This is a genomic window from Pseudomonas sp. FA117 (genome assembly GCF_057370475.1).
The window spans coordinates 1,074,028-1,301,017 of record NZ_CM170675.1 but is presented as its reverse complement, the minus strand read 5'-3'; the positions used below and the strand labels follow the sequence as shown (position 1 = coordinate 1,301,017).

Below are 226,990 nucleotides of genomic sequence, written 5' to 3'. Positions count from 1 at the left end.
CAACATGAAGCTGGCCAGCAACATCCCCGACCCCGACGGCCGCTACCCGATCAACCCGACACGCCTGCCCAACAGTGCCCTGGACCTGGACGGCGGCCTGTTCAAGGGCAACGTGCATTTCAACGAAGAGCACAGCCTGGGCTTTTCCTGGTCGCGCTCGCAGAGCGAACGCTGGGCGCCGTTCTCGTCCACCGCCTACCCTACGCCGCCCACCGCGGCCGACATCAAGAAATACGGCTACGAGGCGGCGCTCAAACGCTTCCTGGCCAACCGCACCACCATCGACACCACCTGGTCGACCACCTACACCTACCAGCCCATCGACAACCGCTGGGTGGACCTGGAGGTGAAGTATTCCGACTCCGACACCAAGCAGACCGACGAACGCCTGGCCACCGCGTTCTTCCAGCCGGCCACCGGCGGTCGCAAGATGGACACCGAGTACCGCGACCGCATGCTCGCCGTCACCAACACCAGCCTGTTCGAGACCGGCGAACTGGAGCATGCCCTGACCGCCGGCGTGCAGATCCGTCGTCACGACCGCGACACGCAGATGTGGATGCCCGGTGGTATCTACGACACGCCGCGCTACAACTACGGCCATTACCAGCCGTACTTCATGCCCAGCGGCAAGGTGCAAAGCCAGGGTTACTACCTGCAGGATGCGGTCACCCTGGGCGATGTGACCATCACCCCGTCGCTGCGCTACGACCAGGTCACCAACGAGGGCAAGCCCAACGACGCCCCGCTGTACGACAACCCGGCCGCTGGCCACGACTACAGCGACAAGACCTACAGCGGCTGGTCGCCACGCCTGTCGGTGTTCTGGAAGGTCACGCCGAACACCGCACTGTTCGCCGACTACAGCAAGACCTGGCGCGCCCCGGTGCTGGACGAACAATATGAAGTCCAGGGCAGCGGCAGCCGCACGGCCACCAGCCGCAACCTCGACCCGGAACGCATCACCGCCCTGCGCGTGGGCAGTGTGTTCGACTTCGACAACCTGGTGCTGGCCAACGACAGCGCCCAGGTGCGCACCACGCTGTTTCGCAACCACATCGAGGACGAGATTTTCAAGGCCACCGGCATCGGCTGCCCGCAGCAGCTGGTCACCGGCGGCACCATCGCCAACACCTGCGGTGGCGGGCTGATGTCCAACTACCGCAACATCGGCGACGTGGTGATCAAGGGCTTCGAGGTCGAAAGCTTCTATGACTCGACCTACCTGTTCGGTTCGGCGTCGTTCTCCTGGATCACCGGCCGTCACCAGGGCGCCTACACCAACCCCTGGGGCCCGGACGTGTGGGCCAAGGACATTCCGGCGCCCAAGTGGATCACCACGCTGGGGGTGAAGATCCCGGCCTGGGATGCGCGGATCGGCTGGACCGCACAGTTCGTGCGCAAGACCGACCGTCTGCCGAGCGACAAGTACTACGAGGGGCCGGCCAGTGTGCTGGGTGATCGCTACTACGACCAGTACGCCAACGGCAGCTACCAGATCCACGGCCTGTTCGCCAACTGGAAGCCCCAGCAGGCGTACCTCAAGGGCACCGAGGTCAACCTGACGGTGGACAACCTGTTCAACGAATCGGCTCGCCCGGAGCTGTCGGGTGAGAATGCGCTGATGCAAGGGCGCAATGCCAAGATCAGCGTGACGCGATTCTTCTGAAGGTGTGCAGCCCGAGGTGATCGCGGTGCTGTTATCGCGGGTGAACCCGCTGCCACAGGGCCTGGCAGCGCTCAGCCTGCGATGAGTCCATCAGCCTGCAACAGGCTCTCCAGGCAATGCTCCTGCACGCCATAGAAAGCCTTGAGCTGGGCGATCTTCTCCAGCAGTGCGGTGTTGTCCGTCGCCTGCCTGCGCTTGACCGCAAGGATCATCTTGTTCTTGTTGGTGTGCTCCAGCGATATGAACTCGAAGACCTTGGTCTCGTAGCCGCACGCTTCCAGATACAGCGCACGCAGGCTGTCGGTGAGCATCTCGGCCTGCTGGCCCAGGTGCAGGCCGTATTGCAGCATCGGCTGCAACAGCCCCGGGCTGTGCAGTTGCGGGCGGATCTGCTTGTGGCAGCACGGCGAGCACATGATGATCGAGGCGCCGCAGCGGATGCCGGTATGGATGGCATAGTCGGTGGCGATATCGCAGGCATGCAGGGCGATCATCACCTCGATCGCCTCGGGCACCACGCTGCGCACATCACCGCACTGGAACTCCAGGCCCGAATGCTCCAGGCGCGCGGCGGCCGCATTGCACAGCTCGACCATGTCGGGGCGCAGTTCCACCCCGGTCACCTGCGCCTCGCGGCCCAGGGTGTTGCGCAGGTAGTCGTGCATGGCGAAGGTCAGGTAGCCCTTGCCCGAGCCGAAATCGGCCACCCGCAGCCACTGGTCGGCAGCCAGCAGCGCACTGCCCAGCGCATGGTCGAAGACCTCGATGAACTTGTTGATCTGCTTCCACTTGCGCGACATCGAGGGGATCAATGCGCCTTGGGCATCGGTGACGCCCAGGTCGCGCAGAAACGGCCGCGACAGTTCGAGGTAGCGCTTTTTCTCCCGGTCATGCCCGCTCGCCGTGACCTCGCGGGCTGCCTGGGCGGCATGGCGCTGCAACAGCGGCTTGCCCTTCTTGCTGAACCCCAGCTGTACCTCGCCCTCGGCGGTGAACAGGTGGGCGTTGCGAAAGCTCTCCGGCAACAGCTCGGCGACCAGCGCCTGGGCCTGGTCCAGCGGCAGGTTGCGGGTGATGTCGCGGGTCTGGTGGCGGTAGACAAGCGACAGGCAGGCCTGGCCCTTGATCTGCACTGGCTTGGCGATGATCCGCTGCAGGCTCTGGTCGGCGCCGACATGACGCGCCAGCACCAGCTTGGTCAGGGTCTCGCCCTGCAGGGCATCGCCCAGCAGGGTCAGGAACTGGGTACGGGCGTCGGTCGCGGGGGTGGAAGAAGACATGGAAAGGGGGTGCCTCAGGATGCGCAATGGCCGGCATTCTACAGCGTTTGAGCTGTGCCGGCCCTACCGCGAGTCACACAGGATTCAATCCAGGATCACCAGTTGGTTGGGCAACTGGTTGCGCCGCCGGGTCGGTGGCAGGTGCCGACTGAGCAGCTCGCCGCAGGCATCGATGCAGTCGACGAAGCCCTGCAGGGTCCGACCTTCGTTCACCTGCTCGGTGAACCTGGCCACCAGCGCCGCACGGGTCTGCTCATCGAGGTGCCGGGCGATGCCCTGGTCGGCGAGGATGGTGACGAAGCGGTCTGCTTCGCTGACGAAGATCAGCACCCCCGTACCGCCGTCGGTGCGCTGCAGGTTCTGCTCGCGAAATTGCTGGCGCGCCAGTTGCGCGGCGCGGCGGTGACGCAATGCACGCGGCACCAGCCAACCGGCCAGGCGTGGACTGCGCAGCAACAGGCACAGGGCGACGAAGGTCAGGACCTGCGCCACCAGCAGGCCGCGCAGGCCAGGCCAGCCCAGCAGCACCTGGACCACGCCCGGTATGAGCAAGGCCAGCAGCACTGCCCACAGCAGCGGCAGGTAGGCGTAGTCGTCGGCGCGACGGGCCAGCACGGTCACCAGTTCCGCATCGGTGCGTCGCTCGGCCCGGGCGATGGCCTCGGCAACCTGGCGCCGCTCGTATTCGTTGAGAAGGGTCATGCCTTCGGTCTCTCGATCGTTCTTATTGTCGTGGTCCCGGCAACGGGAAGGCGAGAGTGTATCTCATCGACGGCCGCTTATAGGGCATAATCCGCCGCAGCCGCAGGATGATGGGGGGAGCGACCCGCAGTATCGCCCGCGGACTTCACAACAACAGTCGCCTGAAGGCATGGGCGGCGAGCGTATCACTGACTACGGAATTGATGATGAAATTGTCTTTGCTGGGCCTGGCCATCGGCCTCGTCAGTCAGGCGGCCATGGCCGCCACCTCCGCCCCGCCCCTGGAAGACAAGCGGGCCTTCATCGACCATCTGATCGGCCAGATGACCGTCGACGAGAAGATCGGTCAGCTGCGCCTGATCAGCATCAGCCCGGAGATGCCCCGCGAGAAGATCCGCGAGGAAATCGCCGCCGGCCGCATCGGCGGTACGTTCAACTCGCGCACCGCACCCGAGAACCGGCCGATGCAGGACGCCGCGATGCGCAGCCGCCTGAAGATTCCGATGTTCTTTGCGTACGACACGATCCATGGCGAACGTACGATCTTTCCGATCAGCCTCGGCCTGGCCGCGACCTGGGACATGGACGCCATCGCCAAGGTCGGCCGTACCTCGGCCATCGAAGCCTCGGCCGATGCGCTGGACATGACCTTCGCGCCGATGGTCGACATCGCCCGCGACCCACGCTGGGGCCGCACCAGCGAGGGCTTCGGCGAAGACACCTACCTCACCTCGAAGATCGGCCAGGTGATGGTCCGCTCGTTCCAGGGCAAGAGCCCGGCCGAGCCCGACAGCATCATGGCCATCGTCAAGCACTTCGCCCTGTACGGTGCAGTGGAAGGCGGGCGCGACTACAACACGGTCGATATGAGCCTGCCGAAAATGTACAACGACTACCTGCCGCCCTATCGCGCCAGCCTCGACGCCGGTGCTGGCGGGGTGATGGTGGCGCTGAACTCGATCAACGGCGTGCCGGCCACCTCCAACACCTGGCTGATGAACGAACTGCTGCGCAAGGAGTGGGGCTTCAAGGGCGTGACCATCAGCGACCACGGCGCCATCCAGGAACTGATCCGCCACGGCGTCGCCCGCGACGGCCGGGAAGCGGCGAAGCTGGCGATCAAGGCCGGCATCGACATGAGCATGAACGATACCCTGTACGGCCAGGAACTGCCCGGGCTGCTGAAATCCGGCGAGGTCAGCCAGGCCGAACTCGACCAGGCGGTGCGCGAGGTGCTGGGCGCCAAGTACGACATGGGCCTGTTCAAGAACCCCTACGTGCGCATCGGCAAGCCCGACACAGACCTGAAGGACTACTACGGCGACGACCGCCTGCACCGCGAGGCGGCCCGTGACGTGGCCCGCCGCAGCCTGGTGCTGCTGGAAAACCGCAAGCAGACCCTGCCGCTCGAAAAAGCCGGCACCATCGCCCTGGTCGGCCCGCTGGCCGACGCGCCGATCGACATGATGGGCAGTTGGGCTGCCGACGGCCGTCCCGAGCATTCGGTCACCGTGCGCGAGGGCCTGCGCCGCGCCACCGAAGGCAAGGCCAAGGTCCTCTACGCCAAGGGCTCGAACGTCACCGGCGACAAGGCGATCTTCGACTACCTGAACTTCCTCAACTTCGCCGCCCCCGAGCTCATCGACGACCCGCGCCCGGCCGCCGTGCTGATCGACGAAGCGGTCAAGGCCGCCAGGCAGTCGGACGTGGTCGTCGCCGTGGTCGGTGAGTCGCGTGGCATGTCCCACGAGTCGTCCAGCCGCACCACCCTGGAAATCCCGGCGGTCCAGCGTGAGCTGATCAAGGCGCTGAAGGCCACCGGCAAGCCGCTGGTGCTGGTGCTGATGAACGGCCGTCCGCTGTCGATCGCCTGGGAGCGCGAGCAGGCCGATGCCATCCTCGAGACCTGGTTCAGCGGCACCGAAGGCGGCAACGCCATCGCCGATGTGCTGTTCGGCGACTACAACCCGTCCGGCAAGCTGGCGATCACCTTCCCGCGCTCGGTCGGGCAGATCCCGATGTACTACAACCACCTGAGCATCGGCCGCCCGTTCACCCCGGGCAAGCCCGGCAACTACACCTCGCAGTACTTCGAGGAGCCCAATGGCCCGCTGTACCCGTTCGGCTACGGCCTGAGCTACAGCAGCTTCGAGCTCTCGGACCTGGCACTGTCCAAGACCGCCCTCAAGCGCGGTGACAGCCTGCAGGCCGAAGTGGTGGTGAAGAACACCGGCAAGGTCGATGGCGAGACCGTGGTGCAGCTGTACGTGCAGGATGTCAGCGCGTCGATGAGCCGCCCGGTGAAAGAGCTGAAGAACTTCCAGAAGGTCATGCTCAAGGCCGGCGAGTCGCGCACCTTGACCTTCCGCATCAGCGAAGACGACCTGAAGTTCTACAATGGCCAGCTGCAGCATGTGGCTGAGCCTGGGCAGTTCAACATCCAGGTCGGGCTGGACTCCCAGGCCGTGCAACAGCAGAGCTTCGAGTTGCTGTAGACCCCTGCGGGCGCTTCGCGGGCAAGCCCGCTCCCACCGGATAGGATGTGCTCCTGTGGGAGCGGGTTACCCGCAAAAGGCCCTGAAACCAGAATGCCGGGACCCGCACCATGCCCTCACCCTTCCGTGCCCTGCGCCTGGCCCTGGTCACTGTACTGATCCTGGTCGGCACGGCCCTCAGCGCCAGCTGGGCCATGCACCACGCCAAGCGCCAGGCGATGCAGGCCGACGCACGCCGGGCCAGCGAGCAGCTGACCCTCTACGCCAACGGCCTGCACACCCTGATCGAACGCTACCGCGCCCTGCCCGCGGTGCTGGCGCTGGATCCGGAGTTGATCGATGCGCTGCGCGGCCCGGTCGGTGAATCGCTGCAAGACGCACTGAACCACAAGCTCGAACGCATCAACGGCGCCGCCAATTCCTCCACCCTCGAACTGCTCGACCGCACCGGCCTGGCCGTGGCGGCCAGCAACTGGCGCCTGCCGACCACCTACGTCGGCTCCAACTACGGCTTTCGCCCCTACTTCAAGCAGACCCGCAGCCAGGGCACCGGCAGCTTCTACGCCGTTGGCGTGACCAGCGGCGTGCCGGGCTACTTCCTGTCCAGCGCAGTGAACGACGAACACGGGCGCTTCCTCGGCGCCATGGTGGTCAAGCTGGAGTTCCCCGAGCTCGAACGGGAATGGCGCCAGGGCAACGACATCCTGCTGGTCAGCGATGCCCGCGGGATCATCTTCATCGCCAACCAGAACGGCTGGCGCTACCGCGAACTGCAGCCGCTGAGCGCCGCCGACCGCGCCGAGCTCGCCGAAACCCGCCAGTACGACAAGCAACCGCTGGTGCCCCTGCGGCATCAGTTGCTGACTCGCTTCGACGAGCGCAGCACGTTCAGCCGGGTACAGGGGCCGGACGGCAGTGCCGACTACCTCTGGGAGAGCCTGCCGCTGAGCACCGAAGGCTGGACCCTGCACCTGTTGCGCAAGCCGCAGGTCGACGAGGACGCCCGCAACGCCGCGCTGTCTGGCGCGGCGGTATGGTTGAGCCTGGTGTTCGCCGTCCTGTTCGTCAGCCAGCGCCTGCGCATCGCCCGCCTGCGCCAGCGCAGCCGCGAAGAACTGACGCGCCTGGTCGAGGAGCGTACCGATGAACTGCGCACCGCCCAGGAAGGCCTGGTGCAATCGGCCAAGCTGGCCGCGCTGGGGCAGATGTCGGCGGCGCTGGCCCACGAGATCAACCAGCCGCTGACCACCCAGCGCATGCAACTGGAAACCCTACGCCTGCTGCTCGACCATGGCCGCCACGACCAGGCGCGCCAGGCCCTCGAACCGCTGGAGCAGATGCTCACGCGCATGGCCGCCCTCACCAGCCACCTCAAGACCTTTGCCCGCAACAGCCCGGTCGGCCTGCGCGAGCGCCTGGACCTGGCCGGCGTGGTCGACCAGGCCCTGCACCTGCTCGACGCGCGCATCCGCGCCGAACAGGCCGAGGTGGCACTGTACCTGGCGCGCCCGGCCTGGGTCCGCGGCGATGCAATCCGCCTCGAGCAGGTACTGATCAACCTGTTGCACAACGCCCTCGACGCCATGGCCGACAAGCGCTACAAACGTCTGGAGATCCGCATCGAAGCCGAAGGCGAGCTGTGGCGCCTGAGCGTGCTCGACTCCGGCGGCGGCATCAGGGATGCCGACCTGGCCCGGGTGTTCGATCCCTTCTTCACCACCAAGCCGGTGGGCGAAGGCCTGGGGCTGGGCCTGGCGATCTCCTACGGCATCGTCCACGAAGCCGGCGGCCAGCTGCAGGTCGAGAACCTGCCCGGCGGTGCCCGCTTCAGCCTCACCCTGCCCCGCGATCTGGAGCCTGCATGTTGAATTCAGTGATCGTCGTCGACGACGAAGCGAGCATCCGCAGCGCGGTCGAGCAATGGCTGAGCCTGTCCGGCTTCAGCGTGCAGCTGTTCGCCCGCGCCGAGGATTGCCTCGCGCAACTGCCACCCCACTTCCCCGGCGTGGTCATCAGCGATGTGCGCATGCCGGGCGCGGACGGCCTGCAATTGCTCGAGCGCCTGCAGGCCCAGGACCCGGACCTGCCGGTGATCCTGCTCACCGGCCACGGCGACGTGCCGATGGCGGTGGACGCCATGCGCAACGGTGCCTACGACTTCCTCGAGAAACCCTTCACCCCCCAGCACCTGCTGACCAGCCTGCGTCGCGCCCTGGACAAGCGTCAGCTGGTGCTGGAAAACCGCGCCCTGCATCAGCAGGCCGATCTCAAGGAGCGCTTGCAGGCCACCTTGCTGGGCATGTCCCAGGGCCTGCAGCAGCTGCGCCGGCAAGTGCTGGAGCTGGCCGGGCTGCCGGTCAACGTGCTGATCCGTGGCGAAACCGGCAGTGGCAAGGAACGCGTGGCGCGCTGCCTGCACGATTTCGGCCCGCGTGCCGACAAGCCCTTCGTCGCCCTCAATTGCGCGGCAATCCCCGAGGCGCTGTTCGAAGCCGAGCTGTTCGGCCACGAGAGCGGCGCCTTCACCGGCGCCCAGGGCAAGCGGATCGGCAAGCTGGAATACGCCAACGGCGGCACGGTGTTCCTCGACGAAATCGAGAGCATGCCGCTGGCCCAGCAGGCCAAGCTGCTGCGGGTGATCCAGGAGCAGAAACTGGAACGCCTGGGCGCCAACCAGAGCATCAGCGTCGACCTGCGCATCATTGCCGCAACCAAGCCCGACCTCCTCGACGAAGCCCGCGCCGGGCGTTTCCGCGAAGACCTGGCATACCGCCTGAACGTCGCCGAACTGCGCCTGGCGCCGCTGCGCGAGCGGCGCGAAGACATCCCGTTGCTGTTCGAGCATTTCGCCCGCACTGCCGCCGAGCGCCTGGGCCGCAATGCCCCGCCGCTGTCGGGCGCAGCCTTGGCGCAACTTCTGGCCCATGACTGGCCTGGCAATGTGCGTGAGCTGGCCAATGCCGCCGAGCGCCACGCGCTGGGGCTGGACTCGCCGAACATCGAGGCGGCGCCTGCCGGACGCTCGCTGAGCGATCAGATGGAAGCCTTCGAGGCCCAGTGCCTGCGTGCCGCGTTGCGCCAGCACAAGGGCGAGATCAAGGGGGTGATGGAAACCTTGCAACTGCCACGGCGTACGCTGAACGAAAAGATGCAGCGCCATGGCCTGGTGCGAGAGGACTTCATCGAGCGCGAATGAGCGGAATCTTGCCGATCAAAATCTGCAAATAGGCAACTTACCGCTCATAGGCGTGATGCCTGGCCGGGACAAGCCGCGCGGCTGTCCCCGGGCAGCCCACTCCCACCGATACTGTGCAGGCCATGATCCATGGCGCTTCCAGGAGACAGGCATGCTCGCGAATGGGGCATCCAGCACCTCATTCGGATCGTTGCGCCCTCATTTGGCACAGCTTCTGCAAAACCCTTCTCAAGCCGCGGTCCCGCGCGCCTCACAAAAACAACGAGAAGGTATCCCTGATGGATAACGCCACCACCCTGCCCGCCGGGGCGGCCACTGCGCCGGCCGCGGAAAAAACCACCGCCAGTCGTCTGAAGTCGATCTTCAGCGGTTCGATCGGCAACATGGTCGAATGGTACGACTGGTACGTCTACGCCGCATTCTCGCTGTACTTCGCCAAAGCCTTCTTCCCCGCCGGCGACACCACCGCACAACTGCTCAACACTGCCGCGATCTTCGCCGTGGGCTTCCTGATGCGCCCGATCGGTGGCTGGCTGATGGGCCTGTACGCCGACCGCAAGGGCCGCAAGGCCGCGCTGATGGCCTCGGTCCTGCTGATGTGCGCCGGCTCGCTGGTCATCGCCCTGACCCCGGGCTACGAAACCATCGGCGTCGCCGCCCCCATCCTGCTGGTGATCGCGCGCCTGATGCAGGGCCTGTCGGTCGGTGGCGAATACGGCACCTCCGCCACCTACCTCAGCGAGATGGCCAGCAAGGAACGTCGCGGCTTCTTCTCCAGCTTCCAGTACGTCACCCTGATTTCCGGCCAGCTCATCGCCCTGGCGGTGCTGATCATCCTGCAGAACGTGCTGACCACCGAGCAGCTGTATGCCTGGGGCTGGCGCGTGCCCTTCGTGATCGGTGCGCTGTGCGCAGTGGTTGCGCTGTACCTGCGACGTGGCATGGAAGAGACCGCCTCCTTCACCAAGAAGGAAAAGTCCAAGGAAAGCCTGATGCGCACGCTGATGCGTCATCCCAAGGAACTGATGACCGTGGTCGGCCTGACCATGGGCGGCACCCTGGCCTTCTACACCTACACCACCTACATGCAGAAGTACCTGGTCAACACCGTGGGCATGAGCATCAGCGACTCGACCACCATCTCGGCCGCCACGCTGTTCCTGTTCATGTGCCTGCAGCCGGTGATCGGCGGGTTGTCCGACAAGATCGGCCGGCGCCCGATCCTGATCGCCTTCGGCGTGCTGGGCACCCTGTTCACCGTGCCGATCCTCAGCACCCTGCACACCATCCAGTCGTGGTGGGGGGCGTTCTTCCTGATCATGGCGGCGCTGATCATCGTCAGCGGCTACACCTCGATCAACGCGGTGGTCAAGGCCGAGCTGTTCCCCACCGAGATCCGCGCCCTCGGCGTCGGCCTGCCGTACGCGCTGACCGTGTCGATCTTCGGCGGCACCGCCGAGTACGTGGCCCTGTGGTTCAAGAGCGCAGGCATGGAGACCGGCTTCTACTGGTACGTCACCGGTTGCATCGCCTGCTCGCTGCTGGTCTACGCGACCATGAAGGACACCAAGCAGCACTCGCGCATCACCACTGACTGATCCGGCATTCGCGTGGATCAGAGGGGCGCTCCGGTCAACGGAGCGCCCTTTTTCGTTGGCGCCTTGCCCCATGCTCAATCGATGAAGAACTCCCGGCTGTCGGTGCGACCGACCACCACCACGGCCAACAGCGCCAGCACCGCAGCGATCGCAAAATTCGCCAGGTAGGCCGCCAGCGCACTGCTGGCCAACAAGGCCGCGAACAACGACCCGCCTATCGCCAGCGAGCTTGCCACCACCATCGCTTCGCACAGTTGCAGGGCGCTGCTGTTCACACCTTCCTGGCCGGGCGCGGACATCGACAGGGTCAGCAACGACAGGCTCGCCGATACCAGCCCCATGCCCATCCCGGTCAAGGCCCAGCCCAGCACGCCCAGGGCCACGGGCAAGGTCGGCCACGCCAGCGACAGGGTCAGTGCCAGCCCCAGCAGGATGATGCTGGTGCCGGTGCGCAGGAAACGGTAGCGGCTCCAGCCATTGCGGCTGTGCCCCTGGTACCAGGAGCCGCAGGACCATCCCACTGCGCCGATGGTCAGCACCAGCCCGGCCAGCGGAGCGCTGAAGCCATGTTCGCGGGCCAGCAGCAACGGCAGAAACGCTTCGGTGCCGAAGAATACGGCGAAGACCAGGCCACGCAGGGCGATGACACTGGGCAGCCCGCGCGCCGCACGCAGGGTGCCACGCGGCAGCAGACGCCAGGCACAGCCCAGCGCCAGGGCGACGGCGACGCTGAGTGCGGCAAAGGCGACAGCGCCCTGCGCCTGCCCGCCGGTGTACAACAGCGCGATACCGGTGGCCACGCCCGTCGACCAGAAACAGCGCTGGCGCCAGGCTTTGCTGTCACCGCCAAGGCCAGGCAGCTCGCGCACCGCAGGACGCAGCATCGCCGCTGCCGGTATGGCGAGAAACGGCACCCCCAGGAATACCCAGCGCCAGCCCAGGTGTTCGACCAGCAAGCCACTGATCAAGGGTCCGACCAGCGCCGGGACAACCCAGGCCGTGGCGAAGGCGGCGAACAGCTTGCGACGCAACGCCTCGGGAAAGCGCCGGCCCACCAGCACATAAAGCGCGACCGAAACACCGCCGGCGCCCAGCCCCTGCACCCACCGCCCGAGCAGGAACCACGGCATGTCATGGGCAAGACCGGCCACCAGCAAGCCGATCAGAAAGCAGCTGAGCCCCGACCACAAGGGCGCGGCCGGCCCGTGGCTGTCGCACCAGCCACCGGCGATGGTCATGCCGACGACACTGGTTGCCAGGGTGATCCCGAACGCCAGCGCGTAGAGCGACAGGCCACCCAGGTCCTGCGCCACCGCCGGCATGGCCGTGGCTACCGCCAGGGCCTCGAAGGCAATGAGTGCGACCAGCAGCACCAGCCCGACGGTGGTCAGCCGGTAGGCAGGTGCAAGCAGGGAAGCGCTGGCGCGCTTCGAGGAGTCTGCAGAAGGGGTGGAAACGAGCGCGTCTTGTTCAGGCATGCAATGGGCTCCGCCAAGGATGGGTCGCGGCTGATGGCTTCAGCACGCGGGCAGCGGATCGCAGGATGCAACCTCGAGTGAACTAGAGGTCAAGCACTGGCATTGGAATAAATCCGTGGTGCAAGCGTTTACCCCTGCAATCGGCCTGCGCCCTGAGCGCTCGACGAACGGTGGCCCCCTTAACCCGGGATTAATGAGCCCCGTGCAGGCTGATCATCGTGGAGAACCGGCATTTCCCCCTGCGCTCGCAACCCGCCGACGCTTGAGGGAATTGAAGGATGACCCATAACTGATACATCGATTAAATCGATTTATAGAGGCTATTTTTTGCGCTTTTTAATCAAATTAATCGGCGTAGGATTAAACCCATAGCAACAACGAACCCCTGAACTCACCGGAGCAACGACCATGAAAAAGCAACTGATCCTGACCCTCGCCCTTTCGGTATTTGCAGCAGGCGCCTATGCCGAGGACGGTTTCGACCGCACCAACGCCCACACTTTCGCTGCCGTGCAGAGCCAGTCGGCGACCTATGCCGAAGACGGCTTCGATCGCACCGGTGGCCAGCGTTTCGCCGAAGACGGCTTCGATCGCACCGGTGGCCAACGCTTCGCCGAAGACGGCTTCGACCGCACCGGTGGCCAGCGCTTCGCCGAAGACGGCTTCAGCCGCACCAACGCCCACCGCATCGCCTGATCAGCGATGCGCGCCACCCAGCCCGGCTTTGGCCGGGCTTGATCATTCCCAGTTCGCTCAAGGCTTGGCACACTAGGCGCTTCGTTCATCCCAAAGGAAGGGGCTGCAGCCCTGTGCAGATGTACTATTACGAACCCGCTCTAGGCCACCGCCTGCCTCACGACCCGTTCAACGCCATCGTCGGCCCCCGGCCCATCGGCTGGATCTCCTCGCACGACCGCGAAGGCCGCCTGAACCTGGCGCCCTACAGCTTCTTCAATGCCTTCAACTACATTCCGCCGATCATCGGTTTCTGCAGCGTCGGGCGCAAAGACAGCCTGAACAATATCGAGCAGACCGGTGAGTTCGTCTGGAACCTGGCCACGCGCCCGCTGGCCGAGCAGATGAACCAGAGCTGCGCGGCAGTGGCTGCGGATATCAACGAATTCGAGCTGAGCGGGCTGACGCCAGCGGCTTCGAAGGTGGTCGGCGTGCCGCGGGTGGGCGAGAGCCCGGTCAACTTCGAGTGCAAGGTGAGCCAGATCATCCAGCTCAAGCGCGCCGACCAGGAACCGGTGCCCAGCTGGCTGATCCTCGGCGAAGTGGTGGCCGTGCATATCGCCGAGCACCTGCTCAGGGACGGCATCTACGACACGGCCGCCGCCGAGCCTATTCTGCGCGGCGGTGGCCCGGCGGACTACTTCGAGCTGGGCAACCTGTTCAAGATGCGTCGCCCACAGGCCTGATCACCAGGCCAGCTCGCCCTCTTCGCCGACGCCCTGCAAACGCTCGAGCTCGGCACAGGCTGCCTCGTCGGCGGCCAGTGCCGATTTGAACACCTGGCCATCCAGGACTTTGTGGAAACGCGGCGCACCGCCGCCGTACAGGGCCTTCACCGCGATTGCGGCGTGGTAGCCACCGCCTTCGACCGGGACCATCGCCGAAACGGCCTCGAAACCCTTGAATTCCCTGCGTGCCATTGCTGTGCTCCAGCTGTTGATCGAAGGGCGCGATTCTACTTCAGCAGCGGCATCGGTGGTGGCCCTCAGTCGAAGGTGTGCAGGTCCATGCTCGCCACCACCTGCTGTTGCACCAGGTCGCCGAACACCTCGAGGGTCGGCGAGGCGAAGTAGCCGTGCATTGCCTGTTGATCCTGCCAGCTGCCGCTGAGCAGCCAGAGGTCGGCATCGGCCTGCGAACGTTGTACGGTGAACGTCAGGCAGCCGGGGCTGCGCAGCGAGGGCTCGAGCAAGTCGCGCAGGCGCATGCCGAGTTCCGCCGAACGACCACTGCTGGCACGGATGAAAGCCAAGTGTGTGACCGGTTGATGCAAGGTCATGAACGATCTCCTTGAAGCAGGCGGGACGGAAAAGCCAGGCTGCCAAGATTAGGTCCTCGCCCGCCCATCGCGTTAGGCCATTTCTGTCTGTCGATTGCCTGATCCTGTTGCAATGCAGGATCAGGCAATCGACAGACAGCATTCGGCTAGCGCTCGGGTTTGCCCAAATCTATGCTGGCCCGGTCCCTGGAGGAACTCTGACCATGACCACCCTCGCTGCCCTCGATCCGACCCTGGAAAACCAACGTCAGGAACTGGCCGACCTGATCCTGCGCCATGCCGGCGACCCCCATGGACCACCCACTGCCATCGAGCAGCTGTACCTGTCGCGCTACGAGGACAACATCCGCTCCAAGCCGGGCCTGGCCCTGCCGGCATTGTGCGTGATGGCCCAGGGCAGCAAGAGCCTGTATGTCGGCGACCAGCAGTACGCCTACGACCCGCTGCACTACATGGTGGTCTCGGTGACCATGCCGATCAGCCGGGTGCGGCTCGATGCCAGCCCCGACAACCCGGTGCTCGGCCTGCGCATCGACCTGGATGCGGCCGAAATCAGCCAACTGATTGCCGAAAGCGGCCCGATGCTGGTGCCCAACGTGCAGTCCGGGCTGGGGCTGTATGTGGAAAGGACCGATGCGCACCTGCTCGACGCCTTGCTGCGCCTGGTGCGCTTGCTCGATTCACCGCGCGACATCCCGATGCTGGCGCCGCTGTTTCGCCGGGAAATCCTCTATCGACTGCTGCGCGGGCCGCAGGGTCATCGCCTGTACGAAATCGCCCTGGCCAACAGCCAGACGCATCGGGTGAGCCAGGCGATCACCTGGCTCAACAAGCACTTTCATCTACCGTTGCGCATCGATGAACTGGCCCGGGAAGTGAACCTGAGCACCTCGACCCTGCATCACAGGTTCAAGGCCGTGACGTCCATGAGCCCGTTGCAGTACCAGAAACAGCTGCGTCTGCAGGAAGCGCGACGACTGATGCTCAACGACGGCCTGGAGGCCGCCGTGGCCGGGTACCGGGTCGGCTATGAAAGCCCGTCGCAGTTCAGCCGCGAATACAGCCGCCTGTATGGCGCCCCGCCGATCCGTGACATGGCTCGCCTGCGCTCGGGCGCGGTATAGACCCCCTACCCTGCACGCCTGCCTGTGCCCAGTGCTTCAGCTGGGCACAGCCGCCTGCCACTGCGCCTGGTCCACCTGGATCAGCGTCGGCCCCTTGCGCTCGACCGCTTGCACCAGCGCGCCCTGCAACTGCGCCACATTCCCGACGTTTTCCGCCGCCGCCCCCAGCCCACGCGCCACGGCGATGAAGTCCGGGGTGTGGATGTCCACGCCCACCGGCTCGATGGCACGGTTGACCATGTATTTCTTGATTTCTTCGTAGCCCTGGTTGTTCCACAGCAACACAATCAACGGCACCTGCGCTTCGACGGCACTGGCCAGCTCCGGCAGGGTGAACTGCAGGCCGCCGTCGCCGATCAGGCACACCGCAGGCGCCCGATCGTCGATCGCTTCGGCGCTGCCGAGCCAGGCGCCCATGGCCGCCGGCAGGGCATAACCCAGGGTGCCGTAGCCGGTGGAGGCGTTGAACCAGCGACGCGGGCGATTCAGGTCGAGGGTGAGATTGCCGGTGTACACCGGCTGGGTCGAGTCACCCACCAGCACCGCATCGGGCAGGGTTTCCAGTACGGCGCTGAGCAAACGTGTCTGGCTCAGGGTCGGCTGGTCCCAACCTGCCGCCAGTTCAGTGCGCAGGCGCGCGGCGCGGGCCGCGCCCCAACTGTCGTCGTGCACCGCAGGCTGCTCGGCCAGCGCGGCGACCAGCGCTTGCGCGGCCAGTTCGGCATCGGCCACCAGCGCCAGCTCAGGCAGGTAATTGCGCACGGTCTGGTCCGGGTCGATGTCGATGCGCAGCAGGCTGCCAGGAATCTCGAAGCCGCCCTTGAAGGTCACGTCGTAGTCGGTTTCGGCCAGCTCGGTGCCGATGGCCAGTACCACGTCAGCTTCGGCAACCAGTGCGCGGGTGGCCGGCAGCGACTGGGTCGAACCGATCTGCAGCGGATGATCTGCAGGCAGCAGGCCTTTGGCATTGATGGTCAGCGCCACCGGTGCCTGAAGCTGCTCGGCCAGGCTGGCCAGGGCAGCACCTGCGGCCAGTGCGCCGCCACCGGCGAGGATCAATGGGCGACGGGCCTTGGCCAGACGCTCGGCCATCTGCGCCACGACCTGCGGCGCAGCACCGGCGCGGCTGGTGCGGATCGGCCGTGCGGGCAGCAGGTGATCGGCCGGCTCGACCAGCACATCCAGCGGAATCTCGATGTGCACCGGCCGTGGACGGGCACCGTCGAACACGGCAAAGGCGCGGGCCAGCACCTGCGGCAGGTCGTCGGCGCTCATCAGGGTGTGGGAAAACGCCGCCACTCCCGCCACCAGCGCCGACTGGTTCAGCAGTTCATGCAGCTTGCCGCGACCACCACCCAACGCATGGCGTGACTGCACGCTGGAAATCACCAGCATCGGGATCGAGTCGGCGTAGGCCTGGCCCATGGCGGTGGTGATATTGGTCATGCCCGGGCCGGTGATGATGAAACACACCCCGGGCTTGCCGCGGGTGCGTGAATAGCCGTCGGCCATGAAGCCGGCGCCCTGCTCGTGACGCGGCGTCACATGCCGGATCGAGGAACCGGCAAGCCCGCGGTAGAGCTCCACGGTATGCACGCCGGGAATCCCGAAGACATGGTCGACGCCATAGCCTTCGAGGAGTTTGACCAATACTTCGCCACAGGTTGCCATCGTCTTTACCCTGGTTCTTGTTGAAATCCATGCCCATGGAACCAAGCCGTGGCTACCGCGACAATGCAAAAAAACACATACTGGCCATGTCCCCAGATCATGGCTTGCCACGATGAAGCGTCTGCCACCCCTACCCGCCCTGCACACCTTCCTGGTGACCGCACAGCACTGCAATTTCACCCGTGCCGCGCAGCAGTTGCACATCACCCAGGGCGCCGTCAGCCGGCAGATCGCCGGGCTCGAGGCGCAGCTCGGCTATGCCCTGTTCCAGCGCCAGGCCAGGGGCCTGAGCCTGACCCGCGAGGGCCAGGACTGGCTACCGCGGGTGCAGCAGGTGTTCGCGCTGATCGAACAAGGTGTACGTGAAGTCGGCGCCCGCACGGCCACCCTGCAGCTCAAGGCACCGACCTGCGTGATGCGCTGGCTGCTGCCACGGCTGATGGAATGGCAGGCGCTGCGCCCGGACGTGCCGGTGGAGCTGACCACCACCGTGCAGCATGGGGTGGATTTCCGGCATGAGGGTTTCGACGCCGCCGTCGTGTATGGCAGTCCGCCCGAGCACAACCTGGTGATACGCAAGCTGTTCGACGAGCAACTGACACCGGTGTGTGCGCCATCGTTGCTGCTGGCCGACCTACCGCTGCAGCGCCTGGAAGACCTCGCCCAGCACATGCTCCTGCACCCCTCGCGCGATGAACACGACTGGCGTCTGTGGCTGCAGGCAGCCGGTGCCGGGTTCGAGCCCCAAGGCCGGCGCCAGCACTTCGAGACGTTGGACATGGCGATGGCCATGGCCTCGCAGGGAACCGGCGTGGCCATCGGCGACTGGGCGCTGATTGGCGACGACCTGCGCAGCCGCCGCCTGTGCATGCCTTTCGCGCTGAAGGTGTTGACGGGCAAGGGCTATTACCTGGTCTGCCCGTCGAAAAGCCAGCCGCCGGGGCTTGGCGAGCTGCTGGACTGGCTGCAGGCCCGCGCCGGCAACTGATGGGCTTACCTCAATAACCGACGGTGAAACGCTGGCGCGTATGCGCAGGCTTTTCCAGCTCGTCGACCAGGGCAATGGCGTAGTCGGCGAAGGTGATCCAGCTCTTGCCGTCGGCGCCGATCAGCAGGTGATCCTTGCCCAGGGTGTAGCGGCCGCTGCGCTCACCTTCGACGAACTCCGCCGAGGGCGAAAGGAAGGTCCAGTCCAGGGTCGGCTCCTGGCGCAAGGTGTCGAGAAAACGCACACCCGCGCTGGCCTCGGCCTTGTAGGCTTCGGGGAAATCCGGGCTGTCGATCACCCGTTGCCCCGACGGCAGCAGCAGGCTGCCCGCCCCACCGACCACCAGCAGGCGCTTGACCCCGGCACGCTTGACCGGCTCGGTGATCGCCTGCGGTTCCAGTGTGGAAAAGTGCGCAGCGCTCAATACTGCGTCCACACCCGTCACCGCCGCCTGCAACGCTGCACTGTCCTTGGCGTCCAGCGCCTTGACCGTGACCCCGTCGCGCCCCTGCAGCGACGAAGGATCGCGGGCGATGGCGACTACGCTGTGGCCGCGGCGCAGCGCTTCTTCCAGCAACTGGCTGCCGGCACGCCCGGTAGCACCGATGATTGCGATCTTGCTCATGGGAAACACTCCATCAGGGTTGTAAGGGGTTACCACTTCATTTCGCCTTTCGCGACCTTGGCGCCAAGCTCGAGAGAACTTTCATCGGCGAGGTCCGGATAACGCTTGGTCATTGCTGCAATCAGCGCGGCCGAGTTGCCGGCCTCGGCCGTTTCGCTGTCGAACGCGCGGATGTAGCCTGCGGTGAAACGCACGGCCTCGAGCGAACGGCTGCTCTGCCCCAGGTAGTGACCCGGGATCACAGTGCGCGGGCCGAGCTGCTCGATATGCGCCAGGGTCGCCAGCCAGTCGGCATGGGACTTGGCCGATTGGGTGTCGGCCATCCACACGTGGATGTTCTCGGAAACCACCACGCCACCGACCACTGCCTTGATCGAGGGAATCCAGACGAAACTGCGGTCGGGCTGCGGGCCATCCAGACCGACGACCTCCAGGGCTTGCCCTTCCAGCTCCAGGCGATTGCCGACCAGCACCTGCGGCACCACCAGTTTTTCGGGCTTGTCGGCCCCCATCTGCGGGCCCCAGTAGGCCAGCTTGGCGTCCATGGTCTGTCGGATGTGTGCCACGGTGGCAGCGGAGGCAACCACCTTGGCGTCGGGAAATGCCTGGGTCAGGGTGGCGAGGCCGAAGTAATAGTCCGGATCGCCATGGCTGATGTAGATGGTCGTCAGATGCTTGCCACTGGCACGCAAGCGCTCGGCCACCTGCTCGGCCTGGGCCTTGCCGAACTGCGCATCGACCAGCACGGCATCGCGCTCGCCGCTGACGATCACCGAACTGACCGGGAACAATGCGTCGTGGCCGGGGTTGTAGACATCCAGGTGCAGCGGCTCGGCCGCCAGCACCTGGCCGCTGAGGGCCACACAAGCCAGCACCAGGCTGCGCAGCGGAGTGAAGATCGACATGGGAGGCTTCCTGAGAACGGGACGATGGAACACAGCTTAGTTGCCCGATCCGTCACAAAAAATGCGATGCTTGGACATAGTTTGTTTCTGAAATCGGGCAAATCATGGACCGTCTCAACGCCATGCGCGTGTTCGTCACCGTCGTCGACCTGGGCAGCCAGTCGGCCGCAGCAGACCACCTGGAACTGTCCAGGCCGGTGGTTTCACGGTATCTGGCCGAACTCGAGGAATGGGTCGGCGCACGGCTCATGCAACGCACCACGCGCAAGCTGAGCCTCACCGCAGCGGGCCTTGAAACCCTGCCGCGCTGCCGGCAGATGCTCGAACTGGCCGGCGACCTGCAGACCGCCGTGCGCCAGCCCGACGACGCGCCCCGTGGCGAACTGCGCATCAGCGTCAGCACCTCGTTCGGCCAGGCGCAACTGGTGGATGCAGTGGCCGAGTATGTGAAGCGCTACCCTGCGGTGAAAGTGGAACTGCAGATGCTCGACCGTACGGTGAACCTGGTCGATGAACGTGTCGACCTGGCGATCCGCACCAGCAACGACCTGGACCCGAACCTGATCGCGCGGCGCCTGAGCGTGTGCCGCTCGGTGGTCTGCGCCAGCCCCGCCTACCTGCGCGAACACGGCACGCCGCAACGGGTCGAGGAACTGAGCCGGCACAACTGCCTGACCCATGCCTACTTCGGCCATAGCCTGTGGCACTTCGAGGTGGCGGGAGAACAGGTGGCGGTTCCGGTGCAGGGCAACATCAGCGCCAACGAAGCCCTGACCCTGCAGAAAGCGGCCCTGGCGGGCGCCGGGATCGCGATGCTGCCGACCTACCAGGCCGCCTGCGCGATACGCAGCGGCGATCTGCTGAGATTACTGCCCGAGGCGCGGCCACGGGAGCTGAACCTGAATGCGGTCTATACCTCGCGCAAGCACATGCCGGCGACCTTGCGCAGCATGCTGGACTTTCTCGCCCAGCGATTCAGTGAAGAGCCTGAGTGGGACCGGGACATGATCCGGAACATTTCCGGCTGAATCCGACAATCCCTGGCTCTTGCTCCAGCCTGGCCTATGCTTGTCGGTATCACCTGTGGTCACTGCAGGAGGTAGGCAAGATGGGCATCAAATCCAGACGCTGCGCAATCGTCCTGGCGCTGATCGCCGTGGCCGGGCTCTATGGCTCGGCCTGCTGGCGCGTCGAGCTGCTGCGCAACCAGCCAAACACGGCGGCCAGTTGCGCGCACGAGCACTGCGTGCCACACACCGCGACACTGAGCGCCCTCAGGTAAACCGACAAAGGCTGTCGGTCACTCCTCGACGCTCATGTACTCCTTGGCCCAGCGGATGTAGTCCTCAGGCTGGGTGTAGGTGTGCGAGAGTTCGGTGGCGCTGAGGTTCTCGGACTTGTTCTGCTGCCCGCGCTGCAGGCGCAGGCAGTCGTAGGTGGCCTTGATCGCGGCGAAGTACGCGGCATGGCCATCGACCACGATGCGCACGCCCAGGCGCGCCAGGCGCTCGTCGTCGCGCAGGTTCGGGTTGCCGTAGCTGACCAGCATCAGCGGCACGTTCAGGTGCTCGGTGATCTGTTCCAGTTGCTCGAAATCCTTCACCCCCACCATGCAGATCCCATCGGCACCGGCCTTCTGGTAGCTCTGGGTGCGGACGATGATTTCCTCGGTGGTCAGCACGCCAGCATTGGTGCGGGCGATGATCGACAGCGAGGAATCGACCCGCGCCTCCAGCGCTGCGCGGATCTTGCCAACGCCCTCTTCGACCGGGATCAGGTCGGTGGACTTGCGCCCGAACTGGGCCGGCAGCAGGGTGTCCTCGATGGTCAGCGCGGCCACGCCGGCGCGCTCCAGTTCGGTCACGGTACGCATGACGTTCAACGCGTTGCCATAGCCGTGGTCGGCATCGGCGAGCACCGGCAACTGGGCGACACGACCGATGCGCGTGGCCTGTTCGACGAATTCGCTGAGGGTGATCAGGGCGAAGTCGGGGGCGGCGAGCACCTGCAGGGAGGCAACCGAGCCGCCGAGAATACCGACCTCGAAGCCCAGGTCGGCGGCGATGCGCGCCGACATCGGGTCGAACACTGAAGCTGTGTGGTAGCACGAACCCGACGCGAGCAGTTCGCGGAAGGCAAAACGCAGATCTTGGTGGGAAGCCTTGGGCATGATCACTCCGCATAAACGTGAAAAATCGAACTGGCTGACTACCGCGCCCTGAACCGGGACTCTCTGCCGTGCCGTGGACACGACATGCAGAGAATGGAAGAGAAGTGCGGGATTACAGCGATGCGGAAACCTGGGTCAATAATGCACCAAATAGGTGCAAACCAGTGTATTTCGGCTGCTATGATCCAGCACGATATCACGCAGCCATGTGCCTTCGGGTGAAAGCTCTTATGCCGATCGTGCATAGGCGATGCAGACAGTACATAGGAAGCTACCTAACTCAGGTTACAATCCTCATCGTGTTCGCACCCTTTTCATTCGCCAGGGCTGCCGAGCCACAGCACAATCTCGCCACCAGACCACAAGGTGTGACCCCGTGACCGCCGCCCTGCCCCCCGCCGTCTTGCGCAGCGTGCTCAGCGCGCTGATGCTGGCGATTCTTCTCGGTGCCCTCGACCAGACCATCGTCGCCGTCTCCATGCCGGCGATTTCCGCCCAGTTCAACGATGTCGGCCTGCTCGCCTGGGTCATCTCCGGCTACATGGTGGCCATGACCGTGGCAGTGCCGATCTACGGCAAGCTGGGCGACCTCTACGGGCGGCGGCGGATGATCCTCACCGGCACCGCCCTGTTCACCCTGGCCTCGATCTTCTGCGCCCTGGCGCAGAACATGGAGCAACTGGTCCTGGCGCGGGTGCTGCAGGGCATCGGTGCAGGCGGCATGGTTTCGGTCAGCCAGGCGATCATCGGCGACTTCGTCCCACCGCGCGAGCGCGGGCGCTACCAGGGCTATTTCAGCAGCATGTACGCGCTGGCAAGCGTCGCCGGGCCGGTGCTCGGCGGCTGGCTGACCGAGTACCTGTCGTGGCGCTGGGTATTCTGGATCAACCTGCCGCTGGGGCTGTGCGCCTGGTGGGTGATCCGCCGGGCGCTGATGGGCATGCCGGTCAAGCGCCGTGAGGCGCAGGTCGACTACATAGGTGCGCTGCTGCTGATCCTCGGCCTGGGCAGCCTGCTGCTGGGCATCACCCTGGTCGGCCAGGGCCACGCCTGGACCGCGACACCGGTAATGGTGCTGTTTGCCTGTGCCCTGCTGGGGCTGGTGCTGTTCATCAGCCACGAGCGCCGTTGCCAGGAGCCGCTGCTGCCGCTGAAGCTGTTCGGCAACCGCGTCGCGGTGCTGTGCTGGTGCGTGATCTTCTTCGCCAGCTTCCAGTCGATCTCGCTGACCATGCTCATGCCCCTGCGCTTCCAGAGCATCACCGGCGCCGGCGCCGACAGCGCCGCGCTGCACCTGCTGCCACTGGCTATGGGCTTGCCATTGGGCGCGTTCAGCGCCGGGCGCCTGACCACCTTCACCGGCCGCTACAAGCCGCAGATTCTCGCCGGCGCGCTGCTGATGCCGCTGGCAATCCTCGGCATGGCCCTGACGCCGCCGCAATCGGTCTGGCTTGGCGGGCTGTTCATGCTGCTGACCGGCATCGCCTGCGGGCTGCAGTTCCCGACTTCGCTGGTGGGCACCCAGAGCGCCGTGGACATGCAGGATATCGGCGTGGCCACCAGCACCACCAACCTGTTCCGTTCGCTGGGCGGAGCGATGGGCGTGGCCTGCATGTCCAGCCTGCTGCTGGCGTTGCTGCACGTCGGCGGTGTGGAGGTGCTGGGCAACCCGTTGCTGGGCAGCCTGAAAGGTGGCGAGGCGGACCCGGCGACCCAGGCGCACCTGCTGCTGACGTTCAAGTACCTGCTGCTGGCCAGTGCCGGCGCTGCGGTGCTCGGACTGCTGGCGGCCTTGGCCCTGCCTGACCGACAGTTGCGCGGGCATTGAGCGGATGGGGCCGCCTGACGGCCCCGTAACGCCCGGTTAATCCTGCGGGGAAAAACTTCCTCACAATCCTTAACAAAGTGTCATTTGCGCAGCGACGGGCTCAAGCGCAGCATATCCAACCCTGTGTCGACCCATTTTTCCGCATCGCGCAGCAGGTCGAAGCTGTCCGGCAGCAGCAACCAGCGCCCGATCAGGCCGTCGACATAGGCGAACATGGCAATGGCCGCCCGCTCGACATCCAGGTCGCCGGGCAACTGGCCGCGCCGTACCGCATTGGCCAGGGCACGGGAAATGCCCTCGTGGCATTCGACGATGGCGCCCTGTCGCTGCTGGCGGATTTCACACATCTCATCGGTGAACTCGCACTTGTGATGCAGGATTTCATTGATACGCCGGGTCCTGGCGTCGAGCACCAGCTCGTTGAGCACTTGCAGCAGCAGCTTGCGCATGCAGCCGAGCGGATCCAGCTCGTCCTCGCTTTCACTGGCGCGCGCGAGGTGGTCATGGGTCTCGTGCAGGCTGTCGAGCAGCGCCTGCACCAGCTCGGCCTTGTTACTAAAATGCCAGTAGATCGCGCCACGGGTGACCCCGGCGATCTCGGCGATATCGGCCAGGGTGGTACGCGCCACCCCGCGCTTGTAGAACGCCTTTTCCGCCGCCTCGATGATCTGGGCGCGGGTTTCCTGGGCTTCCTCTTTGGTTCGACGGACCATGGCAGCTCAACCTCATCTTGGCCCGGCGCAACCAGCGTTCGGGCTTTGTGCCGGGTTCACCTCTGCAGGGTGACTCCCGGATGCATTAATCACGTTGTGCGGTAGTAGCCTGGTACCACCACGCGGTATTTACAAACAACCATGAATGTAAGTATATTCGTTAGTAAGCTACTAATCCACTCGATAGCGATTTTTCTGACAAGACTCTTCCATTACTCTTGAGCTCCCCTGCTCCTGCGACCCGAGGATCCTCATGCAATTCAAGCCAGCCGTTACCGCCCTGGTTTCCGCCGTCGCCCTTGCAACCCTGCTCAGTGGCTGCAAGAAAGAAGAAGCCGCGCCTGCAGCGCAGGCTCCTCAGGTCGGCGTCGTCACCCTGCAGCCGCAGGCCTTCACCCTGACCTCGGAACTGCCGGGGCGCACCAGCGCCTACCGCGTCGCCGAAGTCCGGCCACAGGTCAACGGCATCATTCTCAAGCGCCTGTTCAAGGAAGGCAGCGACGTCAAGGAAGGGCAGCAGCTCTACCAGATCGACCCTGCCGTCTACGAGGCGAACCTGGGCAATGCCCAGGCCAACCTGCAGGCGACCCGTTCGCTGGCCGAGCGCTACAAGCAACTGATCGACGAGCAGGCGGTGTCCAAGCAGGAATACGACGACGCCAACGCCAAACGATTGCAGGCCGAGGCCTCGCTCAAGAGCGCGCAGATCGACCTGCGCTACACCAAGGTACTGGCACCGATCAGCGGTCGCATCGGTCGCTCGGCGGTCACCGAGGGCGCACTGGTGAGCAATGGCCAGACCAACGCCATGGCCACCATCCAGCAGCTCGACCCGATCTACGTCGACGTCACCCAGTCCACCGCCGAGCTGCTCAAGCTGCGCCGCGAACTGGAAAGCGGCCAGTTGCAGAAGGCCGGCGAGAACGCGGCCAAGGTCAAGCTGGTGCTCGAAGATGGCAGCCTGCTGCCACAGGAAGGTCGCCTGGAGTTCTCCGAAGTCGCGGTCGACGAGACCACCGGCTCCGTGACCCTGCGCGCCGTGTTCCCCAACCCTGAGCACACCCTGCTGCCTGGCATGTTCGTCCACGCCCGCCTGCAGGCCGGTATCGCCGAAAACGCCATCCTCGCACCACAGCAAGGCGTGACCCGCGACCTGAAGGGCAACCCGACGGCGCTGGTGGTCAACCAGGAGAACAAGGTCGAGCTGCGCAACCTCAAGGCCACCCGCACCCTGGGCAACGACTGGCTGATCGAGGACGGCCTCAAGCCAGGCGACCGCCTGATCACCGAGGGCCTGCAGTTCGTCCGTCCGGGCGTCGAGGTCAAGGTGAGCGAAGCCACCAACGTCAAGAAACCGGCCGGCCCAGCCCAGGCCAACGCAGGCGGCAAAGGGGAGTAACCAATGTCGAAGTTCTTTATCGATCGCCCGATCTTCGCCTGGGTGATCGCACTGGTGATCATGCTGGTGGGCGCGTTGTCGATCCTGCGCCTGCCGATCAGCCAGTATCCCAACATCGCGCCGCCGGCCATCGCCATCGCCGTGACCTACCCGGGCGCCTCGGCGCAGACCGTGCAGGACACCGTGGTCCAGGTGATCGAGCAGCAGCTCAACGGTATCGACAACCTGCGTTATGTGTCTTCGGAAAGCAACTCCGATGGCAGCATGACCATCACCGCGACCTTCGAGCAAGGCACCAACGCCGACACCGCGCAGGTCCAGGTGCAGAACAAGCTCAACCTGGCCACCCCACTGTTGCCGCAGGAAGTGCAGCAGCAAGGTATCCGTGTCACCAAGGCCGTGAAGAACTTCCTGCTGGTGATCGGCCTGGTGTCCGAAGACGGCAGCATGACCAAGGACGACCTGGCCAACTACATCGTCTCCAACATGCAGGACCCGATCTCGCGGACTGCCGGTGTCGGTGACTTCCAGGTGTTCGGTGCCCAGTACGCCATGCGTATCTGGCTCGATCCGGCCAAGCTCAACAAGTTCCAGCTGACCCCGGTCGATGTGCGCACAGCGGTCACCGCGCAGAACGTGCAGGTATCCTCCGGCCAGCTCGGCGGCCTGCCTGCCATGCCGGGTACCCAGCTCAACGCGACCATCATCGGCAAGACCCGCCTGCAGACTGCCGAGCAGTTCGAGAACATTCTGCTCAAGGTCAACCGCGACGGTTCGCAGGTGCGCATCAAGGACGTCGCGACCGTCGGCCTGGGCGGCGAGAACTACGCCATCAGCGCGCAGTTCAACGGCAAGCCGGCCTCGGGCATGGCGCTCAAGCTGGCCACCGGTGCCAACGCCCTGGAAACCGCGAAAGCCGTCCGCCAGACCATCAAGGACCTGGAGCCCTTCTTCCCGCCCGGGGTGAAGGCCGTGTTCCCGTATGACACCACCCCGGTGGTCACCGAATCCATCAGCGGCGTGATCCACACCCTGATCGAGGCGGTGGTGCTGGTGTTCCTGGTGATGTACCTGTTCCTGCAGAACTTCCGCGCCACCATCATCACCACCATGACCGTTCCCGTGGTGTTGCTGGGTACCTTCGGCATCCTTGCCGCCGCCGGTTTCAACATCAACACCCTGACCATGTTCGCCATGGTCCTGGCCATCGGTTTGCTGGTGGACGACGCCATCGTCGTGGTGGAGAACGTCGAGCGGGTGATGGCCGAGGAAGGGCTACCCCCCAAGGAGGCCACCAAGCGCTCCATGGGGCAGATCCAGGGTGCGCTGGTCGGTATCGCCCTGGTGCTCTCGGCGGTACTGCTGCCGATGGCCTTCTTCGGTGGCTCGACCGGTGTGATCTATCGCCAGTTCTCCATCACCATCGTCTCGGCCATGGGCCTGTCGGTGCTGGTGGCGCTGATCTTCACCCCGGCACTGTGCGCCACCATGCTCAAGCCGCTGAAGAAGGGCGAGCACCATGTGGCCAAGCGCGGATTCTTCGGCTGGTTCAACCGCAACTTCGACCGCAGCGTGCAGGGTTACGAACGCAGCGTCGGTACGATCCTGCGCAACAAGATCCCGTTCCTGCTGGCCTATGCGCTGATCGTGGTCGGCATGATCTGGCTGTTCACCCGCATCCCGACGGCCTTCCTGCCCGAAGAGGACCAGGGCGTACTCTTCGCCCAGGTACAGACCCCGGCCGGTTCCAGTGCCGAGCGCACCCAGGTGGTGGTCGACCAGATGCGCGAATACCTGCTCAAGGACGAGGCCGATACCGTGTCGTCGGTGTTCACCGTGACCGGCTTCAACTTCGCCGGCCGCGGCCAGAGCTCGGGCATGGCGTTCATCATGCTCAAGCCATGGGGCGAGCGTTCGGCAGAGAACAATGTGTTCAACCTGGCCCAGCGCGCGCAGATGCACTTCTTCAGCTTCCGCGATGCGATGGTGTTTGCCTTCGCCCCGCCGGCAGTACTCGAACTGGGTAACGCCACCGGCTTCGACGTGTTCCTCCAGGACCGCGCCGGCGTCGGTCACGAGAAGTTGATGGAAGCGCGCAACCAGTTCCTGGCCAAGGCGTCGCAGAGCAAGATCCTCAGCGCCGTGCGTCCGAACGGCCTGAACGACGAGCCGCAGTACCAGTTGACCATCGACGACGAACGCGCCAGTGCCTTGGGCGTGACCATCGCCGATATCAACAACACCCTGTCGATTGCGCTGGGTGGCAGCTACGTCAACGACTTCATCGATCGTGGCCGGGTCAAGAAGGTCTACATCCAGGGCACCTCCAGCGCCCGGATGAGCCCGGAAGACCTGCAGAAGTGGTACGTGCGCAACGGCAATGGCGAAATGGTGCCGTTCTCCTCCTTCGCCAAGGGCGAGTGGACCTACGGTTCGCCGAAGCTGTCGCGCTACAACGGCGTCGAGGCAGTGGAGATTCTCGGCGCCCCGGCACCGGGCTACAGTACCGGTGAGGCGATGGCCGAAGTCGAGCGTATCGTCGGCGAACTGCCGTCGGGCATCGGCTACTCCTGGACTGGCATGTCCTACGAGGAAAAGCTCTCCGGCTCGCAGATGCCGGCGCTGTTCGCCCTCTCGCTGCTGTTCGTGTTCCTCTGCCTGGCAGCGTTGTACGAAAGCTGGTCGATCCCGATCGCCGTCGTACTGGTGGTGCCGCTGGGTATCATCGGTGCACTGATCGCCACCAGCATGCGCGGGCTGTCGAACGATGTGTACTTCCTCGTCGGCCTGCTGACGACCATCGGCCTGGCGGCGAAGAACGCCATCCTGATCGTCGAGTTCGCCAAGGAGCTGCACGAACAGGGCAAGAGCCTGTTCGATGCCACGATCGAGGCGTGCCGCATGCGTCTGCGTCCGATCATCATGACCTCGCTGGCGTTCATCCTCGGCGTGGTACCGTTGACCATCGCCAGCGGCGCAGGCTCGGGCAGCCAGCACGCGATCGGCACCGGGGTGATCGGCGGCATGATCAGTGCGACCGTGCTGGCGATCTTCTGGGTACCGCTGTTCTTCGTAGCAGTGTCGTCGTTGTTCGGCAGCAAAGAGCCGCACACCGATGCCACCCCTGAAACTCCACGTAATGAGGCTGGGCAATGACCAAGTCTTTGCTGTCCCTGGCAGTAACCGCTTTCATCCTCGGCGGCTGCTCGCTGATTCCCGATTACCAGACCCCGGAAGCGCCGGTGGCTGCGCAGTGGCCGCAAGGCCCTGCGTACTCGCCGACCGAATCGGCCGACGTCGCCGCCGCCGAGCAGGGCTGGCGCCAGTTCTTCCACGACCCGGCGCTGCAGAAGCTGATCCAGACCTCGCTGGTCAACAACCGCGACCTGCGCGTCGCGGCGCTGAACATCGACGCCTACCGCGCGCAGTACCGCATCCAGCGCGCCGACCTGTTCCCGGCGGTCTCGGCCACCGGCAGCGGCAGCCGCCAGCGGGTGCCGGGCAACCTGTCGCAGACCGGCGAGGCGAACATCACCAGCCAGTACTCGGCGACGCTCGGTGTCAGCGCCTACGAGCTGGACTTGTTCGGCCGTGTACGCAGCCTCAGCCAGCAGGCGCTGGAGACCTACCTCTCCAGCGAGCAGGCGCGTCGCTCCACGCAGATCGCCCTGGTGGCCAGCGTGGCCAACGCCTACTACACCTGGCAGGCCGACCAGGCGCTGCTCAAGCTGACCGAAGAAACGCTCAAGACCTACGAAGAAAGCTTCAACCTGACCCGTCGCAGCAACGAAGTCGGTGTGGCTTCGGCGCTCGACCTGAGCCAGGCGCGCACTGCCGTCGAAGGCGCGCGGGTCAAGCTGTCGCAGTACCAGCGCCTGGTGGCGCAGGACCTGAACAGCCTGACCGTACTGTTGGGCACCGGCGTACCGGCCGACCTGCCGGCCTCGCTCAAGCTCGACGCCGACCAGCTGGCCGACGTCCCGGCGGGCCTGCCGTCCGACCTGCTGCAGCGGCGCCCGGACATCCAGGAAGCCGAGCACCTGCTCAAGGCGGCCAACGCCAACATCGGCGCGGCCCGTGCAGCCTTCTTCCCGAGCATCAGCCTGACCGCCAATGCCGGGACCCTGAGCCCCGACATGGGTGGGCTGTTCAAGGGTGGTTCGGGTACCTGGCTGTTCCAGCCGCAGATCAACCTGCCGATCTTCAATGCCGGTAGCCTGCGGGCGAGCCTGGACTACTCGAAGATCCAGAAGGACATCAACGTCGCCAAGTACGAAAAGACCATCCAGACCGCCTTCCAGGAAGTCTCCGATGGCCTGGCGGCGCGCAAGACCTTCGAAGAGCAGTTGCAGGCCCAGCGTGACCTGGTTGCCGCCAACCAGGACTACTACCGCCTGGCCGAGCGTCGCTACCGCATCGGTATCGACAGCAACCTGACCTTCCTCGACGCCCAGCGCAACCTGTTCAGTGCCCAACAGGCGCTGATCAGCGATCGCCTGTCGCAGCTGACCAGCGAGGTCAACCTGTACAAGGCGCTCGGCGGTGGCTGGTACGAACAGACCGGGCAGGCCAACCAGCAGGCTTCGGTGGATTCGCCCAGAGGCTGACTATCCGGCAACAGCATCAAGCCCACCCTCGCGGTGGGCTTTTTGTTTCTGGCGACAACACCGCGCCACCTCACACAATGCGTTCGATTATCGCCCCGTTCCACCTCCGACGAATTGCCCGCCGCAGCCCCGATCGCGCACCATCCTTCACGCAACGTTGCACAAGTTCATCAAAAAAGCGTCGACCTGCAGCCTCCGGCCGCAGCGCCCCGACTCGCCCATAAAAACAAGAGATCCACGACAGATGAGCATTCTGCAACCCGCACGCCCGCTGCTGCCGGGCCTTCTGGCCATGTCCTGCGCCCTCCCCGCCCTCGCCGCCGACGGCGGGTTCGTGGAAGACGCCAAGGCCACCCTCAACCTGCGCAACTTCTACATCAACCGCAACTTCGTCGACCCGGCCAAGGCTCAGGGCAAGGCCGAGGAATGGACGCAAAGTTTCATCCTCGACGCCCGCTCCGGCTTCACCCAGGGCACGGTCGGCTTCGGTGTCGATGTGCTGGGGCTGTACTCGCTCAAGCTCGACGGCGGCAAGGGTACGGCCGGCACGCACCTGCTGCCGGTGCACGACGACGGTCGCCCGGCCGATGACTTCGGTCGCCTGGGCGTTGCGCTCAAGGCAAAGCTCTCGCAGACCGAGCTCAAGGTCGGCGAATGGATGCCGGTGCTGCCGATCCTGCGCTCGGACGACGGTCGTTCGCTGCCGCAGACCTTCCGCGGTGGCCAGATCACCTCCAGGGAGATCACCGGGCTGACCCTGTACGCCGGTCAGTTCCGTGGCAACAGCCCGCGCAACGACGCGAGCATGGAAGACATGGCGCTGTTCAGTCGCCCAGGCTTCACCTCCGACCGCTTCAACTTCGCCGGGGGCGAGTACAGCTTCAACGACAAACGCACCCTGATCGGGGTGTGGGATGCCCAGCTCAAGGATATCTACCGCCAGCAGTACTTCAACCTGGTGCACAGCCAGCCGCTGGGCGACTGGACACTGGGCGCCAACCTGGGCTACTTCATCGGCAAGGAAGATGGCGCCGAACGCGCCGGCAAACTGGACAACCGCACCGCTTCGGCGATGCTTTCGGCGCGCTACCAGGGCCATACCTTCTATGTCGGCCTGCAGAAGGTCGGCGGCGATGACGAGTGGATGCGGGTCAACGGCACCAGCGGTGGCACCCTGGCCAACGACAGCTACAACGCCAGCTTCGAAAATGCCAAGGAGCGCTCCTGGCAACTGCGCCACGATTTCAACTTCGCCACCGTCGGCGTGCCCGGGCTGACCCTGATGAACCGCTACATCAAGGGCGACAACGTGCATGTCGGCAGCATCACCGACGGCAAGGAATGGGCGCGCGAAAGCGAACTGGCCTACGTGATCCAGTCCGGCACGTTCAAGGACCTGTCGGTGAAGTGGCGCAACTCGACCATGCGCCGCGACTTCAGCACCAATGCATTCGACGAGAACAGGCTGATCGTCAGTTATCCGTTCAGCCTGTTGTGATAGCCCGCAGTACCTGTGGGGGCGGACTTGTCCGCCCCTTTAAATAACAAAAACAACTAAACAACTAACAAAACCATCGTTGACGGAATAAGTAACAAGGTCTAAAACGAGTCCTATCTACTCCGCAGAATCTCGACATGGACCTTCGCCAACTGCGCTATTTCATCGCCCTCACCGAATACCGCAGCTTCGTCCGTGCTGCCGAAGCCATGGGTATCACCCAGCCCGCGTTCAGCCGCGCCATTCAGGGCCTGGAGCAGGAATTCGGCTGCGCGCTGGTCGATCGCGGCAACAAGACGCTGCAACCGACCCCCGAAGGCCAGGTGGTGCTGCAACATGCCCGACGCCTGGTCCAGGGCGCGGCACAACTGAGCAACGATGTGCTGCAGATGACCAAGCTCGACGCCGGCGAGCTGCATTTTGGCAGCGGCCCGGCCCTGGCCGCACGACTGGTGCCCGACGCCCTGCAGCAGTTCATCACCCAGCATCCGGGGATCCGCACCGAACTGCGGGTGGACAATGCCGAACGCCTGGGCCAGGCCCTGCGCCGTGAGCAGATCGAGTTCTTCGTTGACGATATCCGCCCGTTCGAGGCCGACCCGAACTTCCACACAGAGCCGCTGAACCCGCGCCCCGGCCTGTTCTTCTGCCGGCCCGGCCATCCGCTGCTGGCCAAGGATAGCCTGTCGACCAACGACCTGTTCGCCTACCCCCTGGCCAGTGCCCTGCTCACCCCCGGCGTACGCAAACGCCTGGCCAACCTCAGCGGGCGCAGCGACTTCACTCCACACCTGCAGACCGAACACCTGGCAGTGCTGCGCAGTGTAGTGCTGGCCAGCGACACCCTCGGCAGCGCCAGCGAAGAGGCGGTCGCCGACGACCTGGCCGCGGGCCGTCTGGTGCGCCTGCACTGGCGCAACCTGCCACCGGGCCTGGAGGTGCTGAGCGTGCGCTGCGGTGTGGTCAGCCGCAGCGGCTATCGCCTGTCGCCAGCGGCACGGGCGATGATCGACACGCTGGTCAGCCTGGATGCCCGGCCATCTCCCGCAACCTCGGCGCATCGAGGATCAACACTTCGCCATAGCCCAGTTGCACTACACCGGCCTGCTCCAGCGCCTTGAGGATCTGGTTGATGGTCTGGCGCGACAGCGACAGCATCAGCGCCAGCTGTTCCTGTGAAAGCTGCAAGCGCCATTGCGCGACATCGCGCTCGCCATAGCCTTCGGCGATCTGCAGCAGGCGGTGGGCTACCCGCGGGCCGGCCGCCAGCAAATGCTGTTGCTCCAGGGCGACGAATACCCAGCGCAGCTTGTGGCTCATCAGCAAGGCCAGGTCGCGCCAGTGTCGCGGATACTGCTCCAGCCACGCCAGCAACGCAGCGTGGGGGATCCACAACAAACGGGTCGCGCCCTCGGCGAAGGCATCGTGGGTGCGTGGCTGGCCGTCGAACAGGCTGATCTCACCGAACCAGTAGGGAGGCTCGACCAGCGTCAGCAGCGCTTCCTTGCCGTCACGGCTGATCGCGCCGACACGCATGGCACCCTCTACGACCGCATACAAACCGCAGGGCGGGTCGCCACGCTGGAACAGGCACTGTCCGGCCACCAGTTCACGCGAACGCGCCAGTGCCAGCAGGCTATCCTGAACCTGAACGGGCAACTGCCGAAACCACTGGCCATGGCTCAACTGCGCACGCCAGGCTTGGGGGTTGTCCATGAAACCTCTTCTGAACGGACTCTGTCGGCCAGGCGACAGACGACGGCGGATGAACGGGGCACGCTGTCGCTACCCCTGATGGAGGAACAACAATGAAAAACCTCGTCGAACACCTGAGTCAATACGCGGCTTATCATCGCGACCCGCGCAACATCGCCACGCACTTCGTCGGCATTCCGCTGATCGTGCTGGCGGTCAGCATCCTGCTGTCACGTCCCGGCTGGGCTGTTGCCGGCGTCTGGCTGTCGCCGGCGCTGCTGCTGGCGGCGGTATCGGTATGGTTCTACCTGCGCCTGGACCTGCGTTTCGGCCTGGTCATGGGCGTGTTGCTGGGGCTGTGCCTGTGGGCCGGCGAATGGCTGGCGCTGCAGAGCACCGGGCTGTGGCTCAGTGCCGGGCTCGGGGCCTTCGTGCTGGGCTGGATCATCCAGTTCGTCGGGCATGCCTACGAAGGCAGGAAGCCGGCCTTCGTCGACGATGTCAGCGGCCTGATCATCGGCCCACTGTTCGTGGTCGCAGAACTGGCCTTCATGCTCGGGCTGTGTGCCGGACTGAGGCGGGCGGTGGAGGCCAATGCGGGACCTGTGGCGGTTCGCGGGAAAAAAGCGGCGGTGTAGAGGCTGGAACAGTGCTGGATTCTTCGCGGGCAAGCCCGCTCCCACAGGTACACCACTGAATTCGAACGCAGTGGTGTACCTGTGGGAGCGGGCTTGCCCGCGAAGAATCCAGTGCCGACCTATGGCCTAGGCACGCGACTCGATACCAAGCTCGTCCCACACCGACTCGGCCAGGTGGAAGGTCGCATTGGCCGCCGGGATCCCGCAGTAGATCGCGCTCTGCATGATCACTTCCTTGATTTCGTCGCGGGTCACGCCATTGTTGGCCGCCGCACGCAGGTGCAGCTTGAGCTCGTCATTACGGTTCATGCCGATCAGCATGGCGATGGTGATCAGGCTGCGGGTGTGGCGTGGCAACCCGGGGCGAGTCCAGATATCGCCCCAGGCATGGCGGGTGATCATTTCCTGGAACTCGCCATTGAAGTCGTTGAGCTTCTCCAGGCTGCGGTCCACATGGGCATCGCCCAGTACCGCGCGACGCACCTGCATGCCGGCGTCGTAGCGTTGTTTCTCGTCCATGGCGTGCTCCTCAGCGGGCCAGCAGGAAGTCGAGGACGCGACGGCTGAACGGCTCGCCGACCTCGACATTGGACAGGTGCGCAGCCTGGAACGCGGTGTACTCGGCTCCCGCCACATGCGCCTGGATGTACTGCCCGCCCGATGGCGGTGTGACCGCGTCGGCCTCCCCGGAAATCACCAGCAGCGGCACTTCGATCGAAGCCAACCCATCACGCAGATCGGCATCGCGCACCGCTGCGCAGTTGGCGGCGTAACCCTGTGGCGAGGTGCTGGCGAGCATGTCGGTGATGCGCTTGACCTGATCCGCGTGCACGCTCGACCACGCCGGGGTAAACCAGCGCTCGACCGAGGCATCGCGCAAGCCACGCATGGCCTCGGCGCCATCGCGCAAGACCAGTTCGATGCGCGGATTCCAGGTTTCAGGCGAGCCGATCTTCGCCGCCGTGTTGCACACCACCAGACGCTGCAGACGCTCGCCAGCATTGATGCCCAGCCACTGGCCGATCAGCCCGCCCATCGACAACCCGCAGAAGTGCGCACGCTCGATCTTCAGGGCATCCAGCAGCGCCAGCACATCGCGCCCCAACTGCTCGATGCTGTACGGCCCTTCGGTCACCAGCGAGTCGCCATGGCCGCGGGTGTCGTAGCGCAGTACTCGAAAGTGCTCGGTCCACAGCGGCATCTGGGTGTCCCACATGTGCAGGTTGGTGCCCAGCGAGTTGGACAGCACCAGCACCGGGGCGTGCTCGGGGCCTTCGAGTCGGTAGTTCAATACGCCATCGGCCAGTTGCAAATGCGCCACAGCGGTCTCCTTCAGGCAGTGAAACGTTGATGTTCGGCCACCGCGCGCGCCACCCAGACGCGGGCCTGACCGAGGTAATGGGCAGGGTCGAGCAGGTGGTCGAGTTCTTCGCCCGACAACTGTTCGCTGATCTGTGGCTCGTCACCGAGCACGGCACGCAGGTGGCGTTGTTCGGCCACCGCACGCTGGCAACATTGCTCGAGCAGGTGATGGGCCTTGTCGCGCCCCAGCCGCTGGGCGAGGACGATACTCACCGCTTCGGCGAGCACCAGGCCCTGGGTCAGCTCGAGGTTGCGACGCATGCGCCCGGCATCCACCTCCATGCCTTCGGCGATCAGCAACGCCTGTTGCAGGGCGCCGGACACCAGGCAGCAGATGTCCGGCAGGGTTTCCCACTCGGCATGCCACAGGCCCAGGCTGCGTTCATGCTCCTGCGGCATGGCGGCGAACAGCGTCGACAGCAGCCCCGGCACGCGGGTGGCGGCGCCGATCAGCACCGCTGCGCCCACCGGGTTGCGCTTGTGCGGCATGGTCGAGGAGCCGCCCTTGCCCGGTGCCGCAGGCTCGAACACCTCGCCGGCCTCGGTCTGCATCAGCAGGCTGAGATCACGGCCGAACTTGCCCAGGCTGCCGGCGATCAGGCCCAGCACCGAGGCGAACTCCACCAGGCGGTCACGCTGGGTGTGCCAGGGCTGTTCGGGCAGCGCCAGGCCAAGCTGCGCGGCCAGCGCCTCGGCCACCGGCAACGCCTTGCTGCCCAGCGCCGCGAGGCTGCCCGAAGCGCCGCCGAACTGCAGGCACAGCAGACGCGGACGCAGCTCCTGCAAGCGCTGGCGGTGACGGGTCAATGCCCCGAGCATACCGGTCAGTTTCATGCCCAGAGTTACAGGCGTGGCGTGCTGCAGCCAGGTGCGGCCCACCAGCGGCGTGTCGGCGTACTGCAGGGCCTGACGCGCCAGGACGTCGGCCAGGCGAGCGAGATCGGCCTCGATCAGCGCCAGCGCATCACGCAATTGCAGGACCAGGCCGCTGTCCATCGCATCCTGGCTGGTAGCGCCCAGATGCACATAGCGCTCGGCCTCGGGCACACCGCTGGCAACCACCTTGCCCAGGGCCTTGACCAACGGGATGGCCGAGTTGCCGGCGATCGCGATGGCCTGCGCCAGGGCGTGGACATCATAGCGTTCGGCCTTGCAGGCCGCCTCGATGGCCGGCACCGCGCTATGCGGCACCAGCCCGACACTCGCCTCGGCCCGCGCCAGGGCAGCTTCGAAATCGAGCATGCCCTGCAGGCGACCACGGTCGCAGAAGATCGCGCGCATGGCCGGGGCGGTGAAGTAGGCGTCGAACAGCTGGTTGTCCGCTGGGGTCATCGCAGGTCCTCAGTGATCGTGGTGCAGGTACGCTGCCTGCTTGGGCAGGCGCAGGCTGAACAGGAAGGCGATCGCCATCATGGCGGTCACGTACCAGTAGAAGGTGTTCTCCATCCCCAGGGTTTTCAAGCCCAGGGCGACGTATTCGGCCGAACCGCCGAACACCGCGTTGGCTACCGCATAGGCAAGGCCGACGCCAAGCGCGCGCACCTGCGGCGGGAACATCTCGGCCTTCACCAGGCCGCTGATCGAGGTGTAGAAGCTGACGATGCACAGCGCCAGGGTCACCAGCACGAAGGCCATGAACGGACTGGTCACGGTCTTGAGCGCCATAAGCAGCGGCACGGTGAACAGCGTTCCGAGGGCACCGAACAGCAGCATCGAGTTACGCCGGCCGATACGGTCGGAGAGCATGCCGAACAGCGGCTGCAGGATCATGAACAGGAACAGCGCGCCGGTCATCACGAAGCTGGCACTCTTGGCGTTCATGCCGGCGGTGTTGACCAGGTATTTCTGCATGTAGGTGGTGAAGGTGTAGAAAATCAGCGAACCACCGGCGGTGTAGCCCAGCACGGTGATGAAGGCAGCGGCGTGGTTGCGGAACAACCCGCCGATGCTGCCGGCGTCCTTGTCCTGGCGCGTCTCGGCGCTGCTGGTTTCTTTCAGCGAGCGGCGCAGCATCAGCGAGATCAGCGCAGCCACCGCGCCCACCACGAACGGGATGCGCCAGCCCCAGGCACGCAGTTCTTCTTCAGTGAGCAATTGCTGCAGGATCACCACCACCAGCACTGCCAGCAACTGGCCGCCAATCAGGGTCACGTACTGGAACGAGGCGAAGAAACCGCGCTGGCCGCGCAGGGCTACCTCACTCATGTAGGTCGCCGTGGTGCCGTACTCACCGCCCACCGACAGGCCCTGGACCAACCGGGCAAACAGCAGCAAGGCCGGCGCCCAGGTGCCGATGCTCGAATAGGTCGGCAGGCAGGCGATCAGCAGCGAGCCTGCGCACATCATCAGCACCGAGATCATCAGCGAATTCTTGCGCCCGTGGCGGTCGGCCAGGCGCCCGAAAATCCAGCCACCGATGGGACGCATCAGAAAGCCTGCGGCGAATACCCCGGCGGTATTGAGCAACTGCACGGTCGGGTCGTCGGAGGGGAAGAAGGCCGGGGCGAAATAGATCGCGCAGAAGGCGTAGACGTAGAAGTCGAACCACTCCACCAGATTGCCCGAAGAGGCACCGACGATGGCGAAGATGCGGCTTCTGCGTTCTTCGCCCGTGTAATGGATTGAGGTCATGGCGTGCTTGCTCCTGGAAGGTTACCGTCAATTCTAGACATACCCGGTAACACTCTCGTTCCGCTTGGGGGGCTGACCATTAGGCTTGAGTCGTAGATGCCGTCCTCTTCGCGGGCAAGCCCGCTCCCACAGGATGGCGTGGATCCTTGTGGGAGCGGGCTTGCCCGCGAAAAGGCCGACACCGTTCAAACCCGTTCGATGGCCAGCGCCAGCCCTTGCCCGACACCCACGCACATGGTCGCCAGGCCCCTGCGCCCGCCGCTCCTCTCCAACTGATGCAGCGCCGTCAGCACCAGCCGCGCGCCGCTCATCCCCAGCGGATGCCCCAGGGCAATGGCCCCGCCGTTCGGATTCACCTGCGGCGCATCGTCCGCCACGCCCAGTTCGCGCAGCACCGCCAGGCCCTGGCTGGCGAAGGCTTCGTTGAGTTCGATGACATCGAAGTCGGCCACGGCGATACCCAGGCGCTCGGTCAGTTTGCGCACCGCAGGCACCGGGCCGATGCCCATCACCCTTGGCGCCACACCTGCGCTGGCCATGCCCAGCACCCGGGCACGCGGGGTCAGGCCGTGTCGCTTGACCGCCTCGGCCGAAGCCAGGATCAGCGCCGCGGCACCATCGTTCACACCCGACGCATTGCCGGCGGTGACGGTCTTGTCCGCGCCATTGACCGGCTTCAGCCGGGCCAACGCTTCCAAGGTAGTGTCGGGGCGCAGGTGTTCATCCTGCTCGACCAGGGTTTCACCCTTCTTGTGGGCAATGCGCACCGGCACGATTTCCTCGGCGAAGAAACCGGCAGCCTGCGCGGCGGCGGCCTTCTGCTGGCTGCGCAGGGCGAAGGCATCCTGGTCGGCACGCGATACCCGGTAATCGTCGGCCACGTTGTCGGCAGTCTCGGGCATGGCATCGACACCGTACTGGGCCTTCATCAGCGGGTTGATGAAACGCCAGCCGATGGTGGTGTCTTCCAGTTTCATGTTGCGCGAATAGCCACTCTCGGCCTTGCCCATCACAAAGGGCGCCCGCGACATCGACTCCACCCCGCCGGCGATGGCCAGTTCCATCTCGCCGCTGGCGATGGCGCGAAAGGCCGTGCCGACCGCATCCATGCCAGAGGCGCAGAGGCGGTTGAGGGTCACGCCCGGAATGCTCTCGGGCAGGCCGGCCAGCAGCAGCGCCATGCGCGCGACGTTGCGATTGTCTTCACCGGCCTGGTTGGCACAGCCGAGGAACACTTCGTCGAGCTCGTCCCAGCGGACCTGCGGGTTACGCGCTTGCAGCGCCTTGAGCGGCACCGCCGCCAGGTCGTCGGCACGCACACTGGCCAGGGCGCCGGCAAAGCGGCCGATCGGGGTGCGGATGGCGTCGCAGATGAATACGTCACGCATCAGGCTTCTCCTGCGCTCTGGCCATGGGCTGCCGCAGTACGGGCTTCAAGATCGCGCAGGGCGGTCAACTCTGTCTCGCTCGGCTCGGCAGTGACTTGCACGCCGTCGGCAAAGCGGATCGCCCAGCCGGTGGCGGCGACGATCTGTTCACGGGTCACGCCCGGGTGGATCGAGGTGACGACGAACTCATGGCTGCCCGCTTCCGGCTCCATGATGCACAGGTCGGTGATGATCCCCACCGGCCCCTCGCCGGGCAGGCCCAGGCGCTTGCGCGAATCGCCGCCCTCGCCATGGCCGACCGAGGTGATGAAGTCGAGCTTGTCGACGAAGGCACGCGGCGACTGCTTGAGGATGATCAGCACCTGTTTGGCGGAGCCGGCGATCTCCGGCGCACCACCGGCACCCGGCAGGCGGGTCCTGGGCGCGTGGTAGTCACCGACCACGGTGGTATTGATGTTGCCGAAGCGGTCGACCTGGGCGGCGCCGAGGAAGCCCACGTCGATACGCCCACCCTGCAGCCAGTAGCGGAAGATTTCGCCGGTCGGTACCACGGTGTCGGCGGTTTCGGCCAGCTCGCCGTCGCCGATCGACAGCGGCAGCACGCTCGGCTTGGCGCCAATCGGGCCGGACTCGTAGATCAGCACCACATCGGGCGACGAGGTCAGGCGCGCCAGGTTGGCGGCCTTGGACGGCAGGCCGATGCCGACGAAGCAGACCGCGCCGTTGCGCAGGCGCCGGGCAGCGGCGACGGTCATCATTTCGGAGGTGGAGTAGCTCATTGTGCGGCCTCCAGCTTGCGCTTGAATTCGGTGAAGTCGGCGGTGCCGCGGATGTAGGTGTCGATCCAGGCGGTGAAGGCTTCGCGGTCGCGTGCGATCGGGTCCCAGGCCTGGTAGAAGCGGTTATCGCGCTCGTAGTAACCATGGGCGTATGACGGGTGGGCACCGCCCGGCACCAGGCAGACCGCGCTGAGCGCCCAGGTCGGCAGCACGCAGGCGTTCATCGGTGCCTGCAGGTCGTCGACGATTTCCTCGACGGTGACGATGCAGCGCTTGGCGGCCAATGCCGCTTCCTTCTGCACTCCGAGAATGCCCCACAGCAGCACGTTGCCCTTGCGGTCGGCCTTCAGCGCATGGATGACCGTGACGTCCGGGCGAACCGAAGGCACGGCCGCCAGCACTTCACCGGTGAACGGGCAGGTGACGGACTTGATCAGCGGGTTGACCTTGGGCAGGTCGGAGCCGGCGTAGGCACGCAGCACCGCGAACGGCAGGCCGGACGCGCCGGCAACGTAGGCGTTGGCCAGGTCGGCATGGCTGTGCTCTTCGATCTCGATTGCCTGTGGCCATTGCTTCTCCACGGCATCGCGCAGACGGTGCAGCGAACCCACACCGGGGTTGCCGCCCCACGAGAAGATCAACTTGCGTGCACAGCCGGCGCCGATCAGTTGGTCGTAGATCAGGTCCGGGGTCATGCGTACCAGCGTGAGGTCGCGTTTGCCCTGGCGGATGATCTCGTGACCGGCGGCGGTCGGAATCAGGTGGGTGAAACCTTCGAGGGCAACGCTGTCACCGTCGTGGACGAACTGCTTCACGGCGTCGTGAAGCGGAATGATTGCTGCCATTGGAGACTCCTGGTCAGGCTGAGTCGGGTTTGAGTGCAGCGTCGCTGCGATGGGCTCAGATTAAGGAGATCGGGGGTGGCCATACAATCCGATAATCGACCTTTTGTGCGGTTATCGAACAGCTTGACTGGGTTACTGCTGGGGAGTGGTGGCGCCCCGACTTGCCCGCAAAAAAGGCCGCCACCCATGCTCGATCAGGTCGCGTCAGCGTGGCTCACCAAGCCTTTGACGATCACCCCTACAGTCGCCAGCGCAGCCGGCACCAGCAACGCGGTCAGCACCTGTTCGAAGGTCCAGCCCAGGCCCAGCAGGGTCGCCCCGCTCCATGCGCCGAGAATCGCGCCGAAGCGGCCGATGCCGAGCATCCACGACACCCCCGTGGCACGCCCCTGGGTCGGGTAGAAACGTGCCGCCAGCGACGGCATGGCCGACTGCGCACCGTTGACGCACATCCCCGCCACCAGCACCAGGATGGCCAGCACCGTGATGTTGCCCAGACTCTGACCCACGGCGTAGGCGAACACCCCGGCCAGCAGGTAGAAGATGCCGATGACCTTGTGCGGATTGAAGCGGTCCATCGCCCAGCCCACGGCTACCGCACTCAGCACCCCGCCGAACTGGAACAACGCGCCGATGAAGGCCGCCGTCTCCAGGCTGGCGCCACTGTCGCGCATCAGTGTTGGCAGCCAGCTGGTCAGCAGATAGACGATCACCAGGCCCATGAAGTAGGTCAGCCACAGCAGCACGGTGCCCAGACCATAGGTGCCGGAGAAGATCACCGCAAAGACGTTGCGCCCGGCCACGCTCTTCTGCTCGGGGACGCTGAAACTCGCCGCCTGGGCCACCACCGCCGGGGCAATCGGGGCCAGGGTCTTGCGCACCTTGTCGGCGCCACGGTTGCGCACCACCAGAAAACGCGCCGACTCCGGCAGCCATACCAGCAGCACCACCGCCAGCAGCAATGGCAGCACGCCACCGAGCACCAGCAGGCTATGCCAACCGTAGGCCGGAATCAGCTTGGCAGAGATGAAACCGCCGCCGGCCATGCCCAGGTTGAAGCCGCAGAACATGCTGGTCACCAGCAGCGACTTCAAACGCTCGGGGGTGTATTCGGACAGCAGCGTGGTGGCGTTGGGCATGCCGGCGCCCAGACCAAGACCGGTCAGAAAGCGCAGCACCAGCAACTGGTCGACGTTACTGGCGTAGGCCGAGGCCAGGCTGAAACCGCCGAACACCAGGACCGCAGCGACCAGCACGCCCTTGCGACCGAAGCGGTCGGCCAGCGGGCCCGAGCCCAGGGCGCCAAATACCATGCCGATCAGCGCGGCACTCATCACCGGGCCGAGGCTGGCACGGTCGATGCCCCACTCCTGGGACAGCGCCGGAGCGATGAAGCCCATGGCGGCCGTGTCCAGGCCATCGAGGAAGACAATCAGGAAGCACAGGATCACCACCCGCCACTGATAGCGGGACAAGGGCTGGGCGTTGATGAACGACTGGACGTCGAGGCAGTTGCCGACGGTGGTTTGCGGTTTGTTCATTGTTGTTATCCAGAAGATGGGCGCAGGTACTTTCACCCCACCAGGCAAGGTGGAGGGTCGGAACAACCAGGTACGGGCGTTTCAATCAGCTGGGCAAGGATGCAACTGCACGGGGCAGCGAAAGGACAGTGGTCATGTGTGTCTCTCGTGTTGTTATTGTCCGGCCGACAACGCCGACCGTTGCGAGAAACATTAATCAGCGCCTCGCAGAGGCGCAATTGACCCTAAACGACATTGTGCGTTTATCGAACAGAACTGTTTTTCAACCGAACAACTGATGGCAAAGATCGCGGCTCGCCGCCAGCAGGATCGGCAGGAAGCGCTGTTCCAGTTCATTGCGTGTGACCCGCCCGACATGGGTACTGACGTTCAGCGCCGCCAGCACCTGCCCCGACGCATCGTAGATCGGCACGGCGATCGAGCGCAGCCCCTGCTCCAGTTCCTGGTCGACCACGCACCAGCCCTGGGCGCGCACCTGCTGGATACAGGCGAACAGCGACTCGGGATCGTTCAGCGTGCGGCTGGTACGGGCCTTGAGGTCGGCGCGCTCGAAGTACTCGCGCAGGCTGGTGTCATCCAGTGCCGCCAGGAGGATCCGGCCCATGGAGGTGCAGTAGGCCGGCAGGCGTCCACCCACCGAAAGGTCGACCGAGATCAGCCGCTCGACCGTTGCCGAACGGGCGATGTAGAGGATGTCGTCGCCTTCGAGGGTGGCCATGTTCGCCGCCTCGTGCAGTTGCTCGCTGATACGGTCCAGATACGGCTGGGCCGACACCGCCAGGGGTGTCGAGGACAGGTACGCATGCCCCAGCGTCAGCACCTTGGGCAGCAGCGAATAGGTGCGCCCGTCGGACGTCGCGTACCCCAGCTTGATCAAGGTATGCAGGCAGCGGCGTACGGCTGCGCGCGGAATCTCGGTCCGGTGGCTGATCTGGGCGATGGTCAGGTGGCGCTTGCGCTCCTGGAAGGCCTGGATCACCGCCAGGCCGCGGGCCAGGGAGGTCATGAAATCGGGATCGCCGGTGAACGCCTGGATGCGCTTGGCCGGCGAGGCCACGATCGGCGGTGCCAGGGACGGCGCTGCGGCACGCAGGGGATCGCTGGGTGAAGAAGCCTTGGTTTCATCGTTCATCGGCAGACCTCAAAAAAAACGGCGCTTCGTGCGATTATCGAACAAACGGCCGATAATCGCAATTGACCGCCGACACGTTTGCTTATACCTTTCTCATGCCCTTGTGGCTTCTTTGGAGAGACTGGTCAGGTACCCACCGTAGAAGACTAAAAGGCAACGGCCTCGCCCACCAGCGAGGCCGTTTTCATTTCTGCAGGGCTGTTCGAACTTTCCCGTTAGTGCGCGTCTCCAACTCTGCAACTGTGCGGTACCCTGTGGTTGCAACTCGAGTTGTCAGCGTCGGGTAAATAGCCATGCCCATCGGTGGGACGGTTGTTATAATCGCTGGGCTCGCAGGTATTGGTTGTTGGAAATGGATCCAATAGCCCCTGAACAACCCTGCACGCCAAGAGCCTCTTCAATTAACCCGTAACCAGGTCGATACTGTGACGAAAGATGAACTGCGCGCCGAACTCGAGCGCCAGGCAGAACGTTACAAGGATGTTTATGGTGGCGAAGTCACCACTTATGCTGCCCAACCGGAACCCGAACGCAAACCCTGGCGCAAGCGTGCCAGCCTTCTCGATCAGGCTTTCTCCCAGGAACTGGAGAAGATGGAAAAGGAACTGCGTACGGACGAGCCCTGACCTTACGCATTGATCACAGCGCAACTGCGCTGAACGCCCTGGGTTGAAGGTTTTTTCCGAAAACGACAGGGATGAAATGGAATTACACAAATTTCATACAACCGTTTGAATCAGCGCTCTCGCTCTCAATTGCAACAATTTCGCAACATTTGAGCGAATTTGGCGTTTTTTTTCTTGCCGACTTCGCCCCTCGACTTGGCAGAACTGCGCCTCGGTGCGCCCGAAAAAGCTGCCATCTGTCTGTCATGGGTGCATCGAATGCCATGGTTTTCTGGCATAATCCGGCCCCCCTACGACCGCCAGAAAACCTTCATGATCGATTTATTCAGCGGACTGGATGCCTGGGTAGCCGTGAGCCTGGTGCTCGCCCTCACCTTCGTGCTCGCATTCGAGTTCATCAATGGCTTTCATGACACCGCCAATGCGGTAGCCACCGTCATCTATACCAAAGCCATGCCGCCGCACCTGGCCGTGTTCTTCTCGGGTGTGTTCAACTTCCTCGGGGTGCTGCTCGGCGGAGTCGGGGTGGCCTATGCCATCGTCCACTTGCTGCCGGTCGAACTGCTGATCAACGTCAACACCGGGCACGGCCTGGCGATGGTGTTCTCGCTGCTGGCCGCCGCCATCACCTGGAACCTGGGTACCTGGTACTTCGGTATCCCTGCCTCCAGCTCCCACACCCTGATCGGCTCCATCCTCGGTGTCGGCCTGGCCAATGCCCTGCTCAGCGACATCCCGCTGGGCGACGGGGTGAACTGGCAGAAAGCGATCGATATCGCCCTGTCGCTGGTGGTCTCGCCGATGGCCGGTTTCGTGATTGCCGCACTGGTGCTGATCGGCCTGAAATGGTGGCGCCCGCTGTCGAAGATGCACAAGACCCCCGACCAGCGCCGCAAGCTCGACGACAAGAAGCACCCGCCCTTCTGGAACCGCCTGGTGCTGGTGATCTCGGCCATGGGCGTGAGCTTCGTGCATGGTTCCAACGACGGCCAGAAAGGCATCGGCCTGATCATGCTGGTGCTGATCGGCATCGTCCCGGCCAAGTTCGTCCTCGACCTGAACAGCACCACCTACCAGATCGAGCGCACCCGCGACGCGACCCTGCACATGAGCCAGTTCTACCAGCGCAACGCCGCCACGCTTGGCGAGTTCCTGGCGCTGGGCAAGGCCAGGTCGACCGATCTGCCGGAGCAATTCAGCTGCAACCCGCAGCAGACCGAACCGACCATTGCCGCACTGCAGACATCGCTGCAAGGCGTGACCGACTACCGCGACCTGAGCGCCGAACGACGTGTGGAAGTGCGCCGGTACCTGCTGTGCCTTGACGACACCGCGAAAAAGGTTGGCAAACTGCCTGGCCTGGATGCCCGCGAGAAGTCCGACCTGGAGAAGCTGCGCAAGGACCTGACCGCCACCACCGAATATGCGCCGTTCTGGGTCATCGTGGCCGTTGCCCTGGCCCTGGGCCTGGGCACCATGGTCGGCTGGAAGCGTGTGGTACTGACTGTTGGCGAGAAGATCGGCAAGCAGGGCATGACCTACGCCCAGGGCATGTCGGCACAGATCACTGCGGCCTGCGCCATCGGCATGGCCAACGTGTTCAGCCTGCCGGTATCGACCACCCACGTATTGTCGTCGGGTGTCGCCGGTACCATGGTCGCCAACAAGAGTGGCCTGCAAGGCGGCACCGTGAAGACCATCCTGCTGGCCTGGGTGCTGACCCTGCCGGCCTCGATGGGCCTGGCCGCCGGCCTGTTCTGGCTGGCCTCCAAAGCGATCGGCTGACCGCTGCAGCACTGAACAAGGCGCCTTCCCCGAAGGCGCCTTTTTCATATCAGGTGCACGTTCAGCGCTTCTTGCCGCCCAGCAACGACCCCATCAGTCCGCGCACCAACTGCCGACCCAGCTGGTTGGCTGCCTGGCGTACCGCCGACTTGATCGCCTGCCCTGCCGCACTCTGCAGGAATTCGCCCGCCTTGTCGGTGAAGCTGTCCTGCTCGGCCTTGGGCTGCGGCGCCGGCTCCACCGGCTCGCCCTTGCGCTGGGTCAGCAGTTCATAGGCCGATTCGCGATCGATCGGTTTGTCATAACGACCGGCCAGCGGCGAGGCCGCAATCAGGACGCTGCGTTCGCCAGCGGTGAGCGGGCCGATCCGCGATTGGGGCGGCGCCACCAGCACGCGCTGCACCACTTCCGGCGTGCCCTTGTCCTGCAAGGTGCCGACCAGGGCTTCACCGATTCCCAGCTCAGTCAGCACCGCCAGGGTGTCGAAGGCAGGATTGGGACGAAAGCCGTCGGCCACCGCCCGCAGCGACTTCTGCTCCTTGGCAGTGAAGGCCCGTAACCCGTGCTGGATACGCAACCCCAACTGGGCCAGCACCGCATCGGGCAGGTCACCCGGCGACTGGGTGACGAAATACACCCCCACCCCTTTGGAACGAATCAGCCGCACTACCTGCTCCAGGCGATCCTGCAAGGCCTTGGGCGTGCCGTTGAACAGCAGGTGCGCTTCGTCGAAGAACAGCGCCAGCACCGGCTTGTCGGCATCGCCACGCTCTGGCAGTTGCTCGAACAGTTCGGCCAGCAGCCACAGCAGGAAGGTCGCATAGACCTTGGGCGCCTCATGCACCAGACGGCTGGCATCGAGCAGATGAATACGACCACGGCCGTCGCCATCGACACGCAGCAGGTCTTCAAGCTGCAGCGCGGGCTCGCCGAACAGCGCTTCGGCGCCTTGCTGCTCCAGCGTTGCCAGACGCCGCAGCAGGGCCTGGGTCGAGGCCGTGGTCATCAAGGCACTGTCCTCGCCCAGCAACTGCGGGTTGTCCTTCAGGTGTGCGAGCAACGCCTTTAGGTCTTTCAGGTCGAGCAGCAGCAATCCCTCGCGGTCAGCGACCTTGAACGCCGCATACAGCGCCGCCTGCTGGCTGTCGGTCAGCTCCAGCAGGTTGCCCAGCAGCAGCGGGCCCATTTCGCTGAGGGTGGTGCGCAACGGATGACCACTCTGGCCGGCGATGTCCCACAAGCTCACCGGATAAGCCCTGGGCTGGTGAGCGAGCCAGGGCATCTCGGCGATACGTTCGGCGACCTTGCCCTGGGGCGAACCTGCGGCACCCAGGCCGCACAGGTCGCCTTTGACATCTGCGGCGAACACCGCCACACCGGCATCACTGAACACTTCGGCAAGACGTTGCAAGGTAACGGTCTTGCCGGTGCCGGTCGCTCCGGCGACCAGGCCATGACGGTTGGCCAGACGCATGGCCTGCCCCACCGGCTGGCCATCCATACCAGCACCTACAACAATTTTTGAAGAATCCGACATCTTCTTTCATCCTCTTCCAATGGCCTTGGCACGACCTGCACAGTGACAGATATGACCTCCAGCGTAATGCCATTCTCGGCAATCCGGGGCATTGCCTGGCAGAAATGAATCGATCCTGCGCGAGCGGCTTCAACCAGCCCGCCCGACAGCCAAACCCGATCGAACAAACTATCCTTCAACAAGGTCAACCTTTAGGCGCGTCATCGCCGGTCTGTTACCGCCGGATGACAGACCCGAAGACGATCCCGGAGGGATGCTGATCGTGCACATCGCTGACATCACCATGTTCTACGCCCCGGCCAGCGGCGGCGTCAGGACTTACCTTGATGCCAAACACCATCGTCTCGACGCCATGCCCGGCGTACGCCACAGCCTGCTGATCCCCGGTGCCAGCGCCCGCCAGACCAACGGTGTCTACCAGGTGCCCGCACCGCCCCTGCCGTTCGGCAAGGGCTACCGCTTCCCGGTACGCCTGGCACCCTGGTGCAATGTGCTGCGCCGTCTCAAGCCCGACCTGATCGAAGTCGGCGACCCCTACCTGACCGCCTGGGCAGCCCTGGAAGCCCGGCGCCAGCTCGATGTGCCAGTGATCGGCTTCTATCACTCCGACCTGCCGCTGTTGGTCAGCAACCGCATGGGCAATTGGTTCACCCCCAACGTCGAGGCCTATGTCAGCAAGCTCTACGGCAATTTCGACCGGGTGCTGGCGCCCAGCCAGGTGATGGCCGACAAGCTGCGTCGCCTGGGTGTGCGTGATGTGCATGTGCAGCGCCTGGGTGTGGACCTGGCCACCTTCCACCCGGACAGGCGCGACACCCGGCTGCGGGCCGAGCTCGGCATCCCCGACACCACCCGCCTGCTGGTCTTCGCCGGGCGCGGCTCGCGCGAGAAGAACCTGCCGGTGCTGCTCGACTGCATGGGCCATCTGGGCCATCACTACCATCTGTTGCTGGTGGGTTCGAGCATGCCGGCCAACGTCCCTGACAACGTCAGCGTGATCGACCACTTCTGCCCGGCCGACGAGGTCGCCCGGCTGCTGGCCAGCGCCGACCTGCTGCTGCACGCAGGCGACCAGGAAACCTTCGGCCTGGTGATTCTCGAAGCCATGGCCAGCGGCACCCCGGTGGTCGCCGTGCGCGCGGGGGCGTTCGGCGAAATCGTCAACGAGCAGTGCGGCCGCCTGTGTCGGGCCAACGATGCCCAGGCCATGGCCAAGGCCGTGCGCGAGGTGTTCGAGGTCGGCGTGCGCACGCTCGGCACCCAGGCGCGTCGCCATGTGGAACAGCATTATTCGTGGGACAGCGTGGTCAATGGCTTGCTGCAGCACTACCAGGCCGTGCTTGGTCATCAGCCGCAGGTCCTCGCCCATGGTTGAGTCGCCAGCCCGCGCACGCAGCCTGATGCTGGTGCTGCACGATGTTGCGCCCGAGACCTGGCCCGACTACCAGCCTTTCGTCGAAGCCGTCGATGCCCTGGGCGATGTGCCCATGACCTGGCTGGTGGTGCCGGACTTCCATCACCGCAACGCCCTGGCCGACTCGCCGCAGTTCTGCCGCGTGCTCGACCGGCGCCTGGCACGTGGCGACGAGCTGGCCCTGCACGGTTTCTACCATGCCGACGATGGTCCTGCACCGCGTGGGCCGGGCGAATACTTCATGCGCCGCATCTATACCCATGAGGGCGAGTTCTACGCGCTGGATCAGCGCCAGGCCCTGCAGCGGCTGGAGGCCGGGCTTGCGTCGTTCGCCAGCCAGGGCTGGCCGGTGGCCGGTTTCGTCGCGCCGGCGTGGCTGATGAGCGAAGGCACCCGCCAGGCTCTGCGCAGCCTGCCGCTGCGCTACACCAGCACGCCGCAGCACCTGTACCGCCTGCCGGATTTCACCGCCATCGAGGCGCCCGGGCTGGTCTGGAGTGCGCGTACTCGCTGGCGCCGGGGGCTTTCGCGAATCGTCTGCGACTGGCAGGCCAGACGCTGGCGCCAGGCCGATACCCTGCGCCTGGGCCTGCACCCGGTGGACATGCGCCACGCAAGTTCACGTGACTACTGGCTGCGCACCCTGCGCACGCTCATCGCAGAGGGACGCGAACCCTTGACCAAATCCGCCTGGCTGGAGCGCAGGGCCTGCCCATGAGCCGCCTGGTCTGGCTGGGGCTGGCGCTGCTTCTGGCGGTGCTGGTACCCGGCCTGCTTGGCGGCAGCGAACTGCTGCCTCGCTTGCGCTCCTTCGATCCTGGCCTGATGGCGACACTGCTGGGCATGATCCTGCTGTGCTGGGTCATCAACGCCGCGCGCCTGCGCCTGCTGCTCGGCCAGCAAGGTGCCGAACTGGGGCGAGTGCGCAGTCTGGGTGTGGTGATGGCCACCGAATTCGCCATCTGCACCACGCCCGGTGGCAGCGGCGGCCCACTGACCCTGATGGCCCTGCTGGCCCGCGAACGCATCGGTCCGGCGCGCAGCGGTGCAGTGTTCGCCATGGATCAGCTGAACGATCTGCTGTTCTTCTTCTGCGCCATGTTGGCGATCGCAGGCTATGCGCTGTTCCACAGCCTGGGCCACAGCCAGGAAAGCATGCTGCTGGGCAGTGCGGCGCTGTCATGTGCGGCACTGGCCGGTGTCGTCGTGCTGCTGCGCTATCGCCGCCGGGTGATGCGCTGCAACGGCCGGGTACTGCGATGCCTGGGCATGTCGGCGCGCAGACGCCGGCGCTGGGCACGCAAGCTGCTGCACTTCCTGCAGGCCCTGGCCGAGACCTGGCGCCTGCCCAAGCGCACGCTGGCACTGGTGTTCGCCCTCACCTGCGCGCACTGGAGCCTGCGCTACAGCGTGCTGTACCTGGTTTTGCAGGGCCTGGGGGTGGAGCTTTCGTGGATTCCGAGCTTCCTGGTGCAGATGCTCTCGCTCAGCGCCGGACAGTTCAGCCTGCTGCCTGGAGGCGCAGGCGCTGCCGAGCTGACCTCGGCAACCTTGCTGTCACCGCTGGTGGGCAGCTCGACAGCGGCGGCGGCGATCCTGATCTGGCGCGCCGTCACCTACTATTTTTATCTGCTCGCCGGGGGGCCGGTGTTCGTCTGCCTGCTGGCGCGTCCGCTGCTGGAGCGCTGGCGTCGCCAGGCGGGTTGAGCCGGGCCCAGAGTTCGGCGGCGCCGTCGAACTCGGTACCGTCCTGATCGCTCAATGCATCGGGGTCATAGCGGGCCAGACAGCCTTCGCCCAGTGTCGGCGGAGGCGTGGCGCCAGCCTTGTCACGTGGATCGGCCATCTGCTTGCCCCTCTGTCAGTCGAAGACCACCGTCTTGTTGCCGTGCACCAGCACGCGGTCTTCCAGGTGGTAGCGCAGGCCGCGGGCCAGCACCATTTTCTCGACGTCGCGGCCGAAGCGGACCATGTCCTCGATGCTGTCGGCATGGCTCACGCGAACCACGTCCTGCTCGATGATAGGGCCGGCGTCGAGCTCTTCGGTGACGTAGTGGCAGGTTGCGCCGATCAGCTTGACGCCACGCAGGGACGCCTGGTGGTAAGGCTTGGCGCCAACGAACGACGGCAGGAAGCTGTGATGGATGTTGATCACGCGCCCGGCGTAGTCCTGGCACAGCTGCGGTGGCAGGATCTGCATGTAGCGCGCCAGCACCACCACATCAGCGCCGTGCTCGGCAACCAGGCGCGAGACCTCGGCGAAGGCCGGGGCCTTGTCCTTCGGGTCGACCGGAACGTGGAAGAACGGAATGCCGTGCCATTCGACCATGCTGCGCAGGTCGTCGTGGTTGGAAATCACGCAAGGGATGTCGCAGTCCAGCTCGTCGGTGTGCCAGCGGTGCAGCAGGTCGGCCAGACAGTGCGACTCGCGGCTGGCCATCAGTACCACACGCTTCTTCTGCGCCGAATCGGTGATGTTCCAGCTCATGGAGAACTCTTCGGCGATCGGCGAGAAGGCCTCGCGGAACGCCTCGATGCCGAACGGCAGCGATTCTGCGCGGATTTCATGACGCATGAAGAACCAGCCGCTCTGCTCGTCGGAGTGGTGGCTGGCTTCGTTGATCCAGCCGTTGTACAGGGCCAGGAAGTTACTGACTTTTGCCACGATGCCGACACGGTCGGGGCAGGCAATCGTCAGACGATAGGTGCGCATGAATGAGACTCCGGAAACTTCGCAAAGGCGCACATTCTAGCCATCTGCGGGGAAAAACGCAGTAGCCATTGGCCCATGAGCCCCAGCCGGCCGTGCCTGCTCGTCATGCCGCCCAGCCGTGCATCCGGCCGGAGATTGAAATGCCCGGGCGTGGAATATGTAAATTTCTCTTTACCCAGCACTGTTAATTGTTCACGGCAACACCTTTCAACAGTACAACAGACATTAATTGTTTACTTCGGGGTATTGCCCTGTCTATTATTGGTCCACTGTCTCTCTGTACATTCACCAAGGAACACTTCATGTCCCTGATCAACGAATACCGTGCCACCGAAGAAGCCATCAAGGAACTTCAAACCCGTCTCGCCAACCTGTCGCAAGATGACAAGCTGAAGAAAGAGCTGGAGTTCGAAGGCAAACTGCGTGCACTGATGGGCGAATACTCCAAGTCGCTGCGTGATGTGATTGCCCTGCTCGATCCGGAATCCAAACTGAGCAAGGCCCCGCGCGGCGCGGTCAAGACCACCGGCACCAAGCGTGCGCGCAAGGTCAAGCAATACAAGAACCCGCACAACGGTGAAGTGATTGAAACCAAGGGCGGCAACCACAAGACCCTGAAAGAATGGAAAGCCAAATGGGGTGGTGACGTGGTCGAGAGCTGGTCCACCCTGCTGGACTGATCCTGCAACGGCCCTGCTGCTTCAAATAAAAACGCCGGCTTATCGCCGGCGTTTTTATTTACGCGTCTACCGCATATTGGTTACGCAGTGCTCGGGCGTGCCCCAGCCAGGCCTCCAGCACCTGACGCCCGGTCTCGTCGGCAGTGGCCAGGCTGGCCTGTGCCGCCTGCTCGAAATCGCCCAGGGTGTTGGGTGCGCCAAGGCGTGCGTCGGTCAAGCGTTGCTGACAGAATGCAGTCCAGCGCTGCTGCTCCTGCACAGTCAATGTCTCGTGGAAGTTGCGTGCCCGATAACGGAACAACAGTTCCGGCATACGCGCGTCATCGAACATCCAGCGCCCCTGGGCCAATTGCCCGGGCTCACTGAGGCGAACTTGCTCGCACAGGCGCCGATCACGGTCACCGAGAAATCCGTCATACAACTGTTGCTCGGGATCTTCACTCGCGGCGAACTCATCACCGCTGTAGACAGTCTCCAGCTTGTCCTGCCACAGCGCCTGCTGCTGAATCAATTGTTCGGCCCGGGTTTGAACAAGCGACATGTCCAGGCCCAGCCGCTGTTGATCAACCGGGCGCAATACGCTCAACGGCGCGACCACCGGACACTTGTTGATATGCACCAACTTCAGCGGGACCGGCAACTCTCCGTCAGCCAGTTCCTCGCGGCGCGTGTATAACCGGGCACGCAGCGTCTCGGGACTTTCCCTCAATAAAGGCAGGGTTTCCATGTGCAGGTCGCACACAATCAGTGCATTGCGATTACGCGGATGCCAGGCCAGCGGCAATACCACCCCCAGATAACTACGCTCGCTGGAAAACCGCCCGGAGATATGCACCAACGGCTGCAGCAGACGAATCTGCTCCATCACCTTGTGCTTGCTGCGCAACTGGAACAGCCAGTCATACAGCTTGGGCTGTCGTTCGCGGATCAGCCTTGCCAGGGCAATGGTGGCCCGCACATCGGAAAGCGCCTCGTGGGCATGGCCATGGTCGATGCCGTTGGCCTTGCTCAACAGTTCCAGGCGCAGGCTGGTACGCCCGTCCTGCTGCGGCCAGACGATCCCTTCGGGGCGCAGTGCATAGGCGGTGCGGACCACATCGATCAAGTCCCAGCGGCTGTTGCCGCCCTGCCATTCACGGGCGTAGGGGTCGAAGAAGTTGCGGTAGAGGCTGTAGCGGGTGACTTCATCGTCGAAGCGCAGGGTGTTGTAGCCCGCGCCACAGGTCCCCGGGCGCGCCAGTTGCTCATGCACGCGCGTCATGAACTCGGCCTCGCCCAGTCCCCTTTCCACCAGTTGCTGCGGGGTGATGCCGGTCACCAGGCAAGCGGCCGGGTGCGGCAGGATGTCATCCGATGGGCGGCAATACAGGTTGACCGGTGCTTCGACCTCGTTGAGCTCGAAGTCGGTGCGCACACCGGCGACCTGCAGCGGTCGGTCGCTGCGCGGATTGATCCCGGTGGTTTCGTAGTCGTGCCAGAAAATGCTGGAGTTCACGGTGTCGTCCTGTACAGAGTTCGCGGACGAGTCTACCGGAGGAACGGCGTCAGGCCGACTCGTTCAGTGGCCTGAAACTGAAGAACTCACGCAGAGAGCGCACGAATTCGTCGTACTCGCGCGGCGCCTGCAGCAGCATGAAGCCAGCATCGTAGTGCCCCGGGGTCTGGTCCTCGCGGCTCCACAGGCAACTGGCGGTGAGGTTGATGAACTGATGACCGCCGCCGGCGAGCGGCACGCGCAGTTGCAGTTCGAAATCCGGTCCGACCATGAGCGGGAGCTGGCTGATGACCATGAGGCCGTCCTCGGAGGCGTTCCCCAGGTAACCAATCTCCTGATCGGTGAACCGGTTGAAGACCTTGAGCACATACGGCAGTTGATGGCGATCGATCTGACGTTCGATGAACATGATTCTCCGTACCTTATGCCAGGAAGACCAGGTACTGGCGGTGAGCGTTACACCTACTTTACAGCCTAGCTTAGCCTGAGCGGCGGGCAGGATGAAATCATTGTCACCTTGGTGTTAACGCAAAGGTCTGGTCGGCGCAGGGCTGGTTATCGTCGGTTCACGCAGATGACCGAGCTGCTCCAGGGTCTGCAGGCGCGCCTGGGCCCGGTAGGCGTACTCATTCTGCGGGTAGCGCTGGATCAGGAACTGGTAGGTCTGCGCCGCATCGACATACAGCTTCTGCCGCTCCAGGCACTGGCCTCGCAACATCGCCACTTCCGGGTGGATGAACGGCCGGGCGCGGCTGGTCCGATCGACCTGCGACAGTTCGAGCATCACCCGCTGGCAATCGCCGCGGTCATAGGCGCGGTAGGCGTTGTTCAGGTGATGGTCCATCGACCAGCGGGTGCAGCCGACGACACTGGCCGCCAGGGCTAAAACGATCAGGGTTCGCATGGAAATTCTCCTTTGATGGGCAGTATATCGGCGCGCGCCAGGTTTTCTTCAGCCGCCTGACGCACGCTTGATCCTGCGTATGCCCCGGTGCAAGCCATCTGCCTGTAACCTGCGGCTTGTAGGGTGCTGCCGGCGGTGCAACCGCCCTCTCGCCAACCTGCAAGGTAGTGCAACGGAACAATGACTACAGCTCAATTGAGGAGTAGCCTTTCGCTGCGCTTCACTATAGGAGTCTGTGCATGACCATCCGCCGTACCAAAATCGTCGCCACCCTGGGCCCCGCCAGCAACTCGCCGGAAGTGATCGAACAACTGATCCTCGCCGGCCTGGACGTGGCACGCCTGAACTTCTCCCACGGCACTCCGGACGAGCACAAGGCCCGCGCCCGCCTGATCCGAGACATCGCTGCCAAGAACGGCCGCCATGTCGCACTGCTCGGCGACCTGCAGGGCCCGAAGATCCGTATCGCCAAGTTCAGCAACAAGCGCATCGAACTGAAGATCGGTGACACCTTCACCTTCTCCACCGCCCACCCGCTCACCGAAGGCAACCAGGACATCGTCGGCATCGACTACCCCGACCTGGTCAAGGACTGCGGTGTAGGTGACGAACTGCTGCTCGACGACGGCCGCGTGGTCATGCGCGTCGAAACCGCCACCGCCGATGCCCTGCACTGCGTGGTGATCGTCGGTGGCCCGCTGTCCGACCACAAGGGCATCAACCGCAAGGGTGGCGGCCTGACAGCCCCGGCCCTGACCGAAAAAGACAAGGCCGACATCAAGCTGGCCGCGGAAATGGACCTGGACTACCTGGCAGTCTCCTTCCCGCGCGACGCCAAGGACATGGAATACGCCCGCAAGCTGCGTGACGAAGCCGGCGGCAGCGCCTGGCTGGTGGCCAAGATCGAGCGTGCCGAAGCCGTTGCCGACGACGAAACCCTCGACGGCCTGATCGCCGCCTCCGACGCGGTGATGGTTGCCCGTGGCGACCTTGGCGTGGAAATCGGCGACGCCGAGCTGATCGGTATCCAGAAGAAGATCATCCAGCACGCCCGCCGCAACAATAAAGCGGTGATCGTGGCGACCCAGATGATGGAGTCGATGATCCAGAACCCGATGCCGACCCGCGCCGAAGTGTCCGACGTGGCCAACGCCGTGCTGGACAACACCGATGCGGTGATGCTGTCGGCCGAAAGCGCCGCTGGCTCGTACCCGATCGAAGCGGTGCAGGCCATGGCGCGCATCTGCCTGGGCGCCGAGAAGCACCCGACCAACCAGAAGTCCAGCCACCGCCTGCACACCACCTTCGAGCGCTGCGACGAAAGCATCGCCCTGGCGGCGATGTACACCGCCAACCACTTCCCTGGCGTGAAGGCGATCATCGCCCTGACCGAAAGCGGCTACACCCCGCTGATCATGTCGCGTCTGCGCTCGCATGTGCCGGTCTTCGCCATGTCGCCACACCGCGCCACCCAGGCCCGCGTCTCGATGTTCCGCGGCGTCTACCCGATCGCCTTCGACCCGGCCTCGCTGCCGGCCGACAAGGTCAGCCAGGCCGCTGTCGACGAGCTGCTCAAGCGCGGCCTGGTCGAGCAGGGTGACTGGGTGATCCTGACCAAGGGCGACAGCTACCACACCATCGGTGGCACCAACGGCATGAAGATCCTGCATGTGGGTGATCCGCTGGTCGGCTGATGCTACACCTCGGCAGCACGCTCGCGCCGCCATCAGGGACCGCTCTTCGGAGCGGTCTTTTTTTTGCGCTGATGGACCCGTTTTGCCAAGCAAGACATATCTAGCACATCACCCCACCCCAATCACTCTCTAATCGATGCCCACCCCATCCCCCGGAGAGTGTCCATGAGCAAGAGAGCAACCCAGTGGCTCAGCCGCTTTCGTATCGACATAACGTCCAACTCCAATCGCGTCTATGCCAATGGCAGGCAACAGCTTGCGGTGACCGTCAGCCTGGCACCACGGGATGGTGAAACCATCACCGACGAACAACTCAACAGCATTTTCCTTTTTGAAATCAATGATGACGGTGAATACTGCCGGCTGGAGAACGAGCTGGTGGCCCGTCCAGTACGCGACCAGCGTTTCAACTATTACGGCGCTACGGGCGGCGCGCCGCAAAACCTGATCGACTCGGACAGACAGACTCGTCGGCGGACCTTCCATATCAGTTCGATCTGTCCCGGCGGCACGTTGAGGACGGTCTATGCAGGCGTGCTCCAGGATCCGGATACCCGGTTCTTCACCGACACGGCACCATTCAAGTCATCCATCGTCATCGAGTCGGTGGCGCCGCCGGTTGCTCATCGTTCGATGTTCAGCTTGTCGATGGAGCCCAAGAAAAACTACAAGCAGGCCAAGGGAAGTTTCTGGGACGACGAGATCGAGGAACAGATCGGTTTCTTCGGCTTCGCCTCACCTGGGCAAAAGATCGTCGCCTGGGTGCCCCACGCCACCCCCAGCGGCACCCCGTTCTACACGCGCGATGGCTGGGATCATGTGGCTATATCGTTCGAGCTGACCAACGACTACAGCGCGCAAACCATGATCACCTGCCATCAGCCTGATCATTACGTGGACAAGAGCGGGTTCATTCCTCGCGCCCACCACATGACCCTGCATTTGCACCACCGTCGTTTCTATCGACGTCACAAGAACGCTACCAAGGTCGAACCCAGCACATGGTCGGTGATTGACCAGTATGGCAATGCCTACCGTGTCGACTTCCTGCCCGGCGAATACGGCAGGTCGGTCGACTTCCGAATCAGCGAAAGCCCGCTCTGAGACGGAACCGGAGGATCACATGCCAACACTGCATACCCAGGCCGGCAACTTTCTGGACTTCGTCAAGACGGGCGTCGATCCACGTACCGGCCAGTTCACGCTCGCCCTTGCCCTGCCCTTGCCTGCCGCCAATCAGCTCGCCGGGCCTGTCGCGGCCATCAGCCTGTCGTTCAGCACACTTGCCAGCACAACCGACCAGGGCTACGGCCTGGGTTGGAACCTCGGGCTATCGGAAGCAGATCTGGACCAGGACAGTGCTCGCCTGAGCCTCGGTTCAGGCGAGCGCTACGCGATCGACCTGTCCCGCTCAGGGATGACGACGGGCGAATCATTGTGCTTGCCCGACCAGAAGCTCGAAACCCTGAGAGTGACCTGGCAAGCCGACGGCAGTTTGCGGATCGACAAGAAAACCGGCGAAAGCGAAGTGCTGAGCCGACCGAACAGTAACAGCAGCCGCTACTTGCTCATGCAGATGCGCTCCCCGGAAGGCCGCAGGCTGTACTTCGACTGGCAGCCCTTCGGCGATGGCGGCTTCACCCTGCACCAGGTTCGCGACGAACACCGCACACTGCTGAGCCTGACCGGCAGCGCGTCCGAAGTGGCGATCACCCTCAATCCGCAGACACCTGAAGCCGCCACGCTAAGGCTGTATCTGAGCAACCAACTGCTTAGCCACATCTATCTGCCAGGTGTGCCACAGCCCTTCGAGGTCGAATACGACGAGGTACATGCGGGCCCGGCCAGGCTGCAGCTCCCCGTTCGGGTAAGCACGCCGTTGGGAGCGCGCGACACCGTAGCCTGGGGCTTGGGCACGGATGCGCATCAATTGCCAACCGGCGCGCCTCTGGACCATCTGCCCAGGGTCAGTTGGTGGACCCACTCCAGCGGCGCTCGCCACAACGAGCTGCACCATGAGTACACCTGGATCGGCGAGCACAATTTCCTTGGCTTCGGCAGCGATCAATCCTTCGACTGGCATTCTGGACGCGACAACCTCTACCAGGTCGAAAGCGACTACCACTATCAAATGCTCGAAACCCTGACCGATGGCGAAGGACGCGACCTGGGCAGCATCGAGCGAATCTGGAATCGCTTCCACCTGCTGGTGAGCGAAGCGCATCGCCTGGGCAGTTGCGAAGTCATCACCACCACCCACTACGGCATGGATCCGGCACTCGCCTGGGAGCAACAAGCGCCCTGGTGCCAGCTGCCCCGGGAGGTGGACACCACTTACATCGATCATTCCCGCGCCAATGCCAGGCGCAGCGAAACCACGACCTATCGCTATGACGTCTTCGGCAACATCCTGCATGTCGTCTATCCCAGCGGTATCGAGGAACTCAATACCTATTACCCTGCAACAGGCGCCAAGGGCTGCCCTGCCGACCCTCTGGGAATGGTGCGGATGCTGAGAAAGAAGATCACCCGCCCGGCTGAACCCCACAGGGGCGCGCCGACCCTGAGTAGCGTCTACACCTACCAGAGCATGGCATCCTTGATCAAAGAGGCTGGCGCACACCTGGTCATCGCCAGCGAACAGCTGATCGACGAGCAGGACGACCGGGTGCTGGAGCACACTGCATACCACCACATGATGACTCCCGGCCCTCACTACGGCCGCTTGCGAGAGACTGCCGTGACGCTCAACGGCAAAACGACGACGACTCGCCTCGACTATCGTCTGACCCAGAACGAGCTCGTGACCACAACCACCACCATCGGCTTCGAGGACGATGAGCTGAACCGCTCGAGCCACGCCTCGGCGCAAGCGCTGTCGAGCGGCCAGACGGTGTGGGAGAGCAGCGAAAGCGGCAGCCTGAAGTACTATGCCTATGATTCGATTGGACGCATTGTGCGTACCACCAGTGCGGCCGGCAGCCCACACCAGACCGAACAGCTGGCCCGTTATCATCTGGGCAACGCGTTCGCCCTCGCCCTGCGAACCGATGACAACCCGCCAACCCTGGTCGAGCACCTTGATGTCACTGACCGTTGCCGACGCCAGTGGCTTGATGGTGACGGCCGTGTACTACGCACCGAACTGCAGGATCTGGATCATGCCCCGGAGCAGTTCCGCGAAATGTTGCGAACAGAGTACGACGCGCTGGGCCGGCAAATCCGCGAAACCACACAAGACTGGATCGGCAACGGGGCTCGCCCCGCGTTGGTACTGACGTCGACGCAAAGCTTCGACGACTGGGGGCAAACGAGCCTGAGCGTCAGCCCCGAGGGCATCCGCACCCACATCCATCACGACCCGGTCACCCTCTGCTCCGAGCAGTGGCAAAGCCACGGCGATCTTGTCGGACCGAAGCTGCAGACCCTGTACAACCTCAACGGCAGCCCGGTCGAACAACGCCACTTCGACGCCGAAGGTACCTTGATACGCACGCTCGTACTGGTGCGCGATGGCCTGGACAGGGTCATCGAAGAGCACGTTCGCATACCCGACTCCCCGCCCATCGTGACCCACATGCGTCATGACCATTACTCGCGCATCGTCGAGAAGCGCCTACCGGACGGCACCATCCTGTCGTGGCGATTTGCAGCTCACAGCGACAGTCACCATCCCGAATCGCTCACGGTTACCGCAGCACCGGAGGCAGGACAATGATCACTTCAACTTCGGTGCTCGGCCAACAGACCTTCGATGGCCTCGGTCGCCAGCGTAGCGTGGAGGTTGCCGGACGCCTCACCGCTTTCCACTATCTGCCGGGGCAATTGCCAGCGCAGGCCAATACCCTGCCCGATGGTCAACGGGTGTCGTTCACCTACGCTGCGCAGCTTGGCAATGCCCTGCTCGGTAGCGATGTCGAAGGGCAGCATCCCGAGCGCCTGGCCTACCATCCGACCCTCGGGATTCCCAGTCGGACCGACGGCGAAATGGGCGTGCGCCACTGGCAGTTTTCACCCGGAGGTCAGTTGCAACAGGAACACTGGGAGGTCGATGGGGCCGAGCACCTGACACGGTGGCAACACTCACTGGGAGGGCTGCCACTGAACTTCACCGACAGCGCCGGAGCGCAGCACGAAACTCTGCACGATGAATTCGGTCGGGTCAGCCTGCTCATGTCCGGCCAAGTCCAGACCCGCTTTGGCTACGACGGGTTCTCGCGCCCTGTCACCATCGACAGCCACGACATGGCAAGCGACACGCGCCTGGGCAGGACCCTGGGCTACGATGCCATGGGCCGTCTCGCCTCCATCAGCTTGCGCTCGACCATTGCCGGAAAGACTCGAACACTCGGCCAGACCCTGGCCTATTCGGGCCTCGACCAACTCGTTTCGAGGATCTGGCACGAAGAGGGCCAACTGCAGGGCGAGGAACACTTCGAATACGACCTGCGTGGGCGCCTGACGCGTCACACCGCGACTGCGCAAGCAGGCATGCAGGATCCGTTCGGCAATGTGCTGGTCGAACAGCGCTTCACCTTCAACGCCCTCGATGGCTACCGCGAAGTACTCAGCCGATATGCCGACGGCAGCCATGACCAGGCGCGGTTCAGTTATGCCAGGCACGATCCGACACAGCTTGTGACCATCAGCCATAGCCACCCAAGCTGGCCGGCCCGCATCGACCTCGAATACGACGCCTGCGGCCGGCTGGTGTCCGACAGCCTTGGCCGCCAGCTTGAATGGGATGCCCAGGGACGGCTGCGCAAGGTGACGGTCGGCGGCAGAACCTGTCAATACCGCTATGACCACAGCGGCAGGATATGCGACAGGATCCTCGATGGCGATCTGCAGCGCAGTTTCTTCAGCGGCCCACAGCTGACCCACGAACAACGAGGCCAACAGCGCCTTGCCTTGAGCTGCGACGGCAACACGTTGTTCGCCCTGACCCGGATCGCCGAGGGCATACGCCACACTCGCTTGATCGGTTGCGATGGCCAGGGCAGTGTCATCCTGCAGCTCGACGAACAGGCCAAGGCGTGCAAGTACAGCGCCCATGGCGCCACCGGCGAGGCGCAGACAGACCTGCCCTTCGGTTTCACAGGAGAACGCCGCGAGCCGCTGACTGGGTGGTACATCGCCAACGGCTACCGCCCTTACGATCCACTGCTGATGACCTTCCTTGCCCCCGACAGCGAGAGCCCGTTCGGTCGGGGCGGCATCAACCCCTACACCTACTGCGGCGGCGATCCGGTCAACCGCAACGACCCCGACGGCCACAGCTGGGTGACCTGGACCTTGACCGGCATTGGTATCGGCCTGGCGGCCGTCACCACGGTCGCCAGCTTCGGCACCGCCTTCCCCGCTATCGCTGCGTTGGTCGGCGGTGCTGCGCTCAGTTTCAGTACCACGTTGGCAATCGGCAGCGCGGTGCTGAACGCGGTGGCGCTGGGCACGGGTGTCGCCGCGGTGGTGCTCGAGGCCAGCGGCAAGAACCAGCAGGCGGCCAGCGTGCTGGGGTGGATATCGCTGGGTAGCGGGATTGCTGGCGCTTTGACCGGCATGGCTCCCCATGCGATCCGGAGCGTCGTACGCCTGCGCAACGCGTCAGGCAAGGCATCCGGCTTCAAGCCCTATCACGTCGGCCCAGGGGGCAATACTCGCGCAGCCAGCGTCCTGTACAAGGCAGGCCAACGGGGCGAGGACGTCGCTTTCGTGCCCAGCCTGTTCAGTGAGGGTGATGCGGCGTTGGTGACCCACGGCAATCTGCTGGGCAATCTGATGAATACCCAGGGTATGGCGGACGATGCGGTCAGGGTTGCCACCAGCATCCTCGCACCCAGGCTGGCGGAAATGGGCTACGCCGAAGGGCGCAAGGTCGTGTTGCTGGCCTGCTGGGGAGGCAGGAGCGGCGCCGCGCAGAAAATCGCCAATGCATTGGGCAGGCCGGTAGAGGCCTATGGGGACAAACTCTTCCTCAAGAGCCTGGCTTCACTGCAGTCGGCAAGGCTGACCGGCCCGACAGTACAAGCGGCCAATGTTCCGTTGTGCAAGACACCGTTGTGGACGCGCTGGTTCGGCAAGGCCGACTTCATCGATACCAACAGGTACCGCATGGCCTCACCGACACTCTACCTGCCTCAGTAGCTCAAGGCGTCGCCAGGAAATCAGGCATGTTCGACGAACACATCGGCCAGTACCTGGTTTCTTGGCACACCGGCGATGAACAACCTGCGTGCGAAGCGCTCGACACTTGCCGGCGCCCCACAGAGCAAAGCAATGGTCTGGCGAGAGGACGGACGCATGCTGGCAAGCGTTTCTTCGAGGCGCTCGAACAGCACGCATTCGGCGTCGACGCCCTGTAGTTGCTGCAAGGCAGGCTTGAGGTAATGGCCGGCATCGTCGTGCGCCACATGCAGTATCTTTATGCCGGCCCTATGTCCCTGACGCAGCGCCTCTCGTGCAACACCCCACAGCGGCGCCAGCCCGGTGCCCGCTGCCAGCAACCACAGAGGCCTGTCCTGCCAGTCCGGGTCGTAGTGCAGCGCACCACCTCGCAGCTCTCCCAGCCCCATCTGGTCACCGACCTTCAAGCCCCGCGCCTGATCGCAGAACGCACCAGGGCGGCGGCAGTCGATGTGAAACTCGAGAAAGTCATCCTCGCCCGGCAGGCTTGCCAGCGAGTAAGGCCGCGCCACCAGGCCCTGCCACAGCACCAGGTGCTGGCCGGCCCGATAGCGCAGCGCCCGTTCCGGCCGCAGCCGCAGGCGCAGTACATCGCCCAGCCAGTCCACCGTGCAGACTTGCGCAGGCAAGCCGTCCACCCGCGGATCGAACACTGCCACGCGCACATCCGTCATCACCCGGCACTGGCAGGCCAGGCGCCAGCCCTGCTCGCGCTTGTCCGCAGCCAGTGCGTCGGGCAAGGCATCCACGGGCTCGCCGTCGAGGCAACGCACCAGGCACGCCTGACAACTGCCCGCCCGGCAGCTGTAGGGGACTTGAAGGCCGGCGCCGTTGAGCGCATCGAGCAGGTTGCTGCCGGCTACCACGCTGATGCAGCGCTCGCCCACGCGAAGATCGGGCATGTATGAAATGTCTCCTGGAGTCTGTTGCCATTGTACAGAACGCCAGCAAGAACGATGCCTGACAGCTGCCGACCAAGGTCCGGACCACTCGCAGGTGTTTCCCTCCGGCAGCCGCGCTATACTGCCGCGCCCTTTTTGCACCGGCCTGACCTGCCGGTGCGCCTTGCAAGGCCTTTCGACACGCTGGTCGGCTGTGTCGATGCCTTTACGAATGTTCCCGTCTTCAAGAGGAGCGCGCTGCATGACCGTGATCAAGCAAGACGACCTGATTCAGAGCGTCGCCGATGCCCTGCAATTCATCTCGTACTACCACCCCGTCGATTTCATCCAGGCCATGCACGAGGCCTATCTGCGTGAAGAGTCGCCCGCTGCCCGCGACTCCATCGCCCAGATCCTGATCAACTCGCGCATGTGCGCCACCGGCCACCGCCCGATCTGCCAGGACACCGGCATCGTCACCGTGTTCGTGCGCGTGGGCATGGACGTGCGCTGGGACGGCGCGACCATGAGCCTGGACGACATGATCAACGAGGGCGTGCGCCGCGCCTACAACCTGCCGGAAAACGTCCTGCGCGCCTCCATCCTGGCCGACCCGGCCGGTGCCCGCAAGAACACCAAGGACAACACCCCGGCAGTGATCCACTACTCCATCGTGCCCGGCGACAAGGTCGAAGTCGACGTCGCCGCCAAGGGCGGCGGTTCGGAGAACAAGTCCAAGATGGCGATGCTCAACCCGTCCGACTCGATCGTCGACTGGGTGCTCAAGACCGTCCCGACCATGGGCGCCGGCTGGTGCCCGCCTGGCATGCTCGGCATCGGCATCGGCGGTACTGCGGAAAAAGCCGCGGTCATGGCCAAGGAAGTGTTGATGGAATCCATCGACATCCATGAGCTCAAGGCCCGTGGCCCGCAGAACCGCATCGAAGAGATCCGCCTGGAGCTGTTCGAGAAGGTCAACCAGCTGGGCATCGGTGCCCAGGGCCTGGGCGGCCTGACCACCGTGCTCGACGTCAAGATCATGGACTACCCGACCCACGCCGCCTCCTTGCCGGTGTGCATGATCCCCAACTGCGCCGCCACCCGTCACGCCCACTTCGTGCTCGACGGCTCCGGCCCGGCAGAGCTGGAGGCGCCATCGCTGGACGCCTACCCGGAAATCGTCTGGGAAGCCGGCCCGAGCGCGCGCCGCGTCAACCTCGACGAGATCACCCCGGAAGAAGTCGCCAGCTGGAAGCCGGGCGAGACCATCCTGCTCAACGGCAAGATGCTCACCGGTCGCGATGCCGCGCACAAGCGCATGGTCGAGATGCTCAACCGTGGCGAGGAACTGCCGGTCGACCTGAAAGGCCGTTTCATCTACTACGTCGGCCCGGTCGACCCGGTCGGTGACGAAGTGGTCGGCCCGGCCGGCCCGACCACCGCCACACGCATGGACAAGTTCACCCGCCAGATCCTCGAACAGACCGGCCTGCTGGGCATGATCGGCAAGTCCGAGCGTGGCCCGACCGCCATCGAGGCGATCAAGGACAACAAGGCCGTGTACCTGATGGCCGTGGGTGGCGCTGCGTACCTGGTGGCCCAGGCCATTCGCAAGTCGAAGGTCCTGGCCTTCGCCGAGCTGGGCATGGAAGCGATCTACGAGTTCGACGTCAAGGACATGCCGGTCACCGTTGCGGTGGACAGCAAGGGTGAGTCGGTACACATCACCGGTCCTGCGCTGTGGCAGAACAAGATTGCCCAGAGCCTGGCTGTCGAAGTGAAGTAAGACTGCTCCAATCTCAGGCTGAAACGGCGACGCCCCGTTCGCGGGTAAACCCGCTCCTACACGCTGTACTTGTAGGAGCGGGTTTACCCGCGAACGGGGCGTCGCCGTTTCAGCCCGGGATCACAGCAACAGATCCTTGAGCCAGAACGACAGCGTCTTGTCCGACTCCTCCGGCTCGTCCAGATCCCGCCAGGCATACGACGCACGCAACGACGGCTGATGCAGGAAGCCGCGATTGCGCCAGAAACCGTGGAGCGGCTTGTAGTCCTCGGGTCGTCGCGGATGGCCGTTGGGCCGCTCGACAGCGCTGAACGCACAGTAGTGAAAGCCACCCAGCTTGTGCGCATAGGACTCACGCTCGATGAAAAAGCGCACGCCCAGTCCTTGCCCGCGATAGTCCGGCAGCAACACCGACTTGCCGAAATAATAGACCGTACGCGGATCGCGCCCCTGTTCCAGAAACGGCTGGCGCAAGGCCTCGCTCTTGTCACTCAGCGGCAGACCGGTCGAGGCGCCTACCACCCTCCCCTTGTCCATCGCCAGGATCGCCAGGCTGCGCTCGGAGTCGACATAGCGCCCAAGCGCGTCGGCCTCGCACGCCGGCGTACCGTCGTAAAGGTAGGGAAACTCGCGGAACACCGTCAGGCGCAGGCGAGCAATGTCATCGATGTAAGGCGCGATGGCAGCACCGTGGAGCAGGCGGATTTCCATGCGGGGCGATCGTTCTGTCGATGTGGGTGAAGCGCCCGGCAAAGCCGGGCCTGGATGGAAACCCTATCATCGCCTGCAACCAGAGGCCTTTCCCCTGCGCGACAGGTATTTCTCCAGAACCGCTGCCCGGCGTATGACCCAATCAGGCGATGCGCGTCCCCAGTACCTTCAGAAACGCCGCCAGCCATGCCGGGTGCGCAGGCCAGGCCGGCGCGGTGACCAGGTTGCCCTCCACATGGGCCTGGTCGATCGAGATATCGACGAAGTGCCCACCTGCCAGACGCACCTCAGGCGCACATGCCGGGTAGGCGCTGCACTCACGCCCTTCCAGCACACCGGCCGCCGCCAGCAACTGCGCACCATGGCACACCGCAGCAATCGGCTTGCCGGCATCGTTGAATGCCCTGACCAGTTCCAGCACCCGCCCATCCAGACGCAGGTACTCCGGCGCACGACCTCCGGGGATCAGCAGCGCGTCATAGCCTTCGGCACGCACCTGGACGAAATCGAAGTTCAGCGCAAAGTTGTGCCCTGGCTTTTCGCTGTAGGTCTGGTCGCCTTCGAAATCATGGATCGCCGTGCGCACCGTCTGCCCGGCGATCTTTTCGGGGCACACCGCATGCACGGTATGGCCGACCATCTGCAGGGCCTGGAACGGCACCATGACCTCGTAGTCCTCGACGTAGTCGCCCACCAGCATGAGAATCTTCTTCGCCGTCATCGCATCCACTCCTTCGTTTGCAGGGAACAATCCCTGCACCATAGTCCGCTTTGCCGATGACCGATATCCAGCGCAGGTCTCAGTTGCGCCGATCCAGCAGATTGACCACCAGCCGGTCCAGCCAGCCCCAGATCCGCTGTTGCACCCGTCGCCACATGGGGCGGGCCTTCCAGTGATCGAGATCGACCTCTTCGCTGAGCGCGAAATCACGCTCGAAACTGGCCGACACCGCAGCCGTCAGCGGTGGGTCGAGAGCCTCTACATTGGCCTCGAGGTTGAAGCGCAGGTTCCAGTGGTCGAAGTTGCACGAACCGATACTGACCCAGTCGTCGACCACAGCCATTTTCAAGTGCAGGAAGCACGGCTGGTATTCGAATATCCGCACCCCGGCACGCAGCAGGCGCGGGTAGTAGCGGTGCCCGGCGTAGCGCACCGAAGGGTGGTCGGTGCGTGGGCCGGTGAGCAGCAGGCGCACGTCGATGCCCTTCTGCGCAGCCCGGCGCAATGAGCGGCGCACGCTCCAGGTCGGCAGGAAATACGGCGTCGCCAGCCAGATTCGGCGCTGGCCACTGTTCAGCGCCCGGACCAGCGAGTGCAGGATGTCACGGTGCTGACGGGCATCGGCGTAGGCCACTCGGCCCAAGCCCTGCCCCTGCGCCGGAATCCTCGGCAGGCGCGACAGGCCGAAGTTCTCGGGTGGGCGCCAGGCGGTGCGGCGATTGTTGGCGTGCCACTGGCGATCGAACAGCACCTGCCAGTCGAGCACCACCGGCCCCTGCATGCGCACCATCACCTCGTGCCAGTCGCTGCTCGGCTGCCCCGGCGTCCAGAATTCATCGGTGACGCCGGTTCCGCCCACTACCGCCCAGCACTCATCCACCAACAGCAACTTGCGGTGATCGCGGTACAGGTTGCGCAGGCCACGACGCCAGCGCAAGCGGTTGTACAGGCGCAGCTCGACTCCAGCGGCCTGCAGGCGCTGACGCAGACTCGACGCGAAGGCCAGGGCACCATAATCGTCGAACAGGCATCGGACCCGTACGCCACGCAAGGCCGCCGACTCCAGGGCCTCGACCACGGCGTCGGCACAGGCGCCAGCCTCCACCAGGTACAATTCCAGGTCGACCTGACGCTCGGCGTGCGCGATCGCCGCGAGCATGGGCGGAAAGAATTCGGGGCCGTCGATCAGCAGTTCGAACTGGTTGCCATCCCGCCAGGGGAAGACCGGCCCGGGCATGTCAGCGCGCGGTGAAGATCAGCACCGCATTCACCGGCACCGAGGGGTTGATGGACTTGAGCCCGGCGAACTGGCGCAGGCTTTCAAGGCCTGGCAGCAAGCCGTAGTCCTCGGCGCGCAACAGCAGCGGTTCAAGGGTCACCACCTGGAAACGCCGCTCATCGAGGCGGGTGGCCAACAACAGCGCATTGTAGGTGTGCGACTGGCCGTGCAGGGTCACGGTCAGCGGCAGGCGCAGTTCCAGTTGGGCGCCGTTGGCCAGGTCGTTGATCGGTCGCAGATCGATTTGCGCCTTCACCGTTGCTTCCGGGAAGCGCTGCACCTCGAACAGCCCATCGCGCATGCGCTCGTCGCGCAGCGGAATGCCACTGCTCACCGAGTCCATCTCGATGCTCAGACCGGCCACCCCCTTGCGGTCGATGGTGCCGTGCAACACCAGAAAGCGATGCACTTCGGCGGTATCACCGTTCTTGCCGGTGATGAACGACAGCCGCGACGACTCGCCGTCGAGGTGCCAATTGGCATGAGCGGGCAGGCACAGGGCCAGTAACAGGGCGGGCAGCAGGCGGAGCAAGGTGGACATGTGAAACCTCGTCAAGCAAGGTCGCCAACCTTACCCCGCAGGCCTTCACGGCAGCAAGCGACAACCCTCGCGCGGCCCCTGCCAGGCCGCCTGGCTGCTTCGCCCCAGACCTTCGGCGAGCACGCTGCGTGCCTGGCTGTCCTCCTCCAGACGCCCCAGCGGCAGGTACTGCTTCACATAGCCGCGGCAGTAGGTTTCGTCGAAGCCCATGACGAAACGGCACGAGCAGTACTCCTTGGCCGAGTACGCCGGAAGAATGCCCGGAAAATCCGACAGGGCCTGGCGTTCGCTCCAGCCCCAGGCCAGCAGGAGTAACAGCAGTACCAGCAGGATCCGCTTCATGCGCCCTCCTTCGCCAGCACGGCAAGCACGCGCTTGAGCAGTTCGTTGTGGCTGTAGCTGCCATCGCGGTCGTCGCCGTAGCGCACGATCACCAGCTTCTGCGCGGGCAGCACGTACAGGGCCTGGCCCCAGTGGCCAAGGGCCGCGAAGGTATCGAGGGGGGCATCCGGCCAGGGCGGTGGATTGCCCGGCAACGGCTGGTTCAGCCACCAGTGCCCACCCGGATTGGCATCGCCCGGCACCGGCTCGGCGTTGGCGAACAGGGTGCGGTTGAAGCTGACCCAGTCGGCGGGCAGCAGTTGTCGCTCATGCCAGCGGCCGTCGCGCTGCATCAGCAGGCCGATGCGGGCAAGATCACGGGCACTGAGGTAGAGGTAGGACGAGCCGACGAAGGTTCCGGCAGCATCGCGCTCCCACACCGCGTGCGTGATGCCCAGCGGTGTGAACAGCGCCTGCCAGGGATAGTCGGCGTACTGCTGCGGGGCGAGCATGCCGCGCAAGGTCGCCGCCAGCAGGTTGCTGTCGCCACTGGAATAGGAAAAATGCTGCCCCGGCACCTGGGCCTGCGCCATACCGGCGGTGTAGGCCGCCATGTCCTGGCGTCCACGGGTGTAGAGCATCGCCACCACCGAGGACTTCAGCGGTGCGTATTCGTAATCTTCCTGCCAGGCCAGGCCGCTGGCCCAGTGCAGCAGATCGACCAGGCGCAGCTGCGGGTGGTCACGCAGCGCCGGGTAGTAGCGGGCGGCCGGATCCTCGAGCTGGAACCGGCCTTCACCACGGGCGACACCCAGCAACGTGGCCAGCACGCTCTTGCTGATCGACCAGGTCAGGTGCGGGGTGTCGGCAGCGGTGGGAGCCGTGTAGCGCTCGTGCAGGATGCGGCCGTCGCGGATGATCAGCAGGGCATCGCTGCGCACGCCACTGCGAGTGGCGTCGTCGCGGGCGGGGAAGGCGTAGTCGTCAACGGACTGCCAATCGTGATGACTCGGATCCTGCGGCCACTGGCTGTCGGGCCAGTCCTCGGCGAATACCGGAAGGGCGATCACTCCCAGAATGCCCAGCACCACCTTCAATCTGCCCATCGATACCTCACGCGCGGTCAATCGGCGGAGCATACCTGGGCTTCATGACAATCCTGCAGCAGCCCAGGCCTTGGCCAGACGCTTTTCCCGCGTTGCCTGCGCCAGCGCCAGCAGCCCCTGGTCGCGTTGCCACAGCTGTGCCCAATGAGCAGGCCCAGCGGCCAGGGCCTGGTCGATCTCGTCACGCAGCACCTGGAACTGGGCGAACAATCCCGCCAGCAACAAATGACAGCCCGCACTGTCGGCGCAGTGCCGGCTGGCCTCGGCACAGGCCGCGAGCAGACCGATCAAGCGCAGGCGCAGCGCCTGCGCCCAGGTGCATTCCTGCGCGACGCCATGCAGCCAGCCGAGCAGCGCGGTGAGCACATAGAGGTCTTCGAGGGAACGGAACGGCTTGACGTAGGCATCCCAACCATCGCCGGCCAGCAGCTCGCAGGCGGCGTGCTTCAGCTCGACGCGCGCGTGGCCGACCTCGGGCATCAACGGCAGGGTCGGCAGCGCCTCGAGGGTCACGCCCGGTTCGCCCGGGTAGACCACCGCCAGGCTCAACCGCGGCGCCTGGCCCTGCGCTTCATTGCGCGCTGCCACCAATAGCCACTCGGCGTCGAGTCCGGCGGTGACGAAGTCCTTGCGCCCACTCAGGCGCAGGCCCTCGACACGGGTGTGCATGTCGGCCGGGCGCACGCTGCGCCGTTCGGTGGCGCACAGGGCACCAAGACCTGCCGGTGCGCTGGGCCACAGCACCCGCAAGGCGGCCTGGTAGCCGAGCAGAAAGGCCAGCCCGGGGGTGGCCATGGCCCGCCCGCCCAGCGCGGCGAGTTCAAACGGCGTGACCGCGCCCAGACGCTCGAGCGTGGCCGCATAGGTCTCGCCCAAAGTGGCTCCCTGCGCCTGGCGCAGCGGGTCGTTGAGTCGTGGCAACCAGGTCATCGAGCGCTCCTCGTGTGGGGTGTCACGCAAGCATCACCAAAGATTCACGGAGGTGACACCGCGTCTACCTAGGCTGACTTTGCACAACAAAGCCGACCGGCCGCAACCCTATTTGGCTGGCTTATGGAGACTCGCAATGACTCGGATCGCTCGCTCTGGCGACAACAGCACTGAACGCCGTCTGCAAGCCGAACGCCTGGTCGGCGCTGCGGCCCTGCAGGAAGCACAGGCCCTGCGCTTCAAGGTATTCAGCGCCGAATTCAAGGCCAAGCTCAAGGGCGCCGAACTGGGCCTGGACATGGATGACTACGATATTCACTGCCGTCACATCGGCGTACGTGACCTGGCCACCGGCCAACTGGTCGCCACCACCCGCCTGCTCGACCACCAGGCCGCCAGCAGCCTGGGCCGTTTCTACAGCGAAGAAGAATTCAGCCTGCACGGCCTGCTGCAACTGCAAGGCCCGATCCTCGAACTGGGCCGCACCTGCGTCGACCCGGACTACCGCAACGGCGGCACCATCGCCGTGCTCTGGGGCGAACTTGCAGAGGTGCTCAACGAAGGCCGCTACAGCTACCTGATGGGTTGCGCCAGCATCCCCATGCAGGACGGCGGCATCCAGGCCCACGCGATCATGCAGCGCCTGCGCGAACGCTACCTGTGCACCGAACACCTGCGCGCCGAACCGAAGAAACCGCTTCCCACCCTGGCCTTGCCGAACAACGTCATCACCGAGATGCCCCCGCTGCTCAAGGCCTACATGCGTCTGGGCGCGAAGATCTGCGGCGAGCCGTGCTGGGACGAAGACTTCCAGGTCGCCGACGTGTTCATCCTGCTCAAGCGCGACGACCTGTGCCCGCGCTACGCCCGCCACTTCAAGGCGGCGGTCTGATGCCGGGCCTGCGGGCCAGTGCCCGCCTGCTGCGCCTGGTACTGGTACTGCTGCTGGGAATGGCCATGGCCGGCGTCATCGTCCTGGGCGAGCGCCTGGGAATGAAGGCCTCCATCGAGCGGCGCCAGCGCTGGACCTGCCTGTTCATGAAACGCCTGGCAGGCGCCCTGCCCTTCGATGTGCGGGTAATCGGCGAACTGCCGCAAAAGCCGATGCTGTGGGTCAGCAACCATGTGTCCTGGACCGATATCCCGCTCCTGGGCATGCTCACCCCGCTGTCGTTCCTGTCCAAGGCCGAGGTGCGCCAATGGCCGCTGGCCGGCTGGCTGGCGGAGAAGGCCGGCACGCTGTTCATCCGTCGCGGCGGCGGCGACAGCCAGCGCCTGCGCGAGCAGATCTGTGGGCAGTTGGGCCAGGCCCGTCCGTTGCTGATCTTCCCCGAGGGCACCACCACCGATGGCCGCGCCCTGCGTACCTTCCATGGTCGTCTGCTGGCGGGCGCCATCGACTGCAGCGCACCGGTGCAACCGGTAGCCATCCAGTACCTGCGCGATGGCGAGCCCGATGCGATCGCACCGTTCATCGGTGATGACGACCTGGTTTCGCACCTGATGCGCCTGTTTGGCCAGGCGCGGGGGGAGGTGGTGATCCACCTGCTGGCGCCGGTGGAGAGTCAGGGTATGGAACGCGCGGCGCTGGCATTCATGGCGCAGCAGGCGATCCAGATGGCCTTGTTCGGGGTCGAGGACGTCGAGGTGGCGGTGCCGCGTCGACAGGCCAGGGCGGCCTGATTGCCGGGATGGGCCGACCGGCCCTATCGCCGGGCAAGCTCGCTCCCACAGGTACCCCATTGTTTTTGCATGCAGCGGAGTACCTGTTGGAGCGGGCTGGTCCCGCGATAAGGCCCTGACAGCCACGCAAACCTCAACGCTCCGCCGCCGCAAACACCTGCAGCTGCGGATAGAATTCGCGAAAATCCGCCATCAGTGGCTCATACAGCACTTCGAGCTCCGTCATCACCCCTTCCATCCCCTGCGGCCGCGACAAACGCCGCCCGATCCCGCGAAACACCTGCTCCAAAGTGGCGAAATCGCCATACGCCCCCAGCCAGTCATCCGCCGCCATGAATGGCGCGATGCGCGCCAAGCGCCCCGGCAACTGTGGCTCGGCCAACAGCACCCGGTAAAACGCAGCGGTGAACTGCGCAAGCGGCTGCTCGGCGTAATCCCCCCAATGCCGTGCGAGGCAATGGTCAAAGAACACATCGAGAACGATGCCGGCAAAGCGCCGCCGCTCACGCGGGAAACGCGCCAGCGCCGCCAATACCAGCGGGTGGCTGTCGGTGTAGCTGTCGATACGCCGGTGCAGGCGGATGGCCGCCTCCAGTTCAGGGGCGAAGCGACCTTCCAGCGAGCCTTTGACGAAATCGCCATACAGGCTGCCGAGCAATTGCTGCGGTGCCGGACCGCCCAGGTGAAGGTGTGCGAGGTAGTTCATCGCGGCAGTCTAACACCGTGGCGTTGTATATCGTTATAACGCGATATAGCGATTCCGCATGAGCTCAGAACGCTTTCATATTTGTATATCGTGAATTGACGATTTATATTTCGCCCCATCGCGATATACCGCTACAACCCACGAGCCCAACCATGCCCCTCGACCTCGACGACATAATAAAAGCCCTGGCCCATCCGGTCCGCCGAGACATCCTCACCTGGCTGAAGGACCCTGCGGCGCAATTCCCCGACCAGCAGCACAGCACCGAATTCGGCGTCTGTGCCGGGCAGATCGATCAACGCTGCGGCCTTTCGCAGTCGACCGTTTCCGTCCACCTGGCGACCTTGCAGCGCGCAGGCCTGATCAGCAGCCAGAAGGTCGGGCAGTGGCATTTCTTCAAGCGCAACGAGGAGACCATCCAGGCCTTCCTCGAGCAGATGAGCCAAGAGCTCTGACAAGGACCTTGCAATGCCCCTCTCTCTGTTGATCCTGGCGCTGAGCGCCTTCGCCATCGGCACCACCGAGTTCGTCATCATGGGGCTGTTGCCCGATGTGGCGCGCGATCTGGGTGTGAGCATCCCCGGCGCCGGCTGGCTGGTGACCGGCTATGCCCTGGGCGTGGCGATCGGCGCGCCGTTCATGGCCCTGGCCACCGCCCGCCTGCCCCGCAAGGCGGCGCTGGTGGCGCTGATGGGCGTGTTCATCGTCGGCAACCTGCTGTGTGCGGTGGCCAGCGACTACAACCTGCTGATGTTCGCCCGAGTGGTGACCGCCCTGTGTCACGGTGCCTTCTTCGGCATCGGCTCGGTGGTGGCGGCCAGCCTGGTACCCGTCAACCGCCGCGCCTCGGCCGTGGCCCTGATGTTCACCGGCCTGACCCTGGCCAACGTGCTCGGCGTGCCATTGGGCACAGCCCTGGGCCAGGCGGCCGGCTGGCGCTCGACCTTCTGGGCGGTGACCGGCATCGGCGTGATCGCGCTGGTCGGCCTGATCCGCTTCCTGCCCCTGCAACGCGATGCCGAACAGCTCGACATGCGCTCGGAGCTGGCAGCGCTCAAGGGGGCCGGAATCTGGCTGTCGCTGGGCATGACCGTATTGTTCTCGGCCTCGATGTTCGCCCTGTTCACCTACGTGGCCCCGCTGCTCGGCGAAGTCACCGGCGTGTCGCCACGCGGCGTGACCTGGACCCTGCTGCTGATCGGCCTGGGCCTGACCCTGGGCAACATCCTCGGCGGCAAGTTCGCCGACCGCCGCCTGGGGGCCACGCTGGTGGGGGTCTTCGTCGCCATGGCGGTGATTTCCACCCTGCTCAGCTGGACCAGCAGCGCGCTGGTCCCGGCCGAGATCACCCTGTTCCTCTGGGCCACCGCCGCCTTTGCCGCCGTCCCGGCGCTGCAGGTCAACGTGGTGACCTACGGCAAGGATGCACCGAACCTGGTGTCGACCCTGAACATCGGCGCCTTCAACCTGGGCAATGCCCTGGGCGCCTGGGTCGGCGGCAGCGTCATCGCCCATGGCCTGGGCCTGACCAGCGTGCCGCTGGCAGCTGCAGCCCTGGCCGTACTGGCGCTGATCGTCACCCTGATCACCTTCAACCAGCGCGGCGCCAACGACGCCGGACTGGCCGCCGCATCCAACTGACCTGTGCGAGGCTTGTGAAATGACCACGCTTTTCGACCCGATCACCCTGGGCGATCTCGAGTTGCCCAACCGCATCATCATGTCGCCGCTGACCCGCTGCCGCGCCGATGAAGGCCGCGTACCCAACGCACTGATGGCCGAGTACTACGTGCAGCGCGCCAGCGCCGGGCTGATCCTGACCGAAGCCACGTCGGTCACGCCGATGGGCGTCGGCTACCCGGACACCCCCGGCATCTGGTCCAACGACCAGGTGCGCGGCTGGCTCAACGTGACCCAGGCGGTGCATGCCGCCGGCGGGCGTATCTTCCTGCAACTGTGGCATGTCGGGCGCATCTCCCACTCCAGCTACCTGAACGGTGAAGCGCCGGTAGCGCCGAGCGCCATCCAGCCGGAAGGCCACGTCAGCCTGGTGCGGCCGATCACGGCGTATGAAACCCCGCGCGCACTGGAAACCGAGGAAATCGCCGATATCGTCGAGGCCTACCGCGTAGGTGCCGAGAACGCCAAGGCTGCCGGCTTCGACGGTGTCGAGGTTCACGGCGCCAACGGTTACCTGCTCGACCAGTTCCTGCAGAGCAGCACCAACCAACGCACCGACCGCTACGGCGGCTCGCTGGAGAACCGTGCGCGCCTGTTGCTGGAAGTGACCGACGCGGTCATTGGTGTCTGGGGCGCCAAGCGCGTAGGCGTGCACCTGGCACCGCGCGCCGATGCCCACGACATGGGTGATGCCAACCTGACCGAGACCTTCAGCTATGTTGCCCGCGAGCTGGGCAAGCGCGGCATCGCCTTCATCTGCGCCCGCGAGAAGGAAGCCGACGACAGCATCGGCCCACTGCTCAAGCAGGCCTTCGGCGGCCCATACATCGCCAACGAGCGTTTCACCAAGGCCTCCGCCAACGCGGCACTGGCCAGCGGCAAGGCCGACGCCGTGGCCTTCGGCATCCCGTTCATCGCCAACCCAGACCTGCCGGCGCGCCTGGCCGCCGATGCGCCGCTGAACGAACCGCACCCTGAAACCTTCCACGGCAAGGGGCCGGTGGGCTACATCGACTACCCACGCATGTGATGCAGTGCAGGGGATGAGCCTGAACAGTTCATCCTCTGCCGATGCCTGGCGCCTTCATGGCTGCACAGCCTGGTCCGCAGACAGGTATTGAAAGAGATCACCCTTGCCATACTGGGCAGGGTCCAACTGCACCACCGGCACCCAGAGCCTTGTGCGGGCCTTGTACTTCGTCTGGTACGCCTTGGCAGCCACAGCCCCCTGAGCCGATCCGGCGTTATAGAAGAAGGCTTCGATAGGCAGCTTATCGCCGATGTTCTGCGCCCAGGTCTGAACGAGAACTTCATTCCAGGCCGAACTCATGTTCGGCAGACGTGTGGCCTTCGCCTGCAACGCGGCGAAGAACTGGGAAGGGACCTGCGTGCTCAATGAACATTGGCGGCCCGGGCCGGCCACGCTACGGGCGTGTTTGACCCACTGCGCTGCCGTGGTAACCCCTTGCGCGGCACAGGAACTCTGATCGACCGCAAGGGTTCGAGATCCGCAGCCATTCTCGTTGAGATTGCCCGAAGTGGCCGCGTTATAGGGGTAGATGCAGCGCAACGTCTGGGCCTTGCCCTGGGCGATGGCGGTTTCCTGGTCGCTGAAGATGAAGCCGCTGAAGTTGTAGAGCCCCGTGACATGGGAGTCCTTGCGCAAATAGGAAAACGAGACGGAGCCCAGACGTACTGCTGACGGACTTGGGTTCCACGGGTCGAACGCTTCATTGTTCGTGCCCCGTATCATCACCCCACTGCAGTAGTAGGCCGGCTTGTTACCCGTACAGGCCGCTGGCGTCGTTTCGTAGCGCCGGTTCAACCGGAGCGCCACCACTTGCCCGGGTGATAGTGCAGACTTGACGACCTTGAGATCCAGCGGCGTAGAAATCACCAGAGGTTTACCGTCGCGCCCCAGGCTCGCGGTGAGTCGCACGGTCTTGTCCAGGTCCTTGACTACAGCATTCTTGTCGACCTGAAAGCGGATATCTCCGGTGCCGTAGAATTTCTGGGTAGGCAGGTCAAGACGCGTGCCCCCTTGCCAGCGCATTCCGACGATATCGCCCTTGCGCAAATGCCGGCCATCCACCTTGATCGTCGCACCGGCAGCGAGCTGATTGATATCGAGCTCTCCCTTTGACGCTTGCTCGGCAATCGGCGCGTCAAAGTCGGACTGCTCCAGTATCCGCACACTGAGCGCCTGGGAAATACGCAGCGAATTGCCATCCCCTCCGACACTGGCCGTGACGATCACCGCACTCCCGGCATCGCTGCTGACCTTAGCCGCAGGCACCTTGAACGACACCGGCCCCACGGTCTGGACTTTTTCCAACGGCAGCTCGAGAGTCTGACGCCCCGCCCACTTCAGTCCGACCCTATCGCCCACTTTCATGGCGGGATAGTTGACCTCGAGCGTTGCATCCCTATTACCAGGACGATAATCGCCGCGCTCATCGATTCCGCTCAGTTTTGGCGCAGGCACCTGAAACTTCAATGACGGTTCCACTTTCACAACCAATGGGTCGGAGATGATCAACTTCGAATCACCTACGCCGACACTGGACGTCAATCGCGCCGTATCGCCAAGATCCCCTTCCACAAAACTTCTGGGCACCTTGAATACCAGCGTTCCGACTTGCTTGACGGTCTGAACTGGCAAGTCTCGGGTCTTCTTGCCCTTCCAACGAAAACCGACGGTATGTCCGACCGCCATCGCCGGATAGCTCACGTGCACACTCAGCCAATCACCAAAGCTGTCGAGGCCGATCACCTCGTCGAGGCCTTCGACCATCGTCGGTGCCGGAACATCGAAACTGGCAGGCCCAGCCTGTTGCTCGGCGCTGGCAGTAAACCCCAGCAGCGCCCCGACCAACGCTACCCATACCAGGTTTTTCATGGCATCACTCCGTGATCTTCTTCAAGGTATGCGAAGCGCGACAAGACCCGTGACCTGGCCCCGACTTGAATTGATCGAAGCAGCGGGAAAGCGCCTATAAGCATTGGCAGGTTTGTTTGAAGTACAAGATTCCAACGGAAAACTAGCAAGAGCCTTGGCATGGCGCACCTGACAAAATTATCAGGTCATGGAAGCGCGACTGTTATTTCTATCAGTTGCCCGGATACAAGCGCTTATCTAAGGTCGTCGATGTAACGCCTGATCACGGTACCCGCATAGGTAAACAGGGTCATCAACCTTGCAATGGAACTGCCATGTTCTACTCGGTCACTTTGAATCTGATCCTGCTTGCAGCAACCCTGGTTCCTGGCCAGACGGCGCTGGCAGCCTCGGGCCCGGAAACAGCACAGGTGCTGCAAGCCCGCTATTTGGCATCAAGCAAAGATTGTGGCAGCACCAACAAACCCCGCTTCCTTTGCACAGGCGTGATACTCAAGGGCACGACCCACCTGAATCAGGAACACAGCTGGACCCCGACGCCCGAGGAACGCGCCAATGGCGGTACGGCCTACAGTTATCTGGCCTGGGATGTCGCCTTCGACCGGCTGGCCCTGAACGATACCAACGGCTACATCATTTACCCCGGTGAAAAGCGACCGCAGGGTATCCGAGCTTTGCAGGTATTGTGCTTCTTCCCGGCCGACCCAGGGGCGCATGAGCGCATCGACAACGGTTGTGGACAGTTGCGAGGGGGCGACGACAGTAGCCAACCCTGTTATCAGCAAGGCATCGACACCGCCCGGAAGTGGCATGACAAATACATCAGCAACCCCGCCGGGCAATGTGGCTTCTCGGTTGCAGACGGGCTTGGACGCGATGCAGTGAAAGGTTTCAATGTCGGGGTTGAGGCCGCATGGATGCTCAAACCCAGGCAGAACAACGAACTGCGGGCCAAGACCTGGGAGGCAACTCCCTCCGAACAACTGCCGATACAGGCGTTCTTCTACCTGCGCGGCAGCCCGGAGGGGATGCGCAGGGCGCAGAACGACCAACGCCAGTTCTATCAGGAAACCGGAACATTCGTGCCGATCATCACGCTGACATTGCCACAGGGAAACACCCAAGCCAGTTTCGAATATTTCGATGCTTACCAGGCGCAATTGGGCGACGTGATCTGTAAACGTTACTTCGTTTCCGGCCGCTGGTTCGAACGCGCGGATGTCAATCCACCCCATACCGAATGGGCCTTGGGGCTGCTGCCGACAGACTGCGCCAGGGCGGTGAAGGCCAATCCCTCTCAGGTTGCGCAGGAAACCGCAGACCGGGAGATGCGCGAGAAATTCGCCCAGGACCCGCAGTGGGTGCAGAACGACAAGGGCGGCATGACGCAGCAGATGGTTTGCCACATGCTTATCGCCCATGACAAACGCAACTGGAACCTCGAGCCGTTCCGACCGAACCTGCCTCTGGAAGACTACTTGCGCGACGGTTGCAATCCACTAGAAAAAGGCGAGGATCTCACGGGCGCGCGTTGATCTGCTGCTGCAGGTTCTGGATCTGGCTCTGCAGGGTGTTGAGGCTGCGCGTGGTCTGGCCACGGAAAGCATCGAACTCCTGCACCGAAGCACCGCTGGCAGTCGCCGGACGGTTGTCGGCCTGGCTCTTGAGCACCAGCACATCCTGCGCCAGCCCCTCGATCGCCGCGCCCTGCTTCTTCACTGCAGCCACCTCGTTGCTCAGGCTCTTGAGCTGGCCATCGAGCTTGCCGCCATCGACCTGACCCGACTTGAGCGCCGCAAGCTCGGTGTTGACTGCCTTGAGCTGCGCCTGTAACTGGGTCTGCAACTCAGTCACCGCCTTCTGCTGCTCGCGGGTGTCGGCCAGCACCTGCTCCAGGCGCTTGCCCAGATCACCCGCCTGCCCGACCACGCCTTCCTGCTGCTTGCCCTGCTCGGCCAGGCTGGCCTGCAACTGGCGGATCTGCAGCTTCAAGGCTTCGCTGCCAGTGCTGTTGCTGGATTCGCTGGCCTCGACCTTGCCGCTGATCGCCTGCAGGCGGCCGGCAGCTTCCTCGCTGATGCGGGCAAAGCTCTCCTGGGTGGCCACCAGTTGCTGCTCCATCAGCGAGATCTGCTGGAAGCTCCACCAGCCCAGCCCGGCGAGGGCGATGAACGAAGCCACCAGCAACGCCCACAAAGGGCCATTGCTGGCGGGCCGCGCAGCTTTCTGCCGACCACGGGCCACGTGGGCCGGGAGCAGCTCGTCATCGTCGGGCGTACCCGCCCTGAGGACCGGCACATCATCGAAATCGTCGTGGGCATCGTTGCGCATGGGTAGGTTCGACCGCACTAATAGCAAAGAGACATATTATAAACCGCCAGGGCGGCGCACTGCTGACCATCGTCCGCCCGACAGGTTCACTGCTGCCCCGGAAGGTGCTTCCACCAAGCGCAGAATTCATCCAGCGCGGTCCACAGGCTGACCTTGGGGCGATAGTCGAGATTATGCCGGGCGCGGCTGATGTCGAGGGTGAAATCCTTGCTCATCACCTGCATCGCGGTGCGGGTCAGGGTGGGTTGCGGCCGCCCAGGCCAGAGCATGCAGGCGGCCTCGTTGACGGCTGCCAGGCTGTAGGCCAGGCGATAGGAGCGGTAACGGCTGACCTGGGGCAACTGCATCTGGCGCATCACATAGTTGACCACGTCCCACAGTGGCAATGGCTGGCCGTTGCTGATGTTGTAGGCCTGGCCCAGCGCCTGCTCTTCGGCGAACAGGGCGCTGAGCAGCGCCTCGTTGAGATTGTGCACACTGGTGAAGTCGACCTTGTTCAGGCCATTTCCGATGATCGCCAGGCGTCCCTTTGCCTGCATGCGCATCAGCCGCGGGAAGATGCTCGCATCACCTGCGCCGGTGACGAAGCGCGGGCGCAGGGCGAGGACTTCGAGGCCGAACTCCTGGGCACCAAAGACCTTCTGCTCGGCCAGGTGCTTGGTCAGCGCGTAGTGATCGTGAAAACGCCGCGGCACCTGCTCTTCACGGATGTCCTGGCGCGCGCGGCCATTGAAGTAGATCGATGGCGACGACAGGTGCACCAGGCGCCGCACATGCTCTTTCAGGCAGCCTTCGACCACGTTCTCGGTGAGCACCACGTTGCCATGGTGAAAATCCTGGTAACGCCCCCAGTTACCCACTGCGCCCGCGCAATGCACCACGGCATCGACGCCCTGGCACAAGCGACGCGCCACCTCGGCATCGCCCAGGTCGCCCGGAATGAACTGCGCCCCGCGCTTGACCAGGTGTTCGACGCCTTCGGCACGGCGACCGTTGACCCGCACCTGCAGGCCCTGCTCCAGGGCAAAACGCGCAAAGCGTCCGCCAATGAAGCCGCTCGCGCCGGTGACCAGAATTCGCATGTAAGACTCCGCCTTGCCTGATTACAGATGCAGTTGACGCTGCCAATGCCTACAAGGGCACCAGCCAGCCCGGCGCCGCCTGGCGCAGGTGCTCGGTCAGTTGTGCGAGCAACTGCCCGCCATTGCGCCAATGATGCCAGTACAAGGGGACATCGATGGGAGTATCGCTGCAGATTTCCACCAGACGACCGTTTTCCATCTGCTCGCGGGCCTGCAGTTCCGGCACCAGCCCCCAGCCCAGACCGGCCTCGGTCAAACGCAGGAAGCCCTCGGAAGAGGGGCACAGATGATGCAAAAAACCATCCTCGATCCCCAGGGATGCCAGGTAACGGTGCTGCAGGAAATCGTCCGGCCCGTAGACCACGGCAGGGGTACGGGCCAGCCGCGCAGCCTCGAAACCCCGTGGGAAATGTCGCGTCATGAACGCCTGGCTGGCCAAGGCACGGTAGCGCATCGCCCCTAGCGGCAGGCTGCGTGCCCCGGCGACCGGGCGTTCGCTGCCGCACAGGCAAGCCGCCACTTCACCGGCGCGCATACGCCGCAGGCCAACCTCCTGGTCCTCCACCACCAGATCCAGCAACAGCCGCTGGCCGGCACAGAAATCACCGACCGCTCCCGCCCACCAGGTCGCGAGGCTGTCGGCATTGAGGGCAATGCGCAAGCGCTCGGGCATGCCCTCTTCGTCCAACGCCGGTACCTGGCGTTGCAAGTCACGCTCGAGCAGGCGCACCTGCTGCACATGGTTGAGCAACTGGCGCCCGACCTCGGTCGGGCTCGGCGGCGTGGCGCGCACCAGCACCGGCTGGCCGACCCGCGCCTCGAGCAGCTTGATGCGCTGGGACACGGCCGATTGCGAAAGCCCCAGTACCTGCGCCGCACGCTCGAACCCGCCTTGCTCGATCACCGCCGCCAGGGCGGCCAGCAACTTGTAGTCGAACATCGATTTTCCTAATGCCAGATCAGGCCTATTTGTTTTTCTTATACCGCTCTGCCCCCCACAATGGCCAGCATCTTCTTGTCTGAACCGCGCTCCCTTCCATGGGAGCGCCCACGGAGTGTTTTCGCCATGTGGCAAAGTTATCTGAACGGCATGTTGGTGGCCTTCGGCCTGATCATGGCCATCGGCACGCAGAACGCCTTCGTCCTGGCCCAGAGCCTGCGGCGCGAACACCATCTGCCGGTGGCGCTGCTGTGCGTGGTGTGCGATGCGATCCTGGTGGCGGCCGGGGTGTTCGGCCTGGCGACGGTGCTGGCGCACAATCCGACCCTGCTGGCTGCTGCGCGCTGGGGTGGCGCGGCGTTCCTGATCTGGTACGGCGCCAAGGCCCTGCAACGCGCCTGCTCCAAGCAGAGCCTGGAGCAGCAGCAGGGCCAGGGCCTGCGTTCGCGGCGCGCCGTGCTGCTCAGCGCGCTGGCGGTAACCTTGCTCAACCCCCATGTGTACCTGGACACCGTGCTGCTGATCGGCTCGCTCGGCGCCCAGCAAACGGTACCCGGTGCCTATGTCGCCGGAGCCGCCAGCGCGTCGCTGGTGTGGTTCTTCACCCTGGCCCTGGGCGCGGCATGGCTCGCCCCCTGGCTGGCGCGCCCAAGCACCTGGCGACTGCTGGACCTGATGGTGGCGGTGATGATGTTCGCGGTGGCAGCACAGCTGATCTTCGGCTGATTGCCCACCGGTCGCCAGCGCCCAACCGCTCTGGAACCTCTATTCCCTATAGTTGTTGCGTGGTTATGCGCGGGGGCTGGTGCTATGATCCAGCCCTTGCGTCGCAAAGAGTAAAAACTCGCCGACGCTCATCGGGCCGCCCGTGATCGGCCTTGCGCAAACCGCAAACAGACCTGAATCAGGAGATCCACCATGGCTTTTGAATTGCCGCCGCTGCCGTACGCCCACGATGCCCTGCAGCCGCACATCTCCAAGGAAACCCTGGAGTTTCACCACGACAAGCACCACAACACCTATGTCGTGAACCTGAACAACCTGGTCCCAGGCACCGAATTCGAAGGCAAGTCGCTGGAAGAAATCGTCAAGACCTCCTCGGGCGGTATCTTCAACAACGCCGCTCAAGTCTGGAACCACACCTTCTACTGGAACTGCCTGGCACCGAACGCCGGCGGCCAGCCAACTGGCGCCCTGGCCGAGGCCATCAACGCGGCCTTCGGTTCCTTCGACAAGTTCAAGGAAGAGTTCACCAAGACGTCGGTCGGCACCTTCGGTTCCGGCTGGGGCTGGCTGGTGAAGAAGGCTGACGGTTCCCTGGCCCTGGCCAGCACCATCGGCGCCGGCAACCCGCTGACCAGCGGCGACACCCCGCTGCTGACCTGCGACGTCTGGGAACACGCCTACTACATCGACTACCGCAACCTGCGTCCGAAGTACGTCGAGGCGTTCTGGAACCTGGTCAACTGGAAGTTCGTTGCCGAGCAGTTCGAAGGCAAGACCTTCAAGGCCTGATCACTCAGCGCCCAGAAAAACCCGGCTTCGGCCGGGTTTTTTCGTTTCCGCTGCCGGTGTTTTCCAGCGCCGCCACTCTTGCTCCCCCCCAATACCACGCTAACATCAACCTTCTGGAAAGTTGACGCAGGACACTCAAGTCGCATGCCCGTGTAACCGATACAATGCTCAGGGTGCATCCAGCGACGGGCCCCTCGCCTGCCGCGGCAATCGGTCGATTAGTGTATTGCCAAGGTTGATGGCAAAATAATGGCATGCGCATGGATTAAGGAAACCCCATTGAAGCTGGAATTTCGGAACAGCTTGTCGGTCAAGTTGCTCAGGGTCGTGCTGCTGTCGGCGCTCGCGGTGGGCGTCGTTCTCAGCTGTGCGCAGATCGTCTATGACACCTACAAGACCCGTCAGGCCGTCAACAACGATGCCCAGCGCATCCTCGACATGTTCCGCGACCCTTCGACACAAGCGGTCTACAGCCTCGACCGGGAAATGGGCATGCAAGTCATGGAGGGCCTGTTCCAGGACGAGTCGGTGCGCATGGCCTCCATCGGCCACCCCAATGAAACCATGCTCGCGCAGAAGTCCCGCCCCCTGCAGGACATGCCCCTGCGCTGGCTCACCGACCTGATCCTCGGCCAGGAACGCACCTACACCACGCAACTGGTCGGTCGCGGGCCGTACAGCGAATACTACGGCGACCTCAGCATCACCCTCGATACCGCCAGCTACGGCGAGGGCTTTCTGGTCAATGCCGTGATCATCTTCATTTCCGGCGTGCTGCGCGCCCTGGCCATGGGCCTGGTGCTCTATCTCGTGTACCACTGGCTGCTGACCAAGCCGCTGTCGAAGATCATCGAACACCTCACCCAGATCAACCCCGATCGCCCCAGCCAGCACCAGATTCCCCAGCTCAAGGGTCACGAACGCAATGAACTCGGGCTCTGGGTCGACACTGCCAACCAGTTGCTGGCCTCCATCGAACGCAACACCCACCTGCGCCACGAAGCGGAAAACAGCCTGCAGCGCATGGCCCAGTACGACTTTCTCACCGGCCTGCCCAATCGCCAGCAACTGCAGCAGCAGTTGGACAAGATCCTCGTCGACGGCGGGCGCCTGCAGCATCGCGTGGCGGTGCTGTGCGTCGGCCTGGACGACTTCAAGGGCATCAACGAGCAGTTCAGCTACCAGGTCGGCGACCAGTTGCTGCTGGCCCTGGCCGATCGCCTGCGCGCCCACAGTGGCCGACTCGGCGCCCTCGCCCGCCTCGGTGGCGACCAGTTCGCCCTGGTCCAGGCCAACATCGAGCAGCCCTATGAAGCGGCGGAGCTGGCCCAGAGCATTCTTGACGACCTGGAAGTCCCCTTCGCCCTCGACCACCAGGAAATCCGCCTGCGCGCCACCATCGGCATCACCCTGTTCCCCGAAGACGGCGACAGCACCGAGAAACTGCTGCAAAAGGCCGAGCAGACCATGACCCTGGCCAAGGCCCGCTCACGCAACCGCTACCAGTTCTACATCGCCAGCGTCGACAGCGAGATGCGCCGGCGCCGGGAGCTGGAAAAGGACCTGCGCGAAGCACTGCCACGCAACCAGCTGTACCTGGTGTACCAGCCGCAGATCAGTTACCGCGACCACCGCGTGGTGGGCGTCGAGGCGCTGCTGCGCTGGCAGCATCCGGAGCTGGGCATGGTACCGCCGGACCAGTTCATCCCGCTGGCCGAACAGAACGGCAACATCATCGCCATCGGTGAATGGGTGCTCGACCAGGCCTGCCGCCAGCTGCGCGAATGGCACGACCTGGGTTTCAGCGAGCTGCGCATGGCAGTCAACCTGTCCACCGTGCAACTGCACCACAACGAGCTGCCGCGGGTGGTCAACAACCTGCTGCAGGCCTATCGCCTGCCGCCACGCAGCCTGGAGCTGGAAGTGACCGAAACCGGCCTGATGGAAGACATCAGCACCGCCGCGCAGCACCTGCTGAGCCTGCGCCGTTCCGGCGCGCTGATCGCCATCGATGACTTCGGCACCGGCTATTCCTCGCTCAGCTACCTGAAATCGTTGCCGCTGGACAAGATCAAGATCGACAAGAGCTTCGTCCAGGACCTGCTCGACGACGATGACGACGCCACCATCGTTCGCGCCATCATCCAGCTGGGCAAGAGCCTGGGCATGCAGGTGATCGCCGAGGGGGTGGAAACCGCCGAGCAGGAAACCTACATCATTGCCCAGGGCTGCCATGAAGGTCAGGGCTACCACTACAGCAAGCCACTGCCGTCGCGCGAGCTGACAGCCTTCCTGAAACACGCGCAGCGCAACCAGGTCTCGGCGCTCTGAAGGCTGTCGTCATCGGCGATGCTCAAAACGACATTTGCAGGAAAAACGCGGCCAACCCTTTACACCAAATGCAAATCTTTCGCATTATGTTGCGGTTTCGCGTGCCACGGCGCAGCGCTTCCACCACATGGTCCAACCACACGACGCAGGGAAACCAACAATGATTCGAATGCCTCTGGCCTCCGCCAGTCTGCTGGCCATCGCCATCGCTCTCGCCGGCTGCGGTGAAGGCAAGGACGACAAGGCTGCCGCCCCGCAAGCCCAGGCACCTGCCACCAGCACCGCCGCCGCGCCGGGGGCAGTCGATGAAGCGGCCGCCAAGGCCGTGGTCAAGCACTATGCCGAAATGGTCCATGCCGTGTACAGCGACTCGCTGAGCACCGCCAAGCAACTGCAGACCGCCATCGACGCCTTCCTGGCCAAGCCCAACGATGAAACCTTGAAAGCCGCCAGGGACGCCTGGGTCGCCTCTCGCGTGCCTTACCTGCAGAGCGAAGCCTTCCGCTTCGGCAACACCATCATCGACGACTGGGAAGGCCAGGTGAACGCCTGGCCCCTGGACGAAGGCCTGATCGACTACGTCGACAAGAGCTACGAGCACGCCCTGGGCAACCCGGCGGCCAACGCCAACATCATCGCCAATCCGGAAATCCAGGTCGGCGAGGACAAGATCGACGTCAAGGAAATCACCCCGGAGAAACTGGCCAGCCTGAACGAGCTGGGCGGCTCCGAAGCCAACGTCGCCACCGGCTACCATGCCATCGAATTCCTGCTCTGGGGCCAGGACCTCAACGGCACCGGCCCTGGCGCGGGCAACCGTCCGGCATCGGACTATCTCGAAGGCCAGGGTGCCACCGGTGGCCACAACGACCGCCGCCGCGCCTACCTCAAGGCCGTCACCGACCTGCTGGTCAGCGATCTCGACGAGATGGTCGGCAACTGGGCGCCGAACGTGGCCGACAACTACCGTGCTTCGCTGGAAGCCGAACCGGTCAAGGACGGCCTGCGCAAGATGCTGTTCGGCATGGGCAGCCTGTCGCTGGGCGAACTGGCGGGCGAGCGCATGAAAGTCTCGTTGGAAGCCAACTCCCCTGAAGACGAGCACGACTGCTTCAGCGACAACACCCACTGGTCGCACTTCTACGACGCCAAGGGCATTCGCAACATCTACCTGGGCGAGTACACCCGTCCGGACGGCTCCAAGGTGAGCGGCCCGAGCCTGTCGTCGCTGGTGGCCAAGGTCGACCCGGCTACCGATGCCACGCTCAAGGCCGACCTGCAGGACACCGAGGCGAAGATCCAGGTGATCGTCGACCACGCCCTCAAGGGCGAGCACTACGACCAGCTGATCGCAGCCGACAACGCCGCCGGCAACCAGGTGGTACGCGACGCCATCGCAGCACTGGTCAAGCAGACCGGTGCCATCGAGCAGGCCGCCGGCAAGCTGGGCATCGACAACCTGAACCCGGACACCGCCGACCACGAGTTCTGATTCGCCCACTGTGCGACACCCCGAACGCCCGGCCTGTGCCGGGCGTTTTCATTTGCGCGCCGCTGCAGTATTTCCCGCTGCCCGGCGCCCGGGACCACGCGCATCCTGCACGCCTTGAACTCACTGCGGCAGGAGGCACCATGCTGGACATTCTCGATGTGTGGGGCGAAGGCCGTATCGTCCAGAGACACGGCAAGCAATACATCGTCACCGGCTTCGTCGGCGCGCAGAACCTCAACAAGGCCGGCCAGCACATCTCCAACGGTCCCTTCGCGGGTGATCCGATCCCCAACAAGGTCGTGGTCTACGAGTACGAAGCTCCCGATTTCCCCATAGACAGCCGTTCGGTACCACACGTGACGCTGATGGGCGCACCCATCACCCAGCACGTGGCCGAGGAAATGTGCCGTGTCGTCGGCCGGGCCGGAAAGATCTATCTGTACGACCCCAACGAACCCGATCGACGCCGGTTCGAGGCGGTCGCTTTCCAGCTCGGCCTGCACCTCGAAGGCCGATTCACACCCAGCGACCTGGATCCCCCTTTCAACGAAATCACGCTGCTCGCGGTGTATGTCTATCGCGCACCGAGCGGCCCCCTGCCACGTCCGGCACCCCATCCGTAAAGGAGGCCCCATGGCCCGCGTCACCTATCTGCGCAGTATCGCCAACAACACGCCCTACACCATGACCCTGGTCGACGGCGAAGACCCGGGCATGAGCCTTGCCATCGGCGCCCAGGCCGCCTGGACCGGATCGCTGGCAGTGCCGTGGATCGGCCGTGGCGACGAAGACCACAAGGCACTGCGGCTGATTCTCGGACCGCGTGCCGAAACCAACCTTTTCGTGTTCCAGGATTACTGGCAACCGGCCGGCGAAAACGCGATCAAGTACCTGGAGGCGCCTGCCATGTCCTACACCTCCGAGCATGTCGAGGAAGTTTCCGGAAACAACCGAGGTGGGGGCTCGAAGAACCTGATCATCAGCCTGGTCGGACGGGACTTCAGGCTGTATATCGCCTGAACCCGCGCCGGTCGGCCGGATTTTCAGCTGCAAACGCAAATTGCTCTTATTCGATGATCCTGGGCCTGATAAGCTTGCACGCCGGTTTTTCGCTCACGCCCAGGATTCTCGATGTCCTTGTCGCTGTCCCGACTCCCACTTCTGCTGCTGGCCACTGCACTGGCCGCCTGTGACGACGCACCGCGTTTCACCCAGGCCGAGCCCGGCGAAGCCCTGTCCGGCGGCAAGGCGACGATCCTGCGCAGCGACCGCAATGCCTTCTCCATGCCTTCGGCCAATCTTTCACCCGAGCGGCGCCTGGACTTCAGCGTCGGCAACAGTTTCTTCCGCAGCCCCTGGGTGATCGCGCCCGCCACCACCACCGCCCGCGACGGCCTGGGGCCGCTGTTCAACACCAACGCCTGCCAGAACTGCCACATCCGCGACGGGCGCGGCCATCCGCCAGAAGCCGGGGCCAGCAATGCGGTGTCGATGCTGGTACGCCTGTCGATTCCCGACCAGCCGCAGTTCGTCAGGGAAATCGAGCGTCTGGGCGTGGTGCCCGAGCCGGTCTACGGCATACAGCTGCAAGACATGGCGATCCCCGGAGTCGCCCCCGAAGGCAAGGTGCGCATCAGCTACGACAGCGAAACGGTCACCTTCGAGGATGGCCACCAGGTCGAACTGCGTCGCCCGACCGTGCAGATCACCCAGCTTGGCTACGGCCCGATGCACCCCGACACGCGAATCTCCGCACGGGTCGCCCCGCCGATGATCGGCCTGGGCCTGCTCGAGGCGATCCCGGAAGCTGCGATCCTGGCCAACGAAGATCCGCACGATCGCAACAACGACGGCATCCGTGGCCGGGCCAACCGGGTCTGGGACGATGCCCAGGGCAAGACTGTGGTCGGTCGCTTCGGCTGGAAAGCCGGGCAGCCCAACGTCAACCAGCAGAATGTGCACGCCTTCGCTGGCGACATGGGCCTGACCAGCACGCTCAAGCCCGAGGACGACTGCACGCCCGCCCAGCTCGAGTGCCTGGCCGCACCCAACGGTGACGGTGCCGACGGCGAGAAGGAAGTCAGCGACAACATCCTGCGCCTGGTCACCTTCTATACCCGCAACCTCGCCGTGCCGGCGCGCCGCGAGGTGAATGCGCCGCAGGTGCTGGCTGGCAAGACCCTGTTCTTCCAGGCTGGCTGCCAGGGCTGCCACACTCCGCAGTTCACCACCGCCAGCAACACGCTGGAGCCTGAGCTGGCCAACCAGGTGATTCGTCCGTACAGCGACCTGCTGCTGCACGACATGGGGCCTGGCCTGGCCGACAACCGCAGCGAATTCGCCGCCGGTGGCCAGGACTGGCGCACCCCGCCGCTGTGGGGCATCGGCCTGACCGAAACCGTCAGCGGCCACACCCAGTTTCTCCATGACGGCCGCGCCCGCAACCTGCTCGAGGCCGTGCTCTGGCACGGCGGCGAAGCCGAGGCTGCACGCCGTCACGTATTGACCTTCAATGCCGAGCAACGCGCCGCGCTGCTGGCTTTCCTGAACTCACTTTAAACGCGCAAGGAGCCGGGCATGTTCCGACCCAAACTGTTGTTCACCAGCCTCGCCGCCATCGCCCTGGGCGCCTGCTCGCCGCAGGACCAGCAGGCAGTGACTTCCGCTGCCATCGCCCAGCAGGTGATCCTGCCGACCTACAGCCGCTGGGTCGAGGCCGACCGTCAACTGGCCGCCAGCGCCCTGGCCTACTGCGAAGGCAAGCAAGGCCTGGACACCGCCCGCGCCGACTTCCTCAACGCGCAGAAGGCCTGGGCCGAACTGCAACCGCTGCTGGTCGGGCCGCTGGCCGAAGGCAACCGCGCCTGGCAGGTGCAGTTCTGGCCCGACAAGAAGAACCTGGTCGGCCGGCAGGTCGAGCAACTGGTCAACGGCGACAAGCCAGTCGACGCCGATGCCCTGGGCAAGGCCAGCGTCGTGGTCCGCGGTCTTTCGGCCTACGAGTACATTCTGTTCGACAGCAAGCCGGACATCGCCACCGCTGAGCAGAAAGCCCGCTACTGCCCATTGCTGGTGGCCATTGCCGAGCACCAGAAGGCCCTGGCCGAAGACATTCTCAAAAGCTGGAACAGCACCGACGGCATGCTGTCGCAGATGACCAAGTTCCCCAACCAGCGCTATGCCGACTCGCACGAGGCCATCGCCGACCTGCTGCGTGCCCAGGTCACCGCGCTGGACACCCTGAAGAAGAAACTTGGCGCACCCATGGGTCGCCAGAGCAAGGGCATCGTGCAGCCGCTGCAGGCCGAAGCCTGGCGCAGCCACTCCTCGCTCAAGAGCCTGGAGGCTTCGCTCAAGGCTGCCGAAACCGTCTGGACCGGGGTCGACAACAAGGGCCTGCGCGGCCTGCTGGGCAAGGATCAGAGCGCGCTGGCGCAAAAGATCGACGATGCCTACGCCACCTCTGCCAAACTGCTGGCCGATAACCAGAAGACCCTGGGCGAGCTGCTCGCCGACGACACAGGCAAGCAGACCCTCAACCAGATCTACGACAGCCTCAACGTCGTCCACCGCCTGCACGAAGGCGAGCTGGCCAAGGCGTTGAACATCCAGCTGGGCTTCAATGCCAACGACGGTGACTGATCATGCTGCGACGCCAGGCCCTCAAAATCGGTAGCGTGCTGCTCAGCGCCCTGACGCTCGGCGGCTGGACCCTGCTGCGCAACAAGGGCAGCGAGCCCCTGCTGCTGTCGGCGCGCGACGATGCCGACGGCGGCCACCACGCCGTGGGCTATCGCCTCGACGGTACCCAGGTGTTCGTCACCCGGGTGGCCCAGCGTTGCCATGCGATCATCCATCACCCCGAGCAGCCGATCGCCCTGTTCGTGGCCCGCCGTCCGGGCACCGAGAGCTACCTGATCGACCTGCGTGACGGACGCCTGTTGCAGACCGTCACTTCCCAGCCGAACCGGCACTTCTACGGGCATGCCGTGATCCACAAGGATGGCGAGTGGCTGTACGCCACCGAGAACGACACCACCGATCCCGGGCGTGGCGTGCTGGGTGTCTACCGCTTCGAGGGCGAGCGCCTGGTGCACAGCGGCGAGATCTCTACCCATGGCATCGGTCCGCACGAAGTGGCCTGGTTGCCCGACGGTGAAACCCTGGTGGTGGCCAACGGTGGCATTCGCACCGAGGCCGAAAGCCGGGTGGAAATGAACCTCGACGCCATGCAGCCAAGCCTGGTGCTGATGCAGCGCGACGGCACGCTGTTGAGCAAGGAGACCCTGGCCCAGCAGATGAACAGCGTGCGCCATCTCGCGGTGGGCAGCGACGGCACCATCCTCGCCTGCCAGCAGTTCATGGGCGGTTCGGATGAAACCGCCGAGCTGCTGGCGATCAAGCGTCCGGGCGAGGCGTTCAAGGCCTTCCCGGTGCCGGAGCGGCAGTTGCAGTCCATGGCCCAGTACACCGCCAGCGTGGCCGTGCACAGCGACCTGCGCCTGGTGGCGCTGACCGCACCGCGGGCCAATCGCCTGTTCATCTGGGACCTGGACAGCGGCGCGGTGAAGCTCGATGCGCCGATGCCCGACTGCGCCGGGGTCGGGCCGGTGAAGGACGGCTTCGTCGTCACTTCCGGGCAAGGGCGCTGCCGCTACTACGATTGCCGCAAGGCCGAGCTGGTCGGGCAGCCGATGAATTTGCCGTCCGGGTTGTGGGACAACCACCTGCATCTGGTCTGATTTCCTGCTGACCATGACGGCCCTGTCGCGCATCTGATCCCGCGACAGGGCCAATAGGGTCAATACATCTCCCACTTCCCGAAAAACAGTCAATACTTGCCTTCATCCGCACGTGGGCAGGATCGCCCGTGGTCGTGCCATAACCACAACAACGACAGCCAAGGAACCGGACCATGCTACGCCGCCGCATGCTGATCATGCTGGCCGTGGTGCTGCTGATCGTGCTTGCCCTGGGGGGCATCAAGGCCTTTTCGATCTATCGCCAGATCCAGGTCTTCACCGCACCCAAACCCGCGATCAGCGTTGCAGCCACCAAGGCCGAACAACGCCAGTGGCAGGAGCGCCTGCCAGCGGTCGGCAGCCTCAAGGCGTTGCAGGGCGTCGAGCTCAGCCTTGAAGTGGCCGGCACGGTCAAGCGCCTGCATTTCGACTCCGGCCAGCAGGTCAGGGTCGGCCAACTGCTGCTGGAGCTCGACAGCGACCAGGAAGCCGCAGTGCTGGGCACGGCCCAGGCCGACCTGGGGCTGGCCAAGGTCGATTTCGGCCGTGGCAGCCAACTGGTAGGCGACTCGGCGATTTCCCGTGGCGAATTCGACCGTCTCTCCGCCCAGTACCGGCGCAACCAGGCGGTGGTCGAGCAGCTCAAGGCCTCCCTGGCCAAGAAGAGTATGAAGGCGCCGTTCAGCGGCACCATCGGCATCCGCCAGGTGGATGTCGGTGACTACCTCGCCAGCGGCACCGTGATCGCCACGCTGCAGGACCTCTCCAGCCTCTATGTCGACTTCAACGTGCCCGAGCAGGCACTGCCACGGTTGTCTCTCGGCCAGCAGGTAGTCGTGCAGGTGGCGGCATTCCCCGACCAGACCTTCACCGCCAGCCTCAGCGCGATCAACCCCAAGGTCGAGGAAAGCACGCGCAACCTGCTGCTGCGTGCCACCCTGGCCAACCCCGATGGCAAGCTGCTGCCCGGCATGTTCGCCAGCCTGCTGGTGCTGCTGCCCGATCCGCAGCCGCAGGTGGTGGTCCCGGAAAGCGCCGTCACCTACACCCTCTACGGCAACTCGATCTATGTGGTCGGCGAAAAGAAGGCCGACGACGGCCAGTCGCAGTTGATCGCCGAGCAGCGCACAGTGCAGACCGGCGAACGGCGCGACGGCGTGGTGGTGATCAGCAAAGGGCTGCAGGCCGGTGAGCAGGTGGTCACTGCCGGGCAGTTGAAACTCAGCCCCGGCGCCGCCATCCGCATCAGCCAGGACCCGCCCCTGCAGCCCGCCGACGCCCAGGGCGCGGCCGCCACCCACTGACGCGGAGGCCGGCATGGCATTCACCGACCCGTTCATCCGCCGCCCGGTGCTGGCCAGCGTGGTCAGCCTGCTGATCCTGCTGCTCGGCTTCCAGGCCTGGAGCAAGCTGCAGATCCGCCAGTACCCGCAGATGGAGAACGCGCTGATCACGGTCACCACCGCCTACCCCGGCGCCAACGCCGAGACCATCCAGGGCTACATCACCCAACCGCTGCAACAGAGCCTGGCCAGCGCCGACGGCATCGACTACATGACCTCGGTGAGCCGCCAGAACTTTTCGGTGATTTCAGTCTATGCGCGTATCGGCGCCGACACCGACCGATTGTTCACCCAACTGCTGGCCAAGGCCAACGAGGTGCGCAACAAGCTGCCACAGGACTCCGAAGACCCGGTGCTGAGCAAGGAAGCGGCCGATGCCTCGGCGCTGATGTACATCAGTTTCTACAGCAGCGAGATGAGCAACCCGCAGATCACCGACTACCTGTCGAGGGTGATCCAGCCCAAGCTTGCCACCCTGCCCGGCATGGCCGAGGCCGAGATCCTCGGCAACCAGGTGTTCGCCATGCGCATCTGGGTCGATCCGGTGAAGCTTGCCGGCTTCGGCCTGTCGGCCAACGACGTGACCAGCGCCGTGCGCCGCTACAACTTCCTCGCTGCCGCTGGCGAGGTGAAAGGCGAGTACGTGGTCACCAGTGTCAACGCCACCACCGAGCTGAAATCCCCCGAGGCGTTTGCCGCCCTGCCGGTCAAGACCGCTGGCGACAGCCGCGTGCTGCTGGGCGATGTGGCACGCATCGAGATGGGGGCGGAGAACTACGACACGGTCAGTTCCTTCGACGGCATCCCTTCGGTGTACATCGGCATCAAGGCCACGCCGTCGGCCAACCCGCTGGAGGTGATCAAGGAGGTCCGGCGGATCATGCCGGAGCTGGAAAGCCAGCTGCCCTCGGCGCTGAAAGTCTCCATCGCCTACGATGCCACGCTGTTCATCCAGGCCTCCATCGACGAAGTGATCAAGACCCTCGGCGAGGCCGTGCTGATCGTCATCGTCGTGGTGTTCCTGTTCCTCGGGGCGCTGCGCTCGGTGCTGATCCCGGTGATCACCATCCCGCTGTCGATGATCGGCGTACTGTTCTTCATGCAGATGATGGGGTATTCGCTGAACCTGCTCACGCTGCTGGCAATGGTGCTGGCCATCGGTCTGGTAGTGGACGATGCCATCGTCGTGGTGGAGAACATCCACCGCCATATCGAGGAGGGCAAGACGCCGTTCGACGCCGCCCTGGAGGGCGCGCGGGAAATCGCCATGCCGGTGGTATCGATGACCATCACCCTGGCAGCGGTGTATGCCCCGATCGGCTTCCTCACCGGGCTGACCGGTGCATTGTTCAAGGAGTTCGCCCTGACCCTGGCCGGCGCCGTGGTGATCTCGGGCGTCGTCGCCCTGACCCTGTCGCCGATGATGTGTGCTCTGCTGCTGCGTCCCGAGCAGAGCGAGAAGGGCCTGGCCCACCGCCTCGACCAGATGTTCGAACGCCTGAAGATTCGCTACCAGCGCCTGCTGCACGGCACACTCGACAGTCGCCCGGTGGTGATCGTGTTCGCCGTGATCATCCTGTGCCTGATCCCGGTACTGCTCAAGTTCACCCAGAACGAGCTGGCGCCCAACGAAGACCAGGGCGTGATCTTCATGATGAGCAGTTCGCCGCAACCGGCCAACCTGGATTACCTCAACGCCTATACCGACCGCTTCACTCCGCTGTTCAAGACCTTCCCAGAGTATTACTCGTCGTTCCAGATCAACGGCTTCAACGGTGTACAGAGTGGAATCGGCGGCTTCCTGCTCAAGCCCTGGAACGAGCGCAGTCGCACGCAGATGGAGCTGCTGCCGCTGGTGCAGGCCAAGCTCGAAGACATCGGCGGCCTGCAGATCTTCGGCTTCAACCTGCCGTCACTTCCAGGCACCGGCGAAGGCCTGCCGTTCCAGTTCGTGCTCAACACCGCCGGCGACTACCCTGCCCTGCTCGAAGTGGCGCAGCGGGTCAAGGAACGTGCCCAGGCCTCGGGCAAGTTCGCCTTCCTCGACATCGACCTGGCCTTCGACAAGCCCGAGGTGGTGGTCGACATCGACCGGGCCAAGGCCGCGCAGATGGGCGTGTCGATGGACACCCTCGGCGGCACGCTGGCCACCTTGCTCGGGGAGGCGGAAATCAACCGGTTCACCCTCGAAGGCCGCAGCTACAAGGTGATCGCCCAGGTCGAACGCACCTACCGCGACAATGCCGGCTGGCTGAACAACTACTACGTGAAGAACGACCAGGGCCGGCTGCTGCCGCTGTCGACGCTGATCACCCTCAGCGAACGCGCCCGCCCACGCCAGCTCAACCAGTTCCAGCAACTGAACTCGGCGATCATCCAGGGCGTACCGATGGTGAGCATGGGCGAGGCGCTGGGCACCATCCGCGCCATCGCCCGTGAAGAGGCACCGGAGGGCTTCGCCTTCGACTATGCCGGCACCGCGCGCCAGTTCGTCCAGGAAGGCAGCGCACTGTGGGTGACCTTCGGCCTGGCGCTGGCGATCATCTTCCTGGTGCTGGCCGCGCAGTTCGAGAGCTTCCGCGATCCGCTGGTGATCCTGGTGACCGTGCCACTGTCGATCTGCGGAGCACTGCTGCCGCTGTTTCTCGGTGTCTCGAGCATGAACATCTACACCCAGGTCGGGCTGGTGACGCTGATCGGGCTGATCAGCAAGCACGGCATCCTGATCGTCGAGTTCGCCAATCAGCTGCGCGAGGAAAAAGGCCCGGGCGTGCGCGAGGCCATCGAGGAAGCCGCGGCGATCCGCCTGCGGCCGGTACTGATGACCACTGCCGCGATGGTGTTCGGCATGGTGCCCCTGATCCTGGCCACGGGGGCCGGGGCGGTGAGCCGGTTCGATATCGGCATCGTGATCGCCACCGGCATGTCGATCGGCACGCTGTTCACCCTGTTCGTACTGCCGTGTGTGTACACCGTGCTGGCGCACCGCACGGCGGTGGATGAGCGCCGAAAGATTGTGCGTGAGGGCTGAGACTCTACCGCCCCGTTTCGTCCTGCAGGGGTGGTGGTTCACCGCTGCGACTTGCCCCACGACATGACCCGCAAGGATGCCACTTCCATCCGCCAGAAATAACAAAGCCCCGCTTGCGCGGGGCCTCTTGCCTGGGGTTCAGCCAAACGGCCGCAGCCCCTGGCGCATTCCGAACAGGAACAGCAGCAGGTCATGATCCGGCTGGGCCTGCCCCTGTCCTTGTTTCACTACCCGCGGCGCGAGTGTTTCTCCCGCCGCGTCGCTCTTGCTGAACACGGTCGGACGTGGCTGATCCCAGGCGGCCACGGCCACGGTGGTCACGCCAAGCGCGCCCACCAGGAACAAAGCTCGAGCTATTTCTAGTTTCATTAACCTAACCCTTTGACAGCGCTGCCAAACGCCCTTTCATAAAAGTAGAGCAGGGTTTGCCACTGCGCATCGTTGAACGACGAATGGCGGCGCAACTGGCGCAGGTCGTTGTAGGCCGCGCGTTGGCAACTGATGCGGCGGCGGCATTTTTCCAGGTCCAGCAAGGCCACTTCGGCATGCGCCTCTTCACCCTCGCCGATCACCTTGATGAACACATGCTTGCCATACAGGCAGCCATGCTGCCAGTGGCCCAGGTGCATGCGCGCCAGGTTGCCGGCCAGCTCCTCGAGCATGCGCTCGTGCAGCACCTGCGGATACTGTTCGCGCGCGCCCTGGGCGTGCCAGGTGTCGAGGTCGACGAAACCGTCAAGTGCCTCGCTGACCAGCAGCGCTCGCCACTGGTGCTCGGCATCGCGCTCGGCCCCGGCGAAGACGATGCGCGGCACGCGGACGCCCAATTGCTCGAAGCTGTTCAGTGCATCCAGTTCCCGCAGCACCGTCGGTCGGCCGAACGGGTGCAGCAGGCTGCGGTAGATATGCCCAACCTGACGCTTGGCATAGAGCAGGTGGCCGTGACCATCGTCCAGGCGCTGCACGCCACTTTCGCCGCCACGTCGCTGGTTGGGTTCCTCGACCCATTCCCCCTGCTGTTGCCAGTAGTAGTCGAATTGCGCTGCCTGCTCCTGAACTGTCGCCATTGCTCCCTCACCCTTTTCTCAATACATAGACTCGCCACATGGCATAGAACGGCAGGAAGTCCAGACGTTCCTGAATCCTGAAGCCGGCTGTCACAAATTCTTCTTCAACCGTGGCAGCAGGTAACACGAAGCGATTCTGGTAACTGTCCTGCTCCACCTTGGCGCTGCGTCGTTGTTCGAGCTTCTTGCGCCGCCATGCCTTGAAATTGCCATCCACCCACAGCGACAGGATCACGCTGTCGCGGCTAACCCTTTGAAACTCAGAAAGAATCGTCTTGCGGTGAGCCGGATCGCCGATGTGATGGAACAGGCGCATGCAGAAGATGCTGTCCACGGCGTTGTCCGGCAGGTCGATGGCAAAGGCTGAGGTTTGCAAGGGACGTACCCGTTCCACCACTTCTGGCGGTTGCGACGCACAGGCTGTCTCGATCATCGCCGCGGAGTTGTCGGCACCGATGATCACGCGGTTGGGCTTTTCCGCGAGCAATGGCCAGAAACGGCCGGCGCCGCACGGCAGGTCGAGCACCAGGCCGGGCTCGCCGGCCAGCGTCAGGGCACGGCGGGCGAGCTGCTCGTCGCGGGCGTGTGAGAGACGACGGGCCAGGCCATCCTGATGCTTGAGAAAGTACTCACGGGCGTGCTGCTGATCGTACTTTTCGGAAAACTCGAGTTTGATAGGGCTACGCATGGAACATCTCCTGACTCAATGCCGCCCACAGTAGGTGGGCAAGCGTTGGCATCAGGTCATCACCATGTGAAAAAACCGTCACACAAAGTGATTAAGTCTTACAACGTGTTGCGATGGGGCTGTTGGGCAGCCCCACTCATCAACGGAGCGTGGCGTCAGCTTCCGGGTCCGGCGCCATCACGCTGCCCTGGCTCAGATCCACCTGGAAGCGGCAACCATGGGGCGAGGTGGCCGTCAGGGTGACACGCCAGCCCTGGTCGTCACAGATCCGCTGCACCAGTGACAGCCCCAGGCCCAGCCCCTCGCCACGGCGCTCATCGCCACGCACGAAGGGTTTGAACATCGCTTCGCGCTGCTCCTCGGGAATACCGACCCCACTGTCCTCGACGCTGAAGCCGTAGGCCTCAAGGTTCAGGCGGATGTAGCCGCCGTCGGTGTAGTGCGCCGCATTGCGCAGCAGGTTGCCCATCACCGATTGCAGGAAGGTGGCGTTGTACAGCGTCGGGCTCGCGCTGACCCGACCGTCGTAGTACAGCGTCAGGCCTTTCTGCTCGATGGTGTCGCGCCACACACCGATCAGGTCGTCGGCCACCTCGCGCAGGCTGGCCCGCGAGGCCACGGCGCCTTCGTCACGCTGGGCCCGGGCGAGCATCAGGAAGGTCTTGACCAGTTCACGCATCTCCTCGGTGGCGCGGGCGATGCGCTCGACCTGGCTGCGTGAACGGCTGTCCAGGCCGGGGTTCTCCATCAGCAGTTCGCAGGAGGTCGCCAGCACCATCAGCGGGGTCCGCAGTTCGTGGCTGACGTCGCTGGTGAACAGGCGCTCACGGGTCAGGGCATCGCGCAGGCGACCCAGCGTGTCGTCGAAGGCCACCGCCAGCTGACCGACCTCGTCGGCCGCGTAGTCCGGCGCCAGTGGCGGTGCCAGGCCAAGCAACTGGTCACGATGACGGACCTGACGCGCCAGGCGGATCACCGGCGCCATCACCCGGCGCGCCAGCAGCCAGCCAAGAAATGCCGCCAGCACCAGGCTCAGCAGGAAGCCGACCACCACCACGGCGAACAGCACGCGTTCACGCTCTTCGAAATCGCTCTGGTCCTGCAGCAACACATAGCGGCGGCCGTCCACCACCTCGACCATGGCGTGGTAGGAGAGCTGGTCGCGGAACACTTCGTGGAAGCCTGCATCCAGGTGGCGCAGGTCCTTGGGCAGCTCGAAATCATCGCGCCCGCCGCTGAAATAGAACAGCTGGTCAGGCCGTGGACGATGGCTCCAGTCGCTGACGCTGTCCATGCGCAGCAGGCGCTGCAGGTCACCGCCAAGCACCGATGAAATCAGCCGTTCTTCCACCAAGTGGACGGTGGCGACGATGCCGAAGGCGAAAGCGCCGGCCACCAGGGCACTCATCAACGCAAAGGCGATGATGATGCGCTGGGCAAGGCTCTGCTTAAACTCCATCGCGGCCCTCGGCGAGGCGATAGCCGACGCCATGGACGGTATGCAGCAGGGGCTTTTCGAACGGTTTGTCGATCACCTGGCGCAGTTGATGGACATGGCTGCGCAGGCTGTCGCTGTCGGGGCAATCGTCGCCCCACAGGGCTTCTTCGAGCACTTCGCGACGCAGTACGTGCGGGCTTTTCTGCATCAGCACCGCAAGCAGCTTGAGGCCGACCGGGTTGAGCTTGAGCAGCTTGCCCTGGCGGGTGACTTCGAGCGTGTCGAGGTCATAGCTCAAGTCCGACACCTGCAGGGTGCGGCGACCGCCGCCCTGGGCACGGCGCAGCACCGCTTCGATGCGCGCGGCCAGCTCCGACAGGGCGAACGGTTTGAGCAGGTAGTCGTCGGCACCGGAACGGAAGCCTTGCAGACGGTCGTCCAGCTGGTCACGAGCGGTCAGCATGATCACCGGGGTGTCGCGACGGGCGTCTTCGCGCAGGCGCTTGCACAGGGTGTAGCCATCGATGCCCGGCAGCATGATGTCGAGGACGATCAGGTCGTAGTGTTCGGTCGCCGCCAGGTGCAGGCCCGACAGGCCGTCCTGGGCGCAGTCGACGGTATAGCCTTTCATGCCCAGGTAGTCAGCCAGGTTGGCGAGAATATCGCGGTTGTCTTCAACCAGTAGAATGCGCATCGGGGTCTCCTGTGCGGCGCTTCGCTGTGCGCGGCAGGCGCAGCTTACGGTCATTGGCCAGGCATCGCCAGCCTTGGTGGAAAAACAGCGCAACTGACGCTTTTTTCACTGATCCTTCACGCACAGAGCATAGCTGCGGACCGAAAATGCCCGATCTTTCGCGCCGTCCCCTGCCTGTGGAGCCTTCATGCACACCGCCCGCCCCCGCCCGATCAACCCCTGGCTGTACCTTGGCATTCCCCTGGTTACTGCGCTGGTCCTGCTGCTGCTCGAAGCCACGTCGCTGGACATGGACGTGGCCAGGCTGATGTTCGATCCCGAGGTGGGCCAGTTCATCGGGCGACACAGCTACTTCCTGGAAACCATCCTGCACGACCGGGTCAAGCAGGCAGTGATCGGCGTCGGGCTGCTGGCGGTTGTGGCCTTCATCAGCAGCTTCTTCTGGGCGAAACTGGGCAGCTGGCGCCGCGAGCTGGGCTGCCTGGTCCTGGCGCTGGGTCTGTCCACGGCCTTCGTCACCCCGCTCAAGGAACTGACTGCCGTGCAGTGCCCCTGGAGCCTGACCGAATTCGGCGGCAAGGAAACCTACAGCAAGCTGCTCGAAGCCCGACCTGCGACCGACAAACCGGGGCTGTGCTGGCCTGGCGGCCATGCGGCCACCGGTTTCAGCCTGTTCGCCCTGTTTTTCGTGCTGCGTGATCGCAAGCCGCGCCTGGCCCGTGGCGCCTTTGCCCTGGCGGCGGGAGTGGGCGTGGTGCTGTCGGTGGGCAGGATGATGCAGGGTGCGCACTTTCTGTCGCATAACGTCTGGACAGCGGTGTTCTGCTGGCTGATCGGCCTGGGCTGCTACTACCTGTTGCTGTACCGGCGCGCCAACGCTCCTCAGGCCGCGCTGCAGGAAAGTCGCGCATAGCAGGAAGCATTTTGATTTGTTTCAATTTCGTGACAGATACCCGCATTTTTTCGATTTTTATTGTGCTATCGCTGGCAAATTCACACGACTTCACTTGCCGCAGGACACCCTGCGGCTTCATGCTTCGGGCCATTTCGGTCGCCTGACCGAGACCGTTGGCCGCCTTGCCTGAGGCGAGCCGTTCCGGGGCGGAACATCCGCCCCCATGAAAATCCGAAGGACAGTCACCGTGAGCGAATCCAAGCCCGACTGCGTGCTACTCAAGCCGGCCCAGTCATTTGAAGGCCTGCAGGGCCTGAACTATCAGGTCGGCATTTCCGCGCAGAGCGCAGGCGCCCGGCATCTGCACATGCAACTGCTGAGCATCCCCCCCGGCGCCAGGGCCAAGACCCACAAGCACCAGGATCACGAAACCGCGATCTACGCCCTGAGCGGCTCCACCGGCTGCTGGTACGGCGAGCAACTGGAGAAGCACGTGGTGGTCGATGCCGGCGACTTCTTCTACATCCCTGCCGGCATGCCGCACGTGCCCTACAACCGCAGCGACGAACACCCGGCCACCGCAGTGATCGCCCGCACCGACCCCAACGAGCAGGAAAGCGTGACCCTCATGCCCGAGCTCGACGCCCTGTTGGCGGCACGCCTGGGCTGATCGAAGACGCCGGATCCAGGCACAAAAAAACCCGATGCCGGCGAACCGGCATCGGGTTTTTTCATGACGGGTGGGGCTGGCTTACATCATGCCGCCCATGCCACCCATGCCGCCCATGTCTGGCATGCCGCCAGCAGCCGGCTTGTCTTCCGGCAGGTCTGCAACCATGGCCTCGGTGGTGATCATCAGACCACCGATCGAAGCAGCAGCTTGCAGGGCCGAACGGGTGACCTTGGCCGGGTCCAGGATGCCCATCTCGATCATGTCGCCGTATTCGCCGCTGGCGGCGTTGTAGCCGTAGTTGCCCGAACCCTGCTTGACCTTGTCGGCCACAACGCTTGGCTCGTCGCCGGCGTTGGCAGTGATCTGGCGCAGCGGCGCTTCTACAGCGCGACGCAGCAGGGCGATACCGACGTTCTGGTCTTCGTTGTCGCCCTTGAGGTCGGTGATGGCAGCCAGGGCGCGAACCAGGGCAACGCCACCGCCAGGCACCACGCCTTCTTCGACGGCTGCACGGGTAGCGTGCAGGGCGTCTTCGACGCGGGCTTTCTTCTCTTTCATTTCGACTTCGGTGCCGGCACCGACCTTGATCACGGCAACACCGCCAGCCAGCTTGGCCAGGCGCTCTTGCAGCTTCTCACGGTCGTAGTCCGAGGAAGTCTCTTCGATCTGGGCACGGATCTGCTTGACGCGTGCTTCGATGTCGGCGTCAACGCCGGCACCGTCGATGATGGTGGTGTTTTCCTTGGACAGGATGACGCGCTTGGCGTTACCCAGGTGCTCCAGGGTGGTGGTTTCCAGGGTCAGGCCGATTTCTTCGGAGATGACCTGGCCGCCGGTCAGGACGGCGATGTCCTGCAGCATGGCCTTGCGACGGTCGCCAAAGCCCGGGGCCTTGACCGCAGCAACCTTGACGATGCCGCGCATGTTGTTGACCACCAGAGTGGCCAGGGCTTCGCCTTCGACGTCTTCGGCAACGATCAGCAGCGGACGGCCCGACTTGGCGACAGCTTCCAGGACTGGCAGCAGTTCGCGGATGTTCGAGATCTTCTTGTCGACCAGCAGCAGCAGCGGGCCTTCGAGCTCGGCAACCATGGTGTCGGGCTTGTTGATGAAGTACGGCGACAGGTAGCCGCGGTCGAACTGCATGCCTTCGACGACCGACAGTTCGTTTTCCAGGCCCGAGCCTTCTTCAACGGTGATCACGCCTTCCTTGCCGACTTTTTCCATGGCTTCGGCGATGATTTCACCGATGGAGCTGTCGGAGTTGGCGGAGATGGTGCCGACCTGGGCGATGGCCTTGGAATCGGCGCATGGCTTGGACAGGTTCTTCAGCTCGGCGACGACAGCGGCGGTGGCCTTGTCGATACCGCGCTTGAGGTCCATCGGGTTCATGCCGGCAGCGACGGCCTTCAGGCCTTCGTTGACGATGGCCTGGGCCAGGACGGTAGCGGTGGTGGTGCCGTCACCGGCAGCATCGTTGGCCTTGGAAGCGACTTCCTTTACCAGCTGGGCGCCCATGTTCTCGAAGGCGTCCTTGAGTTCGATTTCCTTGGCGACCGAAACACCGTCTTTGGTGATGGTCGGCGCGCCGAAGCTCTTGGCCAGGACAACGTTACGGCCTTTCGGGCCGAGGGTCGCTTTTACAGCGTCAGCCAGTACGTTGACACCAACGAGCATTTTCTTGCGGGCGGAATCGCCGAATTTTACGTCTTTAGCAGCCATGATCGTTTAATCCTTGGAATTCTTTAGCAGGGAAATCGGGGAAATCAGCCTTCGATGACGGCGAGGATTTCGTTCTCGGCCATTACCAGCAGGTCTTCGCCGTCGACTTTCACGGTGTTGCTGCCCGAGTAAGGGCCGAAAACCACTTTGTCACCCACTTTCACGGCCAGCGCGCGCACTTCGCCGTTGTCCAGGACGCGACCGGTGCCAACAGCGACGACTTCGCCGCGGTTTGGTTTTTCAGCGGCCGAACCCGGCAGGACGATACCGCCAGCGGTTTTCGATTCTTCTTCGCTGCGACGGATGACGACGCGGTCATGCAGAGGACGAAGCTTCATTGTCGATCTCTCCCAAATTGTGGTTTTCATCGGCCGGTGTCGACACCGGCGGGTTGAGCTATCCGGCGTTGCCGGTCGGGGCCCGCAGGCTGCGAACCCCGCGAGTCATGTCTGGTGTCGCCACCAGGAACCTTGCGGTGACACATACATGAGGCCGCCCGGTACGATTACAAGGCTTGCCGTGGAATTTTTTTAATGAGCCGGCGCAGGCCGGAAAAAAGCAGGGGCCGCATGGCGGCCCCCGGGGGTCATTTGTCGCGGCGCTCGTATTCGCCTTCGATCACGTTCGGACGCTGGCCGCCATCGCGGGGCTGGCCGTGCAACGGGTCATCCCGGAACGCACGCTGGCGCGTGGCCTGGGCTTCGGCGCGCTGGCGCAGCTTGCGCGCCGCCAGGTGACGGGTGAAGGGCAGCAGGCACAGCAGGCCGAGCACATCGCTGATGAAGCCCGGCAACAGCAGCAGGCCACCACCCACAGCGAGCATCAGGCCCTGGAACATGTCCTCGGCGGGCAGTTCGCCGCGCTGCAGGCTTTCACGGGCACGCAGCGCCGTGGCCAGCCCCGCCAGACGCATCACCAGCAGGCCGAGGGCCGAGCCGGCAATGATCAGCAGCAGGGCCGGGAAGAAACCGATGGCGGCGCTGACCTTGACGAAGACGAACAACTCCAGCACCGGAAAAATCAGAAACAGCAGTAGAAAAGCACGCATCAAGGATTCCTCGACGGAAGAGAACCTTCCAGTAAGACCATCAAATGGATGCGCGCGCTCGCCTTTTCAACCCTCGGCAGCCTCGGCAACCGGCCACTTGTCGGCACGGGCCAGCAAAACCAGGGCTTCGCGGACTTGTGTCGGCGTATTGCAGGTGCTCGGGAAGGCCAGCCAGTGGATGCCCTGGCCGATCCGCAGGTGCATGCCTTCGCTGTCGATGCCGACCATCTCGGCCGGCGCATTGCGCGGCAAGCCGGTGAGTTCGACGTAATGGGCGATGGCGTTGGCATGGTCGCTGTTCATGTGCTCGATCATGCTGGTTTCCGCGGCGCCGGCAAACGGGTTGGCCAGGGTGACCTCGTCGAGCCAGTGGATCGCGCCGAAACCGCCGATGTAGCGGTGACGCACCGGCTCCAGCACCCAGAAGTCGAAATCGTGGGCCTTGTGGTAGTTGCCGGCATCGGGGAAGTAGCGGTAGTAGCGCGCAGCTGCGGCGTCGATGGCAGCTTCGTCGGTCAGCTTGCGCGCCTGGGCCATCAGCGTCAGGCGTCCGACCGCCTGCACGTCCTCGGCGTCACGCTCGCCCACCAGCAACGAGCACTTGGGGTCTTTCTGCAGGTTGTGGGTGTGCTGGGCGATGCGGCTGATGAGAATCAGCGGGTGACCCTGGTCATCCAGGCAATAAGGGACGACCGAGCCGAAGGGGTAGCCGGGCATCGACTTGGACAGGGTCGAGAGCACGCCACGGTACTCCTCGAGCAGCAGTTCCCGGGCAGGGCGGATGGCTTTGGTACTCACGGGCAACTCCTGGGGCAGCGGGCGGGATGGGTGACAAGATAATCATTATCACCCTGCCCCGCTACTCGGCAGTTGCAGCCGACGTTACCAGGCGACGCCAAAGCCTGCGGTGTAGCGGGTCTTGTCCAGGTCGCTGTCGCTGGTTCCCTTGATCAGGTCCTTCTCGGCCTTGAGATTGAGCGAGGCCCATTCGGTAACCTTGTAGCGCAGGCCCATCTCGGCATCCAGCGAGTAATCGGCGACCGAACCGAACGGCTTGCCCAGCTCGCCGGTGGTGAAGAACTCGACTTTCTTGCCGATCAGGTAACGGTTGTAGTCCCACTTGACCGCAGCGGAATAGAAGTTGTCCTTGCCGCCGTCGCGGTATTCGTAGTCGGTGCGGTTGATCAGCGAGCCGAGCGAGAACGCCCCCAGCTCGTCATCCCAGAACTGATAGCCCGGGCCGGTACCGACGGTGCGCTGGCGTGCAAGGTTTTCGATCTGGTCGCGCTTGTATTCCAGGCGCCCCTGCCAGAACCACTTCTCGGTGAGGAAGCGGTCCAGCGCGTATTCGGCGCTCCAGTTGTTGGTGGTGGTGACGTCGTCCTTGGTCTCGCGGTTGTACTCGCCTTCGGCGTTGTGCCGCCAGCGGCCATGGCGGGCGGTGGTCTTGAAGCTGACATCGTAGTCGTCGGTGTCGTTCTCGGCGCGCTTGTAGTCCAGCGCCAGGTCGACGTTGCCCTTCCACAGGAAGTCCTCGACCAGCGGGCGCGGCTTCATGATCTGCTCGATGCTGGCCAGTTCGACGGTCTTGGGTGCCTCGCCGTTGGCCAGGGTCACCTTGCCAGGCTCGGCGGCCTTGAGCGACTTGGCCTTCTCACCGGTATAGGCGTCTTGCTTGACCAGCAGTTCCTGGTCGCTCTCGAGGGTTTGAACCTGTTTCCAGTCCAGCGCAATACTGCCCCCATAGGGCGTTTCGAGCAGCAATTTGCCGCCATCGAAGACCTTGATCTTGCCGCTCAGGCGGTCACCGTTCTTCATCCAGACGGTGTCGGCCAGCACGGGCGCAGAGAGGGTGGCAGCGAAAAGGCACAGCAAAGCTCTAGAAGACATAGGCAGAATTTGCGTTCGGTTGGACGAAAAAAGTCGGGCATTATCCAGATACCCACGACCAGAGCAAGGACAGACCGGACCTATGCCTACGAGTTCAATTCTCATTTCCGTCATATTTTCATCTTGTTCCACCGATAGGTCAGGAATTGCCTGATGTCTGATCAATCGATTCCGCACCCCGACGATCCCGAAGCCCGACGAATGGCACTGTATTCAGTGCTCGGCCAGATACCGGCCGGCAAGGTGGTCAGCTACGGCCAGCTTGCCGAACTGGCCGGTCTGGGCCGTGCGGCACGCTGGGTCGGCCGTACCCTCGGGCAACTGCCGAGCGATACACGCCTGCCCTGGCACCGCGTGCTCGGTGCCGGTGGCCGCCTGAGCCTGGCGCTGGGCACGCCATCGGGCGACGAACAGCGCGCCAGGCTGCGCGCAGAGGGGGTGAATGTGGCCAATAATCGAGTGGATATGTCGCGCCATGGCTGGCGCCCAATGGAGCACAGCGGTTAGAGTGCGCGCTTTGTTTTCGAAAACTTGAGGCAGATGTTGGCCCATGCCCCGTAAAACCTGGCGCGCTGCGCTCGCTGCCTATGCCAGCCCGTCGACCCTGGTGCTTTTGCTGCTCGGCTTTGCCGCCGGCCTGCCCTACATGCTGGTGTTCTCCACGCTCTCGGTATGGTTGCGCGAGGCCGGTGTCGCCCGCGAGACCATCGGCTATGCCAGCCTGATCGGCCTTGCCTACGCGTTCAAATGGGTCTGGTCGCCCCTGCTCGACCAATGGCGCCTGCCGCTGCTGGGTGGCATGGGGCGGCGCCGCTCCTGGCTGCTGCTGTCACAGGTGCTGGTGGTGGTGGGTTTGATGGGCATGGGCCTGTGCGACCCGCAGAAACACCTGTCGTGGCTGATCGCCCTGGCGGTGCTGGTGGCCTTCGCCTCGGCGACCCAGGACATCGCCGTCGACGCCTACCGCCTCGAGATCGCCGACGATCAGCGCCAGGCCGCCCTGGCCGCCAGCTACATGGCCGGTTACCGGGTCGCCGCCCTGCTCGCCACCGCCGGAGCACTGTTCTTCGCCGAATGGTTCGGCTCCACCGGCTTCAGCTACCTGCACAAGGCCTGGACCGGCACCTACGTGCTGTTCGGCATCCTCATGCTGCCAGCGCTGTTCACCACCCTGGTGATGCGCGAGCCGCCGGTGCCGCTGCGCACGCAACTGTCGGCGGCGCGTTACGGCTTGATGCACCAGCTGGTGTCGGTGTTCGTGCTGATCATCCTGCTGGTTTCGGTCCCCGCCAGCTTCACCCAGATGTTCAACACCGACTGGGCGAGCGTGGTGTTCGGTGATTCGACCATGCTCGACCTGCTGCTCGAAGACCGCGCTTTCCTGCGCCTGATCCTCTACGCACTGCTGACCTGGGCCTGCCTGTCGTCGCTGGGTCGACGCGGTCTGGCGCCTGTACTCACGCCGGTCAACGACTTCATCGTCCGCTACCGCTGGCAGGCCTTGCTGTTGCTGGGGCTGATCGCCACCTACCGGATGTCGGACACCGTGATGGGCGTGATGGCCAACGTGTTCTACATCGACATGGGGTTCACCAAGGACCAGATCGCCAGCGTCAGCAAGATCTTCGGCCTGATCATGACCCTGGTCGGCGCCGGCGTCGGCGGCCTGCTGATCGTGCGTTTCGGTATCCTGCCGATCCTGTTCATCGGCGGCGTGGCCTCGGCGGCCACCAACATCCTGTTCGTGATGCTGGCCGACATGGGGCCGAACCTGGAAATGCTGGTGGTGACCATCTCGCTGGACAACTTCAGTTCCGGCATGGCCACCTCGGCGTTCGTCGCCTACCTGTCGAGCCTCACCAACCTGAAGTTCTCGGCCACCCAGTACGCACTGCTCAGCTCGATCATGCTGTTGCTGCCGCGGCTGATCGGCGGTTATTCGGGGGTGATGGTCGAGAAGTTCGGCTACCACAACTTCTTCATGATCACTGCCCTGCTGGGTGTGCCCACGCTGATCCTGATCGCTCTGCACTGGCGCCAGGAAGTAGGGCGCGGCAAGCAGGCGCAGGCGGACAGCTCGGTGACCGAGCAACCCTGACAACTGCGTCGCCCTTTTCGCGGGCAAGCCCGCTCCCACAGGTACACCACTGCTCTTGAAACCCGTGGTGTACCTGTGGGAGCGGGCTTGCCCGCGAAAAGGGCGACGCCGATTTCAAGCCTTACTGAGCGACAGCCCCTTCTCCAGGCCGACCACCCACCACGAACCACAACGGCCATAGCGCCAGCGCCCCGGCAACCCCTGCGCCCAGGGCGAAGTGCAGCAGACTCGCGCCCGCCCCCAGCATCGCCAGCACAGCGCCCCCGAGCCCCAGCAGGGCGATGGTGATCATCCCCAGCATCGCCGATACCAGACCCTTGCTCTGCTCGCTGGCGAACAGCGTCATGCGGTACAGCACGGCGTTGGCCACGCCCAGGCCGAGGGCATAGAGCGACATGCCGGCGACCACGCTGGTGACCGTCGGGTGCAGCCAGGTTGCCAGGACCATCAGGCACAGGCCGGCCAGGTAGGGCCACAGCGCCCCGCGCACCAGCGCGGGCAGCGGGTAACGGTCGGCAATGCGGTTGATGATCAGGTTGCCGAGGATCAGCCCGCCAAATACCGGCAACTGCCACAGCGCATATTCCAGGGTACTCAGCCCCTCGTCATGGATCAGCAGCACCGGCGACAGGCCGATCCAGCCGATCAAGGGCAAGCCGACCAGCCCCAGTGCCGCACTGCCTGCGACGAAGCGGCGGTTGCCGAGCAACTGTGCATAGCCCGCCAGCAACGGCAACAGGTGGATCGGCGTGAACGCCAGGCGTGAACCGTCGCGTCGCTCCACACCCAATGTTTCGGGCATCAGGCGATACAGCAGCCCCCAGCACAGCACCGCGCCGACTGCAAAGGCAACGAACAGCCAGCGCCAGTCCAGCCACTGCAGCATCAGGGTGCCCACCAGCGGCCCGAGCAGCGGCGAGAGCAAGGCGATATTCGCCAGCAACGCCATCATCCGCACCGCATCAGCTTCGCTGAACGCCTCGTTGAGGGCGGGATAGCTCACCGTCACCACGAAGCCCAGGCCGATGCCCTGCAGCAGGCGCAGCAGGTTGAACAGGCCGATGTCATGCACCCAGAAGGTCGCCAGGCAGGCGATGCCGAACACTACGCAGCCCGCCAACAGCAGGGGGCGTCGGCCATAGCGGTCGGCCAGCGGGCCGATCAGCCACTGCAGCACCACGCCACCGAGCAGGTAGAGGTTCAGCGCATGGGGGATGAATTCGGGGCTGGCCTTGAGGTCGTCGACCACCGTCGGCATGGCGGGCATGACGGCATCGCTGGCCAGGTAGGTCAGCAGTTCGAACAGGGCGAGGGTCAGGCCGAACAGCAAGGCCCGAAGCGGGGTGATGTACAACAATGGTTTCATGGTGGTGTTTCGGGCACAGGCAGGAGGGGTCAGGCTATATGCCAGAAACGGGCGAAAGGTGCTGTGAACAAGTGTAAAAAACAGGCCGCTGCACGACCCTTTCGCGACACCAGGCGCGAAAGGGGCGCAAAGCGGCCCCGGGATCAGGCGCGTTCGTTACTGCGCTGCAGTTTCCTGCACCACGCGAATCACCCGTTGCGGGAAGGGAATGTCGATTCCTTCGGCCTTCAGGCGATCGCGGGCCTGCTCGTTGAGCATGAACATCACGTCCCAGTAGTCGGCAGTCTTGGTCCACAGGCGCAGCGACACGGTGATCGAGCTGTCGCCCAGGGTGGCGACCACCGCCTGCGGCGCAGGGTCGGCCAGTACCCGGGGATCCTGCGCCAGTTCCAGCAGTACATTGCGCGCTTTCTGCAGGTCGGCCTCGTAGTCCACGCCCACATCGAACACCACCTTGCGCGTCGGCTGGCGGTTGGTGTTGACGATGATGCCGTTGGACAGGCTGCCGTTGGGCATGATCACCGTACGGTTGTCACCGGTGCGCAGCACGGTATGAAAGATCTGGATGCTGTCGACGGTGCCGCTCACGCCCTGGGCTTCGATCCAGTCACCGATGCGAAACGGACGGAACAGCAGGATCAGCACGCCACCGGCGAAGTTCGCCAGGCTGCCCTGCAGGGCCAGGCCGATGGCCAGGCCGGCGGCACCGATGGCGGCGACGAACGAGGTGGTCTCGATACCGATCATCGAGGCCACGCTGACGAACAGCAGCACCTTGAGGACGATATTGGCCAGGGTGGCGATGAAGCCCTGCAGGGCCACGTCGGCGTTGCGCATGCCGACCAGCTTGCCCAGGCGGGCGCTGAGCTTGTTGATGATCCACCAGCCGATGGCCAGGGTCAGCAGCGCCAGCAACAGGCGGCTGCCGTATTCCATGATCAAGGGAATCCAGGTCTGCGATTGGCGGACCAGCTGATCGACTTCAGCGTTCAAATCCATGTTCATCTCCTGATGTCGAACGACACGTGCACAGTAAAGCAGACCGCCGCACATTCAGCGGTCGCAGGAACCGATGGACACTCAGGAGCCATCGAGGTTCCTGCCCGGGGGATCAGTCGCGGAAGTTGTTGAACTGCAGCGGCATGTCGAATTCCTTCGCCCGCAGCGCAGCGATGGCTTCCTGCAGGTCGTCGCGCTTCTTGCCGGTGACACGCACCTGCTCACCCTGGATGGCGGCCTGGACCTTGAGCTTGGCGTCCTTGATGTGGGCGACGATCTTCTTCGCCAGCTCCTTGTCGATGCCTTCGCGGAACTTGGCCTCCTGCTTCATTTCCTTGCCGGAGGCATAGGCATCCTTGGTTTCCAGGCACTTGACGTCGATCTTGCGCTTGACCAGCGCCAGGCGCAGGATTTCGATCATCGCCTCGAGCTGGAACTCGGCTTCGGCAGTGAGCATCACGGTCTGCTCCTTGTCCTTGAACTCGAAGCTGCCCTTGCCCTTGAGGTCGTAACGGCGATCAAGCTCCTTGATCGCGTTTTCGACGGCGTTCTGCACTTCGTGCTTGTCCAGTTCCGATACCACGTCGAACGAAGGCATGGTTGTTCTCCATAAAATAAAAGCGCGCTCGGCCTGAAGATGGAGCGCGTCGGGTTTGACGGTTAAAATGCGCACTCATTATAACGGGTTGCGAAACGCAGATGAGCAGCACCTGGCATATTCTCGGCGCCGGTAGCCTCGGCAGCCTCTGGGCCTGTCGCCTGGCGCGGGCAGGCAAGGCAGTGCGCCTGGTGCTGCGCGACGAGCAGCGCCTGGCCGCTTATGAAGCCGAAGGCGGCCTGACCCTGATCGAACCTCACCAGGCCACGCAGTTCGCCATCCCGGCGCAGACCTGCGAGGGCGCAGGCCCCATTCACCGCCTGCTGGTGGCGTGCAAGGCCTACGATGCCGCGCAGGCGGTGGCGCGCATCGCACCGCGACTGGTCGAAGGCGCCGAGCTGATCCTGCTGCAGAACGGCCTCGGCAGCCAGGACGAGGTCGCCGAGCAGGTGCCTCACACCCGCTGCATCTTCGCCTCCAGCACCGAAGGCGCGTTCCGCGAGCGCGATTGGCACGTGCGGTTCGCTGGCCGGGGCTTCAACTGGCTGGGCGATCCAGGCAACCCCACCGCGCCCGAATGGTTCGGCGAGCTGCACGAAGCCGGCATCCCTGCCGAGTGGTCGCTGGACATCCTCACCCGCCTGTGGCGCAAGCTTGCGCTCAATTGCGCGATCAACCCGCTGACGGTGTTGCACGACTGCCAGAATGGCGGGCTGCTCGGCCACCTCCCCGAAGTAGAAGCGCTGTGCCTGGAACTGGGCGCCCTGCTGTGCCGTGTCGGGCAACCGCAGGCCGCCGAAAACCTGGGCGAAGACGTCCAACGGGTGATCGTGGCGACTGCAGCCAACTACTCTTCGATGTACCAGGACGTGCGTGCAGGCCGACGGACCGAGGTTCACTACCTGCTGGGCCACGCGTGCCGGGGCGCAGCCCGCCATGGCCTGGCCGTCCCAGGCCTGGAACACCTGCGCCAGCGCCTGGTCGATAAACTGCGGGCGCTCGGGCTGCCCGATCACTGAACCACGCCCTCAACCGATACGGATACTGCCTCGCCCATGACCTTGCGCCAACGCCTGGAAAACCTCCCGGTCGGGCAGAAACTGCTGGCGGCCCTGCTGGTACTGCTGGTCACCATCCTGCTGGTGGCCAACCTGGCCTTCATCAGCGCCGCCTACTGGATCACCCAGGAAAGCATGGCGCCGCAGGCGCTGCAGACCATAGGCCGGCTGGTCGCCAACCCGCAGCTGTCGGCGCAGGCCAGCAACTCCCCGGAAACGGCCAGCGCCCTGCTCAAGGAACTCGACAGCTACTCGCCGCTGCGCGCGGCGGCGGTCTATGGCAGCGACGGACGCCTGCTGGCCCAGTTACAGCACGGCCAGCCGTTGAACATGCCCAAGCGTTATCGCAACATCGACAACTGGCGCCTGACCGAATTTCGCAGCACCCAGCTGATCGCCCTGCCCCGCCCCGGCAGCCCGCCCGCGCACCTGCTGCTGGTGGCCAGCAGCGAGCTGCCGGTGGCCTTCTACACCGGCACCCTGTCGGCCAGCCTGGCGATCCTGGTGTTCAGCATCCTGCTGTGGATGATCATCGCCCGCCAGATCAAGCGCCTGATCACCCAACCGATCAACCGCCTCGAAGAACTTTCGCGCCAGGTCACTCGCGAGGAGAGCTACGCCTTGCGGGCCAAGCGCGGCAACGACGACGAAATCGGCAGCCTGGCCGAGGCGTTCAACACCATGCTCTCGCGCATCGAGGCCCGGGAAGACCAGCTCAAGCGCGCCCGCGACGAATTCCAGTCGGCCTTCGACCAGGCCCAAGGGCTGGCCGAGGAGACGCGCCACACCAACCGCAAGCTGGAGCTGGAAGTGCAGGTGCGCAGCAAGATCGAAAAGAAGCTCACCGGTTTTCAGAACTACCTGAACAGCATCATCGACTCCATGCCCTCGGCGCTGATCGCCCTCGACGAACAGCTCTACGTCACGCAATGGAACCAGGAAGCCACCCTGCTCTCCGGCACGCCGCTGGACGAGGCGCTGAACCAGCCGATCTTCATCGCCTTCGAGCCGCTCAAGCCATTCCTGCCGCAGCTCAAGGAAACGGTCGAGAAACACCGGGTGGCGAAGGTCGAACGGGTCACCTGGCCCAAGGACGACGAGCCGCGCCACTACGCCCTGACCTTCTACCCGCTGACCGGTGGCGGTGGACGCGGGGTGGTGATCCGCATCGACGACATCACCCAGCGCCTGTCACTGGAGGAGATGATGGTGCAGTCGGAAAAGATGCTCTCGGTCGGTGGCCTGGCGGCGGGCATGGCCCACGAGATCAACAATCCGCTGGGCGCGATCCTGCACAACGTACAGAACATTCGCAGGCGCCTGTCGCCGGAACTGCCGCGCAACCTCGAGCAGGCCGCCGAGCTCGGCGTCGACCTGGCCACCATCAACCGCTACCTCGACAGCCGCGAAGTGCCCCGGTTGCTCGACGGCATCCAGCAGGCTGGGGCGCGGGCAGCGAAGATCGTCACGCACATGCTCAGTTTCAGCCGCCGCAGCAACCGTCAGTTGGCACCCTGCGACCTGCCGGCGCTGATCGACCAGGCCGTGGACATCGCCGGCAACGACTTCGATCTCACCGTCGGCTTCGACTTCAAGGGCCAGGCCATCATCCGCCAGTTCGACCCCGAACTCGGGCCGGTGCCCTGCACCGCCAACGAGCTCGAACAGGTGCTGCTCAACCTGCTGAAGAACGCCGCCCAGGCCATTCACCAGCGCCCGGCGCCCAGCGAACCAGGGCGGATCACCCTGCGCACCCGGCTGAATCCACCCTGGGCCGAGATCCAGGTGGAGGACAACGGCGTCGGCATGCCCGAATCGGTGCGCAAGCGCACCTTCGAGCCGTTCTTCACCACCAAGGAGATCGGCCAGGGCACCGGGCTGGGGCTGTCAGTTTCGTATTTCATCATCACCAACAACCACAAAGGGCAGATGGAGGTGCACTCCACCCCCGGCCAGGGCACCTGCTTCACCCTGCGCCTGCCCTTGACCCAGCCGGGGACCACGTCCGCGGCAAAGACGGAGGCATGACATGGGCTATCGCCTGTCGAAGATCTACACCCGCACCGGCGACAAGGGTGAAACCGGCCTTGGCGACGGGCGCCGCGTTCCCAAGGATCACCCGCGCATCGAGGCCATCGGTGAGGTGGACATGCTCAATAGCCAGCTGGGCTTGCTTCTTGCGGGGCTGGCCGAGCAGGGCCTGGATGAGCTGAGCGAGGTGCTCGCGCCATGCCAGCATCGCCTGTTCGACCTTGGCGGCGAGCTGGCGATGCCCAGTTACCGGGCACTGGACGAGGCCGAAGTGCAGCGCCTGGAAGCCGCCATCGACCTCTGGAACGAAGAACTCGGGCCATTGAAGAACTTCATCCTGCCCAGCGGCTCGGCGCTGGTGGCCCAGGCCCATGTCTGCCGCGCCCAGGCACGGGGAGCGGAGCGGCGTTGCCAGCAGTTGAATGCTGTCGAAGCGCTCGAGGGCGTGGGCCTGGCCTATATCAACCGGCTGTCGGACCTGCTGTTCGTGGCCGCGCGCATCATCGGACGGCGCCAGGGAGTGGCCGAAGTGTTGTGGCAGGCGGCCGAGAAACCGCAGGGCTGAAAGGGCCCTGTCGCAGGGGGCGCGGCCGCCCGCAGCAGCGGACTTCTGTCGCCAAGGGGCCGCAAAGCGGCCCCAGGACACTCACACCTCAGGCCAGAACGCGCGAATCCCGGCGACCCCTTGTGCCCCGCATTGCCAGGCGCGCTCACGCTCAGCCGGCCCGACACCGCCGAGCAGGAACACTGGATGATTGAAGCCGGCGATCAACCGCTGCGCCTCATCCCAGCCAATCGGCGTAGCCTCGGGATGGGTCTGGGTCGGCTGCACCGGCGACAGGGTGATGAAATCCACCCCCATCTGCCGCGCCAGTTCGAGCTCTTCGCCATTGTGGCAGGAGGCTGCCAGCCAGCGCTGCTGCGGGAACGGCCGCCCCTTGGCGGCATACTTGCGCAGTTGCGCCGCAGTCAGGTGCCAGCCAGCGGCAGGGAAATCGCCCAGCCACTCAAGCGGTCCCTTGAGCATCAGTTGCGCCTTGCCGGCGCATAGCCCGACCGCATCCACCGCCACATCACGGTACTTGGGGTCGTACATCTCCGGGGCACGCAGCTGGATCAGCCTGATCCCGGAGGCTACTGCCTTCTGGATACCGCGCAGCAACTGCGGCGTATCGAGGCCGTCCGGGGTGATCAGGTACTGGTCGGGCAGGCATGCGGCGGCGACGATGGGCTTGTTGGCTTCGGGAAACGCATATTGGGCCAGATCGCGCGGTGCCACCCAGGCCAGCGGCTGGCCCTCGGCGCCATGCGGCTCGCCGCTGAACGCCGACACTTCGTGCACGTCCAGCAGCACCTGCTTGTCCGGGTAATCATGGCTGACCTTGATCAGCGGCCGCGAGGCGCTGACCTCGATCCCGAGTTCTTCGCGCAACTCCCGGGCCAGCGCGGCTTCGACGCCTTCGCCCTCCTCCACCTTGCCGCCGGGAAACTCCCACAACCCGCCCTGGTGCTGGGTATCGGCACGCCGGGCGATGAGGATGCGCCCGTCGGCGCCGCGAATGACGGCTGCAACTACATGAATCCGCTTCACCCTTCACGCTCCGCCAGGCCAGCTTTCTGCCAGGCCTGGAAGGCCGGCCAGTTGTATACGGTTTCGATGTAGGCGGCGGCCTCGGCCGGCACCTCCACACGGTAGGTACGCAGGCGCACCGCCACCGGGGCGAAGAACGCATCGGCGAGGGTCGCCCGACCGAACAGGAACGGGCCGCTTTCCTTGGCCGCCAGGCGGCACTCGGCCCACAGCGCGACGATACGGTCGATGTCGATCTGCACGTCCAGCGGTACGCTGTCCAGCGCCTGGTCACGCGACAGGTCGAACGGCATGGCGCCACGCAGGGCGAAGAAACCGCTGTGCATCTGCGCGCAGGCAGAACGGGCCTGGGCGCGTGCGGTAACGTCCGCCGGCCAGAGCTGCGCTTGAGGGTGTTGTTCGTTGAGGTATTCGGCGATGGCCAGCGAATCGGCGATCACGCCGTGTCCGGTCTTGAGCAGCGGCACCTTGCCGCTGGCCGAGTATTCGAGGACGCGCTTGCGGGTATCGGCCTGGTTGAGTCTGATCAGCGTCTCCTCGTAGGGAACGCCTGCCAGCTCAAGGGCCAGGGCGCCGCGCAGCGACCAGGAGGAATAAAGCTTGTCGCCGATGATCAGGTGATAGCTCATGGTTCGGCTCCATGTTGGGGGACTTGAGGCTGCCTTGCAGCCGTTCGCGGGTGAACCCTCTCCCACAGGCATTGTGCATACCCTGTGGGAGCGGGTTCACCCGCGAAGAAGCTGGAACGGTTCGGATCAGGTACGGTATTCGGCGTTGATCTTCACGTACTCGTGGGACAGGTCGGTGGTCCAGATGGTTTCGCTGCACTGGCCACGGCCCAGCTCGATACGGATGGTGATCTCTTCCTGGGCCATTACCGCCGAGCCCTGCTCTTCGGTGTAGCTCGGGCTGCGACCGCCCTTGCTGGCAATGCACACGCTGCCCAGGTACACATCGATCAGGCTGACGTCCAGCTCCGGCACGCCTGCACGGCCGACGGCTGCGAGGATACGGCCCCAGTTGGGATCGGAGGCGAACAGCGCCGTCTTGATCAGCGGCGAATGAGCGACGGCATAGCCGACGTCCAGGCACTCCTGGTGATTGCCACCACCGTTGACCTGCACGGTCACGAACTTGGTCGCGCCTTCGCCGTCACGCACGATGGCCTGGGCCACCTCCATGCACACCTCGAACACGGCCTTCTTCAGTGCCTCGAACAGCGCTCCGCTCGCTTCGGTCACTTCCGGCAGGTCGGCCTTGCCGGTGGCGATCAGCATGCAGCAGTCGTTGGTCGAAGTGTCGCCATCGATGGTGATGCGGTTGAACGACTTGTTGGCGCCGTCGAGCATCAGGTCCTTGAGCACGGCCGGGGCGACCTTGGCGTCGGTGGCGATGTAGCCGAGCATGGTGGCCATGTTCGGACGGATCATGCCCGCGCCCTTGCTGATCCCGGTGACGGTCACGGTGACACCGTCGTGCTGGAACTGGCGGCTGGCGCCCTTGGGCAGGGTGTCGGTGGTCATGATGCCGGTGGCGGCTTCGGCCCAGTGGTTTTCCGAGAGGTTGTCCAGCGCAGCCTGCAGCGCGCCTTCGATCTTCTCGACCGGCAGCGGCTCGCCGATCACACCGGTGGAGAACGGCAGCACCGACTCGGCAGGCACACCGGCCAGCTCGGCCAGCTTGGCGCAGGTACGCTCGGCAGCGGCCAGGCCCGGGGCACCGGTACCGGCGTTGGCGTTCCCGGTGTTGGTCAGCAGGTAACGCACCGTGCCCTGCACGCGCTGCTTGGACAGGATCACCGGCGCAGCACAGAAGGCGTTGAGGGTGAACACGCCAGCAACGCTGGAACCTTCGGCGCAGCGCATCACCACCACATCCTTGCGCCCTGGGCGCTTGATGCCCGCCGAAGCGATGCCGAGTTCGAAACCGGGAACCGGGTGCAGGGTAGGCAGGGGACCGAGACCGACAGCCATTGGAGCGCTCCTAGAAAAATGAATGGGTTGCGAAAAGCGGGGCCGCTTTTGCGTCCCATCGCGGCACAAGGCCGCTCCTGCAGGTTCTGTGCGATGCCTGCGGGAGCGGCCTTGTGCCACGATGGGCCGCCAAGCGGCCCTGTAGGTATCAGGTGACGGATCGAATCACTCGATCTGACCATGGCAATGCTTGAACTTCTTGCCCGAACCGCACCAGCACGGCTCGTTGCGGCCCAGCTTCTGTTCGTTGCGCACCGGCGCGGAGGCAACCGCCACTTCGGCGCCCTCCTCGACCGCTTGCTCGCCTTCCAGCCCTGGAGCTGCGGCATGCTGGAACTGCATGCGGCTGGCCAGTGCCTCGGCCTCGCGGCGCAGGCGGGCCTCTTCTTCGGCGGGGTCTTCGCGACGCACCTGGACGTGCGACAGCACACGGATGGTGTCGCGCTTGATCGACTCCAGCAGTTCCTGGAACAGGGTGAACGACTCGCGCTTGTATTCCTGCTTCGGGTTCTTCTGGGCGTAGCCGCGCAGGTGGATACCGTGGCGCAGGTGATCCATGGTCGACAGGTGGTCTTTCCACAGGTCGTCGAGGACGCGCAGCAGGATCTGCTTCTCGAAGGTGCGCAGGGCGTCAATGCCGGCCTGGTCTTCCTTCTCGGTGTAGGCAGTGGTGATCTCGTTCAGCAGCTTCTCGCGCAGGGTCTCCTCATAGAGGTGGTCGTCCTCGTCGAGCCACTGCTGGATCGGCAGTTTCATGCCGAAATCGCTGGACAGCGAAGCCTCCAGGCCCGGCACGTCCCACTGCTCGGGCAACGACTGCGGCGGAATGTGCTGGCTGATGGTGGCATCGAGCACTTCCTTGCGGAACTCGGCGATGGTGTCACCGATGTTCTCGGCAGCCAGCAGGCTGTTGCGCATGTGGTAGATCACCTTGCGCTGCTCGTTGGCCACGTCGTCATATTCGAGCAGTTGCTTGCGGATGTCGAAGTTGCGGCCTTCGACCTTGCGCTGCGCTTTTTCGATGGCGTTGGTGACCATGCGGTGCTCGATGGCCTCGCCGGACTGCATGCCCAGCGCCTTCATGAAGTTCTTCACCCGGTCGGAGGCGAAGATACGCATCAGGCTGTCTTCCAGCGACAGGTAGAAGCGGCTGGAACCGGCATCGCCCTGACGACCGGCACGGCCGCGCAGCTGGTTGTCGATACGACGCGATTCGTGGCGCTCGGAGGCGATCACGTGCAGGCCACCGGCTTCCAGTACCTGCTGGTGACGTTTCTGCCAGTCGGCCTTGATCTGCGCGATCTGCTCGCTGGTCGGGTTCTCCAGGGCAGCGACTTCCGCCTCCCAGTTACCGCCCAGCAGGATGTCGGTACCGCGACCGGCCATGTTGGTGGCGATGGTCAGCGCGCCCGGCGCACCGGCCTGGGCGATGATCTCGGCTTCCTTCTCGTGGTACTTGGCGTTGAGGACCTTGTGCTCGATGCCTTCCTTGTGCAGCAGGTTGGACATGTGCTCGGAGGTCTCGATGGTCGCGGTACCCACCAGGACAGGACGGCCCTGGGCCATGCTCTCCTTGATGTCGGCGATGATCGCCGCGTACTTCTCGTCGGCCGTGAGGTAGACCAGGTCGTTGAAGTCCTTGCGCGCCAGCGGCTTGTTCGGCGGAATGACCATCACGTTGAGGCTGTAGATCTGGGCGAACTCGAACGCTTCGGTGTCGGCGGTGCCGGTCATGCCGGACAGCTTGGAGTAGAGGCGGAAGTAGTTCTGGAAGGTGGTCGAGGCCAGGGTCTGGCTTTCGGCCTGGATGTTCAGGTTTTCCTTGGCCTCGATGGCCTGGTGCAGGCCTTCGGACAGGCGACGCCCCGGCATGGTACGGCCAGTGTGTTCATCGATCAGGAGGATCTGGCCGTCCTGGACGATGTACTCGACGTTGCGGTGGAACAGCTTGTGCGCACGCAGGCCGGCATAGACATGGGTGAGCAGGCCCAGGTTGTGCGCCGAGTAGAGGCTCTCGCCCTCGGCCAGCAGGCCGGACTGGGTGAGCATCTCTTCGATGAACTGGTGACCGGCCTCGTTGAGCTCGACCTGGCGGCTCTTCTCGTCGATGCTGAAGTGACCTTCCTGGGTCACCTGGCCTTCGACTTCCTCGATGTGCTGCTTCAGGCGCGGGATCAGGCGGTTGATCTCGATGTACAGCTTGGAGCTGTCTTCGGCCTGGCCGGAAATGATCAGCGGGGTACGGGCTTCGTCGATCAGGATGGAGTCGACTTCGTCGATCACGGCGAAATTCAGCTCACGCTGGAACTTCTCGTCCTGGCTGAAGGCCATGTTGTCGCGCAGGTAGTCGAAACCGAATTCGTTGTTGGTGCCGTAGGTGATGTCGGCGGCATAGGCTGCGCGCTTTTCTTCCGGCGGCTGGAAGGCCGAGACGATACCGACGTTCAGGCCGAGGAATTCGTACAGCGGGCGCATCCAGTTGGCGTCGCGGCGGGCCAGGTAGTCGTTGACCGTGACCACGTGCACGCCCTTGCCGGACAGCGCGTTGAGGTACACCGCCAGGGTACCGACCAGGGTCTTGCCCTCACCGGTACGCATTTCGGCGATCATGCCCTCGTGCAGGGTCATGCCGCCGATCAGCTGGACGTCGAAGTGGCGCATGCCCATGACGCGCTTGCCGGCCTCACGGGCCACGGCGAAGGCTTCAGGCAACAGCTGGTCGAGGGTTTCGCCTTTGGCCAGGCGCTCTTTGAACTCTGCGGTCTTGCCACGCAGTTGTTCGTCGGAGAGGGCCACCATCTTCTCTTCGAAGGCATTGACGGTGCTGACCGTCTTGAGCATGCGCTTGATTTCACGCTCGTTCTTGCTTCCAAAAAGTTTTTTTAACAAAGGCGCAAACATATCGGCAGGATCTTCCACACTTAGGGATGGAGGGCGGCCCCGTGAGTCGCCCGTGCAGCCCACAGGCCGCATGCGAACGAGCATTCTACCCGGAAACGTTGGTGAGGAAAGTGGTGGATTTCCACGATGCTGGCACAGCGCTTTAGAACGGGGCTTTTCTAACATAGGGACATTTTCCCCAAGTTCAAGGCGGCCAGACATGAAACGTGTCTGGCGGCCTCGCGGGCAGGCTGCTTCCACAAGCGCTGCACCGTGCCCAGGAGCGAGCATGCCGGCAGAACGTCCGGCACAGGCAACGGCCCTGGCGGCATCTGTTAGACTGCCAATCTTGTAACCTCATGCGTACTCCGATGGCCTACAAACCGCCTTCTGCCCAACCACCCGCCGCCCTGCTGCGCCAGGCCAGGCCGCTGCGCCTGCTGCTCAACCAGGCCGAGCGCCTGGAGCACCTGCAACGCCTGCTGGAAAGCCAGCTGCAACCGGCAGCCCGCGAGCACTGCCACGTGGCGTCATGGAAGGAAGGCACATTGCTGCTGGTGGTCACCGACGGCCACTGGGCCACTCGCCTGCGCTACCAGCAGAAGCGTCTGCTGCGCCAGCTGCAGATGCTCGAGGCGTTCGCCAACCTGACCCGCATCCAGTTCAAGGTACAGCCACCGCTGGTGCCGGCCGAACGCACGGGGCACGGCCCTGAGCTTTCTGAAAACGCCGCCGAAAGCATCCGCGGTTCGGCCGAAGGCATCAATGACCCGAAACTGCGCGCGGCGCTGGAGCGACTGGCCAGCCATGCGCAGGCCAAGCGCTGAACCAGGCGCTACCGCAACTTCCCATACCAACGAAACACGCTTCGAGATGGGGTCGTCAGGAGTGAAGCCATCAGAGCGTGCTTCTGATCGTCAACAAATGGGTTGCGTTCTTGCGACGCTCAAAGGCAGTTACCCTGGCAAATTTGCCAGTTGTGCAGAGTGCTGATCAAGCTTCAAATGAGGTGGCACATCCCCACTCACAGAAAGGACTCTGATCATGCCGCCCTCACACAACTATCGTGACATTGCCTTTCGCACACGAGGCCCGCGTCCTCCAGAAGAAGCGCCCGTGGACAAAGGATATGGCAGGGAGGGCTATGCATACTTTCCCGAGGCCAGAAGAGGATTGAGAGGCAGGGCTACTCAAATTATCGCCAGCCATACAATCAAGGACCGATTCTACACAGCGGGCCTGCAAATCGACCGCGAGAGCACCGCCCCCGTGGAAATTTTTGTGGCGTGTCTTGATGTGTACGGCAAGCTGGACACCACATTCGGTGATGATGGCAAGGCACAGCTCAATAAGTCCGGCAATCTCTTGAGCATAGACCCACTCGTGGCAGAAGACGCAGCCGGTAACCTGTTGGTGCTCACCACTGTGCAAGAAGGCGTTATGCGTCTCTGGAAACTAACTTCGAAGGGTAAGCTCGATGATACCTTCGGCTCTGAAAAAAAAGGCTACGTCGACATCGACGGGAGCTACGCGAGCCACGTGCTAGCGATTGGAGAGCGCTGGTTCGTACTGACCGACACCACGCTCCAGGCCCTTGAACCAAATGGCAGACATTGGGTGTCTTTTGGCAAGAACGGCATCGTTCACGTAGATGACCTGCCACTGACGGGCTTCGACCAACGGGCGTACTCAGCCATGGTCGCCCTATCCGAGAAAGAAGCGGCGCCGCGCATTGCAGTGACCATCTATGCCCTGGAGGGAGCAATCCCCTATGCCCTCACTTGTGCGCTGGACAGTAGTGGGGATGTCGACACTTCGTTCAAACTTCATAAATCGGACCCTTGGATCATCAATTACTACTATGGCATGAGTGTTGACATGAGCACACAGTTGATAACCGTGGCCGGAACACTTTATGACCTCGACTCCGATGGTTTCGCTTCCAAACCGGCGGTTTACCGACTCAGATTCTCGGGCGCCCCTGACCTGACGTTCAACAATGGCGAAGTCAAGCTGTTCGATATCCCGGGCGGCTGGCACAACTTTGCACCCATTGGAAAAAAATTGGTGGGGTACGGCACCTTCTTCACGCAACACATCGTAGTACGTTACAACCTCGACGGGACGTTGGATGAGAGCTTCATGCCCCCCAATGGCTATGGGCGGTTCGGTGCAAGACTGGGCGAGCCGGGGTTTTACTCCTATGGCATTAGCTTGGTAGCCGAAGCCGGCAAGGGACGGCTACTGATCCCAGGTAGTTACTTAACGTCCGAGTACGAAGCGGCATGTGTCACGGCCATACAACTCAAACCCTTCAGGGAATAAAGCATACCCAGTATGGCGCCGTGATCAACCCTGGAAGATCCGAGCGCCTTCTGGCAAGACGCGGTTGCACGATGAGATGGCCGGCTGGGGATGCGTCGTTGGCACTCAAGAAAGACAATAATCGATCCCCTGCACTCATGTTTCACCTCGGCACATCTGACTCTGGAATTTTGAGATGGAAAGTGCAGAGCTGATCGGCTACCGGGAAGGAATAAAAAAGGCCACCCGAAGGTGGCCTCAATGAACTAGAGAGAGTTCGAACTTACACGGCCGCAACAGGGCGCATGTAGGAGATCGGTGCCGTGCTGGCATCTTCGAAGGTGACCACTTCCCAGGCATCGGTTTCCGCGATCAGCTTGCGCAGCAGCTGGTTGTTCAGCGCGTGCCCGGACTTGTAGCCCTTGAACTCGCCGATCAGGCTGTTGCCCAGCAGGTAGAGGTCGCCAATGGCGTCGAGGATCTTGTGCTTGACGAATTCGTCATCGGAACGAAGGCCGTCTTCGTTGAGCACACCGGTCTCGTCGACCACGATGGCGTTCTCGACACTGCCGCCCAACGCAAGGTTGTGCTTGCGCAGGTACTCGATGTCACGCATGAAGCCGAAAGTGCGGGCGCGGCTGACTTCCTTCACGAACGAGGTGCTGGAGAAGTCGACCACTGCACTCTGGGTCTGGCCCTTGAGGACCGGATGATCGAAGTCGATCTCGAAGCTCACCTTGAACCCGTCGAATGGCAGGAAGGTGGCGCGCTTGTCGCCCTCCTCCACGGTCACTTCGCGCAGGATGCGGATGAACTTCTTGGCTGCGTCCTGTTCTTCCAGGCCGGCGGATTGAATCAGGAATACGAAGGGTCCGGCGCTACCGTCCATGATCGGCACTTCCGAGGCGGAGAGCTCGACGTAGGCGTTATCGATGCCCAGGCCCGCCATGGCGGAGAGCAGATGCTCGACCGTATCGACCTTGACGTCACCGTTGACCAGCGTCGTCGACATGGTTGTCTCGCCGACGTTGGCCGCGCGCGCCGGAATCTCGACCACAGGGTCGAGGTCGGCACGGCGGAAAACGATGCCGGTATCCACGGGTGCCGGCTTGAGAGTGAGGTAGACCTTCTCTCCGGAATGCAGGCCGACACCAGTGGCACGAATGGTATTCTTCAGGGTGCGTTGTCTAATCATGGCATTGGCCGCTTTAGCGCTAATTGCGAATTGGTATCAACAAAGGCTGAGAATGATAGCAGACCCGGCCTTTGCTGAACACCAATCACCCTTATACCCCTGATAAATTCCATCAATCGGCCTGGCGACGCAGGAAGGCCGGGATGTCGAGGTAGTCCAGATCGTCCTGAGGGTTGAGTTTAGCCGCCGCAGCCGCACCTGCGTGAGCCTGGTTGCGCATCACGGTAGGACGCTCCAGGTCACGGTAGTTCACCGCAGACTGCTCCTGGCGCACCGGGGCCGGGTTGGAAGCCTCGTACACCTGCTGAGCGGTCTGCAGGGTGTTGTCGACGACCTTGACCGGCTTCTCGATGCGCGCACCCAGGCCAGTGGCGACCACGGTGACGTGCAGTTCGTCGCGCATGTCCGGATCGATCACGGTACCGACCTTGACCATTGCGTGATCGGAGGCGAAGGCCTCGATGATGCTGCCCACGTCGGAGTATTCACCCAGCGACAGGTCAGGACCTGCGGTGATATTCACCAGGATACCGCGGGCACCCTGCAGGTTGACGTCCTCGAGCAGCGGGTTGCGAATCGCCGCCTCGGTGGCTTCGCGGGCACGGTTCGGACCGCTGGCGCAGCCGGTACCCATCATCGCCATGCCCATCTCGCCCATCACGGTGCGCACGTCGGCGAAGTCGACGTTGATCATGCCCGGACGCTTGATGATGTCGGAGATGCCGCGCACGGCGCCGGCCAGCACGTCGTCAGCCTTGGCGAAGGCCGACAGCAGGCTTGCATCCTTGCCCAGGATGGTCAGCAGCTTCTCGTTGGGGATGGTGATCAGCGAGTCGACGCTTTCAGCCAGCATGCGGATGCCTTCGTCGGCGATCTGCATGCGCTTGCGACCCTCGAACGGGAACGGACGGGTCACCACCGCAACGGTGAGGATGCCCATTTCCTTCGCCACTTCGGCGATGATCGGCGCTGCACCGGTACCGGTACCGCCACCCATGCCAGTGGTGATGAACACCATGTTGGTGCCTTGCAGCACTTCGGCGATGCGCTCACGGTCTTCCAGCGCGGCCTGACGACCGACTTCCGGATTGGCACCGGCACCCAGGCCCTTGGTCACACCGGTCCCCAGCTGCAGGATGGTGCGTGCGCCGATGTTCTTCAGCGCCTGGGCATCGGTGTTGGCGCAGATGAATTCCACGCCTTCGATGCTGCTTTTGACCATGTGGTTGACGGCGTTGCCACCACCACCACCGACACCGATCACTTTGATGACCGGGCTTTGCGGGACGTTGTCTACGAGCTCGAACATTTTCCCTCTCCTTACAGTTCTCTAGTTTTTGCGCCTACCACTACTGCTTTGAAACTTAGAAGTTGCCTTGGACCCAGCGCTTGAAGCGCTCAAGCACCGGGGCCTTAGGTTCATCGCCATAGCTGTTGCTGCTGCTGTTGCCGGTCAGGGGCAGGTCCTCGGTCTGCTTTTGCAGGCCGTAGGTGAGCAGTCCCACGCCGGTTGAATAGATCGGGTTGCGCACCACGTCGCTCAGCCCCCGAACGCTGTGCGGCACGCCGAGGCGTACCGGCATGTGGAAGATTTCCTCGGCCAGTTCCACGGCGCCTTCCATCTTCGAGGTACCGCCGGTGAGGACGATGCCGGCCGGCACCAGGTCCTCGTAGCCACTGCGGCGCAGCTCGGCCTGAATCAGGGTGAAGAGCTCGTCGTAACGAGGCTCGACCACTTCTGCCAGGGCCTGGCGCGACAGTTCGCGCGGCGGACGATCGCCGACGCTCGGTACCTTGATGGTCTCGCCTGCACCGGCCAGCTTGGCCAGGGCGCAGGCGTAGCGGATCTTGATTTCCTCGGCATACTGCGTGGGTGTACGCAGGGCCATGGCGATGTCGTTGGTGACCTGGTCGCCGGCGATCGGGATCACCGCGGTGTGGCGGATCGCGCCTTCGGTGAAGATAGCGATGTCGGTGGTGCCGCCACCGATGTCCACCAGGCACACGCCCAGCTCTTTCTCGTCATCGGTCAGCACCGAGTAGGCCGAGGCCAACTGCTCGAGGATGATGTCGTCGATTTCCAGGCCGCAGCGGCGCACGCACTTCTCGATGTTCTGCGCGGCGTTGACCGCGCAGGTCACCACGTGGACCTTGGCCTCCAGACGCACGCCAGACATGCCCAGCGGCTCGCGTACGCCTTCCTGGTTGTCGATCACGTAGTCCTGCGGCAGGGTATGCAGGACGCGCTGGTCGGCCGGGATGGCCACGGCCTGGGCGGCGTCGAGCACGCGCTCGAGGTCGGCGACGCTGACCTCGCGGTCGCGGATGGCGACGATACCGTGGGAGTTCAGGCTGCGGATGTGGTTGCCGGCAACGCCGACGAACGCCGAGTGGATGCGGCAGCCGGCCATCAGTTGCGCTTCTTCCACCGCGCGCTGGATCGACTGCACGGTCGACTCGATGTTCACCACCACGCCCTTCTTCAGGCCGCGGGACGGATGGGTGCCGATCCCGACGATCTCCAGGGTGCCGTCCGCCGCCACTTCACCCACCAGCGCCACTACCTTGGAGGTGCCGATGTCCAGCCCGACGATCATTTTGCCGCTATGCGCGTTTGCCATGGTCCTGCCTCTCTCTAATTCTTCGCAACGGCGGGTTGGGCCGTCGTCGGTGCATTCGGTTCCCGCCAGCCAACCGCTAATCCGTTGGCGTATCGCAGATCGATGCGGGCGATGTTGGTGATCTGCTCTTTGAGTGTCTTGTCGTAAATGGCAATGAACCGGCGCATCTTCTCCACCAGATGATCGCGCCCCAACAGCAGCTCGATGCCTGGACCGGCGCTACCGGCACCGGTGGTCAGGAACCAGCTGCCTCGCTCGCGCAGCTCCAGGCGAGCGATGGAGAAGCCCATGGGGCGCAGCATCTGGCTCAATACCTGATACTGCTGCATGACTTGTTGCTGAGCGCGCTGCGGCCCGAACAGCTGCGGCAGGTGCTCGTAGTTGGCCAGCTCGCGCGGGGTGAAGGCCTGGCCCTGGTTGTTGAGCAGGGCCTCGTCGCCCCAGCGCGCGACCGGCAGTTGTTCCTCGAGGCGAATCACTACCTCGTCCGGCCATACCCGGCGCACTTCGGCGTGGGCGATCCACGGCATCTGCTCCAGTTCGGTGCGCATCGCCGGCAGGTCGACGCTGAAGAAGCTGGCGGCGACGTACGGCGCGATACGCTGCTGCACCGCCTGCTGGCTGATGTAGCTCAGGTCGCCCTGCACGGCGATCTTGGTGATCGGCCGGTCGGCGTAGGGCATCAACCGGATCGCGCCTTCGTAGGCGCCGAAACCTGCGGCAACCAGCAGCACCGGCCACAGCAGGCGCTTGAGACCTCCGAAGTTGGGCCGCGGCAGGCGCGCCGATACGGGCTCGTCGGCCGCCAGTCGGCTGGCACCACGCGGCACCGGCTTGCTACGGCCGGTCACGGGTTGCTGCTGACGTATCATCGCGCCTTGCATGGTGGTTAACCTCGCGTCGCCAGGCTGTCGGCCAGGATCGCCAGCACCAGTTGCTGGAAGTCCAGACCGGCCGCGCGGGCCGCCATGGGCACCAGGCTATGATCGGTCATGCCGGGTGCGGTGTTGACTTCGAGCAGCCAGAACCGGCCCTGCTCGTCCTGCATCACGTCCAGACGGCCCCAGCCCTCGATGCCGATGGCATCGCAGGCGCGCGCGGTCAGGTCGATCAGTTCCTGTTCCTTGGCGGCATCCAGGCCGCACGGAATGCGGTACTGGGTGTCGTTGGCAATGTATTTGGCGTCGTAGTCGTAGAACACGTGCGGGGTGCCGAGGGCGATCGGCGGCAGCACCTGGCCACGCAGCACGGCGATGGTGAACTCGGGACCGTGGATCCACTGCTCGACCAGTACCTGGGAGTCGTAATGGGCGGCGTCCTTCCAGGCAGCGACCAGTTCCTCGACGCTGTTCACCTTGGCCATGCCGATGCTGGAGCCTTCATGGGCAGGTTTGACGATCAGCGGGAAGCCCAGTTCCTTGCCGGCCACGACACAGTCGTTTTCGCTGGCCAGCACGGCGTGGCGCGGGGTCGGGATGCCCAGGCTCTGCCACACCTGCTTGGTGCGCAGCTTGTCCATGGCCAGCGCCGAGGCCAGGATGCCGCTGCCGGTGTAGGGGATGCCCAGGCACTCGAGCAGGCCCTGCATGCTGCCGTCTTCACCGCCACGGCCGTGGAGGATGATGAAGGCGCGATCGATCTTCTCGCTCTGCAGACGCGCGAGCAGGTCGTCGCCGACATCGATGGCCACCACGTCCACACCGGCCGAGGTCAGCGCCTCGATCACCGCCGCGCCGGATTTCAGCGAAACCTCGCGCTCGGCGCTCTTGCCGCCATAAAGCACGGCGACGCGGCCGAAGGCCTTGACGTCGAGCGTGGAGTGCAGTTTGTCGTAGGCGGTACTCACAGCGGTTTCTCCTGCTTGGCGACAGCGCCAGCGAACAACGGGCTTTTCATCAGTTGCGGGGCCAGGCCACCCACGTCACCGGCACCCTGGCAGATCAGGATGTCACCGGCGCGCAGCAGCGGCTTGACCAGCGGCGCGAGCTCGGCGCCACGTTCGATGTAGATCGGGTCCAGCTTGCCGCGCTGGCGGATGCTGTGGCACAGCTGGCGGCTGTCGGCGCCCGGGATCGGCTCTTCGCCGGCCGGGTAGACCTCCATCAGCAGCAGCACGTTGGCATCGCCCAGCACCTGCACGAAGTCGTCGTAAAGGTCGCGGGTGCGGCTGTAGCGGTGCGGCTGGTAGACGATCACCAGGCGCCGGCTCGGCCAGCCGCCGCGCACGGCCTTGATCACCGCAGCCACTTCGGTGGGGTGGTGGCCGTAGTCGTCGACCAGCATCACGCTGCCGCCATCGACCGGCAGCTCGCCGTACACCTGGAAACGCCGTCCGACGCCCTGGAAGCCGGACAGCCCCTGGACGATGGCCTCGTCGCTGATGCCCTCGTCGGAGGCGATGGCGATGGTGGCCAGGGCGTTGAGCACGTTGTGGTTGCCGGGCATGTTCACCGACACCTCCAGCGGCTCGCAGTCACGGCGCAGCACGGTGAAATGGGTCTGCATGCCCTGCTGGCGCACGTTGATGGCGCGGATGTCCGCTTCTTCGCTGAAACCGTAGGTGACGGTCGGTCGCTTGACCAGCGGCAGGATCTCGCGCACGACCGGGTCGTCCAGGCACATTACGGCCAGGCCGTAGAACGGCAGGTTGTGCAGGAACTCGACGAAGGTCTTCTTCAGCTTGTTGAAGTCGCCTTCGTAGGTCGCCATGTGGTCGGCGTCGATATTGGTGACCACAGCGACCATCGGTTGCAGGTGCAGGAAGCTGGCATCGCTCTCGTCGGCTTCGGCGATCAGGTAGCGGCTGGTGCCGAGCTGGGCATTGGTGCCCGCAGCGGTCAGGCGGCCACCGATGACGAAGGTCGGATCCAGGCCGCCGGCGGCGAACACCGAGGCCAGCAGGCTGGTGGTGGTGGTCTTGCCGTGGGTGCCGGCAACCGCGATGCCGTGGCGATAGCGCATCAGCTCGGCGAGCATTTCGGCACGTGGCACCACCGGGATGCGCCGCTCCAGAGCAGTGGCGACTTCCGGGTTGGCCGGATTGATCGCGCTGGACACCACCAGCACATCGGCAGTGGCAGCGTTCTCGGCGCGGTGGCCGACGAAGATCTCGGCACCGAACGACTCCAGGCGCTGGGTGACCGGCGAGGCCTTGAGGTCGGACCCGGAGACTTCGTAGCCCAGGTTCAGCAGGACTTCGGCGATACCGCACATGCCCACGCCGCCGATACCGACGAAGTGGATGCGACGGATGCGGCCCATCTTGGGATGCGGCATGGCTTTCTGGCTCTCAACCATGGGCCACCTCCAGGCAGATATCGACCACGGTGCTGGTTGCAGCAGGCTTGGCCAGGCGACGTGCAGTGCCGGCCATGGTGTTGAGTTTCTCGGGTTGCATCAGCACCTCGTTCAGGCGTTCAGCGAGTTGCGCTGCGCCAGTTGTCGCTTGTGGCATCAGGAAGGCAGCACCTTCGCGAGCCAGATATTGGGCGTTGTGGGTCTGGTGGTCGTCGATCGCATGGGGCAAGGGCACCAGCACCGAGGGCAGGCCCGCCGCGGCGAGTTCGCTGACGGTCAGGGCGCCGGCCCGGCACACCACCATGTCGGCCCAGCCATAGGCGTGGGCCATGTCCTTGATGAAAGGCTCGACCTGAGCCTCGATCCCGGCTTCGCGATAGCGCTCGGCGGTGATCGACGCGTGCTGCTTGCCGGCCTGGTGGAACACCTCCGGGCGCAGCTCGACGGACACTTCGGACAGGGCCTTAGGCAGCAATTTGTTCAATGGTTCCGCACCGAGGCTGCCACCGAGCACCAGAAGGCGCGCACGGCGCTCGCTCAGGGCGCTGCGCGGCGCTTCCAGGAACAGTTCAGGGCGCACCGGATTGCCGGTGGTACGCCGTTTTGCGCTGGCACCGAAGGTGTCGGGGAAAGCTTCGCAGACTCGCGCCGCCAGGGGCACCAGCAACCGATTGGCGGTACCGGCACGGGCATTCTGCTCGTGGATCACCAGCGGCACACCGCACAGTCGCGCGGCGACACCGCCCGGGCCTGTGACATAGCCACCGAAGCCCAGCACGCACACCGGCTTGAGCTCACGGATGATGCGCCGGGCCTGCAGCACGGCCTTGACCAGGGTGAAGGGCGCCTTGAGCAACGACAGCTTGCCCTTGCCACGCAGCCCGCTGACCTGGATCAGGTGCAGCGCCAGCCCGGCCTGGGGCACCAGTTCGTTCTCGATACCCCGTGGCGTGCCCAGCCAGTGCACGCTGTAGCCGCGCGCCTGGAACTCGCGGGCACAGGCCAGCGCCGGGAACACGTGGCCGCCGGTGCCGCCGGCCATGATCAGAACGTTCTTGCCGTCAGCGGCCATGACTGGTCTCCTCGGCAAAATCGCTTTCCTTGAATTCGTGCTCCTCGCTGCCCAGGTGCGTGCGGCTCTCCCATTCGATGCGCAGCAACAACCCCACGCAGGCGCAGCAGATCACCAGCGAGCTGCCCCCGTAGCTGAGGAACGGCAAGGTCAGGCCCTTGGTCGGCAGCAGGCCGACGTTCACGCCGATGTTGATCAGGAACTGGCCGATCCACAGGAAGGCCAGGCCAAAGGCCATGTAGGCGGCGAAGAACTGCTTGGCCTTCTCGGCCCACAGGCCGATGTACAAGGCGCGGATGGTGACGAACACGAACAGCCCGACGGTGCACAGCGAACCGACCACGCCAAGCTCTTCGGCCAGCACCGAGAACACGAAGTCGGTGTGCGCCTCGGGCAGGTAGAACTGCTTCTGCACGCTGTTGCCCAGGCCCACGCCCAACCACTCGCCGCGACCGAAGGCGATCAACGCCTGGGTCAGCTGGTAGCCCGAGCCGAACTGGTCGGACCAAGGGTCGGTGAAGGTAATCAGGCGCGCCATCCGGTAGGGCTGGGCCTGCACCAGGATGAACACCGCGACCACCGCAAGCACCACCATCAGCGAGAAGCGGAACAGGCCCACCCCGCCAAGGAACAGCATGGCTGCGGCAGCGCCCATCATCACCACGGTGGCGCCGAAGTCCGGCTCCATCAGCAGCAGGCCGGCCATCGGCAGCAGGACGATGAACGGCTTGAAGAAGCCCATCCAGCTCTCGCGCACTTCGGTCTGGCGGCGCACCAGGTAGCCGGCCAGGTAGATGACCACGAAGACCTTGGCGATCTCCGAAGGCTGCACGTTGAAGAAGCTGAAACCGATCCAGCGCATCGACCCGTTCACTTCGCGGCCGATGCCTGGCACCAGCACCAGCACCAGCAGGCCGAAGGCACCGATCAGCATCATGAAGCCCATGCGCTGCCAGGTGGCGATCGGCACCATCATGGTCACGCCGCAAGCGACAAGCCCGATCGCCACGTACACCAGGTGGCGGATCATGTGGTAGAGCGGATTGCCCGACTGCACCGCGGCGACTTCCGAAGACGCCGAGGTGATCATCACCAGACCCAGGCCCAGCAAGGCCAGACAGCCCGCGAGGAAGGCAAAGTCGATGTCGATGCCGCGACCGCTGATCAGCGGCGACGGATACGGCTTGATGACGCCGAAGATCATGCCAGCCCCTCCGCTGCCTGGGCGAACAGGCGCCCGCGTTCTTCGAAATTCCTGAACATGTCCAGGCTGGCGCAGGCCGGCGACAGCAGCACGGCGTCTCCCGGCTGGGCGAGCTCGGCGCAGCGCTGCACGGCTTCGTCCAGGCTGTTCACGCGTACCAGCGGCACGCCATCCTTGAGCGTCTCGGCCAGGCGCCCGGCATCGCGACCAAGCAGCACCACGGCGCGGCAATGCCTGCCGACCGGTTCGCGCAGGGCGGCAAAGTCTGCCCCTTTGCCGTCACCGCCGGCGATCAGCAGCAGCTTGCCGTCGATATCGGCACCCAGGCCCTCGATGGCCGCCAGCGCCGCACCGACGTTGGTGGCCTTGGAGTCGTCGTACCAGTTCACGCCATTGCGCTCGCGGATCCACTGGCAGCGATGGACAAGGCCCTTGAACTCGCGCAGGGCCTCGAGCATCGGCTCGAACGGCAGGCCGGCGGCGTGGCCCAGGGCCAGGGCGGCCAGGGCATTGCTCTGGTTGTGCGCACCGCGAATCTTCAGCTCGCGCACCGGCATCAGCGTCTGGAATTCGAAGGCCAGATATTTCTCGCCCTGTACTTCACGCAGGCCAAAGGCCTTGAAGTCGGGGGTGTTGAGACCGAAGGTCCAGCACGGGATGCCCTCGACCGGCAGCGGCCGGCTCAGGGCGTCCTGGCGGTTGACCACGACCTGGCGCGCACCGCGGAAGATCCGGTGCTTGGCCAGGTGATAGGCCGGCAGGCCGCTGTAGCGGTCCATGTGGTCTTCGCTGATGTTCAGCACGGTGGCCACTTCAGCGTTGAGCTGGTCGGTGGTTTCCAGCTGGAAGCTCGACAGCTCCATGACGTACAGCTCGACCGCTTCATCGAGCAGGTCGAGCGCCGGGGTACCGAGATTGCCGCCCACGGCCACGCGCTTGCCGGCCTTGGCGGCCATCTCGCCGACCAGGGTGGTCACGGTGCTCTTGGCGTTGGAGCCGCTGATCGCGACGATCGGCGCCTTGGCATGGCGGGCGAACAGTTCGATGTCACCGGAAAGCTTCACGCCACGCGCAGCGGCCTGCTGCAACGCCGGGGTGGCCAGGGCCAGGCCGGGGCTGACATAGAGCTCGCTGGCGCGGCACAGGAAGTCCACGTCCAGTTCGCCACAACGCACTTCCACCTGCGGGTAATCACGGCGCAGGGTGTCCAGTTCCGGCGGTTGCTCGCGGGTGTCGGCGACCGCAAAGGCGATGCCCCGGCTCGCCAGGAAGCGAACCAGGGACATGCCGCTCTTGCCGAGGCCGACAACGATGCGGAATTGGTCGGAAGCGATCAGTGACACGCTCGTTTACCTCAGTTTCAGGGTGGCAAGGCCGATCAGCACCAGAATCACGGTGATGATCCAGAATCGGACGATCACCCGCGGCTCGGGCCAACCCTTGAGTTCAAAGTGGTGGTGAATCGGCGCCATGCGGAACACGCGCTTGCCGGTCAACTTGAACGACGCCACCTGGATCACCACCGACAGCGTCTCGACGACGAAGATGCCGCCCATGATGAACAACACGATTTCCTGACGGACGATCACGGCGATGGTGCCCAGCGCCGCGCCCAGTGCCAGGGCACCGACGTCGCCCATGAACACTTGCGCCGGGTAGGTGTTGAACCAGAGGAAACCAAGGCCGGCGCCGATCAGCGCGCCGCAGAACACGATCAGCTCGCCCGAGCCCGGCACGTAGGGGATGAGCAGGTATTCGGCGAACTTCACGTTACCCGACAGGTAGCAGAAGATGCCCAGCGCACCGCCCACCATTACCGTTGGCATGATCGCCAGGCCATCGAGGCCGTCGGTCAGGTTGACCGCATTGCTCGAGCCGACGATGACGAAATAGGTCAGGACCACGAAGCCCACGCCCAGCGGAATGGTGAAGTCCTTGAGGAACGGCACGATCAGCGTGGTTTCGACGCTGGTCGGTGCAGTCATGTAGAGGAAGATCGCGGCACCGAGGCCGAAGACCGACTGCCAGAAGTACTTCCAGCGGCTCGGCAGGCCGCGGGAGTTCTTCTCGATCACCTTGCGGTAGTCGTCGACCCAGCCGATGGCGCCGAACAGCAGGGTGACGATCAGCACCACCCAGACATAGCGGTTGCTCAGGTCCGCCCACAGCAGGGTGCTGATGGCAATGGCCGACAGGATCAGCGCACCACCCATGGTCGGGGTGCCGGACTTGGACAGGTGCGATTGCGGGCCGTCGTTACGCACGGCCTGACCGATCTGCCGGATCTGCAGGGTGCGAATCATCCAGGGCCCCAGCCACAGCGCCAGGGACAACGCGGTCAAGACCCCCAGGATCCCGCGCAGGGACAGGTACTGGAAGACCGCGAAGCCCTTGTAGAACTGTTGCAGATACTCGGCCAACAGCAGCAGCATTAATGTTTCTCCCCGCTGGCACCGCACAATGCAGCCACGACGTTTTCCATCGCAGCGCTGCGCGAGCCCTTGATCAAGATAGTGGTGTCACCGGCCGATTCGGCTTGAACAGCGTCGATCAGCTCGGCTTGAGTAGCGAAATGGCGGCCTTCGTTGCCGAACGCCTGGACTGCATGGGTCATGTTGGTGCCGGTCGCGTACAGTGCATCGACCTTGCCACGGGCGTACTCGCCCACCTGGCGGTGACCTTCTTCGGCCCACTGCCCCAGTTCGCCGATATCTCCGAGCACCAGGACGGTGCGTCCGGAAAAGCCGGCGAGTATATCAATGGCGGCGCACATCGAGGTGGGATTCGCGTTGTAGGTGTCGTCGATCACCCGCACGCCACTTGGGGCGATCTGCGCCACCGAGCGACCCTTGACCGGCTGCACCGCACCCAGGCCGGCAACGATGCCCGGCAGGCTCACACCCACGGCATGGGCGACGGCGGCGGCGGCCAGGGCATTGCTGACGTTATGGGCGCCGAGCAGGTTCAACTGCACCGGTGCACTGCCGCTGGGGCCATGCAGGGTGAACGACGGGCAACCGCGCGCATCGCGACCGATGTCGCTGGCATGGAAGTCGGCCTGGTCGTTGCTCAGGGCAAAGCTCAGCACCGCGTGCTCGCCTGCGCGCTTGCGCCAGATCCCGAAGGCCTTGTCGTCCAGGTTGAGCACGGCGATACCGCCCTCGCCCAGCCCCTCGAGAATCTCGCCCTTGGCCTCGACGATCTTCTCCGGGCCACCGAACTCACCCACATGGGCGGTACCGGCGTTGTTGAGAATGACCACCTGCGGCCGGGTGAGCCCCACGGTGTAGCGGATTTCACCCAGGCGCGAGGCGCCCAGCTCGATCACCGCAGCACTGTGCTCCGGGGCGATTTCCAGCAAGGTCAGCGGTGCCCCGAGGTCGTTGTTCAGGTTGCCACGGGTGGCGTGTACCGGCCCGCGGGTGCGCAGGATGCAGGCAAGCATCTCCTTGACGGTGGTCTTGCCGCTCGAACCGGTGATGGCCACCACCGGGTTGTGGAAGGCGGCGCGATTGAGCGCACCCAGTTGGCCGAGCGCCACGCGGCAATCGGCAACCAGCAGTTGCGGCAGGTCGACGTCGGCGATTTCGCGCTCGACCAGGGCAGCCACGGCGCCCTTGGCCTTGACGTCGGCCAGGTAGTCATGACCGTCGAAACGCGGACCGGTCAGGGCGACGAACAGTTGCCCTGCCGTCACGCTGCGGCTGTCGATGCTGACACCGCTGAACGTGGCGTCGGCACCGACCTGACGGCCGTCCAGGGCTGTAGTCAGCCCGCTGAGTGTCATCGGTTCAAGCATGTGGAGCCTCCCAGGCTGACAGCGCCTTCTCGGCTTCGACCAGATCGGAGAAATCAAGGCGCTCGCCGTTGATCTCCTGGTAATCCTCGTGCCCCTTGCCGGCCAGCACGATGACATCGTCGGCAGCGGCAGTGGCGATCAGGTGTGCGATGGCTTCACCACGACCGGCAACGAACTCGACCTCTCCAGCGCGGGTGAAACCAGGGCGGATATCATCGAAGATCCGCAGCGGATCCTCGGTACGCGGGTTGTCGTCGGTGACCACCACGCGATCGGCCAGGCGTTCGGCCACGTCCGCCATCAGCGGGCGCTTGCCGCGGTCACGGTCGCCGCCGCAACCGAACAGGCACAGCAATTTGCCGTGGGCATGCGGGCGCAGGGCCTCGAGCACTTTTTCCAGCGCATCCGGGGTGTGGGCATAATCGACCACCACCAGCGGCCTGGCTCCACCGCCCAGGCGCTGCATGCGACCGACCGGACCTTGCAGTTGCGGGGTGACTTTCAGTATCTCGTCGAGCGGGTACTCCAGCGCCAGCAGCGCGGCCACGGCAGCGAGCATGTTGCTCAGGTTGAAGCGCCCGAGCAGTTGGCTGCGCAGGGTGCGTTCGCCTTGCGCGGTGACCAGGATGGCGCGCACGCCATCGTCGTCGAAGTGGGCTTCGCGGCAGAACAGCGAGGCGTCCGGGTTTTCCAGGCTATAGCTGAGCAACCGGGTCTCGATATGATCGGCACTCGGGCGGCGGGCAAAATCTTGCGCCAGGCGACGACCGAAGGCATCGTCCAGGTTGACCACCTGGCAACGCAGACTCGGCCAGGCGAACAGCTTGGCCTTGGCGGCCTCGTAGGCCTCCATGCTGCCGTGATAGTCCAGGTGATCGCGCGACAGGTTGGTCATCACCGCGATATCGAAGGCCAGCGCCGCCACGCGCCCCTGCTCCAGGGCGTGGGAAGACACTTCCATGGCCACGGCCTTGGCACCGCCCTTCCTGAGGTCGTTGAGCGTGGCTTGCACGGCGATCGGGTCCGGCGTGGTCAGACGGCCGCTCTGCAGTTCGCCATGGAAACCGGTGCCCAGGGTGCCGATCAGGCCGCAGCGCTGTCCCAGCTGGTCGAGGGCCTGGGCAAGCAGTTGCGTCACGCTGGTCTTGCCGTTGGTGCCGGTCACGCCGACCAGGTTGAGCTGGCGGCTCGGCTCGCCATAGAAGCGCCCGGCGATGGCCGACAGTTGCGCGATCAGGCCCTTGACCGGGATCAACGGCACGTCGGTGAGCGGCAGCACCGTGGCGCCCTGTTCTTCATAGGCGATGGCAGCCGCACCACGGGCGAGCGCATCGGCGATGTGCGCGCGGCCATCGACCTTGGCACCGGGCACTGCCAGGAACAGATCGCCCGGACGCACCTGACGGCTGTCCAGGGTCAGTTCGCGGATCAGCGGATCGCGGCTGGCGTGGGCGAAAAGCTTGCTCAATGGCATCGTCATCAACCACGCCCTCCCTTGGCGGGTACTGCACTGGCCTGCTGCGCGGGCGGCAGGTTATCCGGCGGCACGTTCATCAGCCGCAGGGTGCCGGACATGACCTTGCTGAACACCGGCGCAGAGACCAGGCCACCGAAGTAGCCACCCTTGCCCGGTTCGTCGATGACCACGACGATGGCGTAGCGCGGGTCGCTCATCGGGCCGAAACCTGCGAACAGCGAGCGGTAGGCGTTCTCGGTGTAGCCCTTGGAGCCGACCGTGGCCTTGCGCGCGGTACCGGACTTGCCGGCGACGTGATAGAACGGCACCTGCGCACGGAACACGCCGCGCGGCGCCTCGATCACCTGCTGCAGCATGCCTTGCACGGTCTTGGCGGTTTCCTGCGGAATGGCCTGCACGGCGTCGGGCGCCTTGTCGACCTTGAGGATCGACAGCGGCACCATCTTGCCGTCGTTGGCCAGCGCGGCGTAGGCATGCACCAGTTGCAGCGCCGTGACCGAAACGCCGTAGCCATACGACAGCGTGGCCGTCTCGGCCTTGCGCCACTCGCGGTGGTTGGGCAGGTTGCCGACGCGCTCGCCCGGGAAGCCCAGGCCGGTGTACTGACCCAGGCCGACCTGCGACATCACCCGGTAGATGGCCTCACCACCGATGTCGAAGGCGATCTTGCTCATGCCGACGTTACTGGAGTTGATCAGGATGCCGGTCAGGTCGAGGATCGGGCCTTCGCTGCGGGATACGTCCTTGATGGTGTAGCGGCCGATCTGCAGGCTGCCCGGATACACCTCGACCTTGTCGGTCGGCTTCCAGCGCCCGCTCTGCAGCGCCGCGCTCATGGAGATCGGCTTGACCGTGGAGCCTGGCTCGAACACGTCGATGATCGCCCGGTTACGCATGGCGGCCGGGAACATGCTGCGACGGTTGTTGGGGTTGTAGGTCGGCTGGTTGACCATCGCCAGGACCTCGCCGGTCTTGACGTCCATGATCACCAGGCTGCCGGCCTTGGCGTCCTGTTCGGCGATGGCGTTGCGCAGCTCGCGGGTCGCCAGGTACTGCAGGCGCAGGTCTATCGACAACGCCAAGGTCTTCCCGGCCTTGGCGTTCTTGGTGACTTGAATATCCTTGATCAGGCGGCCGCGCCGGTCCTTGATCACCTGCCGCTTGCCGGGCACGCCGGCGAGCCATTCGTCGTAGGCCAGCTCGACACCTTCGCGACCATGATCGTCCAGGTCGGTGAAACCGACCATGTGCGCAGTGACATCGCCGGCCGGATAGAAGCGGCGGAACTCTTCAAGGCCATAGACGCCCGGCACCTTCAGGTCGAGCACCTGCTGGCCCTGCTCCGGCGTGAGGCCGCGGACCAGGTAGATGAATTCCTTGTTGGCCTGCTGGGTGAGACGCTCGGTCAACTGCTGCGGATTCTGCCCCAATACGGCAGCCAGTTGCGGCCAGCGGTCCCTGGATGCCTGCATTTCCTTGGGGTTGGCCCAAAGCGTGGTGACAGGCGTACTGACCGCCAACGGCTCGCCGTTGCGGTCGGTGATCAGGCCGCGGTGCGCAGGAATCGGAATGTGGCGCAGGCTGCGGGCATCGCCCTGGCCCTTGAGGAAGTCACGGTCGACCACCTGCAGGTCGATGATCCGCCAGCTGATGGCACCGACCATCAGCGCGAGCAGGCCGACCACGACCCGGAAGCGCCAGGGATAGAGTGCCCCCTCGAGCTTCATCATGGCGTGACCATCCGTACTTCGTCAGCATTGGGCACGCGCATCTTCAACTGGCCGGCGGCCAGGTTCTCGATGCGGCTGTGGGCGGTCCAGGTGCTCTGCTCGAGGATCAGGCGGCCCCACTCGGCCTGCGCCTTGTCACGCTCGCTGAGTTCGTTGTACAGGGTGTTGAGCAACTGGCGGTTCCAGTGCGCGCTGTAGGAGACGGCGATGGCCGACACCAGCACGCCGACGAACAGCAGCAGCATCAGGAAGCTGCCGCCTGGCAGGGGCTTGGCGAACAGGCGACTCACCGCAGCTTCTCCGCCACGCGCATGACGGCGCTGCGCGCCCGCGGGTTGGCCTTGAGTTCCGCCTCGGAGGCGAACTGCGCCTTGCCGATCAGCTTGATCTTCGGCTCGAAGGCCTTGTGCTGCACCGGCAGGTTGCGCGGCAGGTTGTCGGCTTCGCCCTTGACCAGCTTGCGCATGAACAGCTTGACGATGCGGTCTTCGAGGGAGTGGAAGCTGATCACGGCCAGGCGCCCGCCAACTTCCAGCGCGTCGAGCGCCGCGTCCAGGCCGGCTTCGAGATCGCCCAGTTCGTTGTTGACGTGGATACGCAGGCCCTGGAACGCGCGGGTCGCTGGATTCTTGCCCTTTTCCCAGGCAGGGTTGGCGACCTTGAGCACTTCGGCCAGGTCGGCGGTACGGGTGAACGGCTGTTTCTCGCGGCGCTCGACCACCGCGCGCGCCATGCGACCGGCAAAGCGCTCCTCGCCATATTCCTTGAACACGCGGGCGATTTCCTCGACCGGCGCGGTGGCGACGAACTCGGCGGCGCTGATGCCCTGGCCCGGGTTCATGCGCATGTCCAGCGGGCCGTCGTTGAGGAAGCTGAAGCCACGTTCGGGGTCGTCCAGCTGCGGGGAGGACACACCGAGGTCGAGCAGGATGCCGCTGACCTTGCCGTCCAGCCCGCGCGCGCGTACTTCATCGCCCATCTCGGCGAAGCTGCGCTGCACAATGACAAAGCGGCCGTCTTCGGCCGCCAGCGCTTGCCCCGTGGCAATCGCCTGTGGATCCTTGTCGAAGCCCAGCAGCCGCCCCTGCGGCCCGAGCTTGCCGAGGATCAGGCGACTGTGACCTCCGCGCCCGAAGGTGCCGTCCAGATAGCAACCGTCGGCGCGCAGGGCCAGTGCCTCGACGGCCTCGTCGAGCAGGACGGTGATGTGGTTGAAGCCGCTATCTATGGTCACAGGATCAGGTCACGCAGTTCATCGGGCATGGCGCCCGGTTGTTGAATAGCTGCAAGATCGGCTGCCGAAACCGCGTTCCAGGCATCTTCATCCCACAGCTGGAATTTGTTCAGCTGCCCCACCAGCATCGCCTTCTTGTCGAGCCTGGCGTATTCACGCAGACGGGGCGGCACCAGGAAACGACCGCTGCCATCGAGCTCCAGGTCAACCGCATTGCCGATCAGCAGGCGCTGCAGGCGACGGTTTTCCTCACGCAACGATGGCAAGGCACGCAACTTGGCTTCTATCTGTTCCCACTCGTCGAGGGGATAAACACACAAGCAGGGGTCCACAGCGTCGATGGTCACGATGAGCTGACCATTGCAACGCGAATCGAGCTCGTCACGGTACCGGCTCGGCATGGCGAGACGGCCCTTGGCATCGAGGCTGACGGCGTTGGCTCCGCGGAACACGGCTGCGATTCCCCACAATGTTAACGTTTTTGTGCCAGAAAACCCACTTCATCCCACTTTCTGCCACTTGCGCACACTATAGGAATCCGTTCGCCACACCGTCAAGGCACGTTCATAAGGAAAACCCTTACAGGACCGAGATTTAGCGCAACAAAGGAAGGAGGAAGGATTACCGGGAGACAAAATTGGCGGGAAAAATCAAGCGCACTCAAACGGATAGGGCGCAGAGTTAAAGTAGTTTATTAAGAGTAAGAACTTTTCGGCATTACCAGGAGGGTTCTGCTATCGATTGAAGCAGAAGGAGAAGAGGTGGAGAGTCGATCTGTAAGCCGGGTTTTGTCGAGGACAGTCATTCCTCTACGACGGCCATCACTGGACGCCTCTAGCAACCTACCCGGTTCCGACGCGGGCCACGCCTTATGGAACCCTATTTGGTCTTGCTCCGAGTGGGGTTTACCTAGCCACGAACTGTTGCCAGTCGTGCGGTGCGCTCTTACCGCACCTTTTCACCCTTACCGGCACCGAAGTGCTTAGGCGGTTGTTTTCTGTGGCACTTTCCGTAGGCTCGCGCCTCCCAGGCGTTACCTGGCACTCTGCCCTGCGGAGCCCGGACTTTCCTCCCCCTGCAATTGCGGAACAAAAGCAGGCAGCGACTGTCCGATCGACTCTCCGCCGACAAGGGTAACGGCAGGCGCGGGCAAGAACAAGCGATACTGCAAATAATATCATTACGCCATTAATGGCTTTTCTGTTTATCCAGTGCCGCTTGATACAGAAGATTCTTACGTACGCCGGTAATTTCTGCCGCCAATGCCGCCGCCCGCTTGAGCGGCAACTCCGCCAGCAACAAGTCCAGCACGCGCAGGGCATCGCTGCTGATCGCCTGGTCGTCCTGGGGGGCGCTCCAACCTGTCACCAGCACCACGCATTCGCCGCGCTGCTGGTTGCTGTCATCGGCGACGAACGCGCGCAGCTCGGACAGCGGCAAGCCCTTGAGCGTCTCGAAGGTCTTGGTCAGTTCACGCGCCAGCACGGCCGGGCGCTCGCCACCGAACACGGTTTCCATGTCTTCCAGGCACTCGAGGATGCGATGTGGCGCCTCATAGAAGATCAAGGTGCGCGGCTCTTCCCTGACCTGCTCCAGGCGGGCGCGGCGCCCGACCGCCTTGGCTGGCAGGAAGCCTTCGAAGATGAAGCGGTCCGATGGCAACCCTGCCGCCGACAGCGCCGCGATCAGCGCGCAGGCGCCCGGCACCGGCACCACCTTCACGCCCGCTGCACGCGCCTGGCGCACCAGGTGATACCCCGGATCGGAAATCAGCGGAGTGCCGGCATCGGATACCAACGCCACGTCGTCGCCTGCCAGCAGGCGCGTGATGAAGCGGCTGCCCTCGTCGCGCTCGTTGTGTTCATGGCATGCGGCCAGCGGCGTATCGATGCCGAAATGCTGCAGCAGGCGCACCGAGTGACGGGTGTCCTCGGCGGCGATCAGCGACACCGAGCCCAGCACCTTGAGTGCGCGGGCGCTCATGTCGTCGAGATTGCCGATGGGCGTTGCCACGACATAAAGCGTACCCACTGTGGATTTCGAAGCCCCTGCAACATCAGTCACTGCACACACCTGCCTTGCCGATCAAAGGCGCCATTGTAGCCCGAGCGCCCGCAACAAGGCGCAAAGAACTTCAGTGTCCACCCCCGGCAAGCGACCTATAGTGAAGGATCAGCGTCAGCGACATCGCGCCCCGGCCAGTGCTTGGGTACAATTGCCGGCCAACTTGATCGAGTAACAGGACCCTTACATGATCGCTTGCCTGCGGCTGCTCACAGCCCTCTGTCTCGCTGCCCTGCTGGCAGCCTGCGCCAGCTCGCCCTCATCGAGCCTGGGCGAACTGCCACGCACCCCGGATGCCAGCATCGAGCAACTGCTCGAGAAGGCAGCCTCCAGCAAGTCGCCAGAAGACGCCGCGCTGCTGCGTCTGAGCGCCGCCGACATGGCCTACCGGCAGAAGGACTTCCCACGCGCGGCACGCATCCTCGAGCAGGTTCCGCTCGACTCGATCAAGCCCGCCCAGCAGGTGTTCGCCAGCACCCTGGCCGCGGAACTGGCGATGAGCCGCAACCAGCCCAAGGCAGCCCTCGATGCCCTGTCGCACCCGAGCCTGCAGCGTGTCGGCGAGTTGCCCGAAGAACAGCAGGTACGCACCTACAGCGTGCACGCTGCCGCCCTGGAAGCCGATGGCCAGGCCCTGCCTGCCGCCCAGCAGCGCGTGCTGCTGGCACCACTGCTCAGCGGTGCGGCCGCGGCGAAGAACAACGACGCCATCTGGTCGCTGGTCGCCTCGCTGCCGGCCGAGCAACTGCAGCAACCAGCCAGCAATCCGACCCTGGCCGGCTGGACCAGCCTGGCCCTGGCAGTCAAGAGCGCCGGCACCCTGGAACAGCAGCAGGCCGCCATCGACAGCTGGCGCCAGCAGCACGCCGAGCACCCGGCCGCCCAGCAACTGCCCGACGCCCTGGTCAAGCTCAAGCAACTGGCCAGCCAGCCGCTGACCAAGATCGCCCTGCTGCTGCCCCAGGAAGGCCCGCTGGCCGGCGTTGCCCGCGCCCTGCGCGACGGCTTCATGGCCGCCCACTTCCAGGCCCAGCAGTCCGGCCAGCCGGCGCCCGCCGTGCAGGTCTTCGACAGCTCGCGCCTCACCTCGCTGGACGACTTCTATCGCCAGGCCCAGGCAGCCGGTGTGCAACTGGTGATCGGCCCGCTGGAAAAGCCGCTGGTGAAAAAGCTCGCCGACTATCCGCAACTGCCCATCACCACCCTGGCACTGAACTACGCCGAGGCCGGGCAGAAGTCGCCACCACAACTGTTCCAGTTCGGCCTTGCCGCCGAGGATGAAGCCCGCGAAGTTTCCCGCCGCGCCCGCGCAGACGGCCTGGTCCGCGCCGTGGCCCTGGTGCCGAGCGGTGAGTGGGGCGACCGCGTGCTGGCCGCCTTCCGCCAGGACTGGGAAGGCAACGGCGGCACCCTGCTCGCTGCCGAGCGTATCGCCCAGCCGGTAGCCCTGGCCCAGCAGATCGCCGATCTGTTCCAGCTGCGCCAGAGCGAAGGCCGCGCCAAGAGCCTGCAAAGCGCCGTGGGCGGCAATGTCGCCGCACAGCCGTCGCGTCGCCAGGACATCGACTTCATCTTCCTGGCCGCCACCCCGCAGCAGGCCCAGCAGATCAAGCCGACCCTCAACTTCCAGTACGCCGGTGACGTTCCGGTCTACGCCACCTCCAACCTGTACAGCGCCAGCGGTGACGTGAACCAGTACAACGACATGAACGGCATCCGCTTCTGCGAAACCCCCTGGCTACTCGATTCCACCAACAGCCTGCGTCAGCAGGTGGTGCAGCAGTGGCCGCAAGCCGCAGGCAGCCTCGGTCGCCTGTACGCCATGGGCGTCGACGCCTACAGCCTGGCGCCGCGCCTGGGCCAGCTCAAGGCCCTGCCCGACAACCGTGTCGAAGGCCTGTCCGGCAGCCTGAGCATCAACGCCAACCAGCGTGTCGAGCGGCAACTGCCCTGGGCTGAGTTCGCCGGTGGCCAGGTCAGGCGCCTGCCGGATACCGCCCACTGATGCCCGACGCATCGCCCGCCAGCGCCGGCCTGGCTGCAGAAAACCAGGCCCTCGAGCACCTTCGAGGGCAAGGCCTGCAACTGCTGGCACGCAACTGGCGATGCAAGGGAGGCGAGCTTGATCTGGTCATGCTCGACGCCGATACAGTAGTATTCGTCGAAGTCCGCTACCGCTTGCACGCGGATTTCGGCGGCGCGCTCGAAAGTATCGACGGGCGCAAGCAGAAACGCCTGGCGCTGGCCGCCAGCCTGTTCCTGCTGAAGGAACCCCGCTGGGCCGATCACCCCTGCCGCTTCGACGTAGTCGCCCTGCAGGGCAGCCACCATGCAGGTCGGCCGCTTCAATGGCTGAAAAACGCCTTCGAATGCTGAACCCATTCCGATTTCTTTGCTCTATGTTTCGCGGGCTGGCCCCTGTCGCGCGTCGCGCAGGCCTCCGCCGCACTTAAGGTCACACCAGATGGACATGCAATCCCGAATTCGCCGGCTTTTCGAGGCCAGCATCGCTACCAAGCAACAGGCAATGGACATCCTGGCACCGCATATCGAGCAGGCCAGCCTGGTCATGGTCAATGCACTGCTCAACGAGGGCAAGATGCTCGCCTGCGGCAACGGTGGCTCGGCAGGTGATGCCCAGCATTTTTCCTCGGAACTGCTCAACCGCTTCGAGCGCGAGCGCCCGAGCCTGCCGGCCATCGCCCTGACCACCGACAGCTCGACCCTCACCTCGATCGCCAACGACTACAGCTACAACGAGGTGTTCTCCAAGCAGATTCGCGCACTGGGCCAGCCTGGCGACGTACTGCTGGCGATCTCCACCAGCGGCAACTCGGCCAACGTGATCCAGGCCATCCAGGCCGCACATGATCGTGAAATGATTGTCGTAGCATTGACTGGACGCGACGGCGGCGGTATGGCTTCGCTGCTGCTGCCCGAGGATGTGGAAATCCGCGTTCCCGCCACGGTCACTGCGCGTATTCAGGAAGTCCACCTGCTGGCGATCCATTGCCTGTGCGATCTGATCGACAGCCAACTGTTCGGGAGTGAAGAATGATCCCCAAGCGCCTCGGCCTGATGGCCCTGACCCTGTGCCTCGGTATTTCCGGGTGCAGCTCGGTCCTGACCTCGACTCGCAACTCGCCGATCGAGGATGATCGCGGCACCCGCACCATCGGCAGCAAGATCGACGACTCGCTGATCGAGACCAAGGTCTCGGTCAACGTGGCCAAGGCCAGTCCGGATCTGGACAATGGCTCGCATATCGTCGTGAGCAGCTACAACGGCATCGTCCTGCTCGCCGGCCAGACTCCACGCGCCGACCTCAAGAGCCTCGCCGAGCAGACCGCCGGCCAGGTGCAACGGGTCAAGAAGGTGCACAACGAGCTGCAGGTCATGCAGCCATCGTCGATCCTGGCCCGCAACAACGACACCTGGCTGACCACCAAGATCAAGACCCAGATGATCGGTGACGCCAACGTCCCCAGCTCGCGCATCAAGGTGATCACCGAAAACGGTATCGTCTATCTGCTCGGCCTGGTGACCCAACAGGAAGCCAACGCCGCCACCAGCGTGGTTCAGGGTGTGTCCGGCGTGCAGAAGATCGTCAAGCTGTTCGAATACATCGACTGATACCCTGGCCCGTGGCGCAATGACCGCGCCATGACGCCCATCGCATCAACACCTGCCCCACATCACCAGGAAACGCCATGAAGAAGTCCCTGCTGTCCCTGCTCGCCATCACCGCCTTCGCCACCCTGGCCGGCTGCTCCACCCCGAGCGCGATCACCCTCAACGACGGCCGCGAGCTGCAGACCCTCGACACGCCGAAGTTCGACCGTGACTCCGGCTTCTACGAGTTCAAGCAGCTGGATGGCAAGCCGACCCGCATCAACAAGGATCAGGTCCGCTCCATCAAGGACCTCTGATTCAAGGCGTGAAAAAAAGGCGATCCATACGGATCGCCTTTTTTGTTACTTGTGTCCCGTCCTAAATAAGGTTTACACCTCCCATCCCGAATTTCCGGAGAGTCAGATGGATCAAGGTGTAAAGCGCACACAGCGTGATTACTCGCTGTCTTTTAAATTGGCAGTGGTCGATCAGGTCGAAAAAGGCGAGCTGACCTGCACCCAGGCCCGGGAGCGGTACGGCATCCAAGGAAAATCTACGGTTCTGGTATGGTTGCGTAAGCACGGTCGGCAGGATTGGAGCCAGGGGGCCTCGATCCGCGACGAGAGGAGCTACGCGATGTCTGACCCCAAAACGCTCACTCCAGAGCAGCGAATCAAAGAGCTTGAGCAGCAGCTTGAGCTGATGAGTCAGAAGGCTCAGTTCTTTGAGACGGTCGTTGATGTTCTGAAAAATGACTACGGTGTATCGGTCGTAAAAAAGCGATCCGGCAAGTCCTCACGCAAGGTCAAGTCGCAGGACTGAGCATTGCCAGGGCTTGTCAGTTTCTAGGCATCAGTCGACAGGCATACTACAAGCGCAACCAAGCCGCTGATGACAAAGAGCGCCAGACGGATCGAGTGGTTGAGTTCGTACAGCAAATCCGGATGCGTCAGCCTCGTCTGGGTACACGCAAGCTGCACTATCTGCTGCATTGCCAACCTGACAGACGAGTCCAGGTCGGCCGAGACAGACTTTTCCAGGTCTTGGGTGAGCGCCGCTTGCTAGTGCTCCCTAAGCGGGCGTATCACAAGACAACGCAGAGCTTTCATCGCTTCTATCGTCACCCCAACTTACTCAAGCCCGGGCCAAGCCAGATTGTTCCGACAAGGCCGGAACACGTCTGGGTTGCCGACATTACTTATCTGCCCGCCCGTAACGGCCCGCTGTATCTGAGCCTGGTAACGGATGCGTACTCCAGGAAAATTGTTGGCCACCACGTCCATGAAAGCCTGCATGCCGAGTCAGTGGCGCAAGCCTTCAAGCAGGCCTTACGAAAGCGACGTCGTCGCCAGCCATTGGTCCACCATTCGGATCGAGGCATCCAATACTGCTCGACGCTGTACCAGTCACTGCACCAGCGGCACGACGTTCAGTGCTCCATGACTGATGGGTATGACTGCTATCAGAACGCGCTGGCGGAGCGCATCAACGGAATCCTCAAGACGGAGCTGCTGTTGAGGAGCCCTGAAGATCTTGAGCAGGCGAGGAAGATGGTTGATGAGGCAGTGCAGATCTACAACACAGAACGGCCCCATATGGCCCTAAAAAACAAAACGCCCGATGCGGTGCATCGGGCGTTTTGAGGCCTGTCGGCCTACCTGAACAGGTGTAAACCTATTTCAGGACTAGACATTGACCACCTTGAGGCTTGGCCGACCCGTCGGGCGCGGCGGCTGGCCACCACCCTCCGGCGGGCCGTCGTCATCGGGCTCCATACCTTCATCATCGAGCTCTTCGCCATCCATCAACGGCGGCTCCAGCTCGAAGACCATGCCCTGCCCGTTTTCCCGGGCGTAGATGCCGAGGATGGCTGCGGCCGGCACGAAGAGGGAGTGGGCCACGCCACTGAAGCGACCCTCGAAGCTCACCGCATCGTTGTCCATATGCAGGTTGCGCACGGCACTGGGCGAGATGTTGAGGACGATCTGGCCATCACTGGCGAAGCCCTGGGGCACCTGGACCGCCGGATATTCGGCATTGACCAGCATATGGGGGGTGCAATCGTTGTCGACGATCCACTCGTACAGTGCTCTAACCAGATAGGGGCGACTGGAGTTCATCAACGGCTCCTTAAAGCTTGCGCATTTCACGTTCAGCAGCAGACAGGCTCGCCTGGAAAGGCTCGCGGGCGAACTGTCGCTCCATGTAATCCAGCAGCGGCTTGGCTTGCCGCGGCAGTTCGATACCCATTACCGGCAATCGCCAGAGTATGGGCAGTAGACAACAATCGACCAGGCTTTGCTCCTCGCTCATGAAGCAGGGGAACTCCCCGAACAGCGCCGAAACGCCGGTCAGGCTCTCGCGCAGTGCCTTGCGCGCCTCACCACGCACCGCCTCGCTGGCACGCGGATCGAGAATGCTGTCGGCCAACGCACACCAGTCGCGCTGGATACGGTGCATCAGCAGGCGGCTGTTGCCACGCGCCACCGGATACACCGGCATCAGTGGCGGATGAGGATAGCGTTCCTCGAGGTACTCCATCACCACGGTCGATTCGTACAACGCCAGGTCACGATCGACCAGGGTCGGCACGCTGCCATAGGGATTCACTTCGATCAGCTTGGGCGGCAGACGATCGGCAATGACGTCGATGATCTGCACACTGACGCCCTTCTCGGCGAGAACGAGGCGTACCCGATGAGAATAATGGTCAGCGGGGTCGGAATAGCAGGCTAACCTGTTGGTCGCGCCCATGTAGCTCCTCCTCGCATGGGGATGCTTGAAAACTGCAAATGCAAACGCGCCCCGGGGGCTCCCTGCACTTGCACAGGAGCCCCCAGGGCGCGTTCAACTACCAGAAACTACTGCGTGATCAGTGCACGTCCTTCCAGTATTCGCGCTTGAGCAAGTAGGCGAACACGAAGAAGAAAGCCAGGAACAGCAGGACATAGGTGCCGATGCGCTGGCTTTCCAGTTTGACCGGGTTGGCCGAATAGGCCAGGAAGGTCACCAGGTTCTTGACCTTCTCGTCGAACTGCTCGGGCGTCAGGGTACCGGATTTCGGCTCGATGGTCAGCTGGTCGCAGGCTTCATGGGTCAGCGGGCTGCCCGTCAGCGGGTCGAACTGCTTCTTGCCGTCGACCACGGTCTGGATCTGCTTGCAGCCGATCACCTGGTTGCCCTGCAACCCGACCAGCACGTTGGGCATGCCGACGTTGGGGAAGACCTTGTTGTTGACCCCGTAAGGGCGCGACTTGTCTTCATAGAAACTGTGCAGGTAGCTGTACAGCCAGTCGTTGCCGCGCACCCGGGCGACCAGGGTCAGGTCGGGCGGCGCAGCGCCGAACCAGGTCTTGGCATCGCTCGGCTGCATGCCGATCTTCATGTGGTCGCCGATCTTGGCGCCGGTGAACACCAGCTTGTCGAGCATCACCTCGTGAGGGATGCCCAGGTCATCGGCCACCCGCTCGTAACGCTGGAACTTGGCACTGTGACAGCCCATGCAATAGTTGGCGAAGGTCCGTGCGCCATCCTGCAGTGCGGGCTTGTCGGTCAGGTCGATGTCGACCTTCTGCAGCTCCACGCCCTGCTCGGCGGCGAAGGATAGGGCAGGCATCAGTGCCAGGAACATTACTGCAATCAACTTTTTCATCAGCCAGTCACCCTTTCCGGAACCGGTTTTGTCTTCTCGAGCCTTGTGTAGAACGGCATCAGCAGAAAGTAGGCGAAATACAGCACGGTGCAGACCTGCGACAGCAAGGTCCGCCCAGGCGTAGGTGCCAGCACGCCGAGCACGCCGAGAATGATGAAGGCCACGCAGAACACCAGCAGGAAGATCTTGCTCAACCAGCCCTTGTAGCGCATCGAGCGCACCGGGCTGCGGTCGAGCCAGGGCAGCACGAACAACACTGCGATTGCCGCGCCCATGGCGATGACACCGAACAGCTTGTCAGGTACCGCGCGCAGGATCGCGTAGAACGGCGTGAAGTACCATACCGGCGCGATGTGCTCGGGCGTCTTGAACGCGTTGGCCTGCTCGAAGTTCGGTTTTTCCAGGAAGTAACCGCCCATTTCGGGGAAGAAGAACACCACGGCGCAGAACACGAAGAGGAACACCACGACCCCGACGATATCCTTGACGGTGTAGTACGGGTGGAAGGGAATGCCGTCCAGCGGCACGCCGTTCTCGTCCTTGTGCTTCTTGATGTCGATGCCGTCCGGGTTGTTCGACCCCACTTCGTGCAGCGCCAGGATGTGCAGCACCACGAGCCCGAGGATGACGATCGGCAAGGCGACCACATGCAGGGCGAAGAAGCGGTTCAGGGTGATACCGGAGATCAGGTAGTCGCCGCGGATCCATTGAGTGAGGTCATCGCCGATCAGCGGGATGGCACCGAACAGCGAGATGATCACCTGGGCACCCCAGTAGGACATCTGCCCCCAGGGCAGCAGGTAGCCCATGAAGGCCTCGGCCATCAGCGCCAGGTAGATCAGCATGCCGAACAGCCAGACCAGTTCGCGTGGCTTCTGGTACGAGCCGTACAGCAGCCCACGGAACATGTGCAGGTAGACGACGATGAAGAACGCCGAGGCGCCGGTGGAATGCAGGTAGCGCAGGATCCAGCCGTACTCGACATCGCGCATGATGTACTCGACCGAGGCGAAGGCCTCTTCTGCCGAGGGTGTGAAACTCATGGTCAGCCACACGCCGGTAACGATCTGGTTGACCAGCACCAGCAGTGCCAGGGAGCCGAAGAAGTACAGGAAGTTGAAGTTCTTGGGCGCGTAATACTTGCTCAGGTGGTCTTCCCACATCTTTGTGGCGGGGAAGCGAGCATCAATCCAGTCCATGAACTTGCTCATCATGCGTTCTCCTGATCGACGCCGATGACGATGATGTCGTCCGATTCATACGAGTGCGGTGGCACTGGCAGGTTGAGCGGCGCCGGCTGCGACTTGTAGACGCGCCCGGCGAGGTCGTAGTGCGAACCGTGGCAGGGGCAGAAGTAGCCACCGACCCACTTCGGACCGAGATCGGCAGGGGCCACCTCAGGGCGGAAGGTAGGCGAGCAACCCAGGTGGGTGCACAGGCCGACGAGAATGAGGATTTCCGGCTTGATCGAGCGCACCTCGGGGTCGACGTAGGTCGGCTGCACCGAGGCCTTGGACTCAGGGTCGGAAAGCTCCGGCGTGAGCTTCTTCAGGTTGCCGAGGATTTCCTGCGTCCGCCGCACGATGAAAACCGGCTGGCCACGCCATTCGGCAACCATCTGCTGACCGGGCTCGACCTTGGCGATGTTGACCTTCACCGGTGCCCCTGCGGCTTTCGCCTTGGCACTGGGGAACCATGACCCCACGAACGGTACCGCAGCCCCCACTGCCCCCGCAGCCCCCACCACGGATGTGGCAGCTACGAGGAAGCGGCGCCGGCCTGCGTTGACGCCGTCATTGCTCATTCAGTCCTCTCCCATCAGCTTTTTCTCGCCCGCTGGATCAGGCGTCTATTAGTAATGTCTGTGGCGCTAAAAATTGGTCGCCATGGTAAGAAACAAATCCACACACTGACAAGGTGATTACCCCTGGTTCGGGCTACAACCCTCGCTTTGCTTGATCTGCGTCTATGTGGCAACTCGGCCCGGACATGCTGACAGGTTAGTTCAAGACATAAAAAAAGCCCGGTTCCAGGGAACCGGGCTTTTTCGACTGCCGAAGCGGTATTAACGCTTGGAGTACTGAGGACGCTTACGCGCTTTACGCAGACCCACTTTCTTACGCTCGACTTCACGAGCGTCGCGGGTGACGTAGCCAGCACGACGCAGGGCGCCACGCAGGGTTTCATCGTATTCCATCAGGGCGCGGGTGATACCGTGGCGGATAGCACCGGCCTGACCGCTGACACCACCACCGGAAACGGTGACGTAGATGTCGAACTTCTCGACGGTTTCGGTCAGCTCCAGCGGCTGGCGAACAACCATGCGAGCGGTTTCACGACCGAAGAACACGTCCAGAGAACGGTTGTTGATGGAGATGTTACCAGTACCCGGACGCAGGAAAACGCGAGCGGTTGCGGTCTTGCGACGGCCAGTGCCGTAATTTTGAGTCGCCGACATAATGAACTATCCCGTTAGATCTTCAGTTCTTGAGGCTGCTGAGCAGTGTGAGGGTGGGTAGCACCCGCGTACACTTTCAGCTTGCGGTACATGTCGCGACCCAGCGGGTTCTTCGGCAGCATGCCTTTGACCGCGGTCTCGATGACGCGCTCAGGGGCCTTGTCGATCAGCTTCTCGAAGCTGATTTCCTTGATGCCACCTGGGAAGCCGGAGTGGGAGTAGTACATCTTGTCCGAAGACTTGGCACCAGTTACACGAACCTGCTCGGCGTTGATGACGACGATGTAGTCGCCGGTGTCAACGTGAGGAGTGTACTCAGGCTTGTGTTTGCCGCGCAGACGGGTAGCGATTTCGGTAGCCAGACGACCCAGGGTCTGACCAGCGGCATCGATTACGAACCACTCGCGCTTTACTGTTTCCGGTTTAGCAGTAAAAGTTTTCATTCTCTAAAGCCTCAGAGGCCGCCCAGCGAAAAATAGACGGCGAATCTTACTGGATAGTGCACAGCTTGCCAAGGGCAAGCGCGCAGCCGAGCACGGACGCTTTTGGGGGCTCGGGTCGGGCACGCCCATGATCGACGGGGTTCTTCCTGCGTGGTGGTGCATCACTTCCGCCACACGGAGAGGCCCAGCATTATCCAGATTGCGCAAAGATTTTCAACCTGCTTTGATGGTTTCTTTGTCCAGCAGAGAGCCTTCCGATGGAATACCGCAAGCTCGGCCGTACCGATCTCGACGTCAGCGCCCTGTGCCTGGGTACCATGACCTGGGGCGAACAGAACGTTCAGGATGAGGCCTTCGAGCAGATCGCCCTGGCCAAGTCCGCCGGCATCAACTTCATCGACACCGCCGAAATGTACCCGGTGCCGCCACGCCCGGAGACCTACGCGGCCACCGAACGCATCATCGGCAACTGGTTCCGCGCCAACGGCGACCGGGACGACTGGATCCTCGCCAGCAAGGTCGCCGGCCCGGGCAACGGCATCAGCCACATTCGCGACGGCCAGCTCAAGCACAACCGCCAGCACATCGTCGCGGCCCTGGACGAGAGCCTCAAGCGCCTGCAGACCGACCGTATCGACCTGTACCAGTTGCACTGGCCGGAACGCTCCACCAACTTCTTCGGCAAGCTGGGCTACCAGCACCTGCCCCACGACCTGTTCACGCCGCTGGAAGAAACGCTGGAGGTGCTCGACGAACAGGTGCGTGCCGGCAAGATCCGCCACATCGGCCTGTCCAACGAAACCCCGTGGGGCACCATGAAGTTCCTGCACCTGGCCGAGAGCCGTGGCTGGCCGCGGGCAGTGTCGATCCAGAACCCCTACAACCTGCTCAACCGCAGCTTCGAGGTGGGCCTGGCGGAAGTGGCGATCCGCGAGCAATGTGGCTTGCTGGCCTATTCGCCGCTGGCCTTCGGCATGCTCTCGGGCAAGTACGAGAACGGCGCTCGCCCGGAAAAGGGCCGCCTGACCCTGTTCAGCCGCTTCGCCCGCTACTCCAACCCACAGACCGTGGCCGCCTGCAGCCGCTACGTGCAACTGGCCCGCGAGCACGGTCTGGACCCGGCGCAGATGGCCCTGGCGTTCGTCACCCGCCAGCCGTTCGTGACCAGCAACATCATCGGCGCCACCGACCTCACCCAACTGCAGAGCAACCTGGACAGCGCCCGCCTGGTGCTGAGCGACGAACTGCTGGCGGCGATCGAGGCACTGCACCAGCAGCAGCCGAATCCGGCGCCTTGAGCCTGGATCTGTATCGCGCCCTTCGCGGGCAAGCCCGCTCCTACAGGATTTCACTGCCCTCAGGGCCTGTGCAGAACCTGTGGGAGCGGGCTTGCCCGCGAATCAGGCGGCTCGATTCATCGGGGTAGACACAATCGCCAAAAAATAAGACGATCCAGCCGGTGATTGACCACTCTACCCTATAAGAACAATGACAATGATGTTTACCCAACCCTCCGCGTCGCTGCGGCGCGTCAGCATCCTGGCCATTGATAAAGTGTTCGCTTCGACACTGATGCAGGCCAAGGACTTCTTCCACCTCGCCAGCCTGCGCTACAGCAAGCAACTGGGGCTTGGCCTGCAGTCGATGTTCGAGATTCACCTGGTGAGCCCCGACGGCCAGCCGGTGGACAGCTTCAGCGAGGTGCAGCTCCCGGTCGACGGCGCGCTGGGCGACGCCGATGTGATCATCCTCCCGGCTTTCTGGGACGACTTCGACAACCTGCTGGCCCGCTACCCGCAGGTGCTGCCGTGGCTGCGCGAGCAACACGCCCGTGGCGCCGTGCTGTGCGGCGAGGCCAGCGGCGTGTTCTGGCTGGCCGAATCCGGCCTGCTCGACGGCAAGGAGGCGACCACCTACTGGCGCTTCTTCAACAGCTTCGCCGAGCGTTTCCCCAGCATCCGCCTGAACCAGGACAAGCACCTGACCGACGCCGACAACCTGTACTGCGCCGGCGGCACGACATCAGCCTGCGACCTGTACATCTACCTGATCGAGCGTTTCTGCGGGGCCAACGTCGCGCGGGCCGTGGCCCGCGACATCCTCTACGAAGTGCAGCGCAACTACACCCCGGGGCGCATGGGCTTCGGTGGGCAGAAACTGCATCAGGACCTGATCATCCTGCAGATCCAGCACTGGCTGGAGGAACACTTCGCCGACAAGTTCCGCTTCGAGGACGTGGCGCGCAACCACGGCATGAGCATCCGCAACTTCATGCGTCGCTTCCAGACCGCCACCGGCGACAAGCCCCTGCACTACCTGCAGCGCCTGCGCATCGAGACGGCCAAGGGCCTGCTCTCCAGCACGCGCAAGAGCATCAAGACCATCAGTTACGAGGTAGGGTACGACGACGCGAGCTTCTTCGCCCGCCTGTTCCGCCAGCATACGGAGCTGTCGCCGAACCAGTATCGGCAGCAGTTCATGCAGGAAGCCTGAGGCCGATGGGGCTGCTTTGCAGCCCTTTCGCGACACAAGGCCGCTTCTACAGGGATACGGGAATGCCTGCAGGAGCGGCCCTGGTTCTCAGGGCTTGTGGGCTCGCGAGAGGAATTCGTGGGACTGCATTTCCAGCAGGCGGCTGAGGGTACGCTGGAACTCGAAGCTCAGGCGCCCACCGGTGTACAGGTCCTTGAGCTCCACCTCTGCCGAGATGATCAGCTTGACGTTGCGGTCGTAGAACTCGTCGACCATGTTGATGAAACGGCGGGCGATGTCGTCGGTGGTGACGCCCATCTGCTCGACGTTGCTCAACAGCACGGCATGGAAGATCTTGCCCAGCTCGATGTAGTCGTTCTGGCTACGCGGGCCGTCGCACAGGGCGCGGAAGTCGAACCAGGCGACGTCGTCGCAGGTACGCAGGGCATGGATCTCGCGGTTCTCGATCACCAGCACGTCGTTCTCGACCGCCTGGGTGCACTCGGGCGTGAGCGCCTTGAAGCTGGCCCGCATGCTTTCGTGGGCCGCCTCGTTGAGCGGGAAGTGGAACAGCTCGGCCTGCTCCAGGTGCCGCAGGCGATAGTCGACGCCGCTGTCGACGTTCACCACGTCGGTGTACTGCTTGATCATGGCGATGGCCGGCAGGAAGCGCGCGCGCTGCAGGCCGTCCTTGTACAGGCCGTCGGGCACGATGTTGGAGGTCGCCACCAGCGACACGCCGTTCTTGAACAGTTCTTCCATCAGCGTGCCGAGGATCATGGCATCGGTGATGTCGGAGACGAAGAACTCGTCGAAGCAGATCACCCGGGCTTCCTGGGAGAAACGCTTGGCGATGATGGTCAGCGGGTTCTTCTCACCCTTGAGGGTTTTCATTTCCTCGTGCACGCGCTTCATGAAGCGGTGGAAGTGGGTGCGCATCTTCTCCTTGAACGGCAGCGCCTCGAAGAAGGTGTCGACCAGGTAGGTCTTGCCCCGCCCTACCCCGCCCCAGAAGTACAGGCCCTTGACCGGCGTCTGCTCCTTCTTGCCGAACAGCTTGCCGAACATGCCCGGCTTGTTGTTCTGCGCCGCGATCAGGTCGTCGTACAGGCGCTGCAAGTGACGCACCGCCGTTTCCTGCGCCGCGTCATGGAAGAAGTCGGGGCGTTTCAGATCTGCTTGATATCGTTCTAGGGGCGTCATGATTCGTTAGCGAGACAACAAAAAACGGGCCGTCACTGTAGCGACCGGCCCGCCTAATGGCAATCAGACTTGTGTCAATATGCCTCAGTCCTGCTGGGGCGCCAACGCCTCACGCAGGCTCAGCACCGCCGCATCACGGGCGCTTGCATCGGCGAATTGCGGCCCGTCGGCCACCTGCTCGCCATCGAGCCACAGGCTGAAGCCCAGGCCATCTAAACGCACATCGGCCTCCCCGCCCTGCTGCAACTGCTTGCTCACCGCGCCTGCGCTCTTGCCGTCGGCGAAGCTGCGCGACAGCAGCAGTTGCTCGCCGTCGGCCGCCAGCAGGCGGAAGCGGAAGCTGCCGTCTTCGTCGCGGAAACTGACGAAGCGCGCACTCTTGGCGGCCTTCTTCTTGACTTCGGTACCGGCCTGGACACTGCTGCGGAACGAACGCAGGCCAACAGACTCGCGCAGTTGCTCGAGGAACGGCGTGGCGATCTTGCGGGCCTTGGCGGCGCCGGCCAGGAGGATGTCTTCCAGATCCGACGGACGCGAGATCAGTTGATGGTAGTGCTCGCGCTTCTCGGCCAGCTGGCCGTCGAGCAGCTGGAACAGGCGGCTCTTCGCCTCGCCCCAGCCCAGGCCTTGCAGCAGCTCGTCGCGGAACTCGGCGGCCTGAACGGCGGTGGCGAAGGCCTGGTACAGGGTGAACAGGTGCGAGTTGTCCGGATCCTTCGCTTCGCCCGGGGCGCGCGAGTCGGTGACGATACGCGAGATGGCGTCCTTCATGTCCTTGGCGCTGGTGAACAGCGGGATGGTGTTGTCATAGCTCTTGGACATCTTGCGACCGTCCAGGCCTGGAAGCGTGGCCACGCTTTCCTCGATCACCGCCTCCGGGAGGACGAAGAACTCCTTGCCCTGTCCGAACAGGTGGTTGAAGCGCTGGCCGATGTCACGGGCCATCTCTACGTGCTGGATCTGGTCACGGCCGACCGGCACCTTGTGCGCGTTGAACATGAGGATGTCGGCGGCCATCAGCACCGGGTAGCTGTACAGGCCCATGGACACGCCGGCGTCCGGGTCTTCACCGTTCTCCAGGTTCTTGTCGACCGAGGCCTTGTAGGCGTGGGCGCGATTGAGCAGGCCCTTGGCGGCAACGCAGGTCAGCAGCCAGGTCAGCTCGGGGATTTCCGGAATGTCGGACTGGCGATAGAAGGTGACCTTGTCCGGATCCAGGCCGCCGGCCAGCCAGGTGGCGGCGATTTCCAGGCGCGAGCGCTGGATGCGCAGCGGGTCGTCGCACTTGATCAGGGCGTGGTAGTCGGCCAGGAAGTAGAACGAGTCGGCACCGGGCTGCTGGCTGGCGAGAATCGCCGGGCGGATGGCGCCGGCGTAGTTGCCCAGGTGCGGGGTGCCGGTGGTGGTGATACCGGTGAGAATGCGCGTGGTCATGGGTGATCGCTTATTCAGGCTTGGCTCAGTTCGAAAGACGCGGCAGCACCAGATCCTTCAGATCGGTCAGCTTGCCATGGAAGAAGTGTCCGCATTCTGCCACTTTCAGCAGCTCATGGGGGCGCGTCAGTGCGTCGGACCATGCGTAGACCAGCTCAGGATCGACCACCTCGTCGGTGTCAGGCTGTACCACGGTGACCGGGCAGCGCTGCGGCATCGGGAATTGTTCGGTCAGGCGCATCACCGCCGGGGCAATCATGAACAGATGTTGCAGCTCGCTCCCGGCGCCTTCCAGACGCCCGGCCAGGCTGGCAGCGACGAAGCCACCGAACGAAAAGCCCATCAGCACTAGCGGCAATTGCGGGTGCTGCGCTTGCAACCAGGCCGCCGCGGCCTCGGCATCGGCCACTTCGCCGGCGCCCATGTCATGGCTGCCGGCACTCTGGCCGACGCCGCGGTAGTTGAAGCGCAGGGTGATGTAGCCGGCATCGCGAGCCGTGCGTTGCAGGGTCGAGACCACCTTGTTGAGCATGGTGCCGCCCTGGACCGGGTTAGGGTGGCAGATCAGCACCACGCCACGGGCATCGGCCACGTCCAGGTACAGCGCTTCGAGCTGGCCACTGGGGCCATCGATGAACAAGGGGGTTTCGCGGACAAGCAAGGCACTACTCCGTGACCTCGAGAGGGGTCGATTCGTCTAGATGGGGAATTCTGTTCTGATTTGCGATCGCTCGCGGTATACAGCGCAGGTCTGAGCCGTTAACGTAAAGCAAAGCCGTTTATAGAGGAAGGACTCGTGGAACACTCGCTCCTTGTTTGGTTGCTGCCGACCCTGGCACTGGTCGTTGGTGTCGTCGTCGGTTTCGCCCTGGCCCGCCTTCTCCCCAACGCGGCTCCCAGCAGCACGCAACGCCAGCTGGATGACATCCAGCAGCGTTTCGACAATTACCAGAATGAAGTGGTGACCCACTTCAACAGCACCGCTTCGCTGGTCAAGAAACTGACCCAAAGCTACCAGGACGTGCAGGATCACCTGGCCGATGGCGCCAACCGCCTGGCCCTGGACGAACTGACCCGTCAGCGCCTGCTGGCTTCGCTGCATTCGGAAGCCGCGCAAGGCCCGCGTGATCGCCTGACGCCACCGAAAGACACCGCCGAAGTGCCACGCGACTACGCGCCCAAGGCACCCAACTCGCCGGGCATGCTCGACGAGAGCTACGGGCTCAAGCGCTGAAAAACAACAGGAATGCAGAAGGCCGCGTACAGCGGCCTTTTTTGTGCCTGCCTGGAGTGGCCCTGGCGGACATCCCATGGCTCACATCAGGCGCACCGCTGCAGCGCCTGCCCGAGATCGGCCAGCAGGTCCTCGATATCTTCGAGCCCCACCGACAGGCGCACCAGCCCTTCTGAAATCCCGTGGTGGGCGCGCTCCTCGGGCGTATAGCTGGAGTGGGTCATGCTTGCCGGGTGCTGCGCCAGCGACTCGGCATCGCCCAGGCTCACCGCACGGCTGAACAGCTGCAGCGCGTTCATGAAGCGTCGCCCGGCCTGGATCCCGCCCTTGAGCTCGAAGGCGATCATCCCGCCCGGCAGGCGCATCTGCCGCTGCGCCAGGCCGAACTGGGCGAAGCTCGGCAGGCCCGGATAACGGATCACTTCGACCTGGGGCTGACGCTCGAGGAACTGCGCCACGCCCAAGGCATTGCTGCAATGGCGCTCCATGCGCAGGGCCAGGGTCTTCATGCCGCGCATCAGCAGCGAGGCGTCGTGCGGCGACAGGGCCGCGCCGGTCATGTCCTTCAGGCCTTCCAGGCGAATGCGGTCGACCAGCGCCTTGCGCCCCACCACCAGGCCGGCGGTGATATCGCCATGGCCACTGAGGTACTTGGTCGCCGAATGCACCACGAGATCCGCGCCCAGCTCCAGCGGGCGCTGCAGGTAAGGGGTGCAGTAGGTGTTGTCGACCACCACCGGCAGGTCATGCCTGCGTGCCACACCGACCACCGCCGCGATGTCCACCAGTTCCATGTTCGGGTTGGCCGGGCTTTCGAAATAGATCATCCGCGTACTGGGCGTGATCGCCGCCTCCAGCGCGACAGGATCGTTCAGGTCGACATGCGTCACCCTGACCCCGAACTCGCCGATGCCATGGTGCAGGAAGGCGAAGGTGCAGCCGTACAGGGTGTTGCCGACGATCAGCTCGTCACCGGGGCGCAGCAGGGTCCAGAGGGTGGAGGTAATGGCGCCCATTCCCGAGGCCAGCGCCAGCCCGGCTTCGCCACCCTCGAGCGAGGCCATGCGCTGCTCCAGCAGGGCCAGGGTCGGGTTGGAGATGCGGCTGTAGAAATGCCCGCCCTGCTCCCCGGCGAAACAGGCCGCGCCGTACTCGACGCTTTCGAAGGCGTAGGTCGCGGTCTGGTAGACCGGTGGCACCAGCGCTCCACCGTGGGACAACGGATCGTAGCCATGGTGGATGGCCCGCGTGGAAAAACCGGTCTTGCCAACGGCAGTGCGCATGACAACAGCCTCCTTGTTGTTTGTTCTAAGCTTATGCCCTGGCACCGCCGATTTTTTTCCAAATTTTCCCGAGAGCATCGGCAGTTCTGGAACAAAAACAACAATCCGACTTGAATAAAGGCACAGCATGCCAGCCCCTCTCGACCGCACCGACCGCGCCCTGCTCGGCGCCCTGCAGGACAACGCCCGGCTCACCGTCGCCGAACTCGCCGACCAGGTCGCCCTGACCACCTCGCCGTGCTGGCGACGGGTCAAGCTGCTGGAGGAAGCCGGCTACATCACCGGCTACCAGGCCATCCTCTCGCCGAAGTCGCTGGGCTTTGGCGTCACCGCGTTCGTCAGCATCATGATGGAATCGCACAACAAGGACGCTGCCCGCGCCTTCGAACAGCGGCTGATGGAAATCCCGGAAATCGTCGCCTGCCACAACATTTCGGGGCGCTACGACTTTCTCCTGGAAATCCTCGCCCGCGACCTGGAGTCGTTCGGCGAGTTTGCCCGCGAAGTGCTGCAGACACTGCCCGGGGTGAAGGAGATCTATTCGAGCTTTTCGTACAAGGCGGTGAAGGAACGGCGGGTGATACCCGTGGGGGAGAAGCATATATAGGGGCTTGCACAGGGCGCCAGCCCTGGCCGACACCAGTAGCGGAGCTTTCCTACTCGCCACAAAAAAACGACCCGCGCAGAACTCGGCAATCGGAATCTATTCCCTGGCTGGCCAAGCGTTGATCATGGGGCACCTCACCCTGTCGTGCACAAGGAGCCCGAACGACATGGCCACACCCATCCCCACTCACATCGCCCAAAAGCTCGCTGGACAACATTTCACCAGCTTCGACCAGTTCTCCAGCACTTTCTGGATGACCATCGCCGAAGACCCGGTACTCTCGAAGCAATTCGTCGAATCGCAATTGAACCGGATCAAGAAAGGCTGGGCGCCTCGCGCGCCTTTCGGTGAAACGGCCAGAGGCTTGCGTTCCTACCAGATCTGCCACCTGCTGCCGCCGGCGCTCAGCGCAGTGGTGTACGACATGGACAACCTGCGGATCATGAGCGCCCTGCAATATGCGCTGTCCTCGGAGGTCGAGGAATGATCACCTTCAGGCAGCAGTTGAGCGACTACGCAACTGAGGAGTTCGAATCACTGGTCGAAATGCTGATCACCGCACAAGGTTCGTCAAGCTTCCAGGATGGGTTGCTGGAGCACTTCATCGACATCACCACTCACCCGCAGGGATCAGACCTCATCTACCACCCTGAATCAGGTACAAGCCAGTCGGCGAACAGCATTGTTCAAGAGGTGATGACGTGGCGGCAGGATAATGGGCTGGCCTGAACGGACCCACCCCAAAAAAGAAAACCCCGCCGAAGCGGGGTCTCTGGCACAGCAGCGATCGTCAGATCGCGCCGCGCTGGCGCAGCACATCCAGCACTTGCTTGACGCCGTCTTCGACGCTGGTGCTCTGGGTGTCGATCACCAGGTCCGCATCCAGCGGCACGTCGAACGGGAAGCTTTCGCCCGGAATGTTGTCGCCACCGGCGGCATACAGGCCCTGCGGGTCACGCTCGCGGCAGGCCAGCGGCGAAGCCTGGACGTAGACGGTCACCAGGCGATCCTTGCCGATCAGCGCCTTGGCCTGTTCGCGGCCTTCGGCATCCGGGGCGACGAAGGCGGCGAGGGTCAGCAGCCCGGCCTCGTTGAACTGGCGCGCCACGTGAGCGGCGCGGCGCCAGTTTTCGGTACGACCGGCGCGGTCCTGTGGCAGGCCCTTGTTCAGGTCGTGGCGCAGGTTCTGGCCATCAAGCACATAGACCGCCCGGCCCATGTCGAACAGCTTGCGCTCCACGGCGTAGGCCAGGGTGCTCTTGCCTGCGCCCGAAAGACCGGCGAACAGCACGGTGGCCGGCTGCTGGCCGAAGCGCAGGGCACGCTCTTCGGTCGACACGTGGGCGAGCTTGCCGTGCTGGCCGGTACTACCGTGCGGCAGGACCGGCGGGGCGATGATCATGCCGGCGCCGACAGTGCCGTTGGTCAGGCGGTCGATGACGATGAAGGCGCCGGTGGTGCGGTTGCTGTCGTAGCCGTCGAGGGCGATGGCAGCGTCCAGCGACACCTTGACCCGGCCAATCTCGTTCAGCTGCAGCGAACTGGCGGCGCCCTGCTCCAGGGTGTTCACATCGACCTTGTGGGTGATGCTGGCAACCGAGCCCGGCACATAGCTGGTGGCGCGCTTGATGTCGTACTTCTTGCCCGGAAGCATTGGCTCCTCGGCCATCCACACCAGCATGGCGTCGAACTGGTCGGCCACCTGCGGCACGTTGTCGGCATGCACCAGCAGGTCGCCACGGGAGATGTCGATCTCGTCTTCCATGGTCAGGGTCACGGCCTGGCCTGGCCCGGCATTCTCCAGTTCACCTTCGTAGGTGACGATGGACTTGACCCGGCTGCTCTTGCCCGACGGCAGCACCACGATGTCGTCGCCCTTGTGCACCACGCCGCTGGCGATGGTACCGGCGAAGCCACGGAAGTTCAGGTTCGGGCGGTTGACGTACTGCACCGGGAAGCGCAGGTCGGTGACGTTGCGGTCAGCCGAAACCTCGACGGTCTCGAGGATCTCCATCAGCGCAGGGCCGGTGTACCACGGCGAACGCTCGCTGCGGTTGACCACGTTGTCGCCCTTGAGCGCCGACATCGGCACGAAGTGCAGGCTCGAAGGCTTGAGGTCGATGGCGTCGGCGAACTTCAGGTAATCGGCCTTGATCGACTCGAAGACCTGCTCGTCGAAGCCCTTGAGGTCCATCTTGTTGACCGCGACCACGATGTGCTTGATGCCCAGCAGCGAGGCGATGTAGCTGTGGCGGCGGGTCTGGGTCTGCACGCCGTAGCGGGCGTCGACCAGGATGATCGCCAGGTCGCAGGTCGAGGCGCCGGTCGCCATGTTGCGGGTGTACTGCTCGTGGCCCGGGGTGTCGGCGATGATGAACTTGCGCTTGGCGGTAGAGAAGTAGCGGTAGGCGACATCGATGGTGATGCCCTGCTCGCGCTCGGCCTGCAGGCCATCGACCAGCAGCGCCAGGTCGACTTCCTCGCCGGTGGTGCCGGACTTCTTCGAGTCACGGGTGATGGCCTCGAGGTGGTCCTCGTAGATCATCTTGGAGTCGTGCAGCAGGCGCCCGATCAGGGTGCTCTTGCCGTCATCCACGTTGCCGCAGGTGAGGAAACGCAGCAGTTCTTTGCGCTCGTGCTGAGCCAGATAAGCGAGGATGTCTTCGCTGATCAAATCGGATTGGTGCGACATGGAGTAACCCTGAAGTTAGAAGTAGCCCTGACGTTTCTTGTCTTCCATGGAGCCGGCGCCATCGTGGTCGATGACGCGGCCCTGACGCTCGGAAGTACGCGTCAGAAGCATTTCCTGAATGATGTCGGTCAGCGTTTCGGCCTCGGACTCGACAGCGCCCGTCAACGGGTAGCAGCCCAGGGTACGGAAACGCCCCTTCTTCTTGACGATACGCGCCTTCTCCTCGTCGCTCAGGTGCTCGAGGATGCGCTCGTCGTCGATCATGATCAGGGTGCCGTTCTTCTCGATGACTTCACGCTCGGCGGCGAAGTACAGCGGCACGATCGGGATGCCTTCGAGGTAGATGTACTGCCAGATGTCCAGCTCGGTCCAGTTCGACAGCGGGAAGACGCGGATCGACTCGCCCTTGTTGACCTTGCCGTTGTAGACGTTCCACAGCTCCGGGCGCTGGTTCTTCGGGTCCCAGCGGTGCTTGCTGTCGCGGAACGAGTAGACGCGCTCCTTGGCCCGCGACTTCTCTTCGTCGCGGCGCGCACCGCCGAAGGCGGCGTCGAAACCATGCTTGTCCAGCGCCTGCTTCAGGCCCTGGGTCTTCATGATGTCGGTGTGCTTGGAGCTACCGTGGGTGAAGGGGTTGATGCCCTGCGCCACACCCTCGGGGTTGACGTGGGTGATCAGCTCCAGGCCCATTTCCTCGACCATCTTGTCGCGGAAGCGGTACATCTCCTGGAATTTCCACTGGGTGTCGACGTGCATCACCGGAAACGGCAGCTTGCCCGGGAAAAAGGCCTTGCGCGCCAGGTGCAGCATCACGGCGGAGTCCTTGCCGATCGAGTACAGCATCACCGGGTTGTCGAACTCGGCGGCCACCTCGCGGATGATATGGATACTCTCCGCCTCCAGCTGTTTCAAGTGCGTCAGTTTGTCGACCATGGCTACTCACGAAAAACGATCTTATGGACGGCCAGCGGGCCGTGTTCGAGCGAGCCACTTTATCACAGCACCTGATTCTATTTAGGAGGGCTGCTAGATCGAAACGGTCTAATGATATGACTGGGGGTTTGAGCGCCGCACCTGCCTAGATCGGATTCGGGCAGTCGATGAACAGGTGCTCCAGGGCAAAGCGCTTGGCCAGGTAGTCGCCCAGTGCCTGCACCCCGTAGCGCTCGGTGGCATGGTGCCCGGCAGCGATGAAGCTGATGCCGTTCTCGCGCGCGCTGTGGTAGGTCTGCTCGGAAGCCTCGCCACTGATGAACAGGTCGACACCCGCGGCGATGGCGTTGTCGATGTAGCCCTGGCCGCCACCGGTGCACCAGCCGACGCGGCGAATCATCTCCTGGCCCTCCACCACCAGCGGTTCACGCCCCATGACCTCGCGCACGCGGCGCGCGAAATCGCTGGCCGACATGGGCTCGGCGAGCGAGCCGATGAGTCCGACCACTCGAGGGTTTTCAGGGTCCAGAGGCCCTTCGACGGTGATGTCGAGCTGGCGCGCCAGCTGCACGTTGTTGCCGACTTCAGGGTGCACGTCCAGCGGCAGGTGGAAGGCCAGCAGGCTGACGTCGTGCTTGAGCAGGGTCTTGATGCGCCGCTGCTTGATCCCGGTGATGCACGGGTTCTCGCCTTTCCAGAAGTAGCCATGGTGCACCAGCACCAGGTCGGCCTCGGCCTCGATCGCAGCATCGAGCAGCGCCTGGCTGGCGGTAACGCCACTGACGATGCGACTGACCTGCGGACGACCCTCGACCTGCAGGCCATTGGGGCAGTAATCCTGGATCTTGGCACTGGACAGGTAGCGCTCGGCTTCCTCGACCAGCGTGCTGAGGGCGACGGCCATGGAAAAATCTCCTTGTAATTCGGTGCTTCAACGGGCGCCAGGGCTCGTATACTGAGCGCCATTATGGGCTGTCGCCGGGTTCGGGGAAACCGGCGCCTGCGGGAGCGGCGGTTCGACCCCCGACTTGCCCGCGAAGGCTGCAGCGCAATCCATACCATCGCCGATCATCGAGGTGTATCATCGCGCGCGTTCGCGATTCGGCCCTCGCCCCATTTCCAGGATTCATTCGATGCTCAAGGCTTTGCGTTACTTTGGCTGGCCCCTGCTCACCGGCGTGCTGATCGCCGCACTGATCATCCAGCGCTTCCCGGAGTGGGTCGGTCTGCCCAGCCAGGACGTCAACCTGCAGCAGGCGCCGCAAACCTCGCGGATCATGCAGGGCCCGGTCAGCTATGCCGATGGCGTGACCCTCGCCGCACCGGCAGTGGCCAACCTGTACACCACCAAGGTGGTCAACAAGAACGCCCACCCGCTGTTCGAAGACCCGCAGTTCCGCCGCTTCTTCGGCGACAACCTGCCCAAGCAGCGACGCTGGGAGTCGAGCCTGGGCTCGGCGGTGATCATGAGCCGGGAAGGTTATCTGCTGACCAACAACCACGTCACCAGCGGCGCGGACCAGATCGTGGTGGCACTCAAGGACGGCCGCGAAACCCTGGCCCGGGTGATCGGCAGCGACCCGGAAACCGATCTCGCCGTGCTGAAGATCGACCTCAACAACCTGCCGGCCATCACCATCGGTCGCTCCGACAACATCCACATCGGCGACGTCTGCCTGGCCATCGGCAACCCCTTCGGCGTCGGCCAGACCGTGACCATGGGCATCATCAGCGCCACTGGCCGCAACCAGCTGGGGCTGAACAACTACGAAGACTTCATCCAGACCGACGCGGCGATCAACCCGGGCAACTCCGGGGGGGCGCTGGTCGATGCCAACGGCAACCTGATCGGCATCAACACCGCGATCTTCTCCAAGTCCGGCGGCTCGCAGGGCATCGGCTTCGCCATTCCGGCCAAGCTGGCGCTGGAGGTGATGAAGTCGATCGTCGAGCATGGCCAGGTGATCCGTGGCTGGCTGGGCATCGAGGTACAGCCGCTGAGCGAGGAACTGGCAGAGTCGTTCGGCATGCAGGGGCGCCCGGGCATCGTGGTCGCCGGCATTTTCCGCGACGGCCCGGCCCAGCGTGCGGGCCTGCAACTGGGCGATGTGATCATGAGCATCAATGGCGAGCCGGCCGGCGACGGCCGCAAGTCGATGAACCAGGTGGCGCGGATCAAACCAAGCGAGAAGATCAGCATCGAGGTGATGCGCAATGGCAAGCAGCTCAAGCTGATCGCCGAAGTCGGGCTACGGCCGCCACCGGCGCCGGTGGCGACCCAGGAAGAGAAGTAACAACGACATGGGGCCGCTTTGCGGCCCCAGTCACATCAATGCAGGATCTGGCTCAGGAACAATTTGGTCCGGTCGCTGCGCGGCCTGTCGAAGAAGTCGTCCGGCGAGGCCTGCTCGACGATCTCGCCCTTGTCCATGAAGATCACCCGGTTCGCCACGGTGCGGGCAAAGCCCATTTCGTGGGTCACGCAGAGCATGGTCATGCCGTCTTCGGCCAGGCCGACCATGGTGTCGAGCACTTCCTTGACCATCTCCGGATCGAGCGCCGAGGTCGGCTCGTCGAACAGCATGATCTTGGGCTTCATGCACAGCGCGCGGGCAATCGCCACCCGTTGCTGCTGGCCACCGGACAACTGCCCAGGGAACTTGTGCGCCTGCTCCGGGATGCGCACGCGCTCCAGATAATGCATGGCGATTTCCTCGGCCTTGCGCTTGGGCATCTTGCGCACCCACATCGGCGCCAGGGTGCAGTTCTCGAGGATGGTCAGGTGCGGAAACAGGTTGAAGTGCTGGAACACCATGCCGACTTCACGACGGATCGCCTCGATCTGCTTGAGGTCGTTGGTCAGCTCCACGCCATCGACGACGATGCGCCCCTGCTGGTGCTCTTCCAGCCGGTTCAGGCAGCGGATGGTCGTCGACTTGCCCGAGCCGGACGGCCCGCACAGGACGATGCGCTCGCCCTGGCGCACGTTCAGGTTGATATCCTTGAGCACATGGAACTGGCCATACCACTTGTTCACGCCCTGCATCTGGATGATGCCTTCGGGGCCGACGGGCTGTTTGATCGCTTCACTCATTTCGAAACTCCTAACGCTTGTGGCCAGTGTCCAGCTTGCGCTCCAGGTGCATGGAGTAGCGGGACATACCGAAACAGAAAATCCAGTAGACCAGGGCCGCAAACATGTAGCCCTCGGTCGCCATGCCCAGCCAGGCAGGGTCTGCCGTGGCCTGGCGGGTGCTGTTGAGCAGGTCGAACAGGCCGATGATGATCACCAGGCTGGTATCCTTGAACAGCGCGATGAAGGTGTTGACGATGCCCGGAATCACCAGCTTCAGGGCCTGCGGCAAGATCACCAGGCCCATGGCGCGCCAGTAGCCCAGCCCCATGGCCGCAGCCGCCTCGTACTGGCCCTTGGGGATCGCCTGCAGGCCGCCGCGCACCACCTCGGCGATGTAGGCCGACTCGAACAGGATCACGAAGATCATTGCCCGCAGCAGCTTGTCGAAGCTGGTGCCCTCGGGCATGAACAGCGGCAGCATCACCGAGGACATGAACAGCACGGTGATCAGCGGTATGCCGCGCCAGAACTCGATGAAGGTCACCGACACGGCCTTGACCACCGGCATCTTCGAACGCCGCCCCAGCGCCAGCAGGATGCCCAGCGGCAAGGCTGCAGCGATGCCGACGGTGGCGATGACCAGGGTCAGCATCAACCCACCCCATTGCGAGGTCGGCACCTGGGTCAGGCCGAAGCTGCCACCGTGCAGCAGCAGGTAGGCCAGGATCGGATACAGCACCAGGTAACCGATGCCATAAGGCACCTTGCGCGGGAAGCGGCGGATGAACAGCGGCGCTGCAGCAATCACGCCCAGCCACACGGTCAGGTCGACACGCCAGCGCAACTCGGTCGGGTAGTAGCCGTACATGAACTGGCCGAAGCGCTGCTGGATGAACACCCAGCAGGCGCCCTCCCTGGTGCAGTCGGCACGGGTGGTGCCGGTCCAGTTGGCGTCCAGGAAGGCCCACTGCACCAGTGCCGGTACGATCAGCCAGACCAGGTAGATCGCGAACAGCGTCAGCAGCGTGTTGATCCAGCTGGAGAACAGGTTGGCGCGCATCCACGCCAGTACGCCGACGGTCTTCACCGGTGGCGGCATATCAGGTTTGAAAACATGGGAAGTCATGCGCCTGTCCTCACCGCTCGATCAGCGCAATGCGCTTGTTGTACCAGTTCATCAGCAAGGAGATGCTGATGCTGATGGTCAGATACACCCCCATGGTGATCGCCATGACCTCGACCGACTGGCCGGTCTGGTTCAGCACCGTGCCGGCAAACAGCGACACCAGCTCCGGATAGCCGATGACCGCTGCCAGCGACGAGTTCTTCGTCAGGTTCAGGTACTGGCTGGTCAGCGGCGGGATGATCACCCGCATGGCCTGGGGAATGATGACCTTGCGCAGGGTCGGGCCTTCGCGCAGGCCCAGCGAGCGCGCCGCTTCGGTCTGGCCATGGCTGACCGAACGGATGCCGGCACGCACGATTTCGGCGATGAAGGCGGCGGTGTAGATCGACAGCGCCAGAGTCAGCGCGAGGAACTCGGGAATCAGCACCCAGCCGCCGACGAAGTTGAAGCCCTTGAGCTGCGGCACCTGCCACTGCAACGGGTTGCCGAACAGCAGCACGCAGATGCCCGGAATACCGATGAACAGCAGCAGCCCCACCCAGAACTTGTGGAACGGCTGGCCGGTTTCATCGAAGCGCTTGTTGGCGTAGCGCACCATCACCAGGATCGCCACCAACGCCAGCAGCACGGCCACGACGAACGGCCAGAAGCCTTCGGCGATGGACGCGCCAGGCATGTTCACGCCGCGGCTGCTGATGAAGAACAGGTCATCGATATTGATGCTGCCACGCGGCCCTGGCAGTGCGGTGAACACCGCAAAGTACCAGAACAGGATCTGCAGCAGCGGCGGAATGTTGCGGAAGGTCTCGACGTAGATGGCCGCCAGGCGGCTGATCACCCAGTTCGAGGACAGCCGGGCGACACCGACGACGAAGCCGAGCACGGTGGCGAGGACGATACCGATGACGCTCGCCAGCAGCGTGTTGAGCAAGCCGACCAGCAGTACCCGTGCATAGGTATCGGCCTCGGTGTAGCCGATCAGGTGCTGGGCAATGCCGAAGCCGGCGCTGCGCTCGAGAAAATCGAAGCCCGAGGTGATGCCCCGGTGCTGCATGTTGGTCTGGGTGTTGTGGATCAGGTACCAGCCCAGGCCGATCACGGCCGCGACCGTGATGATCTGGAACAGCCACGCGCGCACACGTGGATCGCTCAGGGATAACCCTTTCCGTGCGCCGATATGATTTTGCATGAAGTGCCCCGAAAAGAAGGGAGTCGAACGACCCGCGACGGCCGGATGCCGTCGCGGGGGGCAACCATCAGCGCACAGGCGGTGCGTACTGGATGCCGCCGTTGTTCCACAGGGCATTCAGGCCACGGTCGATTTCCAGCGGAGTGCTCTTGCCCAGGTTCTTCTCGAACACTTCACCGTAGTTGCCGACCTGCTTGACGACCTTCACCACCCAGTCCTTGGGCAGCTTCAGGTCCTTGCCGTACTCGCCGTCAGCGCCCAGCAGGCGGGCGACATCCGGGTTCTTGGTGGACTTGGCTTCGGCCTCGACGTTCTTCGAGGTCACGCCGGCTTCTTCGGCGTTGAGCATGGCGAAGAGCGTCCACTTGACGATGCTGAACCACTCTTCGTCGCCTTTGCGCACGACCGGGCCCAGAGGCTCCTTGGAGATGGTTTCCGGCAACACCACGTAGTCGGTCGGCGCAGCCAGCTTGGAGCGCTGTGCGTAGAGCTGCGACTTGTCGGAGGTCAGCACGTCGCAACGGCCGGACTCCAGCGACTTGGCGCTCTCGTCGGAGGTGTCGAAGGTGATCGGGGTGTACTTCAGGCCATTGGCACGGAAGTAGTCGGAGACGTTCAGTTCGGTGGTGGTACCGGCCTGGATGCAGATGGTCGCGCCATCGAGCTCCTTGGCGCTGGAGACGCCCAGCTTCTTGTTCACCAGGAAGCCTACACCGTCGTAGTAGGTGACACCGGCGAACACCAGGCCCATGCCGGCGTCACGCGAGCTGGTCCAGGTGGTGTTGCGCGACAGCACGTCGACTTCGCCGGACTGCAGCGCGGTGAAGCGCTCCTTGGCGTTGAGCTGGCTGAACTTGACCTTGGTGGCATCACCGAACACGGCGGCGGCCACGGCGCGGCAGACGTCGGCGTCGATGCCGACGATCTTGCCCTGGGCGTCAGGGACGGAGAAGCCCGGGAGGCCGTCGCTCACGCCACACTGGACGAAGCCTTTCTTCTGTACCGCATCGAGCGTGGCACCAGCCTGGGCAAGGTTCACGCTACCCAGGGCGGCGGCAGCGGTCAGGACTGCCAGCGTGGTTTTCAACATCTTCATCAACAACCTCCAAATGCTCTTGTTGTACGAGCCGGAATTGCACCGCACCCTTATGAGGCGCATCCGACCCTTGTTGGCTTGTTTTTGGGTCAATTGGCGCAATGGGCTGTTCTGTGACAGCCTTCCATCCACGTGGGCGGGTGTTACCGTGAAGGCCACCGCCCATCGCATCGGTACGGACGTAGCAAAGCGCGTACCACAGTTGCTGACTGAAGCGTTCAAGCACACGTCAAGAGGGTAAAGTTGTAGAGTTGCGACATCTTTTTATGGCACCAACCCTCGGCGCCTTCTTTTTACGCACTTAACAAGTTCATACGCACTTTTTCGGAGCAGTCATGACCAACCCGCTGATTCTCGAACCCCAGAAGACCGCCGATGCCTGTGTGATCTGGTTGCACGGCCTGGGTGCCGACCGTTACGACTTCCTACCGGTGGCCGAATTTCTCCAGGAACGCCTGCTCGGCACGCGTTTCATCATGCCCCAGGCACCGACCCGCCCGGTGACCATCAACGGCGGCTACGCCATGCCCAGCTGGTATGACATCAAGGCCATGAGCCCGGCCCGTGCCATCGACGAGGCGCAACTGGACGAATCGGCCGGGCAGGTCATCGAACTGATCAAGGCCGAACAGGCCAAGGGCATCGATCTTTCGCGGATCATTCTCGCCGGCTTCTCCCAGGGAGGCGCCGTGGTGCTGCACACCGCCTATATAAAGTGGCAGGAAGCGCTGGGCGGGGTGATCGCCCTGTCCACCTATGCCCCGACCTTCAGCGACAGCCACCAGCTCAGCGCCTGCCAGCAGCGCACCCCGGCCCTGTGCCTGCATGGCGTGCACGACCCGGTGGTGATCCCGTCGATGGGGCGCACGGCGTTCGAGTACCTCAACACCTGGGGCGTGGCCGCGCGCTGGCAGGAGTACCCGATGGAGCATGAAGTGGCAGTCGAGGAACTGAGCGATATTCACGACTGGCTGGCCAAGCGCCTGCAGTAAATCGACCTGCGCCTGTAGCCGCCGGCGCATTGGACTACACCCGGTACTACGCCGAGCCTGGATCTTGCATTACACTGCCCGGCGTACATTCCTTAACCAGTTGACGAGACGACCGTGCTCAAGGCACTCAAGAAAATATTCGGCAAGGGAGACGCCGCCCCGCAGGCCGTCGAGCCCGCTGCCCCCGTGATTGCACCCACGCCTGCCCCCGCTCCGGCCAGGCCCCCGAAACCGCCAAGAGCCAAGTCTGCCCCGCGCAGCCAGGCTACACCTGTCGCCAAGGCCGAACCCGTGCCCCAGGCCACCACGCCGGTTGAACAGCCGCCGCGGGAAAAACCCCGCCGTGAGCGCAAGCCCAAGCCCCAGGCCAGCCTGTGGAAACCCGAGGATTTCGTGGTCGAGCCGCAGGAAGGCAAGACCCGCTTCCACGACTTCAAGCTCTCCAACGAGCTGATGCACGCCATCCACGACCTGGGCTTCCCCTACTGCACGCCGATCCAGGCCCAGGTGCTGGGCTACACCCTGCGCGGCCAGGACGCCATCGGCCGCGCCCAGACCGGTACCGGCAAGACCGCTGCATTCCTGATCTCGATCATCTCGCAGCTGCAGCAGACCCCGCCGCCCAAGGAACGCTACATGGGCGAACCGCGTGCGCTGATCATCGCCCCGACCCGTGAACTGGTGGTACAGATCGCCAAGGATGCCGAGGCACTGACCAAGTACAGCGGCCTGAACGTGATGAGCTTCGTCGGTGGCATGGAGTACGACAAGCAGCTCAAGGCCCTGGAAAAACGCTACTGCGACATCCTGGTCGCCACCCCGGGCCGCCTGCTGGACTTCCAGCAACGCGGCGAGGTGCACCTGGACATGGTCGAAGTGATGGTGCTGGACGAAGCCGACCGCATGCTCGACATGGGCTTCATCCCGCAGGTGCGCCAGATCATCCGCCAGACCCCGCCCAAGAGCGAACGCCAGACCCTGCTGTTCTCCGCCACCTTCACCGACGATGTGATGAACCTGGCCAAGCAGTGGACCACCGACCCGGCCATCGTCGAGATCGAGCCGGAGAACGTCGCCAGCGAAACGGTCGAGCAGCACGTCTATGCGGTGGCCGGCAGCGACAAGTACAAGCTGCTGTACAACCTGGTCACGCAGAACAAGTGGGAACGGGTGATGGTCTTTGCCAACCGCAAGGATGAGGTCCGACGCATCGAGGAACGACTGGTGCGCGACGGCATCAACGCCGCCCAGCTGTCGGGCGACGTGCCCCAGCACAAGCGCATCCGCACCCTGGAAAGCTTCCGCGAAGGGCGCATCACCGTGCTGGTGGCCACCGACGTGGCCGGGCGCGGGATCCATATCGACGGCATCAGCCACGTGATCAACTTCACCCTGCCGGAAGACCCGGACGACTACGTGCACCGCATCGGCCGCACCGGCCGCGCAGGCACCAGCGGGGTATCGATCAGCTTCGCCGGCGAGGACGACTCCTACCAGTTGCCGGCGATCGAGGAACTGCTGGGGCGCAAGATCAAGTGCGAGATGCCGCCGGACGAATTGCTCACGGCAGTACCGCGCAAGCATCACTGATCGGTGCTGGATTCTTCACGGGCAAGTCGGGTCGCGAACCGGGGCAACGCCCCGGCCATCAAACAGAGGTTCTACCAGCGCCCGGCAGCATCCTCGTCGCTCTGCCTGCCTTCCACCCAGCGCGGCCCCTCCCGGGTGTTCTCCTTCTTCCAGAACGGCGCCCGGGTCTTCAAGTAATCCATGATGAAGTTGCAGGCATCGAACGCCGCCTGCCGGTGCGCGCTGGCAACGCCGACGAACACGATCGGCTCGCCCGGCTGCAACGCGCCGATGCGGTGCAGCACCTCGACCTTGAGCAACGGCCAGCGCTGTCCGGCCTCGACCACGATCTTGAGCAGGGCCTTCTCGGTCATCCCCGGGTAGTGCTCGAGAAACATTCCCGCCACCTCGCGACCGTCGTTGAAGTCGCGCACGTGACCGACGAACGCCACCACAGCCCCCACGCCGACATTCGCCGCGTGCATGGCATTGACCTCGGCGCCGGGATCGAACGCCGCCTGCTGTACCCGTACGCCCATGCTCAGCCCCCGGTCACCGGCGGGAAGAAGGCGACCTCGTCGCCCTCCTCGACCGGCTCGTCGAGCCGGCACAGTTCTTCGTTGCGCGCACACATCAGGTTCTGCTCGGCCAGTACGGCATAGGCGCCGCCCTTGACCAGCAGCGTCTGGCGCACGTCATCGAGCGTCGTGAAGTCCCCTTCCACGTGCTCGCCGTCGACACCGAGCGCCTCGCGGTAGCGGGCAAAGTACAGGGCCTTGATCTTCATCAGCCCTCCACCTTGTAGTGACCGCTCTTGCCGCCGAGCTTCTCCAGCAGGCGCACCTGCTCGATGACCATGCCCTTGTCCACGGCCTTGCACATGTCGTAGATCGTCAGCGCCGCGACACTGGCAGCAGTCAGTGCTTCCATCTCCACACCGGTCTGCCCGGCCAGCTTGCAGCGGGCGACGACAAGCACCGCATCCTCGCCGTCGGCGGTCAGTTCCACCTTGACGCTGGTAAGCATCAGCGGGTGGCACAGCGGGATCAGGTCGCTGGTCTTCTTCGCCGCCTGGATGCCGGCGATGCGCGCTACCGCGAACACGTCACCCTTGGGGTGCTCGCCATCGACGATCATGCGCAGCGTGGCGGGCAACATGCGCACCCGCGCCTCGGCGATCGCCTCGCGTGCGGTCACGGCTTTTTCAGTGACGTCGACCATGTTGGCGCGCCCCTGGGAATCGAGATGAGTCAGCACTGCTCTGCTCCTGTGAAGGGAATGCAGAGTGTAAACCTGTGGGTCAGGTTTGAGCAGAGGGATGTGTCGGCAGAACTGGCGCCTTCGCACCTAGAACCGAGAAGAGGCCGGGCGGCGTACCGCCCGGCTGATCGTTCTACAGATGCGACTCGGCGTACTCGGCGAGCACCGAGCGCGGCACACCCTGCAGGGTGATGTGCACGCCGTGGGGGAAGTCCTTGAAGCGCTCGGTGAGGTAGGTCAGGCCCGAGCTGGTCGCGGACAGGTAGGGGGTGTCGATCTGCGCCAGGTTGCCCAGGCAGACCACCTTGGAACCTGAGCCTGCACGGGTGATGATGGTTTTCATCTGGTGCGGGGTGAGGTTCTGGCACTCGTCGATCAGGATCAGGCTCTGCTGGAAGCTGCGCCCGCGGATGTAGTTGAGCGACTTGAACTGCAGCGGCACCCGCTCGAGGATGTACTCGACACTGCCGTGGGTGCTTTCGTCATCCATGTGCAAGGCTTCGAGGTTGTCGGTGATGGCGCCCAGCCAAGGCTCCATCTTCTCCGCCTCGGTGCCCGGCAGGAAGCCGATCTCCTGGTCCAGCCCCTGCACGCTGCGGGTGGCGATGATGCGCCGGTAGCGCTTGCTGACCATGGTCTGCTCGATGGCAGCGGCCAGGGCCAGGATGGTCTTGCCCGAGCCGGCTGCGCCCGTGAGGTTGACCAGGTGGATATCCGGGTCGAGCAGGGCGAACAGCGCCAGGCTCTGGTGGATGTCGCGCGGCTTCAGGCCCCAGGCTTCCTGGTGCAGCAGCGGCTCCTGGTGCAGGTCGAGCAATAGCAGCTCGTTCTCGCGAATGCCCTTGATCCAGCCGACGAAGCCCTGCTCGTCGATGATGAACTCGTTGACGTGCACCGCCGGCAAGTTGTCGATCAGTTGCACCCGGTGCCAGGTCCGGCCCCGTTCCTGGCGGGTGTCGACCTTGCTGACCCGGTCCCAGAAGGAGCCGGTGACCGAGTGGTAGCCCTTGGACAACAGCGACACGTCATCGACCAGCTGGTCGGTGCTGTAGTCCTCGGCGGCAATGCCACAGGCACGCGCCTTCAGGCGCATGTTGATGTCTTTGGTGACCAGCACCACGTCCAGGTCAGCCCGCCTGGCGCGCAGTTCCAGCAGCTGGTTGATGATGATGTTGTCGTTGAGGTTTTCCGGCAGCAGCCGGTTGGGTTCGTTGCGCGGGCTCATCAGGATCGACAGGAAGCCCTTCGGCCCGCCCTTGCCTCGCTGGATGGGTACCCCTTGTTCGACATCGGTGGGAGAAGCATCGCCCAGGGTCTGGTCGATCAGGCGAATGGCCTGGCGGCACTCGGCGGCGATGGTCTGTTTACCGGTCTTGAGCTTGTCGAGTTCCTCCAGCACCGTCATCGGTATGGCGACGTGGTGCTCCTCGAAGTTGAGCAAAGCGTTGGGGTCGTGAATCAGGACGTTGGTATCGAGCACATACAGGATTGGCTGGTTGGAGGAAGGGTTGCGTCCTTGGTCATCCATACTCGGTCACCTTATGTGAAAGCAGGACGGCACAGCTCGGCTGCGCCGCAGAGTGACCGCCGTTCTCCCCGTATCCGCGTCGTTACGGGCGGGGAGCGAACCTGACACAGGAGGGCCTGGATGACGCCACCTGTGCTGCAGGAATCGGCTGTCTGATTCCTTCATACCGCAAAAAGCGTGACGGAAAAAAGACTTTTTACGCTCAGGTGAAGTTTATTTTGCCGAATGACGAACCGACCTTGGCGGGACCGTGACAGGGGACTACAGTCAGTGGTGGACCCTCATTTTTCTGTCTGGCGCAGATGCGCATACGCCTGGCAATCCTCCCACCCGATCCCGCTCTGCGCCGTATGCTGCAACAGCCACTGCAGCGCGGGCTGTGCCCTGGGCAGGGTGTCATGGAACTGGATCACGCCCTTGCGCCACAGCAGCATGAGGGTCATCACCCGCTGGGCGGACTGCTCGGCACCCAGCGCTGCGTCGTCCTGGGCATCGATATCCCATAACGAAACCTGCAGCCCCTGCGCCGCCATGAACGTCTCGCCGTCGGCACGTCGCTGGCCATAGGGCGGACGGAACAACGGCACGTACTGCTCGGGCATCAGCCCCTGGACCTGCGCCTGGCTGCGCCGCAGGGAGTCCTGCCAGCCCTGCCACTGGGCATGGGAGCGGTATTCCCAGCCCTGGATCCCCACGCACTGCCCGCTGTAAAGCGCTGCGACATCAGCCCCGCGGGCCATGTCGCGACGTTGCTGCACACGGTTGCCGAGCACGAAGAAGGTACCGCCCAGCTTCTGTCGGCGCAGGTAGTCGGTGAGCACATCCGTGCTACTGCCGAGCGGGCCCGGCCCACCGACGAAGCTCAGCAGGAACATCCGGTCGTTGAGTTCATCACCATTGCGCTCACGGCTCGACAGGCGCTCGATCTCGCTGCTGGTCTGCGGAAACAGCGCTGCCTTGCGCAGTTGTTCGTCCAGGTAACGGAGATTGAACTGATGACTCGGCTCGACCCATTCCTGGTAGAACTCGCCGACATCGGCAGCGAACGTTGCCGAACGCGTGCGCAAGTCAGCCATTGACTCGACGGGATAGCAGAATGATGCATCCTGCTCGCAGCTCAGTTGCGCCTGCTGGTAGTTTTCCCACAAGCGCTGCCACATGCGCGCCCGCACCGAGCGCACCACCCCCAAGTTGATCTGGCGCAGGCCCAGGCGTGCGGCCAGGCTTGATTCGTCGAGCATCTCGCTCTCATGCAGGACCTGGGCGAAGGAGAGAATCTGCGCACGCGATGCCACGTCGAACAGCACCGGGCTGTCGAGCTGCTCCGGCCAATGGCTGCGGTCGAAGCTGACGGAATTGGACGGGGCGGCCTGCACAGCGACGCTGAACAGCCCGACCAGCACGGCGAAGGCGATGCGCACGATCGGTTCTCCCTAAACAGATGATGCGCACTATAGCGCCTGCCCAGGCGATGGTCTGTGACTATCGTCAGCATAGTTTGGCGTTGCCCTGCTGGCCCCGTAGAATCGTCGCCGACGATTACAGGAGCCGACCTCATGCTGACGGTGATTTCCCCCGCCAAGACCCTCGACTACGACACCCCGCCGGTTACCCAGCGCCACACCCTGCCGCAGTACCTGGACGATTCGCAGACACTGATCAGCCAGTTGCGCGAGCTGTCGCCGGCGCAGATCGCCGAGTTGATGCACCTCTCCGACAAGCTCGCCGGCCTCAACGCCGCGCGCTTCGGCAGCTGGACCCCGGACTTCACCCCCGCCAACGCCAAGCAGGCACTGCTGGCATTCAAGGGTGACGTCTATACCGGGCTGGATGCCCAGACCCTTGGCGAAGACGACTTCACCTACGCCCAGCAGCACCTGCGCATGCTGTCGGGTCTTTATGGCCTGCTGCGCCCACTGGACCTGATGCAACCCTACCGCCTGGAGATGGGCACCAAGCTGGCCAACGCCCGCGGCAAGGACCTCTACGCGTTCTGGGGCACGCGCATCAGCGAATGGCTGAACCAGGCCCTGGCCGAGCAGGGCGACGAACTGTTGCTCAACCTGGCCAGCAACGAGTATTTCAGCGCAGTGAAGAAGAGCACGCTGAACGCCCGGGTGATCGATGTCGACTTCAAGGACCTGAAGAACGGCCAGTACAAGATCATCAGCTTCTACGCCAAGAAGGCTCGCGGGCTGATGAGCCGTTTCGTGATCCAGGAGCGCATCAACGACCCTGAGCAGCTCAAGCGCTTCGACGTGCAGGGCTACTACTACAGTGCCGAGCAGTCCAAGGCCGATCACCTGGTGTTCCTGCGCGATCACCCGGCTGACTAACCCTGGAACTTTTAGGGGCAACTGTCTTGCTCAAAATCTAAAGGCCAGCCCAATACCTGTGGGAGCGGGCTTGCCCGTGAACACGGGCGTAGCCCGTGCCAGGCACCGCGGTGTGCTTTTCGCGGGCCAGCCCGCTCCCACAACAAGCCCGCTCCTACAGGTACCGCACCGGTACAGAAAGCCCCGCCATAAAGCCAAATTATCGGCGCCAAAAAACAGACGAAACTGAGCTTATCGCCAAACGCCATAAGACCGTTCGTAGTTTTTTGACGAATTTTGAAAAAAATTTTCGGATGCTGGCATATAACTATCTCGCCTCGTTTCGGCCCTTTATATATAGGGATAAAACCGACCCGTGCCATCAGAATGAAAGTATTTCTCACTGAAAAAATATTTAGAAATCTTTCATCTGCGCCAAACCCACCCCGGAACTTCTCTCATCGGCAATCGCTCATAGCACCCGTAACGCATCACGAGCGGATAACGTGAGAGATGACTTACAGATGACAGGTGGCCGGTATCCACTACCACCACTGACAACTTCGACGACCGCCAAGGTACGCCCAGGCGGCCAGTCACAGCAGGAGAGCCGCGCCCCTACTAATCGTCCTAGTGGTTGATTTCAAAGGATTTATCCACTTGAAAGAACAAGCACAGCAACGCACTGAATAACGCGTTGCAATAAAGACGGCTGCAGTTCAGGGCACGCCTTTTTTAATTACTGGCCTTTTACTGCCAATGTTGAGCGCATAACTTTTGCGTTCCGGATTCATTCATGCCTGCGTTCGGTGAAGTGTCAATTCGCCATGGATCCGTGCGCCCGTAAAGCAGGTTAATCAACCCGGTCCGGCTCTTCGAAAGAGCCGGCGTGATAAACACACGAGGTGAATACGATGCGTATCAGCATCTTTGGTTTGGGTTACGTGGGTGCCGTCTGTGCAGGTTGCCTGTCGGCACGGGGCCATGAAGTGATTGGCGTGGACGTCTCCACCACCAAGATCGACCTGATCAACCAGGGCAAGTCGCCCATCGTCGAGCCGGGTCTGGAGCAACTCCTGCAGCAAGGCATCGCCAATGGCCGCCTGCGTGGCACCACCGACTTCGCCGAGGCGATCCGCGCCAGCGACGTGTCGATGATCTGCGTCGGCACCCCGAGCAAGAAGAACGGCGACCTGGGCCTGGAATACATCGAGTCGGTGTGCCGCGAGATCGGCTTCGTGCTGCGCGACACCACCCGCCGCCACACCATCGTGGTGCGCAGCACCGTGCTGCCGGGCACCGTGAAGAACGTGGTGATCCCGATCCTCGAAGACTGCTCCGGCAAGAAGGCCGGCGTCGATTTCGGCGTGGCGGTCAACCCCGAGTTCCTGCGCGAAAGCACCGCGATCAAGGACTACGACCAGCCACCGATGACTGTCATCGGCGAACTGGACAGCGCCAGCGGCGACGTGCTGCAGGCGATCTACGAAGAGCTCGACGCCCCGGTCATCCGCAAACCGATCGAAGTGGCCGAGATGATCAAGTACACCTGCAACGTCTGGCACGCCACCAAGGTGACCTTCGCCAACGAGATCGGCAACATCGCCAAGGCGGTCGGCGTCGATGGCCGCGAAGTGATGGACGTGGTCTGCCAGGACAAGGCCCTGAACCTGTCGCAGTACTACATGCGCCCAGGCTTCGCCTTTGGCGGGTCGTGCCTGCCCAAGGACGTGCGCGCCCTCACCTACCGCGCCGCCAGCCTCGACGTGAATGCGCCGCTGCTCGATTCGCTGATGCGCAGCAACGAGTCGCAGGTGCAGAACGCCTTCGACATCATCGAGAGCCACGACAAGCGCAAGATCGCCCTGCTCGGCCTGAGCTTCAAGGCCGGCACCGACGACCTGCGCGAAAGCCCGCTGGTGGAACTGGCCGAGCGCCTGATCGGCAAGGGCTACGAGCTGAACATCTACGACCAGAACGTCGAGTACGCCCGTGTCCATGGCGCCAACAAGGACTACATCGAGTCGAAGATCCCCCACGTGTCCTCGCTGCTCAATGCCGATTTCCAGCAGGTGGTCGATGGCGCCGACATCATCATCCTCGGCAACCGCGACGAGCAGTTCCGCGCCCTTGCCCAGCAAGCCCCGGAAGGCAAGCAGGTGATCGACCTGGTCGGCTTCATGAGCAAGCCCACCAGCCCCCTGACCCGCACCGAAGGCATCTGCTGGTAAGCCAGCCCGACGCGGGGCCATGTGGCCCCGCATTCTCCTGATTCTCGCGACGGATGCTGAACATGCAAAGGCTCCAGACAGTGCTGTTGCAGTGCGCCGGATGGCTGCTCTACATGAGCCTGCTCATGCTGATCGCCCTGGCCCTGCCCAGCGATATCTTCGACTCGCAATCGAAGCACTTCATCTTCCTGGTCGGCGCAGTCGGCATCTGGCGCTACTCGATGGGCGCCACCCATTTCATCCGCGGCATGATCTTCCTCTACCTGGTCTACCCCTACCTGCGCCGCAAGGTGCAGAAGCTGGGCAAGGCCGCCGCCCCGTCGCACGTGTACCTGATGGTCACCAGCTTTCGCATCGATGCGCTGACCACCGCCCAGGTGTACAGCTCGGTGATCCGCGAGGCGATCGAGTGCGGCTACCCGACCACCGTGGTCTGCTCGCTGGTGGAGAAGTCCGACGAGCTGCTGGTCAAGAGCCTGTGGGCCAAGTACAACCCGCCCGAACACGTCGCCCTGGACTTCGTGCGCATCGCCGGCACCGGCAAGCGCGACGGCCTGGCCTATGGTTTTCGCGCCATCTCGCGGATGCTGCCGGACGAAAACGCCGTGGTCGCGGTGATCGACGGCGACACCGTGCTCGCCGACGGCGTGGTGCGCAAGACCGTGCCCTGGTTCAAGCTCTACCCCAATGTCGGTGGCCTGACCACCAACGAATTCTGCGAAGTGCGCGGCGGCTACGTCATGAGCGAATGGCACAAGCTGCGCTTCGCCCAGCGTCACATCAACATGTGCTCGATGGCCCTGTCCAAGCGCGTGCTGACCATGACCGGGCGCATGTCGATGTTCCGCGCCAGCGTGGTCACCAACCCCGAATTCATCGCCGACGTCGAGAGCGACTCGCTGATGCACTGGCGCCTGGGCCGCTTCAAGTTCCTCACCGGTGACGACAAGTCGAGCTGGTTCAGCCTGATGCGCCTGGGCTACGACACCTTCTACGTGCCGGACGCGGCGATCAACACGGTCGAACACCCGCCGGAGAAGAGCTTCGTCAAGGCCAGCCGCAAGCTGATGTACCGCTGGTACGGCAACAACCTGCGGCAGAACTCCCGCGCCCTGGGGCTGGGCCTCAAGCGCCTGGGCCTGTTCACCAGCATCGTCCTGCTCGACCAGCGCGTGTCGATGTGGACCAGCCTGCTGGGCCTGACCGTCGCAGTGATCGCCAGCTTCAAGTTCGGCCTGCAGTTCCTGCTGGTCTACCTGCTGTGGATCGGCATCACCCGCCTGATCCTCACCATCATGCTGCTGTGCTCGGGCCACAGCGTCGGCCCGGCTTACCCGCTGATCCTCTATTACAACCAGATCGTCGGTGCGGTGATGAAGATCTACGTGTTCTTCCGCCTCGACAAGCAGTCCTGGACCCGCCAGCCGACTGCCCTGAAACGCGACCTCGCCAGTTTTCAACAATGGTTCAACACCTGGTCCTCTCGGACCATGACCTTCTCGGCCGCCAGCATCTTCGTCGCCGTGCTGTTCATGGTCGTGTGAAGCCCAACCCGGATCGGATCTAACAGGAACAAATCACCATGAATACCGCCGTGAACGTCAACGTCGTGCATGAATCCGAAGCCCAGCGCCAGCACGCCCGGGTGCGCATTCCAGCCAAGCTGCGCTACCTGGACGGCGATCGCCAGCCGCAGGATGTGAAGGTCGACGACCTCTCCGCAGGCGGCCTGTCCTTCCATGCCAGGAACGCCCTGCCGGTCGGCGAGGTGGTTCGCGGTCGCCTGCAGTTCGTGGTCGACAACCTCGGCCTGTCGATGGACATCGAGTTCCTGGTGCGCGCAAGCGACCCGAAAACCGGCCGCACCGGTGCCGAGTTCCAGAACCTCGAACCGCGCGACATCGCCACCCTGCGCCACATCATCACCAGCCACCTGTCCGGCGAACTGATCAGCGTGGGTGACGTGCTCAGTACCCTGCAGCGCGACAACTTCACCAAGGCGCGCAAGCAGAAGGATGCAGGCTCGGGCCTGTCGGCCTTCGGTCGCCTGCGGGCCGTCACCGTCACCCTCGGCGTGTTCGTGGTCGGCATTGCCGCCTTCGGCTTCGTCGCCAAGTCGCTGTACGGCCTGTACTTCGTCAGCCACGCCGAAGCCGGCGTGGTCGCGGTGCCGACCACCAACGTCACCATGCCCCGTGACGGCAGCATGCAGAGCCTGGTGGAAAGTGGTGCACAGGTGGTCAAGGGCGCGCCACTGGCGACCTTCAACACCAGCATGCTCGACCTGCTCAAGGGCCACCTGGACGACTCGCAACTGGAGCCGGCCAAGGTCGAGGAACTGTTCGGCAAGCAACTCTCCGGCACCCTCACCAGCCCCTGCGATTGCGTGGTCGCCCGCCAACTGGTGGATGACGGCCAGTACGCCAGCAAGGGCCAGCCGGTGTACCAGTTGATCCCGCGCACCACCAACCCGATGGTCGAGGCGCGCTTCAGCTATCGCCAGTTCGACGAGGTCAAGCCAGGGACCCGCGTCAACTTCCAGATCGCCGGCGAGGATGAAGTGCGTACCGGTGTGATCGTCGGCAGCGCCAGCCTGGACAACGACAACCTGGCTTCGGACATCCGCGTGCAGATCAAGCCGGACGGCGCACTGCCCGCAGAGTTGGCCGGTCGCCCGGCCTCGGTGAACAGCGACCGTGGTCCATCGCTGGACTGGCTGATCGACAAGGCCGTGGCCCGCGGGCTGTGAGGGGGACAGAACGATGACCCTGAACAACTACACCTTTGCCTCTGTGGGAGCGGGCTTGCCCGCGAAGGGGCCAGCAGGCACACCTTCATCGCAGGTCCCGGCCATTCGCGGGCAAGCCCGCTCCCACAGGGCTCTCGGGCTCTGCGTCCTGGCCATCACCCTGGCCGGCTGTGCTGGCCTGCCTGACCAGCGCCTGGCCAACGAAGCGCTCAAGCGCGGCGACACCGCCACCGCCGAGGCCAACTACCGCGCCCTCGCCGACCTGGGCTACAGCGACGCACAAGTGGGCCTGGCCGATATCCAGGTCGGCACCCGCGACCCGGCCCAGCTCAAGCAGGCCGAGGCCACCTACCGCGCCGCAGCCGCTACCTCGCCGCGTGCCCAGGCGCGCCTGGGTCGCCTGCTGGTGGCCAAGCCCGACAGCACCCAGGCCGAACGCGAAGAAGCCGAAACCCTGCTCAAGCTCGCGGCCAGGCAAGGCGAAGGCAACACCCTGATCCCGCTGGCGATGCTCTACCTGCAATACCCGCAGAGCTTCCCGAACATCAACGCCCAGCAGCAGATCGACCAGTGGCGCGCCGCCGGCAACCCCGAGGCGGGCCTGGCGCAGGTGCTGCTGTACCGCACCCAGGGCACCTACGACCAGCACCTGGGCGAGGTGGAGACGATCTGCAAGGCCGCGCTCAACAGCACCGACATCTGCTACGTGGAGCTGGCCACCGTCTACCAGAAGCGGGCCCAGCCCGACCAGCAGGCCGCCCTGCTCGACCAGCTCAAGGCCGCCTACACCCGCGGTGCCGTGCCCGCGACACGGGTCGACAGCGTCGCTCGCGTGCTTGCCGACCGCAGCCTCGGCCAGACCGACGAAAAGACCGCCAAGGACCTGCTCGAACAGGTCGCCCCGGCCAACCCGGCATCCTGGGTCAGCCTTGCGCAACTGCTCTACGACTTCCCCGAACTGGGCGACACCGACCAGTTGATGACCTACATCGACAAGGGCCGCGCCGCCGAACAGCCACGCGCCGAACTGCTGCTGGGCCGCCTCTACTACGAAGGCAAGACCGTCCCGGCCGATGCCGTGAAGGCCGAGCAGCACCTGCAGGCCGCCGCCGACGCCGGCGAAATCAGCGCCCACTACTACCTCGGCCAGCTCTACCGCCGTGGCTACCTGGGCCAGGTCGAGCCGCAGAAAGCCGTCGACCACCTGCTCAGCGCCGCCCGTGGCGGCCAGCTCAGCGCCGACTACGCCCTGGCCCAGCTCTACAGCGAAGGCCACGGCATCCGCCAGAACCCCGGCAACGCCTGGGTGTTCGCCCAACTCGCGCAGGTCAACCCGACGCCGCAGTCCAGCGAACTGCTGCAACAACTCGACCAGCAACTCTCGCCCGACCAGCGCAGCCAGGCCCAGCGCCTGCTGGAGCAGGAGAAGAAGGCGCGCGCCGGGATGCTCCAGGCCAGCAACAGCCCACTGGCCCTGGACGCCCTGCAAGACGAGAAAGACGTAGACGCCGAGGACTCGCCATGACGCTCAATCCCTTCGTGAAAGCCGGCATCGGCCTGAGCTTCGCCCTGCTGTGGTCGCTGCCGACCCTGGCGGCGGAAACCGCAGTGAAGAACTTCGGCCTGGACGTGAAGATCACCGGCCAGTCCGAGGACGACCGCGACCTGGGCACCCGCTCCGGCGGCGACGTCAACGGCCTGGGCCTGGACCTGCGTCCCTGGGCGTACGGCGAACGCGGCAACTGGAGCGCCTTCGCCATGGGCCAGGCGGTGACAGCCACCGACACCATCGAGACCGACACCCTGCGCCAGAACGACGACGGCACCGCCGTCGACACCGGCGACGACAGCCGCAAGCCAGACAAGAGCTACCTGGCGCTGCGCGAGTTCTGGATCGGCTACAGCGGCTTCACGCCCTACCCCGGCGAGCAGCTGCGCTTCGGCCGCCAGCGCCTGCGCAGCGACGACGGCATGTGGCGCGACACCAACATCGAGGCGCTGAACTGGAGCTTCGACACCACCCTGCTCAAGGCCGACCTCGGCGTGGCCCAGCGCTTCAGCGAATACCGCACCGACCTCACCGAGCTGGCCCCCGAGGACAAGGACCGCACCCATGTGTACGGCAACATCGCCACGCAGTGGACACCTGGCCACTGGGTCGGCCTGCGCGCCCATCACACCCATGACAGCGGCAGCCTGAAGAACCCCGGCGAGACCGTCGACGCACTCGACAAGACCCGTACTGGCGACCTCACCTGGCTGGGCCTGGAGGCCAACAGCGATGCCTACAACTGGCGCAACGACCACACCGTCAACTACTGGGGCAGCGTCACCTGGCTGACCGGCGACCGTGACCGCCTCAGCAGCCAGCTGGTCGGCGACGACCAGGTCGCCACCGGCAAGCAGAGCGGCGACGTCAACGCCTGGGCCACCGACCTCGGCATCCGCCTGCGCCTCGACCCGCAGTGGCAGGTCGGTGCGGCCTACGCCCGTGGCAGTGGCGGCGGCGGCAGCGACGGTTCGAACAACTTCGAGCAGACCGGCCTCGAGAGCAACCGCTCCAACTTCACCGGCACCCGCTCGCGCGTGCACCGCTTCGGCGAAGCCTTCCGTGGCGAGCTGGGCAACCTGCAGGCAGCCACCCTGTTCGCCTCCTGGCAACTGCGCGACGACTACGACGCCAGCTTCATCTACCACAAGTTCTGGCGCGTCGATGGCAACCAGAACATCGGCTCCAGCGGCATCAACGCAGTGGTCAACGACGACGGCATCAACCGTCCGTTGATCAACGGCGAAAAAGACCTGGGCCAGGAGATGGACGTGGTGGTCACCAAGTACTTCAAGCAGGGCCTGCTGCCTGCCTCGCTGAGCCAGTCGATCGACGAGCCGTCGGCCCTGGTGCGCCTGCGCGCCGGTGTGTTCAAGCCCGGCGATGCCTATGGCAAGGAAGCGGACTCCTACATGCACCGCGCCTTCGTCGACGTGATCTGGCGCTTCTGAGGCCGGGAGAGGACCGCTATGAACCTGCACCCGAACCTTCGCCACAGCCTGCTCGCCAGCGCCCTGCTGCTGGCCAGCGGCATGGCCGCTGCCGCGCAACCGGCGGTGATCGCCAAGGAACTGCAACAGGCCAAGACCTACACCGTCGCCAGCGCCCCCATCGAGCCGCTGCAGATGGACCCGCCCAAGCTGCCCGACCTGTCTGGCTATACCGCACAGGCCGTGCAACAGAAGATCGACCGCCGCCACAAGGGCAAGGTCAGCGTGCGCCGCATGCTCCAGGAAGAGTCGCTCAAGGAATTCATCGGCGGCGACAACAAGGCCGCCGAGTGGGTCCAGCGCCAGCACGGCATCCCCCATGCGATCTTCGTCGATGACGGGCATGTCGACCTGGTCGAACTGAGCCGGAAAGTGCCCGCCCAGTACCTGCGTGAAACCTCGCCGGGCGTGTACCTGGCGCGCCTGCCGATCGTGGTCGGCCGCAAGGGCGTGCTGGAGATCGACGGCAAGGTCAAGGAACTGCGCCTGTCCCAGGAAGGCGGCTCGTTCATCGTCAACGACGGCAAGCTGTTCGTCAGCGACACCCGGGTCACCGGCTGGCGCGAGCAGGCCAACGGCCCGGCGACCTTCCGCTCGCCCAAGGAATTCCGCCCGTTCCTGCTCAGCTGGGGCGGCACCGAGACCTACATCGTCAACAGCAAGATGGCCAGCTTCGGCTATGCCAAGTCCAAGTCCTATGGCGTGAGCATCTCGCAATACACGCCGAACATGGCCAAGCAGATGGGCCGCCCCGAGCCGACCGGCTGGATCATCGGCTCGGAGTTCAGCGACATGTGGTACGGCTTCTACTGCTACGAGACCAGCGACTTCGTGGTCAAGGACTCGACCTACCGCGACAACATCGTCTACGGCATCGACCCGCACGACCGCTCGCACCGCCTGATCATCGCCGGCAACACCGTGTACGGCACCAGGAAGAAGCACGGCATCATCGTCTCGCGCGAGGTCAACGACAGCTGGATAATCAACAACAAGAGCTACGACAACAAGCTCTCGGGCGTGGTGATCGACCGCAACAGCGTCAACAACCTGATCGCCTACAACGAGATCTACCGCAACCACACCGACGGCATCACCCTCTACGAGAGCGGCGACAACCTGATCTGGGGCAACAAGCTGATCAACAACCGTCGCCACGGCATCCGTGTGCGCAACAGCGTGAACATCCGCCTGTACGAAAACATCGCCATGGCCAACGGCCTGGTCGGGGTGTATGGGCACATCAAGGACCTCTCCGACACCGACCGCGACATCGCCCTCGACCCGTTCGACACCAAGGTGTCGCTGATCGTGGTCGGCGGCGAGCTGGCGGCCAACGGTTCCGGGCCCTTGTCGATCGACTCGCCGCTGTCGGTGGAACTGTACAAGGTCTCCATGCTCGCCCCGCGCAAGTCCAGCGGCATCAGCCTCAACGGCGTGCTGGGCGAGCGCCAGGACGAAATCCTCGACCTGCTGGTGCGCCAGCAGAAGGCCGTGCTGATCGACCCGGTCGAACGCCAGACCGAAATGATCGACTAAGGAAGCCCAGACCATGACCCCACACCTGATGAAACTGCTCGGCCTGTCCGCTGCCCTCCTGGCCATCAGCCAGGGCGTGCGCGCCGAGGACGCGCAGCCACCGAGCTTCAGCGCCGAGCCGTGCTGCCAGCTATGCCCCGAGGCCCACGACGCCAGCCGCTACACCACCCGCTACCAGCAGAACTTCACCACCCTGGTGCAGGCCCAGGGCGACTGGCTGTTCCGTACCCGCGAAGACCTGCGCACCGAGTTCGACACCACCCCGGGCGGCTACAAGCGCCTGCAGCAGGTGCACGATGCGTTCAAGAAACGCGGCGTGGAACTGGTGGTGGTGTACCAGCCGACCCGCGGCCTGGTGAACCGCAACATGCTCAAGCCCGAGGAAAAAGCCGCCTTCGACTACCAAAAGGCCTTGGGCAACTACCAGGCCATGCTCAAGCGCTTCCAGAAGATGGGCTACAACGTGCCCGACCTCTCGCCCCTGACCAACGAACAGCTCGCCGCCGCCGACCAGGGCAAGGACTTCTACTTCCGCGGCGACCAGCACTGGACGCCCTACGGCGCCGAGCGCGCGGCGAAGATCGTGGCCGACACGGTGCACCGGATGCCGGCTTTCGAGGGTATTCCACGCAAGGAATTCGAGACCCAGAAATCCGGGCGCATGGGCAAGACCGGCACTCTGCACAACGTCGCCGGGCAACTGTGCGGCACCAGCTACGCGGTGCAGTACATGGACCAGTTCGCCACCGAGCCCAAGGGGGGCGCCAGCGGTGGCGACGACCTGTTCGGCGACTCGGGCAACGCCCAGATCACCCTGGTCGGCACCAGCCACAGCGGCAAGAACTACAACTTCTCCGGCTTCCTGGAACAGTACATCGGCGCCGACGTGCTCAACGTCGCCTTCCCCGGCGGCGGCCTGGAAGGCTCGATGATCCAGTACCTGGGCAGCGAGGAGTTCCACAAGAACCCGCCGAAGATCCTGGTCTGGGAATTCTCGCCGCTGTACCGCCTCGACCAGGAAACCATCTGGCGGCAGATCCTCGGCCTGCTCGACGACGGTTGCGACGACCGCCCGGCGCAGATGAGCGCCAGCACCACGCTCAAGCCGGGCAAGAACGAACTGATGGTCAACGGCAAGGGCGGTGTGATCAAGGACCTGGTCAACCGCAACCACCAGCTCGACATCCGTTTCGAGGACACCTCGGTCAAGGTCCTGCAGGCCACCTTGTGGTACCTGAACGGGCGCCACGAAGACATCAAGATCGAGAAGCCGGAAACCTCCGACACCGACGGGCGCTTCGTCTTCCAGATGCGCGAGGACGAAGACTGGGCCAGCCAGAACCTGCTGGCCCTGGAAGTCCAGGGCCCGGAGAGCGGCACCCAGAAAGTCGAGGCCAAGCTCTGCAAACGCAACAACTTCGCCGGCGCCGCGCACAACACCGCGCAAGCCGGCCAGTGAGGCGAACATGACTGCATTGAAACGAACCTTCAGCCCCGCCCTGCTCACGCTGGCCCTGTTCGGCGGAGCCGCGCAGGCTGCGCTGGTGCCGCCGCAGGGGTACTACGAGGGCATCGAGAAACTCAAGACCAGCGACGGCAATTTCAGCTGTGAAGCCGTGCCCAAGCCCTACACCGGCTCGCTGCAGTTTCGCAGCAAGTACGAAGGCTCGGACAAGGCCCGGGCGACGCTCAACGTCGCCTCGGAAAAGGCCTTCCGCGAGTCCACCGCCGACATCACCACCCTGGAAAAGGGTGTCAGCAAGATGGTCGGCCAGTACATGCGCGATGGCCGCCCGGCCCAGCTCGATTGCGTGCTGGCCTGGCTGGGCACCTGGGCGCGCGCCGATGCGCTGGAGTCCACCGACTTCAACCACACCGGCAAGTCCATGCGCAAATGGGCGCTGGGCAGCATGAGCGGTTCGTGGCTGCGCCTGAAGTTTTCCAACTCCCAGCCGCTGGCCGCACACCAGGCCGAGGCCGAGCAGATCGAGAAGTGGTTCGCCAAGCTGGCCGAGCAGACCGTGCGCGACTGGAGCGACCTGCCGCTGGAGAAGATCAACAACCACAGCTACTGGGCGGCCTGGTCGGTGATGGCCACCGCCGTGGCGACCGACCGCCGCGACCTGTTCGACTGGGCGGTGAAGGAATACAAGGTCGGCGCCAACCAGATCGACGACCAGGGCTTCTTGCCCAACGAGATCAAGCGCCGCCAGCGCGCCCTGGCCTACCACAACTACGCCCTGCCGCCGCTGGCACTGATCGCCAGCTTCGCCCAGGCCAACGGCGTGGACCTGCGCAAGGAGAACAACTTCGCCCTGCAGCGCCTGGGCGAAGGCGTGCTGGCCGGTGCCCGCGACCCGGTGCACTTCGCCGAGCGCGCGGGGGTCAAGCAAGACCTCAAGGACCTCAAGGTCGACAGCAAGTACGCCTGGCTCGAGCCGTGGTGCGCGCTGTACCAGTGCGTGGGCGACACCCTGCAGCGCAAGCACGGCATGCAGCCGTTCAACAGCTTCCGCATGGGTGGCGACATGACCCGGGTCTATGACCCGGGCGCGGAGTCCAGAAAGTAACGCAATTTCCTGTGGGAGCGGGCTTGCCCGCGAATGCAATTGATCTGACGACGCTGTTGTTGCGACTGACGCATTCGCGGGCAAGCCCGCTCCTACAAGGATCTAGGTTGCCTGCCAGCTTTTGCTGGGGGGTTTGGGGGGCGCTGTTGCCCCGGATGCTGTGAACAAAAAGGAGAACCGGGATGGTCTTCTCGTCCAACGTGTTCCTGTTCCTGTTCCTGCCGGTTTTCCTCGGCTTGTACTACCTGAGCGGGAACCGCTATCGCAACCTGCTGTTGCTGGTGGCCAGCTACATCTTCTACGCCTGGTGGCGGGTGGACTTCCTCGCGCTGTTCGCCGGGGTCACCCTGTGGAACTACTGGATCGGCCTGAAAGTCGGCGCCGCCGGCGTACGCACCAAGCCGGCCCAGCGCTGGCTGCTGCTGGGCGTGGGCGTCGACCTGGCGATCCTCGGCTACTTCAAGTACGCCAACTTCGGCGTCGACAGCCTCAACGCGATCATCAGCTCGTTCGGCCTCGAGCCGTTCATCCTCACCCATGTGCTGCTGCCGATCGGTATCTCGTTCTACATCTTCGAGTCGATCAGCTACATCATCGACGTCTACCGCGGCGACACCCCGGCCACGCGCAACCTCATCGACTTCGCGGCGTTCGTGGCGATCTTCCCGCACCTGATCGCCGGCCCCGTGCTGCGCTTCAAGGACCTGGTCGACCAGTTCAACAACCGCACCCACACCCTGGACAAGTTCTCCGAAGGCTGCACCCGCTTCATGCAGGGCTTCATCAAGAAAGTGTTCATCGCCGACACCCTGGCGGTGGTCGCCGACCACTGCTTCGCCCTGCAGAACCCCACCACCGGCGACGCCTGGCTCGGTGCGCTGGCCTACACCGCGCAGCTGTACTTCGACTTCTCCGGCTACAGCGACATGGCCATCGGTTTAGGTCTGATGATGGGCTTTCGCTTCATGGAGAACTTCAAGCAGCCCTACATCAGCCAGTCGATCACCGAGTTCTGGCGGCGCTGGCACATCAGCCTGTCGACCTGGCTGCGCGACTACCTGTACATCACCCTGGGCGGCAACCGCGGCGGTACCTTCGCCACCTACCGCAACCTGTTCCTGACCATGCTGCTGGGCGGCCTGTGGCACGGTGCCAACTTCACCTACATCATCTGGGGCGCCTGGCACGGCATGTGGCTGGCGATCGAACGCGCGCTGGGCATCGACACCAACCCGCAGCGCTTCAACCCGATCAAGTGGGCCTTCACCTTCCTGCTGGTGGTGGTCGGCTGGGTGATCTTCCGCGCCGAGAACCTCGAGGTGGCCGGGCGCATGTACGGCGCCATGTTCAGCTTCGGCCAGTGGCAGCTGTCGGAACTCAACCGCGCCCAGCTCACCGGCCTGCAGGTGGCCACGCTGGTCGTCGCCTACCTGACCCTGGCGTTCTTCGGCCTGCGCGACTTCTACCGCAATGCAACGCCACCCGCTGCACCGCGCATCCCGGCGCAAGTACATGCCGACGGCACGCTGAGCCTGGACTGGACCCGGGTGATGACCCGCGCCCTGGTACTGCTGCTGTTCGTGGCCTCGATCCTCAAGCTTTCGGCGCAGAGCTACTCGCCGTTCCTGTACTTCCAGTTCTGAGGGGATGACATGAACCGGACACTTCGCATCACCTATTCGCTGTCGTTCCTCGGCCTGCTGGTGGGCCTGGGCGCCTGGTCGGTGGGTGGCCTGGACAGCTTCAACCGCACCGGGCAGATGACCCTGCTCGACGGCAAGCTGGCCAAAGCCGCCGAGACTCACTACGACGAGCAGTTCCCAATCAAGCGCCTGGGCACCAACCTCTGGGCGGCGCTGGACTTCAAGCTGTTCAACGAAGGCCGTCCCGGCGTGGTGCTGGGCCGCGACCAATGGCTGTTCAGCGATGAAGAGTTCAACCCGACCGCCAACGCCGGCGAACTGATGCAAGACAACCTGGCGCTGATCCGCGGCGTGCGCGACACCCTGCAGCGCCAGAACATCCAGTTGGTGCTGGCGATCGTGCCGGCCAAGGCGCGGGTCTACGACGAGTACCTCGGCAAGCAGGCGCCTGCCAGCCTGCACACCGACCTGTTCAACCAGTTCCATGCCCAGGCCCGCCAGGCCAACGTGTTCGCCCCCGACCTGCTGGCCCCGCTGGAGCAGGCCAAGGCCCGCGGCCAGGTGTTCCTGCGCACCGACACCCACTGGACGCCCATGGGCGCCGAAGTGGTCGCCCAGGCGATCGCCGAGGGCGTGAAGCGCCAGCAACTGCTGAACGGCGAACCCCAGGCCTACATCACCGAAGCCGGCAAGACCGCCCCCTACAAGGGCGACCTGACCAACTTCCTGCCGCTCGACCCGCTGTTCAGCAGCCTGCTGCCGACCCCCGACAACCTGCAGCAACGCACCACCCGCCCGGCCCAGGCCGAGGGCGACGGCGGCGACGCGTTGTTCGCCGACAGCGCCATCCCGGTGGCGCTGGTGGGCACCAGCTACAGCGCCAACCCGCACTGGAATTTCCTCGGCGCCCTGCAGCAGGCGCTGCACAGCGACGTCGCCAACTACGCCGAGGACGGCCACGGCCCGCTGCTGCCGATGCTCAAGTACCTGCAAAGCGATGCCTTCAAGAACGCCCCGCCACAGGTGGTCGTGTGGGAGTTCCCCGAGCGCTATCTGCCCATGAAGAACGACCTCAGCAGCTTCGATCCGCAGTGGATCGCCCAGCTGAAAAACACCCGTAAATCCGAAGAAAACCTGGCCTTGTCGTCCAACCGGACGGACCACTGAAAGAGAGGAACACGCACATGACTCACAAGCCATCCATCGCCAAAGCCCTCACCCTCGCGGCCGGCCTTTCCCTGGCATCGCTGCAGGCCTTCGCCGGCGCCGACGCCGCGCTCTACGGCCCCAGCGCACCGAAGGGCTCGACCTTCGTGCGCCTGTACAACGCAAGCTCCGCGCCTGCCGCAGCGTCGGTCGGCAACACCCAGATCAAGCAGGTCGGCGCCCAGGCCAGCAGCGACTTCAGCTTCCTGCCCGGCGGCGACTACACCGCGCAAGTCGGTGGCAAGAGCGTGCCGGTCAAGCTGGCCTCGGACACCTACTACACCCTGGTCAACAACAACGGCGGCAACCCGCAACTGATCGAGGAACCTCCGTTCAAGAACAAACAGAAAGCGCTGGTGCGCGTGCAGAACCTCAGCGACCAGTCGCTGACCCTCAAGACCGCCGACGGCAAGACCGAAGTGGTCAAGCCGGTGGCCGCCAAGGGTCGCGGCGAGCGCGAAATCAATCCGGTCAAGGTCAACCTGGCCCTGTTCGACGGCAACAAGAAAGTCAGCGACGTCAAACCCGTCGCCCTGGAGCGCGGCGAAGCCGCCGTGCTGTATGTCACCGGTTCCGGCAACAGCTTGTCGCCGGTGTGGGTAACTCGCCCCGTGGCTAGCAACTGATCCCCCTGCCTCTAAACGACTATTGGAGAAACATGATGATCCCGGTAATTCTTTCTGGTGGTAGCGGTTCGCGTCTGTGGCCTCTGTCGCGCAAGCAGTTCCCCAAGCAGTTCCTGGCGTTGACCGGCGAACACACTCTGTTCCAGCAGACCCTCGAGCGCCTGGTGTTCGAGGGCATGGACAGCCCCATCGTGGTCTGCAACAAGGACCACAAGTTCATCGTCCAGGAGCAGTTGGCGGGCCTGAAGCTCGAAACCCAGGCCATCCTGATGGAGCCCTTCGGCCGCAACACCGCACCAGCGGTGGCGATGACCGCCATGAAGCTGGTCAATGAAGGCCGCGACGAGCTGATGCTGGTGCTGCCGGCCGACCACGTGATCGAGGACCAGAAGGCGCTGCAACGTGCCCTGGCCCTGGCGACCGTGGCTGCAGAGCGCGGCGAGATGGTGCTGTTCGGTGTGCCGGCGACCAGACCCGAGACCGGCTACGGCTACATCCGCTCCAGCCAGGACGCCCTGCTGCCCGAGGGCGTGGCGCGGGTCGCGCAGTTCGTCGAAAAACCCGATGAAAAGCGCGCCAACGAGTTCGTTCGTGCCGGTGGCTACTTCTGGAACAGCGGCATGTTCCTGTTCCGTGCCAGCCGCCTCCTCGAAGAGCTGAAAAAGCACGATCCGGACATCTACGACACCTGCCTGCTGGCCCTTGAGCGCAGCGACGAAGAAGCCGATGTACTGAGCATCGATGAGGCCACCTTCGCCTGCTGCCCCGACAATTCCATCGACTACGCGGTGATGGAAAAGACCCAGCGCGCCTGCGTGGTGCCGTTGTCGGCGGGCTGGAGCGACGTGGGCTGCTGGTCGTCGCTGTGGGAAGTGCACGAGAAGGACGACAACGGCAACGTCACCAAGGGCGATGTGGTGGTGCAGGACAGCCACAACTGCATGATCCACGGCAACGGCAAGCTGGTGTCGGTGATCGGCCTGGAGAATATCGTCGTGGTCGAGACCAAGGACGCGATGATGATCGCCCACAAGGACAAGGTCCAGGGCGTCAAGCAACTGGTCAACACCCTCGACGAACAGGGCCGCAGCGAGACCCAGAACCACCTCGAGGTGTACCGCCCGTGGGGCTCTTACGATTCGGTGGACATGGGCGGACGCTTCCAGGTCAAGCACATCACCGTCAAGCCCGGCGCCAGCCTGTCGCTGCAGATGCACCACCACCGCGCCGAGCACTGGATCGTGGTCAGCGGCACCGCCGAAGTGACCTGCGACGAAAACGTGTTCCTGCTGACCGAGAACCAGTCGACCTACATCCCCATCGCCTCGGTGCACCGCCTGCGCAACCCGGGCAAGATTCCGCTGGAGATCATCGAGGTGCAGTCCGGCAGCTACCTGGGCGAGGATGACATCGAGCGCTTCGAGGATGTGTATGGGCGCACCTCGACGCCGGTCGAGCGGGGGGTTTCGGTGAAGACCATCGCGCAGTAAAGGCTGCAGAGCCTTCATCGGGGACACGTTGCAGTGGAGAACCGCCGCTGCGACGTGTCCCCCGATGGGGTTTTGAGCCATGCGCCATTTCCCGCTACGATGATCGAAACGCCCAACCAAGGCCAGTTCCATGATCATCGGCGCCCTGCTCATCCTTACCTGGCTGGTCCTGCTGCTGCGCTACCCGGCCAAGGCCCTGCCGATCTCCCTGGCCGCCGTGTGCGGCCTGGGCCTGGTTGCGCTGTTGGTGATCTGGCAGGACAGCCGCGAGGCGTCGCAACTGGCGCGCCTGGATCTGCGCCTGAGCTACGCGCCCGATCAGTGCCCCGCCGACCGTGCCTTGCAGGTACGGATGAAGAACAGCAACAAAGCCCCCCTCAGCGAGCTGCGCTGGCGCGTGGCCGCCTATGCCCCGGGCGACACGGTCAACCTGGCCGAAAACACCTATGCCGCGCCACGCTATCGCGGGCCTGGCGAATTGCAGCCGGGCGCCGAATGGAAAGACTGCCTGCCCCTGCCACCGCTGCGCACCGGGTATCGCCCGCAGACCCTGGAGTTTCGTGCCGAGCATCTGCAGGGGACATTTGCCAATTAGCGACGCAACTTCAAGGAAAACGCCCGAACTGCCAATCAACTGCCGCAGCTCGGGCTGACTGATATTTTTATCAGTATACGTGCCTGAACAGCGGGTCTACAGTGGATACATAATTCACAACGCGAGAGAACCGCCCCTCGCTGCTTCATGTATCCAAGTTCGATCATTGTCCTATGTCCCTCACCAGGGAATGCTCAGCATAACCATGCCGCTAGAAGGAGCTTTTTATATGGCTTACCGAACTGAGGACTTCAAGAGTCTTCCACATGGATCGGTCGAAAAGGTAGTCACCGATGTACTCAGCGTGCAAGGCGACGCGGCCCTTGAAGTGAAAGACACCGGTCTGTATATCGATATAGAAGACGTTTATCAAATCGTGGAAGTCACCCCCAAAAATCCCAGCGTGGGCGTAAAGATAAAGATGACTGGTAGCCACTCTTCGCCGGAGATGATCATTACTGATACAACCGGAAAGGAACTACTTGCAAAGTACTTGAACGGAGACTTCGACTGGGCACCGCCCCCCGGCCGAAAGATTGGAATGATTGAGCTGTCCAGCGACCACATGGGAGCCACATTTACCCTCCACAGCGTGGCCTTCGACTGGTAACGCCGGGAAACAGGCAGCTCCCGTGTGCGCCAGGCCCTCGATCGTTGGAAACGATGATCGCTGGAAGATCTGCGGGGGATATTCGCCAATTGATGGCGCAAGCTCAAGGAAAACACCCGAACCGCCAATCAACTGCCGCAGCTCGGCCTGACTGATATTTTTATCAGTATACACGCCTGAGGAGCGGGCTTACAGTGAATGCGTAATTCACGACAGCGGAGAGTAACATCCTTCTCTGCTTCGTTGAATCACACCCACCATTGACAAACCCAGCAATATCTACCACCACCTAAAAGGGAGCTTTAGTATGGTTGCTACATTCAGAATATCTCAAAACCGCATGACGACAAGATATAAGAATGGAACGGGTCTGGCTATTTCCATGGATGACTACAAAGAGGGCGCGACGTTGGCCCCAGATGGGCAGTGTTCCAGAGTAGAGTTACAGCATACCGGCGATGGGTGCGATATCAACATTATGGATGCACAGAACCAAACACTCTACAGTGGAATTTTGTCGGGAAACTTCACATTTACAGCTCCCGGAGGCAAGAACATTTCGATTGTGGACCTGTTCACCGGGCACTTCAGGGTTGAGATGTACATCAAAAGAATATACTTCGCGAACTGACGCCGAAGCCAGCGGTGAACCGGCCCGGCATGTTCGGGCCGGAGCGGGATCTGAACTTCAAAGGCATCGAACCGCGCAGAGGCGACAGTTGCCAACGCAGGGCGCAGGCGAGAGCAGTCTCGTACGGCCAGTGCCAAACTCCTGGGGTACGAAGCGACCGTCTTCGAAGCCCGCGGCAATACCGCAAAGGAGGCGGCTTCTTCAAGCTGAAAAAACAAGCCAGGGATAATCCACCCTCGCCTGCAATTTCCCATATGGCACAATGCGCCCTCTCCCTGAACAGAGGCCGCGACCATGCCCACCGTTCTTGTCACCGGTTGTTCCAGCGGTATCGGCCGCGCCCTGGCCGACGCATTCCGCGATGCCGGCCATGAAGTCTGGGCCACCGCGCGCAAGCCCGAAGATGTCGAACGTCTCGCTGGCGCAGGCTTCGTCGCCCGGCAGTTGGACGTCAACGATCCACAGGCGCTGGGCGTGCTGGCCACGGAACTTCCAGCGCTCGATATCCTGATCAACAACGCCGGGTACGGCGCCATGGGGCCCTTGCTCGACGGTGGCGTCGAAGCCCTGCAGCGCCAGTTCGAAACCAACGTGTTCTCGCTGGTCGGCGTGACCCGCGCACTGTTCCCGCTGCTGCGCCGCTCAAAGGGCCTGGTGGTGAATATCGGCAGCGTGTCCGGGGTGTTGGTCACGCCCTTCGCCGGGGCCTACTGCGCCTCGAAGGCCGCCGTGCATGCACTGAGCGATGCCCTGCGCCTGGAGCTGGCACCGTTCGGGATCCGCGTCATGGAGGTGCAGCCCGGGGCGATCGCTTCGCAGTTCGCCAGCAATGCCCAGCACGAAGCCGAGCAGGTACTGGCGGCGGACTCGCCGTGGTGGCCGCTGCGCGAGCAGGTGCAGGCCAGGGCTCGCGCCTCGCAGGACCGACCGACTCCGGCCGCGCAGTTCGCCCAGGGCTTGCTGGCAGCCACACGCAAGTCACCGACGCCGGTACTGGTGAGGCTGGGCAACGGCAGTACGGCCTTGCCGTTGATGGCGCGGCTGCTGCCGCAGCGGTTGCTGGACAAGGTATTGCGCAAGCGCTTCGGGCTGTTGCGCCCGCTTTGAGCCGGTAGTGGACTCTTCGCGGGCAAGTCGGCCGAAAATCAGAAAATATGCCTTTCCTGTAGTCCATTTCCCAAAGATACTCCTACCGCCTTTTTTCCGTTGCGGCCCCTGGGGCAGCGCTCTAGTCTCGGCGCGTCGTTGCACATCAACGACACAGCTTTGACAGGCTGTGATGGAAAATCGTATGCGGCTAGTCCTTTATGGCAGCTGTACGTGCGGGCACGCTTGCGTGCGCCGGAACTTTACGATTTTCACCGGTCTGTCAACCCACGTACGGCTGCCACCCTTCTGTTTGACAGCAGACAGGTGGACGCTCCGCAAAGGAAAATCGTAATGTTAAAGATCGTCCCTGACCCACCCCATAACAACCACTCCCTCGAAGACACCATCGTCCAAGCCACCGAGTACGCACTCTGCGCGCAAACCGTGGCCCATCAAGCGGTCCTTCTCCAACCCAAGTCCCCCGTCTCGCTCCTGATAATGGCTGCCATTCATGAGATGGAAGCGCTGAGGATTTTGCTGGAGTCCGCTTTGATACAGATTCAGATGCCGGCAGGGCCGCAGACGGCTCACTGAGTTGAATGGGATGTGGTGGGGCTGGCCTCTTCGCGGGCAAGCCCGCTCCTACTAAGCCCAGCGCGGGCTGCAGGGGTGGTGATGTGGCCTGTTGTAGGAGCGGGCTTGCCCGCGAACACCGGCGAAGCCGGTGCCACCCACCGTGGTGTGTTTTTCGCGGGCAAGCCCACAACAAGTTCTTCAGCGAGCATCAGGTTTTCAGGGAGCTAAAGCGATGGATACAAACGACACCACACCGAACACCACCGTCGGCAAGACACGGTTCTACCAAGGCAAGGGCCTGACCCAGCCGCTGTTCTGCATCGAGGCCGGCATCCCGTGCGAGCGTGCGCGTGAGCAGGCTTCGGAGTTGATGGGGTACGTGCGCGACATGACCTTGAGCGGGGTGATGGATGAGAACCCGCAACTGGTCTGGGCTTCGTATTACCTGAGTGCACTGGCCAAGGCATTGATGGACGATGCGGAGCTGGGGATGCGCCGGTAAACGCGGGTTTACCGGACCTGGAGTTCGAGCGGGTTGTGGGAGTGGCGGTTCGGCGTCCCAACTTGCCCGCGAAAAGGCCACCACCCACCTCAAACCTTGTCGAACGCCTGCCAGCCGCCCCCAAGCGCCTTGTACAACCCCACCAGCGCCTGCGATACCGCGGCTGAACTGTCGATCCACTGCTCCTCGCTGGCCAGCAGTGCCGACTGCACCGTCAGCACATTGAGAAAGTCCACCGCCCCTTCCACGTACTGGCGCTGCGCTGTTTCCAGGGCAATACGGTTCTGCCGCACCGCCTCGGCCAGGCGGTCGCGCCGCAACTGGCTGGCGTTGTACAGGCGCAGCACGTCGTCGATCTCATGCCAGGCGCCCAGCACCACCTTGCGGTAGTTCAGCGCCGCCTCCTGCTGCTGCGCCTCGCGCAACTCGAGCGTGCCCTTCAGGCGACCGCCCTCGAAAATCGGCAACGACAACTGCGGGCCGAAAGCGAAGCGCCGTGAGTCCCAGGCACCGAAGTCCGACAACTGCATGGACTGGAATCCGGCGCTGCCGGACAAACGGATGCTCGGATAGAAATCCGCCTTGGCCACGCCGATGCTGGCAGTCGCCGCATGCAGGCGCGCCTCGGCCTGACGGATGTCCGGGCGGCGCTCGGCCAGCTCCGACGGCACGCCGATGGCGAACTTCTGCTCAGGCGCCGGCAGCTCGCCGGTTTCCAGCAAGGTGCCCTGCAAACTGCGCGGGGGCTCGGCGGCCAGCAGGCTCAGGGCATTGATCAGGTCGTCACGGCGTGCCTGCAGGGTGGGCAGACGCGCTTCGATCGAAGCCACCTGGGCATTGGCCTGGGCCACGTCCAGGCGTGTGGCGACACCTTCGGCCTGGCGGTCTTCGGACAGCTTCAGGCTGTGTCGGGCAACCTTGAGGTTGTCCTCGGTAACCTGCAGGGTGTGCTGCACCGCGCGCAACTGAATGTAGTCACCCGCCGTTTCGGCGAGCAGCGCCAGCAGCACGCTGTTGCGGTCGTTCTCGGCCACCTGCACGCTGGCATCGGCGGCCTCGACCTGACGCCGCACCCGGCCCCAGACGTCCAGCTCCCACCCGGCCACCAGGTCGCCCTGCCACAGGTTGAAGGCCGACTTGCCCGCCTTGCCGGACGGATCGCTCAGCCCCTGGGCACTGTTGCGAGCGCGGCTGTAGCCGGCATCGACGTCCACCGACGGCAGCTCGTCGGCCGCCACAGTGCTGCGCAGCGCCCGACTTTGCAGCAGGCGAGCAGTGGCGATCTGCAGGTCGAGGTTGCGCGTGGCGACCTGTTCGATCAGCGCGCTCAGGCGCGGGTCGTGAAAGCTGTCCCACCAGCGCAGTTGCAAGGGCTCGGCGACGGGCTGGCTGGCGGCCTGCTCGCCTTGCAGGGCATTCCACTGCTGCGGCGCCTGGCTGTCGGGGCGCTGGAAATCCGGGCCGAGGGTGCAGCCGGCCAGCAGCGTGGCGAGCAGCACCATGGGAGCGGCAGCCGCAATGGCTGGGTGGCTTCTCATCGCGCAGTCACCTCTTTGCCCGCCAGCGTATCGCCCTGAGTATCGATGGTCGCCTCCACCGACATGCCCACGCGAAGACGCTCGAGCAGCGGCTGGCCGTCATCGAAGACAATCCGTACCGGAATCCGCTGCACCACTTTGGTGAAGTTGCCGGTGGCGGTGTCAGGCTTCACCGCCGCGAAGGTGACACCCGTGGCGGGCGCAATGCTCTCGACATGCCCGTGCAGGGTCTCGCCGGAGAAGGTATCGACGCTGATGCGCACCGGCTGGCCCGGCTGCACGTGGGTCAACTGGGTCTCCTGGAAATTGCCGACCACGTAGGCCTGCTGCAGCGGCACCACCGACAGCAGCCGCGCCCCCGGATTGACATAGGCGCCGACGCGCAGCGCGCGCTCGCCGACCATGCCGTCCACCGGCGCGCTGATGCGCGTGTAGGACAGGTCCAGCTCGGCCTTCTCGACACCGGCTTCGGCGCGTTTGAGCTGGCCGTCGGCGCTGGCCACCTGGGCCTGGAGAATGTCCACCTGCTTGCGCGTGGCCAGCAGCGCCGCCTGGGTGTTGGCCAGCCGCGCACGCGCCTGGTCGACGCGGCTGCGTGCCTGCTGGGCGTTCTGCACGGTGCCGGCGCCCTGCTCGGCCAGGCGGCTGTAGCGGGTCACCTCGTGGTCGGCGAATCCGGCCTCGGCCTGCGCGGCCTTGACCGCAGCCTCGGCCTGGGCGATCAGCGCCGCCTGGCGCTCGAGGGTGGCGCGGGCATCGAGGCTTTGCGCCCTGGCCACCAGCAACTGGGCCTGGGCCGCATCGAGCGCGGCCTGGTAGTCGCGGGCGTCGATGGTCGCCAGCAACTGGCCGGCCTTGACCTGCTGGTTGTCCTCGACCAGCACCTGCTTGATGAAACCGGCGACTTTCGGCGCGACCACGGTGTAGTCGGCCGTGACGTAGGCGTCGTTGGTACTCTGGCGATGGTCGCTGCCGAACATCCAGGGGCCGACGATGGCGGCGAGCACGGCCACGGCGAGCACCGAGCCGATCAGAACTGTCTTGCGTGTATGGGTCATTTCAACGCTCTCGAACTACAGGGTCAGGCCACCGCGCGGGGTGGATAGACCCGGGTAGGCACAAAGGGAATCAGGCAGATCAGGGCCACGGCGATGCAGGCCATCACCAGGTAGAGGTCGGCCGAGGTCAGCACCAGCGCTTGCTGGTGGATGCGCCCGGCCAGGTTCGCCGCGCCATCGTCCAGCAAAGGCGCATTGCCCAGGCTGTCGACCAGGTGGTTGGAATGGAAATGCCGGCGCAGGGTGCCCAGGCCATCGAGCAGGCCGGCAGCGATCACCGCCGCCAGGCCCTTCACGGTGTTGAACCAGGCGGAGGCGAACGGGCCTTCCTGCGGGGTCATGCCGTTGGTCGACAGCATCAGCAGCGGCAGCACCGCCATGGGCTGGCCGAACACCTGCAGCAGGTAGTAGGGGTAGAAGTCGCCACGGATCCATTCGGAGGTGAGCAGGCTGCTGCCCAGGCACGAAGCCGCCAGCATCGCCAGCCCGATGGCCAGCACCCAGCGACAGTCCACCGCGCGGATGTTGCACAGCGCTGCGGTGAGCGGTAGCGCGATCAATTGCGGCATGGCCACCAGCATCATCAGCGGGCTGGTCTGCGCCGGGCGATAGCCCTGGATCTGCGCCAGGTACGCCGACGGAATGCTGCCCACACCCGAGAGCACGATCAGCACCCCGGCCAGGGTCACCAGGGCGAAACTGAGGTTGCGCCGCGACAGCATGCGCAACTGGAAGAACGGCAGCGGCTCGGACCATTCGTTGTACATGAACAGCACCAGCAGCAGCAGGCCACCGCCCAGCAACCAGCAGATCAGCGGCGAATCGAACCAACCCCAGCGGTCACCCATCGACAGCCCCAGGACGATGCTGCTGATGGCCGGCAGGCCGAGCAGCACGCCGCGCCAGTCGAACTGCCTGAAGCGCTCCAGGCGCAGCGGATCCTGGGGTAGGCCCCAGCCAACGCAGAAGATCGCCAGGGCCGAGGGCAGGATGATCTGCCAGAACGCCCATTGCCAGCCGACGTACTCGGTCCACAGGCCCGCCAGCGGTGTACCCAGGTTCGGTCCGAAGGTGGCCGTCAGGGCGTAGCAGGCCAGGCCGTAGACCTTGATGTTCGGCGGCAGGAAACGCAGCGCCACGCTCATCAGCATCGGCGGCAAGGCCCCCGAGGCGAAGCCCTGGAGCACACGCAGCAGCATCAGGCTGTGCAGGTTGGGGGCAAAGGGCTGGACCAGGCCCAGCACGGCGAACACGCCGATGGCGGTCATGGTGAAGCGACGCAGCGAGAAGGTGGTGGCCAGCCAGGGCGCGAAGGCCATGGCCGATACGGAGGCGGCGGCATACACCGCCACCAGCCAGGCACCCTCGTCGGCGCCGATGCCCATGGCACCCCGGATATCGGCCAGGGAAATCTTCGTCACCGCCTCGTTGAGCCCGGCGCAGAGCACCGCCAGCAGCACGCCGAACAACCCCACCACCACGCGCAGGCCGAACGGCGTCTGCGCAGGCGCAGCGGCCACAGGGGCGGCGGCGATCGCAGCGGCGGGTGCGGTCAGGGAACTCATTTCTTGACATCTCCAGCAACATTTTTCAGCTGTGGGAAGTCTAGAGCCGGGGAATGCTTACGAAAACTGACTTGTTGGCAGCTTTAAATTGCGCCAGACGCAATCCACTTAGTTTCGTGGCGGCCTCAAGGCTCGGCGCTGCAGCAGGCCTTCAAGGTGCGCCGCAGCCACCGATGTGCGGGGTCGTTGTCGAAACGCGGATGCCAGGCCTGCATCACCCGCACCCGTTCCAGCACCAATGGAATCTGGAACGAGCGCAGCGGCAGGCCGAACTTCAGCACGCTGCCAAGAATGTTGGCCGGCATCGGCAGGATCAGGTCCGACTCGTGCAGCGAGAACATCGCCGAATGGAAACTCGGGGTGATCAGCGCGACCCGCCGCTGCACGCCCTGGTTGTTCAGTTCGACATCGATCGGCCCATTGGCCCGCCCGCGTCGGGACACGCTGATCTGCGGGTAGGCGGCAAAGCGCGCCGGCGTGATCTCGTCGTCGAAGATCGGGTGATCGGCCCGGGCGAGGCCGACGAAGTGGGTATCGAACAGGCTCTGCACCTTGATTTCCGGCCCCAGTTCGATACTCGAACTGACCACCAGGTCGATCTGCCCATGGCGCAGCACCATGTCGTCGCCATGCGCCTCGGGCACGAAGCGCAGCACCGTATGCGGCGCCTGGGCCTGCATCATGTGCAGCAGGCGCGCACCGTAAAGGGCGATGAACAGGTCGTTGGTGCGGATGTTGAAGGCGCGCTCCAGGTTGCCCAGGTTGACGTCTTCGCCGCTGTTGAACACCTGCCCGGCCTGCTCCACCAGCGCCCGCACCTGGTCGCGCAGGGCCAGTGCACGCGGCGTCGGCACCAGGCCACGACCGGCCCGCACCAGGATCGGATCGTCCAGCGCATCGCGGATCCGCCCCAGGGTCCGGCTCATGGCCGCCGGGCTGAGATTCATGCGCTGCGCTGCACCGACCACGCTGCCTTCGTCGAGCAGGGCGTCGAGGGCGACGAGCAGGTTCATGTCCGGGAGTTGCATGGCCGTTTTCCGTGGCAAGTGTGGGAAACGCGATGGTAACAGGTCGCACGATTGCGTCTGGTGCAATGACGCCGTGCATGCAGGGCCATTTATCCGGGTTGGGGAAAGGGTCAAGAATGGTGGGGTTCTTTTCGCGGGCAAGCCGGCTCCCACAAGGATCTAGCTGGCTGTCAGATTTTGAACAAGACAGTGGCTCCCACATGGCAACCAGTGGGAGCGGGCTTGCCCGCGAAAAGATCGACACCGCTCCCCAGCCCGACACAAGGCCCCTGCCAATGCCCATCCTCATCGCCATCGACGCCTCTCCAGCCAGCGCCGCCCTGCTCGACCTCGTGCGCCGCTACTGCCGCCCCGGCGAACACGCGTTGCACGTGCTGCTGGCCATCGACCCGACCTTCGCCGTGCACGATCACCCAGCGTCCTACACCGAACAGGAACTGAGCGAATACCCGGCCGCCTGCGACGAGCAGCAACTGGCCGAGCGTGCCGTGCAGCACGCCGTGGCCACGCTGCGCGAAGCGGGCTTCGACTGCCAGGGCGCCACGCTCGCTGCACAGCCGGTCGAGGCCATCGTCGAGCAGGCACGGGCGCTGGACTGCGAGCTGATCGTCATGGGCCACCGCCACCTGTCACGCCTCGGGCGGCTGCTGGACCCGTCGATCAGCGCCAAGGTCATCGACCGGGTGCAGGTGCCGGTGCTGGTGTGCGCGGCAGGTGAATGACCCTCAGCCCTGGCGCGGCGTCACCACCACCGTGCAGGTGGTACCCGCCGCCAGCAGATAGCCTTCGGGCACTTCATCGATGTGGATGCGCACCGGCACTCGCTGCGCCAGGCGCACCCAGTTGAAGGTCGGGTTCACATCGGCGACCAGCTCGCGGCTCTGCGGGTTGTCACGGTCGTAGATACCGCGGGCGATGCTCTCGACATGCCCTTTGAGCCGCTCGCCGCTCATCATCTGCAACTCGGCCTGATCGCCCACTTGCACGTGCGGCAGCTTGGTTTCCTCGAAGAACCCGTACACCCAGAACGAATGCTCGTCCACCACCGCCATCACCGCCTCGCCGGTGCGCGCATAGTCGCCCCTGTGGATGTTCAGGTTGGTGACGTAGCCATCGACGGTGGCGACGATCTCGGTGCGCTTGAGGTTCAGCTCGGCCGCCGCCAGTTGCGCCTGGGCCTGCTGGTAGTCGGCCAGGGCGGCGCTGGCGATGTTGCTGGCGTCGTCGCGGTTCTCCCTGGAGATGACCAGGTTGTCCAGATCGGCACGGCGCCGGGCGTTGACCTTGCGCATCTCCCAGGTGGACTTGCGCGAAGCCACCAGCGCCCTGGCCTGCTCCACGGCGAGCTGGTAGTGCTCGGGATCGATGCGGATCAGCACATCGCCCTTTTTCACCCGCTGGTTGTCGCGCACCGGCACGTCCACCACATAGCCCGGCACATCGGCGGCGACGTTGATGATGTCGGCACGCACGCGGCCGTCGCGGGTCCAGGGCGTGGTCATGTAGTGCAGCCACAGCTGGCGGCCGATCAACACGGCAGCAGTCAGTACCAGCAAGGTGGCCAGGAGGCTGAAGAACTTTTTCATCGCAGGTTTCTCACCAGTAGACCGACAGCGCCAGCGCGCCGAACAGGCAGACGAACAGGGACAGGCGCAGCAGCGCCGGGTGCCAGAAGAAGCGGTAGCCGTCGTGGCTGGCGATGAAGCGGTCCAGGCCCCAGGCAAGGCCGGCGGCAAACAGGAACATCAAGGTCATGGTGGGCATGTACACGCCATGGAAGGCGATCTCACGGGGCATGGTGCAATCCTTTGGCCGGGGCCAGGGGTGACTGGGGGTCGAGCAGGGAGGTGCGGATGAAGTGCAGGTAGCTCTGCGCGCGGCGCAGCACCGAGGTGTCGAAATGTCGGGCGAAGGGTTCGTCGGTGGCCTGCACGCGGCTGATCGCGTGGTCGACCGCCACCAGCGCGCGTTCGTGGTTGCTGGCGCTGGGCTGCAGGAACAGCCGCGCCAGGGCGCGGCCCATGACCCGGATCGCCTGGCGCCAGGGTTGGGATTCGGCATAGGCCGGGTGCACCGGCGCGTTGGCCTGCTCCTTGCGCAGTTCGATGATGGCGTGGCCGATCTCCGCCACGGCGAACATCCAGCCCATCAGCTCGGCCTGCACCTGGGGCTTGCCCGCGGCCAGGCCATAGGCCTGGTGCAGCAGGTCGCGGGTGCGGCTCTCGAACGCAGAGCCCAGGCCGCGCAGGCGCCCGCCGATGGCGAACAGCACCTGCTCGCGCAGCGCCTGCTCGAGGCGGCTCCACAGCCAGCGGCTGTTCGGCGGCAGGATGATCGCCCCGGCGGCGGCGCAGACCAGCATGCCGATGACCATGCCGATGTAGTCGTTGATGAAGGTATAAGGGTCGTAGACCGTGAGGTTGCTGGGCACCGAACCGATGGCGAAGAACACCAGCAGGCCGACGCCATAACCGGCGTAGGCCGGGCGCGAAGACAGGAAGGCGCCAAGCACGAATACGGGCGCCAGCACCATGCACAACAGGGCGAAGCCATCGATCCAGGGAAACACGAAGAAGGTTTCGAAGAAGCCGATGAAGGCCCCGAGCAACGTGCCGCACGCCATCTGGAACGCCATGCGCCGGGGGTTGGGCGAAGCTGCCGACAGACCGGCAGTGACCGTGGCGATCAGGGTCATCATCGCACCGCTGGGCCAGTCGCTGAGCAGCCAGTAGCTGCCCAGCAGCAACAGCACCGCCGCGCCACGCACTCCGGCAGCCAGCGACACCAGCCAGCTGGTCTGCGCCACGTAGGGCTCGTCCCACTTTTCCCGCTCATGATTGTGTGCAGCCAGCGAGGCGTGGGTCTGGGCGTAACTGTAGAGGTCATCGACCAGGCGGTAGAGCAGCTCGTAGGTGGTGTGGAAATCCAGCAGGTCGGCTTCGCTCGGTGCGGTTTCCAGGTACGCGGCGCGCAGGCTGCGCACCTGAGCCTGCAGGCCGTCCTTGAACGCAGCCAGCTCCAGCGTCAGGCGCAACGCATCGGCATCGGTCAGGGCCCGGCCGGCATAGGGTTCGAGCAACTGCACAAGGTTCTGCAGGCCTGGTTCGATGGCGCCGACGATTTGCGCCGGGCCCCGGGCGCGCAGGCGTTCGAGCAGCCGGTGCAAGGCGTTGAAACGGGTGGTGATGGCCATGAATTCGCTGTTCATGCGCACCAGGCGGCCTGAGCGTCTGCGCATGTGCGGGTCTTCGAAGGCGGTGACGTTGCGCAGGCTTTCAAGGCCCACGGCTTCGGCAATGAAGCGCACGTTGCTGGTTTCGAACAACACCCGCTGACTGTTGCCGCGCAGGGCTTGGACCACCATCGCGGCGAACACGCCGAAGCGCTGGTACAGGGCGTTGCGCATGGCGGCGCTGGCCGATTGCGGCAGGATCGCGGCGCTGACCAGGGTCGAAACCAGAATCCCCAGGGCGATCTCCAGCACCCGCCACACCGCAGCCAGGAAGGCCTGGTCGGGATGTTCGAGCACCGGCAGGCCGATCATCGCCGCCGTGTAGCCCGCCAGCACGAAGCCGTAGGCGCGGAAGGTGCGGTAGCGCATCGCGCCCGCCGAACACAGGCCGACCCACAACGCCAGGCTGGGCAGGAACAGCTCGGTGTTCTGCGGGAAGATCGCGATCAGCGCAACCATCATCGCCGAACCGGCGAGGGTGCCGAGTATCCGGTAGAAGCTCTTGGCGAACACATGCCCGCTCTGCGGCTGCATGACGATGAACACCGTGATCATCGCCGTGCGCGGTTGTGGCAACTCCAGGCGCATGGCCAGCCAGAGGGTGAGGAACGCCGCCGCGAGCACCTTGAAGATGTAGACCCAGGTCACCCCGTCGGTGCGCGCCCAGGCAAAGAACCCCCGACGCCATTGCAGACTGCCGAACCAGCGCATCATGACCGCGGGCCCGACGCGATCAGCGCCGGTGTCCTCGGCGCCGCCTCGCGCCCCTGCCCAGGCACATCCCCTCCCGCCCCGAGCCCTCCGCCCAATGCCGTGACCAGCTCGGCATGCACGCTCAGACGCGCCGCCTGCACCTGCTGCTGCACCTGCTGCTGGCGGAACAGCAATGTCTGCGCGTTGAGCACGTCGAGGTAGTCGGTCAACCCGCGCTGGAAGGCCACGGTGGCGATGTCGTAGGTCTTCTGCGCTGCCGCCACGGACGCTTCGGCAAAGTGCGCCTGCTGCTCCATCGACTCGCGACGGATCAACTGGTCGGAAATACTCTTCAGCGCCGCAACCACCGTCTCGTTGTAATGGGCAACCGCCATGTCGTAGTCAGCCGACGCCACGCCCAGCTGCGAGCGCAGCCGCCCGCCATCGAAGATCGGCAGGCTGATGGCAGGCCCGACGTTGTAGTTGAACTTGCGCCCGGTGAGAAACGCCAGCGGCCCACCGCCGGTGGCCATGAACCCCAGCCCGCCGACCAGGTCGACGTTGGGGAAGAACCCGGCATGGGCCACATCGATTCCCCGCGCCTGGGCCGCCACCTGCCAGCGGCTGGCGACCACGTCCGGGCGCTGGCCGACCAGCTCGGCCGGCAGCCGCGAGGGCAGCGTCAAGGGCGCCGCAAGCGCCAGCGTCGGACGTTGCAGGCTGGCACCCTCGCCCGGCCCCTTGCCGGCCAATGCCGCCAACTGGTTGCGCGCAAGGGCGATGTCTTCGTCGAGGCTGTCGATCTGCCGATGGGTTTCCGGCAGCGGCGCCTCGGCCTGGCTGACTTCCAGGTGGGTGCCGATACCGGCCTCCAGGCGTCGCCTGGCCAGCGCCAGGATCTGCTCCTGCTGGGCCAGCTCGGCCTTGACGATATCGCGCCGGGCGAAGTGCAGGCTGAGCTGGATATAGCTGCGCACCACGTTATCCTGCAGCTCGAGCCGGGCCTGGCGGGCTTCGGCAACGCGCATGTGCGCCTGGTCCACGGCCTGCTCGCTGGCGTTGCGCTCGCGCCCCCAGAGGTCGAGGGCGTAGCTCAGGCCAAGGGCGGCATTGTTGTCCCAGGTATTGGCGCCAGACAGCGCACCGGGGCCGTAGAACTGATCCTCCGGCCAGTTGTGGCGCTTGAGCGTCGCCTGGCCATTGCCCTGCAGGTGTTCCGCCGATTCGACCACCCCGGCCATGGCCCTGGCCTGGCGCACCCGCGCCGCAGCCATGGCCAGGCTCGGGCTCCCGGCAACGGCAAGTTCGATCCAGCGATCCAGTTGTGGGTCGCGGTAGGCACGCCACCACTGTTGCGCAGGCCAGTGGGCCTCGACGGCGGCTTCCTCGATGGCGAGGTCGGTGGCGAGTGGGCTGGTTTGCAGTGTCCTGCTTTGCGGGGCGATACCCCAGGTTCCGATACAGCCGCTCAAGGACAGGCTAAGGGCACAGGCACTGAGCGCTCGAAGCGCTCCGATGTGGCGACGCGGCACAGCGGCGATTTCCCGAGGAAGAGGTGAAGGGGCCGGGCAATTCTAGGGGCGGGTTTCATTGGCGATAAGCGCATATTCCTGCGAATCTTTGTTACCGAAACAGCGATAATCCGGCTTTGGTCGGACGTGCTTTTTCAGCGCTTCATGTCACAATTTTGTCCTCTAGATCGAGAGTGACCCATGGACACCCTGCAAAACATGCGTGCTTTCAGTTGCGTAGCCCAGCTCGGCAGCTTCACGGCTGCCGCCGTGCAACTGGATACGACCACCGCCAACGTGTCGCGGGCGGTCTCCAACCTGGAAGCCCATCTGCAAACCCGCCTGCTCAACCGCACCACCCGGCGCATCGCCCTCACCGAAGCGGGCAAGCGCTACCTGATGCGCTGCGAGCAGATCCTGACCTTCGTCGAGGAAGCCGAGGCCGAGGCCAGCGACGCCCACGCCCGCCCGGCCGGGCAATTGAAAGTGCATTCGATGACCGGCGTCGGCCAGCACTTCGTGGTCGATGCCATCGCCCGCTACCGCGAAACCCACCCCGACGTGACCTTCGACCTGACCATGGCCAACCGCGTGCCGGACCTGCTCGACGAGGGCTACGACGTGTCCATCGTGCTGGCCAGCGAGCTGCCCGACTCCGGCTTCGTTTCGCAGCGCCTGGGCATCACCTACAGCATCGTCTGCGCCTCGCCCGAGTACATTGCCCGCCACGGCATCGCGCACACGCCCGCCGACCTGATCAAGCACCAGTGCCTGCGCATGGTCAGCCCGGTGATCCCGCTGGAGAAGTGGCTGTTCGACGGTCCTGAAGGCCAGGAGATGGCCAACATCACCAGCTCGCCTTTCCAGGTCAACTCCGCCGACGCGATGAAGACCGCGATCCGTACCGGCATGGGCGTGGGCGTGCTGCCGATCTACTCGGCCATCGATGGCTTGCGCGACGGCAGCCTGGTGCGGGTGATGCCCGACTACCGCCTGCAGGAGCTGAACCTGTATGCCATCTACCCGTCGCGCCAGTACCTCGATGCCAAGATCAAGACCTGGGTCGAGTACCTGCGCAACTCGCTGCCGGAGATCCTCGCGGCGCACGAGGCAGACCTCAAGACCCATGAATTGCTGATCGCGACCTGAAGATGGTAGGTTGCTGACCATTGACGCCCTCATCGCGGGGCAAGCCCCCCGTCAGCCGCACAGAGAAGCAGCCCGATGAAAAAGACCGTCCTGGCCTTCAGCCGCATCACCCCGGCCATGGCCGAGCGCCTGCAGCAAGACTTCAACGTGATCCTGCCCAACCCCAAGCTGGGCGACATCAATGCCCAGTTCAACGAAGCCCTGCCCCAGGCCCACGGCCTGATCGGCGTCGGCCGCAAGCTCGGCCGCGCGCAACTCGAAGGTGCGGGCAAGCTGGAGGTGGTGTCGAGCGTGTCGGTCGGTTACGACAACTACGACCTGGACTACTTCAACGAACGCGGCATCGCCCTGACCAACACCCCTGACGTGCTCACCGAAAGCACCGCAGACCTGGGCTTTTCGCTGATCATGGGCTGTGCTCGCCGTACCGCCGAACTGGACGCCTGGACCAAGGCTGGCAACTGGCAGGCCACCGTGGGGCCGGCGCACTTCGGCAGCGACGTGCACGGCAAGACACTGGGCATCGTCGGCATGGGCAACATCGGCGCCGCCGTCGCACGCCGTGGCCGCCTGGGCTTCAACATGTCGATCCTGTATGCCGGCAACAGCCGCAAGCATGCGCTGGAGCAGGAGCTGGGCGCGCAGTTTCGCAGCCTGGAGCAGTTGCTGGCCGAATCCGATTTCGTCTGCATCGTGGTGCCGCTGTCCGACGCCACCCGCAAGCTGATCGGCGCCCGCGAGCTGAAACTGATGAAACCCAGCGCCTTCCTGATCAACATCGCCCGCGGGCCGGTGGTGGACGAGGCGGCGCTGGTCGAGGCGCTGCAGCAAGGTACCATTCGCGGTGCCGGGCTGGATGTCTACGAGAAAGAACCGCTGGCCGACTCGCCGCTGTTCAGTCTGCCCAACGCCCTGACCCTGCCGCACATCGGCTCGGCGACCGCCGAGACCCGCGAAGCCATGGCCAACCGGGCGATGGACAACCTGCGTGCGGCACTGCTCGGCGAGCGTCCGCAGGACCTGGTCAATCCCCAGGTGTGGAAGGGCTGAATCGCAATCGCGCTGCGGCCTTGGCAGAAGCGGTGTCAGCGCGGCTGCCGCCGCCGCCCCAGCACCTTGCGCACCACGTACCGCGGCCGGTGCTTGGTCTCCTGGTAGATGCGCCCCACATACTCCCCGAGTATGCCGATCCCGATCAGTTGCACGCCCCCGAGAAACAGGATCGCCGACAGCAGCGACGGATACCCCAGCAGGTCGATGCCCCAGAGCACCTTCTGCACGATCAGGTACACCGCGAACACCAGCGCGAACAGTGACACCCCCGCGCCGATGTAGGTCCACAACCGCAAAGGCACGGTGCTGAACGAGGTGATGCCGTCCAGCGCCAGGTTCCACAGCCGCCACAGCCCGAACTTGCTCTCCCCCGCCACCCGCGGCGGACGGTCGTACTCGATGATCTCGGTGCGAAATCCCACCCACGACAACACGCCCTTCATGAACAACTGCTGCTCCGGCAACTGGCGGATCGCAGCGACCACCTTGCGGTCGAGAAGGCGAAAATCGCCGACGTTCTCCTCGATATGGGTAGAGGCGATGCGGTTGTGCAGGCGGTAGTAGAGCCGCGCGCTCCAGCGCTTGAGCGGGGTGTCGGCATCGCGGCTGCGACGCTTGGCCAGGACCACGTCGGCACCCTGCTGCCAGCGCTCGACCATCTGCGCGATCAGCTCGATCGGGTCCTGCAGGTCGACGTCGATCGGCACCATGGCGTCGCCATCGGCGTATTCGAGCCCGGCGAACAGCGCCGACTCCTTGCCGAAGTTGCGCGAGAAGTTGATCACCGTGACCCATTCATCACGCAGTGCAAGCTCGGCGCAGATCGCCTCGGTCTCGTCGCTGCTGCCATCGTTGACGAACAGGATCTCCACCGTCATGCCCTGCAGCGAAGGTTCCGCGCGCACGGTGCGGTAGAAGTGCTCGAGGGTGTCCTGCTCGTTGTACACCGGCACGATCAGGGTGATGTTCATGGCGTCCTCCGTCTGAAGACCACGCTGCGCGAATAGCCATAGCCCAGGACCAGGCTGACGGCGGAAAAGCTCACCAGGGTGAGCCAGGGCGACAGGTTCGCCCAGTCGGAAACCGCGCCCAGTGCCAGGCTCACTATCCCCATGCCGGCCAGGAACAGCAAGTAACGACGCTTGCTGGGCCGGGCGGCGAAGGTGTAGCGCGCATTGACGTAGTACGACAGGCTCGCGGCCACCACGAACGCCAGCAGGTTGCTCGGTGCCTGACGCAGCCCCAGCAGCAGGTGCAGGATGAAGAACACCGACCAGTGCGCCAGGGTGTTGCCCAGCCCGACCAGCACATAGCGGCGCATCTGCGCATACAGCCCGGGCGTGCGCGGGTTCATGGCAGTGTCCAGGGCCTGGTCTGCGGCTTGGTCAGCACGTAGCCCTGGTCGCCGATCAGGTAGATGCTGTACAGACGGTTGTCCACCACCGGCGTTTCGCCGCGGGCCAGCAGGTCGTCGGCGCGCAACGGCGAAGCCGGGCTACGGTTGGCGCTGCTGTTGATGTAGAACTGGCCCATGCCTACGCGAGCCATCATTTCCGGCAGCAACACGAAGTCCGAACTGCGGATGAACCTGAGCAGCGGTACTCGGGCCTGTGCCCCCACGGCGGCCGGCAGCCAGCCGTCGGCCTGGTTGCGTTCGAGCAGGTAGAACGCGCGGGCCTTGTCCAATTCGCGGTGGCTGAGGATGTCCTGGCCGATGTATTGGCCGATGGCGGCGAACTGCGCCTTCTGCGCTTCCAGCAGGCGGCCGTGGGCGTAGGCCAGTGCCAGCATCGACAGCAGCGGCAGGCACAGCAGCAGCGCGCGCGCCTGCGACCCGCCGCCCAGCCCACGCCTGGCCAGGTACAGCAGCAGTACCAGCACGCAGGCAAAGCCCATCAGCGTGCGTGCACCATGGATGAAGTATTCGAAGGCCAGCATCACCCCGCTGGTCATCACCAGCAGTACCAGTACCGCCAGCAGCACGCCGGCGCTGCGCACGAGCAGCCCTGACAGGCCATGCTGGCGCTGCAGGGCCCGGGCATCGCGCAACAGGCCGAGACCGGCGAGCAGCGCCAGCCCCACTGCCAAGACCCGATTGCCCGGGGTCAGCAACAGGGCGACATGCTCGAACGCCGTGCCCAGGCGCTGCAGCACTGCCGCCGGCAGCTCAGTATCCAGCGCCAGCATCGCCAGGCGCTGCTCGGACATCCACGGCATCGCCACCAGCAGGTACACCAACCCGCCGAGCAGTGCCTGCAAACCCCGCAGGGCAGCAGCCTTGCCCAGACCTCGCAGCGGATCGCCCCCCAGCAGGCCACGCACCGCATCGATGCAGCACAGACCGATGAACACGTTCAGCGTGACCTGATAGAAACCCAGCCCGCAGGCGATCAGCACGGTGCCGGCGAACAGTCGCCGCGGGCCGAGGCTCACGGCCAGGATCACCGCCGCCAGCCCCAGCGCCATCGCCGGGCCGTCGTACTGGTACGAGAGGTTCTGCAGAAAGAACGGGCTGTACCACAGCGGCAGGACCACCAGCAGATCGCTCGGACGCGGCTGCCCGAAGTAGTGGATGGCCAGCCGCGCCAGGGCATAGGCGGCCACCGGCAGCGACAGCAGCAGCGGCAAGGGGAACAGGTTGACCGCCCCGCCGGCGAAGCTCAGGCCTGCGTGCAGCCACTGGGTGAGCAGGCGCCCTTCGGCCGTCCAGTTGCCGGTGGCGGTCTGCGCGCGCCAGACATCGTCCAGGTACATCGAGTCGGCAAGGATCAGCGGCAGCACGTGCAGGCCGAGCGCGAGCAGGCAAAGCAGGTGCGCCTGGCGCGCTGTCAGGGGGCGATTCCACGGCTGGGCTGTCGACATGGCCTACCTTGCAGGTTCAAGGGGTTTGGCCAAGTGTAGACAGCACGGCGCGCAGGTCTTCTGCATCCGGGTCGGGCGCTGGCGCTACTTCGTCGCCAGGGTTGCCGCCCCGGCCCTGGCCGCCCGTGGTTTGCGGAACACCAGCAGGTTGCCCGCCATCACCGCCACCAGCCCGAGCAGCGCCGGCAGCGTCCACTGGTAGCCTTCGGCGACCGCCGAGACGTTCAGCGCCACCACCGGGAACAGCACCGTGCAGTAGGCTGCCCGCTCCGGCCCCATGCGCCCGACCAGCGTGAGGTAGGCGGTGAAGCCGATCACCGAGCCTGGAATCACCAGGTACAGCAGCGAACCTATGTAGCGGGCGTTCCACTCCATGGCGAAAGGCACGCCGCTGAGCAGGCAATACAGCCCCAGCAGGGTGGCGCCATAGACCATGCCCCAGGCGTTGGTGGTCATCGGCTTGAGGCCGGCCTTCTGCTGCAGGCTGGACAGCATGTTGCCGGCCGAGAAGCACAGGGTGCCGAGCAATGCCAGGCCCAGGCCGACGAGGGTTTCGTGGCTGGCGGCATGACCGGACAGCTCCGGCCAGAACAGCAGGCCCAGACCGAGCAGGCCCAGGGCACCGCCGCCCAGCACGTTGGCGGCGATCCGCTGGCCGAAGAAGATCCGCGCATTGAGCGCATTCCACAGGGTCGCGGTGGAGAACACCACTGCGATCAGACCACTGGCGACCCACTGGCTGGCGGTGAGAAAGCACATGAAGTTGACGCAGAACAGGCACAAGCCCTGGGCCAGGCAGACCAGGTGGCCACGCCGGTCCATCGGCTGCAGGCGTCGGGTCAGCAGCAGGATGACGAACAGGATCAGCCCGGCCAGGGCGAAGCGGTAGACGATCGATACCGGGATCTCGACCACCCCCAACTGCAGCTTCAGGGCGATCCAGGTGGTGCCCCAGATCAGGACGGTAAGCAGGTAGAGCGACAGGTTCATGGGCGCGGTCCTTGGGGCATTGGCGCTGGTCTGCAGGAGCAGTGGTGGATGCTTCGTGGGCAGGACTCCACCGCCGCTCTCGAAGTCTGTCCCCTCGCCCCGCGCCCCGCTTGCACAAACTTGCGCTTTTCCGTCGGCAACCGTCCCCATCACGCCTGCGCCGCAGTACGATAGCCCTCCAGAGGAAATCGCCGATGCCGCCACTTCATCAGCTGCAAGTCTTCAACGCCATGCACAGCTCGCCCAACGCCCGCCTGGAAGCAAGCGCGCAACTGGGCGAGGGCCTGGCAGCAGCCCTGTGGAGCAACCGCGACGACGCCCGCGACTACCAGTCCCCAAGCCACCACACCCTGTCGTGCTACATCGCCGACGGCACCGGCACCTTTCGCCGCCAGCGCCCGGGCGACAAAGGGGCGCCGGACAAGCTGTGCATCATGCCCGCCGGCCACGAGTCCAACTGGGTGGTCAACGGCGCTATTCGCCTGGCACACCTGTACATCAGCGACGAGCAGTTCGCCCTCGGCTGCATCCGCCTGCTGGACCGTGAACCGCGGCACATGCAGTTGCACGAGGCCACCTTCCTCGACGACCCGCAGCAGGCCCTGCGCTTTCGCCAACTGATCCGACTGGACTGGAACGAGCCCGCCGAGCGCCTGCTGGCCAGCAGCCTGGCGCACGCCATCATCGACCATGCCGTGCTGGGCCAGGCCGGGCTGCGCCAGGGCCTGAGGCTCAAGGGCGGGCTGGCGCCGCACCAGCGCCGGCAACTGCTGGACTACATCGAGGCCAACCTCGACCAGCCACTGCCCTTGAGTGAACTGGCGCTGCGCTGCCACCTCTCCGAATACCACTTCGCGCGGATGTTCCGCGCAAGCTTCGGCCTGCCACCGCACCAGTACCTGCTGGCGCGCCGGCTGCACCAGGCCTGTCGCTTGCTGCGCCAGGGCGAGCTGCCGCTGGGGCAGGTGGCATTGCTGTGCGGGTTTGCCAGTGCCAGCCATTTCAGCAACCGTTTCAGGCAGGCGATGGGCGCGACGCCCGGGGAATATCGGGCGGCGTTGCGTTAAGGCAGCGAGTGTCGGTGCTACTGGCTGGTTCACCCTCTGAAAGGCCGCTCAGCTCCTGGGGGGGGGTGGCGGTTCGCCGCTGCGACTTGCCCGCGAAAAGGATACCGCGCTGTCTGGCACGGGCTACGTCCGTGTTCGCGGGACAAGCCCGCTCCCACAGGGAATGAGCTGGCCTCTAGATTTTGAACAAGACAGTTGCTCCCACAGGAATTGGGCGGACTCCAGGATTGTGGGCAAGCCCGTCGTTCCTGCACGGGTTGCGCCAGGCGCGGGGGCATCAGAACTCCAGCGTACTCGACAGGCTAACCTGCCGCGCATCACCGATCGCCACGAAGTAGCGGTTCACCGCCGAGCTGTAGTACACCTTGTCGAACAGGTTCTTCACGTTCAGTTGCAGACGCACCTTGTGCTCGTCCAGCTTGGTCTCGTAGCTGGCGAAGGCATCGGCCACGGTGTAGGCCGGCAGGTCGAAGTCGTTGGTCGGGTTGCCCGCCCGCTCACCGACATAGCGCGCACCCGCTCCCAGGCGCAGACGGTCGCCGCCGAACAGGCTGCCGTAGTCGTACACCGCCGACAGCGAACCGGTATGGCGCGCCACGTTCTGCAGGCGATTGCCCTTGAGGTCGGGGTCCTTGGTCACCTCGGCGTCGGTGAAGGCATAGCTGCCGATCAGGCTCCAGCGCTCGCTGAGCTGGCCGGTCAGGTCCAGTTCGACGCCGCGCGAGCTGACTTCGCCGGCATTGCTGTACAGGGTTTCGCCGGTGCGGGTGTCGAAGTTGGCCACCAGCACGTTGCGCTTGGTGATGTCGAACAGCGCCAGGGTGCCGGTGAGCTGGCCGGGGATGTCGAGCTTGGCGCCCAGCTCCCAGGCCTTGCCCTCCTCCGGGGCGATGGAGGAGTCGAGCACCAGCCCGCCGCTCAGCGGGGCGATGCTGGAGTTGGGCTTGAACGATTCGCTGTAGCTGCCATAGAACGACAACTGTTCATCGACCTTGTAGACCAACCCGGCATGCGGGGTCCAGGCGCGATCGTTGGTGTCGGTGTTGGTGGTGAAGGGCCGGCCACGTCCGGCGAGCTGGTCGTACTGTTGCAGGCGCACGCCAGCCACGGCAATCCAGTGCTCGTCCAGGTGCACGGCATCCTGGAAGAACAGCGAGTCGGTGCGCAGCTTGTCGGTCTGGTCGCTGTCGCTGGCGCGCACGGTGCTGCCTTCAGGCTCCTGGCCATAGACCGGGTTGAGATAGCTGAACGTAGAGCGGCTGGCCTGGCGGATCAGATCAGCGCGGTAGACCTTGCGGTCCTCGTGGTCGAAGCCCAGCAGCAGGTCATGCTGCATCCCGCCCAATTGCACATTGCCGTTCAGGCTCAGGGTGGCGAACTGGTCGCGGCTCATGGCGCCGTGGGTGCCGTCGATGCTGCGGGTCAGGGTGCCGCGGGCATCGTTGACCCCGGTCACCCGCACCTGGCTGGCGTCGTAGGTCTCGCGGTTGAAGCTGTAGCCGAAGTGCAGTTTCCAGTCGTCCGCCAACTGGTGATCGACCTCGAGCCGATAGAGGTCGGAGCGGCCTTCCATGTCGTTGAACGGCTCGTCCAGACGGCGCGTGGCGGGGATGTCCAGCGGATGGTTGGTGCGGTTGCTGATGGCCGTGCCGCGGTCGAACGGATAGAGGAACTCACGGTGCTCGTAAGCCAGCAGCACCTGGGTGTTCTCGCCGAACCAGGCCAGCGAGGGCGCCACCAGCGATTCGCGATGCACGCCGTAGTTGCGCCAGTAGTCTTCGTCTTCATGATCGACGATCAGCCGATAGGCCAGGTTGCTGTCGCCCAGTGCGCCGGTGCTGTCGAAGCTGCCACCGCTGCCATTCTTGCCGCTGCCGTAGGTCGAGCCGCGCAGGGTCAGGGCATTGTACTGCTGCAGTTGCGGGCGCTTGCTGACCACGTTGATCACCCCACCCGGGTCCTGGATGCCGTACAGCAGCGATGCCGGCCCCTTGAGCACTTCGACCCGCTCGGTGGTGGCATTGAGGCTGCGGCCCTGCACGATGGGCATGCCGTCGCGCATGATCGAGCCGTCGCGGTTGTCGCCGAAACCGCGCTTCATCACGGTGTCGGAGGTGCCACCGAAATTGTTGCCCTGGGTGATGCCGCTGACGTTGGCCAGGGCATCGTCGAGATTGCGTGGCGCCTGGTCGCGCAGCACCTGGGCCGGGACCACGTTGATGGCATGCGGGGTTTCCAGGTTGGCGCCTTGGCCGCGCATGATCGAAGGGCTGGTTGGCGGCTGATAGCTGAAGCTGTCCATCTGCGAGGTGACGGTGGTGGCCTGCAGGTTGAGCGCACCGGCGCTGTCCACCGCCTCCAGGGTGAAGGTGCGCGCATCGAGGCGGCGCCAGGCAAGGCCGGACTGCCCGAGCAGTTGCTGCAGGGCCTGTTCGGCGCTGAACGCACCATTGAGCGCCGGCGCCTGCCGGCCCGGCAGTTCGAGGGTGTAGACCACGCTCTGCCCAGTGGTGCGGCTGAAGGCGTTGAGCGCCTGGGCCAGCGGCTGGCCAGGCTGGGCGAAGGTGTAGACCTGGACCTGCTCGGCAGCACTGGCCAAGGGGGTCACCGCCACGGCGGACAGGGCGCAAAGACCGAACCAGAGAGGGACGCAACGCGGGGTGAACTTCATGGACGCAGACCTGTGAGAGAACGGGTTGATTGCGAATGAATCGCACTTTCACTCACTACACGGATGAGGGCCAGAAGTACCTCACCTGTTCTTGAAAATATTTTCTCGGGATTGGCGGCAGCCTTTTCGCGGGCAAGCCGTCGGTGAGATACCTGTGGGAGCAACTGTCTTGCTCAAAATCCAGAGGCCAGCGCCGCTCTAGCGAATCACCGTCACCCTGCCCAGCACCGTCCGCGGTTCGAACCCCATCACTTTCCCCAGCGACGCCAGCGCCACCAACGGCTCCTGCACCGGGAAACTGCCGCTGACCTTGCGTTGCGCGAGCGCGTCATCGAGTAACAGGATCCGCCCCGGGTAGTAGCGGCCCAGGTCTTCGACCACCTGCGCCAGCGGCACCTGGTAATAGTTCAGCCACCCCTGGCGCCAGGCCAGGCGGCTGTCGCTGTCCACCACACCCACCTCGGCGGCCCGCCCCTGGGCATAGGCCAGCTGCTGGTTGGCGGTCAATTCGCGCGGTACGGCACCTGCAGACGGCGTCACCGCCACCCGCCCGCTGCGCACGGTCACCTGGGCACCGTCGCCGCGCTCGCGCACCTCGAACTGCGTGCCCAGCACCCGCACCTCACCGCCTGCGGCATCGACCAGAAATGGCGCGCCGGTATGGGTCACTTCGAAGAACACCGCGCCACGCAGCAGGCGCACGCGCCGCTCGCCATGATCGAAATCCACGGCCACGGCACTGCCGGCATCGAGGGTCAGGCGCGACTGGTCGGCGAGGATCACCTGGCGCACCTGCTCGGCGCTGCGGTAGTCGGCACGCAGGTCCTGCAACCAGTACTGCGGCTGCCAGCCGGCCAGGCTGCCGAGGGCCAGCACCAGGCAGGCCGCGGCCGCCAGCGCGCTGCCGCGCAGGCCCCAGCGTCGACGCGGACGGCGCATGGCCTGGAGATACCGCTCAAGGCTCTCGCGCTGTTCTTCGGCCAGGCGCGCAGCCGGGGCCTGGCTCTGTCGCCACAAGGCCTGCGCCTCGGCGTAGGCGATGCGGTGCGCAGGGTCAGCCAGCAACCAGCGCTTGAACTCGGCACCTTCGCCAGCCTGCGGATGCTCGTTGATGCGGCTCAGCCAGCCCAGGGCCATGCGCGACTGTTCGGCAGTGATCGGATAGGGCTGGCTCATCGACGGTCGCTCCCTGGCCTGCGCAATGGGGTCGCGGGCTCGGCGACACTCGCCTTGCACGCTTCGAGGGCGCGCATCATATGCTTTTCCACCGCACTCCGGGACAACTGCATGGCCTTGGCGATCTCGCCGTACTTGCAGCCGTGGATGCGGTTGAGCAGGAAGATCTGCCGGGTGCGCTCGGGCAGGGCACGCAGTGCCAGCTCGATACGGCGCAGGTCATGATCGACTTCGAGCGCCTGCTCCGGGGCCTGGACCGAGGTTTGCTCGTCGCCGCTCGACAGCCCGTCGGTGGCGCGACCACGGCTGCCCTCGCTGCGCAAATGGTCGATCGCCAGGTTACCGGCGCAGCGCAGCAGGTAGGTGTCGAGCGCCTCGACCTTGACCGCCGGGCGCCGCCAGAAGCGCAGGAACAGTTCCTGGACCAGGTCCGATGCGGTGGCGCGACAACCGACCCGGCGGCTGACCAGCGCTTCCATGCGCGCGCGCTGGGCCAGAAACACCTGCAGGAAGCGCGCCCGGCCACCGGCCTCGTCGAGATCGGGCTCGCTCACCCGCTGAACACCGCCACGAGCGGCGCCAGCACCAGGCTCGCTGCCGCCAGGCTCAGCAGCAGGCGCGGCTGGTACGGCAGGCCGAACACCCACAGGGTCAGCCCGGCCATCAGCACGGCCGTCCACTCCACCAACCCCAGCGCCCAGCCGCGCAGTTGCACCGCCAGCACCAGCGCCAGGACCAGCAGCAACCAGCCCCCGATGCGCAAGGCGCGCAGCTGGGCAGGGTTTGGCTTGCGCCGGAGCAGCTCATTGAAGTGCTTGTCCATGGCCAGGCACAGCGCCGCCAGGCCGGCAAAAGTGAACAGGGCAATGCTCAACATCAACGGGCCTCCACGGTTTCGCTGCTCGCCTTGACCCTGGCTGCGCGCTGCACGGCAGGCTTGGGCGCGCGCAGCATCTTGCCGGCAGCCCAGGCCAGGAACAGGCCGGTGACCAGCGCCGTCAGATCGAAGCCGGCCATGGCCCAGTCGCCAGCCGGAATCGAACGATCCAGGCCTTGCCCGGTGGTCACGGCATTGAGCAGCGGCAACGCAGCGAAGGCCAGCGCGCCCAGCGCCAGCTGCTCGCCCCAGGCGCGACGGCCAGGGCGCAACACGGCGTGGGGCAATGACAGCGCCCAGACCAGGAAGAACGCATTGACCTCCCAGTCGGCGCGGCCCTCCAGCCCGACCGGCAACAGCCGGTTGGCCCAGAAGAACGCTGCCACGCCGAGCAACAGGCCACTCATGCTGCTGATATTGAGCACCTCGACCAGACGCAACTCCACCGGCAGGCGTTCGCTCTTGGCGTGCTTGAGCTGTCGCTTGCCCAGCCACATCACCAGGCCCGTGCCGATCACCGCCGTGCCGGCCACGCCGAACACGAAGTACAGCCAGCGCAGCCAGGGCCCGGCGAAATTGCCCATGTGCAGGCCAACGAAGGTGAATGACGTCATCATCGCCGCGCTTTCCGGCGCACCCTGGGTCAGCAGCGCGCCGTTGGCGCCGTCGAAGGTCCAGTTGGCACTGCGCTTGTAGGCGACGCTGTCGGCCGAGGCGCGGCTCAAGGTCACGCGGGCGTTCAGGTCGCCAGGGTTCTGCACCTGGATGAAGCCCATGCGCGCGCCCGGAACCTGCTCCTGGACCTTGGCATAGAGCCCCGACAGCGGCACCAGCGGCGTCGCCACGCCAGCCACTCGGGGTACGTCGTCGCGGCCGAACAGGTCGTTGAAGTAGCCGTTGGCGTTGCCATAGCTGGCCATGATCCCGGCGGGCATGACCATGTACATGAAGATCACCAGGCTGCTGTAGCTGATCATCAGGTGGAACGGCAGCACCAGCACGCCGATGGCGTTATGGCCGTCGAGCCAGGAGCGCTGGCCTTTGCCGGGACGGAAGGTGAAGAACTCCTTGAAGATCTTCTTGTGGGTGATGATCCCGGTCACCAGCCCCAGCAGCATGATGAAGGCGCAGAAGGTCGACAGCCAGCGCCCCCACGGGTGCGGCATCTCGAGCTGGAAATGGAAGCGGTAGAAGAATTCGCCACCACGGCTTTCGCGGCCCTCCACTGCCTGGCCGCTGCGGGCATCCAGCTCCTTGCTGGTGAAGCCGCGCCGCCCACCAGCATCGGGGTCGCGCCAGCCGACGCTGAGCGCAGCCTCGCGCTCGTTGGGCAGGCGGATGAACCAGCTGCTGGCGTTGCCGGCGTTGGCCTCGAGGTATTTCTGTGCAAGGTCCAGGCTGGCGACCGGGTCCAGCGGATGGCTGTGCAGCTCCGGCTTGGTCCAGTGGTTGATCTCTTCCTTGAAGTAGGCAAGCGTGCCGGTGAGGAAGATGGCGAACAGCAGCCAGCCGAAGATCAGGCCGGTCCAGGTGTGCAGCCAGGCCATGGCCTGGCGGAAGCCCTCTTTCATGGGTTCTTCATCCAATAGGCCAGCCCGCCGATGGTGCCCAGCACCAGGCTTGGCAGCAGCACGCCGAGCCAGGCGCGCAAGGCGCTGCGGCAGGCGAAGCACCAGATGAAGGCGAGCAGGTAGAACACGAACGACAGCATCATCCCGGTCAACGCCGCATCGACCTGGGCGCCCGGCATCAGCAGGCTGACACAGACACTGGCCGCCGAGGCCAGCAGATAGCCGCCCAGCAAGGCAGCCAGGCTGCGCGAAGTCACGGCCAGACGGTAGCTCAGGGGCAGGCCGGCGGCTTTGCTTTTCATGGGGCGACGGTCCGAGGGTGGGTTCAGAGGGCTGCAATAGTAATGATTTCAATTCTCATAAGCAAAGTTTGAGGACGAACTGACAAGGTCTTTTGCGGCAGTGGACTGACCGGGAAAGCACCCCGCCGATCCAGCAGGATTGCGGCAACAATGCACCCCGAATACAATGCGAACAATTCTTACTTCCAGTCGCGTCTCCTGACGCCGGAGTCACCTCGGTGTCCAGTGCCCTCTCCTCCACCGTCGAAGGCCTCTACCACGCCCACCACAGTTGGCTGACCGGGTGGCTGCGCCGTCGCCTGGGTTGCCCGCAGAGTGCCGCCGACCTGGCCCAGGACACCTACGTGCGCCTGCTGCAGGCCCGCGAAGCACCGCAGTTGGTCGAGCCGCGTGCGTTTCTCGCCACGGTTGCCAGGCGCGTGCTGTGCAACCACTTCCGCCGCCAGGAACTGGAACATGCCTATCTCGAGGCCCTGGCCCAGGTCCCCGAGCGGCTGGCGCCCAGCGAGGAAGACAAGGCGCTGATCTTCGAAACCCTGCTCGAACTCGACCGCCTGCTCGATGACCTGCCGGCGCTGGTCAAGCGCACCTTCCTGCTGGCCCAGGTCGATGGCCTGGGCCAGGCCGAAATCGCCCGTGAGCTGGGGATTTCGCTGGCGACCGTCAAGCGCTACCTGAACAAGGCAGCCCTGCGCTGCTACTTCGCCCTGTGACCGCCAGCTTCTCGCCACAGGTTGCCGAACAGGCGGTGCACTGGCTGATCGAGTCCCAGGGCGAGGACTTCGACCCGGCCCAGCAACAGGCACTTGACCACTGGCTGCGGGCCGACCGCGAACACCAGCGCGCCTGGGCGCATATCCAGCAGGTCAACCAGCGCCTGCGTGGCGCGACCTCGCCGGTGGTTCACGCGACCCTGCAGGCGCCGCCCTCCCCGGCCCGGCGTCGTGCGCTCAAGGCCCTGCTGCTGGCGGGCGTGGCCAGCGCCGCGGGGCTGGGTCTGCAGCCGCACAATCCGTTGCCCGGCTTGATGGCCGACTACCGCAGCCCCGTAGGGCAGCGCCGGCGCCTGCCGCTGGGCGACGGCAGCGTGCTGCAGCTCAACACCGGCAGCGCCGCCGACGTGCATTTCGACGCACAGCAGCGGCATGTGCGCCTGCTCGAAGGCGAGTTGGCGCTGGACGTGGCCCAGGATGCCCGGCCACTGCTGCTGCGTACCGACACTGGCAGCCTGCAACTCGACAGCGGGCGTTTCAACGTGCGCCAGTTCGAGGGGTTCAGCCAGGTGTCGGTGTTCGCAGGCGCGGCGCAGTTGCACGGGCAGGCGCTGCTGGCCGGGCAGCAAGCGCGGCTGATGGCGGGGAGCTGGCAAGCGGTCGCTGCTCTGGATCGCAATGTCGCAGCCTGGGTCGACGGCATGCTGGTGGTCTCGCAGATGCGCCTGGGCGAGTTTCTCGCCGAGCTGTCACGTTACCGCCACGGGCAACTGGGGTGCAGCCAGCAGGTCGCGGGGCTGCGCATTTCCGGGTCGTACCCGCTGGATGACAGTGAGCGGATCCTGGAGATGCTGGAAGTGGCACTGCCGGTGCGGGTGCGGCGCTTTACCCGGTACTGGGTCAAG

General features: G+C 64.3%; 208 protein-coding genes and 1 other RNA gene (2 of these 209 running past the window's edge). 95 read left to right on the top strand and 114 right to left on the bottom strand.

Annotated elements, in window-relative coordinates:
- A protein-coding gene (locus tag AC1TXO_RS06075) for a TonB-dependent receptor (protein ID WP_486405482.1) crosses the window boundary here: on the top strand, window positions 1-1,669 show its 3' portion. The gene continues 884 nt to the left of window position 1, outside the view; the window shows 1,669 of its 2,553 coding nt (coding positions 885-2,553); the start codon falls outside the window, past its left edge; its stop codon occupies window positions 1,667-1,669.
- Window positions 1,670-1,740: 71 nt separating this feature from the next.
- Here AC1TXO_RS06075 and AC1TXO_RS06070 read toward each other — a convergent pair whose 3' ends face one another.
- Both AC1TXO_RS06070 and AC1TXO_RS06065 read right to left on the bottom strand, forming a co-directional pair.
- Window positions 1,741-2,949, bottom strand: a complete 1,209-nt coding sequence (locus AC1TXO_RS06070) for a class I SAM-dependent methyltransferase (protein WP_486405481.1) — start codon at window positions 2,947-2,949, stop codon at window positions 1,741-1,743.
- 84 nt (window positions 2,950-3,033) lie between these two features.
- Window positions 3,034-3,651: a TPM domain-containing protein gene (locus AC1TXO_RS06065; protein WP_486405480.1), complete on the bottom strand. Its 618-nt coding sequence runs from the start codon at window positions 3,649-3,651 to the stop codon at window positions 3,034-3,036.
- Between the two features lie 203 nt (window positions 3,652-3,854).
- Here AC1TXO_RS06065 and bglX point away from each other — a divergent pair, with 203 nt between their 5' ends.
- From bglX to AC1TXO_RS06045, 4 genes are all read left to right on the top strand, one after another.
- Complete coding sequence (bglX, locus tag AC1TXO_RS06060) at window positions 3,855-6,146, top strand: beta-glucosidase BglX (protein ID WP_486405479.1); 2,292 nt, start codon at window positions 3,855-3,857, stop codon at window positions 6,144-6,146.
- A 110-nt stretch (window positions 6,147-6,256) separates the two neighbouring features.
- Window positions 6,257-8,014 carry a sensor histidine kinase gene (locus AC1TXO_RS06055; RefSeq protein WP_486405478.1) on the top strand — a complete coding sequence of 586 codons (1,758 nt, stop codon included), beginning with the start codon at window positions 6,257-6,259 and terminating at the stop codon, window positions 8,012-8,014.
- On the top strand, window positions 8,008-9,342 hold the full coding sequence (locus AC1TXO_RS06050) for a sigma-54-dependent transcriptional regulator (RefSeq protein WP_486405477.1): 1,335 nt from the start codon (window positions 8,008-8,010) through the stop codon (window positions 9,340-9,342). Before AC1TXO_RS06055 ends, AC1TXO_RS06050 begins: the two co-directional genes overlap by 7 nt.
- 278 nt (window positions 9,343-9,620) lie before the next feature.
- A complete protein-coding gene (locus AC1TXO_RS06045; RefSeq protein ID WP_054894483.1) occupies window positions 9,621-10,940 on the top strand; it encodes an MFS transporter in 1,320 nt (439 codons plus the stop codon).
- A gap of 74 nt (window positions 10,941-11,014) precedes the next feature.
- Here AC1TXO_RS06045 and AC1TXO_RS06040 read toward each other — a convergent pair whose 3' ends face one another.
- Window positions 11,015-12,418, bottom strand: coding sequence for an MFS transporter (locus AC1TXO_RS06040; protein WP_486405476.1), 1,404 nt, complete (start codon window positions 12,416-12,418; stop codon window positions 11,015-11,017).
- A gap of 408 nt (window positions 12,419-12,826) precedes the next feature.
- Between AC1TXO_RS06040 and AC1TXO_RS06035 the strand changes: the two genes are divergently transcribed.
- Window positions 12,827-13,114 carry a hypothetical protein gene (locus AC1TXO_RS06035; protein ID WP_486405475.1) on the top strand — a complete coding sequence of 96 codons (288 nt, stop codon included), beginning with the start codon at window positions 12,827-12,829 and terminating at the stop codon, window positions 13,112-13,114.
- Between the two features lie 119 nt (window positions 13,115-13,233).
- Complete coding sequence (locus tag AC1TXO_RS06030) at window positions 13,234-13,839, top strand: flavin reductase family protein (protein WP_486405474.1); 606 nt, start codon at window positions 13,234-13,236, stop codon at window positions 13,837-13,839.
- Here AC1TXO_RS06030 and AC1TXO_RS06025 read toward each other — a convergent pair whose 3' ends face one another.
- Window positions 13,840-14,073, bottom strand: coding sequence for a hypothetical protein (locus tag AC1TXO_RS06025; protein ID WP_486405473.1), 234 nt, complete (start codon window positions 14,071-14,073; stop codon window positions 13,840-13,842).
- 65 nt (window positions 14,074-14,138) lie between these two features.
- Window positions 14,139-14,432 (bottom strand): putative quinol monooxygenase, encoded by a 294-nt coding sequence (locus tag AC1TXO_RS06020; protein ID WP_486405472.1) that lies wholly within the window; start codon window positions 14,430-14,432, stop codon window positions 14,139-14,141.
- Between the two features lie 203 nt (window positions 14,433-14,635).
- On the opposite strand from AC1TXO_RS06020, the gene AC1TXO_RS06015 reads away from it, so the two are divergent.
- Window positions 14,636-15,556, top strand: a complete 921-nt coding sequence (locus tag AC1TXO_RS06015) for an AraC family transcriptional regulator (protein WP_486405471.1) — start codon at window positions 14,636-14,638, stop codon at window positions 15,554-15,556.
- Between the two features lie 36 nt (window positions 15,557-15,592).
- Here the strand turns inward: AC1TXO_RS06015 and AC1TXO_RS06010 are convergent, their stop codons facing one another.
- Window positions 15,593-17,227 (bottom strand): 5-guanidino-2-oxopentanoate decarboxylase, encoded by a 1,635-nt coding sequence (locus tag AC1TXO_RS06010; RefSeq protein WP_486405470.1) that lies wholly within the window; start codon window positions 17,225-17,227, stop codon window positions 15,593-15,595.
- A gap of 112 nt (window positions 17,228-17,339) precedes the next feature.
- On the opposite strand from AC1TXO_RS06010, the gene AC1TXO_RS06005 reads away from it, so the two are divergent.
- Window positions 17,340-18,215 carry a LysR substrate-binding domain-containing protein gene (locus AC1TXO_RS06005; RefSeq protein WP_486405469.1) on the top strand — a complete coding sequence of 292 codons (876 nt, stop codon included), beginning with the start codon at window positions 17,340-17,342 and terminating at the stop codon, window positions 18,213-18,215.
- A 10-nt stretch (window positions 18,216-18,225) separates the two neighbouring features.
- Here AC1TXO_RS06005 and AC1TXO_RS06000 read toward each other — a convergent pair whose 3' ends face one another.
- Together AC1TXO_RS06000 and AC1TXO_RS05995 are read right to left on the bottom strand one after the other, a co-directional pair.
- Window positions 18,226-18,840, bottom strand: coding sequence for an NAD(P)-dependent oxidoreductase (locus tag AC1TXO_RS06000; protein WP_486405468.1), 615 nt, complete (start codon window positions 18,838-18,840; stop codon window positions 18,226-18,228).
- A gap of 29 nt (window positions 18,841-18,869) precedes the next feature.
- Window positions 18,870-19,745, bottom strand: coding sequence for an MBL fold metallo-hydrolase (locus AC1TXO_RS05995; RefSeq protein WP_486405467.1), 876 nt, complete (start codon window positions 19,743-19,745; stop codon window positions 18,870-18,872).
- A 104-nt stretch (window positions 19,746-19,849) separates the two neighbouring features.
- Here AC1TXO_RS05995 and AC1TXO_RS05990 point away from each other — a divergent pair, with 104 nt between their 5' ends.
- Both AC1TXO_RS05990 and AC1TXO_RS05985 read left to right on the top strand, forming a co-directional pair.
- Entirely contained in the window at window positions 19,850-20,773 is a 924-nt protein-coding gene (locus tag AC1TXO_RS05990; RefSeq protein ID WP_486405466.1) for a LysR family transcriptional regulator, read from the top strand.
- An 80-nt stretch (window positions 20,774-20,853) separates the two neighbouring features.
- On the top strand, window positions 20,854-21,027 hold the full coding sequence (locus tag AC1TXO_RS05985) for a hypothetical protein (RefSeq protein ID WP_486405465.1): 174 nt from the start codon (window positions 20,854-20,856) through the stop codon (window positions 21,025-21,027).
- 18 nt (window positions 21,028-21,045) lie between these two features.
- Here the strand turns inward: AC1TXO_RS05985 and AC1TXO_RS05980 are convergent, their stop codons facing one another.
- Complete coding sequence (locus AC1TXO_RS05980) at window positions 21,046-21,915, bottom strand: isocitrate lyase/PEP mutase family protein (RefSeq protein ID WP_486405464.1); 870 nt, start codon at window positions 21,913-21,915, stop codon at window positions 21,046-21,048.
- Window positions 21,916-22,291: 376 nt separating this feature from the next.
- Between AC1TXO_RS05980 and AC1TXO_RS05975 the strand changes: the two genes are divergently transcribed.
- Complete coding sequence (locus tag AC1TXO_RS05975) at window positions 22,292-23,743, top strand: MDR family MFS transporter (RefSeq protein ID WP_486405463.1); 1,452 nt, start codon at window positions 22,292-22,294, stop codon at window positions 23,741-23,743.
- 80 nt (window positions 23,744-23,823) lie between these two features.
- Here AC1TXO_RS05975 and AC1TXO_RS05970 read toward each other — a convergent pair whose 3' ends face one another.
- Window positions 23,824-24,456: a TetR family transcriptional regulator gene (locus AC1TXO_RS05970; RefSeq protein WP_486405462.1), complete on the bottom strand. Its 633-nt coding sequence runs from the start codon at window positions 24,454-24,456 to the stop codon at window positions 23,824-23,826.
- 253 nt (window positions 24,457-24,709) lie between these two features.
- Here AC1TXO_RS05970 and AC1TXO_RS05965 point away from each other — a divergent pair, with 253 nt between their 5' ends.
- The 5 genes from AC1TXO_RS05965 to AC1TXO_RS05945 all read left to right on the top strand — a co-directional run bounded on the left by AC1TXO_RS05965 (window position 24,710) and on the right by AC1TXO_RS05945 (window position 33,081).
- A complete protein-coding gene (locus AC1TXO_RS05965) occupies window positions 24,710-25,855 on the top strand; it encodes an efflux RND transporter periplasmic adaptor subunit (RefSeq protein ID WP_486405461.1) in 1,146 nt (381 codons plus the stop codon).
- A gap of 3 nt (window positions 25,856-25,858) precedes the next feature.
- On the top strand, window positions 25,859-29,011 hold the full coding sequence (ttgB, locus tag AC1TXO_RS05960) for a multidrug efflux RND transporter permease subunit TtgB (RefSeq protein WP_486405460.1): 3,153 nt from the start codon (window positions 25,859-25,861) through the stop codon (window positions 29,009-29,011).
- Entirely contained in the window at window positions 29,008-30,462 is a 1,455-nt protein-coding gene (locus AC1TXO_RS05955; protein ID WP_486405459.1) for an AdeC/AdeK/OprM family multidrug efflux complex outer membrane factor, read from the top strand. The genes ttgB and AC1TXO_RS05955 overlap by 4 nt, the downstream gene beginning before the upstream one ends.
- A gap of 244 nt (window positions 30,463-30,706) precedes the next feature.
- Window positions 30,707-31,960, top strand: a complete 1,254-nt coding sequence (locus AC1TXO_RS05950) for an OprD family porin (RefSeq protein ID WP_486405458.1) — start codon at window positions 30,707-30,709, stop codon at window positions 31,958-31,960.
- A 137-nt stretch (window positions 31,961-32,097) separates the two neighbouring features.
- The gene (locus AC1TXO_RS05945; RefSeq protein WP_486405457.1) at window positions 32,098-33,081 is read left to right on the top strand and encodes a LysR family transcriptional regulator; all 984 of its coding nucleotides are present in this window, start codon (window positions 32,098-32,100) and stop codon (window positions 33,079-33,081) included.
- Here the strand turns inward: AC1TXO_RS05945 and AC1TXO_RS05940 are convergent.
- The gene (locus tag AC1TXO_RS05940; protein ID WP_486405456.1) at window positions 32,981-33,676 is read right to left on the bottom strand and encodes a Crp/Fnr family transcriptional regulator; all 696 of its coding nucleotides are present in this window, start codon (window positions 33,674-33,676) and stop codon (window positions 32,981-32,983) included. The genes AC1TXO_RS05945 and AC1TXO_RS05940 overlap by 101 nt on opposite strands.
- A 92-nt stretch (window positions 33,677-33,768) precedes the next feature.
- Here AC1TXO_RS05940 and AC1TXO_RS05935 point away from each other — a divergent pair, with 92 nt between their 5' ends.
- Window positions 33,769-34,293 (top strand): Mpo1 family 2-hydroxy fatty acid dioxygenase, encoded by a 525-nt coding sequence (locus AC1TXO_RS05935; RefSeq protein ID WP_486405455.1) that lies wholly within the window; start codon window positions 33,769-33,771, stop codon window positions 34,291-34,293.
- Window positions 34,294-34,419: 126 nt separating this feature from the next.
- On the opposite strand, the gene pcaC is transcribed toward AC1TXO_RS05935, so the two are convergent.
- From pcaC to pcaR, 9 genes are all read right to left on the bottom strand, one after another.
- Window positions 34,420-34,812 carry a 4-carboxymuconolactone decarboxylase gene (gene pcaC / locus AC1TXO_RS05930; protein ID WP_486405454.1) on the bottom strand — a complete coding sequence of 131 codons (393 nt, stop codon included), beginning with the start codon at window positions 34,810-34,812 and terminating at the stop codon, window positions 34,420-34,422.
- A 10-nt stretch (window positions 34,813-34,822) separates the two neighbouring features.
- Window positions 34,823-35,614: a 3-oxoadipate enol-lactonase gene (pcaD, locus tag AC1TXO_RS05925; protein WP_486405453.1), complete on the bottom strand. Its 792-nt coding sequence runs from the start codon at window positions 35,612-35,614 to the stop codon at window positions 34,823-34,825.
- Between the two features lie 11 nt (window positions 35,615-35,625).
- Window positions 35,626-36,987, bottom strand: coding sequence for a 3-carboxy-cis,cis-muconate cycloisomerase (locus AC1TXO_RS05920; RefSeq protein ID WP_486405452.1), 1,362 nt, complete (start codon window positions 36,985-36,987; stop codon window positions 35,626-35,628).
- Window positions 36,988-36,996: 9 nt separating this feature from the next.
- On the bottom strand, window positions 36,997-38,286 hold the full coding sequence (locus tag AC1TXO_RS05915) for an MFS family transporter (protein WP_486405451.1): 1,290 nt from the start codon (window positions 38,284-38,286) through the stop codon (window positions 36,997-36,999).
- Window positions 38,287-38,471: 185 nt separating this feature from the next.
- Window positions 38,472-39,677, bottom strand: a complete 1,206-nt coding sequence (gene pcaF / locus AC1TXO_RS05910) for a 3-oxoadipyl-CoA thiolase (RefSeq protein ID WP_486406798.1) — start codon at window positions 39,675-39,677, stop codon at window positions 38,472-38,474.
- Window positions 39,674-40,453 carry a CoA-transferase subunit beta gene (locus AC1TXO_RS05905; protein ID WP_486405450.1) on the bottom strand — a complete coding sequence of 260 codons (780 nt, stop codon included), beginning with the start codon at window positions 40,451-40,453 and terminating at the stop codon, window positions 39,674-39,676. The genes pcaF and AC1TXO_RS05905 overlap by 4 nt, the downstream gene beginning before the upstream one ends.
- On the bottom strand, window positions 40,450-41,298 hold the full coding sequence (locus tag AC1TXO_RS05900; RefSeq protein ID WP_486405449.1) for a CoA transferase subunit A: 849 nt from the start codon (window positions 41,296-41,298) through the stop codon (window positions 40,450-40,452). Before AC1TXO_RS05900 ends, AC1TXO_RS05905 begins: the two co-directional genes overlap by 4 nt.
- 194 nt (window positions 41,299-41,492) lie before the next feature.
- Complete coding sequence (gene pcaK, locus AC1TXO_RS05895; RefSeq protein WP_486405448.1) at window positions 41,493-42,839, bottom strand: 4-hydroxybenzoate transporter PcaK; 1,347 nt, start codon at window positions 42,837-42,839, stop codon at window positions 41,493-41,495.
- Between the two features lie 262 nt (window positions 42,840-43,101).
- Window positions 43,102-43,971 carry a pca regulon transcriptional regulator PcaR gene (gene pcaR, locus AC1TXO_RS05890; protein ID WP_486405447.1) on the bottom strand — a complete coding sequence of 290 codons (870 nt, stop codon included), beginning with the start codon at window positions 43,969-43,971 and terminating at the stop codon, window positions 43,102-43,104.
- Between the two features lie 425 nt (window positions 43,972-44,396).
- Here pcaR and AC1TXO_RS05885 point away from each other — a divergent pair, with 425 nt between their 5' ends.
- Both AC1TXO_RS05885 and AC1TXO_RS05880 read left to right on the top strand, forming a co-directional pair.
- Window positions 44,397-44,597: a hypothetical protein gene (locus tag AC1TXO_RS05885; RefSeq protein WP_486405446.1), complete on the top strand. Its 201-nt coding sequence runs from the start codon at window positions 44,397-44,399 to the stop codon at window positions 44,595-44,597.
- A gap of 312 nt (window positions 44,598-44,909) precedes the next feature.
- Complete coding sequence (locus AC1TXO_RS05880; protein ID WP_486405445.1) at window positions 44,910-46,382, top strand: inorganic phosphate transporter; 1,473 nt, start codon at window positions 44,910-44,912, stop codon at window positions 46,380-46,382.
- A gap of 61 nt (window positions 46,383-46,443) precedes the next feature.
- Here AC1TXO_RS05880 and AC1TXO_RS05875 read toward each other — a convergent pair whose 3' ends face one another.
- On the bottom strand, window positions 46,444-47,919 hold the full coding sequence (locus AC1TXO_RS05875; protein WP_486405444.1) for a helicase HerA-like domain-containing protein: 1,476 nt from the start codon (window positions 47,917-47,919) through the stop codon (window positions 46,444-46,446).
- A 253-nt stretch (window positions 47,920-48,172) separates the two neighbouring features.
- Here AC1TXO_RS05875 and gpgS point away from each other — a divergent pair, with 253 nt between their 5' ends.
- Genes gpgS through gpgF form a run of 3 tightly spaced genes read left to right on the top strand, consistent with a single transcriptional unit; the run spans window position 48,173 to window position 51,040 of the window.
- Window positions 48,173-49,294, top strand: coding sequence for an N-acetylglucosaminyl phosphatidylglycerol synthase (gene gpgS / locus AC1TXO_RS05870; RefSeq protein ID WP_486405443.1), 1,122 nt, complete (start codon window positions 48,173-48,175; stop codon window positions 49,292-49,294).
- Window positions 49,287-50,051, top strand: coding sequence for an N-acetylglucosaminyl phosphatidylglycerol deacetylase (gene gpgD / locus AC1TXO_RS05865; RefSeq protein WP_486405442.1), 765 nt, complete (start codon window positions 49,287-49,289; stop codon window positions 50,049-50,051). Before gpgS ends, gpgD begins: the two co-directional genes overlap by 8 nt.
- Window positions 50,048-51,040, top strand: coding sequence for a glucosaminyl phosphatidylglycerol flippase (gpgF, locus tag AC1TXO_RS05860; protein ID WP_486405441.1), 993 nt, complete (start codon window positions 50,048-50,050; stop codon window positions 51,038-51,040). The genes gpgD and gpgF overlap by 4 nt, the downstream gene beginning before the upstream one ends.
- Before the next feature lie 154 nt (window positions 51,041-51,194).
- On the opposite strand, the gene purU is transcribed toward gpgF, so the two are convergent.
- Window positions 51,195-52,046 carry a formyltetrahydrofolate deformylase gene (gene purU, locus AC1TXO_RS05855; protein WP_486405440.1) on the bottom strand — a complete coding sequence of 284 codons (852 nt, stop codon included), beginning with the start codon at window positions 52,044-52,046 and terminating at the stop codon, window positions 51,195-51,197.
- 302 nt (window positions 52,047-52,348) lie between these two features.
- Here purU and mvaT point away from each other — a divergent pair, with 302 nt between their 5' ends.
- Complete coding sequence (gene mvaT / locus AC1TXO_RS05850; RefSeq protein ID WP_486405439.1) at window positions 52,349-52,726, top strand: histone-like nucleoid-structuring protein MvaT; 378 nt, start codon at window positions 52,349-52,351, stop codon at window positions 52,724-52,726.
- 58 nt (window positions 52,727-52,784) lie between these two features.
- On the opposite strand, the gene sbcB is transcribed toward mvaT, so the two are convergent.
- From sbcB to AC1TXO_RS05835, 3 genes are all read right to left on the bottom strand, one after another.
- A complete protein-coding gene (sbcB, locus tag AC1TXO_RS05845) occupies window positions 52,785-54,221 on the bottom strand; it encodes an exodeoxyribonuclease I (protein ID WP_486405438.1) in 1,437 nt (478 codons plus the stop codon).
- Between the two features lie 49 nt (window positions 54,222-54,270).
- Window positions 54,271-54,630, bottom strand: coding sequence for a PilZ domain-containing protein (locus AC1TXO_RS05840; RefSeq protein WP_486405437.1), 360 nt, complete (start codon window positions 54,628-54,630; stop codon window positions 54,271-54,273).
- Window positions 54,631-54,744: 114 nt separating this feature from the next.
- On the bottom strand, window positions 54,745-55,125 hold the full coding sequence (locus AC1TXO_RS05835; RefSeq protein WP_486405436.1) for a tetratricopeptide repeat protein: 381 nt from the start codon (window positions 55,123-55,125) through the stop codon (window positions 54,745-54,747).
- 239 nt (window positions 55,126-55,364) lie between these two features.
- Here AC1TXO_RS05835 and pyk point away from each other — a divergent pair, with 239 nt between their 5' ends.
- The 4 genes from pyk (at window position 55,365) to AC1TXO_RS05815 (ending at window position 62,963) form a co-directional block, all read left to right on the top strand.
- A complete protein-coding gene (pyk, locus tag AC1TXO_RS05830) occupies window positions 55,365-56,819 on the top strand; it encodes a pyruvate kinase (protein WP_486405435.1) in 1,455 nt (484 codons plus the stop codon).
- Window positions 56,820-56,984: 165 nt separating this feature from the next.
- Window positions 56,985-57,923, top strand: coding sequence for a hypothetical protein (locus AC1TXO_RS05825; RefSeq protein ID WP_486405434.1), 939 nt, complete (start codon window positions 56,985-56,987; stop codon window positions 57,921-57,923).
- A gap of 19 nt (window positions 57,924-57,942) precedes the next feature.
- The gene (locus AC1TXO_RS05820; RefSeq protein WP_486405433.1) at window positions 57,943-60,537 is read left to right on the top strand and encodes an RHS repeat domain-containing protein; all 2,595 of its coding nucleotides are present in this window, start codon (window positions 57,943-57,945) and stop codon (window positions 60,535-60,537) included.
- A complete protein-coding gene (locus AC1TXO_RS05815; RefSeq protein ID WP_486405432.1) occupies window positions 60,534-62,963 on the top strand; it encodes an RHS repeat-associated core domain-containing protein in 2,430 nt (809 codons plus the stop codon). The genes AC1TXO_RS05820 and AC1TXO_RS05815 overlap by 4 nt, the downstream gene beginning before the upstream one ends.
- Before the next feature lie 20 nt (window positions 62,964-62,983).
- Here AC1TXO_RS05815 and AC1TXO_RS05810 read toward each other — a convergent pair whose 3' ends face one another.
- Window positions 62,984-63,904 (bottom strand): iron-sulfur-binding ferredoxin reductase, encoded by a 921-nt coding sequence (locus AC1TXO_RS05810; RefSeq protein WP_486405431.1) that lies wholly within the window; start codon window positions 63,902-63,904, stop codon window positions 62,984-62,986.
- Between the two features lie 241 nt (window positions 63,905-64,145).
- On the opposite strand from AC1TXO_RS05810, the gene AC1TXO_RS05805 reads away from it, so the two are divergent.
- Complete coding sequence (locus tag AC1TXO_RS05805) at window positions 64,146-65,669, top strand: fumarate hydratase (protein WP_065864229.1); 1,524 nt, start codon at window positions 64,146-64,148, stop codon at window positions 65,667-65,669.
- A 120-nt stretch (window positions 65,670-65,789) separates the two neighbouring features.
- Here the strand turns inward: AC1TXO_RS05805 and AC1TXO_RS05800 are convergent, their stop codons facing one another.
- The 7 genes from AC1TXO_RS05800 to AC1TXO_RS05770 form a co-directional block, all read right to left on the bottom strand.
- Window positions 65,790-66,380, bottom strand: a complete 591-nt coding sequence (locus AC1TXO_RS05800; RefSeq protein WP_486405430.1) for a GNAT family acetyltransferase — start codon at window positions 66,378-66,380, stop codon at window positions 65,790-65,792.
- A gap of 142 nt (window positions 66,381-66,522) precedes the next feature.
- The gene (locus AC1TXO_RS05795; RefSeq protein ID WP_486405429.1) at window positions 66,523-67,101 is read right to left on the bottom strand and encodes a DJ-1/PfpI family protein; all 579 of its coding nucleotides are present in this window, start codon (window positions 67,099-67,101) and stop codon (window positions 66,523-66,525) included.
- Window positions 67,102-67,180: 79 nt separating this feature from the next.
- Window positions 67,181-68,338, bottom strand: a complete 1,158-nt coding sequence (locus AC1TXO_RS05790; RefSeq protein ID WP_486405428.1) for a phospholipase D-like domain-containing protein — start codon at window positions 68,336-68,338, stop codon at window positions 67,181-67,183.
- 1 nt (window position 68,339) lies between these two features.
- Window positions 68,340-68,921, bottom strand: a complete 582-nt coding sequence (locus AC1TXO_RS05785; protein ID WP_486405427.1) for a YceI family protein — start codon at window positions 68,919-68,921, stop codon at window positions 68,340-68,342.
- A gap of 45 nt (window positions 68,922-68,966) precedes the next feature.
- Window positions 68,967-69,263, bottom strand: coding sequence for an amidase (locus AC1TXO_RS05780; RefSeq protein WP_486405426.1), 297 nt, complete (start codon window positions 69,261-69,263; stop codon window positions 68,967-68,969).
- Window positions 69,260-70,348, bottom strand: a complete 1,089-nt coding sequence (locus tag AC1TXO_RS05775) for a serine hydrolase domain-containing protein (RefSeq protein ID WP_486405425.1) — start codon at window positions 70,346-70,348, stop codon at window positions 69,260-69,262. The genes AC1TXO_RS05780 and AC1TXO_RS05775 overlap by 4 nt, the downstream gene beginning before the upstream one ends.
- Before the next feature lie 42 nt (window positions 70,349-70,390).
- Window positions 70,391-71,278: an acyl-CoA dehydrogenase middle domain-containing protein gene (locus tag AC1TXO_RS05770; protein WP_486405424.1), complete on the bottom strand. Its 888-nt coding sequence runs from the start codon at window positions 71,276-71,278 to the stop codon at window positions 70,391-70,393.
- Window positions 71,279-71,414: 136 nt separating this feature from the next.
- Here AC1TXO_RS05770 and olsB point away from each other — a divergent pair, with 136 nt between their 5' ends.
- Together olsB and AC1TXO_RS05760 are read left to right on the top strand one after the other, a co-directional pair.
- Window positions 71,415-72,170, top strand: coding sequence for an L-ornithine N(alpha)-acyltransferase (olsB, locus tag AC1TXO_RS05765; protein WP_402757341.1), 756 nt, complete (start codon window positions 71,415-71,417; stop codon window positions 72,168-72,170).
- The gene (locus AC1TXO_RS05760; protein ID WP_486405423.1) at window positions 72,170-72,961 is read left to right on the top strand and encodes a lysophospholipid acyltransferase family protein; all 792 of its coding nucleotides are present in this window, start codon (window positions 72,170-72,172) and stop codon (window positions 72,959-72,961) included. Before olsB ends, AC1TXO_RS05760 begins: the two co-directional genes overlap by 1 nt.
- Window positions 72,962-73,094: 133 nt before the next feature.
- Here the strand turns inward: AC1TXO_RS05760 and AC1TXO_RS05755 are convergent, their stop codons facing one another.
- Complete coding sequence (locus tag AC1TXO_RS05755; protein WP_486405422.1) at window positions 73,095-73,667, bottom strand: acyl carrier protein phosphodiesterase; 573 nt, start codon at window positions 73,665-73,667, stop codon at window positions 73,095-73,097.
- A gap of 152 nt (window positions 73,668-73,819) precedes the next feature.
- Between AC1TXO_RS05755 and AC1TXO_RS05750 the strand changes: the two genes are divergently transcribed.
- From AC1TXO_RS05750 to AC1TXO_RS05740, 3 genes are read left to right on the top strand one after another with little or no spacing between them, the layout of a single operon-like run.
- On the top strand, window positions 73,820-74,122 hold the full coding sequence (locus AC1TXO_RS05750) for an ArsR/SmtB family transcription factor (protein ID WP_486405421.1): 303 nt from the start codon (window positions 73,820-73,822) through the stop codon (window positions 74,120-74,122).
- A 13-nt stretch (window positions 74,123-74,135) separates the two neighbouring features.
- A complete protein-coding gene (locus AC1TXO_RS05745) occupies window positions 74,136-75,308 on the top strand; it encodes an MFS transporter (RefSeq protein ID WP_486405420.1) in 1,173 nt (390 codons plus the stop codon).
- A gap of 19 nt (window positions 75,309-75,327) precedes the next feature.
- The gene (locus tag AC1TXO_RS05740; RefSeq protein ID WP_486405419.1) at window positions 75,328-76,377 is read left to right on the top strand and encodes an alkene reductase; all 1,050 of its coding nucleotides are present in this window, start codon (window positions 75,328-75,330) and stop codon (window positions 76,375-76,377) included.
- A gap of 54 nt (window positions 76,378-76,431) precedes the next feature.
- Here AC1TXO_RS05740 and AC1TXO_RS05735 read toward each other — a convergent pair whose 3' ends face one another.
- Window positions 76,432-78,246: a hypothetical protein gene (locus AC1TXO_RS05735; protein WP_486405418.1), complete on the bottom strand. Its 1,815-nt coding sequence runs from the start codon at window positions 78,244-78,246 to the stop codon at window positions 76,432-76,434.
- A gap of 314 nt (window positions 78,247-78,560) precedes the next feature.
- On the opposite strand from AC1TXO_RS05735, the gene AC1TXO_RS05730 reads away from it, so the two are divergent.
- Window positions 78,561-79,781 (top strand): DUF2599 domain-containing protein, encoded by a 1,221-nt coding sequence (locus AC1TXO_RS05730; protein ID WP_486405417.1) that lies wholly within the window; start codon window positions 78,561-78,563, stop codon window positions 79,779-79,781.
- Here the strand turns inward: AC1TXO_RS05730 and AC1TXO_RS05725 are convergent.
- From AC1TXO_RS05725 to AC1TXO_RS05715, 3 genes are all read right to left on the bottom strand, one after another.
- Window positions 79,765-80,577: an ATPase gene (locus AC1TXO_RS05725; protein WP_486405416.1), complete on the bottom strand. Its 813-nt coding sequence runs from the start codon at window positions 80,575-80,577 to the stop codon at window positions 79,765-79,767. The two genes, AC1TXO_RS05730 and AC1TXO_RS05725, sit on opposite strands and share 17 nt — an antisense overlap.
- Window positions 80,578-80,663: 86 nt before the next feature.
- On the bottom strand, window positions 80,664-81,659 hold the full coding sequence (locus AC1TXO_RS05720) for an NAD-dependent epimerase/dehydratase family protein (protein WP_486405415.1): 996 nt from the start codon (window positions 81,657-81,659) through the stop codon (window positions 80,664-80,666).
- A 49-nt stretch (window positions 81,660-81,708) separates the two neighbouring features.
- Window positions 81,709-82,599, bottom strand: a complete 891-nt coding sequence (locus AC1TXO_RS05715) for a LysR family transcriptional regulator ArgP (protein WP_486405414.1) — start codon at window positions 82,597-82,599, stop codon at window positions 81,709-81,711.
- Between the two features lie 126 nt (window positions 82,600-82,725).
- On the opposite strand from AC1TXO_RS05715, the gene AC1TXO_RS05710 reads away from it, so the two are divergent.
- The 11 genes from AC1TXO_RS05710 to AC1TXO_RS05660 all read left to right on the top strand — a co-directional run bounded on the left by AC1TXO_RS05710 (window position 82,726) and on the right by AC1TXO_RS05660 (window position 97,053).
- Window positions 82,726-83,325, top strand: coding sequence for a LysE/ArgO family amino acid transporter (locus AC1TXO_RS05710; RefSeq protein WP_486405413.1), 600 nt, complete (start codon window positions 82,726-82,728; stop codon window positions 83,323-83,325).
- 192 nt (window positions 83,326-83,517) lie between these two features.
- Complete coding sequence (locus tag AC1TXO_RS05705) at window positions 83,518-84,114, top strand: superoxide dismutase (RefSeq protein ID WP_054893818.1); 597 nt, start codon at window positions 83,518-83,520, stop codon at window positions 84,112-84,114.
- A gap of 279 nt (window positions 84,115-84,393) precedes the next feature.
- Entirely contained in the window at window positions 84,394-86,445 is a 2,052-nt protein-coding gene (locus tag AC1TXO_RS05700; protein ID WP_411383172.1) for a putative bifunctional diguanylate cyclase/phosphodiesterase, read from the top strand.
- Between the two features lie 160 nt (window positions 86,446-86,605).
- The gene (locus AC1TXO_RS05695) at window positions 86,606-87,937 is read left to right on the top strand and encodes an imelysin family protein (protein ID WP_486405412.1); all 1,332 of its coding nucleotides are present in this window, start codon (window positions 86,606-86,608) and stop codon (window positions 87,935-87,937) included.
- Between the two features lie 140 nt (window positions 87,938-88,077).
- Window positions 88,078-88,560: a hypothetical protein gene (locus AC1TXO_RS05690; RefSeq protein WP_486405411.1), complete on the top strand. Its 483-nt coding sequence runs from the start codon at window positions 88,078-88,080 to the stop codon at window positions 88,558-88,560.
- Window positions 88,561-88,570: 10 nt separating this feature from the next.
- Complete coding sequence (locus tag AC1TXO_RS05685; protein WP_486405410.1) at window positions 88,571-88,957, top strand: hypothetical protein; 387 nt, start codon at window positions 88,571-88,573, stop codon at window positions 88,955-88,957.
- Window positions 88,958-89,068: 111 nt separating this feature from the next.
- The gene (locus AC1TXO_RS05680; RefSeq protein ID WP_486405409.1) at window positions 89,069-90,496 is read left to right on the top strand and encodes a di-heme oxidoreductase family protein; all 1,428 of its coding nucleotides are present in this window, start codon (window positions 89,069-89,071) and stop codon (window positions 90,494-90,496) included.
- Between the two features lie 18 nt (window positions 90,497-90,514).
- Window positions 90,515-91,579: an imelysin family protein gene (locus AC1TXO_RS05675; RefSeq protein WP_486405408.1), complete on the top strand. Its 1,065-nt coding sequence runs from the start codon at window positions 90,515-90,517 to the stop codon at window positions 91,577-91,579.
- Between the two features lie 2 nt (window positions 91,580-91,581).
- Window positions 91,582-92,679: a DUF1513 domain-containing protein gene (locus AC1TXO_RS05670; protein WP_486405407.1), complete on the top strand. Its 1,098-nt coding sequence runs from the start codon at window positions 91,582-91,584 to the stop codon at window positions 92,677-92,679.
- 173 nt (window positions 92,680-92,852) lie between these two features.
- Window positions 92,853-93,983 (top strand): efflux RND transporter periplasmic adaptor subunit, encoded by a 1,131-nt coding sequence (locus AC1TXO_RS05665; RefSeq protein WP_486405406.1) that lies wholly within the window; start codon window positions 92,853-92,855, stop codon window positions 93,981-93,983.
- A 13-nt stretch (window positions 93,984-93,996) separates the two neighbouring features.
- Window positions 93,997-97,053, top strand: coding sequence for a multidrug efflux RND transporter permease subunit (locus tag AC1TXO_RS05660; RefSeq protein ID WP_486405405.1), 3,057 nt, complete (start codon window positions 93,997-93,999; stop codon window positions 97,051-97,053).
- 138 nt (window positions 97,054-97,191) lie between these two features.
- Here AC1TXO_RS05660 and AC1TXO_RS05655 read toward each other — a convergent pair whose 3' ends face one another.
- The 5 genes from AC1TXO_RS05655 to colR form a co-directional block, all read right to left on the bottom strand.
- Complete coding sequence (locus AC1TXO_RS05655; protein WP_486405404.1) at window positions 97,192-97,422, bottom strand: hypothetical protein; 231 nt, start codon at window positions 97,420-97,422, stop codon at window positions 97,192-97,194.
- Window positions 97,422-98,120 (bottom strand): lipopolysaccharide kinase InaA family protein, encoded by a 699-nt coding sequence (locus AC1TXO_RS05650; RefSeq protein WP_486405403.1) that lies wholly within the window; start codon window positions 98,118-98,120, stop codon window positions 97,422-97,424. Before AC1TXO_RS05650 ends, AC1TXO_RS05655 begins: the two co-directional genes overlap by 1 nt.
- A gap of 7 nt (window positions 98,121-98,127) precedes the next feature.
- Window positions 98,128-98,808 (bottom strand): class I SAM-dependent methyltransferase, encoded by a 681-nt coding sequence (locus tag AC1TXO_RS05645; protein ID WP_486405402.1) that lies wholly within the window; start codon window positions 98,806-98,808, stop codon window positions 98,128-98,130.
- A gap of 139 nt (window positions 98,809-98,947) precedes the next feature.
- Window positions 98,948-100,267 (bottom strand): sensor histidine kinase, encoded by a 1,320-nt coding sequence (locus AC1TXO_RS05640; protein ID WP_486405401.1) that lies wholly within the window; start codon window positions 100,265-100,267, stop codon window positions 98,948-98,950.
- Entirely contained in the window at window positions 100,257-100,940 is a 684-nt protein-coding gene (colR, locus tag AC1TXO_RS05635) for a two-component system response regulator ColR (protein WP_486405400.1), read from the bottom strand. Before colR ends, AC1TXO_RS05640 begins: the two co-directional genes overlap by 11 nt.
- A gap of 187 nt (window positions 100,941-101,127) precedes the next feature.
- Here colR and AC1TXO_RS05630 point away from each other — a divergent pair, with 187 nt between their 5' ends.
- Window positions 101,128-101,853, top strand: coding sequence for a phosphatase PAP2 family protein (locus tag AC1TXO_RS05630; protein ID WP_486405399.1), 726 nt, complete (start codon window positions 101,128-101,130; stop codon window positions 101,851-101,853).
- Between the two features lie 295 nt (window positions 101,854-102,148).
- Window positions 102,149-102,505, top strand: a complete 357-nt coding sequence (locus tag AC1TXO_RS05625) for a cupin domain-containing protein (protein ID WP_486406797.1) — start codon at window positions 102,149-102,151, stop codon at window positions 102,503-102,505.
- Window positions 102,506-102,586: 81 nt separating this feature from the next.
- Here the strand turns inward: AC1TXO_RS05625 and groL are convergent, their stop codons facing one another.
- From groL to AC1TXO_RS05600, 5 genes are all read right to left on the bottom strand, one after another.
- Window positions 102,587-104,230, bottom strand: coding sequence for a chaperonin GroEL (gene groL / locus AC1TXO_RS05620; protein ID WP_486405398.1), 1,644 nt, complete (start codon window positions 104,228-104,230; stop codon window positions 102,587-102,589).
- 44 nt (window positions 104,231-104,274) lie between these two features.
- Window positions 104,275-104,568, bottom strand: a complete 294-nt coding sequence (locus tag AC1TXO_RS05615; RefSeq protein ID WP_029614823.1) for a co-chaperone GroES — start codon at window positions 104,566-104,568, stop codon at window positions 104,275-104,277.
- Window positions 104,569-104,816: 248 nt separating this feature from the next.
- On the bottom strand, window positions 104,817-105,278 hold the full coding sequence (locus tag AC1TXO_RS05610) for an FxsA family protein (RefSeq protein ID WP_486405397.1): 462 nt from the start codon (window positions 105,276-105,278) through the stop codon (window positions 104,817-104,819).
- Between the two features lie 66 nt (window positions 105,279-105,344).
- Entirely contained in the window at window positions 105,345-106,076 is a 732-nt protein-coding gene (locus AC1TXO_RS05605; protein WP_486405396.1) for a HugZ family pyridoxamine 5'-phosphate oxidase, read from the bottom strand.
- An 84-nt stretch (window positions 106,077-106,160) separates the two neighbouring features.
- Complete coding sequence (locus AC1TXO_RS05600) at window positions 106,161-107,168, bottom strand: DUF481 domain-containing protein (protein WP_486405395.1); 1,008 nt, start codon at window positions 107,166-107,168, stop codon at window positions 106,161-106,163.
- Window positions 107,169-107,321: 153 nt separating this feature from the next.
- Here AC1TXO_RS05600 and AC1TXO_RS05595 point away from each other — a divergent pair, with 153 nt between their 5' ends.
- On the top strand, window positions 107,322-107,675 hold the full coding sequence (locus AC1TXO_RS05595; protein WP_486405394.1) for an MGMT family protein: 354 nt from the start codon (window positions 107,322-107,324) through the stop codon (window positions 107,673-107,675).
- Window positions 107,676-107,718: 43 nt separating this feature from the next.
- Window positions 107,719-109,266 (top strand): AmpG family muropeptide MFS transporter, encoded by a 1,548-nt coding sequence (locus AC1TXO_RS05590; RefSeq protein ID WP_486405393.1) that lies wholly within the window; start codon window positions 107,719-107,721, stop codon window positions 109,264-109,266.
- A gap of 121 nt (window positions 109,267-109,387) precedes the next feature.
- On the opposite strand, the gene AC1TXO_RS05585 is transcribed toward AC1TXO_RS05590, so the two are convergent.
- The 3 genes from AC1TXO_RS05585 to AC1TXO_RS05575 form a co-directional block, all read right to left on the bottom strand.
- The gene (locus AC1TXO_RS05585; protein ID WP_486405392.1) at window positions 109,388-110,632 is read right to left on the bottom strand and encodes an MFS transporter; all 1,245 of its coding nucleotides are present in this window, start codon (window positions 110,630-110,632) and stop codon (window positions 109,388-109,390) included.
- Window positions 110,633-110,788: 156 nt separating this feature from the next.
- Window positions 110,789-111,631, bottom strand: a complete 843-nt coding sequence (locus AC1TXO_RS05580; protein ID WP_486405391.1) for a mechanosensitive ion channel family protein — start codon at window positions 111,629-111,631, stop codon at window positions 110,789-110,791.
- A gap of 112 nt (window positions 111,632-111,743) precedes the next feature.
- A complete protein-coding gene (locus AC1TXO_RS05575; protein WP_414535928.1) occupies window positions 111,744-112,229 on the bottom strand; it encodes a YajQ family cyclic di-GMP-binding protein in 486 nt (161 codons plus the stop codon).
- Window positions 112,230-112,330: 101 nt separating this feature from the next.
- On the opposite strand from AC1TXO_RS05575, the gene AC1TXO_RS05570 reads away from it, so the two are divergent.
- The 3 genes from AC1TXO_RS05570 to AC1TXO_RS05560 are packed head-to-tail and all read left to right on the top strand — an operon-like array spanning window position 112,331 to window position 115,883.
- Window positions 112,331-113,248 (top strand): putative 2-dehydropantoate 2-reductase, encoded by a 918-nt coding sequence (locus AC1TXO_RS05570; protein WP_486405390.1) that lies wholly within the window; start codon window positions 112,331-112,333, stop codon window positions 113,246-113,248.
- Window positions 113,249-113,284: 36 nt separating this feature from the next.
- Window positions 113,285-115,315, top strand: a complete 2,031-nt coding sequence (locus tag AC1TXO_RS05565; RefSeq protein WP_486405389.1) for an ATP-binding protein — start codon at window positions 113,285-113,287, stop codon at window positions 115,313-115,315.
- Window position 115,316: 1 nt separating this feature from the next.
- Complete coding sequence (locus AC1TXO_RS05560) at window positions 115,317-115,883, top strand: cob(I)yrinic acid a,c-diamide adenosyltransferase (protein WP_486405388.1); 567 nt, start codon at window positions 115,317-115,319, stop codon at window positions 115,881-115,883.
- An 81-nt stretch (window positions 115,884-115,964) separates the two neighbouring features.
- On the opposite strand, the gene AC1TXO_RS05555 is transcribed toward AC1TXO_RS05560, so the two are convergent.
- The 4 genes from AC1TXO_RS05555 to secA form a co-directional block, all read right to left on the bottom strand.
- On the bottom strand, window positions 115,965-116,909 hold the full coding sequence (locus AC1TXO_RS05555; protein ID WP_486405387.1) for a Nudix family hydrolase: 945 nt from the start codon (window positions 116,907-116,909) through the stop codon (window positions 115,965-115,967).
- Window positions 116,906-117,538, bottom strand: a complete 633-nt coding sequence (locus tag AC1TXO_RS05550; RefSeq protein WP_486405386.1) for a glutathione S-transferase family protein — start codon at window positions 117,536-117,538, stop codon at window positions 116,906-116,908. Before AC1TXO_RS05550 ends, AC1TXO_RS05555 begins: the two co-directional genes overlap by 4 nt.
- A gap of 126 nt (window positions 117,539-117,664) precedes the next feature.
- Entirely contained in the window at window positions 117,665-118,882 is a 1,218-nt protein-coding gene (gene argJ, locus AC1TXO_RS05545) for a bifunctional glutamate N-acetyltransferase/amino-acid acetyltransferase ArgJ (RefSeq protein WP_486405385.1), read from the bottom strand.
- 165 nt (window positions 118,883-119,047) lie between these two features.
- Entirely contained in the window at window positions 119,048-121,783 is a 2,736-nt protein-coding gene (gene secA, locus AC1TXO_RS05540; protein ID WP_486405384.1) for a preprotein translocase subunit SecA, read from the bottom strand.
- Between the two features lie 350 nt (window positions 121,784-122,133).
- Between secA and AC1TXO_RS05535 the strand changes: the two genes are divergently transcribed.
- Together AC1TXO_RS05535 and AC1TXO_RS05530 are read left to right on the top strand one after the other, a co-directional pair.
- Window positions 122,134-122,589 carry a DUF721 domain-containing protein gene (locus AC1TXO_RS05535; RefSeq protein WP_486405383.1) on the top strand — a complete coding sequence of 152 codons (456 nt, stop codon included), beginning with the start codon at window positions 122,134-122,136 and terminating at the stop codon, window positions 122,587-122,589.
- A gap of 289 nt (window positions 122,590-122,878) precedes the next feature.
- A complete protein-coding gene (locus tag AC1TXO_RS05530) occupies window positions 122,879-124,087 on the top strand; it encodes a hypothetical protein (RefSeq protein WP_486405382.1) in 1,209 nt (402 codons plus the stop codon).
- 262 nt (window positions 124,088-124,349) lie between these two features.
- On the opposite strand, the gene lpxC is transcribed toward AC1TXO_RS05530, so the two are convergent.
- From lpxC to rsmI, 18 genes are all read right to left on the bottom strand, one after another.
- Window positions 124,350-125,261: a UDP-3-O-acyl-N-acetylglucosamine deacetylase gene (gene lpxC, locus AC1TXO_RS05525; protein ID WP_028689733.1), complete on the bottom strand. Its 912-nt coding sequence runs from the start codon at window positions 125,259-125,261 to the stop codon at window positions 124,350-124,352.
- A gap of 112 nt (window positions 125,262-125,373) precedes the next feature.
- Window positions 125,374-126,570: a cell division protein FtsZ gene (ftsZ, locus tag AC1TXO_RS05520; protein ID WP_277459728.1), complete on the bottom strand. Its 1,197-nt coding sequence runs from the start codon at window positions 126,568-126,570 to the stop codon at window positions 125,374-125,376.
- A 55-nt stretch (window positions 126,571-126,625) separates the two neighbouring features.
- Window positions 126,626-127,882 carry a cell division protein FtsA gene (gene ftsA, locus AC1TXO_RS05515; protein WP_054894012.1) on the bottom strand — a complete coding sequence of 419 codons (1,257 nt, stop codon included), beginning with the start codon at window positions 127,880-127,882 and terminating at the stop codon, window positions 126,626-126,628.
- A 14-nt stretch (window positions 127,883-127,896) separates the two neighbouring features.
- On the bottom strand, window positions 127,897-128,766 hold the full coding sequence (locus tag AC1TXO_RS05510) for a cell division protein FtsQ/DivIB (RefSeq protein ID WP_486405381.1): 870 nt from the start codon (window positions 128,764-128,766) through the stop codon (window positions 127,897-127,899).
- A gap of 5 nt (window positions 128,767-128,771) precedes the next feature.
- On the bottom strand, window positions 128,772-129,728 hold the full coding sequence (locus AC1TXO_RS05505; RefSeq protein WP_486405380.1) for a D-alanine--D-alanine ligase: 957 nt from the start codon (window positions 129,726-129,728) through the stop codon (window positions 128,772-128,774).
- Complete coding sequence (murC, locus tag AC1TXO_RS05500; protein WP_486405379.1) at window positions 129,725-131,179, bottom strand: UDP-N-acetylmuramate--L-alanine ligase; 1,455 nt, start codon at window positions 131,177-131,179, stop codon at window positions 129,725-129,727. Before murC ends, AC1TXO_RS05505 begins: the two co-directional genes overlap by 4 nt.
- Window positions 131,172-132,251: an undecaprenyldiphospho-muramoylpentapeptide beta-N-acetylglucosaminyltransferase gene (murG, locus tag AC1TXO_RS05495; protein WP_486405378.1), complete on the bottom strand. Its 1,080-nt coding sequence runs from the start codon at window positions 132,249-132,251 to the stop codon at window positions 131,172-131,174. The genes murC and murG overlap by 8 nt, the downstream gene beginning before the upstream one ends.
- A complete protein-coding gene (ftsW, locus tag AC1TXO_RS05490) occupies window positions 132,241-133,455 on the bottom strand; it encodes a putative lipid II flippase FtsW (protein ID WP_486405377.1) in 1,215 nt (404 codons plus the stop codon). Before ftsW ends, murG begins: the two co-directional genes overlap by 11 nt.
- On the bottom strand, window positions 133,452-134,798 hold the full coding sequence (gene murD / locus AC1TXO_RS05485; protein WP_486405376.1) for a UDP-N-acetylmuramoyl-L-alanine--D-glutamate ligase: 1,347 nt from the start codon (window positions 134,796-134,798) through the stop codon (window positions 133,452-133,454). The genes ftsW and murD overlap by 4 nt, the downstream gene beginning before the upstream one ends.
- A 6-nt stretch (window positions 134,799-134,804) precedes the next feature.
- The gene (gene mraY, locus AC1TXO_RS05480) at window positions 134,805-135,887 is read right to left on the bottom strand and encodes a phospho-N-acetylmuramoyl-pentapeptide-transferase (protein ID WP_486405375.1); all 1,083 of its coding nucleotides are present in this window, start codon (window positions 135,885-135,887) and stop codon (window positions 134,805-134,807) included.
- Window positions 135,887-137,254, bottom strand: a complete 1,368-nt coding sequence (locus AC1TXO_RS05475; RefSeq protein WP_486405374.1) for a UDP-N-acetylmuramoyl-tripeptide--D-alanyl-D-alanine ligase — start codon at window positions 137,252-137,254, stop codon at window positions 135,887-135,889. The genes mraY and AC1TXO_RS05475 overlap by 1 nt, the downstream gene beginning before the upstream one ends.
- Window positions 137,247-138,734 carry a UDP-N-acetylmuramoyl-L-alanyl-D-glutamate--2,6-diaminopimelate ligase gene (locus tag AC1TXO_RS05470; protein WP_486405373.1) on the bottom strand — a complete coding sequence of 496 codons (1,488 nt, stop codon included), beginning with the start codon at window positions 138,732-138,734 and terminating at the stop codon, window positions 137,247-137,249. Before AC1TXO_RS05470 ends, AC1TXO_RS05475 begins: the two co-directional genes overlap by 8 nt.
- On the bottom strand, window positions 138,734-140,458 hold the full coding sequence (locus tag AC1TXO_RS05465; RefSeq protein ID WP_486406796.1) for a peptidoglycan D,D-transpeptidase FtsI family protein: 1,725 nt from the start codon (window positions 140,456-140,458) through the stop codon (window positions 138,734-138,736). Before AC1TXO_RS05465 ends, AC1TXO_RS05470 begins: the two co-directional genes overlap by 1 nt.
- Window positions 140,458-140,751: a cell division protein FtsL gene (ftsL, locus tag AC1TXO_RS05460; RefSeq protein ID WP_054894001.1), complete on the bottom strand. Its 294-nt coding sequence runs from the start codon at window positions 140,749-140,751 to the stop codon at window positions 140,458-140,460. The genes AC1TXO_RS05465 and ftsL overlap by 1 nt, the downstream gene beginning before the upstream one ends.
- Entirely contained in the window at window positions 140,748-141,695 is a 948-nt protein-coding gene (rsmH, locus tag AC1TXO_RS05455) for a 16S rRNA (cytosine(1402)-N(4))-methyltransferase RsmH (RefSeq protein WP_486405372.1), read from the bottom strand. The genes ftsL and rsmH overlap by 4 nt, the downstream gene beginning before the upstream one ends.
- Window positions 141,692-142,147 carry a division/cell wall cluster transcriptional repressor MraZ gene (gene mraZ, locus AC1TXO_RS05450; protein ID WP_029612140.1) on the bottom strand — a complete coding sequence of 152 codons (456 nt, stop codon included), beginning with the start codon at window positions 142,145-142,147 and terminating at the stop codon, window positions 141,692-141,694. Before mraZ ends, rsmH begins: the two co-directional genes overlap by 4 nt.
- Before the next feature lie 309 nt (window positions 142,148-142,456).
- An RNA gene (gene rnpB / locus AC1TXO_RS05445) (RNase P RNA component class A) lies at window positions 142,457-142,816 on the bottom strand.
- Window positions 142,817-142,883: 67 nt separating this feature from the next.
- Window positions 142,884-143,678 (bottom strand): 16S rRNA (cytidine(1402)-2'-O)-methyltransferase, encoded by a 795-nt coding sequence (rsmI, locus tag AC1TXO_RS05440; RefSeq protein ID WP_486406795.1) that lies wholly within the window; start codon window positions 143,676-143,678, stop codon window positions 142,884-142,886.
- Window positions 143,679-143,946: 268 nt separating this feature from the next.
- Between rsmI and AC1TXO_RS05435 the strand changes: the two genes are divergently transcribed.
- The 6 genes from AC1TXO_RS05435 (at window position 143,947) to AC1TXO_RS05410 (ending at window position 149,014) form a co-directional block, all read left to right on the top strand.
- The gene (locus tag AC1TXO_RS05435; RefSeq protein ID WP_486405371.1) at window positions 143,947-145,764 is read left to right on the top strand and encodes a penicillin-binding protein activator; all 1,818 of its coding nucleotides are present in this window, start codon (window positions 143,947-143,949) and stop codon (window positions 145,762-145,764) included.
- Window positions 145,764-146,135, top strand: a complete 372-nt coding sequence (locus tag AC1TXO_RS05430) for a YraN family protein (protein WP_486405370.1) — start codon at window positions 145,764-145,766, stop codon at window positions 146,133-146,135. Before AC1TXO_RS05435 ends, AC1TXO_RS05430 begins: the two co-directional genes overlap by 1 nt.
- 88 nt (window positions 146,136-146,223) lie before the next feature.
- Entirely contained in the window at window positions 146,224-146,817 is a 594-nt protein-coding gene (locus AC1TXO_RS05425) for a phosphoheptose isomerase (RefSeq protein WP_486405369.1), read from the top strand.
- A complete protein-coding gene (locus AC1TXO_RS05420) occupies window positions 146,814-147,392 on the top strand; it encodes a BON domain-containing protein (RefSeq protein ID WP_486405368.1) in 579 nt (192 codons plus the stop codon). Before AC1TXO_RS05425 ends, AC1TXO_RS05420 begins: the two co-directional genes overlap by 4 nt.
- 77 nt (window positions 147,393-147,469) lie before the next feature.
- On the top strand, window positions 147,470-147,688 hold the full coding sequence (locus tag AC1TXO_RS05415) for a YgdI/YgdR family lipoprotein (protein WP_486405367.1): 219 nt from the start codon (window positions 147,470-147,472) through the stop codon (window positions 147,686-147,688).
- A gap of 106 nt (window positions 147,689-147,794) precedes the next feature.
- A protein-coding gene (locus AC1TXO_RS05410) for an IS3 family transposase (protein ID WP_486404325.1) occupies window positions 147,795-149,014 on the top strand; the annotation gives its coding sequence in 2 pieces (ribosomal slippage) (window positions 147,795-148,143 and window positions 148,143-149,014; 1,221 coding nt in all).
- A gap of 42 nt (window positions 149,015-149,056) precedes the next feature.
- On the opposite strand, the gene AC1TXO_RS05405 is transcribed toward AC1TXO_RS05410, so the two are convergent.
- The 7 genes from AC1TXO_RS05405 to rplM all read right to left on the bottom strand — a co-directional run bounded on the left by AC1TXO_RS05405 (window position 149,057) and on the right by rplM (window position 153,924).
- Entirely contained in the window at window positions 149,057-149,491 is a 435-nt protein-coding gene (locus AC1TXO_RS05405) for a ClpXP protease specificity-enhancing factor (protein WP_486405366.1), read from the bottom strand.
- A gap of 10 nt (window positions 149,492-149,501) precedes the next feature.
- Entirely contained in the window at window positions 149,502-150,125 is a 624-nt protein-coding gene (locus AC1TXO_RS05400) for a glutathione S-transferase N-terminal domain-containing protein (RefSeq protein WP_486405365.1), read from the bottom strand.
- 118 nt (window positions 150,126-150,243) lie between these two features.
- Entirely contained in the window at window positions 150,244-151,023 is a 780-nt protein-coding gene (locus AC1TXO_RS05395; protein WP_486405364.1) for a cytochrome c1, read from the bottom strand.
- Entirely contained in the window at window positions 151,023-152,234 is a 1,212-nt protein-coding gene (locus AC1TXO_RS05390; RefSeq protein WP_486406794.1) for a cytochrome b, read from the bottom strand. The genes AC1TXO_RS05395 and AC1TXO_RS05390 overlap by 1 nt, the downstream gene beginning before the upstream one ends.
- Window positions 152,234-152,827: a ubiquinol-cytochrome c reductase iron-sulfur subunit gene (gene petA / locus AC1TXO_RS05385; RefSeq protein WP_486405363.1), complete on the bottom strand. Its 594-nt coding sequence runs from the start codon at window positions 152,825-152,827 to the stop codon at window positions 152,234-152,236. Before petA ends, AC1TXO_RS05390 begins: the two co-directional genes overlap by 1 nt.
- A 261-nt stretch (window positions 152,828-153,088) precedes the next feature.
- Window positions 153,089-153,481 (bottom strand): 30S ribosomal protein S9, encoded by a 393-nt coding sequence (gene rpsI / locus AC1TXO_RS05380; RefSeq protein WP_003260797.1) that lies wholly within the window; start codon window positions 153,479-153,481, stop codon window positions 153,089-153,091.
- Between the two features lie 14 nt (window positions 153,482-153,495).
- Entirely contained in the window at window positions 153,496-153,924 is a 429-nt protein-coding gene (gene rplM, locus AC1TXO_RS05375) for a 50S ribosomal protein L13 (RefSeq protein ID WP_054893988.1), read from the bottom strand.
- A 257-nt stretch (window positions 153,925-154,181) separates the two neighbouring features.
- Between rplM and AC1TXO_RS05370 the strand changes: the two genes are divergently transcribed.
- Together AC1TXO_RS05370 and AC1TXO_RS05365 are read left to right on the top strand one after the other, a co-directional pair.
- Entirely contained in the window at window positions 154,182-155,222 is a 1,041-nt protein-coding gene (locus AC1TXO_RS05370) for an NADP(H)-dependent aldo-keto reductase (RefSeq protein WP_486405362.1), read from the top strand.
- Window positions 155,223-155,496: 274 nt separating this feature from the next.
- Window positions 155,497-156,417: a GlxA family transcriptional regulator gene (locus AC1TXO_RS05365; protein WP_486406793.1), complete on the top strand. Its 921-nt coding sequence runs from the start codon at window positions 155,497-155,499 to the stop codon at window positions 156,415-156,417.
- 87 nt (window positions 156,418-156,504) lie between these two features.
- Here AC1TXO_RS05365 and zapE read toward each other — a convergent pair whose 3' ends face one another.
- The 3 genes from zapE to AC1TXO_RS05350 form a co-directional block, all read right to left on the bottom strand.
- Entirely contained in the window at window positions 156,505-157,599 is a 1,095-nt protein-coding gene (gene zapE, locus AC1TXO_RS05360) for a cell division protein ZapE (protein WP_486405361.1), read from the bottom strand.
- Between the two features lie 84 nt (window positions 157,600-157,683).
- On the bottom strand, window positions 157,684-159,033 hold the full coding sequence (locus AC1TXO_RS05355) for a tryptophan--tRNA ligase (protein WP_486405360.1): 1,350 nt from the start codon (window positions 159,031-159,033) through the stop codon (window positions 157,684-157,686).
- Between the two features lie 25 nt (window positions 159,034-159,058).
- Entirely contained in the window at window positions 159,059-159,694 is a 636-nt protein-coding gene (locus AC1TXO_RS05350; protein ID WP_486405359.1) for an alpha/beta hydrolase, read from the bottom strand.
- 135 nt (window positions 159,695-159,829) lie between these two features.
- Here AC1TXO_RS05350 and AC1TXO_RS05345 point away from each other — a divergent pair, with 135 nt between their 5' ends.
- Window positions 159,830-160,267 (top strand): Z-ring associated ZapG family protein, encoded by a 438-nt coding sequence (locus tag AC1TXO_RS05345; protein WP_054893983.1) that lies wholly within the window; start codon window positions 159,830-159,832, stop codon window positions 160,265-160,267.
- Window positions 160,268-160,353: 86 nt separating this feature from the next.
- Here AC1TXO_RS05345 and AC1TXO_RS05340 read toward each other — a convergent pair whose 3' ends face one another.
- Window positions 160,354-161,550, bottom strand: coding sequence for a methionine gamma-lyase (locus AC1TXO_RS05340; protein WP_486405358.1), 1,197 nt, complete (start codon window positions 161,548-161,550; stop codon window positions 160,354-160,356).
- 127 nt (window positions 161,551-161,677) lie between these two features.
- Here AC1TXO_RS05340 and AC1TXO_RS05335 point away from each other — a divergent pair, with 127 nt between their 5' ends.
- The 3 genes from AC1TXO_RS05335 to AC1TXO_RS05325 all read left to right on the top strand — a co-directional run bounded on the left by AC1TXO_RS05335 (window position 161,678) and on the right by AC1TXO_RS05325 (window position 162,886).
- Window positions 161,678-162,157, top strand: coding sequence for an Lrp/AsnC family transcriptional regulator (locus AC1TXO_RS05335; RefSeq protein WP_486405357.1), 480 nt, complete (start codon window positions 161,678-161,680; stop codon window positions 162,155-162,157).
- A 166-nt stretch (window positions 162,158-162,323) separates the two neighbouring features.
- Window positions 162,324-162,644, top strand: coding sequence for an S-type pyocin (locus AC1TXO_RS05330; RefSeq protein WP_486405356.1), 321 nt, complete (start codon window positions 162,324-162,326; stop codon window positions 162,642-162,644).
- Window positions 162,641-162,886 carry a bacteriocin immunity protein gene (locus tag AC1TXO_RS05325; RefSeq protein WP_486405355.1) on the top strand — a complete coding sequence of 82 codons (246 nt, stop codon included), beginning with the start codon at window positions 162,641-162,643 and terminating at the stop codon, window positions 162,884-162,886. The genes AC1TXO_RS05330 and AC1TXO_RS05325 overlap by 4 nt, the downstream gene beginning before the upstream one ends.
- A gap of 61 nt (window positions 162,887-162,947) precedes the next feature.
- Here AC1TXO_RS05325 and cysN read toward each other — a convergent pair whose 3' ends face one another.
- The 3 genes from cysN to AC1TXO_RS05310 form a co-directional block, all read right to left on the bottom strand.
- Window positions 162,948-164,849, bottom strand: coding sequence for a sulfate adenylyltransferase subunit CysN (cysN, locus tag AC1TXO_RS05320; RefSeq protein WP_486405354.1), 1,902 nt, complete (start codon window positions 164,847-164,849; stop codon window positions 162,948-162,950).
- A 15-nt stretch (window positions 164,850-164,864) separates the two neighbouring features.
- Window positions 164,865-165,782, bottom strand: a complete 918-nt coding sequence (cysD, locus tag AC1TXO_RS05315) for a sulfate adenylyltransferase subunit CysD (RefSeq protein ID WP_486405353.1) — start codon at window positions 165,780-165,782, stop codon at window positions 164,865-164,867.
- A gap of 145 nt (window positions 165,783-165,927) precedes the next feature.
- The gene (locus AC1TXO_RS05310) at window positions 165,928-166,686 is read right to left on the bottom strand and encodes a Nif3-like dinuclear metal center hexameric protein (RefSeq protein WP_486405352.1); all 759 of its coding nucleotides are present in this window, start codon (window positions 166,684-166,686) and stop codon (window positions 165,928-165,930) included.
- A 229-nt stretch (window positions 166,687-166,915) separates the two neighbouring features.
- Here AC1TXO_RS05310 and algW point away from each other — a divergent pair, with 229 nt between their 5' ends.
- Window positions 166,916-168,076: a Do family serine endopeptidase AlgW gene (gene algW, locus AC1TXO_RS05305; protein WP_486405351.1), complete on the top strand. Its 1,161-nt coding sequence runs from the start codon at window positions 166,916-166,918 to the stop codon at window positions 168,074-168,076.
- A 35-nt stretch (window positions 168,077-168,111) separates the two neighbouring features.
- On the opposite strand, the gene AC1TXO_RS05300 is transcribed toward algW, so the two are convergent.
- From AC1TXO_RS05300 to AC1TXO_RS05285, 4 genes are all read right to left on the bottom strand, one after another.
- On the bottom strand, window positions 168,112-168,876 hold the full coding sequence (locus tag AC1TXO_RS05300; RefSeq protein WP_486405350.1) for an amino acid ABC transporter ATP-binding protein: 765 nt from the start codon (window positions 168,874-168,876) through the stop codon (window positions 168,112-168,114).
- A 10-nt stretch (window positions 168,877-168,886) separates the two neighbouring features.
- Window positions 168,887-169,984 (bottom strand): amino acid ABC transporter permease, encoded by a 1,098-nt coding sequence (locus AC1TXO_RS05295; protein WP_486405349.1) that lies wholly within the window; start codon window positions 169,982-169,984, stop codon window positions 168,887-168,889.
- A 10-nt stretch (window positions 169,985-169,994) separates the two neighbouring features.
- Complete coding sequence (locus tag AC1TXO_RS05290) at window positions 169,995-171,173, bottom strand: amino acid ABC transporter permease (protein ID WP_486405348.1); 1,179 nt, start codon at window positions 171,171-171,173, stop codon at window positions 169,995-169,997.
- Between the two features lie 67 nt (window positions 171,174-171,240).
- On the bottom strand, window positions 171,241-172,269 hold the full coding sequence (locus AC1TXO_RS05285) for an amino acid ABC transporter substrate-binding protein (protein WP_486405347.1): 1,029 nt from the start codon (window positions 172,267-172,269) through the stop codon (window positions 171,241-171,243).
- A 335-nt stretch (window positions 172,270-172,604) separates the two neighbouring features.
- On the opposite strand from AC1TXO_RS05285, the gene AC1TXO_RS05280 reads away from it, so the two are divergent.
- Both AC1TXO_RS05280 and rhlB read left to right on the top strand, forming a co-directional pair.
- Window positions 172,605-173,261, top strand: coding sequence for an alpha/beta hydrolase (locus tag AC1TXO_RS05280; protein WP_486405346.1), 657 nt, complete (start codon window positions 172,605-172,607; stop codon window positions 173,259-173,261).
- Window positions 173,262-173,375: 114 nt separating this feature from the next.
- Window positions 173,376-174,851 (top strand): ATP-dependent RNA helicase RhlB, encoded by a 1,476-nt coding sequence (gene rhlB / locus AC1TXO_RS05275; RefSeq protein WP_486405345.1) that lies wholly within the window; start codon window positions 173,376-173,378, stop codon window positions 174,849-174,851.
- A gap of 71 nt (window positions 174,852-174,922) precedes the next feature.
- Here rhlB and moaE read toward each other — a convergent pair whose 3' ends face one another.
- The 5 genes from moaE to AC1TXO_RS05250 form a co-directional block, all read right to left on the bottom strand.
- On the bottom strand, window positions 174,923-175,369 hold the full coding sequence (moaE, locus tag AC1TXO_RS05270) for a molybdopterin synthase catalytic subunit MoaE (protein WP_486405344.1): 447 nt from the start codon (window positions 175,367-175,369) through the stop codon (window positions 174,923-174,925).
- 2 nt (window positions 175,370-175,371) lie between these two features.
- Window positions 175,372-175,617, bottom strand: a complete 246-nt coding sequence (gene moaD, locus AC1TXO_RS05265; protein ID WP_486405343.1) for a molybdopterin converting factor subunit 1 — start codon at window positions 175,615-175,617, stop codon at window positions 175,372-175,374.
- The gene (gene moaC / locus AC1TXO_RS05260) at window positions 175,617-176,087 is read right to left on the bottom strand and encodes a cyclic pyranopterin monophosphate synthase MoaC (RefSeq protein ID WP_486405342.1); all 471 of its coding nucleotides are present in this window, start codon (window positions 176,085-176,087) and stop codon (window positions 175,617-175,619) included. The genes moaD and moaC overlap by 1 nt, the downstream gene beginning before the upstream one ends.
- 136 nt (window positions 176,088-176,223) lie before the next feature.
- Entirely contained in the window at window positions 176,224-177,618 is a 1,395-nt protein-coding gene (locus AC1TXO_RS05255; RefSeq protein WP_402766248.1) for a PhoH family protein, read from the bottom strand.
- Window positions 177,619-177,899: 281 nt separating this feature from the next.
- Window positions 177,900-179,039: a polysaccharide deacetylase family protein gene (locus AC1TXO_RS05250; RefSeq protein WP_486405341.1), complete on the bottom strand. Its 1,140-nt coding sequence runs from the start codon at window positions 179,037-179,039 to the stop codon at window positions 177,900-177,902.
- Between the two features lie 135 nt (window positions 179,040-179,174).
- Between AC1TXO_RS05250 and yaaA the strand changes: the two genes are divergently transcribed.
- From yaaA to AC1TXO_RS05155, 19 genes are all read left to right on the top strand, one after another.
- On the top strand, window positions 179,175-179,954 hold the full coding sequence (gene yaaA / locus AC1TXO_RS05245) for a peroxide stress protein YaaA (RefSeq protein ID WP_486405340.1): 780 nt from the start codon (window positions 179,175-179,177) through the stop codon (window positions 179,952-179,954).
- A gap of 893 nt (window positions 179,955-180,847) precedes the next feature.
- A complete protein-coding gene (locus tag AC1TXO_RS05240) occupies window positions 180,848-182,164 on the top strand; it encodes a nucleotide sugar dehydrogenase (protein WP_486405339.1) in 1,317 nt (438 codons plus the stop codon).
- A 62-nt stretch (window positions 182,165-182,226) separates the two neighbouring features.
- A complete protein-coding gene (locus tag AC1TXO_RS05235) occupies window positions 182,227-183,708 on the top strand; it encodes a glycosyltransferase family 2 protein (protein WP_486405338.1) in 1,482 nt (493 codons plus the stop codon).
- Window positions 183,709-183,746: 38 nt separating this feature from the next.
- Window positions 183,747-184,913: a PilZ domain-containing protein gene (locus AC1TXO_RS05230; protein ID WP_486405337.1), complete on the top strand. Its 1,167-nt coding sequence runs from the start codon at window positions 183,747-183,749 to the stop codon at window positions 184,911-184,913.
- A 13-nt stretch (window positions 184,914-184,926) separates the two neighbouring features.
- A complete protein-coding gene (gene algK, locus AC1TXO_RS05225; protein WP_486405336.1) occupies window positions 184,927-186,438 on the top strand; it encodes an alginate biosynthesis TPR repeat lipoprotein AlgK in 1,512 nt (503 codons plus the stop codon).
- The gene (locus tag AC1TXO_RS05220; protein WP_486405335.1) at window positions 186,435-187,913 is read left to right on the top strand and encodes an alginate export family protein; all 1,479 of its coding nucleotides are present in this window, start codon (window positions 186,435-186,437) and stop codon (window positions 187,911-187,913) included. Before algK ends, AC1TXO_RS05220 begins: the two co-directional genes overlap by 4 nt.
- A gap of 18 nt (window positions 187,914-187,931) precedes the next feature.
- On the top strand, window positions 187,932-189,491 hold the full coding sequence (gene algG, locus AC1TXO_RS05215) for a mannuronan 5-epimerase AlgG (protein ID WP_486405334.1): 1,560 nt from the start codon (window positions 187,932-187,934) through the stop codon (window positions 189,489-189,491).
- A 13-nt stretch (window positions 189,492-189,504) separates the two neighbouring features.
- Complete coding sequence (locus AC1TXO_RS05210; RefSeq protein WP_486405333.1) at window positions 189,505-190,950, top strand: alginate O-acetyltransferase; 1,446 nt, start codon at window positions 189,505-189,507, stop codon at window positions 190,948-190,950.
- Window positions 190,951-190,957: 7 nt separating this feature from the next.
- Complete coding sequence (locus tag AC1TXO_RS05205) at window positions 190,958-192,061, top strand: mannuronate-specific alginate lyase (RefSeq protein WP_486405332.1); 1,104 nt, start codon at window positions 190,958-190,960, stop codon at window positions 192,059-192,061.
- Between the two features lie 182 nt (window positions 192,062-192,243).
- A complete protein-coding gene (locus tag AC1TXO_RS05200) occupies window positions 192,244-193,704 on the top strand; it encodes an MBOAT family O-acyltransferase (protein ID WP_486405331.1) in 1,461 nt (486 codons plus the stop codon).
- A gap of 9 nt (window positions 193,705-193,713) precedes the next feature.
- Window positions 193,714-194,871 carry an alginate O-acetyltransferase gene (locus AC1TXO_RS05195; RefSeq protein WP_486405330.1) on the top strand — a complete coding sequence of 386 codons (1,158 nt, stop codon included), beginning with the start codon at window positions 193,714-193,716 and terminating at the stop codon, window positions 194,869-194,871.
- 17 nt (window positions 194,872-194,888) lie between these two features.
- Window positions 194,889-195,536 (top strand): alginate O-acetyltransferase AlgF, encoded by a 648-nt coding sequence (locus tag AC1TXO_RS05190; RefSeq protein WP_486405329.1) that lies wholly within the window; start codon window positions 194,889-194,891, stop codon window positions 195,534-195,536.
- A gap of 35 nt (window positions 195,537-195,571) precedes the next feature.
- Window positions 195,572-197,026: a mannose-1-phosphate guanylyltransferase/mannose-6-phosphate isomerase gene (locus AC1TXO_RS05185; RefSeq protein ID WP_486406792.1), complete on the top strand. Its 1,455-nt coding sequence runs from the start codon at window positions 195,572-195,574 to the stop codon at window positions 197,024-197,026.
- A 130-nt stretch (window positions 197,027-197,156) separates the two neighbouring features.
- Window positions 197,157-197,621, top strand: coding sequence for a multidrug transporter (locus AC1TXO_RS05180; protein ID WP_486405328.1), 465 nt, complete (start codon window positions 197,157-197,159; stop codon window positions 197,619-197,621).
- A gap of 229 nt (window positions 197,622-197,850) precedes the next feature.
- Complete coding sequence (locus AC1TXO_RS05175) at window positions 197,851-198,231, top strand: hypothetical protein (RefSeq protein WP_486405327.1); 381 nt, start codon at window positions 197,851-197,853, stop codon at window positions 198,229-198,231.
- A 307-nt stretch (window positions 198,232-198,538) separates the two neighbouring features.
- Window positions 198,539-198,862, top strand: coding sequence for a hypothetical protein (locus tag AC1TXO_RS05170; protein ID WP_486405326.1), 324 nt, complete (start codon window positions 198,539-198,541; stop codon window positions 198,860-198,862).
- A gap of 294 nt (window positions 198,863-199,156) precedes the next feature.
- Window positions 199,157-199,969, top strand: a complete 813-nt coding sequence (locus AC1TXO_RS05165; RefSeq protein WP_486405325.1) for an SDR family oxidoreductase — start codon at window positions 199,157-199,159, stop codon at window positions 199,967-199,969.
- A gap of 333 nt (window positions 199,970-200,302) precedes the next feature.
- Complete coding sequence (locus AC1TXO_RS05160; RefSeq protein ID WP_486405324.1) at window positions 200,303-200,545, top strand: hypothetical protein; 243 nt, start codon at window positions 200,303-200,305, stop codon at window positions 200,543-200,545.
- Between the two features lie 214 nt (window positions 200,546-200,759).
- Window positions 200,760-201,029, top strand: a complete 270-nt coding sequence (locus AC1TXO_RS05155; RefSeq protein WP_486405323.1) for a DUF3077 domain-containing protein — start codon at window positions 200,760-200,762, stop codon at window positions 201,027-201,029.
- 89 nt (window positions 201,030-201,118) lie between these two features.
- On the opposite strand, the gene AC1TXO_RS05150 is transcribed toward AC1TXO_RS05155, so the two are convergent.
- From AC1TXO_RS05150 to AC1TXO_RS05135, 4 genes are all read right to left on the bottom strand, one after another.
- Window positions 201,119-202,567, bottom strand: a complete 1,449-nt coding sequence (locus AC1TXO_RS05150) for an efflux transporter outer membrane subunit (protein WP_486405322.1) — start codon at window positions 202,565-202,567, stop codon at window positions 201,119-201,121.
- The gene (locus AC1TXO_RS05145; RefSeq protein ID WP_486405321.1) at window positions 202,564-203,625 is read right to left on the bottom strand and encodes an HlyD family secretion protein; all 1,062 of its coding nucleotides are present in this window, start codon (window positions 203,623-203,625) and stop codon (window positions 202,564-202,566) included. Before AC1TXO_RS05145 ends, AC1TXO_RS05150 begins: the two co-directional genes overlap by 4 nt.
- Before the next feature lie 23 nt (window positions 203,626-203,648).
- Complete coding sequence (locus AC1TXO_RS05140; protein ID WP_486405320.1) at window positions 203,649-205,190, bottom strand: MFS transporter; 1,542 nt, start codon at window positions 205,188-205,190, stop codon at window positions 203,649-203,651.
- 125 nt (window positions 205,191-205,315) lie between these two features.
- Entirely contained in the window at window positions 205,316-206,218 is a 903-nt protein-coding gene (locus tag AC1TXO_RS05135; RefSeq protein WP_486405319.1) for a LysR family transcriptional regulator, read from the bottom strand.
- Window positions 206,219-206,487: 269 nt separating this feature from the next.
- On the opposite strand from AC1TXO_RS05135, the gene AC1TXO_RS05130 reads away from it, so the two are divergent.
- Window positions 206,488-206,940, top strand: a complete 453-nt coding sequence (locus tag AC1TXO_RS05130) for a universal stress protein (RefSeq protein WP_486406791.1) — start codon at window positions 206,488-206,490, stop codon at window positions 206,938-206,940.
- Window positions 206,941-206,943: 3 nt separating this feature from the next.
- On the opposite strand, the gene AC1TXO_RS05125 is transcribed toward AC1TXO_RS05130, so the two are convergent.
- From AC1TXO_RS05125 to AC1TXO_RS05110, 4 genes are read right to left on the bottom strand one after another with little or no spacing between them, the layout of a single operon-like run.
- Entirely contained in the window at window positions 206,944-207,804 is an 861-nt protein-coding gene (locus tag AC1TXO_RS05125; RefSeq protein ID WP_486405318.1) for an efflux RND transporter periplasmic adaptor subunit, read from the bottom strand.
- Window positions 207,805-207,814: 10 nt separating this feature from the next.
- Window positions 207,815-208,015 carry a DUF1656 domain-containing protein gene (locus AC1TXO_RS05120; RefSeq protein ID WP_054894899.1) on the bottom strand — a complete coding sequence of 67 codons (201 nt, stop codon included), beginning with the start codon at window positions 208,013-208,015 and terminating at the stop codon, window positions 207,815-207,817.
- Window positions 208,005-210,161, bottom strand: a complete 2,157-nt coding sequence (locus tag AC1TXO_RS05115) for an FUSC family protein (protein WP_486406790.1) — start codon at window positions 210,159-210,161, stop codon at window positions 208,005-208,007. The genes AC1TXO_RS05120 and AC1TXO_RS05115 overlap by 11 nt, the downstream gene beginning before the upstream one ends.
- On the bottom strand, window positions 210,161-211,675 hold the full coding sequence (locus AC1TXO_RS05110; protein ID WP_486405317.1) for an efflux transporter outer membrane subunit: 1,515 nt from the start codon (window positions 211,673-211,675) through the stop codon (window positions 210,161-210,163). Before AC1TXO_RS05110 ends, AC1TXO_RS05115 begins: the two co-directional genes overlap by 1 nt.
- Before the next feature lie 180 nt (window positions 211,676-211,855).
- Between AC1TXO_RS05110 and AC1TXO_RS05105 the strand changes: the two genes are divergently transcribed.
- Together AC1TXO_RS05105 and AC1TXO_RS05100 are read left to right on the top strand one after the other, a co-directional pair.
- Entirely contained in the window at window positions 211,856-212,803 is a 948-nt protein-coding gene (locus AC1TXO_RS05105; RefSeq protein WP_486405316.1) for a LysR family transcriptional regulator, read from the top strand.
- Window positions 212,804-212,878: 75 nt separating this feature from the next.
- Window positions 212,879-213,853: a 2-hydroxyacid dehydrogenase gene (locus AC1TXO_RS05100; RefSeq protein WP_486405315.1), complete on the top strand. Its 975-nt coding sequence runs from the start codon at window positions 212,879-212,881 to the stop codon at window positions 213,851-213,853.
- Between the two features lie 35 nt (window positions 213,854-213,888).
- Here AC1TXO_RS05100 and AC1TXO_RS05095 read toward each other — a convergent pair whose 3' ends face one another.
- From AC1TXO_RS05095 to AC1TXO_RS05080, 4 genes are all read right to left on the bottom strand, one after another.
- Window positions 213,889-214,827 (bottom strand): glycosyltransferase family 2 protein, encoded by a 939-nt coding sequence (locus AC1TXO_RS05095; RefSeq protein WP_486405314.1) that lies wholly within the window; start codon window positions 214,825-214,827, stop codon window positions 213,889-213,891.
- A complete protein-coding gene (locus tag AC1TXO_RS05090; RefSeq protein WP_486405313.1) occupies window positions 214,824-215,210 on the bottom strand; it encodes a GtrA family protein in 387 nt (128 codons plus the stop codon). Before AC1TXO_RS05090 ends, AC1TXO_RS05095 begins: the two co-directional genes overlap by 4 nt.
- Window positions 215,207-216,718: a glucosyltransferase domain-containing protein gene (locus AC1TXO_RS05085; protein ID WP_486405312.1), complete on the bottom strand. Its 1,512-nt coding sequence runs from the start codon at window positions 216,716-216,718 to the stop codon at window positions 215,207-215,209. The genes AC1TXO_RS05090 and AC1TXO_RS05085 overlap by 4 nt, the downstream gene beginning before the upstream one ends.
- An 84-nt stretch (window positions 216,719-216,802) precedes the next feature.
- Window positions 216,803-217,708 (bottom strand): DMT family transporter, encoded by a 906-nt coding sequence (locus tag AC1TXO_RS05080; RefSeq protein ID WP_486405311.1) that lies wholly within the window; start codon window positions 217,706-217,708, stop codon window positions 216,803-216,805.
- Window positions 217,709-217,902: 194 nt separating this feature from the next.
- Between AC1TXO_RS05080 and AC1TXO_RS05075 the strand changes: the two genes are divergently transcribed.
- Window positions 217,903-218,775, top strand: coding sequence for a helix-turn-helix domain-containing protein (locus AC1TXO_RS05075; RefSeq protein WP_486405310.1), 873 nt, complete (start codon window positions 217,903-217,905; stop codon window positions 218,773-218,775).
- A 277-nt stretch (window positions 218,776-219,052) separates the two neighbouring features.
- Here the strand turns inward: AC1TXO_RS05075 and AC1TXO_RS05070 are convergent, their stop codons facing one another.
- The 6 genes from AC1TXO_RS05070 to AC1TXO_RS05045 form a co-directional block, all read right to left on the bottom strand.
- On the bottom strand, window positions 219,053-221,446 hold the full coding sequence (locus AC1TXO_RS05070) for a TonB-dependent siderophore receptor (RefSeq protein ID WP_486405309.1): 2,394 nt from the start codon (window positions 221,444-221,446) through the stop codon (window positions 219,053-219,055).
- A 198-nt stretch (window positions 221,447-221,644) separates the two neighbouring features.
- Window positions 221,645-222,622 (bottom strand): FecR family protein, encoded by a 978-nt coding sequence (locus tag AC1TXO_RS05065; protein ID WP_486405308.1) that lies wholly within the window; start codon window positions 222,620-222,622, stop codon window positions 221,645-221,647.
- The gene (locus tag AC1TXO_RS05060; protein ID WP_486405307.1) at window positions 222,619-223,176 is read right to left on the bottom strand and encodes an RNA polymerase sigma factor; all 558 of its coding nucleotides are present in this window, start codon (window positions 223,174-223,176) and stop codon (window positions 222,619-222,621) included. Before AC1TXO_RS05060 ends, AC1TXO_RS05065 begins: the two co-directional genes overlap by 4 nt.
- On the bottom strand, window positions 223,173-223,499 hold the full coding sequence (locus tag AC1TXO_RS05055; RefSeq protein ID WP_486405306.1) for a DUF3325 domain-containing protein: 327 nt from the start codon (window positions 223,497-223,499) through the stop codon (window positions 223,173-223,175). Before AC1TXO_RS05055 ends, AC1TXO_RS05060 begins: the two co-directional genes overlap by 4 nt.
- Window positions 223,499-225,070 carry a PepSY-associated TM helix domain-containing protein gene (locus AC1TXO_RS05050; RefSeq protein ID WP_486405305.1) on the bottom strand — a complete coding sequence of 524 codons (1,572 nt, stop codon included), beginning with the start codon at window positions 225,068-225,070 and terminating at the stop codon, window positions 223,499-223,501. Before AC1TXO_RS05050 ends, AC1TXO_RS05055 begins: the two co-directional genes overlap by 1 nt.
- On the bottom strand, window positions 225,067-225,372 hold the full coding sequence (locus tag AC1TXO_RS05045; RefSeq protein WP_486405304.1) for a DUF3649 domain-containing protein: 306 nt from the start codon (window positions 225,370-225,372) through the stop codon (window positions 225,067-225,069). Before AC1TXO_RS05045 ends, AC1TXO_RS05050 begins: the two co-directional genes overlap by 4 nt.
- 218 nt (window positions 225,373-225,590) lie before the next feature.
- On the opposite strand from AC1TXO_RS05045, the gene AC1TXO_RS05040 reads away from it, so the two are divergent.
- Both AC1TXO_RS05040 and AC1TXO_RS05035 read left to right on the top strand, forming a co-directional pair.
- Window positions 225,591-226,085, top strand: coding sequence for a sigma-70 family RNA polymerase sigma factor (locus AC1TXO_RS05040; protein ID WP_486405303.1), 495 nt, complete (start codon window positions 225,591-225,593; stop codon window positions 226,083-226,085).
- Window positions 226,082-226,990, top strand: partial view of a FecR domain-containing protein gene (locus tag AC1TXO_RS05035; protein WP_486405302.1) — the 5' portion only. It continues 15 nt past the right edge of the window; the window shows 909 of its 924 coding nt (coding positions 1-909); it begins with the start codon at window positions 226,082-226,084; the stop codon falls past the right edge of the window. The genes AC1TXO_RS05040 and AC1TXO_RS05035 overlap by 4 nt, the downstream gene beginning before the upstream one ends.

Bases quoted from the DNA above. Each gene is read 5' to 3' on its own strand.
- AC1TXO_RS06070 (WP_486405481.1), bottom strand. From the start codon at position 2,949: ATGTCTTCTTCCACCCCCGCGACCGACGCCCGTACCCAGTTCCTGACC.
- AC1TXO_RS06065 (WP_486405480.1), bottom strand. From the start codon at position 3,651: ATGACCCTTCTCAACGAATACGAGCGGCGCCAGGTTGCCGAGGCCATC.
- bglX (WP_486405479.1), top strand. From the start codon at position 3,855: ATGATGAAATTGTCTTTGCTGGGCCTGGCCATCGGCCTCGTCAGTCAG.
- AC1TXO_RS06055 (WP_486405478.1), top strand. From the start codon at position 6,257: ATGCCCTCACCCTTCCGTGCCCTGCGCCTGGCCCTGGTCACTGTACTG.
- AC1TXO_RS06050 (WP_486405477.1), top strand. From the start codon at position 8,008: ATGTTGAATTCAGTGATCGTCGTCGACGACGAAGCGAGCATCCGCAGC.
- AC1TXO_RS06045 (WP_054894483.1), top strand. From the start codon at position 9,621: ATGGATAACGCCACCACCCTGCCCGCCGGGGCGGCCACTGCGCCGGCC.
- AC1TXO_RS06040 (WP_486405476.1), bottom strand. From the start codon at position 12,418: ATGCCTGAACAAGACGCGCTCGTTTCCACCCCTTCTGCAGACTCCTCG.
- AC1TXO_RS06035 (WP_486405475.1), top strand. From the start codon at position 12,827: ATGAAAAAGCAACTGATCCTGACCCTCGCCCTTTCGGTATTTGCAGCA.
- AC1TXO_RS06030 (WP_486405474.1), top strand. From the start codon at position 13,234: ATGTACTATTACGAACCCGCTCTAGGCCACCGCCTGCCTCACGACCCG.
- AC1TXO_RS06025 (WP_486405473.1), bottom strand. From the start codon at position 14,073: ATGGCACGCAGGGAATTCAAGGGTTTCGAGGCCGTTTCGGCGATGGTC.
- AC1TXO_RS06020 (WP_486405472.1), bottom strand. From the start codon at position 14,432: ATGACCTTGCATCAACCGGTCACACACTTGGCTTTCATCCGTGCCAGC.
- AC1TXO_RS06015 (WP_486405471.1), top strand. From the start codon at position 14,636: ATGACCACCCTCGCTGCCCTCGATCCGACCCTGGAAAACCAACGTCAG.
- AC1TXO_RS06010 (WP_486405470.1), bottom strand. From the start codon at position 17,227: ATGGCAACCTGTGGCGAAGTATTGGTCAAACTCCTCGAAGGCTATGGC.
- AC1TXO_RS06005 (WP_486405469.1), top strand. From the start codon at position 17,340: ATGAAGCGTCTGCCACCCCTACCCGCCCTGCACACCTTCCTGGTGACC.
- AC1TXO_RS06000 (WP_486405468.1), bottom strand. From the start codon at position 18,840: ATGAGCAAGATCGCAATCATCGGTGCTACCGGGCGTGCCGGCAGCCAG.
- AC1TXO_RS05995 (WP_486405467.1), bottom strand. From the start codon at position 19,745: ATGTCGATCTTCACTCCGCTGCGCAGCCTGGTGCTGGCTTGTGTGGCC.
- AC1TXO_RS05990 (WP_486405466.1), top strand. From the start codon at position 19,850: ATGGACCGTCTCAACGCCATGCGCGTGTTCGTCACCGTCGTCGACCTG.
- AC1TXO_RS05985 (WP_486405465.1), top strand. From the start codon at position 20,854: ATGGGCATCAAATCCAGACGCTGCGCAATCGTCCTGGCGCTGATCGCC.
- AC1TXO_RS05980 (WP_486405464.1), bottom strand. From the start codon at position 21,915: ATGCCCAAGGCTTCCCACCAAGATCTGCGTTTTGCCTTCCGCGAACTG.
- AC1TXO_RS05970 (WP_486405462.1), bottom strand. From the start codon at position 24,456: ATGGTCCGTCGAACCAAAGAGGAAGCCCAGGAAACCCGCGCCCAGATC.
- AC1TXO_RS05965 (WP_486405461.1), top strand. From the start codon at position 24,710: ATGCAATTCAAGCCAGCCGTTACCGCCCTGGTTTCCGCCGTCGCCCTT.
- ttgB (WP_486405460.1), top strand. From the start codon at position 25,859: ATGTCGAAGTTCTTTATCGATCGCCCGATCTTCGCCTGGGTGATCGCA.
- AC1TXO_RS05955 (WP_486405459.1), top strand. From the start codon at position 29,008: ATGACCAAGTCTTTGCTGTCCCTGGCAGTAACCGCTTTCATCCTCGGC.
- AC1TXO_RS05950 (WP_486405458.1), top strand. From the start codon at position 30,707: ATGAGCATTCTGCAACCCGCACGCCCGCTGCTGCCGGGCCTTCTGGCC.
- AC1TXO_RS05945 (WP_486405457.1), top strand. From the start codon at position 32,098: ATGGACCTTCGCCAACTGCGCTATTTCATCGCCCTCACCGAATACCGC.
- AC1TXO_RS05940 (WP_486405456.1), bottom strand. From the start codon at position 33,676: ATGGACAACCCCCAAGCCTGGCGTGCGCAGTTGAGCCATGGCCAGTGG.
- AC1TXO_RS05935 (WP_486405455.1), top strand. From the start codon at position 33,769: ATGAAAAACCTCGTCGAACACCTGAGTCAATACGCGGCTTATCATCGC.
- pcaC (WP_486405454.1), bottom strand. From the start codon at position 34,812: ATGGACGAGAAACAACGCTACGACGCCGGCATGCAGGTGCGTCGCGCG.
- AC1TXO_RS05920 (WP_486405452.1), bottom strand. From the start codon at position 36,987: ATGACCCCAGCGGACAACCAGCTGTTCGACGCCTACTTCACCGCCCCG.
- AC1TXO_RS05915 (WP_486405451.1), bottom strand. From the start codon at position 38,286: ATGACCTCAATCCATTACACGGGCGAAGAACGCAGAAGCCGCATCTTC.
- AC1TXO_RS05905 (WP_486405450.1), bottom strand. From the start codon at position 40,453: ATGAGCTACTCCACCTCCGAAATGATGACCGTCGCCGCTGCCCGGCGC.
- AC1TXO_RS05900 (WP_486405449.1), bottom strand. From the start codon at position 41,298: ATGGCAGCAATCATTCCGCTTCACGACGCCGTGAAGCAGTTCGTCCAC.
- pcaK (WP_486405448.1), bottom strand. From the start codon at position 42,839: ATGAACAAACCGCAAACCACCGTCGGCAACTGCCTCGACGTCCAGTCG.
- pcaR (WP_486405447.1), bottom strand. From the start codon at position 43,971: ATGAACGATGAAACCAAGGCTTCTTCACCCAGCGATCCCCTGCGTGCC.
- AC1TXO_RS05880 (WP_486405445.1), top strand. From the start codon at position 44,910: ATGATCGATTTATTCAGCGGACTGGATGCCTGGGTAGCCGTGAGCCTG.
- AC1TXO_RS05875 (WP_486405444.1), bottom strand. From the start codon at position 47,919: ATGTCGGATTCTTCAAAAATTGTTGTAGGTGCTGGTATGGATGGCCAG.
- gpgS (WP_486405443.1), top strand. From the start codon at position 48,173: ATGCTGATCGTGCACATCGCTGACATCACCATGTTCTACGCCCCGGCC.
- gpgD (WP_486405442.1), top strand. From the start codon at position 49,287: ATGGTTGAGTCGCCAGCCCGCGCACGCAGCCTGATGCTGGTGCTGCAC.
- gpgF (WP_486405441.1), top strand. From the start codon at position 50,048: ATGAGCCGCCTGGTCTGGCTGGGGCTGGCGCTGCTTCTGGCGGTGCTG.
- purU (WP_486405440.1), bottom strand. From the start codon at position 52,046: ATGCGCACCTATCGTCTGACGATTGCCTGCCCCGACCGTGTCGGCATC.
- mvaT (WP_486405439.1), top strand. From the start codon at position 52,349: ATGTCCCTGATCAACGAATACCGTGCCACCGAAGAAGCCATCAAGGAA.
- AC1TXO_RS05840 (WP_486405437.1), bottom strand. From the start codon at position 54,630: ATGTTCATCGAACGTCAGATCGATCGCCATCAACTGCCGTATGTGCTC.
- AC1TXO_RS05835 (WP_486405436.1), bottom strand. From the start codon at position 55,125: ATGCGAACCCTGATCGTTTTAGCCCTGGCGGCCAGTGTCGTCGGCTGC.
- pyk (WP_486405435.1), top strand. From the start codon at position 55,365: ATGACCATCCGCCGTACCAAAATCGTCGCCACCCTGGGCCCCGCCAGC.
- AC1TXO_RS05825 (WP_486405434.1), top strand. From the start codon at position 56,985: ATGAGCAAGAGAGCAACCCAGTGGCTCAGCCGCTTTCGTATCGACATA.
- AC1TXO_RS05820 (WP_486405433.1), top strand. From the start codon at position 57,943: ATGCCAACACTGCATACCCAGGCCGGCAACTTTCTGGACTTCGTCAAG.
- AC1TXO_RS05815 (WP_486405432.1), top strand. From the start codon at position 60,534: ATGATCACTTCAACTTCGGTGCTCGGCCAACAGACCTTCGATGGCCTC.
- AC1TXO_RS05810 (WP_486405431.1), bottom strand. From the start codon at position 63,904: ATGCCCGATCTTCGCGTGGGCGAGCGCTGCATCAGCGTGGTAGCCGGC.
- AC1TXO_RS05805 (WP_065864229.1), top strand. From the start codon at position 64,146: ATGACCGTGATCAAGCAAGACGACCTGATTCAGAGCGTCGCCGATGCC.
- AC1TXO_RS05800 (WP_486405430.1), bottom strand. From the start codon at position 66,380: ATGGAAATCCGCCTGCTCCACGGTGCTGCCATCGCGCCTTACATCGAT.
- AC1TXO_RS05795 (WP_486405429.1), bottom strand. From the start codon at position 67,101: ATGACGGCGAAGAAGATTCTCATGCTGGTGGGCGACTACGTCGAGGAC.
- AC1TXO_RS05790 (WP_486405428.1), bottom strand. From the start codon at position 68,338: ATGCCCGGGCCGGTCTTCCCCTGGCGGGATGGCAACCAGTTCGAACTG.
- AC1TXO_RS05785 (WP_486405427.1), bottom strand. From the start codon at position 68,921: ATGTCCACCTTGCTCCGCCTGCTGCCCGCCCTGTTACTGGCCCTGTGC.
- AC1TXO_RS05780 (WP_486405426.1), bottom strand. From the start codon at position 69,263: ATGAAGCGGATCCTGCTGGTACTGCTGTTACTCCTGCTGGCCTGGGGC.
- AC1TXO_RS05775 (WP_486405425.1), bottom strand. From the start codon at position 70,348: ATGGGCAGATTGAAGGTGGTGCTGGGCATTCTGGGAGTGATCGCCCTT.
- AC1TXO_RS05770 (WP_486405424.1), bottom strand. From the start codon at position 71,278: ATGACCTGGTTGCCACGACTCAACGACCCGCTGCGCCAGGCGCAGGGA.
- olsB (WP_402757341.1), top strand. From the start codon at position 71,415: ATGACTCGGATCGCTCGCTCTGGCGACAACAGCACTGAACGCCGTCTG.
- AC1TXO_RS05760 (WP_486405423.1), top strand. From the start codon at position 72,170: ATGCCGGGCCTGCGGGCCAGTGCCCGCCTGCTGCGCCTGGTACTGGTA.
- AC1TXO_RS05755 (WP_486405422.1), bottom strand. From the start codon at position 73,667: ATGAACTACCTCGCACACCTTCACCTGGGCGGTCCGGCACCGCAGCAA.
- AC1TXO_RS05750 (WP_486405421.1), top strand. From the start codon at position 73,820: ATGCCCCTCGACCTCGACGACATAATAAAAGCCCTGGCCCATCCGGTC.
- AC1TXO_RS05745 (WP_486405420.1), top strand. From the start codon at position 74,136: ATGCCCCTCTCTCTGTTGATCCTGGCGCTGAGCGCCTTCGCCATCGGC.
- AC1TXO_RS05740 (WP_486405419.1), top strand. From the start codon at position 75,328: ATGACCACGCTTTTCGACCCGATCACCCTGGGCGATCTCGAGTTGCCC.
- AC1TXO_RS05735 (WP_486405418.1), bottom strand. From the start codon at position 78,246: ATGAAAAACCTGGTATGGGTAGCGTTGGTCGGGGCGCTGCTGGGGTTT.
- AC1TXO_RS05730 (WP_486405417.1), top strand. From the start codon at position 78,561: ATGTTCTACTCGGTCACTTTGAATCTGATCCTGCTTGCAGCAACCCTG.
- AC1TXO_RS05725 (WP_486405416.1), bottom strand. From the start codon at position 80,577: ATGCGCAACGATGCCCACGACGATTTCGATGATGTGCCGGTCCTCAGG.
- AC1TXO_RS05720 (WP_486405415.1), bottom strand. From the start codon at position 81,659: ATGCGAATTCTGGTCACCGGCGCGAGCGGCTTCATTGGCGGACGCTTT.
- AC1TXO_RS05715 (WP_486405414.1), bottom strand. From the start codon at position 82,599: ATGTTCGACTACAAGTTGCTGGCCGCCCTGGCGGCGGTGATCGAGCAA.
- AC1TXO_RS05710 (WP_486405413.1), top strand. From the start codon at position 82,726: ATGTGGCAAAGTTATCTGAACGGCATGTTGGTGGCCTTCGGCCTGATC.
- AC1TXO_RS05705 (WP_054893818.1), top strand. From the start codon at position 83,518: ATGGCTTTTGAATTGCCGCCGCTGCCGTACGCCCACGATGCCCTGCAG.
- AC1TXO_RS05695 (WP_486405412.1), top strand. From the start codon at position 86,606: ATGATTCGAATGCCTCTGGCCTCCGCCAGTCTGCTGGCCATCGCCATC.
- AC1TXO_RS05690 (WP_486405411.1), top strand. From the start codon at position 88,078: ATGCTGGACATTCTCGATGTGTGGGGCGAAGGCCGTATCGTCCAGAGA.
- AC1TXO_RS05685 (WP_486405410.1), top strand. From the start codon at position 88,571: ATGGCCCGCGTCACCTATCTGCGCAGTATCGCCAACAACACGCCCTAC.
- AC1TXO_RS05680 (WP_486405409.1), top strand. From the start codon at position 89,069: ATGTCCTTGTCGCTGTCCCGACTCCCACTTCTGCTGCTGGCCACTGCA.
- AC1TXO_RS05675 (WP_486405408.1), top strand. From the start codon at position 90,515: ATGTTCCGACCCAAACTGTTGTTCACCAGCCTCGCCGCCATCGCCCTG.
- AC1TXO_RS05670 (WP_486405407.1), top strand. From the start codon at position 91,582: ATGCTGCGACGCCAGGCCCTCAAAATCGGTAGCGTGCTGCTCAGCGCC.
- AC1TXO_RS05665 (WP_486405406.1), top strand. From the start codon at position 92,853: ATGCTACGCCGCCGCATGCTGATCATGCTGGCCGTGGTGCTGCTGATC.
- AC1TXO_RS05660 (WP_486405405.1), top strand. From the start codon at position 93,997: ATGGCATTCACCGACCCGTTCATCCGCCGCCCGGTGCTGGCCAGCGTG.
- AC1TXO_RS05655 (WP_486405404.1), bottom strand. From the start codon at position 97,422: ATGAAACTAGAAATAGCTCGAGCTTTGTTCCTGGTGGGCGCGCTTGGC.
- AC1TXO_RS05650 (WP_486405403.1), bottom strand. From the start codon at position 98,120: ATGGCGACAGTTCAGGAGCAGGCAGCGCAATTCGACTACTACTGGCAA.
- AC1TXO_RS05645 (WP_486405402.1), bottom strand. From the start codon at position 98,808: ATGCGTAGCCCTATCAAACTCGAGTTTTCCGAAAAGTACGATCAGCAG.
- AC1TXO_RS05640 (WP_486405401.1), bottom strand. From the start codon at position 100,267: ATGGAGTTTAAGCAGAGCCTTGCCCAGCGCATCATCATCGCCTTTGCG.
- colR (WP_486405400.1), bottom strand. From the start codon at position 100,940: ATGCGCATTCTACTGGTTGAAGACAACCGCGATATTCTCGCCAACCTG.
- AC1TXO_RS05630 (WP_486405399.1), top strand. From the start codon at position 101,128: ATGCACACCGCCCGCCCCCGCCCGATCAACCCCTGGCTGTACCTTGGC.
- groL (WP_486405398.1), bottom strand. From the start codon at position 104,230: ATGGCTGCTAAAGACGTAAAATTCGGCGATTCCGCCCGCAAGAAAATG.
- AC1TXO_RS05615 (WP_029614823.1), bottom strand. From the start codon at position 104,568: ATGAAGCTTCGTCCTCTGCATGACCGCGTCGTCATCCGTCGCAGCGAA.
- AC1TXO_RS05610 (WP_486405397.1), bottom strand. From the start codon at position 105,278: ATGCGTGCTTTTCTACTGCTGTTTCTGATTTTTCCGGTGCTGGAGTTG.
- AC1TXO_RS05600 (WP_486405395.1), bottom strand. From the start codon at position 107,168: ATGTCTTCTAGAGCTTTGCTGTGCCTTTTCGCTGCCACCCTCTCTGCG.
- AC1TXO_RS05595 (WP_486405394.1), top strand. From the start codon at position 107,322: ATGTCTGATCAATCGATTCCGCACCCCGACGATCCCGAAGCCCGACGA.
- AC1TXO_RS05590 (WP_486405393.1), top strand. From the start codon at position 107,719: ATGCCCCGTAAAACCTGGCGCGCTGCGCTCGCTGCCTATGCCAGCCCG.
- AC1TXO_RS05585 (WP_486405392.1), bottom strand. From the start codon at position 110,632: ATGAAACCATTGTTGTACATCACCCCGCTTCGGGCCTTGCTGTTCGGC.
- AC1TXO_RS05580 (WP_486405391.1), bottom strand. From the start codon at position 111,631: ATGGATTTGAACGCTGAAGTCGATCAGCTGGTCCGCCAATCGCAGACC.
- AC1TXO_RS05575 (WP_414535928.1), bottom strand. From the start codon at position 112,229: ATGCCTTCGTTCGACGTGGTATCGGAACTGGACAAGCACGAAGTGCAG.
- AC1TXO_RS05570 (WP_486405390.1), top strand. From the start codon at position 112,331: ATGAGCAGCACCTGGCATATTCTCGGCGCCGGTAGCCTCGGCAGCCTC.
- AC1TXO_RS05565 (WP_486405389.1), top strand. From the start codon at position 113,285: ATGACCTTGCGCCAACGCCTGGAAAACCTCCCGGTCGGGCAGAAACTG.
- AC1TXO_RS05560 (WP_486405388.1), top strand. From the start codon at position 115,317: ATGGGCTATCGCCTGTCGAAGATCTACACCCGCACCGGCGACAAGGGT.
- AC1TXO_RS05550 (WP_486405386.1), bottom strand. From the start codon at position 117,538: ATGAGCTATCACCTGATCATCGGCGACAAGCTTTATTCCTCCTGGTCG.
- argJ (WP_486405385.1), bottom strand. From the start codon at position 118,882: ATGGCTGTCGGTCTCGGTCCCCTGCCTACCCTGCACCCGGTTCCCGGT.
- secA (WP_486405384.1), bottom strand. From the start codon at position 121,783: ATGTTTGCGCCTTTGTTAAAAAAACTTTTTGGAAGCAAGAACGAGCGT.
- AC1TXO_RS05535 (WP_486405383.1), top strand. From the start codon at position 122,134: ATGGCCTACAAACCGCCTTCTGCCCAACCACCCGCCGCCCTGCTGCGC.
- lpxC (WP_028689733.1), bottom strand. From the start codon at position 125,261: ATGATTAGACAACGCACCCTGAAGAATACCATTCGTGCCACTGGTGTC.
- ftsZ (WP_277459728.1), bottom strand. From the start codon at position 126,570: ATGTTCGAGCTCGTAGACAACGTCCCGCAAAGCCCGGTCATCAAAGTG.
- ftsA (WP_054894012.1), bottom strand. From the start codon at position 127,882: ATGGCAAACGCGCATAGCGGCAAAATGATCGTCGGGCTGGACATCGGC.
- AC1TXO_RS05510 (WP_486405381.1), bottom strand. From the start codon at position 128,766: ATGCAAGGCGCGATGATACGTCAGCAGCAACCCGTGACCGGCCGTAGC.
- murC (WP_486405379.1), bottom strand. From the start codon at position 131,179: ATGGTTGAGAGCCAGAAAGCCATGCCGCATCCCAAGATGGGCCGCATC.
- murG (WP_486405378.1), bottom strand. From the start codon at position 132,251: ATGGCCGCTGACGGCAAGAACGTTCTGATCATGGCCGGCGGCACCGGC.
- ftsW (WP_486405377.1), bottom strand. From the start codon at position 133,455: ATGATCTTCGGCGTCATCAAGCCGTATCCGTCGCCGCTGATCAGCGGT.
- mraY (WP_486405375.1), bottom strand. From the start codon at position 135,887: ATGCTGCTGCTGTTGGCCGAGTATCTGCAACAGTTCTACAAGGGCTTC.
- AC1TXO_RS05475 (WP_486405374.1), bottom strand. From the start codon at position 137,254: ATGCTTGAACCGATGACACTCAGCGGGCTGACTACAGCCCTGGACGGC.
- AC1TXO_RS05470 (WP_486405373.1), bottom strand. From the start codon at position 138,734: ATGACGATGCCATTGAGCAAGCTTTTCGCCCACGCCAGCCGCGATCCG.
- AC1TXO_RS05465 (WP_486406796.1), bottom strand. From the start codon at position 140,458: ATGAAGCTCGAGGGGGCACTCTATCCCTGGCGCTTCCGGGTCGTGGTC.
- rsmI (WP_486406795.1), bottom strand. From the start codon at position 143,678: ATGAGCGCCCGCGCACTCAAGGTGCTGGGCTCGGTGTCGCTGATCGCC.
- AC1TXO_RS05435 (WP_486405371.1), top strand. From the start codon at position 143,947: ATGATCGCTTGCCTGCGGCTGCTCACAGCCCTCTGTCTCGCTGCCCTG.
- AC1TXO_RS05430 (WP_486405370.1), top strand. From the start codon at position 145,764: ATGCCCGACGCATCGCCCGCCAGCGCCGGCCTGGCTGCAGAAAACCAG.
- AC1TXO_RS05425 (WP_486405369.1), top strand. From the start codon at position 146,224: ATGGACATGCAATCCCGAATTCGCCGGCTTTTCGAGGCCAGCATCGCT.
- AC1TXO_RS05420 (WP_486405368.1), top strand. From the start codon at position 146,814: ATGATCCCCAAGCGCCTCGGCCTGATGGCCCTGACCCTGTGCCTCGGT.
- AC1TXO_RS05415 (WP_486405367.1), top strand. From the start codon at position 147,470: ATGAAGAAGTCCCTGCTGTCCCTGCTCGCCATCACCGCCTTCGCCACC.
- AC1TXO_RS05405 (WP_486405366.1), bottom strand. From the start codon at position 149,491: ATGAACTCCAGTCGCCCCTATCTGGTTAGAGCACTGTACGAGTGGATC.
- AC1TXO_RS05400 (WP_486405365.1), bottom strand. From the start codon at position 150,125: ATGGGCGCGACCAACAGGTTAGCCTGCTATTCCGACCCCGCTGACCAT.
- AC1TXO_RS05395 (WP_486405364.1), bottom strand. From the start codon at position 151,023: ATGAAAAAGTTGATTGCAGTAATGTTCCTGGCACTGATGCCTGCCCTA.
- AC1TXO_RS05390 (WP_486406794.1), bottom strand. From the start codon at position 152,234: ATGAGCAAGTTCATGGACTGGATTGATGCTCGCTTCCCCGCCACAAAG.
- petA (WP_486405363.1), bottom strand. From the start codon at position 152,827: ATGAGCAATGACGGCGTCAACGCAGGCCGGCGCCGCTTCCTCGTAGCT.
- rpsI (WP_003260797.1), bottom strand. From the start codon at position 153,481: ATGTCGGCGACTCAAAATTACGGCACTGGCCGTCGCAAGACCGCAACC.
- rplM (WP_054893988.1), bottom strand. From the start codon at position 153,924: ATGAAAACTTTTACTGCTAAACCGGAAACAGTAAAGCGCGAGTGGTTC.
- AC1TXO_RS05370 (WP_486405362.1), top strand. From the start codon at position 154,182: ATGGAATACCGCAAGCTCGGCCGTACCGATCTCGACGTCAGCGCCCTG.
- AC1TXO_RS05365 (WP_486406793.1), top strand. From the start codon at position 155,497: ATGCAGGCCAAGGACTTCTTCCACCTCGCCAGCCTGCGCTACAGCAAG.
- zapE (WP_486405361.1), bottom strand. From the start codon at position 157,599: ATGACGCCCCTAGAACGATATCAAGCAGATCTGAAACGCCCCGACTTC.
- AC1TXO_RS05355 (WP_486405360.1), bottom strand. From the start codon at position 159,033: ATGACCACGCGCATTCTCACCGGTATCACCACCACCGGCACCCCGCAC.
- AC1TXO_RS05340 (WP_486405358.1), bottom strand. From the start codon at position 161,550: ATGCGCACTGCCGTTGGCAAGACCGGTTTTTCCACGCGGGCCATCCAC.
- AC1TXO_RS05335 (WP_486405357.1), top strand. From the start codon at position 161,678: ATGCCAGCCCCTCTCGACCGCACCGACCGCGCCCTGCTCGGCGCCCTG.
- AC1TXO_RS05330 (WP_486405356.1), top strand. From the start codon at position 162,324: ATGGCCACACCCATCCCCACTCACATCGCCCAAAAGCTCGCTGGACAA.
- AC1TXO_RS05325 (WP_486405355.1), top strand. From the start codon at position 162,641: ATGATCACCTTCAGGCAGCAGTTGAGCGACTACGCAACTGAGGAGTTC.
- cysN (WP_486405354.1), bottom strand. From the start codon at position 164,849: ATGTCGCACCAATCCGATTTGATCAGCGAAGACATCCTCGCTTATCTG.
- cysD (WP_486405353.1), bottom strand. From the start codon at position 165,782: ATGGTCGACAAACTGACGCACTTGAAACAGCTGGAGGCGGAGAGTATC.
- AC1TXO_RS05310 (WP_486405352.1), bottom strand. From the start codon at position 166,686: ATGGCCGTCGCCCTCAGCACGCTGGTCGAGGAAGCCGAGCGCTACCTG.
- algW (WP_486405351.1), top strand. From the start codon at position 166,916: ATGCTCAAGGCTTTGCGTTACTTTGGCTGGCCCCTGCTCACCGGCGTG.
- AC1TXO_RS05300 (WP_486405350.1), bottom strand. From the start codon at position 168,876: ATGAGTGAAGCGATCAAACAGCCCGTCGGCCCCGAAGGCATCATCCAG.
- AC1TXO_RS05295 (WP_486405349.1), bottom strand. From the start codon at position 169,984: ATGACTTCCCATGTTTTCAAACCTGATATGCCGCCACCGGTGAAGACC.
- AC1TXO_RS05290 (WP_486405348.1), bottom strand. From the start codon at position 171,173: ATGCAAAATCATATCGGCGCACGGAAAGGGTTATCCCTGAGCGATCCA.
- AC1TXO_RS05285 (WP_486405347.1), bottom strand. From the start codon at position 172,269: ATGAAGATGTTGAAAACCACGCTGGCAGTCCTGACCGCTGCCGCCGCC.
- AC1TXO_RS05280 (WP_486405346.1), top strand. From the start codon at position 172,605: ATGACCAACCCGCTGATTCTCGAACCCCAGAAGACCGCCGATGCCTGT.
- moaE (WP_486405344.1), bottom strand. From the start codon at position 175,369: ATGGGCGTACGGGTACAGCAGGCGGCGTTCGATCCCGGCGCCGAGGTC.
- moaD (WP_486405343.1), bottom strand. From the start codon at position 175,617: ATGAAGATCAAGGCCCTGTACTTTGCCCGCTACCGCGAGGCGCTCGGT.
- AC1TXO_RS05255 (WP_402766248.1), bottom strand. From the start codon at position 177,618: ATGGATGACCAAGGACGCAACCCTTCCTCCAACCAGCCAATCCTGTAT.
- yaaA (WP_486405340.1), top strand. From the start codon at position 179,175: ATGCTGACGGTGATTTCCCCCGCCAAGACCCTCGACTACGACACCCCG.
- AC1TXO_RS05240 (WP_486405339.1), top strand. From the start codon at position 180,848: ATGCGTATCAGCATCTTTGGTTTGGGTTACGTGGGTGCCGTCTGTGCA.
- AC1TXO_RS05235 (WP_486405338.1), top strand. From the start codon at position 182,227: ATGCAAAGGCTCCAGACAGTGCTGTTGCAGTGCGCCGGATGGCTGCTC.
- AC1TXO_RS05230 (WP_486405337.1), top strand. From the start codon at position 183,747: ATGAATACCGCCGTGAACGTCAACGTCGTGCATGAATCCGAAGCCCAG.
- algK (WP_486405336.1), top strand. From the start codon at position 184,927: ATGACCCTGAACAACTACACCTTTGCCTCTGTGGGAGCGGGCTTGCCC.
- AC1TXO_RS05220 (WP_486405335.1), top strand. From the start codon at position 186,435: ATGACGCTCAATCCCTTCGTGAAAGCCGGCATCGGCCTGAGCTTCGCC.
- algG (WP_486405334.1), top strand. From the start codon at position 187,932: ATGAACCTGCACCCGAACCTTCGCCACAGCCTGCTCGCCAGCGCCCTG.
- AC1TXO_RS05210 (WP_486405333.1), top strand. From the start codon at position 189,505: ATGACCCCACACCTGATGAAACTGCTCGGCCTGTCCGCTGCCCTCCTG.
- AC1TXO_RS05205 (WP_486405332.1), top strand. From the start codon at position 190,958: ATGACTGCATTGAAACGAACCTTCAGCCCCGCCCTGCTCACGCTGGCC.
- AC1TXO_RS05200 (WP_486405331.1), top strand. From the start codon at position 192,244: ATGGTCTTCTCGTCCAACGTGTTCCTGTTCCTGTTCCTGCCGGTTTTC.
- AC1TXO_RS05195 (WP_486405330.1), top strand. From the start codon at position 193,714: ATGAACCGGACACTTCGCATCACCTATTCGCTGTCGTTCCTCGGCCTG.
- AC1TXO_RS05190 (WP_486405329.1), top strand. From the start codon at position 194,889: ATGACTCACAAGCCATCCATCGCCAAAGCCCTCACCCTCGCGGCCGGC.
- AC1TXO_RS05185 (WP_486406792.1), top strand. From the start codon at position 195,572: ATGATCCCGGTAATTCTTTCTGGTGGTAGCGGTTCGCGTCTGTGGCCT.
- AC1TXO_RS05180 (WP_486405328.1), top strand. From the start codon at position 197,157: ATGATCATCGGCGCCCTGCTCATCCTTACCTGGCTGGTCCTGCTGCTG.
- AC1TXO_RS05175 (WP_486405327.1), top strand. From the start codon at position 197,851: ATGGCTTACCGAACTGAGGACTTCAAGAGTCTTCCACATGGATCGGTC.
- AC1TXO_RS05170 (WP_486405326.1), top strand. From the start codon at position 198,539: ATGGTTGCTACATTCAGAATATCTCAAAACCGCATGACGACAAGATAT.
- AC1TXO_RS05165 (WP_486405325.1), top strand. From the start codon at position 199,157: ATGCCCACCGTTCTTGTCACCGGTTGTTCCAGCGGTATCGGCCGCGCC.
- AC1TXO_RS05160 (WP_486405324.1), top strand. From the start codon at position 200,303: ATGTTAAAGATCGTCCCTGACCCACCCCATAACAACCACTCCCTCGAA.
- AC1TXO_RS05155 (WP_486405323.1), top strand. From the start codon at position 200,760: ATGGATACAAACGACACCACACCGAACACCACCGTCGGCAAGACACGG.
- AC1TXO_RS05150 (WP_486405322.1), bottom strand. From the start codon at position 202,567: ATGAGAAGCCACCCAGCCATTGCGGCTGCCGCTCCCATGGTGCTGCTC.
- AC1TXO_RS05145 (WP_486405321.1), bottom strand. From the start codon at position 203,625: ATGACCCATACACGCAAGACAGTTCTGATCGGCTCGGTGCTCGCCGTG.
- AC1TXO_RS05140 (WP_486405320.1), bottom strand. From the start codon at position 205,190: ATGAGTTCCCTGACCGCACCCGCCGCTGCGATCGCCGCCGCCCCTGTG.
- AC1TXO_RS05135 (WP_486405319.1), bottom strand. From the start codon at position 206,218: ATGCAACTCCCGGACATGAACCTGCTCGTCGCCCTCGACGCCCTGCTC.
- AC1TXO_RS05125 (WP_486405318.1), bottom strand. From the start codon at position 207,804: ATGAAAAAGTTCTTCAGCCTCCTGGCCACCTTGCTGGTACTGACTGCT.
- AC1TXO_RS05120 (WP_054894899.1), bottom strand. From the start codon at position 208,015: ATGCCCCGTGAGATCGCCTTCCATGGCGTGTACATGCCCACCATGACC.
- AC1TXO_RS05115 (WP_486406790.1), bottom strand. From the start codon at position 210,161: ATGCGCTGGTTCGGCAGTCTGCAATGGCGTCGGGGGTTCTTTGCCTGG.
- AC1TXO_RS05105 (WP_486405316.1), top strand. From the start codon at position 211,856: ATGGACACCCTGCAAAACATGCGTGCTTTCAGTTGCGTAGCCCAGCTC.
- AC1TXO_RS05100 (WP_486405315.1), top strand. From the start codon at position 212,879: ATGAAAAAGACCGTCCTGGCCTTCAGCCGCATCACCCCGGCCATGGCC.
- AC1TXO_RS05095 (WP_486405314.1), bottom strand. From the start codon at position 214,827: ATGAACATCACCCTGATCGTGCCGGTGTACAACGAGCAGGACACCCTC.
- AC1TXO_RS05090 (WP_486405313.1), bottom strand. From the start codon at position 215,210: ATGAACCCGCGCACGCCCGGGCTGTATGCGCAGATGCGCCGCTATGTG.
- AC1TXO_RS05085 (WP_486405312.1), bottom strand. From the start codon at position 216,718: ATGTCGACAGCCCAGCCGTGGAATCGCCCCCTGACAGCGCGCCAGGCG.
- AC1TXO_RS05080 (WP_486405311.1), bottom strand. From the start codon at position 217,708: ATGAACCTGTCGCTCTACCTGCTTACCGTCCTGATCTGGGGCACCACC.
- AC1TXO_RS05075 (WP_486405310.1), top strand. From the start codon at position 217,903: ATGCCGCCACTTCATCAGCTGCAAGTCTTCAACGCCATGCACAGCTCG.
- AC1TXO_RS05070 (WP_486405309.1), bottom strand. From the start codon at position 221,446: ATGAAGTTCACCCCGCGTTGCGTCCCTCTCTGGTTCGGTCTTTGCGCC.
- AC1TXO_RS05065 (WP_486405308.1), bottom strand. From the start codon at position 222,622: ATGAGCCAGCCCTATCCGATCACTGCCGAACAGTCGCGCATGGCCCTG.
- AC1TXO_RS05055 (WP_486405306.1), bottom strand. From the start codon at position 223,499: ATGTTGAGCATTGCCCTGTTCACTTTTGCCGGCCTGGCGGCGCTGTGC.
- AC1TXO_RS05050 (WP_486405305.1), bottom strand. From the start codon at position 225,070: ATGAAAGAGGGCTTCCGCCAGGCCATGGCCTGGCTGCACACCTGGACC.
- AC1TXO_RS05045 (WP_486405304.1), bottom strand. From the start codon at position 225,372: ATGAAAAGCAAAGCCGCCGGCCTGCCCCTGAGCTACCGTCTGGCCGTG.